Origin of the sequence: Caballeronia sp. GACF4 (genome assembly GCF_023631025.1) — a bacterium.
Lineage (GTDB): Bacteria > Pseudomonadota > Gammaproteobacteria > Burkholderiales > Burkholderiaceae > Caballeronia.
On record NZ_JALQDW010000018.1, the window covers coordinates 459,966 to 687,452 of the forward strand.

The 227,487-nt window shown below is 61.6% G+C and carries 209 protein-coding genes and 3 riboswitches (2 of these 212 running past the window's edge); of the genes, 85 read left to right on the plus strand and 124 right to left on the minus strand.

The features are described 5' to 3' along the window. Positions 1-400, minus strand: partial view of a lecithin retinol acyltransferase family protein gene (locus NCR40_RS17170; RefSeq protein ID WP_250510063.1) — the 5' portion only. It extends 104 nt beyond the left edge of the window; only the first 400 of its 504 coding nucleotides appear in the window; it begins with the start codon at positions 398-400; its stop codon lies beyond the left edge, outside the window. 412 nt (positions 401-812) lie between these two features. Here NCR40_RS17170 and NCR40_RS17175 point away from each other — a divergent pair, with 412 nt between their 5' ends. Both NCR40_RS17175 and NCR40_RS17180 read left to right on the plus strand, forming a co-directional pair. After that, a complete protein-coding gene (locus NCR40_RS17175; protein ID WP_244829628.1) occupies positions 813-1,109 on the plus strand; it encodes a hypothetical protein in 297 nt (98 codons plus the stop codon). Positions 1,110-1,193: 84 nt separating this feature from the next. Beyond that, positions 1,194-1,952, plus strand: a complete 759-nt coding sequence (locus NCR40_RS17180; RefSeq protein ID WP_250510064.1) for a PP2C family protein-serine/threonine phosphatase — start codon at positions 1,194-1,196, stop codon at positions 1,950-1,952. A gap of 4 nt (positions 1,953-1,956) precedes the next feature. On the opposite strand, the gene NCR40_RS17185 is transcribed toward NCR40_RS17180, so the two are convergent. From NCR40_RS17185 to NCR40_RS17240, 12 genes are all read right to left on the minus strand, one after another. Further along, on the minus strand, positions 1,957-2,214 hold the full coding sequence (locus NCR40_RS17185) for a BrnA antitoxin family protein (RefSeq protein ID WP_250467102.1): 258 nt from the start codon (positions 2,212-2,214) through the stop codon (positions 1,957-1,959). Further along, complete coding sequence (locus NCR40_RS17190) at positions 2,192-2,470, minus strand: BrnT family toxin (RefSeq protein ID WP_250510065.1); 279 nt, start codon at positions 2,468-2,470, stop codon at positions 2,192-2,194. The genes NCR40_RS17185 and NCR40_RS17190 overlap by 23 nt, the downstream gene beginning before the upstream one ends. 59 nt (positions 2,471-2,529) lie before the next feature. Beyond that, complete coding sequence (locus NCR40_RS17195; RefSeq protein ID WP_250493429.1) at positions 2,530-3,837, minus strand: sigma-54 interaction domain-containing protein; 1,308 nt, start codon at positions 3,835-3,837, stop codon at positions 2,530-2,532. Next, the gene (locus NCR40_RS17200; RefSeq protein WP_250510066.1) at positions 3,834-6,893 is read right to left on the minus strand and encodes a peptidase domain-containing ABC transporter; all 3,060 of its coding nucleotides are present in this window, start codon (positions 6,891-6,893) and stop codon (positions 3,834-3,836) included. Before NCR40_RS17200 ends, NCR40_RS17195 begins: the two co-directional genes overlap by 4 nt. A gap of 37 nt (positions 6,894-6,930) precedes the next feature. After that, positions 6,931-7,683, minus strand: coding sequence for a peptidylprolyl isomerase (locus tag NCR40_RS17205; protein ID WP_250510067.1), 753 nt, complete (start codon positions 7,681-7,683; stop codon positions 6,931-6,933). Between the two features lie 72 nt (positions 7,684-7,755). Continuing rightward, positions 7,756-9,129: a beta-barrel domain-containing protein gene (locus tag NCR40_RS17210; RefSeq protein ID WP_244829623.1), complete on the minus strand. Its 1,374-nt coding sequence runs from the start codon at positions 9,127-9,129 to the stop codon at positions 7,756-7,758. Next, positions 9,107-11,623 carry an FHA domain-containing protein gene (locus NCR40_RS17215; protein WP_250510292.1) on the minus strand — a complete coding sequence of 839 codons (2,517 nt, stop codon included), beginning with the start codon at positions 11,621-11,623 and terminating at the stop codon, positions 9,107-9,109. Before NCR40_RS17215 ends, NCR40_RS17210 begins: the two co-directional genes overlap by 23 nt. Positions 11,624-11,825: 202 nt before the next feature. Then, complete coding sequence (locus NCR40_RS17220; RefSeq protein WP_250510293.1) at positions 11,826-13,241, minus strand: efflux transporter outer membrane subunit; 1,416 nt, start codon at positions 13,239-13,241, stop codon at positions 11,826-11,828. 292 nt (positions 13,242-13,533) lie between these two features. Then, complete coding sequence (locus NCR40_RS17225; protein ID WP_250493431.1) at positions 13,534-13,815, minus strand: hypothetical protein; 282 nt, start codon at positions 13,813-13,815, stop codon at positions 13,534-13,536. A gap of 27 nt (positions 13,816-13,842) precedes the next feature. Further along, the gene (locus tag NCR40_RS17230) at positions 13,843-14,127 is read right to left on the minus strand and encodes a hypothetical protein (RefSeq protein WP_244829621.1); all 285 of its coding nucleotides are present in this window, start codon (positions 14,125-14,127) and stop codon (positions 13,843-13,845) included. Positions 14,128-14,461: 334 nt separating this feature from the next. Beyond that, positions 14,462-14,908, minus strand: coding sequence for a DUF4399 domain-containing protein (locus NCR40_RS17235; RefSeq protein WP_244829620.1), 447 nt, complete (start codon positions 14,906-14,908; stop codon positions 14,462-14,464). A gap of 36 nt (positions 14,909-14,944) precedes the next feature. Continuing rightward, the gene (locus tag NCR40_RS17240; protein WP_244829619.1) at positions 14,945-15,382 is read right to left on the minus strand and encodes a DUF4399 domain-containing protein; all 438 of its coding nucleotides are present in this window, start codon (positions 15,380-15,382) and stop codon (positions 14,945-14,947) included. Between the two features lie 361 nt (positions 15,383-15,743). On the opposite strand from NCR40_RS17240, the gene NCR40_RS17245 reads away from it, so the two are divergent. Beyond that, on the plus strand, positions 15,744-17,642 hold the full coding sequence (locus NCR40_RS17245; RefSeq protein ID WP_250510068.1) for an SUMF1/EgtB/PvdO family nonheme iron enzyme: 1,899 nt from the start codon (positions 15,744-15,746) through the stop codon (positions 17,640-17,642). Positions 17,643-17,649: 7 nt separating this feature from the next. On the opposite strand, the gene NCR40_RS17250 is transcribed toward NCR40_RS17245, so the two are convergent. Together NCR40_RS17250 and NCR40_RS17255 are read right to left on the minus strand one after the other, a co-directional pair. Then, positions 17,650-19,530 carry a DUF3857 domain-containing transglutaminase family protein gene (locus NCR40_RS17250; RefSeq protein WP_250510069.1) on the minus strand — a complete coding sequence of 627 codons (1,881 nt, stop codon included), beginning with the start codon at positions 19,528-19,530 and terminating at the stop codon, positions 17,650-17,652. 61 nt (positions 19,531-19,591) lie between these two features. Continuing rightward, on the minus strand, positions 19,592-20,827 hold the full coding sequence (locus NCR40_RS17255) for a glycosyltransferase family 9 protein (protein WP_250510070.1): 1,236 nt from the start codon (positions 20,825-20,827) through the stop codon (positions 19,592-19,594). Between the two features lie 387 nt (positions 20,828-21,214). On the opposite strand from NCR40_RS17255, the gene NCR40_RS17260 reads away from it, so the two are divergent. The 4 genes from NCR40_RS17260 (at position 21,215) to NCR40_RS17275 (ending at position 23,463) form a co-directional block, all read left to right on the plus strand. Beyond that, entirely contained in the window at positions 21,215-22,147 is a 933-nt protein-coding gene (locus tag NCR40_RS17260) for an aldo/keto reductase (RefSeq protein WP_250510071.1), read from the plus strand. 20 nt (positions 22,148-22,167) lie between these two features. After that, a complete protein-coding gene (locus NCR40_RS17265) occupies positions 22,168-22,590 on the plus strand; it encodes a DUF1810 domain-containing protein (RefSeq protein ID WP_250510072.1) in 423 nt (140 codons plus the stop codon). 57 nt (positions 22,591-22,647) lie between these two features. Beyond that, positions 22,648-22,863 (plus strand): hypervirulence associated TUDOR domain-containing protein, encoded by a 216-nt coding sequence (locus NCR40_RS17270; RefSeq protein ID WP_250510073.1) that lies wholly within the window; start codon positions 22,648-22,650, stop codon positions 22,861-22,863. A gap of 162 nt (positions 22,864-23,025) precedes the next feature. Continuing rightward, entirely contained in the window at positions 23,026-23,463 is a 438-nt protein-coding gene (locus tag NCR40_RS17275) for a PRC-barrel domain-containing protein (protein ID WP_244829612.1), read from the plus strand. 160 nt (positions 23,464-23,623) lie between these two features. Here NCR40_RS17275 and NCR40_RS17280 read toward each other — a convergent pair whose 3' ends face one another. Then, positions 23,624-25,327 carry a methyl-accepting chemotaxis protein gene (locus tag NCR40_RS17280; protein ID WP_250510074.1) on the minus strand — a complete coding sequence of 568 codons (1,704 nt, stop codon included), beginning with the start codon at positions 25,325-25,327 and terminating at the stop codon, positions 23,624-23,626. A 264-nt stretch (positions 25,328-25,591) separates the two neighbouring features. Here NCR40_RS17280 and NCR40_RS17285 point away from each other — a divergent pair, with 264 nt between their 5' ends. Continuing rightward, the gene (locus tag NCR40_RS17285) at positions 25,592-26,836 is read left to right on the plus strand and encodes an aminotransferase class V-fold PLP-dependent enzyme (RefSeq protein ID WP_250510075.1); all 1,245 of its coding nucleotides are present in this window, start codon (positions 25,592-25,594) and stop codon (positions 26,834-26,836) included. 44 nt (positions 26,837-26,880) lie between these two features. Here NCR40_RS17285 and NCR40_RS17290 read toward each other — a convergent pair whose 3' ends face one another. Further along, positions 26,881-27,768: an NAD-dependent protein deacetylase gene (locus NCR40_RS17290; protein ID WP_284507790.1), complete on the minus strand. Its 888-nt coding sequence runs from the start codon at positions 27,766-27,768 to the stop codon at positions 26,881-26,883. 107 nt (positions 27,769-27,875) lie between these two features. On the opposite strand from NCR40_RS17290, the gene NCR40_RS17295 reads away from it, so the two are divergent. Continuing rightward, on the plus strand, positions 27,876-28,886 hold the full coding sequence (locus tag NCR40_RS17295) for a zinc-binding alcohol dehydrogenase family protein (RefSeq protein WP_250510077.1): 1,011 nt from the start codon (positions 27,876-27,878) through the stop codon (positions 28,884-28,886). A 4-nt stretch (positions 28,887-28,890) separates the two neighbouring features. Here the strand turns inward: NCR40_RS17295 and NCR40_RS17300 are convergent, their stop codons facing one another. The 3 genes from NCR40_RS17300 to NCR40_RS17310 form a co-directional block, all read right to left on the minus strand. Continuing rightward, entirely contained in the window at positions 28,891-29,295 is a 405-nt protein-coding gene (locus NCR40_RS17300) for a GFA family protein (RefSeq protein ID WP_250510078.1), read from the minus strand. 240 nt (positions 29,296-29,535) lie between these two features. After that, positions 29,536-30,096 carry a hypothetical protein gene (locus NCR40_RS17305; protein ID WP_244829606.1) on the minus strand — a complete coding sequence of 187 codons (561 nt, stop codon included), beginning with the start codon at positions 30,094-30,096 and terminating at the stop codon, positions 29,536-29,538. 200 nt (positions 30,097-30,296) lie between these two features. Further along, positions 30,297-30,914 carry an OmpW/AlkL family protein gene (locus NCR40_RS17310; RefSeq protein ID WP_250510294.1) on the minus strand — a complete coding sequence of 206 codons (618 nt, stop codon included), beginning with the start codon at positions 30,912-30,914 and terminating at the stop codon, positions 30,297-30,299. 231 nt (positions 30,915-31,145) lie between these two features. Here NCR40_RS17310 and NCR40_RS17315 point away from each other — a divergent pair, with 231 nt between their 5' ends. Further along, positions 31,146-31,427 carry a hypothetical protein gene (locus NCR40_RS17315; RefSeq protein WP_244829605.1) on the plus strand — a complete coding sequence of 94 codons (282 nt, stop codon included), beginning with the start codon at positions 31,146-31,148 and terminating at the stop codon, positions 31,425-31,427. 116 nt (positions 31,428-31,543) lie between these two features. On the opposite strand, the gene NCR40_RS17320 is transcribed toward NCR40_RS17315, so the two are convergent. After that, the gene (locus NCR40_RS17320) at positions 31,544-32,041 is read right to left on the minus strand and encodes a hypothetical protein (protein WP_250510079.1); all 498 of its coding nucleotides are present in this window, start codon (positions 32,039-32,041) and stop codon (positions 31,544-31,546) included. A 117-nt stretch (positions 32,042-32,158) separates the two neighbouring features. Further along, entirely contained in the window at positions 32,159-33,127 is a 969-nt protein-coding gene (locus tag NCR40_RS17325; RefSeq protein ID WP_250510080.1) for a GlxA family transcriptional regulator, read from the minus strand. A 165-nt stretch (positions 33,128-33,292) separates the two neighbouring features. On the opposite strand from NCR40_RS17325, the gene NCR40_RS31310 reads away from it, so the two are divergent. Both NCR40_RS31310 and NCR40_RS17330 read left to right on the plus strand, forming a co-directional pair. Next, positions 33,293-33,427 carry a hypothetical protein gene (locus NCR40_RS31310; protein WP_255784629.1) on the plus strand — a complete coding sequence of 45 codons (135 nt, stop codon included), beginning with the start codon at positions 33,293-33,295 and terminating at the stop codon, positions 33,425-33,427. Positions 33,428-33,450: 23 nt separating this feature from the next. Beyond that, a complete protein-coding gene (locus tag NCR40_RS17330; RefSeq protein ID WP_250510081.1) occupies positions 33,451-34,140 on the plus strand; it encodes an HD domain-containing protein in 690 nt (229 codons plus the stop codon). A gap of 10 nt (positions 34,141-34,150) precedes the next feature. Here the strand turns inward: NCR40_RS17330 and NCR40_RS17335 are convergent, their stop codons facing one another. From NCR40_RS17335 to norR, 9 genes are all read right to left on the minus strand, one after another. Then, the gene (locus NCR40_RS17335) at positions 34,151-34,861 is read right to left on the minus strand and encodes an extensin-like domain-containing protein (RefSeq protein WP_250510082.1); all 711 of its coding nucleotides are present in this window, start codon (positions 34,859-34,861) and stop codon (positions 34,151-34,153) included. Between the two features lie 38 nt (positions 34,862-34,899). After that, positions 34,900-35,955, minus strand: a complete 1,056-nt coding sequence (locus tag NCR40_RS17340; protein ID WP_250510083.1) for an NAD(P)/FAD-dependent oxidoreductase — start codon at positions 35,953-35,955, stop codon at positions 34,900-34,902. Positions 35,956-36,076: 121 nt separating this feature from the next. Next, positions 36,077-36,886: a c-type cytochrome gene (locus tag NCR40_RS17345; protein ID WP_250510084.1), complete on the minus strand. Its 810-nt coding sequence runs from the start codon at positions 36,884-36,886 to the stop codon at positions 36,077-36,079. Then, positions 36,883-38,508 carry a b(o/a)3-type cytochrome-c oxidase subunit 1 gene (locus NCR40_RS17350; RefSeq protein WP_244829598.1) on the minus strand — a complete coding sequence of 542 codons (1,626 nt, stop codon included), beginning with the start codon at positions 38,506-38,508 and terminating at the stop codon, positions 36,883-36,885. Before NCR40_RS17350 ends, NCR40_RS17345 begins: the two co-directional genes overlap by 4 nt. After that, on the minus strand, positions 38,498-39,064 hold the full coding sequence (locus NCR40_RS17355; protein WP_244829597.1) for a cupredoxin domain-containing protein: 567 nt from the start codon (positions 39,062-39,064) through the stop codon (positions 38,498-38,500). The genes NCR40_RS17350 and NCR40_RS17355 overlap by 11 nt, the downstream gene beginning before the upstream one ends. Positions 39,065-39,090: 26 nt before the next feature. Further along, on the minus strand, positions 39,091-39,249 hold the full coding sequence (locus NCR40_RS17360; protein WP_244829596.1) for a hypothetical protein: 159 nt from the start codon (positions 39,247-39,249) through the stop codon (positions 39,091-39,093). 13 nt (positions 39,250-39,262) lie between these two features. Beyond that, positions 39,263-40,531 (minus strand): c-type cytochrome, encoded by a 1,269-nt coding sequence (locus NCR40_RS17365; protein ID WP_244829595.1) that lies wholly within the window; start codon positions 40,529-40,531, stop codon positions 39,263-39,265. 13 nt (positions 40,532-40,544) lie between these two features. Then, the gene (locus tag NCR40_RS17370) at positions 40,545-41,204 is read right to left on the minus strand and encodes a c-type cytochrome (RefSeq protein WP_244829697.1); all 660 of its coding nucleotides are present in this window, start codon (positions 41,202-41,204) and stop codon (positions 40,545-40,547) included. 427 nt (positions 41,205-41,631) lie between these two features. Next, positions 41,632-43,218 (minus strand): nitric oxide reductase transcriptional regulator NorR, encoded by a 1,587-nt coding sequence (gene norR, locus NCR40_RS17375; RefSeq protein ID WP_250510085.1) that lies wholly within the window; start codon positions 43,216-43,218, stop codon positions 41,632-41,634. Between the two features lie 111 nt (positions 43,219-43,329). Here norR and hmpA point away from each other — a divergent pair, with 111 nt between their 5' ends. The 3 genes from hmpA to NCR40_RS17390 all read left to right on the plus strand — a co-directional run bounded on the left by hmpA (position 43,330) and on the right by NCR40_RS17390 (position 45,542). Continuing rightward, on the plus strand, positions 43,330-44,517 hold the full coding sequence (hmpA, locus tag NCR40_RS17380; protein ID WP_250510086.1) for an NO-inducible flavohemoprotein: 1,188 nt from the start codon (positions 43,330-43,332) through the stop codon (positions 44,515-44,517). Positions 44,518-44,686: 169 nt separating this feature from the next. Continuing rightward, entirely contained in the window at positions 44,687-45,124 is a 438-nt protein-coding gene (locus NCR40_RS17385) for a carboxymuconolactone decarboxylase family protein (RefSeq protein ID WP_244829592.1), read from the plus strand. A 10-nt stretch (positions 45,125-45,134) separates the two neighbouring features. Beyond that, the gene (locus NCR40_RS17390) at positions 45,135-45,542 is read left to right on the plus strand and encodes a cupin domain-containing protein (protein ID WP_250510087.1); all 408 of its coding nucleotides are present in this window, start codon (positions 45,135-45,137) and stop codon (positions 45,540-45,542) included. A gap of 400 nt (positions 45,543-45,942) precedes the next feature. On the opposite strand, the gene oxlT is transcribed toward NCR40_RS17390, so the two are convergent. The 7 genes from oxlT to NCR40_RS17425 form a co-directional block, all read right to left on the minus strand. Further along, positions 45,943-47,256 (minus strand): oxalate/formate MFS antiporter, encoded by a 1,314-nt coding sequence (gene oxlT, locus NCR40_RS17395; protein ID WP_250510088.1) that lies wholly within the window; start codon positions 47,254-47,256, stop codon positions 45,943-45,945. A gap of 323 nt (positions 47,257-47,579) precedes the next feature. Next, on the minus strand, positions 47,580-49,007 hold the full coding sequence (locus tag NCR40_RS17400) for an OprD family outer membrane porin (RefSeq protein WP_244829589.1): 1,428 nt from the start codon (positions 49,005-49,007) through the stop codon (positions 47,580-47,582). Between the two features lie 229 nt (positions 49,008-49,236). Further along, a complete protein-coding gene (oppF, locus tag NCR40_RS17405; RefSeq protein WP_250510089.1) occupies positions 49,237-50,229 on the minus strand; it encodes a murein tripeptide/oligopeptide ABC transporter ATP binding protein OppF in 993 nt (330 codons plus the stop codon). Further along, the gene (locus tag NCR40_RS17410; RefSeq protein WP_244829587.1) at positions 50,222-51,220 is read right to left on the minus strand and encodes an ABC transporter ATP-binding protein; all 999 of its coding nucleotides are present in this window, start codon (positions 51,218-51,220) and stop codon (positions 50,222-50,224) included. Before NCR40_RS17410 ends, oppF begins: the two co-directional genes overlap by 8 nt. Before the next feature lie 3 nt (positions 51,221-51,223). Continuing rightward, positions 51,224-52,114 (minus strand): ABC transporter permease subunit, encoded by an 891-nt coding sequence (locus NCR40_RS17415; protein WP_250467162.1) that lies wholly within the window; start codon positions 52,112-52,114, stop codon positions 51,224-51,226. A 10-nt stretch (positions 52,115-52,124) separates the two neighbouring features. Beyond that, a complete protein-coding gene (gene oppB, locus NCR40_RS17420; RefSeq protein ID WP_244829572.1) occupies positions 52,125-53,045 on the minus strand; it encodes an oligopeptide ABC transporter permease OppB in 921 nt (306 codons plus the stop codon). Positions 53,046-53,052: 7 nt separating this feature from the next. Further along, positions 53,053-54,672: a peptide ABC transporter substrate-binding protein gene (locus tag NCR40_RS17425; RefSeq protein WP_250510090.1), complete on the minus strand. Its 1,620-nt coding sequence runs from the start codon at positions 54,670-54,672 to the stop codon at positions 53,053-53,055. Positions 54,673-55,075: 403 nt separating this feature from the next. Here NCR40_RS17425 and NCR40_RS17430 point away from each other — a divergent pair, with 403 nt between their 5' ends. Further along, the gene (locus tag NCR40_RS17430) at positions 55,076-55,978 is read left to right on the plus strand and encodes a LysR substrate-binding domain-containing protein (RefSeq protein WP_250510091.1); all 903 of its coding nucleotides are present in this window, start codon (positions 55,076-55,078) and stop codon (positions 55,976-55,978) included. Between the two features lie 190 nt (positions 55,979-56,168). Here NCR40_RS17430 and NCR40_RS17435 read toward each other — a convergent pair whose 3' ends face one another. Continuing rightward, entirely contained in the window at positions 56,169-56,639 is a 471-nt protein-coding gene (locus NCR40_RS17435; RefSeq protein WP_250510092.1) for a VOC family protein, read from the minus strand. 166 nt (positions 56,640-56,805) lie between these two features. Between NCR40_RS17435 and NCR40_RS17440 the strand changes: the two genes are divergently transcribed. The 3 genes from NCR40_RS17440 to NCR40_RS17450 all read left to right on the plus strand — a co-directional run bounded on the left by NCR40_RS17440 (position 56,806) and on the right by NCR40_RS17450 (position 61,127). Then, on the plus strand, positions 56,806-57,567 hold the full coding sequence (locus NCR40_RS17440) for an SDR family NAD(P)-dependent oxidoreductase (protein WP_250510093.1): 762 nt from the start codon (positions 56,806-56,808) through the stop codon (positions 57,565-57,567). A 90-nt stretch (positions 57,568-57,657) separates the two neighbouring features. Next, positions 57,658-59,391 (plus strand): gamma-glutamyltransferase, encoded by a 1,734-nt coding sequence (ggt, locus tag NCR40_RS17445; RefSeq protein ID WP_250467169.1) that lies wholly within the window; start codon positions 57,658-57,660, stop codon positions 59,389-59,391. Positions 59,392-59,720: 329 nt separating this feature from the next. Beyond that, a complete protein-coding gene (locus NCR40_RS17450; protein ID WP_244829561.1) occupies positions 59,721-61,127 on the plus strand; it encodes an NCS2 family permease in 1,407 nt (468 codons plus the stop codon). A 156-nt stretch (positions 61,128-61,283) separates the two neighbouring features. Here NCR40_RS17450 and NCR40_RS17455 read toward each other — a convergent pair whose 3' ends face one another. Further along, positions 61,284-61,436: a hypothetical protein gene (locus tag NCR40_RS17455; protein WP_244829554.1), complete on the minus strand. Its 153-nt coding sequence runs from the start codon at positions 61,434-61,436 to the stop codon at positions 61,284-61,286. Positions 61,437-61,719: 283 nt separating this feature from the next. Between NCR40_RS17455 and NCR40_RS17460 the strand changes: the two genes are divergently transcribed. Together NCR40_RS17460 and NCR40_RS17465 are read left to right on the plus strand one after the other, a co-directional pair. After that, on the plus strand, positions 61,720-63,237 hold the full coding sequence (locus NCR40_RS17460) for an ATPase domain-containing protein (RefSeq protein WP_250510094.1): 1,518 nt from the start codon (positions 61,720-61,722) through the stop codon (positions 63,235-63,237). Between the two features lie 4 nt (positions 63,238-63,241). Continuing rightward, positions 63,242-64,921 carry a response regulator gene (locus tag NCR40_RS17465; RefSeq protein ID WP_250467170.1) on the plus strand — a complete coding sequence of 560 codons (1,680 nt, stop codon included), beginning with the start codon at positions 63,242-63,244 and terminating at the stop codon, positions 64,919-64,921. 39 nt (positions 64,922-64,960) lie between these two features. On the opposite strand, the gene NCR40_RS17470 is transcribed toward NCR40_RS17465, so the two are convergent. Together NCR40_RS17470 and NCR40_RS17475 are read right to left on the minus strand one after the other, a co-directional pair. Continuing rightward, positions 64,961-65,230, minus strand: coding sequence for a DUF1488 family protein (locus NCR40_RS17470; RefSeq protein ID WP_250510095.1), 270 nt, complete (start codon positions 65,228-65,230; stop codon positions 64,961-64,963). Further along, positions 65,231-65,605, minus strand: a complete 375-nt coding sequence (locus NCR40_RS17475) for a hypothetical protein (RefSeq protein ID WP_250510096.1) — start codon at positions 65,603-65,605, stop codon at positions 65,231-65,233. It abuts the gene before it with no gap. Positions 65,606-66,058: 453 nt separating this feature from the next. On the opposite strand from NCR40_RS17475, the gene NCR40_RS17480 reads away from it, so the two are divergent. Continuing rightward, entirely contained in the window at positions 66,059-66,394 is a 336-nt protein-coding gene (locus NCR40_RS17480) for a hypothetical protein (RefSeq protein WP_250510097.1), read from the plus strand. A 42-nt stretch (positions 66,395-66,436) separates the two neighbouring features. On the opposite strand, the gene NCR40_RS17485 is transcribed toward NCR40_RS17480, so the two are convergent. The 4 genes from NCR40_RS17485 to NCR40_RS17500 form a co-directional block, all read right to left on the minus strand. After that, a complete protein-coding gene (locus NCR40_RS17485) occupies positions 66,437-66,901 on the minus strand; it encodes an RbsD/FucU family protein (protein WP_244829546.1) in 465 nt (154 codons plus the stop codon). Between the two features lie 78 nt (positions 66,902-66,979). Beyond that, on the minus strand, positions 66,980-68,095 hold the full coding sequence (locus tag NCR40_RS17490) for a succinylglutamate desuccinylase/aspartoacylase family protein (protein WP_250510098.1): 1,116 nt from the start codon (positions 68,093-68,095) through the stop codon (positions 66,980-66,982). A gap of 84 nt (positions 68,096-68,179) precedes the next feature. After that, positions 68,180-68,989 carry an ABC transporter substrate-binding protein gene (locus NCR40_RS17495; RefSeq protein ID WP_244829543.1) on the minus strand — a complete coding sequence of 270 codons (810 nt, stop codon included), beginning with the start codon at positions 68,987-68,989 and terminating at the stop codon, positions 68,180-68,182. Between the two features lie 129 nt (positions 68,990-69,118). Continuing rightward, positions 69,119-70,225: a calcium:cation antiporter gene (locus NCR40_RS17500; protein ID WP_409014897.1), complete on the minus strand. Its 1,107-nt coding sequence runs from the start codon at positions 70,223-70,225 to the stop codon at positions 69,119-69,121. A 282-nt stretch (positions 70,226-70,507) separates the two neighbouring features. On the opposite strand from NCR40_RS17500, the gene NCR40_RS17505 reads away from it, so the two are divergent. After that, a complete protein-coding gene (locus tag NCR40_RS17505) occupies positions 70,508-71,482 on the plus strand; it encodes a GGDEF domain-containing protein (RefSeq protein WP_250510100.1) in 975 nt (324 codons plus the stop codon). Between the two features lie 61 nt (positions 71,483-71,543). On the opposite strand, the gene NCR40_RS17510 is transcribed toward NCR40_RS17505, so the two are convergent. Then, positions 71,544-71,975 (minus strand): OsmC family protein, encoded by a 432-nt coding sequence (locus NCR40_RS17510; RefSeq protein ID WP_244829538.1) that lies wholly within the window; start codon positions 71,973-71,975, stop codon positions 71,544-71,546. A 346-nt stretch (positions 71,976-72,321) separates the two neighbouring features. On the opposite strand from NCR40_RS17510, the gene NCR40_RS17515 reads away from it, so the two are divergent. After that, entirely contained in the window at positions 72,322-73,662 is a 1,341-nt protein-coding gene (locus NCR40_RS17515) for an NAD(P)/FAD-dependent oxidoreductase (RefSeq protein WP_250510101.1), read from the plus strand. Between the two features lie 125 nt (positions 73,663-73,787). Continuing rightward, positions 73,788-74,438, plus strand: a complete 651-nt coding sequence (locus NCR40_RS17520; protein WP_250510102.1) for a DsbA family oxidoreductase — start codon at positions 73,788-73,790, stop codon at positions 74,436-74,438. Positions 74,439-74,547: 109 nt separating this feature from the next. On the opposite strand, the gene NCR40_RS17525 is transcribed toward NCR40_RS17520, so the two are convergent. From NCR40_RS17525 to ypfJ, 3 genes are all read right to left on the minus strand, one after another. Further along, positions 74,548-75,447: a flagellar brake protein gene (locus NCR40_RS17525; RefSeq protein WP_250510103.1), complete on the minus strand. Its 900-nt coding sequence runs from the start codon at positions 75,445-75,447 to the stop codon at positions 74,548-74,550. A gap of 156 nt (positions 75,448-75,603) precedes the next feature. After that, positions 75,604-76,614, minus strand: a complete 1,011-nt coding sequence (waaC, locus tag NCR40_RS17530) for a lipopolysaccharide heptosyltransferase I (protein ID WP_250510104.1) — start codon at positions 76,612-76,614, stop codon at positions 75,604-75,606. Between the two features lie 136 nt (positions 76,615-76,750). Further along, entirely contained in the window at positions 76,751-77,635 is an 885-nt protein-coding gene (ypfJ, locus tag NCR40_RS17535) for a KPN_02809 family neutral zinc metallopeptidase (RefSeq protein ID WP_250467189.1), read from the minus strand. A 403-nt stretch (positions 77,636-78,038) separates the two neighbouring features. On the opposite strand from ypfJ, the gene NCR40_RS17540 reads away from it, so the two are divergent. Genes NCR40_RS17540 through NCR40_RS17550 form a run of 3 tightly spaced genes read left to right on the plus strand, consistent with a single transcriptional unit; the run spans position 78,039 to position 80,590 of the window. Continuing rightward, on the plus strand, positions 78,039-79,445 hold the full coding sequence (locus NCR40_RS17540) for a cytochrome ubiquinol oxidase subunit I (protein WP_250510105.1): 1,407 nt from the start codon (positions 78,039-78,041) through the stop codon (positions 79,443-79,445). A gap of 4 nt (positions 79,446-79,449) precedes the next feature. Next, positions 79,450-80,451: a cytochrome d ubiquinol oxidase subunit II gene (cydB, locus tag NCR40_RS17545; RefSeq protein ID WP_250510106.1), complete on the plus strand. Its 1,002-nt coding sequence runs from the start codon at positions 79,450-79,452 to the stop codon at positions 80,449-80,451. Further along, positions 80,429-80,590: a hypothetical protein gene (locus NCR40_RS17550; RefSeq protein WP_250467195.1), complete on the plus strand. Its 162-nt coding sequence runs from the start codon at positions 80,429-80,431 to the stop codon at positions 80,588-80,590. Before cydB ends, NCR40_RS17550 begins: the two co-directional genes overlap by 23 nt. 58 nt (positions 80,591-80,648) lie before the next feature. Here NCR40_RS17550 and NCR40_RS17555 read toward each other — a convergent pair whose 3' ends face one another. Both NCR40_RS17555 and mnmH read right to left on the minus strand, forming a co-directional pair. Beyond that, entirely contained in the window at positions 80,649-81,704 is a 1,056-nt protein-coding gene (locus tag NCR40_RS17555; RefSeq protein WP_244829520.1) for a permease, read from the minus strand. Positions 81,705-81,731: 27 nt separating this feature from the next. Next, positions 81,732-82,799 carry a tRNA 2-selenouridine(34) synthase MnmH gene (gene mnmH / locus NCR40_RS17560; protein WP_250493472.1) on the minus strand — a complete coding sequence of 356 codons (1,068 nt, stop codon included), beginning with the start codon at positions 82,797-82,799 and terminating at the stop codon, positions 81,732-81,734. Between the two features lie 180 nt (positions 82,800-82,979). Here mnmH and NCR40_RS17565 point away from each other — a divergent pair, with 180 nt between their 5' ends. Both NCR40_RS17565 and eutC read left to right on the plus strand, forming a co-directional pair. Next, entirely contained in the window at positions 82,980-84,368 is a 1,389-nt protein-coding gene (locus NCR40_RS17565) for an ethanolamine ammonia-lyase subunit EutB (protein ID WP_244829517.1), read from the plus strand. Then, positions 84,368-85,327: an ethanolamine ammonia-lyase subunit EutC gene (gene eutC / locus NCR40_RS17570; protein WP_250510107.1), complete on the plus strand. Its 960-nt coding sequence runs from the start codon at positions 84,368-84,370 to the stop codon at positions 85,325-85,327. The genes NCR40_RS17565 and eutC overlap by 1 nt, the downstream gene beginning before the upstream one ends. Before the next feature lie 182 nt (positions 85,328-85,509). On the opposite strand, the gene NCR40_RS17575 is transcribed toward eutC, so the two are convergent. The 3 genes from NCR40_RS17575 to NCR40_RS17585 all read right to left on the minus strand — a co-directional run bounded on the left by NCR40_RS17575 (position 85,510) and on the right by NCR40_RS17585 (position 88,939). Continuing rightward, entirely contained in the window at positions 85,510-87,375 is a 1,866-nt protein-coding gene (locus NCR40_RS17575) for a sigma-54-dependent Fis family transcriptional regulator (protein WP_250510108.1), read from the minus strand. Positions 87,376-87,498: 123 nt separating this feature from the next. Next, positions 87,499-87,672: a DUF1328 domain-containing protein gene (locus NCR40_RS17580; RefSeq protein ID WP_250510109.1), complete on the minus strand. Its 174-nt coding sequence runs from the start codon at positions 87,670-87,672 to the stop codon at positions 87,499-87,501. 133 nt (positions 87,673-87,805) lie between these two features. Beyond that, positions 87,806-88,939, minus strand: a complete 1,134-nt coding sequence (locus NCR40_RS17585; protein ID WP_250510110.1) for an OpgC domain-containing protein — start codon at positions 88,937-88,939, stop codon at positions 87,806-87,808. Between NCR40_RS17585 and NCR40_RS17590 the strand changes: the two genes are divergently transcribed. Further along, positions 88,938-89,105, plus strand: coding sequence for a DNA-directed RNA polymerase subunit omega (locus tag NCR40_RS17590; protein WP_250510111.1), 168 nt, complete (start codon positions 88,938-88,940; stop codon positions 89,103-89,105). The genes NCR40_RS17585 and NCR40_RS17590 overlap by 2 nt on opposite strands. Before the next feature lie 144 nt (positions 89,106-89,249). Further along, positions 89,250-90,014 carry a TerC family protein gene (locus NCR40_RS17595; protein ID WP_250510112.1) on the plus strand — a complete coding sequence of 255 codons (765 nt, stop codon included), beginning with the start codon at positions 89,250-89,252 and terminating at the stop codon, positions 90,012-90,014. 4 nt (positions 90,015-90,018) lie between these two features. Here NCR40_RS17595 and NCR40_RS17600 read toward each other — a convergent pair whose 3' ends face one another. The 6 genes from NCR40_RS17600 to cbiE form a co-directional block, all read right to left on the minus strand. Next, the gene (locus NCR40_RS17600; protein ID WP_244829508.1) at positions 90,019-90,246 is read right to left on the minus strand and encodes a hypothetical protein; all 228 of its coding nucleotides are present in this window, start codon (positions 90,244-90,246) and stop codon (positions 90,019-90,021) included. Between the two features lie 91 nt (positions 90,247-90,337). Further along, positions 90,338-90,736, minus strand: coding sequence for a DUF4186 domain-containing protein (locus tag NCR40_RS17605; RefSeq protein WP_250510113.1), 399 nt, complete (start codon positions 90,734-90,736; stop codon positions 90,338-90,340). Positions 90,737-90,742: 6 nt separating this feature from the next. Further along, complete coding sequence (gene cobM / locus NCR40_RS17610; protein ID WP_250467207.1) at positions 90,743-91,468, minus strand: precorrin-4 C(11)-methyltransferase; 726 nt, start codon at positions 91,466-91,468, stop codon at positions 90,743-90,745. Continuing rightward, positions 91,465-92,196 (minus strand): cobalt-precorrin-6A reductase, encoded by a 732-nt coding sequence (locus NCR40_RS17615; protein WP_250510114.1) that lies wholly within the window; start codon positions 92,194-92,196, stop codon positions 91,465-91,467. Before NCR40_RS17615 ends, cobM begins: the two co-directional genes overlap by 4 nt. Then, complete coding sequence (locus NCR40_RS17620) at positions 92,193-93,281, minus strand: cobalt-precorrin-5B (C(1))-methyltransferase (protein ID WP_250510295.1); 1,089 nt, start codon at positions 93,279-93,281, stop codon at positions 92,193-92,195. The genes NCR40_RS17615 and NCR40_RS17620 overlap by 4 nt, the downstream gene beginning before the upstream one ends. A gap of 24 nt (positions 93,282-93,305) precedes the next feature. Next, complete coding sequence (cbiE, locus tag NCR40_RS17625) at positions 93,306-94,508, minus strand: precorrin-6y C5,15-methyltransferase (decarboxylating) subunit CbiE (protein WP_250493480.1); 1,203 nt, start codon at positions 94,506-94,508, stop codon at positions 93,306-93,308. Positions 94,509-94,588: 80 nt separating this feature from the next. Then, a riboswitch (cobalamin riboswitch) is annotated at positions 94,589-94,788 on the plus strand. Between the two features lie 103 nt (positions 94,789-94,891). On the opposite strand from cbiE, the gene cobG reads away from it, so the two are divergent. Genes cobG through cobJ form a run of 4 tightly spaced genes read left to right on the plus strand, consistent with a single transcriptional unit; the run spans position 94,892 to position 99,105 of the window. Continuing rightward, a complete protein-coding gene (gene cobG, locus NCR40_RS17630) occupies positions 94,892-96,121 on the plus strand; it encodes a precorrin-3B synthase (RefSeq protein WP_250467212.1) in 1,230 nt (409 codons plus the stop codon). Further along, the gene (locus tag NCR40_RS17635; protein WP_250510115.1) at positions 96,114-96,740 is read left to right on the plus strand and encodes a precorrin-8X methylmutase; all 627 of its coding nucleotides are present in this window, start codon (positions 96,114-96,116) and stop codon (positions 96,738-96,740) included. Before cobG ends, NCR40_RS17635 begins: the two co-directional genes overlap by 8 nt. Further along, the gene (locus tag NCR40_RS17640) at positions 96,740-97,465 is read left to right on the plus strand and encodes a precorrin-2 C(20)-methyltransferase (protein ID WP_250510116.1); all 726 of its coding nucleotides are present in this window, start codon (positions 96,740-96,742) and stop codon (positions 97,463-97,465) included. The genes NCR40_RS17635 and NCR40_RS17640 overlap by 1 nt, the downstream gene beginning before the upstream one ends. Further along, positions 97,453-99,105 carry a precorrin-3B C(17)-methyltransferase gene (gene cobJ, locus NCR40_RS17645; protein WP_250510117.1) on the plus strand — a complete coding sequence of 551 codons (1,653 nt, stop codon included), beginning with the start codon at positions 97,453-97,455 and terminating at the stop codon, positions 99,103-99,105. Before NCR40_RS17640 ends, cobJ begins: the two co-directional genes overlap by 13 nt. Before the next feature lie 10 nt (positions 99,106-99,115). On the opposite strand, the gene NCR40_RS17650 is transcribed toward cobJ, so the two are convergent. The 4 genes from NCR40_RS17650 to cobW form a co-directional block, all read right to left on the minus strand. Further along, positions 99,116-99,724, minus strand: a complete 609-nt coding sequence (locus NCR40_RS17650; RefSeq protein ID WP_244829498.1) for a vWA domain-containing protein — start codon at positions 99,722-99,724, stop codon at positions 99,116-99,118. Positions 99,725-99,795: 71 nt separating this feature from the next. Next, positions 99,796-100,806, minus strand: coding sequence for a magnesium chelatase ATPase subunit I (locus NCR40_RS17655; RefSeq protein WP_250467222.1), 1,011 nt, complete (start codon positions 100,804-100,806; stop codon positions 99,796-99,798). Next, positions 100,803-104,576 (minus strand): cobaltochelatase subunit CobN, encoded by a 3,774-nt coding sequence (gene cobN, locus NCR40_RS17660; RefSeq protein WP_250510118.1) that lies wholly within the window; start codon positions 104,574-104,576, stop codon positions 100,803-100,805. Before cobN ends, NCR40_RS17655 begins: the two co-directional genes overlap by 4 nt. Before the next feature lie 3 nt (positions 104,577-104,579). After that, positions 104,580-105,659, minus strand: coding sequence for a cobalamin biosynthesis protein CobW (gene cobW, locus NCR40_RS17665; RefSeq protein ID WP_250510119.1), 1,080 nt, complete (start codon positions 105,657-105,659; stop codon positions 104,580-104,582). A gap of 145 nt (positions 105,660-105,804) precedes the next feature. Continuing rightward, a riboswitch (cobalamin riboswitch) is annotated at positions 105,805-106,055 on the minus strand. A gap of 116 nt (positions 106,056-106,171) precedes the next feature. On the opposite strand from cobW, the gene NCR40_RS17670 reads away from it, so the two are divergent. Genes NCR40_RS17670 through NCR40_RS17685 form a run of 4 tightly spaced genes read left to right on the plus strand, consistent with a single transcriptional unit; the run spans position 106,172 to position 108,690 of the window. Then, the gene (locus tag NCR40_RS17670; RefSeq protein WP_250467228.1) at positions 106,172-106,552 is read left to right on the plus strand and encodes a cobalamin biosynthesis protein; all 381 of its coding nucleotides are present in this window, start codon (positions 106,172-106,174) and stop codon (positions 106,550-106,552) included. After that, positions 106,549-107,151, plus strand: coding sequence for a cob(I)yrinic acid a,c-diamide adenosyltransferase (gene cobO, locus NCR40_RS17675; RefSeq protein ID WP_244829493.1), 603 nt, complete (start codon positions 106,549-106,551; stop codon positions 107,149-107,151). Before NCR40_RS17670 ends, cobO begins: the two co-directional genes overlap by 4 nt. A 4-nt stretch (positions 107,152-107,155) precedes the next feature. After that, positions 107,156-108,457 (plus strand): cobyrinic acid a,c-diamide synthase CobB, encoded by a 1,302-nt coding sequence (locus NCR40_RS17680; protein ID WP_250510120.1) that lies wholly within the window; start codon positions 107,156-107,158, stop codon positions 108,455-108,457. Next, the gene (locus tag NCR40_RS17685; protein ID WP_250510121.1) at positions 108,454-108,690 is read left to right on the plus strand and encodes a DUF1289 domain-containing protein; all 237 of its coding nucleotides are present in this window, start codon (positions 108,454-108,456) and stop codon (positions 108,688-108,690) included. Before NCR40_RS17680 ends, NCR40_RS17685 begins: the two co-directional genes overlap by 4 nt. 61 nt (positions 108,691-108,751) lie before the next feature. On the opposite strand, the gene NCR40_RS17690 is transcribed toward NCR40_RS17685, so the two are convergent. Both NCR40_RS17690 and NCR40_RS17695 read right to left on the minus strand, forming a co-directional pair. Beyond that, entirely contained in the window at positions 108,752-109,534 is a 783-nt protein-coding gene (locus tag NCR40_RS17690) for a CbtA family protein (protein WP_250510122.1), read from the minus strand. A 9-nt stretch (positions 109,535-109,543) separates the two neighbouring features. Further along, complete coding sequence (locus tag NCR40_RS17695; RefSeq protein WP_250493651.1) at positions 109,544-109,774, minus strand: CbtB domain-containing protein; 231 nt, start codon at positions 109,772-109,774, stop codon at positions 109,544-109,546. A gap of 36 nt (positions 109,775-109,810) precedes the next feature. Next, a riboswitch (cobalamin riboswitch) is annotated at positions 109,811-109,934 on the minus strand. 41 nt (positions 109,935-109,975) lie between these two features. Between NCR40_RS17695 and NCR40_RS17700 the strand changes: the two genes are divergently transcribed. The 3 genes from NCR40_RS17700 (at position 109,976) to hmuQ (ending at position 111,311) form a co-directional block, all read left to right on the plus strand. Then, positions 109,976-110,524 carry a histidine phosphatase family protein gene (locus NCR40_RS17700; protein ID WP_250510123.1) on the plus strand — a complete coding sequence of 183 codons (549 nt, stop codon included), beginning with the start codon at positions 109,976-109,978 and terminating at the stop codon, positions 110,522-110,524. 61 nt (positions 110,525-110,585) lie between these two features. Beyond that, on the plus strand, positions 110,586-110,957 hold the full coding sequence (locus tag NCR40_RS17705; protein WP_250510124.1) for a DUF1428 domain-containing protein: 372 nt from the start codon (positions 110,586-110,588) through the stop codon (positions 110,955-110,957). A 39-nt stretch (positions 110,958-110,996) separates the two neighbouring features. After that, positions 110,997-111,311 carry a heme-degrading protein HmuQ gene (gene hmuQ / locus NCR40_RS17710; RefSeq protein WP_250510125.1) on the plus strand — a complete coding sequence of 105 codons (315 nt, stop codon included), beginning with the start codon at positions 110,997-110,999 and terminating at the stop codon, positions 111,309-111,311. A gap of 55 nt (positions 111,312-111,366) precedes the next feature. Here the strand turns inward: hmuQ and NCR40_RS17715 are convergent, their stop codons facing one another. Continuing rightward, positions 111,367-111,744: a hypothetical protein gene (locus tag NCR40_RS17715; RefSeq protein ID WP_250510126.1), complete on the minus strand. Its 378-nt coding sequence runs from the start codon at positions 111,742-111,744 to the stop codon at positions 111,367-111,369. Positions 111,745-111,757: 13 nt separating this feature from the next. Continuing rightward, a complete protein-coding gene (lhpI, locus tag NCR40_RS17720; protein ID WP_502800993.1) occupies positions 111,758-112,735 on the minus strand; it encodes a bifunctional Delta(1)-pyrroline-2-carboxylate/Delta(1)-piperideine-2-carboxylate reductase in 978 nt (325 codons plus the stop codon). A gap of 180 nt (positions 112,736-112,915) precedes the next feature. On the opposite strand from lhpI, the gene ppk2 reads away from it, so the two are divergent. Then, on the plus strand, positions 112,916-113,812 hold the full coding sequence (gene ppk2, locus NCR40_RS17725) for a polyphosphate kinase 2 (protein ID WP_250510127.1): 897 nt from the start codon (positions 112,916-112,918) through the stop codon (positions 113,810-113,812). A gap of 6 nt (positions 113,813-113,818) precedes the next feature. On the opposite strand, the gene NCR40_RS17730 is transcribed toward ppk2, so the two are convergent. From NCR40_RS17730 to NCR40_RS17750, 5 genes are all read right to left on the minus strand, one after another. Continuing rightward, entirely contained in the window at positions 113,819-114,025 is a 207-nt protein-coding gene (locus NCR40_RS17730) for a hypothetical protein (protein ID WP_244829485.1), read from the minus strand. Between the two features lie 129 nt (positions 114,026-114,154). Next, positions 114,155-115,681: an efflux transporter outer membrane subunit gene (locus tag NCR40_RS17735; protein WP_250510128.1), complete on the minus strand. Its 1,527-nt coding sequence runs from the start codon at positions 115,679-115,681 to the stop codon at positions 114,155-114,157. An 8-nt stretch (positions 115,682-115,689) separates the two neighbouring features. Further along, a complete protein-coding gene (locus NCR40_RS17740) occupies positions 115,690-118,890 on the minus strand; it encodes an efflux RND transporter permease subunit (protein WP_250510129.1) in 3,201 nt (1,066 codons plus the stop codon). A gap of 25 nt (positions 118,891-118,915) precedes the next feature. Next, positions 118,916-120,109 carry an efflux RND transporter periplasmic adaptor subunit gene (locus NCR40_RS17745; RefSeq protein WP_244829482.1) on the minus strand — a complete coding sequence of 398 codons (1,194 nt, stop codon included), beginning with the start codon at positions 120,107-120,109 and terminating at the stop codon, positions 118,916-118,918. A 50-nt stretch (positions 120,110-120,159) separates the two neighbouring features. Next, positions 120,160-120,978: an alpha/beta hydrolase gene (locus NCR40_RS17750; protein ID WP_250510130.1), complete on the minus strand. Its 819-nt coding sequence runs from the start codon at positions 120,976-120,978 to the stop codon at positions 120,160-120,162. 221 nt (positions 120,979-121,199) lie between these two features. On the opposite strand from NCR40_RS17750, the gene NCR40_RS17755 reads away from it, so the two are divergent. Then, positions 121,200-122,210 carry a LysR family transcriptional regulator gene (locus NCR40_RS17755; RefSeq protein WP_244829480.1) on the plus strand — a complete coding sequence of 337 codons (1,011 nt, stop codon included), beginning with the start codon at positions 121,200-121,202 and terminating at the stop codon, positions 122,208-122,210. A 309-nt stretch (positions 122,211-122,519) separates the two neighbouring features. Beyond that, positions 122,520-122,864 carry a DUF4148 domain-containing protein gene (locus NCR40_RS17760; protein WP_244829479.1) on the plus strand — a complete coding sequence of 115 codons (345 nt, stop codon included), beginning with the start codon at positions 122,520-122,522 and terminating at the stop codon, positions 122,862-122,864. Between the two features lie 196 nt (positions 122,865-123,060). Here the strand turns inward: NCR40_RS17760 and NCR40_RS17765 are convergent, their stop codons facing one another. Then, positions 123,061-125,607, minus strand: coding sequence for an adenosylcobalamin-dependent ribonucleoside-diphosphate reductase (locus NCR40_RS17765; protein ID WP_250510131.1), 2,547 nt, complete (start codon positions 125,605-125,607; stop codon positions 123,061-123,063). A 170-nt stretch (positions 125,608-125,777) separates the two neighbouring features. Here NCR40_RS17765 and mobB point away from each other — a divergent pair, with 170 nt between their 5' ends. Further along, entirely contained in the window at positions 125,778-126,287 is a 510-nt protein-coding gene (gene mobB / locus NCR40_RS17770) for a molybdopterin-guanine dinucleotide biosynthesis protein B (RefSeq protein WP_250510132.1), read from the plus strand. Here the strand turns inward: mobB and NCR40_RS17775 are convergent. From NCR40_RS17775 to NCR40_RS17800, 6 genes are all read right to left on the minus strand, one after another. Further along, a complete protein-coding gene (locus NCR40_RS17775; RefSeq protein WP_250510133.1) occupies positions 126,284-126,484 on the minus strand; it encodes a DUF2783 domain-containing protein in 201 nt (66 codons plus the stop codon). The two genes, mobB and NCR40_RS17775, sit on opposite strands and share 4 nt — an antisense overlap. A gap of 6 nt (positions 126,485-126,490) precedes the next feature. Continuing rightward, on the minus strand, positions 126,491-128,131 hold the full coding sequence (locus NCR40_RS17780; RefSeq protein WP_250510134.1) for an FAD-dependent oxidoreductase: 1,641 nt from the start codon (positions 128,129-128,131) through the stop codon (positions 126,491-126,493). Positions 128,132-128,308: 177 nt separating this feature from the next. After that, entirely contained in the window at positions 128,309-128,653 is a 345-nt protein-coding gene (locus NCR40_RS17785) for a response regulator (protein WP_244829475.1), read from the minus strand. Positions 128,654-128,751: 98 nt separating this feature from the next. After that, positions 128,752-129,606 carry an oxidoreductase gene (locus NCR40_RS17790; RefSeq protein ID WP_250510135.1) on the minus strand — a complete coding sequence of 285 codons (855 nt, stop codon included), beginning with the start codon at positions 129,604-129,606 and terminating at the stop codon, positions 128,752-128,754. A gap of 59 nt (positions 129,607-129,665) precedes the next feature. Further along, positions 129,666-129,959 carry a hypothetical protein gene (locus tag NCR40_RS17795; RefSeq protein ID WP_250510136.1) on the minus strand — a complete coding sequence of 98 codons (294 nt, stop codon included), beginning with the start codon at positions 129,957-129,959 and terminating at the stop codon, positions 129,666-129,668. Positions 129,960-130,005: 46 nt separating this feature from the next. Beyond that, positions 130,006-130,518: a cupin domain-containing protein gene (locus tag NCR40_RS17800; RefSeq protein ID WP_250467267.1), complete on the minus strand. Its 513-nt coding sequence runs from the start codon at positions 130,516-130,518 to the stop codon at positions 130,006-130,008. A 100-nt stretch (positions 130,519-130,618) separates the two neighbouring features. On the opposite strand from NCR40_RS17800, the gene NCR40_RS17805 reads away from it, so the two are divergent. Beyond that, positions 130,619-131,359, plus strand: a complete 741-nt coding sequence (locus NCR40_RS17805; RefSeq protein WP_250467269.1) for an ABC transporter substrate-binding protein — start codon at positions 130,619-130,621, stop codon at positions 131,357-131,359. After that, entirely contained in the window at positions 131,359-131,790 is a 432-nt protein-coding gene (locus NCR40_RS17810; RefSeq protein WP_250467271.1) for a GNAT family N-acetyltransferase, read from the plus strand. Before NCR40_RS17805 ends, NCR40_RS17810 begins: the two co-directional genes overlap by 1 nt. A gap of 45 nt (positions 131,791-131,835) precedes the next feature. On the opposite strand, the gene NCR40_RS17815 is transcribed toward NCR40_RS17810, so the two are convergent. Continuing rightward, a complete protein-coding gene (locus NCR40_RS17815) occupies positions 131,836-132,525 on the minus strand; it encodes a DJ-1/PfpI family protein (RefSeq protein WP_250467274.1) in 690 nt (229 codons plus the stop codon). 64 nt (positions 132,526-132,589) lie between these two features. On the opposite strand from NCR40_RS17815, the gene NCR40_RS17820 reads away from it, so the two are divergent. Further along, positions 132,590-133,630 (plus strand): GlxA family transcriptional regulator, encoded by a 1,041-nt coding sequence (locus NCR40_RS17820; RefSeq protein ID WP_502800675.1) that lies wholly within the window; start codon positions 132,590-132,592, stop codon positions 133,628-133,630. A gap of 172 nt (positions 133,631-133,802) precedes the next feature. Further along, the gene (locus NCR40_RS17825) at positions 133,803-136,718 is read left to right on the plus strand and encodes a bifunctional diguanylate cyclase/phosphodiesterase (RefSeq protein ID WP_250510137.1); all 2,916 of its coding nucleotides are present in this window, start codon (positions 133,803-133,805) and stop codon (positions 136,716-136,718) included. Positions 136,719-136,733: 15 nt separating this feature from the next. Here the strand turns inward: NCR40_RS17825 and NCR40_RS17830 are convergent, their stop codons facing one another. Next, the gene (locus tag NCR40_RS17830; protein WP_250510138.1) at positions 136,734-136,970 is read right to left on the minus strand and encodes a hypothetical protein; all 237 of its coding nucleotides are present in this window, start codon (positions 136,968-136,970) and stop codon (positions 136,734-136,736) included. Positions 136,971-137,472: 502 nt separating this feature from the next. On the opposite strand from NCR40_RS17830, the gene pqqA reads away from it, so the two are divergent. Next, entirely contained in the window at positions 137,473-137,547 is a 75-nt protein-coding gene (gene pqqA / locus NCR40_RS17835) for a pyrroloquinoline quinone precursor peptide PqqA (protein WP_008353049.1), read from the plus strand. Between the two features lie 63 nt (positions 137,548-137,610). On the opposite strand, the gene NCR40_RS17840 is transcribed toward pqqA, so the two are convergent. The 9 genes from NCR40_RS17840 to ehuR form a co-directional block, all read right to left on the minus strand. Then, positions 137,611-137,907: a hypothetical protein gene (locus NCR40_RS17840; RefSeq protein ID WP_250467282.1), complete on the minus strand. Its 297-nt coding sequence runs from the start codon at positions 137,905-137,907 to the stop codon at positions 137,611-137,613. Positions 137,908-137,971: 64 nt separating this feature from the next. After that, positions 137,972-139,381 (minus strand): aspartate aminotransferase family protein, encoded by a 1,410-nt coding sequence (locus tag NCR40_RS17845; RefSeq protein ID WP_250510139.1) that lies wholly within the window; start codon positions 139,379-139,381, stop codon positions 137,972-137,974. A 45-nt stretch (positions 139,382-139,426) separates the two neighbouring features. Beyond that, positions 139,427-140,905 (minus strand): NAD-dependent succinate-semialdehyde dehydrogenase, encoded by a 1,479-nt coding sequence (locus tag NCR40_RS17850; RefSeq protein WP_250510140.1) that lies wholly within the window; start codon positions 140,903-140,905, stop codon positions 139,427-139,429. Between the two features lie 130 nt (positions 140,906-141,035). After that, positions 141,036-141,512 carry an Lrp/AsnC family transcriptional regulator gene (locus tag NCR40_RS17855; protein ID WP_250510141.1) on the minus strand — a complete coding sequence of 159 codons (477 nt, stop codon included), beginning with the start codon at positions 141,510-141,512 and terminating at the stop codon, positions 141,036-141,038. 1 nt (position 141,513) lies between these two features. Next, positions 141,514-142,536 (minus strand): N(2)-acetyl-L-2,4-diaminobutanoate deacetylase DoeB, encoded by a 1,023-nt coding sequence (doeB, locus tag NCR40_RS17860; protein ID WP_250510142.1) that lies wholly within the window; start codon positions 142,534-142,536, stop codon positions 141,514-141,516. Between the two features lie 4 nt (positions 142,537-142,540). After that, complete coding sequence (gene doeA / locus NCR40_RS17865; protein ID WP_250510143.1) at positions 142,541-143,758, minus strand: ectoine hydrolase DoeA; 1,218 nt, start codon at positions 143,756-143,758, stop codon at positions 142,541-142,543. An 11-nt stretch (positions 143,759-143,769) separates the two neighbouring features. Continuing rightward, positions 143,770-144,783: a cyclodeaminase gene (locus NCR40_RS17870; protein ID WP_250493514.1), complete on the minus strand. Its 1,014-nt coding sequence runs from the start codon at positions 144,781-144,783 to the stop codon at positions 143,770-143,772. Further along, the gene (gene eutB, locus NCR40_RS17875) at positions 144,783-145,751 is read right to left on the minus strand and encodes a hydroxyectoine utilization dehydratase EutB (RefSeq protein WP_250510144.1); all 969 of its coding nucleotides are present in this window, start codon (positions 145,749-145,751) and stop codon (positions 144,783-144,785) included. Before eutB ends, NCR40_RS17870 begins: the two co-directional genes overlap by 1 nt. A gap of 94 nt (positions 145,752-145,845) precedes the next feature. After that, positions 145,846-147,270 carry a MocR-like ectoine utilization transcription factor EhuR gene (gene ehuR / locus NCR40_RS17880; RefSeq protein WP_250467292.1) on the minus strand — a complete coding sequence of 475 codons (1,425 nt, stop codon included), beginning with the start codon at positions 147,268-147,270 and terminating at the stop codon, positions 145,846-145,848. A 215-nt stretch (positions 147,271-147,485) separates the two neighbouring features. On the opposite strand from ehuR, the gene ehuB reads away from it, so the two are divergent. From ehuB to NCR40_RS17925, 9 genes are all read left to right on the plus strand, one after another. Then, complete coding sequence (gene ehuB, locus NCR40_RS17885; protein WP_250467293.1) at positions 147,486-148,340, plus strand: ectoine/hydroxyectoine ABC transporter substrate-binding protein EhuB; 855 nt, start codon at positions 147,486-147,488, stop codon at positions 148,338-148,340. 57 nt (positions 148,341-148,397) lie between these two features. Further along, the gene (ehuC, locus tag NCR40_RS17890; RefSeq protein WP_250510145.1) at positions 148,398-149,081 is read left to right on the plus strand and encodes an ectoine/hydroxyectoine ABC transporter permease subunit EhuC; all 684 of its coding nucleotides are present in this window, start codon (positions 148,398-148,400) and stop codon (positions 149,079-149,081) included. Beyond that, positions 149,078-149,746, plus strand: coding sequence for an ectoine/hydroxyectoine ABC transporter permease subunit EhuD (gene ehuD / locus NCR40_RS17895; protein ID WP_250510146.1), 669 nt, complete (start codon positions 149,078-149,080; stop codon positions 149,744-149,746). Before ehuC ends, ehuD begins: the two co-directional genes overlap by 4 nt. Positions 149,747-149,813: 67 nt before the next feature. Next, positions 149,814-150,638 carry an ectoine/hydroxyectoine ABC transporter ATP-binding protein EhuA gene (gene ehuA, locus NCR40_RS17900; RefSeq protein ID WP_284503357.1) on the plus strand — a complete coding sequence of 275 codons (825 nt, stop codon included), beginning with the start codon at positions 149,814-149,816 and terminating at the stop codon, positions 150,636-150,638. A 69-nt stretch (positions 150,639-150,707) separates the two neighbouring features. Continuing rightward, the gene (locus NCR40_RS17905) at positions 150,708-152,264 is read left to right on the plus strand and encodes an FAD-dependent oxidoreductase (protein ID WP_250510147.1); all 1,557 of its coding nucleotides are present in this window, start codon (positions 150,708-150,710) and stop codon (positions 152,262-152,264) included. Between the two features lie 69 nt (positions 152,265-152,333). Next, positions 152,334-152,726, plus strand: coding sequence for a DUF3175 domain-containing protein (locus NCR40_RS17910; RefSeq protein WP_250510148.1), 393 nt, complete (start codon positions 152,334-152,336; stop codon positions 152,724-152,726). Positions 152,727-152,915: 189 nt separating this feature from the next. Further along, a complete protein-coding gene (locus tag NCR40_RS17915) occupies positions 152,916-153,083 on the plus strand; it encodes a hypothetical protein (protein WP_250467298.1) in 168 nt (55 codons plus the stop codon). Between the two features lie 115 nt (positions 153,084-153,198). Then, positions 153,199-154,449, plus strand: coding sequence for a PQQ-dependent sugar dehydrogenase (locus NCR40_RS17920; RefSeq protein WP_244829691.1), 1,251 nt, complete (start codon positions 153,199-153,201; stop codon positions 154,447-154,449). Continuing rightward, positions 154,450-154,947 carry a hypothetical protein gene (locus tag NCR40_RS17925; protein WP_250467299.1) on the plus strand — a complete coding sequence of 166 codons (498 nt, stop codon included), beginning with the start codon at positions 154,450-154,452 and terminating at the stop codon, positions 154,945-154,947. An 18-nt stretch (positions 154,948-154,965) separates the two neighbouring features. Here NCR40_RS17925 and NCR40_RS17930 read toward each other — a convergent pair whose 3' ends face one another. Both NCR40_RS17930 and nadE read right to left on the minus strand, forming a co-directional pair. Then, a complete protein-coding gene (locus tag NCR40_RS17930) occupies positions 154,966-157,188 on the minus strand; it encodes a hybrid sensor histidine kinase/response regulator family protein (RefSeq protein ID WP_250510149.1) in 2,223 nt (740 codons plus the stop codon). Between the two features lie 72 nt (positions 157,189-157,260). Continuing rightward, positions 157,261-158,130, minus strand: coding sequence for an NAD(+) synthase (gene nadE, locus NCR40_RS17935; RefSeq protein WP_250510150.1), 870 nt, complete (start codon positions 158,128-158,130; stop codon positions 157,261-157,263). Between the two features lie 168 nt (positions 158,131-158,298). Between nadE and NCR40_RS17940 the strand changes: the two genes are divergently transcribed. After that, positions 158,299-158,955 (plus strand): phosphoribosyltransferase, encoded by a 657-nt coding sequence (locus NCR40_RS17940; protein ID WP_250510151.1) that lies wholly within the window; start codon positions 158,299-158,301, stop codon positions 158,953-158,955. Here the strand turns inward: NCR40_RS17940 and mdeB are convergent. Next, positions 158,947-161,664, minus strand: coding sequence for an alpha-ketoglutarate dehydrogenase (mdeB, locus tag NCR40_RS17945; protein WP_250510152.1), 2,718 nt, complete (start codon positions 161,662-161,664; stop codon positions 158,947-158,949). The two genes, NCR40_RS17940 and mdeB, sit on opposite strands and share 9 nt — an antisense overlap. Before the next feature lie 149 nt (positions 161,665-161,813). Here mdeB and NCR40_RS17950 point away from each other — a divergent pair, with 149 nt between their 5' ends. Then, a complete protein-coding gene (locus NCR40_RS17950; protein WP_244829445.1) occupies positions 161,814-162,344 on the plus strand; it encodes an Lrp/AsnC family transcriptional regulator in 531 nt (176 codons plus the stop codon). Between the two features lie 2 nt (positions 162,345-162,346). Here the strand turns inward: NCR40_RS17950 and NCR40_RS17955 are convergent, their stop codons facing one another. Continuing rightward, complete coding sequence (locus NCR40_RS17955; protein ID WP_250510297.1) at positions 162,347-163,111, minus strand: ParA family protein; 765 nt, start codon at positions 163,109-163,111, stop codon at positions 162,347-162,349. 276 nt (positions 163,112-163,387) lie between these two features. Here NCR40_RS17955 and NCR40_RS17960 point away from each other — a divergent pair, with 276 nt between their 5' ends. From NCR40_RS17960 to NCR40_RS17975, 4 genes are all read left to right on the plus strand, one after another. Further along, entirely contained in the window at positions 163,388-164,683 is a 1,296-nt protein-coding gene (locus tag NCR40_RS17960) for an L-fuconate dehydratase (protein ID WP_250510153.1), read from the plus strand. A gap of 786 nt (positions 164,684-165,469) precedes the next feature. Further along, positions 165,470-166,366 (plus strand): ATP adenylyltransferase family protein, encoded by an 897-nt coding sequence (locus tag NCR40_RS17965; protein WP_250510154.1) that lies wholly within the window; start codon positions 165,470-165,472, stop codon positions 166,364-166,366. A gap of 70 nt (positions 166,367-166,436) precedes the next feature. Further along, positions 166,437-167,471, plus strand: a complete 1,035-nt coding sequence (locus tag NCR40_RS17970) for a S1C family serine protease (protein ID WP_250510155.1) — start codon at positions 166,437-166,439, stop codon at positions 167,469-167,471. A 308-nt stretch (positions 167,472-167,779) separates the two neighbouring features. Continuing rightward, positions 167,780-167,947 carry a hypothetical protein gene (locus NCR40_RS17975; protein WP_244829441.1) on the plus strand — a complete coding sequence of 56 codons (168 nt, stop codon included), beginning with the start codon at positions 167,780-167,782 and terminating at the stop codon, positions 167,945-167,947. Between the two features lie 8 nt (positions 167,948-167,955). Here the strand turns inward: NCR40_RS17975 and NCR40_RS17980 are convergent, their stop codons facing one another. Next, the gene (locus NCR40_RS17980) at positions 167,956-168,342 is read right to left on the minus strand and encodes a hypothetical protein (RefSeq protein WP_250510156.1); all 387 of its coding nucleotides are present in this window, start codon (positions 168,340-168,342) and stop codon (positions 167,956-167,958) included. Between the two features lie 244 nt (positions 168,343-168,586). On the opposite strand from NCR40_RS17980, the gene NCR40_RS17985 reads away from it, so the two are divergent. Next, the gene (locus tag NCR40_RS17985; RefSeq protein ID WP_250510157.1) at positions 168,587-169,051 is read left to right on the plus strand and encodes a hypothetical protein; all 465 of its coding nucleotides are present in this window, start codon (positions 168,587-168,589) and stop codon (positions 169,049-169,051) included. Positions 169,052-169,438: 387 nt separating this feature from the next. On the opposite strand, the gene NCR40_RS17990 is transcribed toward NCR40_RS17985, so the two are convergent. Together NCR40_RS17990 and NCR40_RS17995 are read right to left on the minus strand one after the other, a co-directional pair. After that, complete coding sequence (locus tag NCR40_RS17990) at positions 169,439-171,943, minus strand: fimbria/pilus outer membrane usher protein (RefSeq protein ID WP_250510158.1); 2,505 nt, start codon at positions 171,941-171,943, stop codon at positions 169,439-169,441. Between the two features lie 309 nt (positions 171,944-172,252). Continuing rightward, on the minus strand, positions 172,253-172,966 hold the full coding sequence (locus tag NCR40_RS17995) for a fimbrial biogenesis chaperone (protein ID WP_250467309.1): 714 nt from the start codon (positions 172,964-172,966) through the stop codon (positions 172,253-172,255). Here NCR40_RS17995 and NCR40_RS31315 point away from each other — a divergent pair. Continuing rightward, positions 172,965-173,093, plus strand: coding sequence for a hypothetical protein (locus NCR40_RS31315; protein ID WP_284507792.1), 129 nt, complete (start codon positions 172,965-172,967; stop codon positions 173,091-173,093). The two genes, NCR40_RS17995 and NCR40_RS31315, sit on opposite strands and share 2 nt — an antisense overlap. On the opposite strand, the gene NCR40_RS18000 is transcribed toward NCR40_RS31315, so the two are convergent. After that, on the minus strand, positions 173,087-173,653 hold the full coding sequence (locus tag NCR40_RS18000; protein ID WP_250493527.1) for a fimbrial protein: 567 nt from the start codon (positions 173,651-173,653) through the stop codon (positions 173,087-173,089). The two genes, NCR40_RS31315 and NCR40_RS18000, sit on opposite strands and share 7 nt — an antisense overlap. A gap of 580 nt (positions 173,654-174,233) precedes the next feature. On the opposite strand from NCR40_RS18000, the gene NCR40_RS18005 reads away from it, so the two are divergent. Continuing rightward, the gene (locus NCR40_RS18005) at positions 174,234-175,172 is read left to right on the plus strand and encodes a DMT family transporter (protein ID WP_250510159.1); all 939 of its coding nucleotides are present in this window, start codon (positions 174,234-174,236) and stop codon (positions 175,170-175,172) included. Between the two features lie 4 nt (positions 175,173-175,176). Here the strand turns inward: NCR40_RS18005 and NCR40_RS18010 are convergent, their stop codons facing one another. Further along, positions 175,177-175,470 (minus strand): helix-turn-helix domain-containing protein, encoded by a 294-nt coding sequence (locus NCR40_RS18010; protein WP_250493529.1) that lies wholly within the window; start codon positions 175,468-175,470, stop codon positions 175,177-175,179. A 495-nt stretch (positions 175,471-175,965) separates the two neighbouring features. On the opposite strand from NCR40_RS18010, the gene phaP reads away from it, so the two are divergent. Continuing rightward, a complete protein-coding gene (phaP, locus tag NCR40_RS18015) occupies positions 175,966-176,535 on the plus strand; it encodes a TIGR01841 family phasin (RefSeq protein WP_250510160.1) in 570 nt (189 codons plus the stop codon). A gap of 48 nt (positions 176,536-176,583) precedes the next feature. Here phaP and NCR40_RS18020 read toward each other — a convergent pair whose 3' ends face one another. Continuing rightward, positions 176,584-176,949 carry a DOPA 4,5-dioxygenase family protein gene (locus NCR40_RS18020; RefSeq protein ID WP_250510161.1) on the minus strand — a complete coding sequence of 122 codons (366 nt, stop codon included), beginning with the start codon at positions 176,947-176,949 and terminating at the stop codon, positions 176,584-176,586. 131 nt (positions 176,950-177,080) lie between these two features. Here NCR40_RS18020 and NCR40_RS18025 point away from each other — a divergent pair, with 131 nt between their 5' ends. The 3 genes from NCR40_RS18025 to NCR40_RS18035 all read left to right on the plus strand — a co-directional run bounded on the left by NCR40_RS18025 (position 177,081) and on the right by NCR40_RS18035 (position 181,040). Further along, complete coding sequence (locus NCR40_RS18025) at positions 177,081-179,489, plus strand: ATP-dependent DNA helicase (RefSeq protein WP_250510162.1); 2,409 nt, start codon at positions 177,081-177,083, stop codon at positions 179,487-179,489. A 248-nt stretch (positions 179,490-179,737) separates the two neighbouring features. Continuing rightward, positions 179,738-180,235, plus strand: coding sequence for a hemerythrin domain-containing protein (locus NCR40_RS18030; RefSeq protein WP_250510163.1), 498 nt, complete (start codon positions 179,738-179,740; stop codon positions 180,233-180,235). Positions 180,236-180,317: 82 nt separating this feature from the next. Continuing rightward, positions 180,318-181,040, plus strand: a complete 723-nt coding sequence (locus NCR40_RS18035) for a 2OG-Fe(II) oxygenase (protein ID WP_250510164.1) — start codon at positions 180,318-180,320, stop codon at positions 181,038-181,040. Between the two features lie 16 nt (positions 181,041-181,056). Here the strand turns inward: NCR40_RS18035 and ribA are convergent, their stop codons facing one another. Then, positions 181,057-181,725, minus strand: coding sequence for a GTP cyclohydrolase II (ribA, locus tag NCR40_RS18040; RefSeq protein ID WP_244829427.1), 669 nt, complete (start codon positions 181,723-181,725; stop codon positions 181,057-181,059). A 125-nt stretch (positions 181,726-181,850) separates the two neighbouring features. Then, positions 181,851-182,546: an NADPH-dependent F420 reductase gene (locus NCR40_RS18045; RefSeq protein ID WP_250510165.1), complete on the minus strand. Its 696-nt coding sequence runs from the start codon at positions 182,544-182,546 to the stop codon at positions 181,851-181,853. 178 nt (positions 182,547-182,724) lie between these two features. On the opposite strand from NCR40_RS18045, the gene ahpC reads away from it, so the two are divergent. Then, positions 182,725-183,288, plus strand: a complete 564-nt coding sequence (gene ahpC / locus NCR40_RS18050) for an alkyl hydroperoxide reductase subunit C (RefSeq protein WP_244829425.1) — start codon at positions 182,725-182,727, stop codon at positions 183,286-183,288. A gap of 164 nt (positions 183,289-183,452) precedes the next feature. Beyond that, positions 183,453-185,027, plus strand: coding sequence for an alkyl hydroperoxide reductase subunit F (gene ahpF, locus NCR40_RS18055; protein ID WP_250510166.1), 1,575 nt, complete (start codon positions 183,453-183,455; stop codon positions 185,025-185,027). A gap of 215 nt (positions 185,028-185,242) precedes the next feature. On the opposite strand, the gene NCR40_RS18060 is transcribed toward ahpF, so the two are convergent. After that, positions 185,243-186,472 (minus strand): sensor histidine kinase, encoded by a 1,230-nt coding sequence (locus tag NCR40_RS18060; protein WP_250467321.1) that lies wholly within the window; start codon positions 186,470-186,472, stop codon positions 185,243-185,245. Between the two features lie 239 nt (positions 186,473-186,711). Beyond that, positions 186,712-187,647: a LysR family transcriptional regulator gene (locus NCR40_RS18065; protein WP_244829422.1), complete on the minus strand. Its 936-nt coding sequence runs from the start codon at positions 187,645-187,647 to the stop codon at positions 186,712-186,714. A 165-nt stretch (positions 187,648-187,812) separates the two neighbouring features. On the opposite strand from NCR40_RS18065, the gene NCR40_RS18070 reads away from it, so the two are divergent. From NCR40_RS18070 to NCR40_RS18080, 3 genes are all read left to right on the plus strand, one after another. After that, positions 187,813-189,396, plus strand: coding sequence for an aldehyde dehydrogenase (NADP(+)) (locus NCR40_RS18070; protein ID WP_250510167.1), 1,584 nt, complete (start codon positions 187,813-187,815; stop codon positions 189,394-189,396). 797 nt (positions 189,397-190,193) lie between these two features. After that, positions 190,194-192,341, plus strand: coding sequence for a zinc ribbon domain-containing protein (locus NCR40_RS18075; protein WP_250510168.1), 2,148 nt, complete (start codon positions 190,194-190,196; stop codon positions 192,339-192,341). Positions 192,342-192,878: 537 nt separating this feature from the next. Next, the gene (locus NCR40_RS18080) at positions 192,879-194,021 is read left to right on the plus strand and encodes a TAXI family TRAP transporter solute-binding subunit (RefSeq protein ID WP_250510169.1); all 1,143 of its coding nucleotides are present in this window, start codon (positions 192,879-192,881) and stop codon (positions 194,019-194,021) included. 62 nt (positions 194,022-194,083) lie between these two features. On the opposite strand, the gene pdxR is transcribed toward NCR40_RS18080, so the two are convergent. The 3 genes from pdxR to NCR40_RS18095 form a co-directional block, all read right to left on the minus strand. Then, positions 194,084-195,535 (minus strand): MocR-like pyridoxine biosynthesis transcription factor PdxR, encoded by a 1,452-nt coding sequence (pdxR, locus tag NCR40_RS18085; protein WP_250510170.1) that lies wholly within the window; start codon positions 195,533-195,535, stop codon positions 194,084-194,086. Between the two features lie 77 nt (positions 195,536-195,612). Then, the gene (locus NCR40_RS18090) at positions 195,613-195,876 is read right to left on the minus strand and encodes a helix-turn-helix domain-containing protein (protein ID WP_244829417.1); all 264 of its coding nucleotides are present in this window, start codon (positions 195,874-195,876) and stop codon (positions 195,613-195,615) included. Beyond that, complete coding sequence (locus NCR40_RS18095) at positions 195,877-197,334, minus strand: aminotransferase-like domain-containing protein (protein ID WP_250510171.1); 1,458 nt, start codon at positions 197,332-197,334, stop codon at positions 195,877-195,879. A 142-nt stretch (positions 197,335-197,476) separates the two neighbouring features. Between NCR40_RS18095 and NCR40_RS18100 the strand changes: the two genes are divergently transcribed. Beyond that, positions 197,477-199,798, plus strand: coding sequence for an FdhF/YdeP family oxidoreductase (locus NCR40_RS18100; RefSeq protein WP_250510172.1), 2,322 nt, complete (start codon positions 197,477-197,479; stop codon positions 199,796-199,798). Positions 199,799-200,253: 455 nt separating this feature from the next. On the opposite strand, the gene NCR40_RS18105 is transcribed toward NCR40_RS18100, so the two are convergent. Genes NCR40_RS18105 through NCR40_RS18115 form a run of 3 tightly spaced genes read right to left on the minus strand, consistent with a single transcriptional unit; the run spans position 200,254 to position 205,448 of the window. Beyond that, positions 200,254-202,989, minus strand: coding sequence for an MGH1-like glycoside hydrolase domain-containing protein (locus NCR40_RS18105; protein WP_250510173.1), 2,736 nt, complete (start codon positions 202,987-202,989; stop codon positions 200,254-200,256). A 51-nt stretch (positions 202,990-203,040) separates the two neighbouring features. Beyond that, positions 203,041-204,975 carry an amylo-alpha-1,6-glucosidase gene (locus NCR40_RS18110; RefSeq protein WP_250510174.1) on the minus strand — a complete coding sequence of 645 codons (1,935 nt, stop codon included), beginning with the start codon at positions 204,973-204,975 and terminating at the stop codon, positions 203,041-203,043. After that, on the minus strand, positions 204,972-205,448 hold the full coding sequence (locus tag NCR40_RS18115) for a nuclear transport factor 2 family protein (RefSeq protein ID WP_250510175.1): 477 nt from the start codon (positions 205,446-205,448) through the stop codon (positions 204,972-204,974). The genes NCR40_RS18110 and NCR40_RS18115 overlap by 4 nt, the downstream gene beginning before the upstream one ends. A 409-nt stretch (positions 205,449-205,857) precedes the next feature. Here NCR40_RS18115 and NCR40_RS18120 point away from each other — a divergent pair, with 409 nt between their 5' ends. Next, entirely contained in the window at positions 205,858-207,237 is a 1,380-nt protein-coding gene (locus NCR40_RS18120) for a hypothetical protein (RefSeq protein ID WP_250510176.1), read from the plus strand. A gap of 4 nt (positions 207,238-207,241) precedes the next feature. Here the strand turns inward: NCR40_RS18120 and NCR40_RS18125 are convergent, their stop codons facing one another. The 3 genes from NCR40_RS18125 to uvrA form a co-directional block, all read right to left on the minus strand. Then, complete coding sequence (locus NCR40_RS18125; protein ID WP_250467331.1) at positions 207,242-208,522, minus strand: DUF445 domain-containing protein; 1,281 nt, start codon at positions 208,520-208,522, stop codon at positions 207,242-207,244. Positions 208,523-208,528: 6 nt separating this feature from the next. Next, positions 208,529-208,966: an ACT domain-containing protein gene (locus NCR40_RS18130; protein WP_250510177.1), complete on the minus strand. Its 438-nt coding sequence runs from the start codon at positions 208,964-208,966 to the stop codon at positions 208,529-208,531. Positions 208,967-209,027: 61 nt separating this feature from the next. Continuing rightward, positions 209,028-214,850 carry an excinuclease ABC subunit UvrA gene (gene uvrA / locus NCR40_RS18135; RefSeq protein ID WP_250510298.1) on the minus strand — a complete coding sequence of 1,941 codons (5,823 nt, stop codon included), beginning with the start codon at positions 214,848-214,850 and terminating at the stop codon, positions 209,028-209,030. Between the two features lie 479 nt (positions 214,851-215,329). Here uvrA and NCR40_RS18140 point away from each other — a divergent pair, with 479 nt between their 5' ends. The 3 genes from NCR40_RS18140 (at position 215,330) to NCR40_RS18150 (ending at position 218,207) form a co-directional block, all read left to right on the plus strand. After that, on the plus strand, positions 215,330-217,315 hold the full coding sequence (locus NCR40_RS18140) for a glycoside hydrolase family 28 protein (RefSeq protein WP_250510178.1): 1,986 nt from the start codon (positions 215,330-215,332) through the stop codon (positions 217,313-217,315). 113 nt (positions 217,316-217,428) lie between these two features. Continuing rightward, complete coding sequence (locus tag NCR40_RS18145; protein WP_250510179.1) at positions 217,429-217,869, plus strand: hypothetical protein; 441 nt, start codon at positions 217,429-217,431, stop codon at positions 217,867-217,869. Then, positions 217,821-218,207 carry a methyltransferase domain-containing protein gene (locus NCR40_RS18150; protein ID WP_250510299.1) on the plus strand — a complete coding sequence of 129 codons (387 nt, stop codon included), beginning with the start codon at positions 217,821-217,823 and terminating at the stop codon, positions 218,205-218,207. The genes NCR40_RS18145 and NCR40_RS18150 overlap by 49 nt, the downstream gene beginning before the upstream one ends. Before the next feature lie 6 nt (positions 218,208-218,213). On the opposite strand, the gene NCR40_RS18155 is transcribed toward NCR40_RS18150, so the two are convergent. Both NCR40_RS18155 and NCR40_RS18160 read right to left on the minus strand, forming a co-directional pair. Then, positions 218,214-219,338 (minus strand): succinylglutamate desuccinylase/aspartoacylase family protein, encoded by a 1,125-nt coding sequence (locus NCR40_RS18155; RefSeq protein WP_250510180.1) that lies wholly within the window; start codon positions 219,336-219,338, stop codon positions 218,214-218,216. Between the two features lie 28 nt (positions 219,339-219,366). Then, positions 219,367-220,131: a transporter substrate-binding domain-containing protein gene (locus NCR40_RS18160; protein WP_250467336.1), complete on the minus strand. Its 765-nt coding sequence runs from the start codon at positions 220,129-220,131 to the stop codon at positions 219,367-219,369. A 118-nt stretch (positions 220,132-220,249) separates the two neighbouring features. Here NCR40_RS18160 and NCR40_RS18165 point away from each other — a divergent pair, with 118 nt between their 5' ends. Beyond that, complete coding sequence (locus NCR40_RS18165) at positions 220,250-221,167, plus strand: LysR family transcriptional regulator (protein WP_250510181.1); 918 nt, start codon at positions 220,250-220,252, stop codon at positions 221,165-221,167. Here NCR40_RS18165 and NCR40_RS18170 read toward each other — a convergent pair. From NCR40_RS18170 to NCR40_RS18200, 7 genes are all read right to left on the minus strand, one after another. Further along, a complete protein-coding gene (locus NCR40_RS18170) occupies positions 221,152-221,655 on the minus strand; it encodes a DUF6496 domain-containing protein (RefSeq protein WP_250467337.1) in 504 nt (167 codons plus the stop codon). The genes NCR40_RS18165 and NCR40_RS18170 overlap by 16 nt on opposite strands. A 72-nt stretch (positions 221,656-221,727) precedes the next feature. After that, a complete protein-coding gene (locus NCR40_RS18175; protein ID WP_250510182.1) occupies positions 221,728-223,569 on the minus strand; it encodes a TadE/TadG family type IV pilus assembly protein in 1,842 nt (613 codons plus the stop codon). After that, positions 223,569-224,246, minus strand: coding sequence for a TadE/TadG family type IV pilus assembly protein (locus NCR40_RS18180; protein WP_250493554.1), 678 nt, complete (start codon positions 224,244-224,246; stop codon positions 223,569-223,571). The genes NCR40_RS18175 and NCR40_RS18180 overlap by 1 nt, the downstream gene beginning before the upstream one ends. Then, the gene (locus NCR40_RS18185) at positions 224,243-224,734 is read right to left on the minus strand and encodes a TadE/TadG family type IV pilus assembly protein (protein WP_250510183.1); all 492 of its coding nucleotides are present in this window, start codon (positions 224,732-224,734) and stop codon (positions 224,243-224,245) included. The genes NCR40_RS18180 and NCR40_RS18185 overlap by 4 nt, the downstream gene beginning before the upstream one ends. Further along, positions 224,731-225,618, minus strand: a complete 888-nt coding sequence (locus tag NCR40_RS18190; protein ID WP_250493555.1) for a tetratricopeptide repeat protein — start codon at positions 225,616-225,618, stop codon at positions 224,731-224,733. Before NCR40_RS18190 ends, NCR40_RS18185 begins: the two co-directional genes overlap by 4 nt. Next, positions 225,615-226,574 (minus strand): type II secretion system F family protein, encoded by a 960-nt coding sequence (locus NCR40_RS18195; protein ID WP_250510184.1) that lies wholly within the window; start codon positions 226,572-226,574, stop codon positions 225,615-225,617. Before NCR40_RS18195 ends, NCR40_RS18190 begins: the two co-directional genes overlap by 4 nt. Next, a protein-coding gene (locus tag NCR40_RS18200) for a type II secretion system F family protein (RefSeq protein WP_244829398.1) crosses the window boundary here: on the minus strand, positions 226,571-227,487 show its 3' portion. It continues 58 nt past the right edge of the window; 917 of the gene's 975 nt are visible here — the last part of the coding sequence; the start codon falls outside the window, past its right edge — the gene reads right to left on this strand; its stop codon occupies positions 226,571-226,573. Before NCR40_RS18200 ends, NCR40_RS18195 begins: the two co-directional genes overlap by 4 nt.

Here is a 227,487-nt window from a genome sequence, read left to right on the forward strand (position 1 = left end):
AGGCGCGAACCTGGCGGCTTTGGCTTTGGCCGAACAGGCACCACGTCACGAAGTGCTCGCAGTTGTTGGTCAACAAGCGATAACGGTCTTCACCGAGCCGGCTGCGGGCGCGGCGCACTGCTTCCAGGCCGACGAAGCACGCGGTCGGGTTTTGGCGGATGGTCACGTCATGGCCGCCCGCGAATTGCGCGAGACTGACTTCTTCCACCGGACCGCGATGCAGCGACTTAGCGAATCCCGCGTAATGGATAACCCGGCCGTCGCCCGCATAGAGTCCGTGATGTTCGTAACCCGAGCGGCGCGTGACGAGTTCGGCGCCTATGGCCGGTTCGTCATCGAACGACAGGCTGCACGCGGCAGCTTGGGTATCGTTCGGTCCGGACGGTTGGGTGTTCGACATGGCTCGCTCCGATTTTTGGTCTCGTCGCGCCGAAGTGTCTGTTCGGCGGCTTGTTGCGGAGTCTTTTGCAGGTTTCTTGCCAGTCTTTGTAAATGTTTGATTTATATAGAAAATCACCGTTTTACGTTAGATTCCCGATAGCGGTTGGTGATTATTAACCAACAGTCTAGGAGGGCGATGTGTTGGCTCCAGAGCATCAATAGAGCGCCCGTGCGCGTTCGGTTCGTAGTGTTGGTCGTTCGGTTGTCTGCCAACAGCGGTTGTTGGCGACGGTCCAACTGATGGCGCAAGGCCCGGGCATCGACATAGGGCGAAGGCCGCATCGAATAAGCCGATGGCGGAGGCGCATGCAAATCGGCATAGCCCTTGCATAAGTGCCCGCATCGAATTCGAGCAAACAAGGAGAGCCGCAATGAGCGCAATCACCATCACCGATCTGGATCACGACCGCGAACTCGATCGCGCGGCGATGTTGGCCATCAGTGGCGGCGGTGGCGCGCCTTGGCTCTTCGGCTGGATCACGCCATATGTCGCGGACCGTCAGCAAGGCGGTGGCGGCAGCAGCGTGGTGAACATCTACGACATCACGAACAACATCAGCGTCGGTCAGATGGTCAACCAGTATCAGAGCGTCGATGTGAACAACACCGGTGCGGGCGCGACGCTCACCGTCAGTCCCAACGCGCTGTCCAGCAATCGCGCGGGATAAGCTCCGCGGTTGGGTGCACAATGACCGGGGCCGGGCGCCTCGGCCGACCGCATGACGCGCCAGTCAGGACCTTGGGAGGTTGCCGTGACCTTCAGCAACGAGTTTCGATGGACATCCGCTGCGCGCACCGACGCGGGCCTCGTGCGTCAGATCAACGAAGACGCTCTGCTCGATGCGCCCGAACGTGGCCTGTGGGCCGTCGCAGACGGCATGGGCGGTCACGCGGTTGGCGATCTGGCGAGCCGCATGGTGATCGAGAGCTTGGCGAGCATGACGGCACAAAGCGCACTGGCGGATGCACGGGCGCATTTGCTCGATATCAACGCGCGCTTGCGTGCGGAAGCGGCGCGACGGCAGGTATCGCGAATCGGCAGCACGGTGGTGTTGCTGGCTGCGCGAGACGGCGTATGCGCCTATCTGTGGGCGGGCGACAGCCGTATCTATCTACTGCGGCGCGGGCGGCTGCGGCAACTCACGCGCGATCACAGTCACGTGGAAGAACTGAAGGCGCGCGGACAATTGACGGCGGAAGAGGCGCTGCATCATCCGGCGCAGCATCTCATCACGCGTGCGGTTGGCGCGCTCGACTTCCTCGATCTCGACGAAGATTCCATCACGCTGCACGATGGCGATACGTTCCTGCTTTGCAGCGATGGTCTTTCGAACGAAGTGAGCGAGGACGAGATGGTGGCGCAGCTTGCGTTGAGCAGTTGCGACTTCGCGGCGCAGAGGCTGCTGGAGATTGCGCTGGAACGCGGCGGGCGCGACAACATTTCGGTTGTCGTCGCGCGTGCGGAGGATTTGATGGCTTTGGATAGGACGCAGGTTAATCCTGGCCTGTAAGCGCTTACGAATGGCGCTGCTGATGCATCTGCATATACGCGCGCAGAAGCCGATTGATGCGTGTTTGATACCCCTTCCCTTGCTCACGAAACCATTCGAGCACGTCTGCATCCAGCCGCATGGTGACGGCCTGCTTCGGCGGCACATGCAGTTGAGCCTGTTCGAAGAAGGTGTCGTCAAGCTCCGGGATTTCAGTCAGGTCGATATCAGCGTCTCGTGCCTGCTCGAGCCGCTTCCAGTCAGTTGCCGATTTTTTGCTCATAGCGCTTTGCCTCATGTCTGGTTGCCTTGCGCGCCGAGATGATTCGCACCGCGTCTGCGCACCGCTCGACATACACTACGACGCCCACCGTGGCGCTCATCCAGCCCAGCGCAATCCAGCGCTCCTCGCCGTAGTCTTCCCGCGAATCCAACCGGGTCAGAACCGGATGGTTGAATACGTCTACTGCGTCTCGAAAATCAATGCCGTGCTTCCGGATGTTGGTCTGGTTCTTGGCTTCGTCCCACTCGAAATGCACGCATCACCCGTATTGACAATTGTATGTACAGTCTAACACGGACGATCACTACATTGAAGCTACTGTCCTTCCCTGCTCTTTTGCGCCGCAAGCCTGAAGTCCTTCGAATGCAGCCCGTGTTTCTTTAAAAGCATCTGCAGATGCGACCGGTTCATCTCATACCGCCGCGCAAGTTCGGCCACCGTGCCGCCCACTTCATGCAACCCACGTTCGAGAAATGCGCGCTCCGCTTCGTCACTCGCAACGCGCTTGGCTTCGCTCAGCGAACTCGCCGTCGCAATGCCGTTGCCATTCGCGGCAGGACCGCCCATCGCCAATGAGAGCGATGTCTTCGGCCGGATGTCCAGCGGAAGATGCTCGATATCCGCCATCTCGCCTGCAAGACAAGCGATGCGATAGATGATGTTGCGCAACTCGCGGATGTTGCCGGGATAATCGTAATTGCGCATAAAGTCCCTTAAACGTGGGGACATCTTGATGGGCCGGCGCTTGAGCGTGGCCGCCGCTTCATCGCCGAAGTAAGACAGCAAGAGCGGTATCTCGTCGCGGCGTTCACGCAGCGCGGGCAAGGTCAGATGAATCACGCTCAAGCGATAAAACAGGTCTTCGCGAAAGCGACCTTCATCGCAGAAGCGCCGCAGATTGCGATTCGTCGCCGCGACGATGCGCGCATCCACCGAAATGGCTTCATCCGAACCCACGCGTTGAATCTCGTGCGCTTCGAGCACGCGCAACAGCTTCACCTGCCCAACCAACGGCAGCTCGCCAATTTCATCGAGAAATATGGTGCCCGTATGCGCGCTCTCGAACTTGCCCTTGCGGTCGTTGGTCGCGCCCGTGAACGCGCCCTTGCGATGCCCGAATAGTTCGGATTCCAGCAGATTATCCGGAATGGCCCCGCAATTCACGGAGATATAGGGCTTGTCCGCGCGCGAGCCATTGGCATGAATGACCTTGGCCATCAGCTCCTTGCCCGTGCCGCTCTCGCCGTCGATCAGCACGGGAAGATCCGTAGGCGCGGCTTTTTCCGCTATTTCCAGGGCTTCGAGCAGCTTCGGGTTATCGCCGAACGTGCCTTCGAATACGAAGCTGCGTTCGATCAAGGCCTGACGCCGCGAGCCCGGTGACATGTCGCGTCGAGGCTCGGCAGCAGCGGCCTGAATGAAGCGCTCCTTGTGCGAAAGCTGCATGACCTCATCGCGCAAGGAACTCGCCTGACGCAGAAGCTTTTCTATCTCGGGCCGCTCCAGCCGCGATGTCCATCGCAAGGTGGAACGCAAAATCTCGATCTTCTCGATGATTCCCGCATACGATATGGCCGATGCGGGCACGCCGCTGTCGCTTTCCGGTTGGTCTAGTATTTTCATGCTGCGCTCAGTTGCTTCTGCACGAGTTGGTAATACATGCCCTTTCTTGCGACCAGCTCATCATGCCTGCCCTGCTCCACGATACCGCCTTCATACAGCACCAGAATCTTGTCGGCACGCATGATGGTGGAAAGCCTGTGCGCGATGATGACCGCGGTGCGTCCCTTGAGAATCTCCTGCATGTTGCCGAGGATATTGCTCTCGGATTGCGTATCGAGCGCGGACGTGGCTTCGTCGAAAACCAGCAGACGTGGGTCGTGATACAGCGCGCGCGCGATACAGAGCCGCTGAATCTGTCCACCCGACAAACCCACGCCACGTTCGCCCACCACCTGCTCATACCCTAGCGGCAGCTTGACGATGAACGCATGCGCATCCGCCATCTTGGCCACTTCCTCGATACGCCTTCTATCCGGCGACTCCTCGCCGCTCGCGATGTTCTCCGCTATCGTGCCCGAGAACAGCAAGTTGCTCTGCATGACGTAACCAATCTGCGCGCGATAAAATCCCTTGTCGATGACGCTCAGGTCGTAGCCGTCCACCGTCATCTTGCCTTCGCTCGGCGCATAGAAACCAACGAGCAGCTTGGCAAGCGTCGTCTTGCCTGAACCGCTTCTTCCGACTACCGCGATGAGTTCGCCGGGCTTGATATCGAAGCTGATATTTTCCAGCACGTAAGGCGTGTCGCCTTCGCCATAGCGAAAATACACGCCGTTAAAGCTGATTTCGCCCTGCAAGTCGGGCAACATCACGCGCTGCTCCATCTCCGAAGGTTTCTGCTCCGGGTCTATGTCGAGCACATCGCCGAGACGCTCCATCGCCACGCCGGCATCGTTCACGAGACTCCATAAGTTGATGAGGCCCATGAGCGGCGACAGCACGCTACCCATGAAAGCATTGAACGCAATCAACTGGCCAATGCTCAGTTCGCGCGAAAGCACGAGGTTTGCTCCGACCCACAATACGGCGATAGTCGTACCTGCATTCAGCAACTGGCTGCACAAGCCTACGCCGATATTGAAGCGTTGCGACTTGTATTGCACTTCGAGCGACTTTGCGTACTTCTTTTCCCACTTGAGCCGCACCGCACGCTCGATGCCCATCCCCTTCACCGTTTCGACGCCGCCCAAGGCTTCCATGAGAAACGAACGTGCGTCTGTAGCCGAAGAAAACGCTTCGCGCGCATTCTGCTTGATGCGCGGCGTGGCGAGGATGGTAAGCGCCATCATCGGGATGACGAAGGCAATCAGCAACAAGGTCAGCTTCACGTTGTAGAGAAACATGATCGTGAAGTAAATGAAGATCATCAGCAGATTGAGTACCGTCGTCACTGTGGATTCGGTGAGAAAAGCGCGAATGGTGTGGTTTTCCTGGAAGCGCGCGAAAACGTCGCCGGTCTTGCGCTTGGCGAAAAAGCTGAAGGGCAGCGAGAACGTGTGCCTGAAGAACTGCGACATCATCGCGAAGTCCATGTTGCGCACCATGAAGTTCGCAAGATAGGCACGAATGGTCGACATGAGCTGAGTGAACAGGTTCGAGATGATCAACCCGCCTATCAGCACATGCAGCAAGCTGACGTTCTGATGCACGATCACGCCATCGAGAATGTTCTGGATGATGAGCGGCGGAATTACGCCCAGCACTTGAATCACGAAGGTCGCTAGAAACAGATGCAGCAGGACCTTCTTGTACGGCTTTAGATACCCCACGAAGCGAATCCACGGCGAACGCGATACCGCTTGCCGCGCCATGTCCTGCACCGGAGAAAAGAGCAGACATGTGCCGCTCCAGCCGCGCTCGAACTCGCCCACGGTCATCTTCTTGAAGCCGATGGCCGGGTCCGCGACCCACACGTTGTCTTTCGAAATACCGTAGACGATGATGTAGTGATATCCCTCCCAATGCGCGATGAACGGCATCTCGAAGCCGCGTAGCGACTCGAACGTGCACTGCACGCCGCGCGTGGTGAAGCCGAGCGCATCGCCGGCGCGCGCAAGACTGTCGAGCGTTGCGCCTTGCGTCGTGACGTTCGCCAGTTCGCGCAGTTTGCCGAGCGTCATGTTGATGCCGTAGTGCTTGCAGATCATCGCAAGACACGCGGCGCCGCAATCCATTTCCTCGGCCTGCTCGACCCACGCAAAGCGCTTGATGACGCGCTCGCCCATCTCGGGCTTGGTGTGGAGATCGAGCATCGACGGCAGTCTGCGACGCTCGGCGAGTTTCTTCTGACGCTGCAGTTCGCGCTCGCTGAAACGAATGCGTTCTTCCAGCACTTCGCGCAGCTTCACATTGCGCTCGATGATGAAATACACCGTCTTTTCAGGGATTACGAGCAGGCGCGTGTCCGTGAGCGCAATGGCCGACGCCATCTGCTCCTGACGCATCACGCACGCCTTCTCGCCGAAGATTTCACCAGGCCCGAGCGTGGCGAGCACATGCTTTTCGTTGCCGTCTTCGCGCACGATCCGCACTTCGCCCTGCCGCACGACATAGAGGCGCCGGTCGTCGCGCGAGTCTTGCTTGAAGATCTCCTTGCCTTCGCCGACGCGCTTGACGCCCACGCTGCGCACGCATTCCTCGAGTTCGGCCTTGTTCAATTTGCCGCGCAGATCGAACAGTTTCGCGACGAAGCCGCCCGCCGAACTGATCGCGACAAAGCTCGTGACGAACGCGAGCGCAGCCGGGTTTCTTGCGATAATCGGCTCGATCGCATTGCGCGGGATGAACAGCAGTTCGGTCTTGCCTGAAGAACGCACCGACGATTCATGGCGATATTCGCGCAACATGGCGATATCCGCGAACGTCTCGCTCGCCTTCTTCACTCCCATGCTGATTTCCTTGCCGTGCTCCTCGGTAAAGATGCGCACCGAACCGGCCTTCACGACATAGAGCCCGTCGGCGGAATCCCCCGCATTGCACACGGTTTCACCGAAGCCAAAGCGGCGCGACTGAGCATGTTCCGCGAGTTGCGCGATCTCCTCGCGCGTGAACGGCGAAAGAATCTCCACGGTCGCGAGAAAGTCGGCGGGCGCATCCAGGCTCGAAGGGGCGTCCATATCGTTCGCTCTGTCGTAGTTTCGGCTTGGTTCTGGCTTAACGTGCTTCGATCACATGTTCCTGCGCGCGCGCCACCAGCCATTCCTCGCGCAATAGCCGGCGAATCTCGGCTGCAACGTCCTGATCGAGCTTCGCGGGATACTTCGACGTAACCGAGAAAATCTCATAGGAAGAGCCATCGGCGGATATGAACGGGCCGAGCAGATCACCGGCTTCTGCATTGAAGACCTTCGCTTCGATCTCCGGCTTGAGTTGCCCGCGCATCACGCGGCCTATCACGCCGCCTTCTTCGCGCGTATCGGCGAGCGAATGTTCGCGGGCCATGTCCGCAAAGCTGTCTGGGTCGTCGTTGAGATACGAGATCATCTCGCGCGCGCTGCCTTCGGTATCGAGCAGAATGTGGCTCACTTCGATACTGTCGAACTTCGGCGAATTGAGCTGAAAATATTTTTCGACCTCGCGCTCCGTACCGATGTTTTCAAGCATCTTTTCCTGATACAGCGTGTCGGTGATGAACACTTCGAATTCGTCGAGACTCACGGAAAGCGCATCGAGATAGTTGTTCATGTCGGCCGCGCGATGCAGCCCGCGAATACGACGGAACTGGTCGGCGCGCGTTTGGATCTCATCGTCGCTTAGCTTGACGCCCGCCTTCTTCGCCGCGCGCACGGTCAGCTTGTCGCGCACCAGTTGCTCCAGCAGGCCGTCGAACTGGCCGTTGAGCTTCAACAGCCTAATCAGTTCGCCGACATCGACCACTTCGTCGTCGATTCGCACTATCGCCGTCATGTCGTTCTCCGTTGATTTGAGGATGCATCTCGCAGCATGTCCGACCGGTTCCGCGTGCGTAACCCTCCTTCCCTATCCCGCCACATTGCGGAAGGGGTCGAGCCCGAGGTCGATGAGCCGGCGCTCGCGCACGACGATCTCGGCAGTGGCGGTCATGCCGTAACGCAGCGGATATTTCGTGTCGGCGACCTGATAGAAGTCGCGATCGAGTGTCACGCGTCCTTCGTAGACAGGCTGCTTCGTGCCGGGGCTCGGCTTGGTCGCGGGCGAGATGAACGCGAGCGTGCCGTCGATCACGCCATAGCGTTGGTAAGGAAACGCGTTGAATTTGAGCTTGACGTGCTGTCCCTCGCGAAGAAAAGCACGATCGTGTTCCGCAATTTCGATCTTCAATACGGGCCTGGCGTTGGCGGGGGCAATGCCGCCCAGCGGCGTGTTTGCCTGAATCTTGTCACCGGTCTGCGTGGATGTGACATCGGTGACGACGCCCGATACCGGCGCGAGTATCAGCAGGAAATTATCCTTGTCGATATTTTCGAACTTGATGCGCGCGGCAGCATCCGCCACAAGCCGCGCGGTCTGTAGTTGCAGACGCAACTTGTCTTCCGTGCTCGCCACTTCGCGCATGGCGGATTCATATTGCAAGCGCAGATTGGTCGATTCCTGTCCGCTTGTTTCGAGTTGCGCCTTCGCCTGCGTGAATTCGTGGCTCAGACGAAAATCCAGTTCTGCGAGTTTCGACTGTTCCACGCGATAGCCGCCATCGGCTTCGAGATACGCGTTGCGTTTGACTTCCACTTGCGATTCCGACACCCCGCCGCCGCCCGGCAAGGCAAAGAGCCGTGTGAAGCGGTCGAGTTCGGTCTTCGCGGCATCGCGTGCGCGGCGGGCGTTTTCGAGCACGCTGCGTTGTTCCTGCAATTGCGCCTTCTGTCCTTCCGCGAGCTTGCTCGTGCCTTCGTTCACGCGCTGTTGATGCTGATGCTCTTCCACTTCCATCTGATTCTTCAGCGCGACGATCTTGCGCTGCATGAGCAGCTTCTTCTCGGGGAACTGCTTCCATTCGCGTTCCGCATCGTCGAGCTTGAGTTGCGCTTCGAGCGCATTGGTCGCCGCTTCGATTGCACCACGTGCATTGAGGCGCGCGACGACGTCATCTTTGCGTACGGGCTGGCCTTCCGCGATGAAAAGCTCGGCAAGCTCGCCGTCGATCGGCGCGTAGAAGCGCCGCACTTCGGACTCCGGCGCGAGCGTGCCTTGCGCGGCCACAGTGACATCCGCATGTCCCACGAACGACCAGACCAGCGCGGACGCGACCAGCGCGACCATCGTGTAGATGAGGGCTTGCGTCAGGCGCAGCGGCTCGGCCGTGAGTATGGCGATACCTTCCGCGCCATGATCGACCAGCGCTTCCGATAAAGGTTTAAGGTGCGCGTCTTTCTTCACCGCTCGTGCCTCCCGTGGTTGCCGTCGTGATGGTGTTGGCACCGATCAAGCCGAGCTTGGTCTTGAGCAACTGCGGTTCGAGCACCATGCGCAGATCCTGCAGCGAGCGGCGCTGCAGGATCGCCTCGTTGTCTATCTCGCTTGCAAGCGCCGCCCACTTACCGTTGTCGGCCTTCACTTGCCGGAAGATGCGCATGCCGCGTGTGGCCGCATCCTCGGCATCGGTGAGAAGTCGCGCCTGACTGCGGAACGTGTCCGACACACCCGATTCGAGCCGTTGCGATCCGCCGATGCCACCGTTCGTCCGATACTGATTCCATAGCGTCTGTGCTTGCGACATGAGGCTTTGCGCGCGCGCAGCAGCCTTGTCCCGGAGCGAAGCGACATCAGGCACGACCTTGTTTGCGAACCACGTGTCGCTATCGAGATCGAGCGTTTCGTAGAACGACAGCAGCGCTTCGTCATAAGCTTTCGTGCCGCGCGCCTTCTGCAAATCTGCGTATTGCGCGGCCACGGCTTTCTTGTGCGCGAGTTCCTTTTGCGCAGTCGCGGACCATGAGCCTTGCGGCAATTTCTGCAACCCGTCCAACGCATCCGGCGTCTTGCCGTCGCGCCAGGCATCGGCGATTGCAGCGTATTGTCTGAGCACCTCAGGTGGCGGCAGTTGATCCGCACTGATCTGTTGATACCGCTCCTGAAAAGGCGGCGTCGAAAAATTCGCCGTATTTATGGATGCGGCAAGCGGTGCGAGACTCGTGCCGCTCGCCGCGCTGCGCAGATCCGCATAGCGCTTGAGATCGGCGCGCACGCGATCGAGGCCGCCCAGTCGCGGATATTTGTCCGCATAATCCTTGAGCGCGCCGTCGATGGAATCGAGATCGTCTTGCGCAAGACCCTTAACGATGGTCGCATTCAATCGCTCGATAGCCGCGAGGTAGACAGAGTCGTCGCTCTGCAACTTGCGCAGATGACTAAGTGCAAGCGCATACGGCTCGCGAAACTCGGGCACATAGCCCGCAAGCCGGTCGAGATCGCGTTGATGCCCCGACGCATCCGCTTCCCAGTGCTTCAGAATTGCGCCGATCCGTCCTTCATCGTCATACATGCGAATGGGCGCATCAGGACCTCCGCGGCTCATCACGAAGCTCTCCAGTTTGCCTATCCAGTCGAGCTCGTCGATCATGGAGCGCACATCGGGATTGTTCTGACCGAGGGCTTTCATCTGCGCGATGATGGCGTCGGCGTTCGCGAAGTCGCCATGTTGCAACGCGGCCAGCCAGCGCGGAACATTTCCCTTGAGCACGGCTTCCGTGTTCATCGCGGCGAATTGCGTGTCTTGCGGATGCGTCAGCAGATAGTCGCTAGTGACACTCGCAGCTTGTGCATAGTCGCCCTGCGCCAGCAGCGATTTCGCCTGACGTTCGTTCGATCCGCTGTAAAAGAGCGCCGCACCACAGGCGAGCATCGCGATCAGCACACTCGCTGCAATCATGCGCGTGCGGCGCGTTGTACGACGGTCATCGCCTGCGAAGGCCGTATGCAATTCGGAAACGAAAAGCGCCGTCTTGCCACGCCGCTTCTTTTCAGGAGCGGCTTCTTTTGCGGGGACAGGCTGCGAATCCAGATTGATTTCGTCTTCGATCGCCGCAGCTTGATCGACGCAAAAGATATCGAGGAACGAGTGCGCCGATCCGACGAAGGTCGTCTTGTCGCTGTCGAAGTTATTGTCGGCATGCGAGGCAGCCATTTCCGTGAGCGTCGATTCGCTCTCTTCGCCATGCAGATGCACGACATAGACGAAATGCGTGCCTCCGAAGGCGAGCGTGTCGCCATTCTTCAGTTCGACTGCTGACTCGCCTAGGCGCGCGCCATTCACGAAGGTGCCGTTGGTGCTGCCAAGGTCTTCGACGAACGGCGCCGCGCCCTTGACGAACACGTGCGCATGCCGCCGCGATACGTAATTCACCTGATGTGGATACTGCTCTCGATGACGCGCAAACGTAGCGTCGCTCTTGCTCACGAGAAACGGGAATTGCAGCAATTCGACTGGCTGCAAGTTCAGGTCGTTGCGCTGCGGAACGAGCGTGATGCTCAAGGGCTTGACGGCCACGTTGCGGCGCTTGCGCGGTGCAAATTGCACGCGGTATGCGAGACGGTTGCCGAACCCGATCTCATCGCCCGCACGAACGCGCACGGGCATTTCGCGCACGGGTGTGCCATTCACGGCGGTGCCGTTCTTGCTGCCGAGATCGGCGATATAGACGAGGCCATGCTCGATGAAGATGCGCGCATGACGACGCGAGAGTTGGGCGACGGCTTCGGGCGGGCTGGTATCGAACGGTGCTTCCGCGCGGCCAATGGCGAAAAGATTTTCGTCGATACGAATCTCCGCCAGATTCTCGCCGATTCCATTACGAGCGAGCGGCTTCAGGACGACATCGAACGCTTCGCCCACGTTCGGCTGCTGTTCCGCTATCGGATCGCCTGGAGCCATGTCCATGTCACGAAGTGAGTCCACGAGCCTCGAGCGGCGCATGGAGCGGATGGGTCGTCCCGCCAGCCGAGCTATGCGACGGCGGGTGTTGAAAGTTTAAGTCACGCATAATCGTAGTCAATCGTGCAGCACTGGCTTAAAACGCCATACGCGAGCCGCTTGAGGCGATATGGAACGAGCGTTAGCAAAGCTTGAGGATTGCTCACTGAGGTGTATCCGTGGATGCGTTCTGAACATTCACCGTTGGCCATCCGCCGCCGAGCGCCTTATAGAGCGTCACCGTATCCGACAGGATCTGCTGATGATTGGCGAGCAGCGCGAGCTGTGCGGCAAGCAAGGTGCGCTCGGTTTCAAACACTTCCAGCTGAGAAATCACGCCTTCCTTGAGCTGCGCGTCGATCTGCGCCGCGACGATGGTCAGATGCTCTACTTCCTGTTGCAACTCGACGCGCTGCTTCGTATGCGAATCGAGATTCACGAGCGCATTCTCTACTTCCTCGAACGCGCTCATGACGGTGCTGCGATATTGCTGTTCCGCGACCGTGGTTTGCGCTTCGGTGGTCTTCACGTGAGCACGAACGCTCGGATCGAGAATCGGGATATTGATGCTTGGCAGAAAGCTGAAGGTGAAAGTTTTGAGCAGGTCCGTCAGCGCGAAACTGGCGCTACCGCCGCGCCCGGTGAGACTGATGGTCGGCAATTGCGCGAGCTTCGCCTGACCGACGAGGTCATACGATTCGAGCACGCGATACTCCGCCGCGACGAGATCGGGACGCCGTGCAAGCAACTGCGATGGCAGCCCCGACGGCACCGGCGGCGCCTGCACACGCGTTTGCAAATGCCCTTCCGGCAGCTTGAATTCGCCTGCAGGAACGCCTGTCAATGTAGCGAGCGCATTATTGGCAAGATCGCGCGAACGGCGCAATTCCAGCAGATCGCGCGTCAGGCGGTTCAATTCCGCGCGCTGCGTCAGAACCTGCGTATGGGGCACGAGGCCGTTCTTTTCCATGCCCTCGAAGATCGTCAGGATTTGCCGGTTGGTCGCGATGGTCTTCTTCTGCTGCTCGATCTGATCGTCGAACTGAAGAATCTGGAAGTAAGTGGTCGAAACGTTTGCGACGAGTTCGAGATAACCCGCGCGCCAGTCGGCTTCGGTCGCGCGAAATTCGGCCTTCTGGGCTTGCACGCCTTTTTCCACCGCGCCCCAGATGTCGATGTCCCAGTTCACTTGCGTGCCCAGGTTGTATTGCTTCGAAAACATCTGGCCGGTGGTCTTTTCGAAGCTCGCGCCCGCACCCGCATCCATGGAAGGCAACGCGCCCGCACGGGCCTCGCCGATCTGCGCGCCCGCCACGTTGATGCGCGCGGCCAGCACCTTGATATCGAAGTTGTTGTCGATGGCCTGGCCGACGAGCGTATCCAGTGCGGGATCGTGGAACTGCTTCCACCAGTCGGGCTGAATGGTGGCAGCCGCTGCGACCTTGGGCGCGTCGATTTTCGTGAAGGCGGTCTTCTCAGGCGTGTCCGGGCGTTGATAAGTCGGCACCTTCACGTCGATGCAACCGGCGAGCAGAGCAAGCCCGCTTGCAAGGCCGACGCGTAAGAGCCCAAAGCGCATAGAGCCTAAGCGCAAAGAGCCTAAGCGCAACGATGGCAACAAGGCTTGCACGATCTCGCTCCCGGTGAACGCGCACCGACGGTCAGGTTGAGTGTGGAGGCGTCGCGGCCCGGCTCGTCGATTCATCGAGTAAATCACAAGGCGGAACGGGATGCCATACGGATCGAATCGGAGGCCGCCCGCCGTCTTGCGAACGGCGGGCGGGTATTGCAAGCGAGACTCCCCGTGCCTCGCCTTTACCGCGTAACCACATTGATGCTCTACCGCGTCACTGCCGCTTTTATTCCCGGCTTCACGAAACAAACGGCGTGAACACGTTGATGTTGCTGACGTTGTGTGCGTCCTGCTTCGGCTTGACGTTCGAGGTCATGTCGCTTGCGAACGCAGCGTTGAGGCCGTTCTGGTTGAACGTGTTTTGCGTCTGGTTTGCGAGTTGTTCCGTCGTACCGCTCAGATCGAACGCGCTGCTGCTATAGAACGGCATGAGGAAATTCATGCCGCCGCGCACGGCCGACATTTCGTCACGGTCCATTTCGGCTTGATGGGAAAGATCGCGGATGGTCAGAGTGGACATGATCGAAGGCTCCTGGATAAGGTTGATTTAGCTCAGTACGGGACGGGCGCCAAGATTGACGGTGCTGATGTTCTGCGCTTCCTGCTTCGGCATGACGTTCGACATCATGTTGCCGCCGAAGGCCACGCCCACGCCGTTTTGATTCACCGTGTTCTGCGTCTGGCCGATCAGTTGCTGCGTGCTGAACGAAGATTCGAACTTCGTGATATCGATGCCGGGAAACAGGAACGACATGCCGCCGCGCACGGCCGACATCGTCTGGCGATCGAGTTCTTCGGTAACAGGCAGGTCTTGAATGGTCAGCGTGGTCATGGCGGTTCTCCTTGGGACTTCGCGCTTTGCGCATCGGGTGGTGGTTGGCGACAACTTGTTTGCGTGAGCTGTTAAATGCATAGGGTGTGCCAGTCGTCGTTCGATGCGGAAAAATATCTAGCAAAGCCTTGTCGCACATAAGCACGGTCGACGTAATGCGCTCTCAAACTCGACCCGCTGATGATGGTCTTCTACCAACACTTCGAACTCCAACTGTCCGTTATCGAACGACATCGCTTTTCTCGGGCCCGAGACGAACGCTCTCATCCGCGAAACATCTGCGGATACGGCGTATCAACAGGGAAAGGCGGCGCTTAAGGCATGCGCGCGCCGCCTACTTGACGTAGATCGTGATCTTCTTCGAATACACAGGCGGGTCGGTCGGGATGTGCCGGTCATCGCCCATCAAGAGCTGAAGTGTGTGCTTGCCCGGCGGAAGTTCGATAGTCGTTTCCGTCTCGCCCGCGCCGTAGTGCAAGTGATTGCGGTCGGACGGAATCTCCTGATCCATCGGCGGCAAGTCCGTATCGATCAACAGGTGATGATGCCCCGTGTTAGGGAATTTGACGCCGCGCGGCGCCACGCCCATGTACCGTAGACCGAACCACACCTTGATAGGCTTGCCCGCCGCGAAGGTCTGGCCATCGTTTGGATAGCCGATATAGGCGTAAGCGTTGGCGGGCGCCGGCGTCGGCCCCGCTACGGCGAATTGCACTGCAAACACAGCGGCAAGCAATGCAAAACGTGATAGCGCGATTGCGCTGACGGTTCGGTTCTTCATGTCATTCCCCTCGGCTGCGCGGTTGCCGTGCATGCTTCATTTCATCGTGATGGTGATCTTCTTGGAATAAACAGGAGGATCGTGCGGTACGTGGTTGTAGTCGCCCATCAGCAGCTGTAGCGTGTGCTTGCCCGGCGGAAGCTCCAGGCGCGCATCGGTCTCGCCCGCGCCATAGTGAAAGTGATTGCGGTCGGAGGGAATCTCCTGATCGAGCGGCGGCAGGTCAGTATCGATCAGCAAGTGGTGATGTCCGACGTTGGGCATGTCCACGCCCTTCGGACAGACGCCCATGTTGCGCAGTCCCATGCGTACCCAAAGTTTGCCGCCCGAGATCACGGCGCCGTCGGGCGGCCAGATGATGTATGCCTCGGCGTTCGGCGGAGCGGGAGTGCGCTGACGCGCGGCGGAAAAAGACGTATCGGCGGCGACGGCGGCGAGTGAAGCCAGTGCGCCAAGCACGGTTCTTCTCAACATGTTGTGCATGCCTCTTGATGAACAGTCACATGAAGGACTGACGAATGTGCGAGCGCTGAAGATACTGTCGTACGCTCGTGCGTGGAGCGATCATGCCGTCGTCAGGTTTTTAGATTAGAACGTAACGTTTAAAAAAGATACTTACGAGAGACCGGAAGCGCACTCCTCATCACGCATACCTGCTTAATGGGGATTTAAGTGCCGACTGACCGCGTGCTATCTTTGTTTGTGCTGCAGATGCACGAGCGCGACGGCAAATGCATGGTCCTCGCATGCGCCGACTTTGCATGAGCATCCAGGCGACAACGACAGACGCGCGAACGGCGCGCCCCTAATCAAGCCGGACCGAAAGGGTGTGAATATGTGGCGGACTCTCTTCATCGCAGGCATGTTCGTGACGATGGGCGGCGCGTTCGCAGCGCCTTCCGATCCACCGCTTGAGAGACCTTCGGTCGCGGCCGCCGACACTCATGCGAATCGCATGGCGCTCGTTATCGGCAATACGCACTACGGCGACGCCCCGCTGCCGGCCGCGGAGCACGACGCATACGATATGAGCGTTGCACTCACGTCGCTCGGATTCAACGTGACGCGCCGTATCGATCTCAACGAAACCGCCATGCGCGACGCGCTCGACACGTTCGTCATGCAACTGGGTCCACACGATACCGCGCTCGTCTACTTTGCGGGCCACGGTCTGCAGGCAGGCGGCGATGCCCTGCTCGCCCCGCTCGATGCCCGCGCCGATGCGCCCGTCACGCTGGTCGAGAAAGGTATTCCGGTGAAGGATGTCGTGGCGCGCATGGTGCAACGCCGTCCGGACGCCGCGAACATCGTCGTGCTCGACATGTGTCTGAACGATCCCTTCGGTGCCGCGCCCACCGAGAGCATGTCTTTGCCCGCGAACACACTGGTTGCGTACGCAACTACTTTTGCGACCGAAGCCGCCGAGACGGAACGCAACGGCCTTTACACCGCCGCGCTGTTACGAGCGATGTCCGGCGAAGCACGCACCACATCCCGGGTATTCGAAATAGTTGCCGCAAATGTCGCGCGGCTGACGCACGATAGCCAACGGCCGTGGATCGCATCGACACTCGATGCCGCATTCACACTCGCACCGATGTCGTTAGCTTCCACGGACGCCATCGATGCGACGCAATCCGCCACGGGTACCCGTACGCGCGGCATTCTTCCCAAGGACAGCAGCGAGCAATACGAACTGACCTTCTGGGAATCGATCAAGGACAGCACGTACCCAAGCGATTACGAAGCCTATTTGAAGGCGTATCCGAACGGACGATTCGCCACGCTTGCCAAGGCACGCATCGATCGCTTGCGGGCGGCCGCCGCAAGCTCGAAGCCCGCGGCATCGCCGCAGTTGCCAGCTTCGCCTACTCCGGCGCCAACGCCGAAGCCCGCGCCGCCTATCGTCGCTGAAAAGCCGCGTCAAACCGCGCCCACGCCTGCACCGGCAACCACGACCGCCCCTGTCGCAGTTGCATCCAAACCCGCAGCGAAGACTTCCGCAGGGGCCGAAGTAAAAGACTGCCCGTCTTGTCCCGCGCTGGTCCCGCTCTCGGCTGGCAGCTTCAACATGGGCAGCAACAACGACGATCCCGCAGAAAAGCCGCCGCATCGCGTGGCCATTGCGCAGCCGTATCTCATCGGCAAATACGAAGTGACGATCGAACAATGGAATGCATGCGTCGATGCCGGCGCCTGCACACGTATCTCACCCGATGGCGACGCCGGCAACGCGCCGCCCGCCAATGCGCCGATGCGCAACGTCAGTTGGGACGACGCTCAGGTCTACGTCAAATGGTTGAGCAAGGTGGGCGGCAAGGCATATCGCCTGCCGACCGAGGCCGAATGGGAATATGCGGCGCGCGGCGGCACGCAGAGCACTTACTGGTGGGGCGATCAAATGAAGAAAGGCAACGCCGACTGCAAGGATTGCGGCGAGCCTTATCGTCCCGAAGCGCCGATGCCCGTAGGCTCATTTGCCGCGAATCCGTATGGTCTCCACGACATGAACGGCAGCGTCTGGGAATGGGTCGCCGACTGCTGGCACGGCAACTACAAAGGCGCACCGGCCGACGGCCACGCGTGGGACGATCCATCATGTTCAGTGCGCGTGATTCGCGGCGGTTCGTGGCGCGAAGGCGCGAGCTATATGCAATCGGCCACGCGATTCAAATACAGCTCGAGCGTGAGGCAATCGCAGAACGGTTTTCGTGTGGCGCGTGACGCGCAGTGAAGGCACACTATCGCAACGCCGCCTTCACGATGATCTGCCCTTGCGTATCGCGCTCAATCTTCTTAAGCACCGGCTGCGCCGCCTGAAAGTCCTCGGGCGTGCAGACCTGCTTGCCGAAATTCGCGGTGAAAGTGCGCGAGATCTGAATCGTGTTGGTCGCTGCATCGAACAGATAGCGCGATGAAAAGCGGAAGAAGCCGCTATCGAGGTCGAGGTTGTCGGGCACTTCGACCACGTGCATCGTACGAGGAAGCACGATCTGCGATACCTCGTCGAACACGCCGCCTACGCACAGATAAGGTTGCGTACGCACGCGCTCCGCTAGCCAGTTGCGCGCCTGCGTCGCGATGCCCCCCGAGAGACTCGTCAACGCGGGCAACGCGGTCGTGCCAGTGGGCCAGACCACGTCGTCGAGCGTGCCGTTCACGGTCGTGGCGAAGGGGCCGCTCGTGGCATCGACATCGCTGGTCGTGAGCGCGCCCGCGCCACGCAGATTCGTATAACGCAGACGGTCCGTTGCGATCTGCTCGCGCCGCTCCGTATTCGCCGAACGCAGATTCATACGCTCGATCTCGGCACTCCATCCTGCATCCTCGACCCAGTACGCGAAGTTGGCGACGCCTCCGGGCGCCACGTCGATCTGCAATCGCGCCGCGCGCGACAAGGGCTGCGTGGATGGTGTGTGCGAAAGCTTGCCGGCATTCACGAGCACGGTCGGGCGATCCATGTCCGCGAGTGGCAGATAGCCGAACTCGACGCTCGCCGCCGTGCTATCCGCATATAGATTCAGATCGGGCATCCAATTGATGACGTGATTGATCGCGCCCGCGCCGTAGCCTGGCACCGAAGGCAGCGAATACACCGCGCCCAGGCCGATCAGCGCGGGCTCGTTGCGAATGCCCACGGCATCGAGCAACGCGCCGAACAGCGCGACGTGGTCCTTGCAATCGCCATAACGATTCGCAAGTACCTCGGTCACGCGATGCGGCACGGCGGGACTTTGACCGATGAACATCGCGACATAGCGGATATTGCGGCGTACCCAGTCGTAGAGCGTCTTTGCTTTGGCGCGCGCGTCGGCGTCGTTGCGTGTGAGCGATTGCGCGAACGCGATCACGGCGGGATCTTTCGTGCTCGGGTCCACGGAAGGTTCGCGATAGCTCGCGGCGAAGCTCGCGTAATCGGGAAACGTCGACACCATCAGACGGTCGCCGTATTGCGCGTAAGCGACCGAGCCGGTTTCGATGCGCGCAATGTGTTCGCGACGGTAATCGAACGCATAGCGCGTGCGGCCATTCGCGGTGACGGGCGGCTCGGCTTCATAGCCGCGCGCATCGGCGAAGAGCGGCTTGGTCGCGGGCAGATCGAAGATGAGCCGCTGTGCAAGCACCGGCCGCGAACCTGGATCGACGTAATAGTTGAACTGCCCCGCGATGACAGGACTCGCCTGGCTCTTGCGAAACCGCAGATGCACCGTCGAGCCGATGCCCACCGCCGGAAAAATCACCGCGCGCAGCTTGGCGTCCTGAAACGTGGGCGCGCCTGCCGAACGCGGCTCCTGGATGTCACGGATCTGCTCGGGCGAAACATCGTGACGCGCGCCGTTGGCATCGACGGAATAGGCTTCGACGATTTCCACGTTCGACACGCTGCGGTCGTACCAGACGTAACGCTGCGCAATTTCGTCGATGCCGGCCGACGTGTTCGCGCGCAACGCGGTGGTATCGTCCTCGGTCACCGAACCGTCTTCGGCCACGACGAACTCGTGGCTGTCGCTGATAACGGTCGATGGATCGTCGTCGCCGGATGCGGCATGCGCAATGCCAGTCAGCGCGAGCGCCAGGACGAGAGCCAGGACGAGAACCAAACGGATCGATAGACGAGTCATGTCGCGGGCGCATGTGGGAGCTGCGTCAATCGTACATGAAGCGCGCCGGGGTCGAGCGGCGTCAGCGTGCAGCGAGTTGCGCCAGATCGGCCTGCAATTCGTCGAGCGGATGCGACCAGTCGCCGAGTTGCGTCTGACGATAAAGCCGCATAGACGGATACCAGGGCGTGAAGCGCTGACAGTCATACCAGCGGCAATCGCACGCGTTTGCAAGCAGCACCCATACGGGACGATTCAACGCGCCTGCAAGATGCGTGGGACCCGAGTCGATGGTAATGAACAAATCGAGTTCGTCGAGCACGTATGCCGTATCGCCGAAAGCCGCGAGATACGGCGCCATGTCGATGACATCGTGTGCCTGCATCAACGCACGTTCGTCATCGGTCAGCGCGCCGACCTGAAGCGAGTAGAAGCGGCAATCGGGATTGGCGAACAACGCGGCCAGTTGTTGGAGTTGCATCGACCGGTACGGCTCATGGCGCACGTTGCTGGCGCTGCGCCAGCCGATACCGACCTTCATCCGCTTCGGTTCGCGTTGCATCGATGCAAGCGCTTCGTGTGGCAAGCCGCGATTGGGATTGCATGCGATCATGCCGCTGGGATTCTCCATCGGAAAATATGGCGAATGCTGATAGCGCGCGAAGAGATTGAACACGTACGTGATGCGGTCGCAATGCTGCATCTCGTGCGCACGTTGCTCGGCCGTCGGGATGACAAGACGCACACCTTCGCGCGGGCGGACGACATCGCGCCACTCGTCGAAGACTTCGATGACCAATTCGCGTGCGCCTTCCCGCAGCAAGGCATCGACGTAGCGCGAATAGAGCACGAAATCGCCGAAGCCGCCTTCGATGGAGATCAAGATCGACTTGCCGTCAACGGGTTCGTCTATGCCGAGCAGCTTGGGTCGCGCCAAGTCGATCCACGGCATGTCACCGCTAAAGAGCACGTGGAGAAGCGACTCGCCGCGTCCGACATCGCGGTTGATGCGATGCAGTGCATGCGCTTCGTGATACTTGCCGCTTGAGTAAAGCACCATCGCGAGTTCTTCGGTGAGCTGGTAGCGCACGAAGGGGGACATGTCGTGCGTAAGCGCTATCCTGAGACAACGTTCCGCAAGCTCGCGCATGCCGAGATAGTTCAAGTCGATGCCGAGTTGTCCGATCCATACGCCGGGATCGGGCAAGGCGGCGAGTCGAGTGATCATGGCCTGCGCTTCGGCGGCGCGCCCGGCCACGCGCAAGGCGCGCACGCTGTCTATGTTGAGCGGTAAGTTCTGGGCGTTTGGGAGACTCATTTTTATTTTGCAAGGTGCGAAGAGCGGAGCCGCGAATGCCGGCGCTCGGGCGCACATGCTAATTGCACGGTTCGCCCTAGCTGCAAAAAAATGTCAGATCGAGCTTTCGTTGCCGGGTACGACTTCCGAGCATAGACGCAAGCGTATCGATCAGGCGAGCACGTACGTGAAACAAACGCGCCGGTTATGGTAACGTTTTCGAGTCTGTCTCGACGAGCCCAGGAAGAAGTAGCGCCGGCATCGTTCGTTTCGGTATCGGGTTATCCTGCTGCGAGACGCGGGTTGCACCAGACATTGCATCTGTTCTTGCATGTCTTCGCCAGGAGCCTGATCGATGATGCCTTTGCCTAACTCGAACCATGCACGGCGTCATGGTTCTTCTCTGCCATGAACGGCCGTTCACCGGATCGCCGACGGTTCCTGCGTGTCGCGGCCACGGCGGCGCTCGCCGGAGCGACAAACCCGCTCATCGCGCAGATCGCGCCCTCGCAGTCGACGCCCATGCACAAGCGCCCGATTCCATCGAGCAACGAAGCGCTGCCTGTAATCGGCTGCGGCACGTGGCGCACATTCGACGTCGGCGACGACGCCGCCCGCCGTCGCGAACTCGCCGAAGTGCTGCGCGTGCTGTTCGCGGCGGGCGGCTCGGTGATCGATTCATCGCCCATGTATGGCTCGTCCGAAGCCGTCGCGGGCGACCTGCTCGCCGAATTGCACGCACGCGACAAGGCGTTCATCGCCACCAAGGTGTGGACCGATGGACGCGAGGCGGGCATCGCGCAAATGGAACAGTCGATGCGCCTTTTCAAAACGCCGCGCATCGACCTCATGCAGATCCACAATCTGCTCGACTGGCGCACGCAACTCGCCACGCTGCACGATTGGAAAGCGGCCGGGCGCGTGCGCTATATCGGCGTTACGCATTACACGTCGAGCGCGTTCGGGCAGGTCGAAGCGGTGCTGCGATCCGAGCGTGTGGACTTCGTGCAAATCAACTACGCGGCCAACGACCGCGACGCCGAGGAACGGCTGCTGCCGCTTGCCGCCGAGCGCGGCGTCGCTGTGCTCGTCAATCAGCCGTTCGGCGGCGGCTCGCTGCTCGCCTCGCTTCGCGCAAAACCGCTGCCCGCGTTCGCGGCCGATTTGGGCTGCACGAGTTGGGCACAGCTTCTGCTCAAATTCGTGTTGGGAAACCCTGCCGTCACTTGCGTGATTCCGGGCACCGGACGGCGCGAGTACATGATCGACAACGTGCGCGCGGGCATTGGCGATTATCCGGATGCGGCGCTGCGAAAGCGCATCGCGGATGCCGTCGCGTGACTAGAGAGCCAGGACATGCCATGAGCGATACCTTCGATCTTCAACGCTTCGTCGATGCACAAGAAGCCGTCATCGACGACGTGCGCGCCGAGTTATCCGCCGGCCGCAAGCGCACGCACTGGATGTGGTTCGTGTTCCCGCAAATCGCAGGTCTCGGCCATAGCCACATGGCGCGGCATTACGCTATCCAGTCCCGCGCGGAAGCCGAAGCCTATATCGCGCATCCTGTGCTCGGCGCGCGGCTCGTCGAATTGACGCGCATCGTCAACGGCGTGAAGAATTCGAGCGTCGAGCAAATTTTTGGGTATCCGGACGACGTGAAGTTTCATTCGTCGATGACGCTCTTCGCGCGCACCGCGCCCGATCCCGCGATCTTTAACGACGCGCTGCAACGCTTTTTCGATGGCCACGAGGATGAAGGGACGCTCGCCCGCTTGAAGTAGCCGTGCGTGGGCATGGCCGTTGCGCTTTCTTTGGCACTTCAACGATGGAGAGACGCGATGACTCAATCCCTCAAGCTGCACGATCACGTTAGCTGGAATACGCCGCAGGGCGAGACCACGGGCCATGTCGTGAAAGTGATCCCCGAACGCACGACAGTCGATGGCCATACGGTCAATGCATCGAAGTCCGATCCGCACTACGAGGTGGAAAGCGACAAGAGCGGCAAGCATGCCGTGCACAAAGCGGAAGCGCTGAAACGCATTTCACACTGAATTTTCTTCGATTTCCGCGTCACGGCGTGCGCCCCAAGCGGGTGCACGCCGTGCGTATGCGCACGTTCCCTGCAAAATTCGCAATAAACGTTCACACTTCTACCGCGCTAGATTCGCGCAATTCCCAAGAACTGATTTGCCAAATCTTTTGAGGATTGGAAGATGAACTCGAAACTCGTGGCACTGCTCTTCGCCGCATCGGCCATTGGCCTGACTTCCACCGCGTCCTACGCGCAAGTTGCGGGCGCACAGACGCTCGGCGTATCGGTCGAGGTATCGACCGCCATCATCGACGGCTGGAGCGTCAGGAAGTCGATTCTCAACAAGCCCGTCTTCAATGAACAGGGCGCAAAGGTCGGCGTGATCCACGACATCATCGTGGCGCCAGACCGTTCGGTTTCGTTCGCGATCATCGCGGCAAACCAGTTCCTCGGCGTCTCGCATCACGACGTCGCCATTCCGGTCGAACAACTCGATTTCCAGGGCGGAAAGCTCGTGCTGCCCGGCGCGACGAAGGACGCGATCAAGGCCCTGCCCGAATTCCAGTACACCAAGGTCAAGGCAACGCCGAAGCCGCGTGCGGAGTTTGAACATCACTGATGCTTGGCAGGCAGCGGCGTGAGGTTTGCGCCGCTGCAGGCCGCTTGCGAGTTCGTCGTATCGAAGTAAGCACGCTTCAAAGCCGTGACGGCGTTCGTTCGACGCCGCTACGCACGGCATCGGTCCGACGCAGCTTCAACGCGCTACTGCGCGCGATCGGTCAGAACGAACTCCACTCGTCGCCATGCGTCGCCGCAGCGGTCGCCACGGGCGCAGCACGCCGCGTACGCGCGGGTGCGGCAACGCGCGCGGCAGTACGCGCCACGGGCGCGGCAGGCGCATACGACCGGGGCGCAATACCACCGCCTTCGACCACGAAGAACGCCATGACTTCGTTCAGGCGACGGCCCTGCTCTTCCAGCGCCTGCGACGCGGCCGCGGCTTCCTCGACGAGCGCCGCGTTCTGTTGCGTGACCTCGTCCATCTGCGTGATCGCCTGATTCACCTGCTCGATGCCGCGTCCCTGCTCCGCCGATGCTGCCGCGATCTCCGACATGATGTCGGTCACCTGAGCCACGGCCTGCGTTACTTCGGTCATGGTCGTACCGGCTTCGCTCGCGAGTGCCGAACCGTCCTTCACCTTTTCGACGGAATCGGCGATCAGTTCCTTGATCTCCTTCGCCGCCGACGACGAGCGCTGCGCGAGGCTGCGCACTTCGCTTGCCACGACCGCAAAGCCGCGTCCCTGTTCACCCGCGCGCGCCGCTTCAACGGCCGCGTTGAGCGCCAGAATGTTGGTCTGGAAAGCGATGCCTTCGATGATGCCCGTGATCTCCGCAATCTTCGACGAGCTGTTGCTGATGCCGTGCATGGTGTCGACCACGCGACCGACCACATCGCTGCCCTTTCGCGCGACATTCGAGGCATTCGACGCGAGCGAACTCGCCTGATGCGCGTTGTCGGCATTCTGGCGCACCGTGGACGTCAATTGCTCCATGCTCGCCGCCGTTTCCTGCAACGACGCCGCCTGCTCTTCGGTGCGCTGGCTCAGGTCCGTGTTGCCTGTGGCCAGCTCCTTGGCGGCGCCGCCCACCGCGCCGCTGCTGTCGCGCACACGGCTCACGGTTTCGGTCAGGCGTTCGTTCATCTCGGCAAGCGCACGCAGCAAGTCGCCAGTCTCGTCCTTCGAATCGGCGATGATCGTGCTGCGCAAGTCGCCACGCGCCACGGTTTGCGCGATCTCGACTGCGTCCTCGATAGGCCGGGTGATCGAACGCGTGATCGCAAAGCCCGCGGCCACCGCGAACAGCGTGGCGAACGAGCACAACGCGATCAGCACGTTGCGCTGCATTTCGTACTGAGCTTCGAAATCACGCACGATCTCTTCGCGACGCGTCGCCGTGTAGCTCGCGTAGTCGTCGGTGGCCTTGACCAGTTGGGCGAGCAGCGGACGGCATTCGTCGTCCATCTTGGAGATCGCCTGGTCGTGCTTGCCGGCGAGCGCGAGGCCGACGATATCCGTCGCCACCGGGCCGTACAAGCCTTCCACGCGCGCCATTTCGGCGACGAGGCCACGGGCCTTCTCGCTCGTGTCGCTCGCCGAGGCGATCATGTCCTTGAGTTGTTTCAGGCGCGCCTGCACGTCTTCGTGAGCGCGCGTGACCTGGGCTTTTTCCAATTCGAGATCGGCGGGCTTGCTGACGAGCACGAGATTGCGTGCGGCAATGGCGCGGCGATCGACCGCGGTGCGCAACTGACTGGCCACATCGGCGCGCGCGTTGATGCCGTTGACGTAGTTCGCGAAGCCGTCGGTCGCCTGGGAAAGCGAGCGCAGCGACATGCCTGCGACGAGCACCACGAGGACGGCAAGAATGCCGAAGCCGGCGACCAGTTTGTTCTTGATCGTGATGTTTCTAAGGTTCATTTGAAGGTTCTCTCAGTCAGTTCGTGGAACTGTTTCGGCGTCGTATGTTCGACTCGTGCGCCTTACGCGGCGTACAAGCGAACGTTTGCCCTCATCCGGGGCTTGGCGCTCTAGGAACTATTACGGCGGGCCGTTGCGAAGTCTGAAGGGGCGGAAATACGATTAGTCGGCATTTTGTCCATACCTTCGTCGCAACGGCGGTAACTTTGTCCAATCGATACTTCATCGGCGATACTTGATGCTCCTCACGCGATCAAAAGACCGATGACCGAACATCTCGACTTCCGCACGCCTGAATTCAACGCCGCCCTGGCCGCGTTACCCGTCGCGCCTGCCACGAACATCGCTCATGCCGAAGACTGGTGGGACGCGGTGCGCGGGCTGTATAGACAGTCCGACGACCTGATCAATCTGGAAAACGGCTACTGGGGCGCCATGGCCGAGCCGGTCAAGTCGATGTTCCATTACTGGATCGATCGCCTGAACCACGAAACCACGCTGCTCGTGCGTCCGCATTGGATGACGATCCACGACGGCCTGCGTCAGCGTCTTGCTGGCGCCATGGGCTGTTCCGCCGACGAAATAGAGCTCACGCGCAACGCGACCGAGGCGCTGCTTGCGCTCATCAGCGGCTATAACGGCCTCGAACCGGGCGATACCGTGCTCTACAGCAACCTCGACTACCCGTGCGGACGCGATGCGATGGAATGGCTGCGCGAACGGCGTGGCGTCGAGCCGGTGCGCATGACGATGCCGGAGCCTGCCACGCGTGAGGCCGTGCTCGACGCGTACACGTCGGCGTTGAAAGCGCATCCGCGCACGAAGCTCGTGCTGCTGTCGCATGTCTGTTTTGCGACGGGGCTGGTGCCGCCGGTTCGCGAGATCGCGGCGCTCGCGAAAGCTGCGGGCGCAGACGTGATCGTCGATGCCGCGCATTCCTGGGGCATGCTCGACTTCGACGTGCCGACGCTCGACGCGCCGTTTGTCGCGTTGAATCTGCACAAGTGGATCGGGGCGCCGCTCGGTTGCGGGGCGATCTACATCAAGAAAGAGCACCTCGATTCAATTAGTCCCTATCTCGGCGATACGACCTGGCCCGCCGACGATATCCGTTCGCGCGTGCACACGGGTTCGCCGAACTTCGCGGCTTGGCTCACGTTGCCGGCGGCGCTGGAGTTGCATCAGCGCATTGGCGCGCGCTCGAAGGAAGCGCGTCTGCGGGCCTTGCGCGACGCCTGGGCCGAACCGGCGCGCGCGCTGCCGGGCGTGCGGATCATGACGCCAGCGGATGCATCGATGACGGCGGGTATCACTGCGTTTCGCATCGAAGGACTGGCGAGCGATGTCATCGTGAAGACGTTGAAGGACAGGTTTGGCGTGTTCACGGTCGCGCGGCCGATTCCGGATGCAAGCGATGTCGTGCGTGTGACGCCGGGGGTTTTTACGCGGATGGAGCAGGCGGAGAGGTTGCTGGAGGGGATTGATTCGATGGCGGGTGAAGCGGGCTGAGTGGATACGTGGGGACGCTCGTTCAACGCATCGAGCGTCCCCGCTCACCCCCCATCCAGCCCCTCGATCAACGCCTCGAGCGTCTCCGAACAAGGCGCCTCGACCTTCAACGCAAGCAATGCATCCGCGCGCGTCTTGCCAATATTGACCGCCGCAATCGGCTTGCCGCTCTTTGCCGCCCATTCGCAGAATCGATAGCCCGAATACACCATCAACGATGACCCGAGCACGAGCATCGCGTCGGCGGCTTCGAGCGAGCTTGCCGCGTCCTGCACCAGCGCGCGCGGCACGCTCTCGCCGAAGAACACCACGTCCGGCTTGAGCACGCCGCCACAACGCGTGCAGCCCGGCACATTGAACGAAGCGAAGTCGATGTTCTCGATTTGCGCATCGCCATCCGGCACCGATGGCGCCGTGTAATTCGTAAAGTCCGGGTTCGCTTCTTCCAGCATCCGCTGCACCGCCACGCGCGTAAGCGCCGCGCCGCAAGCCATGCAGCGCACGCGGCCGAGATTGCCGTGCAGCTCGATGACATCGGAATTTCCAGCACGCGTATGCAAGCCATCGACATTCTGCGTCACCAGCCGATGCACCCGCGAACGCGCCGCCAGCGCCCGCACGGCGTGATGCGCCGCGTTCGGTTGCGCATCCGCCACCACCGGCCAGCCAATCAGGCTGCGCGCCCAGTAACGGCGGCGCGCGTAGTCGTTGCCTAGAAACTCTTTCAGCAGAATCGGCTGACGGCCCGTGCGCTGGCCCTCGCGATCGCGATAACAGGGAATACCCGACTCGGTGCTGATACCCGCGCCCGACAGCACGAATAGCCGCGGATGCCGCTCGACAAAATCCTGAAGTGCAAGCACGTGCCGTCCTGAAACCTTATTGAGATGATCAGAATATAAGGCGAAACGCGCCGCCGCGCTGACGCACAATCCGGCCTTACCACTTTATCGAATATCAAATTGGCTTGACCAGATCGCCGCGTATCGCTAAATTAATGCGCTGCCGCCCCCACACGAACCACATAAAGAGACACGCCATGCTGACCGTCATCTGCGAAACCCCCGGAACCCTCAAGGCCGAACAGCGCGAGAAGCCCGCGCGCGGCGACAACGAAGTGCTGCTGCGCGTGAAGCGCGTCGGCGTGTGCGGGACCGACCTGCATATCTTCACCGGCAATCAGCCGTTCTTGTCGTATCCGCGCGTGATGGGGCATGAACTCTCCGGCGTGATCGAAGAGGCGGATGCATCGAGCGGACTCAAGGCGGGCGACACCGTTTACGTCATGCCCTATCTGTCGTGCGGCAAGTGCATTGCATGCCGCCAGGGCAAAACCAATTGCTGCGTGAACATTCAGGTGCTCGGCGTGCATCGCGACGGCGCGTTCACGGAGCACCTGAACCTCCCCGCGCAATTCGTCCACAAGGCCGAAGGCGTCACGCTCGATCAGGCCGCGATGGTGGAATTCCTCGCGATCGGCGCGCATGCGGTGCGCCGCGCGGATGTGCAACCGGGACAACGCGTGCTGGTCGTCGGCACGGGGCCGATCGGCATGGCGGCGATCACCTTTGCGCGTCTGCGCGGCGCAAACGTGACCGCGCTCGACACGCGTGAAGATCGCCTGAACTTCTGCCGCCGCGAGTTGAAGGCGGACGCGACCGTGCAAATCGGCGAGCGCGACAAGGAAGAGTTGTCGAGCCTCACCAACGGCGAATTCTTCGATGTCGTCTTCGATGCCACGGGCAACTCGCGCGCAATGGAACGTGGCTTCGAATTCATCGCGCATGGCGGCAAGTACGTGCTGGTGTCCATCGTGCCGGACCGCATCTCGTTCGCCGATCCCGAGTTTCACAAGCGCGAAGCAACCTTGCTCGCGAGCCGCAACGCAACGCCCGAGGACTTCGAGACCGTGCTCGATGCCATGCGTCGCGGCGAAGTGCCGACCGATGCGCTCAACACCCACCGACTCACGCTCGCCGACGTGCCCGAGCGCTTCTCGTCGCTACTCGACCCGAAGGCGGGCGTGGTGAAGGCAATCGTCGAGTGCTGATCAATTAGTTCTGTCGGCCGCGTGCGAAGCGCGGCCTGCCCCGCGCGTCGTGCCACGGCTCGGCGTTTTTGCACCAGATTTCATAAGTGGGCGGAAAGAGGCCGGTTTCGTCGAAGATGCCGGTTGGCACTTCGATTTCCGGCACGCCGTTGAAGGCGAGATAGATAGGCGAGCCGCATGTCAGGCAATGATGCCGATGCCCGGTCTCCGAGCTTTGCCACGCGACGGTATCGCCCGTGATCTGCACGGCGTCGCGCTCGAAGATGGCATAGACGCCGAACGGCGCACCGTGAATGCGGCGGCATGTCATGCAGTGGCAGAGATTGACTTGCAGCGGCCGCGCGAAAACCGCAAGGCGCACCGCGCCGCACGCGCATTGGCCTTCGTGAAGGGACGTCATGGCGTTCATCTGAAGTCTCCGTTTCGCGCTGCAAGGAGCTTCTAATCGCTTGGCCCTCGGGCGCGTTCGTTATGAGCGTAGGTCGCAAGATGCAGACTGCCTGGGCCGTGTTGTCTGGCCGCGTCCGCAAGAGTTGAATACTCTTTCACCGTCTGCTTCAGCCGTATAGCCACGAGCGCGACAAGCGCCCTGCATTAGCCGATGCAACGAGCGCACTCGAGCGAATGCGCTCATCGGCGGCCCTCGGCTTCAGCGAACGTAATAACCGCGATTTTGCATGCACTCGCCGTACGCGCGCCAGTAGCGCACCATTGGCGGCTCGGGCGGCGGCATCGGCGGCATTTTCATCTCGGCGTAATTTGCATCCGATGCGCCCGAGGCCGCCACGGCGCCCGATGCGCCCGAAGCACCTGCAGCGACCGCGGCTCCGGATGCGCCCATCGGCGCCGATGCGCCCGCGGCAACCGTCGCCGAAGCGCCTGCGGGCCGGCCCGCCATCGTCGCGGATGCGCCCGATGCCGGCGCCGCCGACGCGGCCAGCGCGCCCGATGCAACCGGCGGCAACGGCGGCTCGACCGGGCGCGGAGCCCCGAGCGTGCGCGTCTCGATGGCGTTGTTCTTGGGTGCGGTCTGCGGCTCGCGCGCCATCACGACCTTGGTCGTCTGATTGGCATAGGCGTAGCAGGCCGCGTTGTCGACGCTCTGCTGCCCCGTGCTCTGACTGCGGCCGGGCAAGGCGAGCGGTTGTTGCGCGAAGGCCGCGCCACAACTGACGAGCAAAGCGAATCCCGCGTAAGTGGAAGGTCTCATTGGCTTGCGTTTCCCCGATGCGGTGTTATTAGTCGTTGCAGCGCGCACGGGGTCACGCCGGCCTCAGGCGGCAGGTGACCGCGCGCGTCTGCGCCGGGCCTGCTGCAAGAATACCGTGCCGGCAAAGTGTTCCACGCCAGAAGCACCGGCTTCATCCGCCAATTTTCGATAAAACGGGTCGGTCGCCGCCTGTTTCTCCCTCAGAACTTCATGCCCACGCCAACGCCGAACACCCACGGGTCGATCTTGAGCGAGCCGAGATCGACGCCGCCCGCCGACGCGCTCGTGCGCATCCAGATCTTCTTGACGTCCGCGTTGACGAACAGATTCTTCGCGACCTGCACATCGACGCCCGCCTGAAGCGCGGGGCCGAAGCTGCTGTGCTTGATGGAGACATCGGCGTCGCCCGCTTTCAGTTTGTCGTTGTAGAAGAGCGTGTAGTTGATACCCGCGCCGACATAGGGCCGCACGCGTCCCGCATGATTGAAGTGGTATTGCAACAGCAAGGTCGGCGGCAAAACACCCACGCCGCCGAGCCCGCCTATGCTCGATGTCACCTGATGCCGCGAGGTCGCGAGAATCAGCTCGACGCCGATGTCGTCGCGAATCATGTAGGTGAAGTCGAGTTCGGGAACGATGGAGTTATTCACGTCGGTGTTGAGCGTGCCGAGCGCGCCGCCCGCGCTCACTTGCGGCTCGATGCTGATGGCGCGCAACCGCACGAGCACATCGCCTGCATGTATGCCGCTCATCGAAACGTTCGACGACGAATCTTCCGCCGCGTGTGCCATGCCCGCGCACAATGCCGCGCATGCCATGACGATGGCGCTAATGCCTGCTTTCACTGTTTTCATTGCTGGTTTTCCCTGTTCTGGATCGATGTCCTGCACAGGAATTGTCCCGAGCGCAGCACCGCCCGGCGTTGATGCGCGTCAAGGCAAGACGCCGTCGTCTGCTCTCCTGCGGGGGACTTTGCGCGAGAACAAGCTATGTTCGCGGGTCCGTTGTTTGCTGGCTACAATCAGGCGCACAACAACGGGAGGCGATACATGAAACCGATAATCGGCGCACTCAGCCGCACGGCGGGGATACTGCTCGGCGGCACGATCGCAGTCGTGGCAAGCGCCCAGCAACCAAACAAGCTGCACTACGACAGTACTCCGGCTTATCAGGAACACAGCTCGACGCCACCTGCCGCGGCGGCGGCATCGGCGAGCGATGCGCTCAAGACGACGCCGGGCAAGACCTCGGCGGGAAAGGGACCGGCGCCGGATCGGCCGAATGGCCTGGGAATGGATGCGGGCGCGGGCAGTATGAGCAAGAAGCCCTGAGCTTCGTGCGGGGTTGGGAGGATCGCAGAACGCGGACGTGTCCATAGGCCCGCGCGCCTCGATGCGTTACGAACAGGCTGCGAATGTCCTCGCCCCATCGACCATTGCTTGGCACGCTATGACGCATCCTTCGCCTTATCCGGCCACGGCCAAGTCGCATACCGCGACGTCTTCGCTGAATCGCCGGACTCGGCTGCGTCCAATGACGCTGTGCTCTGCTCGGCCTCCGGCAAGTCCTCGCCAAACCAAGCCACCTCGCGGTGTCGTTCCTGGACGTACGCATCCCAGCCTTTCGCGTTGTCTTCGAATAGATCGTGACGCACGGTATTCGCGAGCATCGGCCGATTGAGCGTCTCGTCGAGCAGCGCCTTCGGCCACACGAAAAACGCGCCCGACGCGCGCCGGATAAACTCGCGCGGCGTCATGTCGCCCGCGACGAAGCCAAGCAGCGTGAAGTCCGCGAGCGCATCGTTACCACGCACCGCATCGGCGATGCTCGGATAGTCATCGGCGCATTGACTCAGGCAGAACACGGTTTCCAGCACATCGCCGAGATGCAGCAGTAATGCGCGCCGCTCGAAGGGGTCCTGCACGTGGGACGCTTGTGTCGTCATTCGATCTTCCGTCTGTCGATTTAGTTTGCGATGCAGCGTGCCCGCAGCAAGTAAAGCAGCAACAGCGGCACGCCTCGTTATCCCAATTTTAACGAACGCACGGCGACGCCTGTTCCATCACTTTGAAAAGCGTGTCCTGAAGCTCAGCCGATAATCGTTCGGCGATACCCCGAGCCGCCGCATGAACACGAGGCGCATGCGGTCCGCGGTGCCGAAGCCGCATTCGTAGGCCACGGTCTTGAGCGGTGTATCCGTGCTTTCGAGCGCGTTGCGCGCAGCATCGACCCGCGCGCGCTCGACGAACTCGTGCGGCGTCATCTGCGCGAGCTGCACGAAGGCCCGCGCGAAATTGCGCTCGCTCATGCCCGCGACCTTCGCGAGTTGCGACACTGCGAGCCTTTCGCCGATGTGCTCCATCACATAACCCTGCACTTTCGCCACCGGCGATGTCTCGTCGGCAGGCGCGCTCAGATAAGGGCTGAACTGCGACTGTCCGCCGCGCCGCTGCGCGAACACGACGAGGCGCTTCGCCACCGCAAGCGCCACGCGCGCCCCGTGATCTTCCGCGACGAGCGCGAGCGCCACATCGATGCCCGCCGTCACTCCGGCCGACGTCACGAGCCGCCCATCGCGCATATAGATGCGATCCAGCTCCACGCGCGCCTGTGGAAAGCGCTCGGCCAGACGCGGCGCATTCTGCCAGTGCGTGGTCACTCCGCGCCCGTCGAGCAGACCGGCATGACCCAGCGCAAACGCGCCCGTGCAGATCGAGCCGTACCGCTCGCATTTTGCGGCGACATCGGCGAGCCAGGCGGTGAGATCGGGATCGGGCTCATCGAAAGGCAGACCCGGACCGCCCGCGACGAGCGCCGTGTCGTAGCGCCCGCGCGCTTCATGCCATGAGACGTCCGCCAACAGCCGCGTGCCGTTCGATGCGCGCACCGCAAGCGCTTCGGGGCCGACGAGCGTGATTGCGTAGGCATCGGCGGCGGGTACGAACATATTGGCTTCCGCGAAGACATCGACGGGGCCGGCTACGTCCAGCGCCTGCACGCCGGGAAAGATCGCGAGGGCAACGGTGGGCATCGGCGAAGGCGGTTTTTAGCTCGTTAAAAACACATGGCAGAAGACAGCGTGCGACTGGCAGAGTTCGACGCGTCGTTTTCATTGTCGCGACCGCGCGTTTTGCCGACACTGATACTCATCGAAACGCAATGCAACGCAATGTCTCACGCCACGGAGGCGAGTGCAATGGACACATCAGCAAACACCCGCGTCGATATCGAACGCAGCGCGCATGCCGACTTGCAGGAGTATCTGCTCGATGAAGCGCTGGCCGAAACTTTTCCGGCAAGCGATCCCATCTCGCCGAGCCATATCAGTTAAACAACCTTCAAGGAGTAGTTGAAATGAACGAAATCATCGCTGGCATCCGCATTCCCGACAGCAAGATGGCGCGCGAAGCCACGCAACTCGTGCGCGATACGGAACCCGACTTGCTCTATCACCACTCGCGCCGCGTGTTCCTGTTCGGTGCGCTCGCGGGCGAACGCAAGCAACTGAAGTATGACGCGGAACTCTTGTATATCGGCGCGATGTTCCATGACATGGGACTCGTCGATGCTTACAGCAGCGCGCACGACCGCTTCGAAGTGGATGGCGCGAATGCGGCGCGCGACTTCCTGCTCGGTTACGGCATCGGCGAAAGCGAGATCGAACAAGTATGGGATGCCATCGCGCTGCACACGACGCCGGGCATTCCGCAGTACAAGAAGCCGGTCGTCGCGCTCGTGACGGCAGGCGTTGAGATGGACGTGCTCGGGCTTGCTTACGACGAATTCACGGCGGATCAGCGCCGGCTCGTGGTGGCGGCACATCCGCGGGAAGCGAATTTCAAGGAAGGCATCATCGATGCGTTCGCGCAAGGCACCATCAAAAAGCCCGAAACGACGTTTGGCAACGTGAAAGCAGACGTGCTCGCGCTGAAGGACCCGAACTACAAGCGGCTGAACTTCTGCAGCATCATCCTCGGCTCGGCATGGAGCGATGGTCCTCACGATCATTCGACCTGCCGTAATCCGGCGCATCAGCACGCGTGACGTGAACGCATCAGCGGCAGATGCGATACGGGCCCATGTCGACGTGAAAGTGTGTCTTGTGGAGCGCGTTGTAATCGGGGCCGAGGGTCGTGTCGAACGACTGGCATGCGCCTTCGTGGACGCGTCGCAGGAAGCTCGCTTCGGGCGATGCAGAATCGTTCCAGCGCGCGAGCGTGATGCGCTTGCCGTCGGCGAGCACGAAACCCGTGAGGTCGATGGCATTGGCGCTTGCATGCTGACTCAGCGCGCCGTCTTGCCGATGATTCACGTTGCGGCACGCGTAGCTGCCAACATGCTCGATGCGCGTCACGCGTTCGCCGAAGAGTTCGACGGCGGCGCTCTGCAGGTATCGATGCTCGAAGAACGCCATCGAGAGCGCGAGCGGACACGTGGCGAGATACGGCGAGCTGTAGCGAACTTCGGCGGATTGCGTCACGCGCACCACGTCCTTGAGTCCGCAGCCGCCGGGGGCCGATGAATCCGCCATCGGCCGATAGTCGAGCCCAGATTGTTCGAGCGCGGCCCGGCACATGTCGGCGTCGTGCAGCGTGCGCCAACGTCGGAACGTGGTGAAGAAGTCGGGTGGCGCGCGAACATCGAGCGGCGTGAAAGGATCGTATTGCGCGGGTACGCTAATGCGGCGCGCATAGACCGCATAGCCCAGGCCGAGCGCCGCGACGCACGCCACCAGCAGCAGCCACGCGATGAATCGACCGATCAAGACGCGCGCCCTGGTCGAAGCGGATCGACGCGCAACTGTCAGCTCCCTTCCGCCGCGTGCGTGCCGCCTGACTGCACGCGCTGTGCGAGCTTCGCGTCGTAACTCGAATGAATGTGCACGCGCTTCTTGTCGGGGTAAGCGTACGAGTAAGCCTTGCGCAATGCGAGCGATGCCTCGTGAAAGCCCGACAAGATGAGCTTCTGCTTGTTCGGATAGTTGGCGATATCTCCGACCGCGAAAATGCCCGGCCGCGACGACTCGTAATACGAGGTATCGACTTCGATGCGTCCGCCGCGCACATCCAGGTTCCATTGGGCGATAGGCCCGAGATCCGCCACGAGGCCATACAGCGCGACGAGCTTGTCGGCGGCGAGATCGGTGGTGCCGTCAACGTGCTTGATACGCACGCCGCGCAAGGTGTTGCCGGGCGCGTCGAGCGAATCGATCATGCCGACGACGAACGCCATCTCGCCCGCCTCCACGGCGCGCTTCATTGCCGCCACGGATGCCGCCGCCGCCGAAAACCCGTTACGCCGATGCACCAGCGTGAGCTTCTTCGCGACGCCGCGCAAAGCCAGCGCCCAGTCGAGCGCGGAATCGCCGCCGCCCGCGACGATGACCTCGCGGTCCGCGAAATCTGCCAGACGCGCGACGCTGTAGTGCACGCCTTTGTCTTCGAGCGCTTCAGCTTGCGGCACTTGCAGGCGCTGCGGCACGAACGCGCCATTGCCCGCGGCGATCAGAATGGCGGCGGCATCGAAACGCATGCCCTGCTCGGTCTCGACAGTCCAGCGATGATCCTCGCGTTGCGCCACCGACATCACGCGCTGATCGAGGTGGATCGGCACGTCGAACGGACGAATCTGTTCGAGCAGACGATCCACGAGTTCGCGCGCGGTGCACGAGGGAACGGCGGGAATGTCGTAGATCGGCTTGTCGGGATAAAGCTCGATGCATTGCCCGCCGATGCGCCCGAGCGTGTCGACAATCCGGCACGAAAGGCCGAGCACGCCGGCTTCGAAGGCGGCGAAAAGCCCGACGGGGCCTGCGCCGACGATGAGGACGTCGGTGGTGTGGATGGCGTGATCGTTCATTGCGGGGTCCGGTGCCTGCTGCGCAAAACGCAGCATTGAACGGACCACGATACAGAAACCGAACCAGCGCGGCAACGAAACCCCTGCTTTCCGAACGGCGATAGCGTGCAGTTGCAGCCGCTCAATGCCCGTCCAGCTCCCGCGCATAATAAGCCGCCGCGGCTTCGATCTCGTCCGGCGTCATGTTGCGCGCCACGTTGCGCATGATTTCGTTGATATCGTTGGTGCGCGTGCCATTGGCAAAAGCGGTCAACTGCGCCTTCGTATAAGCGGCCGGCAAGCCGTCGAGCCACGGGCTGCCCGCCTTGCTGTCGATACCGCCGTGACACGTCGCGCAGGGCGCGATGTTGCGCATCGGCGCACCGTGGGAAACGATCGAAGGCGCGAGCGACGCGCTCACCTTGCGCTGTGCGGGCGGCCTCGGCAAGCTCGCGTAGTAAGCGGCAAGATCGCGCATGTCTTGATCGGAGAGATTCACGGCCATCGGCGACATCACCGCGTTATTGCGCGCGCCCTTCTGAAAATCGATCAACTGTTTGTAGATCACCGACGCATACTGGCCCGCGAGATTCGGCGAATTGGCCTCGCTCATGCCGCGCTCGCCGTGACACATCGTGCAGCGCAGAGCCAGCGTCGCGCCGCGTCCAACCGCGCTCGCGTTGACGTTCACGAGCAACTGCGGCGTGACTTCGACACCCGTGAGCGTGACGGTCGGCTCGACGGTCTTTCCGCCCTCGCCCGCATACCAGCTGCGCGGCACGCCCGCCGCGCTGCAGATGGCGTTCCAGACGCCCGTGAACGGCTCGTCGCGATGCACCGAAGGCAGCCACACGAAGCCGATCAGCGCCGACACCACCGCGATGCCGATCATCCCCAGCACGCTCGTCGCGAACCAGCGGTTCCTGAAGGTGAAGAGGCGTTCGTCGCTCATCGCTGCGCTCCGATGGGAACCGCGGGCACGGCGGTATCCGGCCGCGAGAGAAGCTGCGCGATGGGATAACCGTAGTTGACGAGCGTGAGGCCGATCATCAGCACGAGCCACAGCGCGAAGCTGTTCAACGCCACCGGTATGCTGCGCGGCTCATGCAACGCGCGGCTGAAGCGGAATTCCTCGACCGTCACGCGCGGCGCGCGATGCGCCTGTATGAGCACGATGAAGAACAGCACCGCCGAGACCACGAGAATGAACCCGCCGATCACCGAGACGATCACGGACACGGCCTGCGCCGCGATAGCAGGGTCCGTATAGTCGTAGAAGGCCATGCGTCGGGGCATGCCGAGCACGCCGACGTAATGCCAAGGGAACGTCAGCACGATCATGCCGACGAACCACAGCCACAACTGCCAGCGCATCAGCTTCAGGTTTTGCAGCGCGCGGCCGGTGAGATGCGGCCACAGATCGTAGGCGATCGCGAAGTACATGATGACGATGGCACCCGCGAAGATCAGATGAAAATGCCCCGTCACCCATTGCGTGTTGTGCACGGTCGAGTCGAGCTGATAACTCATGTTGATGAGCCCGCCCGCGCCGCCGAAGCCGAGCATCACGAAGGAGAAGGCGACGGCGAGCATCATGGGATTGGACCAGGGCAGCGCCTTGATCCACCCGAGCGCGCCCTTGCCGCCGCGCAACCGCGCCGCGATCTCCACCGACGCGCAGATGGTGAACACGGTCAAGAGCGTCGGCACCGCGACCAGCGCCGTGAACACCGAATGCATGAACTTGAAGCCCGAGCCGACTTGCGGATCGGCGAACAGATGGTGAATGCCGATGGGCATCGACACCACGAGAAACAGAATGAAGGAGATGCGCGCCATCGCATCGCTGTAAAGACGCCCACCAATGGCGCGCGGAATGATCGTGTAATACGCGATATACGCGGGCATCAGCCAGAAATAGACGATAGCGTGCAGCGTCCACGAGAAGAACACGCGCGCAAGTCCCGCGTCGATGGTGTGCTTGAGGCCGAGCGCCACCGGCAGAATCATGAACAGCACTTCGATGGCCGCGCCCACCGCCGTCCAGCCCCACAAATAAGCGCCCGCGACGGTCGCGAACATGGCGAGCGGCACCGGCTTGCCGCGATTGTCGCGCTTCCACGCCGCGAGGTTCACCGACATCAGCGCGACCCAGATCCACGAGCCCACGACCACCAGCACCACGCCGATGTAATAGAACGCGTTGCCGATCATCGGCGGATAGAAGGTGTAGAGCACCGACGCAAGACCCATGGCGACAGGCGCCATCGCGGTGACGGAGCCTATGGCGACGAGCCAGAAGCCGAGCCACGCCCAACGCTTTCCGACGAGCGGGCGCTTCAGCGCCAGTTCGCTTACCGCATAGCCGAAGCCCATGGCGATCAGGGTCGGAAACACGTAGCCCATGGCCGAGCCGTGCGCCGTCACCGAGCGGTAGTAAAGCTCCGGATTCTGCAGCCACGGATGCAGCGGACTGCGCACCAGCATCTGCCACGCGCCGAGCAAAAGCGCGACACCGAAGGCGATGAACGCCAGCCAGAAATGCGCGAGGACGAGGCGCTTGCTATTTAACACAGGACACTCTCCGCGAATTGGCCGGCAATTGCGCGGCCATCTGCATGAACTCGGCGCGATCCACCACTTTCACATGCGCCCACATGTTCTGATGCCCGGTGCCGCAGTATTCGTGGCATGGCATCAGGTGCTCACCGGGTTGGTTGAAAGTCGTCTTGAAGGTCGAGACGTAACCGGGTTCGAGCATCGAATTGATGTTGGTGTTCTCGATCAGAAAGCCGTGTACCACGTCCGAACTCGTCGCGCGGAACGTAACCGGCACGCCTGCGGGCACCACGAGACATTGCGGCGTGAACGAATACTGCTGCGCGACGATCCGCACCGTCACCGAGCCATCCGCCTCGGGCGCGCTGCCGAGATTGCTTTCGATGAATTCGCCCGATACATGCAGCGATTCTGGGCGCACGGTCTCGACGCGCGAAGGCGGCATCATTGCCCAGTGGATGCCGGTGTAGACCACCATCGCGACGAGCACGACGACGATCGCCATGACAAGCATTGCCCAGCGTTTTTCGACGCGCTCGGCGACTTCATGCGAACCGGGGGAAATGGCCATTTATCTGCCGCCTCGACGAATCACGATCACTGAATCACCCCGCGCGGCAAGAACACGGCGAAGTAAAAGACGAACCACAGTCCGATGACGATCGCGGTGGAAATACCCGCGAGCGCGAGCGCGCCGCCGGGGCCGCTCTTGACTATTTCATCGAGCCGCGCGTCTTCGTTCGGGTCTTCGTTCATGTGTCGTCGATCCTCAATAAAGCGGCGCGGAGCGCAGCTCGTTGACTTCCTTCACCGTCACCGGCGCGCCGCGATTGCCCCACGCGGTGCGGATATACGTGACGACCGCCGCGACCTCCACGTCGGACAGCGACTGCGCGAACGGCGGCATGCCGTATGGACGCGGATTCTTGAACGTGCCGGGTGGATAGCCGCCGTTCAGCACCATGCGGATAGGGTTCACGGCCGAGTTCATGACGATGGACTGATTGTTCGCGAGCGGCGGAAAATCGGGCGGCTTGCCCTGGCCCTGGGCCGCGTGACATTCGGCGCATTGGGCGTCATAAATCTTCTTGCCGAGCGGCGAGAGATTCGTGCGCTGTTCGACCACGGCCTGGGTCGGCGGCTCGGACTTATCGCCGGAGCGCGCGGGCAACGCCTTCAGATAGACGGCCATCGCGCGCACGTCGTCTTCGGAGAGATATTGCAGGCTGTCGTAGACCACTTCGGCCATCGGTCCATACACCGCGCCGCGATGCGAGACGCCCGCGTGCAGCAAGCCCACGATTTCGTCGATACTCCAGTCGCCCAAGCCCGCTTCCTTGTTCGACGTAAGCGAGGGCGCGTACCAGTTCTGAATCGGGATCAGGCCGCCTTCGAATGCCTTCGACGCGACATTGCCGCCGAGCGCGTTGATCGCGGTATGGCACATCGAGCAATGCCCGAGTCCTTCGACGAGATACGCGCCGCGATTCCATTCCACCGATTGCTTCGGGTCCGGCCGATATTCGGCCTCCCTGAAAAAGAGCGAGCGCCAGCCGATCAGCAGTTCGCGCCGGTTGAACGGAAAGCGCAGTTCATGCGGCCGGTTCGGCTGATGCACGGGCGGCGTGGACATGAGAAACGCATAAATGGCGTCGGAGTCGGCGCGCGTGACCTTGGTGTAGGACGTGAACGGCATGGCCGGATAGAGCAGCGAGCCGTCCTTCGAGCGGCCGGTGTGCATCATTCGGTAGAACTCGTCGGCGGTCCAGTTGCCGAGTCCGGTCTCCTTGTCCGACGAAATGTTCGGCGTGAAGAGCGTGCCGAACGGCGTATCCATGGGACGGCCGCCGCCGAAGGTCTTGCCAGCGGGCAACGTATGGCACGCGATGCAATCGCCCGCGCGCGCGAGGTATTCGCCGCGCTGGACCGTGGCGGCATCGGCACTCTTCGTCTGTGCAGACGCGTTGCCCGCCGATACGGCGCAGGCCGCAAAGAACACCGCCAAGGCAAGCGTCCCAAGTTGTCGGAATCGAAGCACGTCGGTTCCTCGGTTAGTTATGGACGCTGCCGCAAGCGAGCGGCATCTTGAGGCTTCCGGCCGCGACCGGCGACACATCGGGCGGCGCGGGCAACGACGCGAGGAACGCGGCGATGGCGGTGATATCGCGCTCGCTCAACTGCTGCGCGACGTGGCGCATGCAGTCGGGCGCGATGGTCGTGCGCGTGCCGTAGCGCCATGCCCCGAGTTGCGCGCTGATGTAGTCGGCGTGCAAGCCGAGCAAGCCGGGAATGGCGGGCTCCATGCCGGTCATCGCGCCGCCGTGGCAACTCACGCATGCGGGCACGTTGCGCGCGGAATCGCCCTTCGTGACGAGCGCCTTGCCGTAATCGAGCGTCTTCGTATCGGCCGTGACGGCGCTCGGCGGCGGGAATGGCGGACGCTCGCCCGCGAAGTAATCGGCGATCTGCCTGAGATACGCATCCGGTAGATACGCGAGCAGATAGTTCATCGGCGGATACTTGCGGCGCCCGTCCCGAAACGCGAGTAACTGGTTGTACAGATAGCCTGCGGGCTTGCCCGAAAGACGCGGGAAGTAGTCGTTGCCGGTGCCTTCGCCCTGCGCGCCGTGACAGGCGGCGCAGCCCATGACGCGGGCCTGCATGGTGTCCGGGGCGCGCTCGAGCGCCGGCTCCGCCGCGAATGCGCCCATGCTCGCGAATGCCAATAGCGTGGACAACAGGAGTGCGGTGCGCTTAGTCACGTATCCCACGTTTCCCACGTATCCCCCGTTTCGAGTTGCCGTGTTCGATCAGCCGGACGTGCACGTCAATGCGGTCGCCGGCGCTTGTTGTTCAGTGCAATGCAATGCTCGTACTGCTGATGATTGTCGGGTGGTTGTATCGGTGGATCGTCGTTTTTGCACTTCTGATCTTAGAAGAGCCCAACCGTTTTTCCCAGCCTGCAGATTGTCTCAATCCGCGCGTTTGCTGCGTGCGGATCGAGTGATCGTTGTTTGCGCCAGATCAATGAACCGCATTATTTTGAGATGCGTAACCACGCCACGCCGTCTTGTCTAGCCTCACCAATAAACGCTTTGCGCGTCCGCGTGAAGATTTTCGAGAAAAATATTTGCGCGCTTACTTGAGCCCGAGGCGGCGCGCGAGACGATTGAGATTTGCCCGGTCGACGCCAAGCTCACGCGCCGTCGATGCCCAGTTCTGCCCGTTACGCGCGAGCGCATCGAGGACGATCGTGCGTTCGTAGGCGGTGACGGCTTCGCGGAAATCGACGCCGGCGGCAGGTGTCGGCGGCGCGCCCGGTGACGCGGTGCGCGTAGTGTCGGCGAGACCGAAGTCGGCGGCGGTAAGCGTCAGGATGCGCGGACGTTCGCGCACGCCCGCGAGCGCCTTCAATGCGCTGCGCGCGATCAGATGCTCAAGTTCGCGGACATTTCCCGGCCAGTCGTAAGCGAGCAGCGCGGCTTGCGCATCGGCGGAAAGGCGCAGGCTCAGAAGGCCGAGGCGCGCGCGGTTCTCCTCCAGAAAGAAGCCCGCGAGCAACAGGACGTCGCGTCCGCGCTCACGCAACGGCGGCACGACAAGCGGATAAACCGACAACCGATGATAAAAATCCGCGCGAAACCGTCCCGCCCGGACTTCCTCGACGAGATCGCGATTGGTCGCGGCGATGAGCCGCACATCGACCTTATGCTCGCTGTCCGACCCAATGCGCTGCAACTGCCCGTTCTGCAGCACGCGCAAGAGCTTGGCCTGCACGGCGAGCGGCAGTTCGCCGACTTCATCGAGAAAAAGCGTGCCGCCGTCGGCCAGTTCGAATTTGCCGCGCCGGTCCGACGACGCGCCCGAGAACGCACCGCGCACGTGCCCGAAGAGTTCGCTTTCGACGAGCGTATCCGGCAGCGCCGCGCAATTGAGGCTCACGAGCGGCTTGTCGGACCGCGACGAGAGCGCATGAATCTCGCTCGCGACGAGTTCCTTGCCGACGCCCGTTTCACCGGTAATGAGCACGGTCAGCTCGCTCGTAGCGACGATCGCGATGTCTTCCAGCAAGCGCTTGTGCGGCTCGCTATTGCCGATCATCTCGCGGCGACGCGTCCCGTTCGCCTGCCGATACGACTCCGCGCGCTGCCGTTCGGCTTCGCCCGTGCGCGCGAGCGTATCGATGCGTTCGGCCACACTCACGGTCGCCGCCGCGAGACTGAGAAACGCCTGAAGCGACGCCATGTCGATGTCGTCGAAGCGCGCGGGATCGAGTGCGTCGAGTGTGAGCAAACCCCAAGGCCGTTCGTCGATGAAAAGCGTGCAGCCGAGGCAATCGTGTACTTCGAGATGACCGTCCACGCCCTTGACGAGGCCGTCGTAAGGATCGGGCAGATCGGAGTTGGCGGCGAAGCGCGTCGGTTCGCTGCGCGCGAGGATGCGGGCAAAACGCGGATGATCGCCGACGCGGAAGCGCCTGCCGAGCGTATCGCCAGATAACCCGTCGATCGCGAGCGGCACGAGCATGTCGCCATCGAGTCGCAAGAGCGCGGCGGCGTCGCCCGGAAAAAGCGCGCGCAGCGTACGCAAAAGGCGACGATAGCGCTCGGTGTCCGGCATCTCGTGCGAGAGGTCTTCGATCAGCGGAACGAGCGCGTCGAGCAATACACGCGAAGTCATTGCGACTACTTCAGCAGTCTTTCTGACTAGAGTCGAATCGACCATGTGCGAAGGTAAGCAATTGATTTAACGATAATTCTACTCTGGCACGGAACCTGTATTGCAAATTGCGAGACGAAGCGCTCCCTGCTTCGCCCTGGAACGAGGACTCCGACCATGCTGTCACCCGAACACCGCGCCATCGTCAAAGCCACCGTGCCGCTTCTGGAAAGCGGCGGCGAGGCGCTCACCACGCACTTCTACAAAATGCTCATCGACGAGAATCCCGAAGTGCGTCCGATGTTCAACCAGGCGCATCAGGCGAGCGGCGCGCAGCAGCGTGCCCTTGCCAACGGCGTCTTGATGTACGCGCGGCATATCGACCAACTGGAACAGCTCGGCGGACTCGTCGGGCAGATCATCAATAAGCACGTCGCGCTCGATATCCGCCCGGAACATTATCCGGTCGTGGGACGCTGCCTGCTCAGGTCGATCCGCGAAGTGCTCGGCGAGGAAATCGCCACCGATGCCGTGATCGAGGCATGGTCCGCCGCGTATCGGCAACTCGCGGATCTTTTGATCGGCTTGGAAGAAGGCATGTACAGCGAACGCGAGAAGGCGCCGGGCGGCTGGCGCGGCACGCGGCGATTCGTGGTCACGCGCAAGGTCGCGGAGAGCGAGGAGATCGTGTCGTTCTATCTCGTGCCCGAAGATAGCGGCGCCCTGCTCGACTTTCATCCGGGCCAATACATCGGGCTGCGCGTTTATATCGATGGCGAAGAAATGCGCCGCAACTACTCGCTGTCCGCCGCGCCGAATGGTCGCGAGTACCGCATCAGCGTAAAGCGCGAAGCGAACGGCCGCGTGTCCGGTTTTCTGCATGCGAACGTACGTGAAAACGATGTCATCGAGCTTTATCCGCCCGCTGGCGACTTCAGGCTCGAACATAACGAGAAGCCGCTCGTGCTGATCAGCGGTGGCGTCGGGATCACACCGACGCTTGCCATGCTGCATGCCGCGCTCGCCGCCAATCCGAATCGACCGGTGCACTTCATTCATTCGGCGCGCCACGGCGGCGTGCACGCGTTTCGCGAGGTGGTGGATGAGCTGGCGACGCGGCATCCGCAACTGAAGCGTTTCTACTGCTATGAGCAGCAGCGCGATGGCGACCAGGAAGCGCACGGCACTGGTTTCGTCGATGAAACCCTGCTCGCGCGATGGCTGCCCGTGACTCGCGACGTCGATGCCTATTTTCTCGGGCCGAAGCCCTTCATGAAGGCGGTGAAAAAGCATCTGAAGACGCTCGGCGTGCCGGATGCGCAGAGCCGCTACGAGTTTTTCGGACCGGCTTCCGCGCTGGAATGAGCGCTGTCATCGAGCCCGCGACTCATCGTCTCGGGCTTTTTTTCACCGGTTATTGGTCACCTGAAATTACCAAAAATCGGCCATTTCATAAAACCAATCCGTCGACTAATCTACATCTGTCGCGTCACTCAGGACGCTCTTTCAAACCCCAAGCGAAGAGGAAATCATCATGGAATCACGTCTCGACTTCTACAAAGCCAGCCCCGCCGCGATCAAGGCGCTCGTTGGTGTCGAAGAGCGCATCGCCAAATGCGGACTCGAGAAATCGCTGACCGAGCTGGTCCGCCTGCGCGCATCGCAGATCAACGGCTGCGCGTTTTGCGTCGACATGCACACCACCGACGCGCGCAAGGGCGGCGAAACGGATCGCCGGCTGGCGACGGTCGTCGTCTGGCGCGAAACGCCGTTCTTCACCGACCGCGAACGTGCCGCGCTGGAATGGACCGAGGCGCTCACGCTCGTGTCCGAGGAGCACGTACCCGATGCCGTCTGGACCGCCGTGAAGCCGCATTTCAGCGACGAGGAAATCGTCGACCTGACGCTGCTCATCGCCGCGATCAATAGCTGGAACCGCTTTTCGATCGCGTTCCGCAAGATTCCCGCGTGAGGTAAAAACCATGAACCTTCGCAAGATCATGATGTTGACGGCGGCGCTGGCGTTGAGCGCGTCCAGGGTGTTCGCGCACGATGCAGCCGCGGAAGTCATCACGCCCGTGATGAAGCAGGCGATTCCCGAGATCGCGGGCAAGAACGTGCTGATGGCGACTGTCTCGTATAAGCCGGGGCAGGCATCCGAGGCGCATATGCACCCCGGCTCGATCTTCGCGTATGTGCTGGAAGGTCATGTCACGTCACAACTCGAAGGGTCCTCCGCGAAGACCTACGGGCCGGGCGAATCGTGGTACGAGCCGCCCGGCGCGCATCACCTCGTATCGAAGAATGCGAGCGCGACCAAGCCGGCGAAGCTGCTGGTCTTTGCGGTGGCAGGCGACGGCGATCCGGTCAAGCTGCCGATTCCGCATTGAGCGATGTCCTGGCGGTTAAGCGTGATTCATTCGGCATTCACGCTTTGTGACAAACGTGCCTAGCCATTGAGCGACAATCGCGGCGCCACGTTTATTCCGTTTCGACATCATGAAGCAGGTTCGTACTTTTCTTGCCGCCGCCGCGGTTTTCGCAGTCTTATCCGCGCTTGGCGGATGCGGCATTCTGGGATGCGCCGGCTTCGCCACCAATGGCATTGGCTTCGGCATGTGCAACATGGGCATGCGGTTCTAGCGTCGGCGCGGGTGCGCCGACTTGGCGCTTCATTCGCTTCTTCGAGAGGCGCCCGAAGCCGTCGCCGCCATGCTGATGCACCATGCGATAAAGCACCAACGAGACGAGACGGGCGACGCCTAACGCCACCCGCCCGCGCCTTGCGCTCTACTCCTTCAGCGGCGAATACCCCATCTCCAACCCCGCCGCGCGCGCATGCTTCTGCGAATGGGCATTGCGCATCGGCTTGAGTACGAACAGCGCCAGCAGCGCGGATATTGCCGCCATGCCCGCCGCCAGCATGAAGACCGCGTGCCAGCTTCCCGTCATCGATGTGATCACGCTCGAGAACGGCACCAGCAACGCAGCCGTTCCCTTCGCCGTGTACAGCAAGCCGGCATTGGTGGCCGCGAACTTCGGGCCGAAGGTATCGCCACATGTCGCGGGAAAGAGGCTGTAGATTTCCCCCCACGCGAAGAACACGATGCCCGTCAGCACCACGAACGCCACCGGACTCTGCCCGTATCGCGATAACGCGACGATGCCCACCGCTTCAATCGCAAAGGCGATGAACATGGTGTTCTCGCGTCCGATACGGTCCGATACCCAACCGAAAAACGGTCGAGTCAAGCCATTGAGCACGCGGTCGATGGTCAGCGCAAAAGTCAGCGCCGGCAACGTCAGGCCAAGCAGCGACACGGGCGAATCGTGCAACCCGAAATCCTTCGCGATTGGCCCGAGTTGCGCGGTCGCCATCAATCCGCCGGCGGCCATCATCACGAACATGATGTACATGACCCAGAAGATCGGCGAACTCAACACCTGCTTCGGGCTCGCGTTGTAGACGGCGCGCTTCAACTTGCTCTTGACCGCGGCGAGCATCTGCGCGGGCGGCGCGTAGAGCGCCATGCCGAGCAGGAACACCACGAGTCCCTGACCGAGTCCGAACCATAGGAACGTGGCTTCGTATCCGCTCGACTTGATCATGTGCGCAATCGGCACGACAGTCGCGGCCGATCCCATGCCGAAGCCCGCCGCCGTGATGCCCGCCGCGAGGCCGCGTCGCTCGGGGAACCACTTGAGCGCGTTACCGACGCACGTCCCATACACCGCGCCCGCGCCGATGCCGCCCACCGCCGCCGCGAAGTACAAGAGCGGCAGTGACGACGCCACCGAGTTGATAACCCAGGCAATCGCGCACAGCAAGCCGCCGCACACGACGACAGGACGCGGACCGTATTTGTCGACGAGATACCCCTCCACGGGCACGAGCCACGTCTCGGTAACCACGAAGATAGTGAACGCGACCTGAATTGATGCACGGCCCCAGTGATACTTCTCGTCGATCGGATTGACGAAGAGCGTCCACCCGTACTGCATGTTGGCGATCATCGCCATGCAAATCACGCCGAACACCAACTGCACCCACGGCGACGCCAGGCGCGACGTCTCCGTCTCGCGATCCATCCGGTCGGTTCCCATGCATGTCTCCTTGCCTTGTGTAATCGGACGCCGAGCGGCGCCTCCTGCGATGACGCTTCGACCGCCATCGCATATACACAGTATTTGATATATCAAGTAAGTCAAGCGAAAGAAACGGCGGGGTTTTCACTTAGAACGATGCATACCGTAAGCGCATGAAAGCTAACCGCCGCGCGTTGAACGGACGAAAAAAAGCCCGGCAGTCACGAGGCTGCCGGGCGATGTGCGTGGGCGAGACATGGCAATCCGCAACACGCACTCTCTTTATATATGAAAGCTATACGTAATGTAAAGAGGAGATTTTGTAGGATTCTCGCTTCGCGTCAGAACACGTTCACTGGGACGTTGACCATGAGTCGATACACGTCGCTCGTTCCGTCCGAATAGTATTGGCTGCCGTGATGGTGCATGTAGTAGAACTTGACCGACGTGTTCTTGAACTTGCCGTCCGGCACCGTATAGCTCGGGATCACGCCAATTTCATAGTGCGTGCCATGCACCGGCTGCCCGTCCTTCCAGTAGAGCCCGTGCTGGCTGCTATCCGGGTTGGCATATTGGTTGGCCATGGCGGTCGCATCCGCGTCCCAGCCATACGCGCCCCACAGCGTGAACTTCAGGCCGGGCACGCCGTACTCCTTCATGTTGAGCGAATACGACAGACTCACGGACTTTTCGTGCGGCGCGTTGTAGTCGACATCCAGCGAATTCGAGAGATAGTCGCCCGCGGATTGGCCCACGTAGTCGAAGAACTGATCGCTTGCAATCTGCTGAAACGCGAATTGAAGCGTATGCGCGCCGTGCGTGCCGGCAAGCGCCAGGCTGTACGCGTTGTTGTTGATCGAGCCTTGGCGCTTGTCGCCGATCGCGCCCGTGTAGTAGTAGTTCAGCGCGCCGGTCCAGCGCACGGTTTTCGGGTCGCCGATACTTTGCGTCGCCGAGAGGTAGTACTGCTGCCACACGTTGTTCGCGACGCTGCCGTAGAGCGTGACGGCGGTATCGTCGCCATGGGTCCAGTCGCCGCCGAAATACGTGAACTGCGACATGTGCGTGCCGCCGTACTCGGTGGTCAGGCCCGTAACGCTCGCCATGCCGCGCGCGATCACGCCATCCACGGTACCGGCCTTCAAGGTCAGGTTCTTGATCTCGTCGCTGGCAAGCGAGAAGCCGCGATATGTCGGCGGCAGCGCGCGATTGTCGTGCGGCACGAGGAACGGGTTATCGAAGAGTTGCTGGCCGTACTTGAACACGGTGTTCGAAACACGCGCCTTCACGTCCCACACGCCGGGATACGCCCACGCAAGTTGCGTGCGCCCCGCTTCGCCCGGCGCGCCGATCCGTACGCGGTTGCCCGCGCCGCTGCCGCCGTTGAGTTTGAGCGCGCCGAACATCGTCAGATCGAAACCGAGACCGACGAGACCGCGCGTGTAACCCGATTCGAATACCGCTTGCTCGCCGAGCACCCACGCGTCCTTCTTCTCCGCGCCCTTCGCTTCGAAATGCTCGGTGTAAGAGCGCGTGAGCAAGTTCAGATGCGAGTCTTCGATCAGCCCTTTCGATTTCGCCTGATTGCTCACGGGCGCATCTGCCTCGGTATTGGGCGGCGATGAAGGCGGCGCCTCGGTATGCCGCGACGGCGGGTCGGTATCGTCGGTCTGTGCCGGGGCTTGTTGCCCGTAGGACGCGACCGAAGCGGCCATGAAGCCGCTGAAAAGCAAAATGGAAAGCGCGAGGGAACGTTTTTGTTTTTTCATGAAAAGTATCTCCAACTACTGACTCAACCTGTTGATTGCTCCATCGAAATCCATGAAGGATTCCGAAACGAACGGATGCGAAAAGCCACGTCCGGCGATACAAACGGTCGGGACGAACGTGGCAAACGGCTAGGGCGAACAGAAGACGCGCCATGCTGCGCGCGAGCGAAATTGATAGTGCTTTAGGGCGAGTTTCCGGGTTCCTCTATTCGACGTGTTTAGATGTAAATCAAGCAAAGAAGCAGGCGGCGGAGGATCCCTCCGCCAACGCGCGCAACGTGGGCGTCTCCAGCGAACAACGCGACTCGGCCATGGGACAGCGCGTATGAAACACGCAGCCCGATGGCGGGTCGATCGGGCTCGGAATATCGCCGGAAAGAATCTGCACGACCTTGGCGCGCTCGACCGACGGGTCCGGCACCGGCACGGCCGAAAGCAGCGCGCGCGTGTACGGATGGCGCGGCGTTTCATAGAGCGCGTGTTTGTCGGCAAGCTCCATCACGCGGCCGAGGTACATCACCATCACGCGGTCGGAGATATGGCGCACCACGGCGAGATCGTGCGCGATGAAGATCAGCGAGAGCTTCATCTCCTTCTGAAGCGACTTCAGCAAATTGACGATTTGCGCCTGGATGGAGACATCGAGCGCGGACACCGGCTCGTCGCAGATCACGAGTTTCGGCTCGACGATCAACGCGCGCGCAATGCCGATGCGCTGACACTGCCCGCCCGAAAACTCGTGCGGATAGCGGTTGATCATCTGTTCGCGCAGACCCACCTTCGCCATCAACGCGCGCACCTTAACGTCGATCTCGTGCCGGCTCATGCCCGGCCGATGTTCGAGCAAAGGCTCCGCGATGATCTGCCCGACCGTCATACGCGGATCGAGCGATGCCAGCGGATCCTGAAAGATCATCTGCACGTCGCCGCGTACGCGATGCCATTCGCGCGTCGATGCTTCGCGCAACGGCGCGCCCATCCACACGATATCGCCGGCGGTCGCGGGAATGAGGTTGAGAATGGCGCGCGAGAGCGTGGACTTGCCGCAGCCCGATTCGCCGACCACGCCGAGCGTTTCGCCCGCCTTCAGATCGAAGCTCACGCCGTCGACGGCCTTGAGCGTGCGCGACGGCGCCCACGGCAAGCGCTTCTTCGACTTCACCTGAAAATGCACGCGGACATCGCGCACGGAAAGTATCGTCGGGGCCGATGCATCAGACATGGCTCGCCTCCTGATAGCGGGTGATCATGTCTTCGGCGGAACGGTGGCAGGCGCGCAGCCAGTGCACGCCATCGACCGGCCGCAACGCGGGCACGTGCTGCACGCAGTCTTCGGCGGCATGCGCGCATCGTTCGTGAAACGGGCAGCCCGCGGGCGGATGCGCCATGTTCGGCGGGTTGCCCGGAATGCCGGTCAGTTCGCCGCCGCTCTTGTCGAGACGCGGCAGCGCGCGCAAGAGCCCGATGGTGTACGGATGCGACGGCTTTGCGAACAGCGTGCTCGCATCGCACTGCTCCATCACGCGGCCGCCGTACATAACCATGACTTTTTCGCAGAGACCGGCCACCACGCCGAGGTCGTGCGTGATCAACACGATCGACGTGCCGAAGTCGCGCTGCAGATCGCGCAGCAATTGCAGCACTTGCGCCTGCACGGTGACGTCGAGCGCGGTGGTCGGTTCATCGGCGAAAAGCACTTCGGGCTCGCAGAGCAGCGCCATGGCGATCATCACGCGCTGACGCATGCCGCCCGACAACTCATGCGGATATTGTCCGATACGATGCGCGGCTTCCGGGATGCGTACCGCTTCGAGCATGCCGATGGCACGCTTTTTCGCCGCGCGGCGCGTCATGTTCTTGTGCAGTTCGAGCACTTCGGTCATCTGCCGTTCGATGCTCAGGTACGGATTGAGCGAACTCATCGGGTCCTGAAAGATCATCGAGAGACGGTTGCCGCGAATGCGGTTCAGCGCCTTGCCCGACAGCCCGAGCAAATTTTCCCCGCGATACAGCGCCTGCCCGCTCGCGCGTCCGTTCGATGCAAGCAGCCCAAGCATGGCGAGCACGCTCTGGCTCTTGCCCGAACCCGATTCGCCGACGATACCGAGCGTTTCCCCCGCTTCCAGCGTGAAGTTCACGCCGTTGACCGCGCGCACGGTGGCGTCGTTGGTCTTGAACTCGACCTGTAGATCGCTGACTTGAAGTAGCGGCATGACTCACCTGTCCTTCGGATCGAGTGCGTCGCGCAAACCGTCGCCGACGAAGTTGATGCAATAGAGCGTGATCGAAAGCAGCGCCGCCGGACACAGCAAAATCCACGGCGAGGTTTCCATCACCCCTACGCCGTCCTGAATCAGCACGCCCCAGCTCGTCATCGGTTCCTGCACGCCGAGCCCGAGAAACGACAGCACGGATTCGGTAAGAATGACGCCGGGCACCGTGACGGTGGTATAGATCGCGACGATGCCGAGCAGATTCGGCACCACATGCCGCACGATGATGCGCGAGGTCGGCACGCCGATGGCGCGCGCCGCTTCCACGTATTCCTTCGAGCGAATGGCGAGCGTCTGGCCGCGTACCACGCGCGCCATGTCCATCCACGAGAACACGGTGATGGTGAGCACGACGAGATAGAACTCGCGGCCGAGCAGCGTGACCATGAGAATGGCGATCAGCAGGTACGGAATGGCGTACATCATGTCGACGAAACGCATCATCGCGTTATCGATCTTCCCGCCGATGAATCCCGCCAGCGCGCCCCACACGATGCCGAGCGTGACCGATGTCAACGTGGCGAGCGCGCCGATCACGAGCGACACGCGTCCGCCGATGAGACAGCGCACGAGCAGATCGCGCCCGGTTTCATCGGTGCCGAAGAGGTGCCAGTTTTCGAACGTGGGCGCGGCGCTCATGGCGTTCCAGTCGGCGGAATCGAACTGATTCGGCAAGAGCCACGGTCCGACTACGCAGATAAGCGTGATGACCGCGAGCAACGCGAGACTGACCACCGCCGCCTTGTTGCGCACGAAGCGTGCGCGGGCGTCCTGCCAGGGGCTTCGGCCCGCGACGGCCTGTTCCAAGAGCGGCGCTAAAGATACGGATTTCATTGGGCGCCCTTTAGTAACGGATCTTCGGATCGAGCCACGCATAGGCGAGGTCGACCAAAAGGTTGAGCAGCACGGCCACCACCGTGACGAGCACGACGAGTCCCAGCACCAGTGTGTAATCGCGGTTGGCCGCGCCGTTCACGATCAGCTTGCCGATGCCCGGCAACGAGAACACGGACTCCGTCACGACCGCCGCCGTGATCGAGGAAATCGCGAGCGGACCGAGCACCGAGACGACTGGAATGAGCGTGGGCTTCATCGCATGGCGAAGCACGATGGTGCGCATGGGCAAGCCCTTCGCGCGCGCGGTGCGGATGTACTGCGTGTTCATCACTTCGATGAGACTCGCACGCGTCACACGGCCCACGGTGGCGACGTTGATCATCACGAGCAGCGCGATGGGCAGCACCATGTAGCGCATCTGAAAGTCGTTCCAGCCGCCCGCGGGAAGCCATTTCAGCGCAATGGCGAACACGAGGATCAGTACCGGCCCGATCACGAACGAGGGAAACGCGTTGCCCGCGTTGCTCACGAACATGAGCGCGTAATCGATCATGCTGTTGCGCCGAAGCGCCGCCGCCACGCCGAAGGCGACGCCGATAATGATGGCGAGCAGCATCGACACGCCGCCGATGGAGAGCGACACCGGCAAGGCGCGCAGCACGAGTTCGTTCACGCTCCAGTCGGCATAGCGGAACGAGGCGCCCAGGTCGCCGTGCAACAAGCTGTCGAGATACAGCAGGTACTGCTTCCACAACGGCTCGCCGAGGTGATACTTCGCCTGCAGATTCGCGAGCACTTCGGCGGAAACCTTGCGCTCGCCGTCGAACGGACCACCGGGCGTGGCGTGCAGCAGCAAATAGCACACCGTGATCACGATGAGAAGCGTAGGCAGCGTGAGCAGCACGCGCCGCAATGTATAAGACCACATAGGTATCTCAGTGCTTGACGATGTAGAGGTCCTTGCTGCCGTAGTGATCCATCGGATTCTTGAGCGAATAGCCGCCTACGTAGCTCTTCACCAGTCGCGGCAGGCCGTATTGCAGGAGCGGCAGGAACGGATAATCCTCCATCACGAGTTTCGCCGCCTGCGTCTGCAACTGCGTGCGCTTCGCCTGATCGGTCGTCTCGCTGGCTTGCTGCGCGAGCGCGTCGGCCTTCGGATTGCAATTGAAGTTGTCGTTCTGCTCGGACTTGCACTGCACGAGCGTGAGGAACGTGGTGGCGTCGTTGTAGTCGGCGACCCAGCCATTGCGCGCGATCTGATAGTCGCCCTCGTGACGCTTCTTGACCAGAACCTTGAATTCCATCGATTCGATCTGCGTGTCGAGGCCGAGCTTGGTCTTCCATTCCGACGCCGCGAAAATCGCCATTTTCTTGTTGTAGTCGCTCGTGTTCATGGCGAAACGCAGCTTCGTGCCGAGTTTCACGCCGGCTTGTTCGAGCAGTTTCTTCGCTTCCTCGACGCGCTTGGACATCGGCCAGGCAGACCAGTCATATGCCGATACATCCGCGCCCTGCACGCCCTTGGGCATCAACCCGTACATGGGCGTCTGGCCGTCGGCGGTCACGCGCTGCGCGAGCAGATCGCGGTCGATCACCATTGACAAGGCCTTGCGCACGCGCACGTCCTTCAGGAGCGGATCGCGATTGTTGAAGCTGTAATAGCGCGTGCCGAGGATCAGCGAATTGCGAATGTCGTTCGGAAACTGCTGGCGATACTTGGCAAACGTGCCAGTCGGAATCTGATAAGTCATGTCGTTATCGCCCGACTGGAAGAGCTTCACGTCCGTGTTTTCGTCCTCGACGGGCAGATAGGTCACTTGCGTCAGCTGCACATGTTCCTTGTCCCAGTAACTCGCGTTCTTCGTCAGCACGAGCTTGCTGTTGACCTGCCAGTCCTTCAACTGAAACGCGCCGTTGCTCACGAGCTTGCCCGGCTTGGTCCAGTCTTTCCCATATTTCTCGACGCCCGCGCGATACACCGGCGCAAAGTTCTGATTCGACATCAGTTCCGGGAGGAACGGCACGAGGCCAGCGGTCTTGACTTCGATCGTATAGGCGTCGATGGCGCGCACGCCGAGCGCGTTAGCCGGCTTCTTGCCCGCGACGATCTCGGCGCCATTCAGGAGAAACGGCCCGAACACGCTCGCATAAGAAGATGCCGTCTTCGGGTCGATGAAACGCTGCCAGCCGTACGCGAAATCGTTTGCGCTGACAGCCTCGCCATTGGACCAACGGGCGTTCTTGCGCAGATGGAAGAGCCAGGTGGTTGCGTCCTTCTGCTCCCACTTTTCGGCCACGCCCGGCACCACGGTGCCGTCCGCGTTGGCGGCGGTGAGGCTCTCGAACAGGTCGCGCGTGACGTTCGCCGCCACGACCGTTTCGACCAGCGCGGGGTCGAGCGTTTCGACTTCGGAGCCGTTATTGCGCACCAGTTCCTGCTTGGCGGCAAGCGTAACGCCCGACGGCACGATGGCAGCGTGCGCCGACATCGTGAAGGCCAGCGCCGCGAGCATCGCGAGAGCGTATTTGGGCGTAAGTGAGGTCGTGCGCATTGCGTTTTCCTTCTTGTCTCGTTGTCTTGGTTATCGTTGCTGTTGCGCCGGTCGTTTAGTTCGGCTGCACTAAACAATTGGCTCAACGAATCATCATGGCTAGATTCGTAGAGCCCGAAGCACTGCCCCCGCGCGCCGCGGCCAGCCTTTGGCTTACGCCGGGCCTTTCATCGCGCTTCTAGGTTGGCGGCGAGTATTTCGTATCAATAAGACGGATGCCACTCACATGTCGTTATAGTGACTAAATTTTTCGAATACTCGTGCGAATTGTTGGCAAAACACACACGGTCGGCATGCGTCAAAGCGCAGCGAAAAGGCAGTAAAGCATTGTTTCCTATAAGATCTGCGTCCTCGCAGTACCGAAACTGCACTACCAGAGCCGCTTGACAAAGCCGTCCCCAAAATGATTCGTTTTCGCCAGATCGAGGCATTCCGTAGCCTCATCATGACGGGCACCAGCGTCGGCGCCGCCCGCAAACTCCATGTGACGCAACCGGCCATCAGCCGCCTGATTGCCGATCTCGAAGCCGATCTCGGCTTCAGCCTCTTCAGCCGTATCGGCGGCCGTCTGAATCCGACCAACGCGGGCCTGCGCTTCTATAAGTCCGTCGAGGAAAACTTCCTCGGGCTGGAGCGCCTGAAACAGGTCGCGCAGATGATCCGCGACGAAGCCTCGGACGGCCTGACCGTCGCCTGCATGCCGGTGTTGGCCACCACGTTGTTGCCGCCCGTGCTTGCCGACTTCATGGAGCGTCATCCGGGCGTGCCGATCAAGGTGGATTCGGTGAAGGTGCCCGAGGTGCTCGTCAGCCTGCAAAATCACACCGCCGATGTTGCCTTGAGTCAGGCATTTCCCGCGGTGGCAGGCATTGAAGTCGAGACCTTGCTGAAAGCGCGTGCGCTTTGCGCCATGCCCGCGTCGCACAGGCTCGCTGCGAAGAAGATCATCCGTCCGGACGACTTGCGCGGCGAGAAGCTGATCGGCTGGCTGCCCAATGCGCGGCAGCCTTACGAGGCGGAGCAATCGCTTATTTCGGCGACCGAAGAAAGGCCCCGCTATACCGTGCTCACCGACACTGCCCACACGCGCTACGCGATGGTCGCGGGCGGTCTGGGCGTGTCGATCGTCGAGCCGTTCGCGGCCAAGGTCTGGCGCTCGCACGGCGTGGTCGTGCGGCCGTTCGAAACCGATATCGAATATGAATACGCGCTGTCGTATCCGGGCAGCGGCATTCGTTCGGATCTCGTCGCGTCGTTCAGGGAATCGGTGCGGCGCGTGGTCGAGACTTATTCGTTCGATGCGTAGCGGCTTCGTTCGAGCGTGGCGCGCGGTTCACCCGCGTTTCGATGCGTAGTGAATTCTTCGCGGCGCTCGCGCCGACAAGCGCGCTTCGTAGCTGGCGAATTCATCGTGGCGCGTCGTTCCGACGGACGCGTGCTCCACGCGAGCCGACTCGTCGCGCGTATCGTAAGCGCGTCAGATGGGCGTTGAAGAATCACGCCCCGCCAAACAACGCCTCCGCCCTCCGCTGCATCTCTTCCGGCGACACATCTTCGCGGTGCGTTGCCACCCACCACACATGCCCGTACGGATCGCGGATCTTGCCGCCGCGATCGCCATAGAACTGGTCTTCGACCGCGCGCAGAATGGTCGCGCCCTGGTCCACCGCGCGCTGGGCAACGGCATCGACGTCATCGACATAGAGATGCAGCATCACCGGGCTGCCGCCTATGGAGAGCGGGCCTTTCACATCCATCTCCGGAAATTCGTCGCACAGATAGACGACCTTGCCGCCGATAGACAACTCCGCATGCCCGATGCGCCCGCCCGGCTGTTCGAGCCGGTAGATCTCGGTAGCGCCGAACACCTTCGTATAGAACTCGATGGCCGTCACGCCGCCCGCCACCGCGATGTACGGGATCACGCCCTGACGGCCGGCGGGGATGGGATCGACTTGTGCGTTCATGTGCGTCTCCTGGTTTCACTTCGACGTGAGCAGATGAACATGTTGCCACTGTTTGCGGCCGGTTTGGGCGCGGCTTGCGCGCCGCCCGACGCCGCCCGCGAATGCTCCGTATACTCTTGGCTGGCGCAACCTGTCCCGTTCATAAAACAACCACACTGGAGCACTCATGCACGATCTGAAAGGCAAATCGATCCTCATCACCGGCGCGAGCACGGGTATCGGCGCGGCGGCGGCGCGTGCGTTCGGCCAATACGGCGCGAATGTCGCGGTGCACTACAACAGCTCGAAGGACCAAGCCGAGCAAGTGGCGAGCGACGTGCGCGCGCTGGGAGTCTCGGCCGTCACCGTGGGTGCGGACGTGCGCGATTCGAAGGCCATCGATGCCGCCGTCGCCGCGACGGTCGAAGCCTTCGGCAAGATCGACGTGCTCATCAACAACGCGGGAAGCCTCGTCAAGCGCGAGCCGATCGGCGACGTTACCGACGAACTCTTCGACGAAGTCATGCATATCAATGCGCGCTCGGTGGTTGCATTCACGCGCGCGGCGCTGCCCTCGCTGCGTTCGAGCGGCGGCGGTTCGATCATCAACGTGACCTCGGTCGCGGCGCGCAACGGCGGCGGTCCGGGCGCGCTGCTTTATGCGGCGTCGAAAGGCTTTGTCAGCACGATCACCAAGGGCATGGCCAAGGAATTGATGGGCGATCGCATCCGCGTGAACGCCGTCGCGCCCGGCGTGATCCAGACGCCGTTTCAGGAGCGCTTCACCTCGCCGGAACAGCTCGAATCCTTCCGCAAGTCAATTCCGATGGGCTTCATAGGCGAGCCGGACGACTGCAGCGGCGCGTTCCTCTATCTCGCCTCCGAGGCGATGTCGCGCTATGTGACTGGCCAGATCATCGACGTGAACGGCGGTCAGTTGATGCCTTGAGCGCATGATGCGGCGCGTGCCATTTCTTGGCGCGCCGCGAACATGGTATAAGCGCTTACAACCCCGAAAAGCCTAAGGAGAACGCAGGAGATGCAGTCGAAAAGAGAACCGCGCTTTCGCACGCTCGCATTGAGCGCCATCGTTGCCTCGGCGCTTCTGGCGGCCGGTTTCGTCGAAACCACGCCCGCCGTTGCCAAGACCGCGGACACTCAGCCGCAAGTCCTCACCGCCTCGGCCGTGGCGGTTGCCGACAAGTTCGCCGCCGACACCGCCGAGCAAATCCTGAAGCAAGGCGGTAACGCGGTCGATGCAGCCGTCGCCATCGCCTTCACGCTCGCGGTGACTTATCCGGAAGCGGGCAACATCGGCGGCGGCGGATTCATGACGCTGTACGTGGATCATCGTCCGTACTTCCTCGACTATCGCGAACGCGCGCCGCTCACCGCCACGCGCAACATGTATCTCGACGACAAGGGCGAGGTCATCAAGGGCATGAGCCTTTACGGACATCGCGCGGTCGGCGTGCCGGGCACGGTGGAAGGCATGTGGCAGGCGCAAAAGCGCTTCGGCAAGCTGAAGTGGAAGCAGGTGCTCGCGCCCGCCATCAAGTATGCGGAAAACGGCTTTCTCGTCGACGATCAACTGATTTCCCGGCGTGACGCCGCATCGAAGGATTTCGCCGGCAAGACGAATTTCGATCTCTACTTCGGCGGCATGAAGGCGGGTCAGGTATTCAAGCAGCCCGATCTCGCGGATACCTTGCAGCGCATCTCCGACAAGGGCGCCAAGGGCTTCTACGAAGGCAGAACGGCCGAGCTGATCGCCACTTCCATGGCGGGCCACGGCCTCATCACGTCGCGCGATCTGAAAGACTACAAGGCGGTCTGGCGGCAACCGATCGTCGCGAGCTGGAACGGCTATCGCGTGATCACCGCGCCGCCGCCGAGTTCGGGCGGCGTCGGCCTCGTGCAGTTGCTCAAGATGAAGGCGGACCTGAAGGACAAGTTCGAAGGCGTGCCGCTGGATTCGGCGCAGTACATTCACCTCGTCGCGGAAATCGAAAAACGCGTCTTCGCCGATCGTGCGCAATATCTCGGCGATCCCGACTTCTACAAGGTGCCGGTCGCACAACTCACCGACGACGACTACATCCTGAAACGCGCACAGGAAGTGAATCCCGACAAGCCCTCGGAGACGAAGAGCGTGCTGCCGGGCCTCGGTACATCGATGCCCGAGAAAGCGGAGACGACGCACTTTTCTGTCGTCGACAAATGGGGCAACGCGGTGTCGAACACCTACACCATCAACGGCTACTTCGGCTCGGGCGTGATCGCCGAAGGCACGGGCGTCGTGCTCAACGACGAGATGGACGACTTCGCTTCCAAGCCGGGCGTGCCGAACATGTTCGGCGTGGTCGGCAGCGACGCCAACGCCATCGAGCCGAAGAAGCGGCCGCTGTCTTCCATGACGCCGACCATCCTCACGCGCGACGACAAGGTCGCGATGGTGATCGGCACGCCGGGCGGCTCGCGCATTTTCACGTCGATCTTCCAGGTGCTCTCGAACGTCTACGACTTCAACTTGCCGCTACCTGAAGCCGTGGGCGCGACGCGTTTTCATCATCAGTTGCTGCCGCCGGACACGATCTACCAGGAGCCGTTCCATCAGCTCGATCCGGAAGTCGTGAAGCAGCTCGAAGACAAGGGCTATAAGTTCACGATGCAAGGCTTCAATGGCGACATTCAGGCTATCCGCATCAACGGCGACACGCCCGAGCCCATGTCCGACCCGCGCGGACGCGGTGTATCGCGAATCATGCAGTAATGGGTTTGTCAGGGCGTACGTGACGAAGCGTTCACCCCCGACGCCGGCCTAGGCATTTGCCCTAGTCCGGCGTTTATCGTTCTGGCGGGAAGCCCCAGCCAGCTTAGGACTCTCAGAAATATAAGAATGTTGGCATGAGCGGCATGTTTTCCACGGGATTGGACCTCGCGTTGCGTTCCCATAGTCTTTGTCCTGACCGAGTGCAGCCATCAGCGGCGAGCACGAGGCTACATCCAGAACTAAATACGAGACGACCCTGACGACGGACCGCAGTGCGCTTGATTGCGCGCACGGTCGACCGTTTCAGCGTGCTGATAAAGGAGCAGCTCATGTTGGAATCCCCCGCCCAGCAGCTTGGCGACATCGACATTTCCCCTATCGAACGAGAGGACACGGCACCGACCGCGAGCGGCGGCTTTCTTGACCGCTACTTCGGCATATCGCTCGCTGGCAGCACGGAAAAGACCGAAGTGGTCGCGGGCATCACGACCTTTCTCGCGATGGTCTACTCCGTGTTCGTCGTGCCGGGCATGCTCGGCAAGGCCGGTTTCGATACCAGCGCGGTGTTCGTCGCCGTGTGCCTCACGACCGCGTTCGGCTCGCTGCTGATGGGCGTATGGGCGCGTCTGCCTATCGCGATTGGTTGCGCCATCTCGCTGACCGCATTCACCGCGTTCGGTCTCGTGCTCGGCAAAGGCCTCTCGCCTGCCATCGCACTGGGCGCCGTGTTCCTGATGGGCGTCGTTTTCACCGCGATCTCCGTGACTGGCGTGCGCTCGTGGATCTTGCGCAATCTGCCGACGGGCGTCGCGCATGGCACGGGCATCGGCATCGGCTTGTTTCTGCTGCTGATCGCGTCCAACGACGTCGGCCTGATCGTTAAAAATCCCGCGCCGGGCATGCCGGTTTCGCTGGGCGCGATCCGCGCGTTTCCCGTGCTGATGTCGGTGCTCGGCCTGGCGGCGATTTTCGGGCTGGAACGCCGGCGCGTGCCGGGCGGCATTCTGCTCGTGGTGGTCGGCCTGTCGGCTATCGGCCTGATCTTCGATCCGTCCGTGCGCTTTCACGGCGTGTTTGCGCTGCCTTCGCTCGCGACGCCGGGACACGCGTCGCTCATCGGCGCGATGGACATCAAGGGCGCGCTCTCGATGGCCGTGCTGCCGAGCGTGCTCGCACTCGTGATGACCGCCGTGTTCGACGCCACCGGAACGATCCGCGCCGTCGCGGGCCAGGCGGGTCAGATCGACGCCAACGGGCGCATCGTCAACGGCGGACGCGCGCTGACGGCCGATTCGCTCAGCTCGATCTTCTCCGCATGCTTTGGTGGTGCACCGGCGGCGGCGTATATCGAATCGTCGGTGGGCGTGGCGGCGGGCGCGAAGACGGGGCTTGCGGCAACGGTCGTCGGCCTGCTCTTTCTCGCGGTGATGTTCCTTTCGCCGCTCGCCGGTCTCGTGCCCTCCTACGCGACGGCGCCCGCCTTGATGTACGTCGGCCTGCTCATGCTCGGCAACGTGAGCAAGCTGCACATGGACGATACCGTCGACTCCATGTCCGGGCTCGTATGCGCCGTGTTCATCGTGCTGTCGGCGAATATCGTCACCGGCATCATGCTTGGCTTCTGCACGCTGGTGATCGGGCGGATCGTGGCGGGCGAGTATCGCAAGCTGAACGTGGGGACGGTCGCGATCGCGATCGTGCTCGCGGTGTTCTATCTCGGCGGCTGGGCGATCTAGACGTCGCCATCCGATGCGACAACGGCGCGCTCTCCGTGAGGAGGCGCGCCGTTGTCGCTCTGGCGAGCTGCGGTACGCGCTCGCAAAAGACAAACGCCCCGGGAGCCATTCGCTTCCGGGGCGTTGCTTTGAAACTCTGACCGGGTACTGTCCGACTTACTTGGTGCGGCGATACGATTCGACGAGCATCTCGCAGTTTTGCAGATGCAATTGCAGCGCGCGATTCCACTCACGGCGCACCGTTGCCTTCGCCGAGCGCAGGAACGAACCGAACGAAACGAACAAAGATTGTTGAGCGGTGGTTTTCATGGCGTCTCTCAGGTAAAGAATCAGGGTAACTAGCTAGGGGATAACCCTAACTATACCCTTTTCATGCTGCATTGCAACCAAATCTTAAAAAGCGTCGCTCTGGTTTGGATTTTTGCAACAGGAATTTGCTGGATAGTAGGTAAATTTAACGAACGTCGCAGCGCCGGCGTGTACTGGCTCGCTTCTTGCAACCGCCACGCGAGGCGCGGGCGTTCTCCAATGGTTTCCGATTGCTCGCGCGAAAGGCCAGATAAAAAGGCCAGACAACAGAAAGCGCGAGCACATGCCAGAAAAAACCACGCAAGCCGTGCCCGCCCGCATTCCGACGGGCATCGAGGGAGTTGACGACATTCTCGGCGGCGGATTGACGCCGCATCGCATGTATTTGATCGAAGGTGCGCCGGGTGCGGGCAAAACGACTCTCGCCTTGCAGTTCTTACTCAAGGGCGCGGAAGTCGGCGAGCCAGGTCTTTATGTGACGCTTTCGGAGACGAAGGAAGAACTCGTCGCCGTGGCCGAAAGCCATGGCTGGGACACGAAGCGCTTTACCATCATCGAACTTCTATCGGACGAAGGGCTCGACCCGCGTTACGAGCAGACCGTTCTGCATCCCGCTGAAGTGGAACTGGGCGAAACCGTGCGCGATGTCATCGCGCAAGTGGATGAAGTGAAGCCCGCGCGACTCGTCTTCGACAGCTTGTCCGAGTTGCGCATGCTCTCGCAAAACCCGCTGCGTTATCGCAGACAGATTCTCGCGTTGAAGCGTTACTTCGCGACGCGCGCCTGCACCGTCATGCTGCTCGACGACAACACGTCCGAGCCGGGCGATCTGCAATTGCACAGCATCGCGCACGGCGTGCTGTGCCTCGACAATCTCGTGCACGACTACGGCGGCGAGCGCCGGCGCCTGCGGATTGCGAAGATGCGCGGCATCAAGTTTCGCGAAGGTTTTCACGACATGACGCTGAACACCGGCGGCATTGAAGTCTATCCGCGTCTGATCGCGTCTGAACATCACGCCGATTTTTCGGCAAAGCCGCTCAGCACCGGCACGGCCGGGCTGGATGCGCTTCTCGGCGGCGGCCTCGTGCCAGGCACTAATACGCTCATCGTCGGGCCGTCGGGCGTGGGCAAGACGACCACCGTGACCTCGTGTCTGCTCGCCGCGCTCGAACGCGGCGAGCCGTGTGTCTACTATCTTTTCGATGAAACGCGCACCACGCTTTTGCGGCGCTCGACGAGCCTCGGCATCGATCTGCGGCCGCATCTCGACAGCGGCTTGCTGAACTTGCGCCAGGTCGATCCCGCCGAAATATCGCCCGGAGAGTTTACGAGCAGCGTGCGACAGAGCGTCGAACAGGGCAACGCGCGCTACGTTGCCATCGACAGCCTGAACGCGTATCTGCAAGCGATGCCCGGCGAGCGCTACCTGCTCCTGCAAATGCACGAACTGCTCACCTATCTGAACCAGCGCGGTGTCATCACGATGCTGGTGCTGGGGCAGCATGGAATCATCGGCGAAATACAGAGCGACGTGGATATCAGTTATCTCAGTGACGTGGTCCTGCTGTTTCGCTACTTCGAGCGTCAAGGCGAAGTGCTGACGGCGCTGACCGCCGTGAAAAGCCGCGCGAGCGGCCATGAGCGCTCGATTCGTCAATTTCAGCTGGGCGCGGGCGGGCTGAACGTCGGCGAGGCATTGCGCGACTTCGAAGGCATTCTGAGCGGCCTGCCTTCGTACAAGGGCGGCACGGCCATGCTGGTTCCCGACACCAGTCACGCGGGCTCCTCGGGGAACTAGCGCCATGGAGTTTCGCGTTCTGATAGTGGCGCCATTCGGCCGCGATGCCGACGTAATCGCCGATGTCCTCGCATTCGATGACCGCGATTGCTTCGCGTGCGCCGATTCGGTTTGCCTCACCGCCGAACTCGACCGCGGCGCGGGCACTGCCATCGTCACCGAGGAATCGCTCAAGAGCGACAACGGCGAAGTGCTCGCCGCCTGGATCGACCGGCAACCGGCGTGGTCCGACTTTCCCATCATTCTGCTTTCAGGACGCGCAACCGAACGGCGCTCGGCGGCGAGTATCGACATGCTGGAGCGTCTTGGCAACGTGCTCGTCCTCGAACGTCCGCTGAACTCGGAGACCTTGCGCCGCGCGGTGATGTCGTCGCTGCGGGCGCGTGCGCGCCAGTACGATGCGCGCCGGCATCTCGCGGAGTCGGAGCAGCATCTGATCGCGCGCTCGAAGGCGCAGGAAGCGCTCGAACGGCTCAACGACTCGCTGGAAAGCCGTATCGCCGAACGCACCCAGGAACTGGCATCGGCAAATAATCGCCTGATGCGCGAAATCCACGAGCGCGCCAAGGTGCAGGCCGTGCTCGTGCAGTCGCAAAAGATGGAGGCGCTCGGGCAATTGACGGGCGGCATCGCGCATGATTTCAACAATCTGCTGAATGTCATCATGGCGAACGCGGAATTGATCGCGCGAATCAGCAGCGACGAGCGCGTGCGCAAAATGGCCGCGACGACCAAGCGCGCCACCGAACGCGGCGCCAAGCTCACCGCGCAGTTGCTGACGTTTTCGCGCACCAGCAATCTCGATCTGAAAGCGGTCAACGTCGCGTCGCTTTTGCAAGGCATGCGCGACATCATCTCGATCTCGCTCGGCTCGTCGATCGCGTTCACCACGACCTCCGATTCCGAAGATCTCTGGACCCAGGCGGATGCCAATCAGCTGGAACTGGCCGTCCTCAATCTCACGATCAATGCGCGCGACGCCATGCCCGGCGGCGGGCGCCTCACGATCCACGCGGGCGAGCGCCCCGCGCCCGACGAAACCTTCACGGCAGGACGCTACGTGGTCATCCGTGTGAGCGATTCGGGCTCGGGCATCGAGCCAGGCGTGCTGTCGCGCGTGTTCGACCCGTTCTTCACGACCAAACCAGTCGGCAAAGGGACGGGGCTCGGCTTGAGCCAGGTCTACGGCATCGCGCGGCAGGCGGGCGGCGTGGCGCGTATCGAAAGCGAACCGGGCAAAGGGACGAGCGTCGAAATCTGGTTGCCGCTGGGCGCGAAGGATTTGCAGGAAGCCGACGTTGCGCTCAAACCCGAGGACAGCGCATCGGGCGCGAAGCGCATCCTCGTGGTCGAGGACGACGAAGACGTGCGCGAGATGCTCGTCGAATGCCTGCAGACGCTCGGCTATTCGGTGACGCACGCCTGCGACGGCCCCAACGGCCTCAAACGCCTGCCACTGGACCATCCCGATCTGATGATGGTCGACTTCGCGATGCCCGGCATGAACGGCATGGAGGTGATCGCGAAAGCGCGTGAACTGCGTGCCGATCTGCCGGTGATCCTGGCAACGGGCTATGCGGACGTCGATGTATCGAAGATCAAGGAAAAGCGCTTCGCTGCGCTGCGCAAGCCGTTTCAGCTCGATGAACTCGCGCGCACGGTGCGTATTGCGCTGGACAACTGAAGCCGCCGCGACAACGTGACGGTTACACGGCGTTGAACGCTACTCGTGGATCGTATAACGATTCTGCGGGCCGCCCGTGTAGAGACCCTTCGCCAGTTCGAGAATGCGTTCGCGATTACGGTCGAACGTGGCGAGTAGCGCCATCTCACCCGTGCCCATGCCGGGATTCAGCGCGGCAAGCATCTTGTCCTCGACCAGAAAGCTGATCTCGCGCTTGCTGTCGTAACCCCAGAAGCACACGCCGTGTCTTGCGGCGTCGTAGCTGCGGCTGGGGTTCGGGAAGTTGAGGACTTCCGCGGGCTTTCCCATCTAGACACCCGGGCCCACGTAACGCCACTTGCTCGCGTTGACGTCGATAAGCGCGTCATTATCGCGGCGCTTTTGAGCGCGCTCGCTGTCCGCGTTGCTCAGCGCCGATGCACGCGACTTCTGCGCGATCGTATATTCGCTTTGTTTGACGGCCACGGCGGGATTGACTTTGGGTCTCGTTGTCATGCTGGTTCCAGTCCGGAAAGAGAAAACATCGGGACTCGGTGGTGGGCGTCTGACTTCCACTTCGATGGCGAAGTCAGAATAGAGCGTCGTCGCGCCATGCACCGAGGACAGCTTGAACGAATGTCGCGCTAAGGCTATTTCTTCTTCACGGATGCGCTGGCTTCCGCGCTCTTCTTGGGCGTGGCCCACGATACAGCCGCTGCCGGCGACTCTACTTTCTTCGGCTGTTTGGGCTTTTTAGCCTCTTTATTTCCGCGTACCTGACCTTTTGCCATGATCCTGCTCCCCGACTTGCACAGACGCGAAGGCGACTGCTGCGCCACATAGTGTGGGCGCTTTCGGAGGAACTGTCGCGATTTATTTTTTTACCGGCAGTTTTGAGAGAGTGGAAGCACGGCTCGAAGCCTTTTCGAAGCTTTTATAGCATGCCTTAATATCAAGCCGAAACAGCCTCATTCTGCTTGCTCCTTCCCGATACCGTTTGCTTTTCGCTCGCTTTGAGCGCATGGTGAGGCAGCATCACTACACGTTGAAACTGCCCTGATCCGCATTTGTCCAGTACTGGCGGCAGCGCTTATCGAGCAAGTTTTCTGACTGTCATTTCACGAGACACGTCGCACCAAGCCACGTGCATTTGACAACGTGTTCGCGTTTCATGGCGAGCAAACCTTCGACGAGTTGCCGGTCTCGAAAGAGCCGGTATCGGAAGAACTTCGCTGGCGGCGCGAAACCAGCCAAAGCCAGTTTTCCGACAACGAAGGTGAATCTATGTGGACCTGCATACGATGCAGCGGCAGGATCTCGCGCGCCAAGGCCGAAGCTAGCGTCGACAGCTTCGGCTGCTATTTCATCTGCAAGGTATGCTCGCGCCGTAATACGCTCGTGGATGTCTCGCTTCCCGCCGGGCCGACCCTGCTTGCGCAGGCGCCCGACAGAAAGCCGCGCTGGGTTGCCCGGCCGGCTATTCTGTTTTCATGATCGCGGTCAGGCGCCGCAAGCTAGTGTCAAGAAATCAGCGTGTCATTGCGCTGGCGTGTCGGGCGCGAGTTGCACGCCCTTTTTGAAGATGAAGCAGCCGTAGCCGCGCGCTTCGCTCGTCTGAATCACGCAATAAGCCTGTTTGGCGCGCTCGTAAAAAGCGAAGCGCTCGACGGGCGCGAGCGGAACGGCGCGGCCTTCGGCGTCGTCGACTTCGCGTTGTACTTCACGCTGTACGGCAGGCAGCGCATCCGGGTCGCCGACCACTTCCATGCGCTCGGCGGGATGATCGACGAACGTATCCAGCGGCAGCACAGACAACACGGCCCGCACCGCACGCGGCGCGTTGATGCCGTCGAGACGCAGCAATTGTCCGCGCACGGTCTGACGCGCGACGGAATCGCCGGGAAAGTTGGCGTCGCAGATGACGACTTCATCGCCGTGGCCCATCGCGCAGAGTGCGTGAAGGATGTCGGCGTTGAGCAAGGGATCGAGATTCTTCAGCATGTTCCTGTCGTTCTCCGTGGACATTGAAACCGGGTTTGCCGACGTATGGTAACCGCGTGGGACGACTCGTCGGCAACTTCAAGGCACGAGCAGGTCGCCTTCGCGCCGGACTTCCGCGCCCGCGATGCGCGCCACCAGCATTCCCGCCGTCGCGAACCGCGTCCAGTGCCGCGCGTACAACACGCCGTCGCTCTGCGCGATGAGCGGCACGAGCTCGTCATGGAGCGGATCGAGCACTTCAGCGACGACATCGCCCGCGCACACTCTCTCTCCAACTTCGCGCGCATGCAGAATCACGCCGGAGATCGGCGCGTGAAGGTAGTCGCATCCGGCAAGCGGCGTCGGCGGATTGGCGAGCGCGGGCAGCGCGGGGGCATCGCCCGAAATAAAACCCGCGTGCGTCAGATAATCGACGATTGCCTGTGCATCGCGCGAGGCGGTTTCGCGCGATACGTCGCGCACGCCGCGCAGTTCGAGAGTGACGGTTGCCGCGCCCCGAGGAATGGGGAAGCGTCCGGCGAACGCGTCACGCAGATAACGCCACGCCGATACGCACGCTTCGTCGAACGGCTCGCCGCCCGAAACGTCCGCGAGCAATTGCGCCTCGCTGCCTAGATAGCGCGCAAGCGGTTCGATCCGAACCCAGGCCTCGGGCGTCGTGTAGAGATGCGCGACGGCTTCCCAGTCGCAATGCATGTCGATGATGAGATCGGCATCGCAAGCCAGCGTCATCAGCGCGATGCGCTGCGATTCGAGTTCGGTCGCGGGCTCGAGCGCCGCGAACGTATCGCGCAAGGCGGCGCGGATGGCGCGGGCGTTGTGCGTTTCATCGCCAGTCAGGTGTTGCTTGAGTCCATCGACGAGCCCCGGCCCAAGCGCGGGAAAGCGCCGGTTGAAATCCTGTCCGGACTGCATGTCGAAGCGGCCCATTTGCGTGCCGAACCAGTGCTGATTGAGCCCGGCCGGATTCGCCACGGGCACGAGCACGATCCGCGCGTTCAGGCGCCCCGCCGCTTCCAACTCCGCGAAATGCCGCTTGAGATACCACGCGACCACCATGCCCGGCAGTTCGTCGGCGTGCAGCGATGCCTGGATATAGACCTTCGGCCCATGTTCCGCGCCGAAGGCGTAGCTCGTGATCGCGCGCCCCGTTCCAGGCGAAGCGGCGACGAGCGGATGGTGCGTGACCTGCATGGAATGAATTGCCTCGTAAAAAAAGAAAGGCACCGCAAGCGATGCCTTTTCGGTCGATACTCGGAACGCTAAACGCCAGGGCGCTTACTGAATCGAGATATCGGTGGCGAAATACTTCGCCATGATGCGCTTGAACGTGCCGTCCTTCTTGATCGCGTCGAACGCCTGGTCCAGGCCGTTCTTCAGATCGGCGTCGCCCTTGCGCAAGCCGATTGCCGTGCCCGGACCGATGATCGCCCGGTCTTCGACAATCGGCCCAACGAGCGCGAACGCCTTGCCTTGCGGCTTCTTAAGAAAGCCGATGGCGGCTTGCGCGGCATCGGTGAACATGGCGTCGATACGGCCCGCGACCAGATCGTTCTCGACCTGATCCTCATCGCCGTAAGGCACGACGGTCACACCCTGCGGTTCCCACTTCACGCGCGCATAGTGTTCCTGCACCGTGCCCTGTTCGACGCCGACGCGTTTGCCCTTGAGCGCCTGCGGCGTCGGCAGAATGCCCGAGCCCGCGCGCGCGACGAGTTGCGCGTGGGTATCGTAGAGCGGCTGGGTGAAATCGATCTGCTTCAGGCGTTCTTCGGTAATGCCCATGTCGGACAACACGGCGTCGAACTTGCGCGCCTTGAGGCCGGGAATCATGCCGTCGAAACTGTTTTCGACCCACACGCATTTGACCTTCATCTGCGCGCAAAGCGCATTGCCGAGGTCGATGTCGAAACCGGCCAGCTTGCCATCCGCCTGCTTGGATTCGAACGGCGGGTAGCTGGGATCGACGGCGAAGCGGATCTGCGTGAGTTCCTTGGCGTGAACGGAAACCGAGGTGACGGCGAGTGCTGCGAGCATCGCGGAGAAAGCGAACGATGCGGACTTGCTGACTGACTTCTTGAACGACATTCCAATCCTTCGAGACTTGCGGTAAAAATTGACGCCGGAGCGATTACTGCCAAGCGCGTGACGGGTCGACGAAACCCGCGGCGCGCGCCGGAAAACCGTGAATGGTAGCAAAACCGCATGCGTCGATGCTCATGGCACGACGGTCAGGAACAGGAACGCCGCGAAGATCACCAGATGCACGACGCCTTGCAGCACGGTCGAGCGCCCGGTGCCGAGCGTGATCACGGAGACGAGCAACGTCACCGCGAGCATGGTGATCTCCTTCGGCGCGAGCCCGAGGGAGATAGGCTGGCCGATGAGGATCGACACGATCGCAACCGTGGGAATGGTCAAACCGATGCTCGCGAGCGCCGAGCCTAGCGCAAGGTTCAAACTCGTTTGCAGCCGGTTCAGACGCGCCGCGCGCAATGCCGCGAGACCTTCGGGCAACAAAACGAGCGCGGCGATCACCACGCCGACGACCGCCTCGGGTGCACCGGCTGCCGCGACGCCCGCCTCGACCGCAGGCGACAAGAGCTTCGCCAGCCCGACCACGGACAAAAGCGAAAGCACGAGCAGGCCGAGCGCGGTCCATGCGGCGGCGTTGGTCGGCGGCGGCGCATGGGGCACGTCGTCTTCCGTGGCGGTTAGCTTGACGACATCCGGCACGGCTTGCAAAAAGTAGTCGCGATGCCGGATGGTCTGCACGAACACGAACACCACATACAGCACGAGCGAGATCACCCCGACGAACACGAGTTGCGAAGTGGACAAACCCGGTCCCGGCACGGTGCTCGTGAAGTTCGGCAGGACGAGCGTGAGCACGGACATGGCGCAGAGAATGGCAAGCGCGGCGCTTGCGCCCTGCAACTGAAAATCCTGCACGTGATGCCGCATGCCGCCGATCAGCAGACACAGCCCCATGATCGCGTTGCTGCAGATCATGATCGCGGCGAATACGGTGTCGCGCGGCAAGCCGGCTTTTTCGGGGCCGCCGGACAGCATGACGGAGACGATCAGCGCGACTTCGATCACCGTCACCGCAATGGCCAGCACCAGCGTGCCGAACGGCTCGCCGACGCGATGCGCGACTACTTCGGCATGATGCACGGCCGCGAACACCGCGAACGCCAGCGCGATGGCAGCCAGCGCCATGAGCGCGGTGTTGTGAATGAGCGCGGTGGCCACGAGCACGACGAGCGCGAGAATCGGGGTGATGACGGTCCAGTCGAACTTGAGTTTCAATGGGCGCTCCATGCGAATCAGGTAAAGGGGTCGTCGGTTCATGGCGAAGTGCCACCATGTCCGACCCGCCTGCGCGACGAAGGTGCGCTGCAAGGGCGATGAAAGCGCCGTGACAAAGGGCCGCGGTCCATCGGCATGATAGCGAAAACGCCGCGCGGCGCGAGACTGTCGAAGCGAGCGCTGCGCTCGGCTTCGTGCTGAAGAATTGGCGTATTTGTCGGAGAATAAGCGCTGTTGCCGATTGTCCCGTCGTCAGCGGCCCTGCCGCCAAACCGTCTCAGGAAACGGAGATCCATGCTCGTCGCGCCCAAACCCCCGACCGAAGCCGCCCGGCTCGCCACGCTGCGCTCGCTGAATATCCTCGATACCCCGCCGGAAGAGCGCTTCGACCGTCTCACGCGCCTGGCGCGGCGTCTGTTCGGCGTGCCGATCGCGCTCGTGAGCCTGATCGATGAGAATCGGCAGTGGTTCAAGTCGTGCATCGGTCTCGATGTGCCGGAGACTTCGCGCGATGTGTCGTTCTGCGCGCACGCCATTCTGCATGACGACGTGTTGATGATTCCCGATGCGCGCATCGATACGCGCTTCCATGACAATCCGCTCGTGACTGGCGCGCCCGGCATTCGGTTTTACGCGGGGCATCCGCTGACGGTGCCCAATGGCAGCAAGTTGGGCACGCTTTGTCTCATCGATACCCGTCCCCGCGAATTCGACGGCGAAGAGCGCAGCCTCTTGCGCGATCTCGCGCATATCGCGGAACAGGAGATCGCGGCGATCGAACTTGCAACCGTCGATGACCTGACGCTCATTGCCAACCGTCGCGGTTTCGAAGCGCTAGCGCGGCATGCGCTCAATATCTGCAAACGGCTCGATCGGCGCGCGTCGCTGCTGTTTTTCGATCTCGACGATTTCAAGCGTATCAACGACACCTTCGGTCACGCGGAAGGCGACCGCGCGCTCGTCACTTTCGCCGATGCCTTGCGCGCTTCGCTGCGTGCAAGCGATGTCATCGGCAGGCTTGGCGGCGACGAATTCGTCGCGCTCCTGACCGACGCGAGCGACGAGGAAGCCGCCCACGCGCTCGAACGTCTGCGCGCAAAGCTGGCTGCGCACAATGCTTCGGCCACACGCGGTTACGAGATTCGCTTCAGCGTTGGACAGACGCAGTTCGATCCCGCGCAGCATGCGAGTTTCTTCGACCTTCTGATTGAAAGCGACAGCAAAATGTACGCGCATAAGGCCGAGAGGAAGAACGCGGCGCGGCATTAAAAAACGCGGACGGTCGAGATAACCGGTCCGCGTCTTTTCACTCAAACCACGCCTCGAACGCTCAGGAAACCAGTTCGGCGTTCAGCGTAATCTTCGCGTTGCCCGCAAACAGCTTCGACACCGGGCAGCCTTCCTTCGCGGCTTGCGCGGCCTTGTCGAATGCAGCCTTGTCCGCGCCGGGAATCTTCGCCTTCAGATCGAGTTGACACGCGGTGATGGTGAAGCCTTCGCCGTCTTTGTCGAGCGTGACGGTCGATTTCGTTTCCAGGCTTTCGGCCTTCAGACCCGCGAGTTCGAGTTGCAGCGAAAGCGCCATCGTGAAGCAGCCAGCGTGCGCCGCGCCGATCAACTCTTCCGGGTTCGTGCCCGGACCTTCCTCGAAACGCGACTTGAAGCCATACGGCGCTTCGTTGAGCACGCCGGTTTGCGTCGAGATGAAACCCTTGCCGTCCTTAATGCCGCCGCTCCACTTCGCCGATGCTGTCTTTTGCATGAAAGTTCTCCAGAGATGGGGTGAAATTGCGTTGACTGGCGCCAATGGCGCGTGACGCATGCGGCGCTGAGTTCGCACGCGCCGTGCCTGACGCTCGATGACGGGTGCTGTCGGACGCGGCGCATCCGCTTGTGTTTGCTCCTGGACGCCGCGCCTGCCCTATCGTAGCGGATCGCCGGCGCATGCGCAGACGGCGTGCAACATGCGCTGCATACTCGGATGCAACATCGCGGCAATTTCATTCATATGGTCAAAAAGAGGCGCATCCCTTAGCATGACTGCCTCCCGGCTCAACCTGACCGACACATGAACGTAACGGCACGACTTGACGAGCGCGCGTCCTGACATGGGACCGCTGACAGAACGTATCGACGAAGACAGAACGCTGCCCGAACGTGTCGACGTGGTCGTCGTGGGCGGCGGCGTGATCGGCATCAGCACCGCGCGCTCGCTGGCGGCCAAGGGCTTGTCGGTGGCGGTGTGCGAGAAAGGGCACATCGCGGGCGAGCAGTCGAGCCGCAACTGGGGCTGGTGCCGCGCGACACATCGCGACCTGCGCGAGCTCGAACTCAGTCTCGAGAGTCTGAAGCTGTGGCGTCGCATCGATGAAGAACTCGGCATTGACACCGGCTTTCGCGAGTGCGGCATCCTCTATGCCGCCGACGACGCCAAAGCGCTCGCCGATCACGAAGCGTGGCTCGCGCGCGCGGTCGCAAAAGTCGGCCGCGACGCGCTCGACTCGCGCATCATCTCCGCCGATGAAACCGCCGCGCTGATAACCGGCGCGTCACGCCGCTTCGCGGGCGGCATCTACACGCCCGGCGATGGCCGCGCCGAACCGCAACGCGCCGTCCCGGCGATGGCCGCCGCGCTGCGCAAGCGAGGCGTCAAGATCCTCACGCCCTGCGCCGTGCGCGGCGTGGAAACGAGCGGCGGCAAGGTCAGCGGCGTGGTGACGGAATACGGACGGATCGCGTGCACGAGCGTGGTGGTCGCGGGCGGCGCGTGGACGCGGCTCTTCGCGGGCAACCTCGATGTCGATGTGCCACAGCTCATGGTGCGTTCGTCGGTCATGCGCACGGCGCCGCTCGAAGGCGGTCCCGACGTGAGCGCGTGCAATCACGCGATGGGTTATCGCAAGCGGCTCGACGGCGGCTATACCATCGCCAACGCATTCCGCAACTACAGCGACATCACGCCCGACAGTTTCCGGCTGTTCTTCAAGTTTTTGCCCGCGCTCAAAAGCCAGCTCGGCGCGCTCAAGCTCGGCTTCAACGCGCGCTTCTTCGAGGAACTACGCCGTCCGCGCCACTGGCCGCTGAATCGGCCGACGGTATTCGAATCCGTGCGCACGCTCGACCCCGCGCCTGTCGAGGCTTTCAACCAGCGCGCGCTCGACGAATTTCGCGCGGTTTTTCCGGCGCTTGGCGCGGTGAAGGTCGAGCAGTCGTGGGCCGGCTATATCGATGTAACGCCCGATGCGGTGCCGGTCATCTCGGGCATCGACGGAACGCCAGGGGTGTTCATCGCCACGGGATTTTCGGGGCACGGCTTCGGCATCGGTCCGGGTGCGGGTCGGTTGATGGCGGATATCGTCGCGAACGACACCCCGCTCGTCGACCCGCGCGCCTTCCGTCTGTCGCGCTTCTTCGACGGCAGCAAGATCGAGCTCGACGGCGGGTTCTGAGCCGGCGAATCTTGAACGCGCCGCGCCATGCCTACATCGACTCGCAGCACGCGCTAACATACCGGTTTTGCGGTTTTGTCCTTTCCGGGCGCGCGCATGCATCGCCCTGTATTCGAGGTTTTTTCATGGCAACCACGCCTGTTTTGTATGTCGATGTCTGGTCGGACTTCACATGTCCTTTCTGCTACCTGGAAACACCGGTGCTCGATCAGTTCGCCAAGGCGTATGGCAACGCAGTAGAGCTTCGCTGGCACGCGTTCGAACTGCGTCCCGAACCCACGCCGCTGCCTGATCCGAATAGCGAACAAGCCCAGGACGCCTGGGAAAACTCGGTGGTTCCGCTTGCCGAGGAGCGCAACGTGTTGATGCGTCCGCCGCCCGTCGCGCCACGCAGCCGCAAGGCGTTCGAGACCGCGCTTTTTGCGCAGGAATCGGGGCGCTTCGATATCGTGCATCGCGCGATCTTCAGGGCTTACTTCGAGGAAGGTATCGATATCGGCGATCCGGACGCGCTCATCGATATTGCCGCGACATGCGGCATCGATCCGGAGTTGCTCGAAGAAGCGCTCGACGAAGGCACCTACACGGACCTCGTGATCGAAGACGAAGAGTTTGCCAAGCAACTGGGCGTGAGCGGCGTGCCGTTTGCCGTGCTATCACGCGAAGCCGCGCCGGGCAAGGAACCGCCGCCGCCCATCGCGTTGCGTGGCGCCGCGCCGATTCAGCACTTCGAGAATGCGGTCGAGCGATTGTTTCCGGATGGCTTTCCGAGTTGATCTTCGAGGTAAGCGGGCGATGCGGGGCTGGCATGCGCTCGGCCACGACGCCGACGACGCGCAGGCTCGCGAATGTAAGCTCGGCAAAGCGCACCGGCCGACGCCCCGTCTAACCGTGCTCCGCCATGAACGACTTCAGCGCAATACGCTGCGCTGGTTCGAGCGATTCGAATTCAAGCCCATAAGCGGCGCTTTGCGTCGATGCATCGAAGTCGCCGACGTGACGCACGATGGCGATGGTATCGACCTGAACATCGACGCCGTCGGTCGCGAATCGAAACGAGAGTGCGAGACGATCGCCCACGCGCGCGTTCGGCGTCGCGACAGTCAAAGACATGCCGTAGGGACTGATATCGCTCACGCGACCCGGCTGTTTGAGCGCGCCCTCGTCGCCTTCGATGGCATAGCATGCCGCCATGCGCGTCGGCATGCGGACGAACTTGCGCGTGCGCAGGCGGCGGATCGTACCTGGCGCCGATAACACCACATAACTGAACGGCTCGCGGCAAAGCGCATCCACCGTACACGCGAAGCGGAAGACGCCCTTTCCCGTCAGCGCGACGAGATCGACCAGTTCGCCACGCGTGAGGTCCAGCGGATCGAAGCCCGTCATGAGCGGCTGAGTGACGAAAAGCGAACGCTCGCCATTGCGACGTGCATTCGAAAAACCGATTACGCGACTCGCATACATCGCCGAACCCGAACCGCCTGTGACACGCACGCCAATCCGGCCGCCGATCGACAAACCCAAGTCGTCGAGAGCGAGCGTTTCCTCACTCGGCTCTTCCGGTTTTCGTCGAGGCGCCGCGTCGCCGGCAGTCCGGTGCGGATCGAACTGCCTGAAAATGAAATCGCGCGTCGCTTCGTCGGGAATGAGGGTGCCTGCCGCGAAAAGCGGCGTCCCATCGGCGGAAACGATCGCCCATTCGAGCGGCGCGCCCGGCACGACGTCGGCAGATTGAAGACGCACGATGGCCTGTCGTGCGTCAACGGCGGAGTCTTCGATCATTTATCGGACGATTCTTAAGTGTTTTCGCAATCGTCTCCGGTCGCCGAATTGCCGTCAAGTGCTACGAAGCAAAATTTACGTTCGCGCACTAATAAATGACTTCCGCGCGCCCTCTTTTGCGAACATTCTGCAAAAAGTTTATGCGCATAAAACTTTTTAACGCGCTATTACGCCAGCATGCGCGTGGCGATTCGCTTCAGTGGGAGCCAAAACGCTTTGGATTGCCCCGAGCACTTGCGGTACGTCAGGCGGCGCTCCGCCATCACCGACAGAGACCGAACGGCCAGGTTCGTGGATACCGAAATGCTCGCGCGATGTCGCCGCGAACAGCATGACGGTGCGCCGCTGCAAAGCATGTGCGAGGTGGACGAGCCCGGTATCGGTTCCGACGACCAGCTCAGACGCCTGAATCCAGTGCGCGCATTCCTCGACGCTCAGCTTCGGCAGCACAAGCGCCTGCGGCACAAGTGCGGCAATGGCCTGTGCTTCGCCGCGCTCGCGGTCCGTGCCCCACGGCAACGCAATCTGATAGCCGCGCTCGACGAGCCAGCGCCCGACTTCGGCCCAGCGATCCTTCGGCCACTTCTTCACATCGGCGGAGGTCGCGTGGAACAACATGGCGATGGGCGCGCCGCCGCGTGGAATGCCGAGGTCATGCGTAGACTCGGGGAGTCGAAGATCGTAGTCGGGCGTTTCCTGAATCTCGTAGCCCAGCGCATCGGCGACGCTCACGCGCATGCCGCGCCAGGCGTCGGTGTGCGGACGCGGACCGAAGCGCGCGTTGTACGCGAACGCCGCGCCACGCTCGCCAAGGTCCTGATTCAGATAGCCGTAGCGCCGCCGCCCACGCGCTATGAACGCGATGATCGCGCTCTTGTACACGCCATGAATATCGACGATGACGTCGTATTTCTCGGCGCGCAACTCGCTGATGGACCCCGTGATTTCTTTGAGATCGTTCCAGTTGCGCGCCTTCTTGAACTTGCGCAAAGGCGCGCTCAGCACGCGGTCGACACCCCGACTCCAACGGATGATGTCAGCGAACGCGGCGTCGGCGGCCCAGTCGACCTTCGCGGATGGAAACGCCCGCCGCAAGTCGGAGACAACCGGCAGCGTTTCGACGATATCGCCGAGAGACGTGACTTTGACGATCAGAATTCGCTTCATCGACAGACCTGGATGCACCGGTGTGTGCGGCTCGATGCCGCGCCGGAAAAACAGCGATTCTAAAGAATTTGTCGCGCCACGGCTGTCAGCGTTTGTAAGTCCGCCGTCGCGTCACGTCTTCGGCGCCTAGACGGCGTTACAGGGTCTTGGCCGAAAACGTATCGCATTGACGGATATCGCCGGACGACAAGCCCTTGCGCAACCATCGCTGCCGTTGCTCGCTCGATCCGTGCGTGAACGCTTCCGGCACCACGCGTCCTTGCGATTGCTGCTGCAACCGGTCGTCGCCAATTGCGCCCGCCGCATTCAAGCCCTGCTCGAAATCGCCCGGTTGAATGAGCTTTGCATTGTCCTGCTGCGCAACCGCCGCCCACACGCCCGCAAAACAATCCGCCTGCAACTCGACGCGCACCGAAAGCGCATTCGCCTGCGCGGGCGACATGCGCGCGCGTGCGCTATCGACCTTGTCCATGATGCCGAGCACGTTTTGCACGTGATGCCCGACTTCGTGCGCGATCACGTAGGCCTGTGCGAAGTCGCCGCCCGCGCCGAAGCGATCCTTCAACTCGCGATAGAACGACAAGTCGATATAAACGCGCCGGTCGTTCGGACAATAGAACGGCCCCATCGCCGCTTGTCCCGTGCCGCAGCCTGTTTGCGTGCCGCCCGAGAACAGCACGAGCTTGGGCGCCGGATAGTCCTGATTGAACTGCGTCCTGAAGATGTGTTGCCAGGTTCGCTCGGTATTGCCGAGCACGCGACGCACGAATACGGCGCCGGCGTCTTGCGCGGGCGCCGTATTCGACGGCGCGGCTTGCTGCTGCACGGGCGCGTTGCCATGAAGCATTTGCGCGCCGTTGATGATGGTCATCGGATTGATGCCGAAGAAGTACGATGCCGCGAGCGCGACGACGATCGTCCCTATGCCGATGGATCCGCCGCCGACTCTGAATCCGCCGCCTCCGCCGCTGCCTCGCCGGTCTTCGACATTGCTGCTTTCTGCTTCGTCATCGAGGCGCATTTGGGTCTCCTTGCATAGCCGCGCGTGGCGCGTGCTCAAAAGCCATTATGGTACTCGCGCGTCTCGCAAATGAAGTCTCGCGAGGACGTGAAAGTTCGTCGAACAAGCCTGCGTCAATGTGAATCGGACGGTTCTTGATGCAGTGCGGTCGATTGTCGCGTAAAGCAGCCCGCATTCCTGCTCTCGACGAGTCATCCTCCATACCAAAAACAGCGCGCTTTCAAGCCACTAGCTTCGCTAAACCCTTGAAACCGCGGCATTTGCGCGCAACGCGCATTTCCTGACGCAGCGCAACAGATACGCTTAAATGGCGCTACAGTCCGCTCCAGCATTACCGACGTTTCAACCCGCGCATGCCGCACGTTGCAATCCGGCACGCGTGAATTTCAAAGCAAAAGTCATCATGCATGCGACTCCCGAAGCAATCGACCTGGCGCGTATCCAGTTCGCGTTCACTGTCTCGTTTCATATCATCTTTCCCGCACTTTCCATCGGACTTGCAAGCTTCATCGCCGTGCTAGAAGGCGCGTGGCTCAAGACCGGCAAACCCGTCTACAAGGAACTGTGCCTTTTCTGGTCGAAGGTATTTGCCGTCGCGTTCGGCATGGGCGTGGTGTCGGGCGTCGTGATGGCTTACGAATTCGGCACCAACTGGGGCGGCTTTTCGAGCTTCGCCGGTCCGATCACGGGTCCCTTGCTCACCTACGAGGTGATGACCGCGTTCTTCCTCGAAGCTGGCTTCCTCGGCATCATGCTGTTCGGCTGGAACAAGGTCGGCCCGAAAGCGCACTTCGGCGCCACCTTGATGGTGGCCATCGGCACGCTCATCTCGACTTTCTGGATTCTTGCGTCCAATAGCTGGATGCAGACCCCGCAAGGGTTTCGCATCGAAGGCGATCACGTCGTGCCGGTGGACTGGTTCGCGATCATCTTCAACCCGTCGTTTCCGTACCGGCTCGCGCATATGGCGATTGCGGCGTTCATCGTCGCGGCGCTGGTCGTGGCCGCGACGGGCGCGTGGCATCTGCTGAAGGGCCGACGCGATCCGGCCATCAGGAAGACTTTTTCGATGGCGCTCTGGCTGCTGCTGGTCCTGACGCCGATCCAGGCTTTCGTCGGCGACGCGCACGGTCTCAACACGCGCAAGTATCAGCCGGCGAAGATCGCGGCTATCGAAGGTATTTGGGAAACGGAGAAAGGCGGCACCGCGCTCAATCTCTTCGGCATTCCGGACATGGAAGCGGAAACGACGAAGTACGCCGTGCAGATTCCGCATCTCGGCAGCGTGATCCTCACGCATAGCTGGGACGGCGAGATTCGCGGCCTCAAGACGTTCCCGAAAGACGAGCGGCCGAATTCGACCATCGTGTTCTGGAGTTTTCGCGTGATGGCGGGACTCGGCGTCTTGATGATCCTCATGTCCATCGCCGGTTGGCTGCTGCATCGCAAGCGCAAGTTATTCGATGCGCGCTGGTTCCATCGCTTCGTGCTGATCATGGGTCCGAGCGGTTTCATCACCTTGCTCGCGGGCTGGGTCACGACCGAAGCGGGCCGTCAACCGTGGGTGGTCTACGGCGTGATGCGCACGGCCGACGCCGTCTCGCCCGTCACCGCGCAGCAAGTCGGCGTCTCGCTGCTCGCGTTCGTGATCGTCTACACGATCGTCTTCGGCACCGGCATCTACTACTTGCTGAAGTTGTTGCGTCATGGGCCGGCGTTGCCGGGCGCGCCGTCTCATACGCCCGATTCGTCCGATGGCACCGCGCGCCGTCCGATGAGTCTTCCGCATCAGTCCATCGAAGGAGCTTGAACATATGGACCTCACCGTCGCGTGGGCCGCGATCATCGCACTGGGCCTCTTTCTCTACGTCGTGCTCGATGGCTTCGATCTGGGCATCGGCATTCTGTTTCCCTTCTTTCCCGACCGGCACGACCGCGACGTGATGATGAACACCGTCGCGCCCGTGTGGGACGGCAACGAAACGTGGCTCGTGCTGGGCGGCGCGGGTCTCTTTGCCGCGTTCCCGATGGTCTATTCGACCGTGCTTTCCGCGCTCTATCTGCCGCTCGTGCTGATGCTCGTGTGCCTGATCTTTCGCGGCGTGTCGTTCGAGATTCGCGCCAAGGCGTCGCGCACGAAGTCCATGTGGGATCTTGCGTTCATCGGCGGATCGGCGGGCGCGACGTTCTTTCAAGGCGTGGCGCTCGGCGCGTTTCTCGATGGCATCCCCGTCGCCGATGGCCGCTTCGCCGGCGACGCCTTCGGCTGGTTCACGCCGTTTTCGCTGTTCACGGGCGGCGCGCTCGTCGTGACTTACGCCCTGCTCGGCGCATGCTGGCTGATCGCGAAGACCGAAGGCGATTTGCAGCGACGGCTGTATCGCGTCGTATGGCCGTTGACGCTGCTGCAGCTTGCGACGATTGTCGTGGTGAGCGTGTGGACGCCGCTGCAGGACGCGGGCATTGCATCGCGCTGGTTCGACTCGCCGTGGTTTTATCGGATGCTGCCGGTGCCGGCGCTAGTCGTGGCCTGTGCTTGGGCGATGCATCGCTCGATCCGTTCGCGGCATGAAACGCGGCCGTTCGCGGTGGCGCTCGGCTTCATGTTGCTGGGTTACGCGGGATTGGTTGCGAGCATTTCGCCGCAGGAGATTTTTCCGGGCGTGTCGCTTTGGGATGCCGCTTCGCCGCGTTCTTCGCAGCTCTTCACGATTGTCGGCGCGGCGATTATTTTGCCGGTGATCCTGGGTTACACCATGCTGAGTTATTGGGTATTCAGAGGAAAGGTGCGTCATGGCGAACATCACTATCACTGAACGCGGCGGCTCTATTGCGATGATGCGCGCGAAGAAGGTCTTCTGGTTCGTCGCGCTTTGGGTGACAGGTGTGGGCGGCGCGATGCTGCTGGCTTTGCCGTTCAAGTTGTTGATCAAGGCGGGAGCGGCGTTGCATTGATGCCGCTGGGCAAGGCGCTCACGACGGCGATCGTCGTTGAGCGCCCGAGCCCGTCTGCTCAAAACCACCAGGCCGCCACCGCCCCACTCACTACCCCGAACACGACCACCGCCGCCGTGACGAACGCGAGCACCTTCGGCGGAAACGAGCGCGCGAGCATGGCGAGCGAGGGCACGCTGACGGGCGGCAAGGTCATCAGCAACGCGCCTGCTGGGCCGGCAGCCATGCCGAGTGAAAGCATCGCCTGAATGATCGGCACTTCGCCCGCCGTCGGAATGACGAACAACGTGCCCGCAATCGCGAATGCGACGATCCACAGCATGCTGTCGTCGATATTCGGTCCGATATGCGGAAACAGCCACGCGCGCGCCGCGCCTAGCAACAACACCAGCACGATGTACTCCGGCACGAGCCGCAACGTCATACGTCCGAGAATGCGCAACCAGCGCGAAAACGCCGTGCCCGGCTCATCTTCCTTGACGAGGTTTGCAAGCGCCTCGCGCGATTGCGCCGCCTGCGCGGGCGTCACCATGCGATTGACCGCGTAACCCAACCCGAACACCATCAGCACACCGAGCACGAGGCGCAGCCCGGTCCACTGCCAGCCGAGCACGAAGCCCATGAACACCAGCGCCGCCGGATTGAGCACCGTGTTGCCGAGCCAGAACGCGACCGCCGCGCCCGGCGCCGCTTCCCGCGCACGCAAGCCCGCCACGACCGGCGCCGCGCAGCACGTGCACATCATGCCGGGCAAGGACATCAAGCCGCCATTCAACACGCTGCCGAAGTTTCGTTCGCCGAGCGCACGCGCGACCCAGCGCGGCGGAATCAACGCCTGCACCGCCGAACCGAGCAACAGGCCGAGCACCATCGCCTGCCAGATGGCCTTGCCGTAAGCCATGGCATAGTCGAGCGCCGCTTGCCACGACGGTGCCGGCGCACTCGCGGACGCGCCCATCAAAATGGACTTGCCGATGGAATGCTGACTCGCCGCCACGAACGCGCGGTTGTAGTATGGAAACCATTTGACATAGAAGAGACCGACGACCGCGATCAGCAGAAAAACGATCCAGCCGGGCGCGATGCGAGGGGGTCGGGGCGCGTGAGTATTCATGTTTGACTCGAATGATGAAGATTAATCTCAGTTCGCCGCGGGCGATGTCTGCGCCAATTGCGCGAGAAGCGCCTCGGCCTGCGCGACGCTGTCGGCATCGTTGGGCCGGAAGGTCATGTGGGACGCCTTTGCCAGATGCGTATAAAGCGCGCGGCTGCTGCGGCCATACGCGGGATCGTAATGACGGTCGATGAGTTCCGCGAACAGCTCGGCACGCGCGTTCTCATCGATCAGCCGATGCCAGCGCTCCACGCGCTCGCGGCTATGCAGCCCGATGAGTCGCGCCAGTTGCGACTTGAAGAACGCGGGATTGTCGAAAAGATGCGCGTAGTCCTGCAACAGAAACGCGATGCGATCTTCGCGGCGCGCCTCCACTTCCACGCACGCCGCGCCATGCAGACCGTCCAGCAATGCATCCGGCACCGAAAGCGCGCCGATGCGCCGCCCTTCCGCTTCGATATACACGGGCTTGGCCGCATCGAAACCACGCAACGCACTCACGAGCGCCGACTCGAACGCCTTCTGCGAAGGCTGCGTCTGTCCCGGCAACGCGCCGAGCAACGAACCGCGATGTGCCGCGAGCCCTTCCAGATCCAGCGTTTGCGCGCCGGCCTGATCGAGCGCGTGCAACAGACGCGTCTTGCCGCTGCCGGTGTGGCCCGTCAGCGCGACGTAACGAAAACGGCACGGCAGCGTGACGAGGGAATCGAGCACTTCGCGCCGATAAGTCTTGTAGCCGCCTTCCAGTTGACGCGCCTGCCAGCCGATCATGTTGAACCAGGTCGTCATCGAGCCGGAGCGCTTGCCGCCGCGCCAGCAATAAATGAGCGGGCGCCAGTTGCGCGGCCGGTCGGAAAAGAGCGTATCCAGATGTCGCGCGATATTGCGCGCGACCATGGCGGCGCCGACGCGCGTGGCTTCGAAAGGCGAGACCTGCTTGTACATGGTCCCGACGATCACGCGCTCCTCGTTGGTCAGCACCGGCGCGTTGAGGGCGCCGGGGATGTGATCGTCGGCGTATTCGAGCGGCGTGCGGACATCGACGATTTCGTCGAAAGCGCCGATACGGTCGAGGTTCACGAGGAGATTTTTCACGGGCGATGACGCTGCACGGGCGCAACGCAAGAGACGGGACAAGCGCGAAATTATCGCACGGGCGCGGATTTCGGCGCGGCGGGCTTTTTTGACGAGGCGCGGGCGCTGCGCGAAGCGGTTAAAGTGAGTGGCAGCACGTACGGACGACGTGGCGGCTTTCCCTTGAACGAAGGAAACGCGATGACATATCAGGAGACGATCGGCGCACGGCGCTACCGTTTCGACGATCTGAAAACGCTGCTCGCGCGCGCGAGTCCGCGTCGTTCGGGCGACGAACTCGCGGGCCTCGCGGCGGCGACGGAAGAAGAGCGCATCGCCGCAAAACTCGCGCTTGCACAGGTGCCGCTGCGCGCGTTTCTCGACGAACCGCTCATTCCCTACGAGCACGATGAAGTCACGCGCCTGATCGTCGATACCCATGACGCGCATGCCTTCGCGCCCATCGCGCATCTCACCGTCGGCGAGTTCCGCGAATGGCTGCTTGCCGACACCACGGACACCGCCGCGCTCGAAGGCGTGACCGCGGGTCTCACGCCGGAAATGGTCGCAGCCGTTTCCAAGCTCATGCGCAATCAGGATCTGATCCTCGCCGCGCGCAAGCGTCCGGTGATCACGCGGTTTCGCACGACCATCGGCTTGCCGGGGCATCTTTCGGTGCGGCTGCAGCCGAACCATCCAACCGACGATCCGAAAGGCATTGCCGCGTCCATGCTCGACGGCCTTTTCTACGGCTGCGGCGACGCGGTGATCGGCATCAATCCGGCGTCGGATTCGCCTGCCGCCATCACGGCGCTGCTCACGATGATGGACGATTTCCGCCAGCGCTACGACGTGCCGATGCAATCGTGCGTGCTGACTCACGTCACCAACACGCTCGCGGCGATCGAGCAAGGCGCGCCGGTGGATCTCGTGTTCCAGTCGGTCGCGGGCACCGAGCGCGCCAACGCGAGTTTCGGTGTATCGCTCAAGCTGTTGGAGGAAGCGCACGATGCCGCGCTGTCGCTCGGTCGCGGTACGGTCGGCGACAACGTGATGTACTTCGAGACGGGCCAGGGCAGCGCGTTGTCGGCCAATGCGCATCATGGCGTCGATCAGCAGACCTGCGAGGCGCGCGCCTATGCGGTCGCGCGCCGTTTCAAGCCGCTTCTGACGAACACGGTGGTCGGTTTCATCGGTCCGGAATATTTATACGATGGCCGGCAGATCATCCGCGCCGGCCTCGAAGATCACTTTTGCGGCAAGCTGCTCGGCGTGCCGATGGGTTGCGACATCTGCTACACGAACCACGCCGAAGCCGATCAGGACGACATGGACACGCTTCTGACGCTGCTGGGCGTGGCCAACGTGAACTTCATCATGGGCGTGCCGGGCGCGGACGATGTCATGCTGAACTATCAGAGCACGTCGTTCCATGACGCGCTTTATATTCGCCGCGTGCTGAACTTGAAGCGCGCGCCGGAATTCGAAGCGTGGCTGCAAAAAATGCGCGTGACGGATGGACGTGGCGGCTTGCTGTCGGCATCCGGCAGCGCGCAGGGACAGCCGTTGCTCGACTGGATCGATGCGTGATGGATGAGATCGATAAGCGGAGCGTGGATGCATCGGCGCGCGAGGACCGCGTCGATGAGCGCGCGGACGCGTCGGTGCAAAGACGCGACATGGCGGGCTTGCACACTGGCGCGCCGAAGCACGACGGCGACAGCGTTCGCGCGAGTGCATCTGCCAGTGGTTCGAGCTCCACCAACGGCATCGAAACCAATCCCTGGGATGCGCTCAAGCGCTTCACCAACGCGCGCATTGCTCTGGGACGCACCGGCGACAGTTTGCCAACCGCGCCGCTGCTCGCCTTTGGCCTGGCGCATGCGCAGGCGCGCGACGCCGTGCATCAGCCGCTCGATACCGCCGCGCTCGCCGCGGAACTCCATGCAGCCGGCTTCGACACGCTCGAAGCGGCGAGCGCCGCGCCGGATCGCGATCATTATTTGCGGCGTCCCGACCTGGGCCGCGCTCTCGACGATGCCAGCCGCGCCCGCCTTGCCGAACATGCCGCACGAACAGAAGCGGCGCCCGACATTGTTTTCGTCGCCGCCGATGGCCTCTCGGCTTTCGCCGCGCAGCGACACGCCGCCGCCTTTCTCGCCCGCCTGAGTCCGAAGCTCGATGGCTGGAAAGTCGCGCCTGTCGTCATCGCGACACAGGCGCGTGTCGCGCTCGGCGACCCGATCGGCGAGTTGCTGGGAGCGCGCATCGTCGTGGTGATGATCGGCGAGCGGCCGGGCCTCAGTTCGCCCGACAGCCTCGGGCTCTACGTGACTTTTGCGCCGAGGCCAGGCCGTCACGACGCCGAGCGCAACTGCATCTCGAACGTGCGGCCCGAGGGATTGAACTACGATGCGGCCGCGTTCAAGCTGCACTGGCTGCTGAACGAAGCGCGCCGCCTGAAGCTGACCGGCGTGGGCCTCAAGGATCATAGCGGCGCGCTGCCGTCTGCCGCGGGCGATGCAAGTTCGCTGGATCATCACGCGTAACGGCACGATCGCCACCGTCGTTTCGCGCGCACTTGCATTGCCTCGCGAGCGTTCGTAATTCGCGTGGCGGCGCGATGATTGTTCCGCTGATCGCACAGTACGTGCGCACCTCGGCGACTTTGCAAATGGGCCGAGTCAGCGGCAAGGCACTCTTCACCATGTCGTATCAGTGAAAAGAAGCGCTATCGCCGCAACTTCCGATAAACCGTCGTCCGCGACACACCCAGCGCCCGCGCCGTCGCCGACACATTGCCGCCATGCGACTCCAGCGCCGCCGCAACCACGCTCGCGGCGATATCCGCGAGCCGCGCATCGCCAGCGGGAGCAGCGCTCGGTTCGTCGCGAACGGGAGCCTCGAAATCATCGATGAAATCGCGCGGCAGATGCGTCACGCCGATGCGCGTTTCGTCATCATCGAGCATCGCCGATGCCGTGCGCAGCACATTGCTCAACTGCCGGAAATTACCCGGCCAGCGATGCCGCGCAAACAGCGCGAGCACATCTTCGTCGACGCTCAACACGCGATCCGCAGGACACTCGTGGCGCAAGATGCGCTCGACGGCCGCTCGCAAATCGGTGCGCTCGCGCAGCGGCGGCAAGGTTACAGCCAGGCCGTTCACGCGATAAAACAGGTCCTCGCGAAACTCGCCCTTCGCAACCTGCTCGCGCAACTTGCGGTTGCTCGCGCAGACCAGCGTGAAGTCGACCGGCACGGCGCGCGCCGCGCCGAGCGGCTCGACCACGCGCTCTTGCAGCACGCGCAAGAGCCGGCTTTGAAGCGCGAGCGGCATGTCGCCGATTTCATCGAGAAAGAGCGTGCCGCCGTTCGCCTGCACGATCTTGCCCGACGCACCGCGCTTGGCCGCGCCGGTGAACGCGCCCTGCGCATAGCCAAATAGCTCGGATTCGATCAGCGTCTCCGGCAACGACGCACAGTTCACCGCGACGAACGGTCCATCGCGCCGTGGCGAATCGCGATGAATGGCGCGCGCCAGCATCTCCTTGCCCGCGCCGGTCTCGCCGCCGATCAGGATAGGAATCTCCTTGCCGACCACTTTCCTGACTTGCTGGATGAGTTCGTACACGCGCGCATCGCCCGTGCAGAGATCGGCGAGACGCGACGGCGTCTTGCTTTCAACGGGCGCAGTTGTTCTGACTGGCACCGCGACCGGCGCGACCGTGCGCTCGCGATATTCGACGCCCGCGAACACGCCGACGCCGCTATGCAGCTGAAGGCGGCGCGGCGGCTTGCCGGCCCGCTCGATCAGTTCGTCGGGAGTCGCACCGAATAGCGATGCCAGCGTCTGCACGCGCAGATGCCCAAGCTCCAGCCCGAGTTGAAACTGCGCGCTGCGATTGGCGCTTAGAAGCCGGCCATCGAGATCGAATACGGCGATGCCTTCCATCAACGTGCCGATGAATTCCGGGCGGCTATGAAAATGAATTCGCAGACCGTCGCCGAACGCGCTTGCGATCAGGCGGTTCTCGATCATCTGGCCGGACATTTTGACGAGCGCCATCGTGTGCTGGTGATAGCCGCGGCGGTCGCCGGTGACATCGAGTACGCCGCTCAGGCCGCCGCGCGGATCGAGAATCGGCACCGACGAACACGTCAGAAAATGGTTGGCGCGCAGATAGTGCTGATCGCCGTGGACGGTGACGGCCTGCCGTTCGGCGATGGTCGTGCCGATGGCATTCGTACCCTGATGCGCCTCGCTCCACACCGCGCCCGCTTGCAGCGCGACCTTTTGCGCGCGGGCGAGGAAGTCGTCGTCCCCCAGGGAATGCAGAATCAGCCCGCTCGAATCCGTGAGCGCGATCATGCTGTGCGTGTTGGCGATCTGCGCGTAGAGCGTTTCTATCACCGGCAACGCGTGAGCGAAGAGCGCGCGGCTCTCGTCGCGCTTCAAGGCGAGTTGCGCGCCGGACAAGACTTCGTATTCGGGACGCATGGTCGCGGAAAGACCAAAAGTGGCCGAGCGCTCATGCGATTGATGGATTACGTCATGATGCGCGGGCCGAAGCGCCGCGCCGATGGCATGCTGCATCGCCTCCTCCTTTCGAATTCAGCGCGGCGGGGTCGTCGGGCGCCCATGCCGTCGCGTGAATGTCTCTTGACGCAGAGTAACACCGACCCGGCGACCGGGTCGATGCGAGGAAGCGCGCAGTCGTTACAAGACGAGCGAGCCCGCCGAAATGGCGACGATCAGGAAGATGACGAACAGAATCAGGAAGATGAAGAAGCAAATCTTCGCGATGCCGGCCGCACCGGACGACACGCGTCCGAAACCGAAGAAGCCGGCGATGACCGAAATGACCGCGAAAATAATGGCAAGTTTTAACATGACGTCGATGGTTTATCGTTAAGGTTTCGCCTTGTCTGCAAGGGTTGTGCCCAATCTCTTTCAAGCTGTCGCTGAATTCGACCGTTAGTTGCTCGTACGCGCGTTAAAAAGGCGGCCTATTAGCCGCCCTTTCTTACTGCGCCCCGCCCTTCTCGGCCGCAGGAACCACGGCCGGAATCGTCCTTGGCCGCCCTCCCAGCCATCGCAAGACCGCTTGATGCACTTGAGGCACGGCAAGCAGCGTGGTTACGGCAATCGCATCCGCGGCCAGACCGGCGGGCACGTTGATGAGGCCATCGGTCAACGTGAAGAGAATGGAATCGACGACGAGCGATATCACCGTGCCGACGACGAAGCACACCATGCCGTCGCGCCCGACTGCCCCGACCCACGGCAGGCGCGATGCGATTTCCTTGATCAGACCGTAGCGCGCAAAATTGGTGGCGATCCACGCAATGGCGAGAAAGTTGACGACGCGCGCGCCGGCGAGGTCACGCTTGAACGCGCTATCCAAGACGGGCGGCAGTACGAGCAGCTTGTAATACGCCATGCCGATGATCAGCGCGAGCGCGCCCAGACTGACGACCCATCCCATGCGATGCGAACTCACGCGCTGATACACCGGCGTGCAGCGCGCCAGCACGCCGAGCACGAACATCAGTTGCCAGGCGGCGGGATTGAAGTCCCAAAGCGTATCGTTGGCGGATGGCAAGTATTCACCGATTTGCGGCGCAAACGCCCACAGGCCGAGGCTTAGACCGAGCAGCAACCACGGCTTGCTGCGCGCGAGCGGCAGCGTAAGCGGCACGGACAGCGCGAAGAGCGCGTACATCGGCAGGACCGCGGCAAGATACGGCTGGCGCTCGAAGGTGAGAATCTGCGTCAGCGACGACACCGGCGCGGCTGTGAGACTGTCGAGGTCATGCAGCGCCAGATTCGGCGCGCTGCCGAAAAACGGCCGCAGCAGGAAGGTCGCGACGAGCATCAGCGCGGCAGTGACGAGAAACGCGCGGTAGATTTCGACCGAGCGCTTGAGAAAACGCACGCAGGCGGCGCTTTCCGAGCGCCGGCTGGCCATCGCGGTATAGGCCGTCGCCGTGGCGAAGCCGCCGAGGAACACGAAGACTTCGGCGGCGTCGTTGAGCGCAAAGGCGTGCAGCGTGAAGCGCGACAACATGCTGCCGCCGATGTGATCGACGACGATGACGAGCAGCACGAGTCCGCGAAAGAAGTCCAGCTCGACGAGGCGTTGAGATTTTCCTGACATGCTGCTCAAGGAGTTTTCCTGCGGCGCGCAGGAGGGTGGGCAGGCGCCGCAATCGGCGGCAAACGAGACCGAGAGTTTACCCTTAATCGTCTGCGGTGAGCATCTTCGCGTAAGGAAAAAACCGTTTCAAATCCGGCGCTTGTTGTGTTTTGAGCGCAAACGCTGACACTTCGCAACGCATCTCTGTGTCTCCCACGCTTGGTGTCTCGAAAAGTTTTCAAGTTCCTTTCATTCATCCAAGTCTGCGTTAATATCACGCGCTCAATCCACTCGATGCGGCTTTCGCACAACTCAAAGGCTTCCGACGCGCATGGACTACCTCGCCACACTGCTGACCGATCCCGCCGCCTGGGCCGCTCTCGCGACGCTCGTCGTCATGGAAGTGGTGCTTGGCATCGACAACCTGATCTTCATCTCGATCCTGACCAACAAGCTGCCCGAGGCGCATCGGGAGCGCACGCAACGCATCGGCATCGGGCTCGCGCTCGTGATGCGGCTCGGTTTGCTCGGCACGGTCGCGCTGATCGTGCGCCTCACCGCGCCGATCTTCGAGGCGTTCGGGCACGGCTTCTCGTGGCGCGACCTGATCCTGATCGCGGGCGGCGTTTTTCTCGTGTGGAAGGCGACCACGGAAATCCGCCATCACGTCACGCACGACGCCGACGATCACGCTGGCGCGAATGCGGGCGCGCGCCTCACGCCGTTGTCGGCGATCGGCCAGATTCTGCTGCTCGATCTGGTGTTTTCCATCGACAGCATCGTGACGGCGGTCGGCATGACGGAACACATTCCGATCATGTTCGTTGCCGTGATCGCGGCGGTCGCGGTCATGCTGTTCGCGGCGGGGCCGCTTTCGCGGTTCATCGAACGCAATCCGACTATCGTGATGCTGGCGCTCGGCTTCTTGCTCGTGATCGGGATGACGCTGATCGCGGAAGGATTCGGCTCGCACGTGCCGAAAGGCTATATCTATGCGGCGATGGCGTTCTCCGCGCTCGTCGAAGCGCTCAACATGCTGGCGCGGCGGGCAAAGCGGAAGTCCGATCCGGCTCGGAACCGACGCGGCGAGAACTGATGCATCAGCTCGTGTAGCCGTCGCGGATCAGGCGGCATAGAACCGGCGCCATCGCGGGCTCCTCGGGTTCGCCTCGGTCGACCCATGCGGCGAATGCCTTCACGTCGTCGGTGAATGGCGGTTCACCGCGCGCCTTGCGGATGACGTTGTGAGCGCTCAGCAAAGCTTTCGCGGGCGCCACGATCGATGCGATGAGCGGCCCCTTCGCCGGGCCGAAGTCGAAATTGTCCATGCCGTGCTTATCGGCATTGGCGATGGAGACTTGAGGCTCAGCAGGTCTGGTGGCGTCGCGCTTGCACGGCGGGGGCGTTATGAGCCGCACCTCAAAACGGCAACTCGCCCTGCCGCTTTTCAACAACCGCGATCTCCGGCAACGGCTGCGCGCGCAGCCAGCTATCGATCGCGTCGACGACATGCCGACGTTCGGTTTCATCGAGTACCTTGCCCGCCGCGATGTCGTGCCATTTCGCCAGACAACCGCGGCAGCACGTCGCCGTCGCGTGCTGCGCGATGAACACCGGATGCCCGCGAAACGGCGTCTGCTTGCCATCGTTGAGCGGCGCTTGCGGCGCAAGGCGCTTCGCGATCAGCTCGTGCGCCTGCGCGACGACCGCTTCCACCCCGCGTTCGCGCAGATAGCGCCCTTCCCGCACACCCAACGCAAAACGCCTGCGAAACGCGGATTTCGCGAGCGAGGCGAAGACGGCGTCGAGATCGCGCATCGACCTTCATTCCTTGCCGTAGAGCGTGGAATCGGCGAAACCCTGGGCGTCGAGCACACGGCCCACGAGAATCAGCGCCGTGCGTTGCAAACGCACTGCCCGCACCTTCACCGCGATATCCGCAAGCGTGCCTTCCACGCGCGTTTCATCCGGCCAACTCGCGCGAAACACCACGGCGACAGGACAATCCGCGCCGTAATGCGGCAGCAGATCGTCGACGATACGCTCGATATGCCGCACGCCAAGATGAATGGCGAGCGTCGCACGATGACGCGCCAGATCCGCGAGCGATTCGCCTTCGGGCATCGACGTTTTCGCGGCATAGCGCGTGAGAATCACGGTCTGCGAGATGCCCGGCAAGGTGAGTTCGCGTTTGAGCGCCGCCGCCGATGCCGCCGTCGCCGTCACGCCCGGCACGATCTCATAAGGAATCGCGAGCGTATCGAGACGGCGCATCTGCTCGCCTGTCGCGCCGTAAAGCGAAGGGTCGCCGGAATGCACGCGCGCCACGTCTTCTCCCCGCGCGTGCGCGTTTTCGAGCAACGCGACGATCGCATCGAGATCGAGTTCCGCCGTGTTCACGACACGCGTCGCCCGATGCCCGCTCAACACTTCGTCGGGCACGAGCGAGCCCGCATAAAGAATCACCGGACACGAGCGGATGAGCCGCTGGCCCTTCACGGTGATGAGTTCCGGGTCGCCCGGTCCGGCGCCGATGAAATAGACGGTCATGGAAGAGGAAGTTCGGTTGTGAGTGCATCGAGCGCGCTTGCCGGATCGTCGAATGCGCGATCGGCTTCGGGAAGCGCGGGCCGCGCAAGCATCACGACGGGCAAGCCGCGTTCGCGCGCCACCGCGAGCTTCGCTTCGGTCGCGCGGCCGCCGCTGTTTTTGCTGACGACGACATCGATACGCGCCGCATCGAACAACGCGCGCTCGCCTTCGATACTGAACGGCCCGCGCGCATCGACGATCCGCGCACGCGCGTTGCCTTCGTGCGGGTCGAGACAACGGATCGTCCAGAATTGCGACGCGGGTATCTCGTCAAGATGCGCAAGCGGCTCGCGTCCAAGCGTGAATAACGGCTTTTCATAGGCCGCGATCGCATCGACGACGCCTGGCCAATCGCGCGCCTCGCGCCAGATGTCGCCTGCTCGCGGTTGCCATGCCGGACGACGCACGGCCCACAAGCGCACGCCAACAAGCGTACACGCTTCGCGTGCATGACGGCTCATCTGCGCGGCGTAGGGATGCGTGGCATCGAGCACGAGCGCGATGTCTTCTTCACGCAGATACGTTGCCAGACCCGCCACGCCGCCAAAACCGCCGACGCGAACCTCACATGCGAGATCCGTCGGCACACGCGCGAGCCCCGCGAGACTGTAGACATGCGACGTGCCGAGCCTGCGCGCGACGACGAGCGCGTCGCCGGTGCCGCCGAGCAATAGCACGCGCTTCATTGCGCGCTCCCGACGATCTGCCCTTGCCTGTCGATGGCGAAAGTCTCCACGACGATGCCTTGCGGCACGACGTCGAGCGCCACTTCGCGGGCTCGCGCGCAGACGATATCGCCGAGCGCGATGCCTTCGCCGCGCGCCAGCTTAAGCGCTTCCTGACTCGTGTTGGCCATGCGAATCGCGTGCTGCAACGCGATGCTCGCGCCAGCATCGGCGGCCCAAGTGGCGAGAAGCGGCAAGTCGATACTCGACGTGCGGCTGTGCAGATCCATATGTCCCGCCGCAAGCTTGCTGAGTTTGCCGAAGCCGCCGCAAACACTGAGTTTTTCGACCGGCGCGCGGCGCAAGTGCTTCAAAACCGCGCCCGCGAAATCGCCCATTTCGATGAGCGCCATATCCGGCAAGCCGTAACGCGCGCGCATGGCGTCCTCGCTCTGATTGCCGGTGCACGCCGCGATATGTTTTACGCCGTTGGCGCGCGCGACATCGATCCCCTGATGGATCGACGCGATATAAGCCGCACACGAAAACGGCCGGACGATGCCGGTGGTCCCGAGTATCGACAGTCCGCCGATAATGCCGAGCCGCGGATTCATCGTCTTGAGCGCAAGCGCCTCGCCATTCTCCACGCCGATGCTCACGTCGAAACCGCCCGCATAACCCGCTTGCGTGGCGAGTGCGTCGAGATGCTCGCTCATCATTTTGCGAGGAACGGGGTTGATGGCCGGCTCGCCGATCGGCAACGCAAGGCCCGCGCGCGTCACGGTGCCAACGCCCGGCCCCGCATGAAAGCGTACGCCATGCCGCGCCGCAAGCCGCACGCGAGCTATGACGAGCGCGCCATGCGTGACATCGGGATCGTCGCCGGCATCCTTGATGACGCCCGCTTCCGCTGCATCGCCGGCAAGACGGCAGAACGCGAGCGGCATGGTCACGGACTGGCCCTTCGGCAGCACGATCTCCGCGCGCTCGCTCGGCTCGCCGAGCAACAAAAGGCGCGCGGCCGCGAGACTCGTCACCGTCGCGCAGCTTCCCGTCGTGTAGCCGCTTCTGAGCGGCGCGGACTGTTCGGGCGTCTCGTCACGCATCGGGATGGTCATCCGCCGGCGAGCTCATGGCTTCTTCGCGTGCAGAAGCGTGATCGGCAGCGCTTGCCGCCACGTATCGAAACTGCCGAGCGGCTCGGCCCGTGCGATGCCGATCCGCGTCAGCTCGCCGCCATGCTCCGCGCGCCATGCAACGAGCGCCGCTTCGCTCTGCAAGGTCACGGCGTTGACGATCAGCCGACCGCCCTGCCGCACGCGCGCCCAGCACGCATCGAGGAGACCCGGCACGGTCACGCCGCCGCCGATGAACACGGCATCCGGCGCGCTCAAACCGTCGAGCGCGCCGGGCGCCTCGCCCTTGACGAGTTGCAGCGCAGGCACGCCGAGCGCATCGCGGTTATGTTCGATGAGACGCTGCCGCCCTTCGTTCGCTTCGATTGCAATCGCGCGGCAAGCGGGATGCGCGCGCATCCACTCGATACCGATGGACCCGCAACCCGCGCCGACATCCCACAGCAATTCGCCCGGTTGCGGCGCGAGACGTGCGAGCGTCACGGCGCGTACATCGCGCTTGGTGAGCTGGCCGTCGTGCCGATACGCGTCGTCGGCAAGACCCGGCGTGAGCGATGGCCCCGCGTGGCCCGCATGCGTGCGGCATTCGATCGCCATGAGATTGAGCGCCGCCACGCGCGGCTCGCGCCAGTCGTCCGCACGTTCGTCGAACCGGCGTTCATTCGTGCCGCCCAGATGCTCGAACACCGTCACGCGGCTCGCGCCGAAACCATGCAGCGTGAGAAGCTGCGTGACGGCGGCGGGCGTCGCGCCATCGGCGCTCAGGACGAGCAGACGTCCGCCGCGAAACACATGCGCGAGCAGGGACGCCACCGGCCGCCCGACGAGCGACACGCATTGCGCGTCCTGCAACGGCCAGCCCAAGCGCGCCGCCGCCAGCGACAGCGACGAAGGCGCGGGCATGACGCGCATTTCTTCCGTGGATAATTCGCGCGCAAGCGTGGCGCCGACGCCGAAGAACATAGGGTCGCCGCTCGCAAGCACGCATGTTTGGACGCCGCGCTCGGCGAGCACGGCATCGACGGAAAACGGGCTTGGCCATGGCACGCGGCGCGCCGCGATACGCGCCGGCAGAAACGCGAGGTGACGTTCGCCGCCGTGGATCGACCGTGCTTCGAAGAGCGCGCGCCGCGCCTCGCGGCCAAGCCCATGCCAGCCGTCCTCGCCGATACCCACGACGGTCAGCCAGTTCGACATGTGCGGCCTCCTACGGGCGAATCCCGCGTTTGAAGCACCCGCGCAAGGCGGGAAGCGGTCTGATGGTCGATAAAAGCGGGCATAATAGCGCGTTCGTCGGTGCCTGAAGGGTTCGATCGGTATCGAGCCTCATGGCCTAACAGGGAACACAGCAAAACTGTGGCTGCCCCCGCAATTGTACGCAGCGAGTCCGCGCTCCACTGCCACTGGTTTTTACCGGGAAGGCTAGCGCGAATGTCGACCTGCCAGCCAAGAGACCTGCCGACGTAAGCATTCACTGCTATTCAACGCTATTCAACGCAATTGCGCGAAGCCTGCCGGGCGGGGTGTACCGGTTCGCAACTCAAGCGCTTGAGCATACGGTCGAGCTTTTGGAATCGTTCTTGCCGCCTCGGTCTTCGGCCTGTCCCGGCCTCATGCGTATCGTGCCCGCACGCGATGGCGCCCTTGCGCGCGTGCGTCTTGCCGGTGGCGAGTTGCGTCGCGAAGCCGCGCATGCCGTGGCGCACGCCGCCGAGCGCTGCGGTTCCGGCACGATCGAAGTGACCAATCGCGCCAATCTGCAACTGCGCGGCATTCGCGACGACGCCCACGCGGAACTCATCGACATCGTGCTCGCGGCGGGCCTCGGTCCGACCACGGCCGGCGCCGACGATATCCGAAACGTCATGCTGAGCCCGCTTGCGAGCACGGGAACGCGTGCGCTTGCAGCGGATATCGTCGAACGCATGCAGGCCGATGCCGCGTTGCACGCGTTGTCGCCGAAGTTCGCGTTGCAGATCGACGATGGCGAAACGCTTGCGATGCTCGATCATCCGCACGATCTTTGGCTTTCGGCGCTGGACAATGGCGCGCGCTTCGCATTCGGTTTTGCAGGATCGATGCCGCATCGTGAGGAACATGCGCCTGCCTCGGGCGCGATTGCGCGTGACGACGCGAAGCGCTTCATCCTGGCCGTGCTGCAGGCGTTTCTGGCGCTGGCATCGGTGGAAGAACACCGCATGCGCGATGTGCTCGCACGCGTTGGAATTACGGGCTTTCTCCATGCCCTCGACTTCGAAACACAGCACGACGCCGCACTTCAGTCATGGCGTCGCGCGCCTTCCGATGCAACGTTACGACTCGGCGCGCATGCGGACTATGTCGGCGCGCAAGCGCCGCTCGGCCGCCTCGATGCTAATACACTTCACGCAATCGCCGATCTCGCCGAAGAACGCGTCGTGATGACGCCCTGGCAAAGCGTGTTGCTGCCGGACGTGCACGCGAATCGCATGACGCATGTCGTCGATGCCCTTCGCGCGCTTGGCCTCTCCACCGATCCACGCGATCCGTTCGCGCGTCTGATCGCATGCGCGGGTTCTTCGGGCTGCGCGAAAAGCCGTGCCGATACGAAAGCGGACGCGCATCGTTTAGCCGCCTTGCTGCCCGAGCATGCGCACGCGCATCTGAGCGGCTGCGAGCGCTCTTGTGCGGCGGCGCATCCCGTCGAAAACACGCTCGTTGCCGTTGCGCCCGGCCGCTACGACGTGCTTCGAGGCACACACGTGATCGCCCATAACCTCCTCATCGAAGAGGCGGCCGCATGGCTCGCCCGGAGTCATGCCGATGTCTGACTATATCCGCGACGGTGCGGAGATTTACCGGCGATCGTTCGCGACGATTCGCGCCGAAGCCGACCTCGCCGCCATTCCCGTCAACCTCGAAATGCTCGCTGTGCGGCTGATTCATGCGTGCGGCATGATCGATATCGTCGATGACCTGCGCTTCTCGTCCGATGCCGGTATCGCGGGCCGTGAGGCGCTCGTGAGCGGCGCGCCCATTCTCTGCGATGCGCGCATGGTTGCCGAAGGCATCACGCGCGCGCGCCTTCCCGCGAATAATCGCGTGATCTGCACGCTCGGCGATGCCTCCGTGCCGGAACGCGCCCGTGCGATGCACAACACGCGCTCCGCTGCCGCACTCGAACTATGGCGGCCCGATCTTGCGGGTGCGATCGTCGCAATCGGCAATGCGCCCACCGCGCTCTTTCATCTACTCGACATGATCGACGACGGCGCACCGAAGCCCGCGCTCATTCTCGGCTTTCCGGTGGGCTTTATAGGCGCGGCGGAATCGAAAGCCATGCTTGCCGCCGACAGCCGTGGCATTCCTTTCGTCGCGTTGCTCGGACGACGCGGCGGCAGCGCGATGGCGGCGGCCGCCGTGAATGCGCTCGCATCGGAGGCCGAGTGATGAGCGGAAGACTCCATGGTCTGGGCGTCGGTCCGGGCGATCCCGATCTCATCACGGTGAAGGCGTTGAAGCTGCTCAAGGCGGCGCCCGTGGTCGCGTATTTCGTCGCGAAGGGGAAGAAGGGCAACGCGTTCGGCATCATCGAATCTCATCTCGAAGACACGCAGACGCGCTTGCCGCTCGTCTATCCCGTGACGACCGAAGCGCTCGAACCGCCACTTTGCTACGAGACGATCATCAGCGCGTTCTACGATGAATGCGCGCTCGCCATTGCGGATCATCTCGAAGCCGGCCGCGACGTGGCGGTGATCTGCGAAGGCGATCCGTTCTTCTACGGCTCGTACATGTATCTGCACGATCGCCTTGCCGCGCGCTTCGAGGCAGAAGTCGTGCCCGGCGTCTGTTCGATGCTGGGCGGCGTCGCAGTGCTTGGCGTGCCACTGGTTTATCGTAATCAGAGCCTTGCGGTGCTTTCGGGCGTTCTTTCGGAAACCGAACTAAAACGAAAGCTGGCGACGAGCGATGCCGCCGTCATCATGAAGCTCGGCCGCAACTTCGACAAAGTGCGTCGTGTGCTGGCGGAACTCGGGCTCGACAAACGCGCGTTGTATGTGGAACGCGCGACGATGGCGAATCAACGCATCGTGCCGCTGAACGAAGTCGATCCAATGGCATCGCCCTACTTCTCGCTGTTGATCGTGCCGGGGACGAAATGGAGCGCATAGACTTAGCGAAGCCGCTTGCCATCGTCGTGCTCGGCAACGGTGCGCTGACTATCGCGCGCAAGATTCAGGCGTGTCGTCCGGGATCGCTCGTTCATGGACTCGCTAGTCGCGTGAAGGTGGACGTCTCCTTCGACGACTTCGGCGCGCACGTGCGGGCACTCTACGCGGCAGGCTCGCCAATCGTCGCACTGTGTTCAGCAGGCATCGTAATTCGCGCGCTGGCAGCGTCGCTTGCGGATAAGGGCGCGGAGCCGCCGGTGCTCGCTGTCGCGCAGGACGGCAGCGCGGTCGTGCCGCTGCTCGGCGGCATGAGCGGCGTGAACGTGCTTGCGCGTGAAATCGGCCAGATGCTCGGTATCGTACCGGCCATCACGACGAGCGGCGAATTACGCTTCGGTCAATGTCTGCTCGCGCCGCCCGAAGGCTACGTACTGGCGGATATCGAACGCGGCAAGCGCTTCGTGTCCGACTTGCTTGGCGGAGCAACGACGCGCGTGGAAGGCCACGCACCGTGGCTCGATCAGGCAGCCCTTCCTCGCGCCGACGATGCGTTGCGCGCCATCCGCATCACGCCCGAAAGCGCCCACGATGAACACAGTCTCGTGATTCATCCACGTTGTGTGATTGCATGGATCGAAGATGACGCGACGAACGGCGATGTAGCGGAATGCGTACGCAAGGCACTTCAAGCACGAAGCCTCGCGCCGCTCGCACTCGCTGTGCTGGTCACGCCCACGCACGCAATGACATCGCAACGTCTTGCCGATGCCGCGCAAGCGCTCGACGTGCCATTGCGTTTCAGCGACGCCCCGCCTTTCGATGTTTCGCACAACGGCGACGTTGCATTGCACGTCGCGAACGCGCCCGTCGATGCGCAGGCGATAGGCCGTGCACGCGGCACGTTGACCGTGATCGGTCTCGGTCCCGGCAGCTCCGAGATGATGACGCCCGCCGCGAAAGCCGCGCTCCGTGCCGCAGAAGACGTGCTCGGTTACGAAACCTACGTGCGCATGGCAGGCCCGTTTCGCACCGATCAACGCGCGCATATGACGGACAATCGCGAAGAGTTGCAGCGCGCGCGACATGCGTTCGAACTGGCAAGCGAGGGACGCAGGGTCGTGGTCGTATCGTCGGGCGATCCGGGCGTGTTCGCCATGGCGGCAGCCGTGCTCGAAGCACTCGACAAGGAAGCGAACGCGTCATGGCATGCCGTGAAACTCGAGATCTTGCCGGGCGTATCGGCGTCGCTTGCCACGGCGGCGCGTGCGGGCGCACCGCTCGGCCATGACTTCTGCGTTTTGTCGCTATCGGATAATCTGAAGCCGTGGGGCGTCATCGAGAAACGCATAGCGCATGCGGGTCAGGCCGATTTCGTCATGGCGTTCTACAACCCGCTATCTAAGGCACGGCCCTGGCAATTCGATCGCGCGATCGAAATCGTGAAGCAGCATCGCGATGCCAAAACGCCGGTCGTGCTCGGGCGCGATGTGGGACGCGCGGGCGAGACGCTTCGCATCATGACGCTTGGCGAGTTGGACAGCACGATGGTGGACATGCGAACGATGGTGATCGTCGGATCATCGACCACGCGCGTGATCGGCGATGGCGCATGGGTTTATACGCCGCGATGGTATGAATGACACGGGCAGGCTACCGCAAGTCCGCGCTCAGTTCGCTCGCATGAAAGTACTCCGCCGCCCAGCGTAGCGCCAACGTGCTCGCTTGCCCGACTCCGAATTGCCCTTCATCGAAGTCCACCAGCACGACGCGGTCCGCGCACTGCGGCGGCGCGGGCGTCTCGTTCGTGCGGCCATCGGTCAGCACCCATAGCCAGCGACGCTGCGCGGGTCTTCGACGCGCGGCTCGTGCAAGCACGGTCTGCGCACTCGAAAGACCCAACGCCAGCGGCGTGCCACCACCGCCACCGATAGGACTCACCCAGCGCTCGTTCCACCAATGCGCGGCGCCCGGCTGACGACGCACTTCCGCACGCCCGCCACCGAAACATACGAGCGCGATTTCCGCACGCTCGCGATAGGCCCGATCGAACAACGCAATCAACAAGCCCTTGGCACGCGCGAGCCGTTCACCCGTGAGCATCGATCCCGAGCAATCGAGAAGAAAGCAATGCAACGACGCCGCTTCGCCCTGCACACGTCGATAGCGAAGATGCCGTGCATCGAGACGCTCGGCACGTTTCGCGCGTAGCGTCGATATCCAGTCGAGCGTGGTGCTTTCATCGCCTTCGCGACCGGTCATGCGACCGCGTGCCCGCGCTTCACGCCATCGAAGACGATGCTCTTGAGCATCCGCTTCGTGTCTCCGATGGCTCAGGCTTTTTTTGCGGCAAGCGGTCTGACTTGCTTGACCTTCGCCGTGCCTGCTGGCTCGGGCGGCATGTAGCCCCAATCGCTTTCATTCGTGCTGCCGTTATCGCGCGGGGCGGGCTGCTGCGGCGCTTCGCCTTGCGATGCATCGGCCTCGCGTCGTCGATGCTTCAGCACGGCGTCGGCCACGCGATCGACGTGAAGCGTCTGCACGTTGCTCGCGCCTTCGAATGCCGCGAGCGCTCTCGCCGCACGCAGCATCACGAGATCGGCGCGCAAGCCATCCACGTGGGCGGCGATGCAAAGCGCGCTCACGCGCGCATGCACCGCGTCGTCCGGATCGAGCGCGAATAGCACGGCACGTGCTGCATGAATGCGTTCTGCTAGCGCCGACTGTGCGTCGGCATGGCGTGCGCAGAATGCTTCAGCATCCATATCGAACGCGAGCCGCGCCCTGACGATCCGTTGCCGCACGCTCGCATCGAAGCAATTGTTCAATTCGACCGCGAGCCCGAAGCGGTCGAGCAATTGCGGACGCAATTCGCCTTCTTCGGGATTCATCGTGCCGATCAATACGAAACGCGCTTCATGCCGATGCGAAATACCATCGCGCTCGATGACGTTCACGCCGCTTGCCGCGACATCCAGCAACTGATCGACGAGCGGGTTGGGCAGCAGATTCACTTCATCGACATAGAGCACGCCGAGATGCGCTTTTGCAAGCAAGCCCGGCGAAAAGGTCACGCCGCCGTCGCGCAAGGCGCTTTGAATATCGAGCGTACCGATCAACTGCTCTTCGCTTGCGCCGAGCGGCAGCGTGACGAGCCGGCCTTCGGGCAATAGCTCGGCAAGGGCGCGTGCGGCAGTGGACTTCGCCGTTCCGCGTGGGCCGCTGACGAGCACGCCGCCAAGCGCCGGATCGATAGCCGCGAGCACGAGCGCCTGCTGCAAGGCCTCCTGCCCGACGAGCGCGGTAAAGGGAAACACCGGAAAATCAGCGTCGTTCGGGTTCAAGTCTGTCGGCCTTCGAGTTGCAGTTCGACATCGAGCAAATGGCGCGTCACGTCAGCGCGATAGCCGCCCGGCTCTTGCCATAAACCGCGCTCCATGGCTTCGAGCAGACGCTCGCATATCGATTGGAGCGCGTGAGGATTGTGCTGCGTGATGAACTCGCGCGTGTCTGCGTCGTTCACGTAAGCGTCGGTAACGAGCGCGTATTGATGATCCGATACGACACGCGCCGTGGCGTCGTATCCATAGAGATAATCCACCGTTGCAGCGAGTTCGGATGCGCCTTTGTAGCCGTGACGCTTGACGCCGTCGATCCATTTTGGATTGACCACGCGCGAGCGCACCACGCGTGCAATCTCTTCGTTCAAGGTCCGCACGCGCGGCGCGGCGGGATTGCTATGATCCGCGTTATACGCCTGCGGTTGCAGGCCCGAAAGATAACGCACGGCCGCGACCATGCCGCCCTGAAACTGATGGTAGTCGTTCGAGTCCAGCAGATCGTGCTCGCGGTTATCTTGATTCTGAAGCACGACATCGAGCGCGGAAAGCCGCGTGCCGAAGCTCGCTCGCGCATCCACGCCGTCTTGCGCCTGCGAATACGCATAGCCTCCCGTGCTTTGATACGCGGCCGAGAGATCGGCGTCGCTCTGCCATTGCTTCGCATCGATCAGTTCCTGCAAGCCCGCGCCATATGCGCCCGGCTTCGTGCTGAACACGCGCCAGCCTGCACGTTGCCGCGCTTCTTTCGCATTCATACCGCGACCGATCAGTTCATCGCGCTCACGCATGACGCGCGCGCGAATCGGATTGATATCCTCGGGCTCGTCTTCGAGTTCGGCGACGGCTTGCACCGCCGCATCGAAAAGATGCATGAGATTGGCGAAGGCGTCGCGAAAGAACCCCGATACGCGCAAGGTAACGTCGATACGCGGCCGGTTGAAGATGGAGATTGGCAGTATCTCGAAGTCCGTCACGCGATTGCTTCCCGCCGCCCACTTCGGCCGTACGCCGATCAGTGCGAACGCCTGGGCCATATCGTCGCCGCCAGTGCGCATGGTCGCCGTGCCCCACACGGAAAGGCCGATGGCGCGCGGGAAATCGCCGTGATCCTGCACGTGTCTTTCCACCAGCAGATTGGCCGACTTGAGGCCGATGGACCATGCGGCCTGCGTCGGCAATGCGCGTGTGTCGACCGAATAAAAATTGCGTCCGGTAGGCAACACGTCCGGTCTGCCGCGCGATGGAGAACCGCTCGGACCAGGCGGCACGAAGCGGCCCTCAAGCCCGCGCTTCAGTTGCTCGAGCTCTTGCGGACCACACGCGTCAAGACGCGCGAGCACATCGCCTTGCAAGCGTTCGAGCACCAGCGTCGTTTGCGGCCCCGGCGATTCGGCATCGCCTTGAAATAGTTGCAATGCTAACGATTCGAGGCGTTCGCGTGTATCGCCATGATGCCGCCAAGGCGCGTCGACCGCGTTTTGAAGCGCGTCGGGGCGAGGTCCATTCCATGGCGCCGCCCAGTCGGCATCGAGCGGATCGAACGCTTCACCGAGCGCGAGATCGCGCGCCATGGCCGTGATGAGACTTGCATTTGCACCGCGTCCGTCGCCGGTCGGAAAACGGCCCAATGCGAGCAGCGTATCGCGCCTTTGCACGCCTTCGGGTGATACGCCGAACACATGCAAGCCATCGCGTATCTGCGCTTCCTTCAGTTCGCACAGATAGGCATCGGCACGCGTAAGCAATGTGTCTTCACCCTGCAAGTCGCCCGGTGCGTCGAGCCCGAGTTCCTCATGCAATCTGTTCTCGACGATGTTCGCGAGGATGGACTTGCGCAGCAGCTTCGCGCGGCGCGTATCGACCATGAGCGCTTCGTAGTATTCGTCCACTTGTCGTTCGAGATCCTGCAGCGGCCCATAGTTTTCGGCACGCGTGAGCGGCGGCATCAGATGGTCGATGATGACCGCCTGCGCGCGACGCTTGGCCTGACTTCCCTCGCCCGGATCGTTCACGATGAAGGGATAGAGATGCGGCATGGGACCGAGAATGAGATCGGGCCAGCACGATGCCGACAACGCAACGCTCTTGCCCGGCAGCCATTCGAGGTTGCCATGCTTGCCGACATGCACGAGCGCATCGGCCTGGAAACGCAAGCGCAACCAAAAATAAAACGCGAGATACGCATGCGGCGGCACGAGCTCGGCATCGTGATAGCTCGCATAATCGTTGCGCTCGCGCGAGCGCGAAGGCTGAATGCCGATGAACACTTCACCGCAACGCAAGCCTGCAATCATGAAGCGGCCGCGCCGTATCGTCGGATCGTCTTCAGGCGCGCCCCATGTATTTTCCAGTGCTTGCCGTGCATCCAGCGGCAACGCGCGATAGGCATCGAGATAATCTTCGAGCGCAAGACTTTGCAGGGCCGGGCGAAGATCGCGCACGACAGGGTCGTTCGTCACGCCTCGCGTAAGCGCTTCGATGAGCGCATCGCCATGTTCGGGAATCTGGTCTAAGCGATAGCCTTCACGCTCGAGCAACTGCAAGATGTTGATGGCCGATGCCGGCGTGTCCAGTCCCACGCCGTTGCCAATGCGCCCTTCGCTCGCCGGATAATTCGCCAAGACGAGCGCGATGCGCTTGCGCTCGTTCGGCGTATGTCTGAGCTTGCACCAGCGCGCGCTGAGTTCGGCGACGAAGCGCATGCGCTCGGTATCGGCTTGATAACGCACCACGTCGACCTGCGTATGCGGGCATCGATAAGCAAGCCCCTTGAAGCTCACCGCTCGCGTGATGATACGGCCATCCACCTCGGGGAGCGCCACGTGCATGGCGACATCGCGCGAATTCAGGCCTTGATTGTCCTTCTGCCAGTCATCGCGATTGCCCCCGCTCAAGATCACTTGCATCACGGGCGCATCGCCGGCCACTTCGAATGCTTCGCTTTCTCCGATCACGCCCGCAGCGAACGCCGTGGTATTGAGCACGAGCGATGCAACATGCTGCGCGCACAAACGCTCCACTACTTCGCGGCTCAGACTTTCCTTGAGCGATGCAATCGCAATGGGCAGCGGATTCATGCCCTCGCGTTCGAGCGCTTCGATGAATGCATCGAACACAGCGGTGTTGCCTGATTGAAGATGCGCGCGATAGAAAAGAATGGCAACCACCGGCGCGCCTTCGGTCCAGCGTTCGCGCCAATCGTCGCTAGAAGCGCTTTCGCGCTCGGGGTGATAGATCGCGACCGCGGGCAACGCGCTCGGCGCGTGCGCTTCGCGTCCCCAACCGAACGCGCGATGCGCGATGGCGCGTAGAAACTCTTCGGCATTGCGCGCGCCGCCTTCACGTAAATAGCGCGACAGGTCGCGGCAGAACGCGGCATCGGCCGTACTCTTGCCGATGAGATTCGGGTCTTCCGAAAGATCGCCCGAAAACATGGCGAGCATTTGCTTTTCGCGCTTTGCCAAAGCGACGAGACGCTCGATACCGTAGGGCCAATACGATTCGCCGCCGAGATGATCGACGATGACGACCTTTGCATGACGCAGAATGTCGTCGACATAAAAGTCGACCGAAGCGTTCTGGCGCAGGAACGATTGATTTGCGAGCCGCACTTCCGGAAAGCCGGGGCCGAGACGTGGAAAGACGCTTGCGAGCAGCGCGAGCGTGGTATCGGCCGAACTGAGCACGACGATGGGCGCGCGCGTCTGCTCGATCCGCATCACGCCTGCGGCGTCGTCGACGAAGCCTCCCGGAGTCGTGCGCAGCAGATGCATCGCTCAGGCCTGCACGGGTAAGTTCTGCAACGCGGAAACGAAGGCACGTTGCAGCGTTTCGCGGTCGAGGTCCTCGCCGATAAGCACGAAGCGACTCGATGCCTCGCCTTCGTTCCAGCGCCTGTCGAAGTAACTGTCGAAGCGTCGCCCCACGCCTTGCACGACGAGCCGCATGGCGGCACCCGGCAACGCCGCGAAGCCCTTCACACGGTAAATCGTGTGCCTTTCCACCAGCACGTGCAGTGCCGCAAGCAGCTGTTCGCGCGACTCGACATCCGCTGCGACCACCACGGAATCGAACTCGTCGTGATGATGATCCGCATGACCGTCTTCGTCGGGCGAGCCATGATGGTCGTGCCGCAGATGAATGGTCTCTTCCGATGCGGATTGCAAGCCGAGCAGCGCATGCACGTCGAGTTTGCCCATCTGCGCGGGAACGATCTTCACTTCGGGCGGAATCTCGGGGCGCACGAGCGCATCGACCTTGCTCAACGCGGCGGCATCCATGAGATCGGTCTTGTTGACGATGACGAGATCCGCCGACGACAGTTGGTCTTCGAACAACTCATGCAACGGCGATTCGTGATCGAGATTCGGATCGGCCTTGCGCTGCGCATCGACGGCGATGGGATTTGCCGCGAACTGACCGCTTGCCGCAGCCGGACCGTCGACCACGGTAACGACCGCGTCCACGGTGAAGGCGTTCTTGATGGACGGCCAGTTGAAGGCCTGCACGAGCGGCTTGGGCAAGGCAAGCCCGGACGTTTCAATCAACACGTGATCGATACTGTCGCGCCGTTCAAGCAGTTGCTCCATCACCGGATAAAACTCTTCCTGCACGGTGCAACACAAGCAACCGTTCGCGAGTTCATAGAGATTGCGTTCGGCGGAGCCTGCTTCGTCGTCGCAACCGATACCGCAGCCCTTGAAAATTTCTCCATCGATACCGAGCTCGCCGAACTCGTTGACGATGACCGCGATGCGCTTGCCCTGCGCGTTCGAAAGAATGTGCCGCATCAGCGTGGTTTTGCCGCTGCCGAGGAAGCCGGTCACGACCGTGACGGGGATCTTGCGCGTTTGCATCGTTGCTCCGTGCTTGATTGATGCGTGCGCCCTATGCGTGATGGTGTGCGCGATGCGGTCTATTCGACCTTTGCAGCGGCATGGACATGGAAAAGCGCACGACTCGGTGGATCTGGGGATACGCCGCAACCCCGCGGCTAAGGAAATCCCTTCGGTAATTCTGGCCGGTATCCGGGCTGACGAAAATAGCCGCTTCGCCTTCCCGCGCCGGACGCTTTGAACGCCTAGCACAGTGGCTTTGAAACCGGCTTGCCGCGCATGTCATGCGTGGCTTTCGCTTACCGTTGCGGGGGCAGCACAGGTTGGCTTGCGTTCGCCTGAACGCGCGCTTCCTGTTTCCCGTTCAACTGCGCGCTAAAGACTTGGCGCGCGAGCACCTGAACTATTGAAAGTCTAGGGCTAGCGGGGTTAGGCGTCAAGAAAGCATGGTGCCTGCCTAAGCGTCCGGTATGGTATCTTTCCTCCGCCTTAAGGCTTTTCAAGTCGACCTCCATGAATTGGCTTCGTTTAGCATGAGCGCCGCGCTCGTCATCGGCATCGGCTGCCGCCGCGGCGTAAGCGCCGAAGCAATAGAACGCGCTGTGCGTGGTGCGCTTGGCACGCTCGCATTTGCCGATATCGCCAGCGTGGCAAGCATCGACGCTAAGAAAGACGAAACAGGATTGCTTGCATTTTGCGAGCGTCATCAATTGCGCGTGGATTTCTTTAGCGCCGATCAAATCGAGCGCGCGCCTGGGAAATTCTTATCGCAGGCCAGGCGGCATTTGAATGTCGACGGCGTATGCGAGCCTTGCGCGCTCATTGCCAGCGGCGGCCGGCTCGTCGTGCACAAGACTATCGCGGGCGGCGTGACGGTCGCTATTGCAGAGACACCATCGAAGAAACAAGCATGAAAACCGATACCGAATCGCATTTGCGCATGACCCAGCGGCGCAAGGAAGGCCATGAGAAAAAGCAGGCCGCCGCCGACCATGAAAAGGGCCTGTTGATCGTCAATACCGGCAACGGCAAAGGCAAGACCACCGCTGCATTCGGCATGGCCATGCGCGTGCTCGGGCACGGCATGAAACTCGGCGTGGTGCAATTTATCAAAGGCGCGCTGCATACGTCGGAACGCGATTTCCTTGGCGCAATCGCGCATTGCGATTTCGTGACGATGGGCGATGGCTATACGTGGAACACGCAAAATCGCGAGGCGGACATCGCCACGGCGCGCAAGGGATGGGACGAAGCACGACGCATGATCCAAAGCGGCGAGTATCAGATGGTCGTACTCGACGAGCTCAATGCCGTGCTCAAGTACGAATATTTGCCGCTCGAGGAAGTACTCGGCGTGCTAAAGGCACGGCCGGCCATGCTGCATGTCGTCGTGACAGGACGACACGCGGCCGATGAGCTCATTGAAATAGCCGATCTCGTCACCGAAATGCGCCTCGTAAAGCACCCTTATCGCGAGCAGGGCGTCAAGGCGCAACGCGGCGTCGAGTTCTGACGCAATGGCAGACTGTCCCGCACTCTTCATCGGCGCGAGCGCGTCGCATCAAGGCAAGACCACGGTGACGGCCGCGCTTGCACGTCATCACACGCGGCAAGGCAGGCGCGTGCGCGTCTTCAAGACCGGGCCGGATTTTCTCGATCCGATGATTCTCGAGCGGGCATGCGGGTCGCCCGTTTATTCGCTGCATCTTTGGATGGTCGGACTGGAAGCGTGCCGCGCGATGCTTTCCGCGGCCGCCAAGGAAGCCGACCTTATTTTGATCGAAGGCGTAATGGGCCTCTTCGATGGCACGCCGAGCAGCGCCGATCTCGCCGCTGCGTTCAATGTGCCAGTGCTTGCGGTAATCGGCGCGCATGGCATGGCGCAAACCTTCGGCGCGCTTGCGTTCGGACTTGCGCGTTATCGGCCCGATGTGCCGTTTCATGGCGTGCTTGCAAATCGCGTGGCGTCTGCGCGCCATGCACAGATGCTGGCCGAAGCCATCCCCGAAGGGCTGCGCTATTGCGGTCATTTTTCGAACGCGGACGATATCGCGCTACCCGAACGTCACCTCGGCCTTACTCAAGCGCGGGAAGTGGCGGACCTGGATGCGCGTCTCGACCGCGCCGCCGATGCCATTGCCGCGACCACGCTTGCCGATTTGCCGCCGCTCGTTCGCTTCGACGACGACATCACGCCAAGTGAACCGCCGCGTCTTCTCGACGGATTGCACATTGCGATCGCGCGGGACGCCGCGTTTTCATTTATTTATCCCGCGAATGTCGATTTGCTAAAGGCATCGGGCGCAAGCGTCAGCTATTTTTCCCCGCTAGCGGATGAGCCCGTACCCGCCCATGTCGATGCGCTCTACTTGCCCGGCGGCTACCCCGAGCTTCATGCCGCGACGCTTGCTTCCAATGCGTGCACGCGCGCTTCGATAAGAGAACATATCGCGCGCAATCGCGCGGTAGTCGCGGAATGCGGCGGTATGCTCTACCTGCTCGACGCACTGACGGATGTCGAAGGCAATCGTCATTCAATGCTAAGCGCCCTTCCCGGCGACGCCACCATGCAACGCCGTCTTTCGCGGCTGGCGATGCAACGAGTCGACACCGCCCACGGTCCACTCACCGGCCACACCTTTCACTATTCGACGCTCAAGACATCGATGCAGCCTTTCACGACAGCCACGCACGCAACGACAGGTGCGCAGGGCGAAGCGCTTTATCGTCATGGCGCGATAACGGCCACTTACATGCACGCTTACTGGCCATCGAATCCTGCAGCAATGGCTACGCTCTTTCGCGGCGAAGCGCTATGACGACATCGACCGAAATCGGGCCACGCGATCTCGCCGAGATGATCGAACGCGCCAGCACGCAGGAACCAATCGGCTCGCCGTGCACCGGCGTGTGCAAGCTCGATGCATCGAGCGGCCTGTGCGCGGGATGCTTTAGAAGCCGCGAGGAAATTAAATTCTTTAGAACGATGGACGATCACGCGAAGCTCGCGTTGTTCGACCAGTTGCTTGAGCGGCGCGCGGCCTCGCAATGAACGAAGGCCCGCGCTCGTGCTCAAGCGACGCGGGCCTTTTGATACCCATCGAGCATTCGATTCAGGCAGCGGCCATGCGACGCGCTGCCGGACGCTCGAGTTCACGTGACGCAAGCGCGCCGAAGAGCAGTCCAAGCGTTGCCCAGATCAATGCCTGGATACCGACGGCAGTCAGCCTGAAATTCCACAACAACGACGCGGAAAAGTCGGCGGGTACTTCGTCGACAGAAGGCAGTGCCACTTGCGCGATAACCATCAGGATGACATAACCAGCCGCCGCAATAAGCGCCGCGTTCCAGTTGCCGCGACGCGCCTGCAAGCGTCGCTGCGCATAGACCGCGAACACCGCGCCGACGATTGATATCGCCACCATGCCGAAGAAAAGCGCCGTACGCGGACCGATGGTTTCGGCATTGCCCACGGCGGGCGGGTTTGGGGGATATTTGATGAACGGCACGAGCGCAACGCTAACGAAACCAATGAGCGCAAGCAAAACCGACGTTCCGCGCGCATGCAACGAGCCGAGCCGCCCATAAGCCAAGGCAAAGATCAGCGAGAAAATACCGCCTAAAGCCGTGCCGAACACCACCACGCCCGTTAGTAAGCCCAAACCCGCTTGCGTGTCCCGGCTAACGAGTTCTTCATCATCACCGTGACTATGCGATTGCGCTGCCGCCGCTTCATCGTGATGATCGTGTGCGGGCGCTTGTGCATGCTCGTGCTGTTCCTCGAACGCGATAGCCCGAGCAACTGAAGGTTCGCCGAAGCCGCGCGCAGAGCCAAAGCCGATCAGGCCCGCGACGAGTCCCGCGACCATGCCGCGTATAAGCAAGTTGCGAATCATGCTTCGTCCTCAGTGGCACGGAAAGCCGAGCAAGTGTCGGCCATCGTGAACGAATTCGTGGACGTACATGCCCGAGATAATGGACGTTGCACCTTGCTCGGCGCCGACGAAATAAATCGCGATCAGCAGAACGAGGCCGATAAAAACGGCCCAAGGAAGGACCTCACGCACCGGAATGGGGACCGGCGCATCGTTAGCGGGCGTTGCAATGCCAGCGGAAAAAGCCGGCGCGTTGGACATATTCATTGAAATTTCTCCAGGGAAAAGCGCGTCCCGATAGACGAAGAGCATGCAGCGGGGTCTGACTCGCGGCATCGCGCTCTTAGCGCGAACCGCATACAGTGGCGCGACCGTGCCGGGCTTCCACCGGCTTCCTCGCACTGCAGGCTTGCCATTCTATGATGATTGCCGGCAAAGTAAAACGACCATGAGCTAAAGCCTATGCAATCGACATTGATTTTGCTGTGCCACGCCGCCACGCATGCCATGAAAAGCGGGCGTTTTCCGCAAGGCGACGAGCCTGTCGAACAGGCTGAATGCACGCTCGATGTCCCGGGCGAGCCAAGCCGTGTAACATCCAGCCCGGCCCGCGCTGCTTGCGAAACAGCGGCTTGGATCACGACAGATTTTTCGATCGATGCCGCATTCGACGACATCGACTATGGAGAATGGCGCGGTCGTTCCATTCGCGAGATTAGTGAGCGCGAGCCTCAAGACGTTGCGGCATGGCTTTCCGATCCCCATGCAAGGCCGCATGGCGGCGAGAGCGTGGCAATGCTGTCAAAGCGCGTTAAGAAAGCGCTTGAGGGGCTTGCTTCGAATACGGAGCACGAATGCTGCATAGTCGTAACGCACGCCATCGTCATGAAGGCGGCGCTCTGTATCGTGCGCGACGAACCGTTGTCGTCGATACTCAAGATGGATCTCGCGCCGCTATCGTCCGTCTTGCTCAAGTTCGCGGAAGGCAAATGGACAAACGTGCCCTCCTGAACTTAGATGGCCGCCCGGTGCTCAAAGCAAGCAGCGACTGGTTCGCTCAAAGGAGACAGCAATGGCGCACTATGTGGATGGTTTCGTCGTACCAGTGCCGATCGACAAGGTCGACGCGTATCGCAGCATGGCCGATGCAGCGGGCAAAATATGGCTGGAATATGGCGCGCTGCAGTTTGTCGAATGTATTGCCGACGATGTTAAGCCAGGCGAGCTCACCTCGTTCCCTCGAAGCGTACATCTCAAGGAAGGCGAAACGGTGGTCTTCTCGTGGATCGTCTATGAATCGCGCGAACAACGTGACGCCGTCAACGCCAAAGTAATGGAAGACTCGCGCCTTAAGAGCATGATGGAAAACGGCGAACCGCCGTTCGATCCCAAACGCATGTTCTTCGGCGGCTTCAGGACGCTGGTCGAACTGTCAAAGACCTGATTATTTTTCGAATGCCTAAAACCAAGGAGCCATATCGACATGTACATTGCCATGAACCGCTTCAAGATCGTTCCAGGCGCGGAAGCCGATTTCGAACATCTCTGGACAAGCCGCGACACGCACCTCAAGGAAGTGCCGGGCTTCGTGGAGTTCCATCTCCTAAAGGGACCGACGCGGGATGACCATGTGCTCTACTCGAGTCACACGATCTGGACAAACCATGCTGCGTTCGAACAGTGGACCCAATCGGACGCATTTCGCGCCGCGCATCGTAATGCGGGCGGAGAAACCAGGCAGCTTTACTTGGGTCACCCGGAATTCGAAGGCTTCGAAGTGGTTCAGACGGTTAAATAAGAGCCGCCTGTCTTACAAGACCGTGAACGAATTGCGTCGCTCGCTAAGGCCCTTCTCAAGCCTTAGCGCCACGCGCCATTCGCTGCAATGTCGATGAATCGATGGCTCCGGCACAAATGCGCACGGCCTCCTTAAGCGTACGTGGACGTCCCTCGCCAAACTGCGATTCAAGCATGGCGACGGCGCGTAAGCGTTCGTCATTGCCCAGCTTCTCGCCAGTCGCAAGCTCCAGCACCGAGATAAAGTAAGCAGCCGGCGGCGCCGCGTTAGGCTGTGCGGACGCACCGCCTGATCCATCATTTCCGTCGTCGCGCGCGGGAAAACCGGGCGTCCATCTGGTGTCGTATCGGCTATTCATGGGTCTGTTCATTTGAGTGCAAAGGCGCTTGCGCCAGCTTTCGATTGAACAGACATTCAGCAAGGAACGTTCCAAGCCAGCTAGCGCCTTAAATAGCGCGGTTATTTTTGTCTAACAATAAAGCTCTAGCAACTCGACATGCAGCAAGATCCCATGCCGCGCATCCGACGGATTTAAATACGACCGGGCGTTCGTTTTTCACCCTTGCCGTGATTGCTTGTGCAAGTGAATTGACGTTCTCCCATTTCACACCGGCAAGGATGAAATCCCCCGCTTCATGGCGCGCGCCTGCCGGGTCATCGACATACAAAGCGCTTGAATCGATAATGCCCGACGCTATTTCTGCCGCATCAGGCGTAAAGGCGCCAACACCGATAACCAACCGATCTGCTCGCGCCGGCAGCGTATAGACAGGCTGCTTGCTGGTAGTCGCGGTGATGACGACATCGACAGCTTCGGGAATGTTTGAGCTTTCAAGCGCCGCGAGCTTTGGCAAAGCCGCTGCGTAGGCCTTGCAAAAGGCATTCGCACGCTCGGCTCGCGACCCCTGGACGATGATCGATGCATCGGGATAAACGCTTGCGATCGCCTCCGCATGGTAGGCCGCCTGCTTGCCCGTACCGATCACCAGCACTTGTTTCGGCGGCTGCGCGCTTAGAGCGCGGATAGCGAGCATCGATACCGCCGCCGTTCTGCGCCCCGTTACAGTTGGGCCGTCGAGCATGAATTGCGGCACGCCGGTGACGGCATCGAATGCGGTGACCTGTCCGTGAATCGTGGGCAAACCAAGCGCACCGTTACCCGCGCACACGTTGACGAGCTTGTGCATGGCCAAGTCCGCCGCGCTTGCAGGCATCGACAACATGATCCCACCTTGTGCAAGCGGCACCACCATGCGCTCCGGACTCACGATACGGCCCGCCGCGTAATCGAGCATGGTGGCGGCGAGCGTGTCGACCAGGCGGTCATAAGGAACGAGTTGCGCGGTGCGTTCGGCGTCGAAAATTGGAATCGCGCTTGAGGTTTGATTCATCGTGTCTTTGGCCTCGGAAGGGAAAGTTGCCATCGCAATGCCACTGAAATATCGCAACATTCTAACGGCGCAAGCGACCTCGACAATTTGCCCTCGGTGCACTAAACGCGCAAAGCGTTGCGTACGCCGTCATATGATTGCCTTCGAATACAGTCATAATCAAGCAATCTGCGCCGCAAAAATTGCAGCGGCAAGCCGCCCACGGAGCCCCCAATGAACGAGATGGACAAGCAGCGCCGCTTCCATGCCGACCTGATCGACAGCTACGACGAAGAGTTCGAAATGGAGATCGACGACCGCTTCCTGGATGGCGAGGCAGCGTTCTCCGACGAGGAACGGCTGCTTCGTAAGACCTATTTCCGCGAGCTATTTCGCTTGCAGGGCGAACTGGTGAAGTTGCAGGATTGGGTTGTGCATACGGGCCATAGACTCGTGGTGATTTTTGAAGGCCGCGATGCGGCCGGTAAAGGTGGTGCGATCAAGCGCATCACGCAGCGGCTGAACCCACGCGTGTGCCGCGTCGCTGCTCTGCCTGCGCCGAATAATCGTGAACGCACGCAATGGTATTTCCAGCGCTACGTATCGCATCTTCCGGCAGGCGGCGAAATCGTTCTATTCGATCGAAGCTGGTATAACCGCGCGGGCGTGGAACGCGTGATGAACTTCTGTACCGACGCCGAATACGAAGAGTTCTTCCGTTCCGTGCCCGAGTTCGAAAAGATGCTCGTGCGTAGCGGCGTTCAGATCATCAAGTACTGGTTTTCTATTACCGATGACGAACAGGAAGTGCGCTTCGAGGCGCGTATTGAAGATCCGCTAAAGCAGTGGAAGCTGAGTCCGATGGACCTCGAAAGCCGACGCCGCTGGGAAGCCTATACAGCCGCTAAGGAAGTCATGCTGCAGCGTTCACACATTCCCGAAGCGCCGTGGTGGGTGGTTCAGGCCGTCGACAAGAAGCGTGCGCGGCTGAACTGCATGCATCATCTGTTGAGTCAGGTGCCGTATCACGAGATCGAGCACTCTGCGATTACGCTGCCCGAGCGCGTATTCAATCCGGATTATTTGCGGCAGCCCGTGCCGGAGACCATGTACGTTCCGGAGATTTACTAAAGCGCTTTAGCAGCAGTGACTGCACCCGATGTGTTCCTGACGGTGCAGCGTGCGGCGAATGGCAAACTGATACGCTTGCTGCGAACCCTTGAACACCATCACGAACATGACTTGCGCGAGGTTGAAGTCAAGGGTGACCATCAGGCGCATGAGTAGCAGCAGTGGCAGCACCACGGCTGGTTGATACAGTTGTCGGGCAATTAATGCTTTCATCTTTAGCTCCCATTTCCATATAAGAATTTTAGGGATTTGCAGGCCCGGGATAAATGGCCCGCGGATGAAGACATATGTTCCCCGATACGAACAATAAGGCCCTGCATGCTGCAGGGCCTTGAAGGCACATTACTTCTGCGCGAGACTCGGCTCAGGTACCGGCGCGGGCATCGCATCGCCCCAGCCGCCGCCTAACGCACGTATCAAGTTGACTGTGGATACCGCCTGCGTTCCCGCAAGCTGCACCGAAGTACGCTGCGATTGCAGCACAGTGCGCTCCGCATCGATCACATCGAGATAATTGACCGCACCTTCCGTGTACTGCGTTCGCGAGAGTTGTGCCGCGCGCACCGAAGCCTTGACCGCATCCGATTGCGTAGCCGTCTGATCTTCGAGAATGCGCAAGTCGGACAAATTGTCTTCTACCTCACGAAATGCAACGAGCACTTGTTGCCGATAATTCGCGGCGTCCTCTTCATAGATTGCACGTGCATCCGCGAGATTGCCCTTGCGACGGCCGCCATCGAAGATTGGAATATTCAGCGCCGTTCCCGCGAAAGGACCCAGCAGGAATGTTCTGCTCGACCATTTGAAGAGATCGCCAAGCGTTGCCGACTCGAAGCCGCCTGCGCCCGTCAACGTGAGCGAAGGGAAGAACGCAGCCTTCGCTACGCCTATGCGAGCATTTGCTGCGGCCATCGAACGTTCAGCAGCAGCAATGTCAGGACGACGTTCGAGCAAGGTTGAAGGCAAGCCCGGTGGCACGCGAACCGTCACTGGCTTGAGTGGATTCGCCGCCACGCTGAATTCAGCCGGCGTCTTGCCCAGCAGCACCGCAAGACTATGCTCGGACGATGCGCGCAGACGTTGCACGGTCATCGCATCCGAGCGCGCGGTCGCGAGCTCGGACTTGGCGCGCGCCACATCGAGCTCACTGATGTCGCCTTCATCGAAACGGCGCTGCACGAGTTTCAACGCTTGCTCACGCAACGTCACCGTGCGCGTGAAGACATCGTTCTCCGCATCGAGCTCGCGCAGATTGAAGTAGTTCTGCGCGACGTCCGCTTGCAAGGCCAACTGCACCGAGCGGAACAGCGCTTCGCCTTGTTGCGTGTCGGCGTTGGCGGCTTTGACGGAATCCGAAACGCGGCCGAACAGATCGACTTCATACGATGCGCTCGCCTGGGCACGCCACAACGTTTGTGCAGGCACGTTGGCATCGGCCGGCAGGAACTGCGATGCCGGCGAGAACTTCTCACGCGTCGGACCGAAGCCTGCATCGAGCGTCGGGAACAGACCCGCACGCGCAGTCTGGTTGATTGCGCGCGCTTCCTTCACGCGTGCCGCTGCTGCCTTGAGGTTCTGGTTCGCTTCCTGCGCCTGACGTTCGAGATCGTTGAGCGCGGGATCATCGAACAAGGTCCACCACTCGCCGCGCATCATTTCTTCGGAGGGTTGAGCCGTTTTCCAGGTGCCCGTTTCCGAAGGAGCAAGCGCGCTCGTATCACTAGTTCCTTGCGGCGTTTCCTTGTAAGCGGAAGGCGCATGCACATCCGGCTTTTCGTAAGTGGGCGCGAGCGAGCAGCCCGCGAACACGAGCAGCGCCGCCATCAAACCCGGGAGGCCCAGCCATCGTTTCATATGCAACTTGTTCATGTTTGACCTCATTGCGCCTCGTAAGAGCCGCCGATACCCCGCATCTGCGGATGCGAGCCGTGCTTGTCCGTCACATGCTCCGTGCGCGAGAGCTTGCGCAGGATCACGTAGAAGACCGGCGTCAGCATCAGACCGAAGAGCGTGACACCCAGCATGCCGAAGAACACCGCAACGCCCATTGCATGACGCATCTCCGATCCCGCACCCGAAGACAGTACGAGCGGCACCACGCCCATGATGAAGGCGATGGATGTCATGAGAATCGGGCGCAAGCGCAAGCGGCTTGCTTCGATCGCGGCCTGCACGATCGAGCGTCCCTGCATCTCCAGTTCGCGGGCGAACTCCACGATCAGAATCGCGTTCTTCGCCGACAAGCCCACCAGCACCATCAAACCAATCTGCGTGAAGATGTTGTTGTCGCCATCCGTAAGCCAAACACCGAGCAGCGCCGACAGAATGCTCATCGGTACGATCAGGATCACCGCGAGCGGCAGGGTCAGGCTTTCATACAACGCTGCAAGCACGAGGAACACGAGCAGCACGCTGATCGGGAACACCCACAAAGCCGCATTGCCCGCGAGAATCTGCTGATACGTGAGATCCGTCCATTCGAACTTGATCCCGCGCGGCAACACTTCCGCGGCGATTCGCTCCGCCGCTGCCTGCGCCTGACCCGATGAATAGCCAGGAGCCGGACCGCCGTTGATGTCAGCTGCCGTGTAGCCGTTGTAGCGCACCACCATTTCCGGACCATAGGTCGGCGTCACCCTGACGAGAGACGAGAGCGGCACCATGTCGCCATTCGCGTTGCGAGTCTTCAGCAAGCCGATATCTTCAGGGTTCGCGCGGAACGGGGCATCGGCCTGCACGCGCACTTGATACACGCGTCCGAAGCGGTTGAAGTCGTTCACGTAGAGCGAGCCGAGATACACCTGCATCGTGTCGAAAACATCTGTCACGGATACGCCAAGCTGCTTGGCCTTGACGCGATCCAGATCGACGTTCAGCTGCGGCACGTTGATCTGATAGCTCGAGAACGTCGGTCCGAGTTCAGGCGTCTGCGAGGCACGCTTGATGAACGCCTGCGTCGCATCCGCGAGCGCTGCATAACCGAGCGCACCACGGTCCTCCAGTTGCATCTTGAAACCACCTAGCGTACCCAGCCCGAGAACCGGCGGCGGTGGGAACACGGCGATGAACGACCCCTTGATACCCGCATACTTCTGATTCAGCGCACCCGCGATCGCATTGGCGGAAAGTGCCTCGTCATGCACGCGGTTCTTGAAGGGCTTCAACGTCACGAACACGATCCCCGCGCTCGATGAGTTCGTAAAGCCGTTCACCGACAAGCCCGGAAATTCCACCGCGCTTTCCACGCCCGGTTGCTTGAGCGCGATGTCGCTCATCTGCCGAATCACGCCTTCGGTACGGTCGAGCGATGCGCCATTGGGCAATTGCGCGAAGCTGATCAGATACTCCTTGTCCTGCGCGGGCACGAAACCGCCCGGCACAATCTTGCCCATCAGAACCGCACCTGCAAGAAGCACGGCATACAGCACCATCATTACGGCCTTGCGGTTGATGACGCTCTTCACGCCCTTGCCGTAGGCATCCGAACCGCGATGAAAGACCTTGTTGAACTGACGGAAGAAACCGCCGAACACACGGTCCATGCCACGCGTGAGCCAGTCCTTCGGTTCATCGTGACCCTTGAGCAACATCGCAGCCAGCGCGGGCGACAAGGTCAACGAGTTGAATGCGGAGATCACCGTTGAGATAGCGATGGTCATCGCGAACTGCTTGTAGAACTGACCCGTGAGGCCAGACATGAACGCGAGCGGCACGAACACGGCCACGAGCGTCAAGGCAATTGCGATGATTGGCCCGCTCACTTCGCGCATGGCCTGATACGTCGCCTCTCGGGCAGATAACCCCGCTTCGATATTACGTTCGACGTTCTCCACGACGACGATTGCATCGTCCACCACGATGCCAATCGCGAGGACCATCCCGAACAATGACAACGCGTTGATCGAGAAGCCGAACGCAAGCAACAGCGAGAACGTGCCGACAATCGACACCGGCACCGCCAGCAACGGAATGATCGAAGCACGCCAGGTTTGCAGGAACACGATCACCACGAGCACGACCAAAGCGATGGCTTCAGCGAGCGTATGAATTACCGCTTCGATACTGGAGCGCACGAACTGCGTCGGGTCATAGACGATCTGATACTCGAGACCCGCAGGCATATCCGCCTGCAGTTCCTTCATCGTCTTGCGCACTTCATCGGAGATTTGCAGCGAGTTTGCACCCGGCTGCTGATTGATTGCGATTGCAACCGCCGACTTGTTGTCGAGCAAGGAACGCAAGCCATATTCCGATGCTGCGAGTTCGACGCGCGCCACATCGCTCAGATGCGTGACTGCACCATCGGGCGACGTCTTCAGCACGATGTCGCGGAACTCGGACTCGTTCTGCAAGCGGCCGCGTGCATTCACGTTCAGTTGCAAGGGCGTATTTGGCAGCGTGGGCGAACCACCGATCACGCCTGCCGCCACTTGCACGTTCTGTTCACGAATGGCGTTGACCACGTCGGTCGCCGTCATGCCGCGTTGCGCGACCTTTTGCGGATCGAGCCATACGCGCATCGAATAATCGCCCGAACCCCACAGTTGCACTTCACCCACACCCGAGATGCGTTCGAGCCGATCCTTCACGTTGATCAGCGCATAGTTGCGCAGATACGTCATGTCGTAACGGTTGTTCGGCGAGTTCAGGTGAACCACCATCGTCAGCGTCGGCGAGGACTTGATGGTGGTCACGCCAAGCCGCTGCACGTCTTGCGGCAAGCGCGGCAAAGCCTGATTCACGCGGTTCTGAACGAGCTGCGTGTTTTTGTCCGGATCGGTGCCGAGCTTGAACGTGACCGTGGTCGTGAGGTTGCCGTCGCTATTCGCCTGCGACTGCATGTAGAGCATGTCCTCGACGCCGTTGATCTGCTCTTCGATCGGCGAGGCCACGGTCTCCGCGATCACCTTCGGATTCGCGCCCGGATACTGCGCGTGCACCACGACCGAAGGCGGTACGACTTCCGGGTACTCGGAGATCGGCAGCTTGAACATGGCGATGACGCCAGCCAGCAACACGATTACCGACAGCACGCCCGCAAAGATCGGACGGTCGATGAAAAATTTGGATATGTTCATGACGAGTTCTGTCTGTTCGAGATGCTTACGAAGCCGATGCCGTTTTCACAGGCGTCGCATTGGCGTTGCTGTCCATTGCGACGTTATTGGCCTTGATCACATCGTTGGGACGCACGCGCTGCAAGCCATTGACGACGATGCGTTCGCCCGGCTGCAATCCCTTCGTAATCACGCGCAGGCCTTCATGCGTGGCGCCTAACGTGACTTCGCGGTACTGCACGCGGTTGTCTTTGTCCACCACCATGACGTACTTCTTGTCCTGATCGGTGCCGACAGCCGCGTCATCCACGAGCACGGCCGGATGCGGCGTGCCACCGCCGACCTTGATGCGTGCATAAAGTCCCGGCAAGAGCGAGCCATCCGGATTGTTGAAGCGCGCACGCACGCGGATCGTGCCCGAGGTCGTATCGAGGCGGTTATCGACGGAATCGACCACGCCTTCGCGCGAGTAACCGTCTTCGTTTGCAAGACCCAGCGAAACAGGCACGCTGCTGCCCGTATCGCGGCCGAGATAGCGCAAGTACGTCTGTTCGTCGACATCGAACGAGGCATAGATCGGCGAGACCGAGACCAGCGTGGTCAGAAGCGGCGCATTCGCACCCGTCGAGACGATGTTGCCCACCGTGAGCTCTGCACGCGACACGCGCCCCGATACGGGCGCCACGATATGCGTGTAGGCGAGGTTGATCTTCGCCGTTTCGAGCGCAGCCTGCGCGGCCTTCAGATTGGCGACAGCCTCGCGCGCGGCGTTCTGTTTCTCGTCGTAATCGCGCTTGGCGATGGCGTTATCGGTAAGCAAGCGCTCTGCACGCGCAGCGTCGGTGGACGTATAGCCGTTACGCGCTTGCGCCGATGCAACTTGCGCCGCGGCGCGTGCGACTTCCGCTTCGTACGGACGCGGGTCGATGGTAAAGAGCGCGTCACCCTTCTTCACGAGCGCGCCGTCCTTGAAGTGCACCGCGACGATCGTGCCGGGCACGAGCGGGCGAATGTCGACATGGTCCACCGCTTCGAGACGGCCCGAATAGCTCTGCCAGTCCGTGATGGTCTTCGAGACCACCGCGGCCACGTCCACTTCGGTGGCGGTCGGGCTATGCGCGGCGGCTTGCGCCTGGTTGATGGCGTCGCCGTGACCGCGCCAGGCGGTATAGCCGCCCGCGCCAGCAATGACGATCACCGCGCCTAGCGCAGCGTAAATACGTTTGCGAGTGAAGAACATGGTGAAGCTCCGGTTGCGTTGAGATTGTTTTTTTATGGTGCGTGGCGCGCTTATTTGGGGCGCGCGAGGCGTTTCTTGAAGAACGCGACGACATCGGCGAGCGCGTCGGGATGCGCGGCCAGCGCTTGATGCGAGGCCTTGCAATGACGCGTCATTTCGGTCGGCACGCCTGCGTTGATCAATTCCGCCGCGTATTTTTCCGCCTCGATATGCAGGAGGTCATGCTCCGCGCTCGCGATCAGCGCCGGCGGCAAGCCATTGAGTCGCCGCGATTCGAGCGGCGCCGCATAGGGATGCAAACGTTGCGAAGGCACGGGCAGATACGCGCGATAGCAACGCGCGCAATCGCTCATTTCCAGATCGGGGCACAGCACTTTGCGTTCATCGGCGAGGCGCGTCATGCTCGGATCGAGCAATGGCGCAAGCAGCACTTGAGCGGACAGGCGCAAATCGCCGCGATCGCGCGCTATGGCTGCAACGCACGTCGCGAGGTTGCCGCCTGCGTCATGCCCCGCCACGCCGATGCGCAAAGGGTCTGCGCGTTGCGCACGAGCATGCGCAACCGCCCACTGTGCCGCGCGATATCCGTCTTCAGGCGCGGCGGGAAATGGAAATTCAGGCGCAAGCGAATAGCCGACCGAGATGACCCAAGCGGGCGTATCTCGCGCAATGACGCTTGCAGCCACATCGGCTTCGTCCAGACTTCCACGCACGAAACCGCCGCCGTGGAAATAAAGAACGATAGGCAACACGTTGCCATCCGACGCGGGGCGGTAACTGCGCAGCGTGATCGGCTGTACGTGTCCGGCGATACGCACATCTTCGATGCACAATCTCGGACGCGCCTCCAGATCCAACAATGTTGCCATGGTTATTTTTCGTGCGCGGCCTGAAAAATAAGGCCGTCACGCATAAGTTGCGATGCTGCGAATTCTGGATGCCACGCCTTTTTTAATAAATGCCTATAATCCGGCAACACAATTCGGACGCACCGAACAATCATCGTTAATACGCACATGACTGTTCTTAGCCAGGCGCTTAATTCCGTGCGCCGCTATGCTGGTGCCCTAAGCATCGAAGGTGAGGAAACATGGATCGGCTACAAGCAATGCAGGTCTTCACACGGGTTGTCGACACCAACAGTTTTTCGCGCGCAGCGGATACGCTCAATTTGCCGCGCGCGTCGGTCACGACGATCATTCAAAACCTGGAAGCGTTTCTCAACGTGCGACTGCTTCAGCGCACGACACGCAGGCTCAATCTGACGCCCGATGGCGCGGCCTACTACGAGCGCTGCGTGCGCATCCTTGCCGACATCGAGGAAGCCGAGGGCACATTCTCGAACAACGGCAAGGGTCCGCACGGCAAATTGCGGGTAGACATGCCGGGGGCCATTGGAAGGCTCATTGTGATGCCGCAGCTTTGCGACTTTCACACGCGCTATCCGGAAATCGAACTCATGCTCGGCTTCGGCGACAAGCCAGTCGACCTCATCCAGGAAGGCGTCGACTGCGTGATTCGCGTTGGAACGCTACAGGATTCGAGTCTGGTCGCGCGACGCATTGGCGTGTTTCAGGGCGTGACGGTCGCAAGTCCCCAATATCTCGAACGTCATGGCAAGCCGCAAACGCTTGAAGACCTTCAGGACCATGTGGCCGTGAATTATTTTTCGAGCCGCACGGGGCGTGTGATGGATATGGACTTCGTCGTCAACGACGAATCCATCGAAGTGAAGATGCGCGGCATGATCGCGGTGAACGACGCCGAAGCCTATCTCAGTTGCGGTCTCAAGGGTGTGGGTCTGATTCAAGCGCCGCGCTTCATGGCGTTGCCGTACTTGCGTTCAGGCGAGCTTGTCGAAGTGCTGCCGCAATGGAGCCCTTTGCCGATGCCTATTTCCGCCGTCTATCCGCACAATCGCCATCTTTCGCCAAAGGTGCGCGTGTTCGTGGACTGGGTCGCGGAGCTGTTCGAGCGTTGCCCGTTGCTGCAAGGTCAGAAGGACGCGGAAGAGCGTTGCCTGCCCACTAGCACTGCCGCGCCCACGGTCGTGCGTCACGGTACACCGGAAGTTTCGGGTACTGAGGATGTCGTTGTATAGCTAACTACTGGCTAGCTATTTCGCTGGCAAAGCAAAGGCGTGTCTCAGGCGACACGCCTTTTTTTCGTCCCTATCGATGCGATAGGGAAAAATGTCAGCACATGCAAGCGTCGCCAAATGTCCGGTGGCTAAGGCTCTTAGCGATTATTCGCCGAAATCGACAAATCTATTCGCGCATCCGGCATTTATCTGCCCCTAGCGTGGCGACTACATTTCGACCTGTCGCGAAGCGCATGCAATCATCTTCTTAGCCGATTGCATCCGCGTCGCATCCGAAGCACAGGAAACGGATCGAAAGGAGTTGCACGCATGAAAAGCTATCTCATCACGGGTTTCTCACTCGCGGCTATCTCAGCCGTGGTTTCGAGCACGGCATTTGCCGACGGCGGTGAAGGCATTGGTCGCGCGGGAACGTATCAGACGCAAACGACTACGAGTGAAACGCCCAAGACGCGTGCGCAAGTGCGGGCTGAACTTGCCGCTGCCTATTCGAACGGTTCGTTGCCCGCGTTGAATCGCAATACGTATCCTGATCGCAGCATGTGGGGCGATGCGGTCGCTGCCCAAAGCGAAGCGCATGCTCGCGATGCCGCTCAAGCGGAAGCGCGCAATCGCCATATCGTGGAATATGCGAACGGTTCGGTCACGCGCTAAAGAATTGCAGAGGTCATCATGTTCGAAAATACTTCGCTTGAACAATATTCGGTTCTTGAAGAACTAGCCTCGGTGACGCCGGTGTGGCGCCCGTTTGTCGAATCTCGCTCGCAAGAGACCGAGCAGGACACGAGCGAGCACGGCGAGTAGCAAATCAATCAAACGCGTGTGCCTGCCGGGCACACGCGTTTGAGCTTCAGCCGCAAGCGCCTATTTCACCGCAAGCAGTGCAGAAGTCGCAACCGTCCTTCCGGATCACCGCATTCGCGCCACATGTCGGGCATTTGCGCCCATGCATCTGCGTGAGTGTATGCGGGTCGTTCGACAAGGCATCGTCGGACGACAAATCCGTCACGTCCGCGTGTGCCACGGTCTCGTCTTCAGTCACTAGAGCGCGTGTATGGGTCACGTCGATATGCTTGCGGGCAAGTACGCGTGACGGCACCTGACTGCCTTCGGCATCGAGAAAACCGCGTCGATGAAGAATTTGCTGAATCGCAAAGGCAAGCGCGGCGACTTCCGAGTCATGCCAGCGTGGACTGCGGTGTCCATCTAAACGCTCGACATCGCCGAGACGCACCTGACCGCGATCCCACGATACCTTGCGCATGTCCTGCAGCGTACGCGCGGCAAAGCCTCCACGCGCCGCAAGCGACAATGAACGCATGGTCGCCGTGATCCATTGTTGCGATTCGTCGCTCTGCCCCGTCGGGATAAAGAATTCGATGGGTCGCTCGATGGTCACGTCATCGCCTGCAATACGCCCTGTCACTTCGATAAACGACACCGCAAGATAGAGCGACTTCTTTCCAGCCTGCGTCAGATACTCGACCTTCTCGATAATCGCGGGCAGCTCTCCACGCGGACGATGATCGATCGCAATACGCAAAGGATCGAGATCCAGTTCGGGATCGGGCGAGTCGCTCGGTGTCTTCTCTTCCTGTGGCGTGACTGACAACACCGCGCCCAAGGTGTCGTTAGGCCGATAGGTCGCGAGTCCCTTCAAGCCACGTCGCCATGCCTCGAAGTAAAGGTCCTGGAATGCGTCGAACGGATAATCCGCGGGTACGTTGACGGTCTTCGATATCGATGTGTCGACGAAAGGCTGTACGGCCGTCATCATTTCCAGATGATCTTGCGCGGACATATCGAGCGCACTCACGAAGTAATCGGGCAGCGCCTTGACGTGTCCGCCCATCTCGCGATAAAGCCTGTACGCGTGGTCTTCGACAGCGAAGGTCTGGCTGGAGCCATCGGCCATGCGCTTGGTGCGCTGATAGGTCCACGAGAACGCGGGCTCGATACCATTCGATGCATTGTCCGCAAACGCGAGACTCACGGTGCCCGTGGGCGCGATGGAAAGCAGATGGCTATTGCGGATGCCATGCGCGCGAATCTCGCTCTTGAGATCATCAGGCAAGCGCGATGCGAAAGTGCCCTCTTCCAGATAACGTGCTGCATCGAAGAGCGGAAATGCGCCGCGTTCGCGTGCAAGTTCGACCGACGCGCGATACGCTTCATCGCGCATGGTGCGTGCGACGCGCATGGCAAATTCGCGCCCTTCGTTCGAGTTATAACGAAGACCAAGCATTACGAGCGTGTCGCCTAACCCCGTAAAGCCGACGCCGATACGTCGCTTGGCAGCCGCTTCACGTGCTTGTTCTTCGAGCGGCCACAACGTGACATCGAGAACGTCATCGAGAAAGCGCACTTGCGTGCGCGTGGTACGCATGAGACCGTCCCAATCGAAACCAGGGACGCCGCCGCGCGCTTGCGCAAAAGGGTCGCGCACGAAGCGAGTCAGATTGAGCGGGCCCAGGTTGCAGCAACCGTATGCGGGCAAGGGTTGTTCACCGCAAGGGTTCGTCGCGCGAATCGTTTCGACGGCGCGCAGATTGTTATCGTCATTCATGCGCGACATGAAAACGACGCCTGGCTCGGCGACATCGTAGGTCGATCGCATGATCGTGTTCCATACGTCACGCGCACGCACTTCCCGATACACCCACAAGCCGTCGTCACGCTTCCGGATGTCCGCCGATGCCCGCTGTGCAGGCGAAGGCTCGGCCTTATGCACGAGTTGCCAGACGGCGTCGTCGGCAACGGCCTGCATGAATTCGTCCGTTACCGCGACGGACACGTTGAAGTTGTTCCAGCGTCCCTTCGTGTGTTTAGCCGCGATGAATTCGAGCAAATCGGGGTGCGTGCAGTCGAGTATGCCCATCTGTGCGCCACGGCGTGATCCTGCGCTCTCCACCGTGCGGCATGATGCATCGAACACATCCATATAACTGCATGGTCCGGATGCAGCTGAACCCGTGGAATGCACGCGCGCACCGCGAGGACGAATGGCGGAAAAGTTATAGCCCACGCCTCCGCCGCGCCGCATCGTCTCGGCCGCTTGCAGCAGCGCAACGTAAATGCCGGGCAAACCGTTATCGTCGACGCCTTGAATGGCATCGCCCACGGGCTGAACGAAGCAGTTGATGAGCGTGGCATCGATACCCGCGCCCGCCGCGCTCATGATGCGCCCGGCGCCCAATGCACCGCGCCGGAAGTTATCGACGAACTCCGCTTCGATCTTCGCGCGTAACGCTTTGGGCTCGGCCATTGCGACACCACGCGCCACGCGCAGATAAATATCTTCGACGCGCGTCTCGTCGCCCTTGGCATATTTTTCAAGCATTACGTCGATGGAAAATTGCTGCGGAGCGACGCCTGTGCTGGGATTGTCTTCTGCCATGTTTGATCCTGTTGAATGCTTTGTCCGCTAATGCTTGACGGGGCCATGACGCGAACCGTGGGGCGCCGCCAAACGCAATGCACGACGATAGCGCGAATTCTCCCTGGCTGCTAATGAACCGTTAAACTCCCTCGATCGATCCAGCACTTTTCCTTGAGACGATCTATCGCATGAATGCGCCGCTCTTCGGTATCTCGGGCCGCTCGGGTCAGGGCAAGACCACGCTGATCGAGGCGTTATTGCCCTGGTTTCGGGCACGCGGTCTTGTAGTCAACGTCATCAAGCACAGTCATCATTCAATCGAACTCGAACCTCCGGGCAAAGACAGCGCGCGCTTCAGGCGTGCAGGCGCGGGCGAAGTGGTGATTGCATCGCCTTACCGCTATGCAATCGTGCGCGAGTTGCGCGAGGGGAACGAGCCTTCGCTTACGGAACTCGCTGCGCGGCTGACACATGCGGACCTCACGATTGTCGAAGGATTTGCACGCGAAGCCATTCCGCGACTGGAAGTGGTTCGGCCATCGGTTGGCCGGGAGCCGCTTTATAAGACCGACGTCGCAATTCTTGCCATTGCAACCGACGATGCCTCGGCAGTCGACAGCGCGCTGCCTCTGCTGCCGCTAGACGATCTAGACCGCATTGGCGCCTTTATCTGCGAGACACTGCGCATTGCCGTTTAATCTGCTTTGACGCCGTTGCGCGCGATGTCCAATGCTTCTCCGATTACATCGTCATCGCCAATATGATTCACGAGAAGCAGCACGAGCTTGGCGTTGAGCATGCGGCTTTCTTCGTCGCTTAGTCCGTCGTGTGTGCCGATGAGCCGTTCATAGAACGCATCCGGATCGGCAAGATTGGCCTCGAGCTTGAGCTTCATGCTGGCTTATCCATTGCAAGTAGCGCGTTGTACGGCGTTAAATATCGCATCGGCGTTGAACGCACGCCAGCGCGCGCATACGTGCTGGTCGGGGCGCAACAAGTAGAACGTGCCGGGGCGAGCATCGAATCGATGCGCCACGATGCCATCGACGTCTTCGATATCTTCGAACGACGCGGCCATGCCCTTCGGCGCAACCAGTAATAGACGAAACGACGTTAGCCTCTGTAAAAGAGCCCTGCGCACTTCCTCCCCGTCATCGCTGCCGCAGAAGTAGATTCCTATAAAGCCTTTGCCATGCGTTTGTTGCAAGAGCCATGCAGCGCGGCCATTCACGCGTATGGGCGCATCCACGCATGCCGTCCCTGGCGTCATCGAACATGCGAAGCTGTCATCGGGCTGATCGGGCGTATTGAGCGGCGAGTCTTGCAGCACGGTCGGCACCGAGAGTCGCCCGCTATTGACGAGGCGTCGCGCAAAAGCACAGTCCTTCGATAGCTTCAACACCGCGTCCCGAAAGAGACGCGAGGCCGTACTCTTCGGCGTGATGAAATCGGTCGATCGCGTGGAATGACGAATGTTTTCATCCGCGGCGTATTCCCGTTCGGATGCATACGTGTCGAGTAAAGCGGGCGGAGCGTCGCCATGAACGACGAGACTGAGCTTCCATGCGAGATTGTCTGCATCTTGCACACCGCTATTCGCGCCGCGCGCGCCGAAAGGTGAGACGCCGTGCGCCGCATCGCCTGCGAACAGAATTCGACCGTGCCTGAAATGCTCCATGCGCTGACATGCAAACGTATAGATGCTCACCCATTCGAGTTCGAATTCCGCGTCTTCGCCAAGCAATGCCTTGACGCGCGGAGTGACACGTTCGGGTGCTTTTTCCGTGACAGGGTCAGCTTCCCAGCCGAGCTGAAAGTCGATGCGCCATACGTTGTCCGGCTGGCGATGCAGCAGCACAGACTGGTTGCGATGAAACGGTGGATCGAACCAGAACCAGCGTTCCGCCGGAAACGGCGCTTTCATCTTGACGTCCGCAATGAGAAAGCGGTCCTTGAATACCCGGCCGTGACTATCGAGATCGAGAGCCTGACGAATGAAGCTGCGTGAGCCGTCGGCCGCTACGACATAGCGTGTACGTAAGGCGTATCGTCCATCGGGCGTATCCACTTGCAGTTCGACATGATCCCGATGCTGCGTTACACCGACTACACGGCTCTTCCAGCGCATATGCAAGTTATCGAGTTGTGCCGCGCGTTCGACGAGATAGCGCTCGACGTAATATTGCTGGAGATTGATGAACGCGGGATGCGCATGGCCTGCTTCGGGCAGCAAGTCGAATGCATAAATCAGATCGTCATGCAGGAACACCTTCCCGACATTCCAGCGCACACCTTTTTCGATCATCTCGTCGACGCAGCCGAGACGTTCGAAGATTTCAAGCGTGCGCTTCGCAAAACAGATGGCGCGCGAACCGGCCGATACGGTGTCGTCGCTATCGACGAGCACGGTACGAACGCCGTGTTGCGCAAGATCGATTGCAGTGGCAAGACCGACCGGTCCCGCGCCGGTCACGACCACCGGATAGACCGGGGACTCGGCGGTGTCGTGTTCCGGTGCTCGCTTGTAAGCAAAGCGGACCATGTCGTTTTTGGGTTGTCTCCTGCTATTGCCTCTTTGGGCAGACCTCAAATCTCCGTTAAGGGCATTGTACAAACGGACTTTTCTGTGCGGCTATGTTTTCTTGTATTTCCTTAAGCACAAAAAAAGAACGTCCGTTCTAATGAACGGACGTTTTTATTGCGTCTTTAATTGCTTTCTTTAGCAAGCCGCTAAGACCGCCATAAAGCCTTCTTCAGTGAAGGGCTTGAGGTAGTAGCCGTCGAATTGTTCCTGTTCGCTGTCACGGTGCCGATCGTCACCCGTTACCGCGACGACGCAAGCAAGCTGGCTCGGCCCGGCAGCGCGCAACCGTCTGCAAAGATCGCGACCATCGAAATCCGGCAGACCTATGTCGATAAATATCGTGTCGTAGCGATTTTCCGACGCGAGTTCAAGCGCCCGGTGTCCATCGTATGCGACATCTGCGATATGCCCGGAGGCGCGGGCAAGCGCGCTGAAAGCGTCGCAAAGACCAACGTCATCTTCAACGAAAAGCACGCGCATGATGGATTTTTCCCGAAGCGTAAATAGCACAAGCGTCGAAGATCGAGCGCAATAACCAATAGCGCAATAAGCGGGCCTGAGGTTCGAAGCTGATGCTTTTAATCGAGCGGGTTGTCGCTCCAGGCGCTGCGTTCTTGCCAGGTATCGATATCCGCGTTAAGCGCTGCAAGCTTGGCCCGCACGGCTTGAAGCCCAATGTTGCCAAGCACGAGATGCGCGGGCGGATTTTTAGCTTCCACGGCTTCGATGATGACCTGCACCGCGCGCACCGGATCGCCCGCTTGTCTGCCGCTAAGCTCGGCAATCCCCGCGCGACGGCGACCGGCGACGGCATCGTAATCGTCAATCGAACGCTGGGTCTGCTTAAGCGAGCGGCCCGCCCAATCCGTGCGGAAAGGTCCCGGTTCGACGGCCGTGACCTTGATGCCAAGGCCTTCGGTCTCGCGCGCGAGCGCTTCGCCGAGGCCTTCGAGCGCAAACTTGGTCGCAGCGTAATACCCGCTGCCCGGATTACCAACCAGGCCGCCCACGGATGTGATGTTGACCACGTGCCCCGCGCGACGCTCCCGCATGCCTGGCAGTACCGCGCGAATCATTGCAGCCGCGCCGAAGAAATTGGTTTCGAACATCGCGCGCACCTCGTCGTCCTCGCCTTCCTCGACTGCGGCCAAATAGCCAAAGCCGGCATTATTGACCAATACGTCGATCTGACCGAACGCTTCGTGCGCCGCTTTTACCGAAGCGGTGATGTCGTCCGGGTGCGTGACGTCGAGCCGAACCGCAATGGCTCTATCGCCTGCAGGCTCGACGATGTCGGCGACGCGGGCGGGATCGCGAGCGGCGACGACAGCACGCCAGCCGCGCGCAAGCACAGCGGATGCGAGTTCACGGCCAAAGCCGGTGGAACAGCCGGTGATGAACCAGACAGGCGTGTCTTGCTTCGATGCTGACATTGCGGGTCTCCGTGGTTAGCGTTGCGCTAATCATTTTGACCGCAAAGGCCGACGCTTGCTTAACGCAGACGCGGCATGCGTAACGCGCGATGTTCGCGCGGCTCGAACAAAACAGTCGTCTCCAATTTTGCGGCCATGCGCTTCCAGCCGCAAAGGTCTTGCTCCAATGCCGCGAAGGTAACGGGGCAGTAAGTTCGTTCGGGGGTGGCGTTGCCGCCAAGAACTGCGTAGTCGCGCATCGGTTGTAGGGTTGCTTCTCGCTCGGCGATTTGCCTTGCAATCTTCGCCCGCAGGCGGATAAGGGAATCGTCCATGGCGCTTTCGGTTTGCTCGTTTGCTAAGTTGCTTTTCATTTCTTAGCCGTTTCACAGCAAACCGCGCGCCTGACTTTCATTTGGCTCACAGACGCTTAGGCTCCAGCCGCTCGATCAACTGGCGATGCCGTGGATAACGCGCCCCGAGCGCGCCGGGCGCGGCCAATTCGAACTCGCTGAACTCGAACCCTGGCGCCACCGTGCAGCCGACGAGCGCGGCACCGCCTGGTTCATGGCATTCGGCGGCAAACCAGTCACCCGCGTTGACGACCGCCTGAAACGCCGCCTGCGGATCTTCAAGCGCATTGCCGAGTCGATGCGTCGCCAGTTCTCCGTTCGAATGGAGCACATGGACATCGATCGAATCACCCGCATAGAAATGCCAGACTTCATCCGACCGAATACGGTGCCAGGCGGAGTAAGCGCCATCGCAAAGGAGGAAATAGATGGCTGTCGATGCCGAACGGAGATCGTCCTCGCCGTTGCGCGTGACTCCTGAATTCGCGCGATAGGTCTCACGAAAGTAGCCGCCCTCGGGATGCGGTTCGAGCTTGAGGCGATCGATCAACTCGCGACTGTCTATGCGGGGTATCTGCATGCGTTCTCCTTTGCCAGATGGTTGGCGCATCGCGTATTCTGCATCGGATCGGTTTGCATGCAGAACGCAAGATGCCAACGTCTCTCATCGAAGGAAGACCATGACGCTAACCGCGACCACGAAAAACGCTCTTGCTCCAACCGGCACGCTTCGCGCGGCGCTCAACCTTGGAAACCCCGTGCTCGTGCATCGCGATTCGGCGAGCAGCGAGCCCAGCGGCGTCTCCGTGGATATTGCCCGCGAACTGGCCGCGCGGCTCGGCGTCGAGATTGCATTCAATTCCTTTCCCAACGCCGCGCAATCGGTGGAGACGGTGACGGCGGAACAGGCCGATGTCGGCTTCTTCGCGATCGATCCGCTGCGTGGCGCGGGCATCGCGTTCACTGCACCGTATGTGTTGATCGAAGGGTGCTATCTGGTGCGCAACGACTCGCCGCTTTCTCGCATCGAGGATGTGGATCGCGAGGGCAATCGCATCATGGTGGGCAAAGGGAGCGCATACGACCTCTTCCTGACGCGCGAGTTGGAGCACGCTCAACTCGTGCGCACTGGACTGTCGGAGGCGGTGGTCGACACTTTTCTGCGCGACGGGATCGAGGTCGCCGCGGGCGTGAAGCAGCAACTCGAGGCCGACGCCGCTCGCACGCCCGGGGTACGGCTGATCGACGGGCGCTTCATGGTGATCAGGCAGGCAATGGGCTTGCCGAAGACTCGCGGCGATGCGGCCACGCAGTATCTTCGCGACTTCATCGAGGACATCAAACGGTCGGGCTTTATTCGGGATGCGTTCGCGCGACACGGCATCACCGGCGTCTCGCTTGCGCCGCCGGAGCAGCTTTGATGCAGGGCGAGCGTATCCAAGTGACGGTATCCGTGACCGACTGGATCGACGCATCGTTCGAGGCCGATGTCGCAGGCGGTCTCGCCGCGTTCAATACCGGTCAACTCGGACCAAGCGATCATCGCGACTTGGCCGTTTCGCTTTATCAAGGCGACGACTTTGTAGGCGGCCTCGCGGGCTATACCGCGTGGGAATGGCTTTTCGTCAAATGGCTCTGGGTTCGCGAAGATGCGCGCGGTCGCGGACTTGGCGCTCGCGCGCTCGACGCCGCCGAAGTCGAGGCACGCAAGCGCGGCTGCCGCGCCGCGTGGCTCGATACGCTCAATCCCGCAGCCCGCGATCTTTATGTTCGCCACGGTTTCGAAGTCTTCGGCGAACTGGCGGATTTCCATGCAGGACGTGCGCGGTACTTCATGCAAAAGCGGTTCTGAATACAGGCATTTGGCATTCAAAATGCGGCATGCCGGCATTTTGCATCAAGCATTCAATCCGAGCCGATGCACCGCGCGCTTCGTGATTTCCCTGCGCTTTGCGAGCGAAGCCCCCGAGCGCTCCCGCACGTCCGCCACTACAGCGGCAGGCGCGTGATTCGGATCCCCGGCATCGAACGGCGGCGCGGGCGCGTACTCCATTTGCAGTTGAATGGCCTGCGCCTCGTGCTCGCCGACGAGTTCAGCCGCGAGCGTCAGCGCGAAGTCGATGCCCGCCGTGATTCCACCGCCCGTGAACAAGGCGCCGTCGCGCACCACGCGGGCGTGCACGGGCGTCGCATCGAATTCGCCCAGCAGTTCGTGAAAAGCCCAATGCGTCGTCGCACGCTTGCCGCGCAGCAAACCGGCCGCGCCGAGAACGAGTGAACCGGTGCATACCGAAGTGATGAAGCGAGCGCCCTTCGCCTGCTGGCGGATGAACGCAAGCGTTTCCTCGTCTTCCATCAGAGCGCCGACGCCTTCGCCTCCGGGAACACAGAGCACGTCGAGCGTGGGGCATTCCGCGAACGATGTGTCGGGTGCGAGTTGCATCCCTGTACTGGAAGGAACAGGCGCAAGCGTTTTGCATACAAGATGCACTTTAGCGTCCGACAGATGCGCAAAGACTTCGTACGGACCGGTGAGGTCGAGTTGTTGAACGCGCGGGAAAAGCAGCAGGCCGATGTGAAGGGTCATCGCTTTCTCTCTCGTGGCAGGTTGAAGAATGAAGGTGGACGAATGCATCCTACGCCGCTACGCTATGGCGAGATGGTCGATCGCCCCACTTTTTACGCCAAGCGCCCTAGCTATCATGTCATCGCCGAAGCCATGCATCATCGACATACTCGCCTTTCCCGACGTTCAGTTGCTCGATGTCGCCGGTCCCTTGCAGGTGTTCGCGTCCGCGAACGAACTGGCGCGCGAGGCCGGCATGCCACGCCCTTATCGCGCGAGAGTCGTCGCGCCGGGCGGCACGGTGACAGCCTCGGCGGGACTTGGGCTGATCGGCGAAGCGCTGCCCGATGCGCGCGAGCCGTGCGACACGCTCGTCATCGCGGGCGGCTGGGGCGTGCATGAAGCGCTGCGCGACCGCACGCTGGTCGACTGGGTGCGCGCGCGGTCCGCTCATGCGCGCCGCACGGCATCGGTGTGTACCGGCGCCTTTCTGCTTGCGGCGACCGGCCTGCTGGACGAACGCCGCGCCGTCACGCACTGGACGCGCTGCGCCGAGCTGGCGAGCCGCTTTCCGGCGGTGCGGGTCGAGTCCGATCCCATCTTCATCCGCGACGGCGATCTCTGGACCTCCGCAGGCGTGACAGCGGGAATCGACCTGGCGCTTGCGCTCGTCGAAGATGATCTCGGACGCGCGCTCGCGCTCGATGTCGCGCGTCATCTCGTCGTGTTTCTAAAGCGCCCCGGCGGGCAGGCGCAGTTCAGCGCCGCGCTTTTGCTGCAGAAGGACTCGGGCGAACGCTTCGGCGAATTGCATGCATGGATCGCGGAGAATCTTGCATGCAATCTATCCATTGGAACGCTGGCGGCGCGCGTCGGCATGAGCGAGCGCAGCTTCGTGCGTCATTACCGGGCGCAGACCGGCGCAACGCCTGCTCGCGCCATCGAGCAAATGCGGCTGGAAGCCGCGCGCCGTATGCTGGGCGACACGGACCTGCCGGTCAAGCGCATTGCGGCACGCTGCGGCTTCGGCTCGGAAGAAACCATGCGACGCGGCTTCGTGCGCGCACTCGGGGTTGCGCCTCAGACTTACCGCGAACGCTTCGCCCGCGCGGCGGTATCGGCATAAAGTGCATGCAAAAGCCAATCCTGCTGCTTTTTTTGTCATCCATGCTCAAGGCTGTATGCTCGCTGCCGATACCAGAGTAAGAGCGATTGCATGAGGCGCTTCGGGCAACCGTGCGCGAGCCGCTTTGCTTAACCAACCGTCCGACGAGGCGGCCTGAGGGCCTGGAGCGCCGATGAGTGTGTTTTCCGCGTATAACGCGCCACTGCAGGCGGCTCAGGCCGCACAGGAAGACGTGACCGACGATGGCGCGGACGATGCCGCGCCGGCGAACATCGCACCGTCCATCGACGCCTTGCTGCGGGACACTGCCGCGTCCGCTTGCCCCAACACATGGGCTTGGTATCGCGCGGGCGAGCAATTGCATCTTGAACGCCAGGGCAATGAATTTTGCATACCAGCGTGGCCAAGCGACATCGCTGAGGACCGCCTCGCGAAAGCCTGCGCCGCGCACGGCTGGCATGCCTGGCCGACCGGCCGCGGCGAAAGCGTGCTCGGCTGGCTGCTCGCGCCTGTGGCATACAGCGACAATGCACATCTCGCTGAATTCGCACGCGCACTTGGTGAACGCGTGCAAGCCGATGTCCTCGCGCGGGCGCAACTCACGCAACGCGTGTTGTATGAGATCGCGTATCTCGCCAGTTCGGTGCCCGAGCGCGCGGACTTTCTGCGTTGCGTGCACGAGCGTCTCGGCACGCTCATCGACGCCGAGAACTTCTACCTCGCGCTCTACGACCGCAAGACCGGCAAGATCACCTATCCGTATTACGTCGATGTGATCGACACGGACGTGGTCGCCGCCGAGAACTACGACATTCTCGATCCCAAGCGTCTTTCGATGACAGGGCAAGTGCTCACGAGCGAACAGCCGCTTTTCGTGACCGCAGCCGACATCTGCGCCGCCGAACGCGCGGAGCGTTTCTATTGCATCGGCGATCGCCCCGAGTTCTGGATGGGCGCGCCGCTCAAGAATGCGTCCGACGAAGTCTTCGGCATGCTGGCCATGCAGGTCTATGACGTCTCGCGCATGTACACCGCCGAGGACCGCGCGCTGTTTTTAGTCGTGGCGCGTCACGTCGCAATGGCGCTCGACCGTATCCTGCATCGCGCGGATCTGGAAGAACAGGTCGCCCGCCGCACCTCCGAATTGTCGAAGCTCAACGCTGCTTTGCGACATGGCATTGCCGAGCGCGAGCGTTCCGAGCATCTGCAAGCAGCGCTCTATCAAATCGCGGAATTGTCGAGCCGGCCCGGCGACATGATGGAGTTCTTTCGCAGTCTGCATGGCATCGTCGGCGAGCTGCTCTACGCGCGCAATTTCTATGTGGCGCTCTTCGAAACCGAAACATGCGAAGTCTCGTTTCCCTATTACGTCGATGAAATCGTGCAGGAGCGGCCCGAGCCGCGTCGCGGCCAGCGTGGGCTCACCGAGTATGTGATTCGCGAACGCCGCGCGCGTCTCATCGATCATCAGGAAGCGCTGCGTCTCATCGCGGAAGGGGCGTTCGAAACCGATCACGACGACGTGCGCCTGCGCTCGTGGCTCGGCATTCCGCTATTCGATGGCGATGTCGTACGCGGCGTGCTCGCGGTGCAAAGTTACTCGCCGCTCGTGCGCTATTCGCAGCGCGATCAGGAGTTGCTGACCTTCGTATCGCGCCATATCGATACCGCCCTCTCGCGCCGTCGCGATGCCGAAGCATTGCATGCAGCCAACCTCGAGCTCGAAGCCCGTGTGCAGGCCCGTACGCGTGAACTCGACGATGTCAACGCGCGTCTGCTGTACGAGAATTCGCACGATGCATTGACCGGCCTGCCCAACCGCAGTCATCTGATGCATCGGCTGCGTGATGCATGGCACGACTACCAGACACGCGGCGATGAGCTTTCGGTGATGTTCATCGACCTCGATCGCTTCAAGGTGGTGAACGACAGCCTGGGTCATCATTTCGGCGACATGCTGCTGGTGCAGGCCGCCGCGCGTCTGCGCGATTGTCTGCGCTCCACCGATCTGCTCGCGCGCTTGGGCGGCGACGAATTCGCAGTGCTGTCGCCCAAGGCGCCGGTACGCGACGCGGTGGCGATTGCCAAGCGCATCCTCGCAGCTTTCGATCTGCCGTTTCATATCGAAGAACATGTGGTGTTTTCTTCGTGCAGCATTGGCATCGTGAGCGCGGACACGCAGTTTCATACCGAGCCCGCCGATCTTTTGCGCGATGCCGATACCGCGATGTATCGCGTCAAGAACGCGGGTCGCGACAGCTTCGTCGTGTTCAATCAGGAGCTTCGCCGACAGGTCTCCGATCAGGTCGAACGCGAGGGCGCATTGCGTAACGCGATCAAGCGCGACGACGAGTTGCTGCCGTATTTTCAGCCTATCGTCGATGTAGGGAGTGGCCAAGTGGTCGCGCTCGAAGCGTTGATTCGCTGGCGCCAACCCGATGGACGTATCGTGGCACCCGGCGAATTTCTGCCTGCAGTGGAAGGGCTGCGTCTCATCGGTCGGCTCGACTTATACATGCTGGAACGCGTCGCCGCGATACTTTCCAATGCCAGCTTTGCGCACTGGCCGCCCGTGCATGTCAATTGTTCGAGCTATAGCATGACGCGCCCCGAGTTCGCCGACGATGTCCTTGCGCTGCTCAGGCGTTATCGCGTGTCGCCATCGCGTGTATGTCTCGAACTGACGGAAGGCGCGCTCGTAGCCGAGCCGGATCTTGCGCGCCGCACCATGCAAAGACTCGCGGATAACGGCATGTCCGTCGTACTGGATGACTTCGGCGCGGGCTTTTCGTCCCTGAGCTATGTGCATCAGTATCAGTTCAGCGGCCTCAAGATCGACAAGTCGTTTATTCTCGAACTGACCGAAAGCCCTCGCAGTCGCGCGATCGTGCGAGCTATCGTGCGAATGGCCGAGTCGCTCGATCTCACGCTTGTGGCCGAAGGCGTCGAGGACGCGGCCACGCTTGCAGTACTACGCGACATGGGTGCAGCGCAGGCGCAAGGCTACTTCTTCGACAAGCCTTTGCCGCTTGAGTCGTTGACGCGCAGCGCGCTTGCGCCACGCACCACTTCAAGCGCCATTCTCTGATTCTTGAGCATTGGATCAGGGCATGCCGCCAAGCAAGGGCGAGATGATGCTGCCCGGTTCACCTTCCGGCACGCCGGTGTCGGTCGTCACAGCGCGCATCGATACAGGCGCATGATTAGTGGTGCACGTCTGCAACGAGTCGTTGCCAAGGCACTGCATGAACGCGTCAGCGCGATCCTTCGTGTCGAACATGTACAACGTGTCTTCGACTTTCACTTCGAGATCGGAAATACGGTCCGCTTCGATTGACATGCTCGCTCCTTCGAGTGGATAGACATATCAATCGGCTAGCATCAAGTGCGCCTGGCGCACGCTGACCTTAGGTACAACGGTTGCTGGTCCGTCGGCCTGGTTCATCGAATGACAAGGCGACTTAAGGAAACCGTAATGACATCCGCGCGAGCAAATAACGACCTGCATGAAGAGCCGCGTACACCCGGCGGCAATCGTCTGAACGAAATCGAGCCGTCCGAAGCAGACAGGGTGATCCCTCGTCCCGGCGAAGCGCTGGAACAGAATCCCGCCACGGACCCTGACAAAGTAGGTACATCCCCTGACAATTCAGGAAACCGGCAAAGACCGCTATAAATAAATTAAATGATCTTGCGGGCAATTTCCAATGATGCAGACGCCTAAGACGCGTTAGGATTAAAGCGCGTCGAATTTTGGGCGCGGATTCGCACGGCGCTAAATCAAGCTTAGAACCGCGCATCGGTCTTGCAACCGCTTGGCCGCTTTAGCAAAAGGAGGCTTTATGAAATGGGAAACCCCTAGCTTTACCGATATGCGCTTTGGCTTTGAAATTACGATGTACATCGCCACGCGTTAATCGCCAAGCAGAAAACGGCCGCACAAAGCGGCCGCTTTCTTTTCAAGGCTTGAGCGGCTCGTGCTACGTTGCACCGTCACCTTCGCTTTTTTGTGGGCCAAGTCCACCCTTTCCTGCCGGTTCAGGTCGGCTGCCTGAACCCAAAGGCACTTCCGCCGTTTGATGCGGATCTTCGTCAAGCCGCCTGTTTTCAGGCTCGATCTCTCCCGCATTAGGCTGACGCACTCCTTGCTTTGGATCGCCTCCTGTCGCTGAACCGGGACCCGGCAGATTGCCGATAGAACCGCCACCGCTTGCTCCGCTGCCAGCATCGCCAAGCGGCTTATCCGTGCTCTTCTGTTCGCTGTCGTTAATCGTCATTGCTTGCTCCCGTTAAAGGCTGTCGGTGCCAACAACACGAGCAACGCGCATTCCACTTCGAACCTCAGCTCGCGACAGTCGATCCGATCACGTCATTAGCCACCGCGTCGACCGCCTGCTTGACGATGCCGACTATCTCATCCACTTCGGCACGCGTCGTGACGAGCGGTGGCGCAAAGCCGAGAATATCGCCGTGCGGCATGGCTCGCGCAATCACACCGCGCTCCAGAGCCGCTGCCGATACCTTCGGCCCGACCTTGAGCGCCGCATCGAAAGGTTTGCGCGCGTCTTTATCGGCCATGAATTCGAGCGCGGCAAGCATACCCGCGCCACGTACTTCGCCCACTAACGGATGCGAATCGAATGCCGCGTGAAGCTGCGCATGCAGATAAGCACCCGTTTCCGCCGCATTCTGCGTGAGGTTTTCACGTTCGAGAATGTCGAGGTTGGCCAGCGCAGCAGCCGCGCAAATGGGATGACCCGAATAGGTCCAGCCGTGTCCCATCGGACCATGCTCTCGCGAGCCCTTGTCGATCACATCCCATACACGTTCGCCCACGATCACGCCCGACAGCGGCGCATAAGCGCTCGTGAGGCCCTTAGCCACGGTGATGAGATCCGGCTTGATGCCGTAATGCTGCGCGCCCATCTTCGAGCCGAGACGTCCGAAGCCGCACACGACTTCATCGGAGATCAAGAGGATGTCGTGCTTGCTGAGCACTTGCTGGATAGCATCCCAGTAACCTTCCGGCGGCGCGATGATGCCGCCCGTGCCCATGACCGGTTCGGCGATGAACGCAGCGATGGTATCCGCGCCTTCCTTCGCGATCAGCTTCTCGAGTTCTTCCACGCAGTATGCGGTGAACTGCGCTTCACTCATACCAGCCGGTGCCTTTCGATACCAATGCGGACAAACCGTATGCTTCACACGATCGATCGGCAAGTCGAAGTGCTGATGAAAGCTCGGCAAGCCAGTGAGGCTGCCCGTGACGATGCCCGAGCCATGATAGCCCCGTTCGCGCGAGATGATCTTCTTCTTGTTCGGGCGACCCAGTACGTTGTTGTAGTACCAGACGATCTTGACCTGCGTTTCGTTGGCATCGGACCCGGACATGCCGTAGTACACCTTCTTCATGCCTTCCGGTGACCACGCGATGATGCGCGACGACAACTCGATGATCGCATCGGTCGAGTGGCCGACATAAGTGTGATAGTAAGCGAGCTTCTTTGCCTGCTCATAAATGGCTTCGGCCACTTCGGTTCGACCGTAGCCGATGTTCACGCAATACAGTCCTGCGAATGCATCGATATAAGTCCGGCCCTGATGATCTTCGATACGAATGCCCTTGGCGCCCGTCACGATCTTGCCCGGCAACGCGCCGCTTGCATGATCGTGCGCGTGCGTGGACGGATGCATGAAGTGCGCGCGATCTTCCGCGAACAAGTGTTCAATCGATTGCTGTTGCTGGCTCATGTGCTTCTCCTTGAAGCGCTATGCGTGTTCTTAACGTGGGTTGAATCAGGCTGCGCTCGAAAGCGGCAGACCCAGATTCCCTAAGCAAAAATATTTCGTTTCGACGAAGGGTTCGAAGCCCTCCGCGCCACCTTCGCGGCCGAGACCCGATGCCTTCATGCCGCCAAAGGGAATGGGCGCGCCCGTGAACTTGACGCCGTTCACCGAGACCATTGCGAAGTCGAGCCGTCGCACCAATTGAAAGATCGTGTCGATGCGCGTGGCGCAGATATAGGCGGCAAGGCCGTATTCCGTATCGTTGGCGCGTGTCACGGCTTCGTCGAGCGTATCGAACGGAGAGATCGCGGAGATGGGCGCGAAGTTCTCTTCATCGTAGATACGCATGCCAGCTCTAGCATCCGCGACAACGGTCGGCTCATAGAACCATCCACCGAGCTCATGCGCGTTGCCGCCGACAGTGATGCGCGCGCCTTGCGCCTTTGCGTCTTCGATACGCGCAACGGTCGCATCGAAAGCGGCCTGATGCATGAGCGGACCGACATCGACATTCGCTTCGAACGCGCTGCCTACCTTCAGTGCCTTGACCGCTTCGGTATAACGTTGCACGAACGCTTCGTACAAGGGTCGCGCCACGAAGATGCGATTCGCGGCGCAACAATCCTGACCCGATGTCTGAAACTTTGCCCCAATCGCAACGCGCACCGAATGTTCGAGATCTGCGTCCTCGGTCACGATGAACGGCGCATTGCCGCCAAGCTCGAGTGCAAGCTTCTTGATGCCTGCCTGCGCCACGGCCTTTGCCACGAGACCTCCAACGCCCGTCGAACCGGTGAAGCTCACCGCACGCACGCGAGTGTCGCTCACGAGCGCTTCCATGGTCATCTGCGGCTCGCCGATCACGACGTTGAACACGCCTGCGGGAAAGCCCGCCTCTTCCGCGAGTTGTGCAAGCGCCATCGCTGAAAAAGGCGTTTCATGCGCAGGCTTGATGACAACCGTGCAGCCCGACGCGATAGCGGCCGCGGCTTTGCGCGTGATCATCGCCACGGGAAAATTCCATGGCGTGATGAGCGCCGCAACGCCGACTGGCTCCATGACCGTGCCGAGATGCGCGCCATCGATATGCGTTGGAATGGTGCGTCCTGCAAGGCGTTTTGCTTCGTCGGCGAACCATTCGATAAAGCTCGCGGCATATGCGATCTCGCCCTTCGCTTCGGCGAGCGGCTTGCCTTGCTCCAGCGACAAAATGCCGGCGAGGTCAGACTGATGACGCAAGATCAGTTCATGCCAGCGCATGAGAAACGCGCTGCGCTTTTGCTGGGGTGTCCAGCGCCAAGCTTGAAACGCGCGGTCGGCGGCTCCGACGGCGCTGACGACCTGTTCGCGTTCGAGCATCGGCACATGCCCGATGACGTGCTGATCGGCGGGATTGACCACCGGGATCGACGCGGCATTGTTGCTATGTACCCAACGGCCGTCCACATAGCACAGCGACTTGAAGAGAACCGGATGTCCTAACAGCATGACGTTCGCTCCTATCGGTTGATTCGCTCTTGAGTCTAATTCGATGGAGTCACTTTAAGCTCATGCAGTCGCGGAATTTTTCGTTATCGATTGCCACGCCTGGTGTTTTTTCTGTTTCGATGTTCGCGACTCAAACTTGCGCCCACTCGGGCGGACCACCGCAATCGTCCTTGATGACCTTGGTCACGATATACGTGAAGTACTTTTCGATGCTGAGTTCCTCGACCAGCAACGAGTCGATGAAGCGCTGGTAGTGGTCTATGTCCCGCGCGACTACATGCAGCACGTAATCGACACCACCACCTGTCGCCACGCACTGCACGATCTCGGACGCTTGTTGCACGCGGTCTTCGAAGCGTCTCATGTCTGACGCGGTATGCCGCGAGAGCGTAACTTCCACGACGATACGGCTTCCCTTGAACGCCGACGTCCAGTCGATATTCGCCCGATATCCCTTGACTATCCCGCTTTCTTCGAGCCGCTTCACACGCTCCCATGCAGGTGAGATCGACAGGTTCACCTTCTCCGCCAGACGCGACTTCGTAATGCGTCCGTCGCCCGCGAGGATGCGTAAGATAGCCAGATCGTATCGGTCGAGTTTGGTCAAGTCAGATCGTCACCGGTATGTTGCGTTCGATGATGTCGGCCACGACAGCCACCGTGTCCCCTGTTTGTACGAGGCCAGGAAAGTGCCTTGCCGCAAGCAGTCCCGCACGCTTTGCGCGATATTCGACCGGCGTCGCGCCAGAGCGCGTGATGTCATGAACACGCGCGAGCACGTCGCCCTCGGCCACCATGTCGCCAAGATCGCGGCACATCTCCAGCAAGCCCGCATGTTCGCTCGTCGTATAGCACGCGTCATCGGGCATATCGAGCAGCGTGGTCGTGCGCGCTTCGCCAATCACGCTTTCTTTGTCGATGATGCCCGCATGGGCGAGGAAGCCATACACGCCGCGTTCCGCGATGGCGACGCTAGCAGCAGTGGATGAACCGCCGCCACCGAGTTCGGTGGAGACGAACACCTTGCCCGCCTCTTCGGCTGCGCTGTCGTATAAACCGACGCTATCGAGTTCGAGCATGCGCATTGAATAAGGTGCGCCGAACGCGCGCATGGCGGCTTCGCAGCGAGCCTGTTGCCGTGCATCCGCCAACACGTGAGTCGCCGCGAACGGAAGAAAATCGAGCGTACGCCCGCCTGCATGAATGTCGAGAACGTAGTCCGCCAAGGGCAGCAAATGACGCTGAAAGTAATCGGCTATCTTCTGCGTCACCGTGCCATCGGGATGGCCCGGAAAGCTGCGATTGAGATTACCCGCGTCGATGGGCGACGTGCGCGTACCCGCGCGAAACGCCGGGTAATTCATGAACGGCACTACGATCACGCGGCCATTGATATCGCCGGCCTTCAACGTCGATGCGAGCTTCGACAACGCGATCGGCCCTTCATACTCGTCACCGTGATTGCCGCCCGTGAGCAACACGGTCGGTCCGTCGCCGCGCTTGATGACCGTGACCGGAATCATTACCGCACCCCACGCCGAATCGTTGCGCGAATACGGCAGCTTCAGGAAGCCGTGTTGTTCGCCGTCGGCTTCGAAGTCGACGGTCGGACTGATCGGTGACGCGCGCATCGTACTACTCCTTCACGAACAATTTGCGAGGCGTATTGCAGAAAGTCTCGACGCCGGTATCGGTAATCAGGATGCTTTCCGTGATCTCGAGACCCCAGTCATCGAGCCATAGTCCCGGCATGAAATGAAACGTCATGCCGGGTTCGAGGACCGTCTTGTCCCCCGGCCGCAAGCTCATGGTGCGCTCGCCCCAGTCGGGCGGATAACTCGCACCGATGGGATAACCGCAGCGGCTATCCTTCTCGATACCCGACTTGCGCAGCACCGCGAAGAACGCATTGGCGATGTCCTCGGTCTTGTTGCCCGGCTTCGCAGCGGCGAGTCCTGCTTCAATGCCTTCGACTACCGCCTTCTCGGCATCGATGAAATGCTGCGGCGGTTTGCCGAGATAAACCGTGCGCGATTGCGGACAGTGATAGCGCTTGAAACATCCGGCGATTTCGAAAAACGTCCCGGCATTCGCAGTGAACGCGGAGTCGTCCCATGTGAGATGTGGCGCCGCTGCATCCGAGCCAGTAGGCAAGAGCGGCACGATAGCCGGATAGTCGCCGCCATAGCCTTCGACGCCCGTGATGCCGGCGTCATAGATTTGCGCGACGAGGTCGCACTTCCTCATGCCAGGCTCGACCTTGTCGAGAATGCGCGCGTGCATCTTCTCGACGATGTGCGCCGCCACACGCATATATTCGATCTCGCGCGGCGATTTCACCGCACGCTGCCAGTTGACGAGCGCGGTCGCGTCCTTGAACTTCGCGTTGGGCAAGTGCTGAACGAGCGACGCATACGCCTTCGCACTGAAGTAGTAATTGTCCATCTCCACACCGATATGCTTCTTGTCCCATCCGCGCGCGACGATGACTTCAATCGAGAGAAAGTCCATCGGATGACGAACCTGAGACTGCACGTAGTGATCCGGATATCCGACGATATTCTCGTGCGCCATGAACACCGTGCGCTTCGCGCCGTTCGCATCTTGCCCGCGACCGAACCATACCGGCTCGCCATCCATGGCAAGCAGCACGCATTGATGCACATAGAATGACCAGCCGTCGTAACCGGTGAGCCATGCCATGTTGGTCGGGTCCGTCACGATCATCAGGTCGATACCTGCTTTCTCCATTGCGCGTCGCGTCTTCGCCATGCGCGCGTCGTACTCGCCGCGATCGAACGGCAAGCGCACGACCGGCGCTTCGCCTCGCTTCTCTTGCTTGATTTCGGACATCGTCCCCTCTGTCAAAGCGTCACGTCGTTGTGAAAGATGCTTCCTGCACGCGTCGCGCGTGCTCTTGCAAGCGCAAGTGCTGCAATGGCCGTGTCCTGCGCGCCGGTGCCGGTGAGATCGCATACGGTGATGTCGTCATCGCTCATGCGGCCTTGCACTTGCTGCGCGATGATCTGTCCCAATTCGGCGAACGATGCATCGGCGGCGATAACCCCTGCGCTTATCGCGTGATGTAGTTCGCCAAGCACGCGCGTTTGCTGCAAGCGGTCGCACACGTAGCGCGCCGCCTTGAACACGTCTGGCGCAATCTCGTTCTTGTGCTCGGCATCCGAACCCATCGCGGTGATATGCAAGCCCGCATGAAGATCGCGGGCGTGAATCAACGGCTCGCGGCTAGGTGTCGTGGTGATGGCGATATCCGCATGCCTGAGCGCGTGGCTCACGCTATCGGCGACAGCCCATTCAAGGCCCGCCGCTTCACAATCGCGTGCGTAGTGCAACGCGCGCTCGCCTTCGCGGGCCCACACGGTCACGTGATCGATGTCGCGTACCAGTCGCAACGCTTTGAGTTGAAGGCGCGCCTGTTCGCCCGCACCGATGATCGCCACGCGTTTGGCGTCATGTCTTGCGAGCCAGCGTGCGGCGACAGCACCCGCTGCCGCCGTGCGTACCGCCGTGAGATAGCCGTTGTCGAGCAGCACGGCTTGCGTCAGTCCCGTGCGCGCCGAAAGCACGAGCATGAGACCGTTCAAGCTCGGCAAACCCAGAGAGGGATTGTTGAAGAAGCCAGGACTGACCTTGATCGCAAAACTCAGAAGACCCGGCAAATAAGCGGTTTTTACGTCGACTTCGCCAGCGTGTTCGGGAATGTCGAGGCGAAGAATCGGCGGCATCGCCACCGCTTCTGTCGCAAGCGAACGGAAGGCAGCTTCGATCTGTGCGATCGCATCGAGGTCGAGCGGCACGAGTTCGCGCAGCTCCGCTTCGCCTAGCAAGATGGTGGAACGATCGATTGAAGACGTCATCAAAGCGCTCCAATCAGGCGGCGGTGCGTATCGATATCGATGTTGCAACCGCTCACGACGATAACCACTGGCCCACCTTCACGCGGCCTGATGGCACCATCCAGCACAGCCGCGATGCCGACGGCCGCTGCGCCCTCCACCACGAGCCGCTCTTCGTTATATGCATGTGCAATGCCGCGAGCAATCGAACGCTCATCGAGGAGCACCATGCGATCGATCAATTCACGTGTCATCGCGAACGTATGCTGGTTGTCGAGACCAATGCCGCCGCCGAGCGAATCCGCCAGCGTCTCGAGTTCATCGACGAGAACGGGTTTGCCCGCCTCGAGGCTCGCATGCATGGCGGCGCCGCGTTGCATGGATACGCCGATCATTTCGATGCCTGGCCTCATGCCTTTTGCCGCGAATGCCACGCCGCTGAAAAGACCGCCGCCCGACAGGGGCACGACGATAGCGGATGCGTCGGGAAGCGCTTCGATAATCTCCAGACCAATGGTGCTCTGCCCCGCAATGACGCGCGCATCGTCGAAAGGCGGTACGAACGCATAGCCTTCTTCGCGCACCAGGCGCTGCGCTTCGACTTGTGCATCGTCCTGGCTCTTGCCTGCAATCACGACGCGCGCGCCGAGCGCCGCGACCGCATCCACCTTGTTCGCTGGCACAAGCGATGACATGCACACTGCGGCCTCGATTCCCAGCGCGCGCGCCGCATGCGCGATCGCACGGCCATGATTACCCGTCGATGCCGTCACGACACGCTTGCACCCTGCTTCCGCGAGTTGCGCCAATGCGTTGGTCGCGCCGCGCAACTTGAAGCTGCCGGTAGGCTGAAGCGTTTCGAGTTTGAGGTAGACAGGTGCGTCTACAACGCGCGAGAGTGTCGCCGACTGCACGAGCGGCGTGACGAGCACACGCCCTTCGATGCGTTGGCGTGCGCGATAAACATCGTCGAGCGTGAGTGCGGACATGGCGCGATTGCATTGAGCAAGTGTCGATGCAACCGAGTCTAATGTCCTAAAAAATCGTTTTGAATTGTCCTAGTTCATTTCCGCGCATGCGAGATTAGTTGAAGTCGTGCACGTGCGGAAATTGCTCGAAGACTTCGCGAATGGTCTCTATGGCCGTGCGAAAGCTCGCCTCGCCCACTTCGGCGCCCACGCACAGACGCACCGCATTGGGCCGCTCAGCGCCGCGCACGAGAAACGGATCGGGCGATGTCACCGCGATATTGCGGTTGCGCAGTTCGCGCGTGATACGTTCCGCTTCCCATTCATCCGGCACGCGCAGCCACGCAGAGAGCGCGTTCGGATGGCTGCCGAGCACATATTCTCCCAGCACTTCACGCACGACACTCTGACGCATCGAAAGCCGCTCGCGTTGTATCTGCACGAGACGTTGCGCCGTGCCGTCCATGATCCAGCGCGCGGTGACTTCGGCTATCGGCGAGGTCGCCATCCAACTCGATACGCGCAACACGCTTTCCGCGCGCAAGGCAAGACGCCGTGGCACGGTCATGAAGCCCGTGCGCAAGCCGCTTAACACTGACTTCGTCATGCTCGTGCAATAGAACGCCAGTTCGGGGATCAGGCTTGCTATCGGCGTCTGCGCCTTGGCGGGCAACGCGCCGTAGACATCGTCTTCGATGACATACACGCCGTATCGCTCTGCAATGCGCGCAATCGCGCGCCGGCGCGAGTCGGTCAAGATGGCGACCGTGGGATTATTGAGCGTCGGTGTGCAGACCAGTGCGCTTACGCGCTCGCTGTCGCACATTTCCTCGAAATGTTCGGGACGTATGCCATGTTCGTCGATTTCCAGTCCCTTGAGCGTGAAGCCGAGCACGTTCGCGGAGCCTATGACGCCGTGATCGGTCAGGCTCTCGCAGAGCACGGTATCGCCCGGTCCGACAATGGAAGCAAGCGCCAGAAAGATGCCGTGCGCAGCACCATTCGTGACTAGGAGCGTCTCAGCGGTCGCAGGCATGTTGAGCGATTCGAGCCAAGCAACACCCGCTTGCCGATGATGCTCGAAACCCGCAATCGGACGAAACGCGCGTATCCAGGGCTGATCCTCGATGGTTGCAAGCGTCGCGCAGACCTTGCGCCACATTGCATCGTGTTCGGGCGTATGGACGATACGCGCAATCGAAAAGTCGACCACGGAGCGCTCGGCCGTATCGAGCATGTAGTTGGACATGGTCTCTGTGACGCGCGCCGCGACGAAGCTGCCGCGCCCGACTTCACAGCGAATCAGCCCCTGGCGCTCGAGTTCTTTATAGGCATTGGTGACCGTCTGCACGCTGATTTCCAGATCCGCCGCGACCTCGCGTTGCGGCGGCAAGCGTGCGCCTGAAGCCAGTGTGCCGTTCTCGATATCCAGCGCCATCGCCTTGACGAGCCGCTTGTATTTCGACTGTACGCCTTGCACGGTGCGTACGGCCTCGCGCCATCGCTGATTCAATTTCCACTCCTCGTGCGCTTGACTCATGCGCAATAGTGGCGCAAAAGCTCCTTGAAAAATAATTGTCCTAGAGCAATCGGAACAAATATATGGCTTTGTATTCTGCATTGGTGGCTGCGCGGTAAAGCCTGTGAAGACCGCTTCCTATAAGGGTTTTCTCCATGACCGATCTAGCCGCAGCCTTCAAGGAACGCGCGCAATAGACCATACGAACGCTACCAACGCTATAAACGGAAAACGCTATGAAGACCAAACGACTGTCTGGAATGCTGGTGGCCGCATGCGTCGCCGCGGCGAGCTTGAGTGCCTTCAGCGCGGGCGCTGCCGCGGAAACCACCTTGCAACGGATTCAACGCACCGGCGAGGTGCGCATCGGCTATGCGAACGAAACGCCCTTCGCCTATACGACGGCCGACGGCACCGTGACGGGCGAATCGCCGGAAATCGCCAAGAAAGTATTCGCCAAACTGGGCGTCAAGAAAGTCGATGCGGTGCTGACCGAATGGGGCGCGCTCATTCCGGGCCTCAAGGCAGGCCGTTTCGATGTGATTGCAGCGGGCATGTACATTACGCCCGAGCGCTGCAAGCAGGTTGCTTTCGCCGATCCGCAATATCAGATTCCCGACACGTTGCTGACGCTCAAGGGCAACCCCAAAAACCTTCACAGTTACGCCGATGTCGCCAAGCAAGGCGACACGAAACTCGCAGTAATGGCCGGCACGGCGGAACTCGGTTATGCACGCGAGGCGGGCATCAAGGACGATCAGATTCTTCAGGTGCCCGATACCACCGCGCAATTGCAGGCCGTGCGCGCACGCCGCGCCGATGCAGCCGTTGGCACCTCACTCACCATGAAGGGTCTTGCGACGAAGGGCGGTCCGCTAGTCGAAGCAACGAGCCAGTTTAACGACGACCCGAAGCATACGGGCTATGGCGCACTCGCCTTTCGCCCCGAAGATACCGATCTGCGCGATGCGGTCAACAAGGAACTCCATGCCTGGCTCGGCACGGACGATCATCTGAAAACGGTGGGACCGTTCGGCTTCGACAAGACGAATCTGACCACGAAGAAAGCGCCTGAACTTTGCGGCGGTTGAGCAGAGATACATTCGGTACAGGCGCGCGTCGCGTCGTTCATTTAGCGAGGAACCGTCATGAGTGACCTCAATGAGCTACTGCCGCTGATGTGGAAAGGCACGCTCGTCACGATCCAGATCGCCGTGCTCAGCATCATGCTTGCGATCGTCATGGCGGGCATCGCAACGACGCTGCGCGAAGCGCCTTATCGTGCTCTGCGCTGGCTTGGCAATGTCTATGTCGAAGTCTTTCGCGGCACGTCCTTGCTGGTGCAATTGTTCTGGCTGTTCTTCGTGCTGCCCTTGCCGCCCTTCAGTATTCAGTTGACGCCCTTTACCGTGGCCATCGTTGGTTTGGGTTTGCATTACGGCGCTTATGGCTCCGAGATTCTGCGCGGCGCATTGCACTCGGTGGCAGGCGGACAATACGAAGCAGCACTGGCACTCAACATGCCGGCATGGGTCAGGCTGCGCCGCGTCGTGTTGCCTCAAGCCATGATCAACGCACTGCCGCCAGCCACGAACCTCATGATCGAATTACTCAAAGGGACTTCGCTCGTGTCGCTGATCACGCTTTCGGACCTGACGTTCCGCGCGCGACAACTCGATGAAGCGACCTTCAAGACAGCGGAAATCTTCGGGCTGACGCTGCTGATCTACTTCGTACTGGCGCAGATCATCGTCACGGTAATGCGTCACTTCGAGCGCCGTGTAAGCAGTCACGTCGCCGTTCGTCGCGTCGTGCCGAGGGCCGCATCATGACGACATTCGGTCAACTCTTCGATGTGAAATACGCGCTGCATATCCTGCCGGAACTGCTGCACGCCGCGTTATACACCATCGGCATCACGCTAGTGGGGTTTGCCATCGCGCTGGTGCTGGGCCTCGTGCTCGCAATACTGCGACGCAGCGAGATCGCTTTCGTCTCGAAGGCGACGGCTTTCTTCATCGAGTTTATTCGCAGCACGCCGCTTTTGATTCAGGTGTATGTGCTCTTTTACGTTGCGCCGCTTTATGGACTCACCATGTCGGCGTTGATGGCGGGCACCATCGGCATTGCCGTGCACTATGCGTGTTACGTGTCGGAGGTTTATCGCGCAGGACTCAACGGCGTCGCGCGTGGACAATGGGAAGCGGCCTGTGCGCTGTCGTTGTCGCCCTGGCGCACGTATGGCGGCGTGATTCTGCCACAGGCCATTCGTCCCGTGATTCCCGCGCTCGGCAATTACCTCGTCGCCATGTTCAAGGACACGCCCGTGTTGTCAGCCATTACCGTGGTCGAATTGATGCAGCAGGCGAAGAACATCGGCTCGGAAACCTTCCGCTATCTCGAACCGATCACCATGACGGGCGTCTTCTTTCTGATCATCAGCGTGACTTTCGCTTCGGGCGTGCGTCACCTCGAACGGCGGGTCAGGTTGCCATGATTTCGCGCGGAGACACGATGGCTAACCCGGCGGATGGCGCACGGTAATGGAAATCAAGGAGCAACCGATGAAACGAGACCTCGACCCGTCGTTAGGCGAAGCCGCCGACGCGCAAGCCAATACGCCGATGGTGCGCTTTCGCAACGTGACGAAGCGCTACGGCGCGCTTACCGTGCTCGATGGACTCGATCTGGATATCGCGCGTAACGAGAAGGTCGCGATCATCGGGCCGAGCGGCTCGGGGAAATCCACGCTGCTGCGCGTGTTGATGACGCTCGATCCCTTGACCGACGGCGTAATCGAAGTCGATGGCGAGTCTCTCACGCATGAGATGCGCGGCGGCAAGCTCGTACCCGCGTCGCAACGACATGTGCGGCAAGTGCGCAGCAAGATCGGCATGGTGTTTCAGAGCTTCAACCTGTTCCCGCACATGACCGCGCTCACGAACGTCATTGAAGCGCCTACGAGCGTGCTAGGTCTTTCGAAGAAGGAAGCAATCGAACGTGGACGCGAGTTGCTATCCATGGTCGGTTTGTCGGAAAAATGCGGTCACTATCCTTCGCAATTGTCGGGTGGACAGCAGCAGCGCGTAGCCATCGCGCGGGCGCTTGCCATGCGCCCTAAAATCATGCTCTTCGACGAAGTGACCTCCGCGCTCGATCCCGAACTCTGCGGTGAGGTCCTCAATGTCATTCGGCGCTTAGGCTCCGAACATAACCTCACCATGTTGATGGTCACACATCAGATGGGCTTTGCAAAAGACTTCGCGGATCGCGTCTGCTTCTTCTCAGAAGGAAAGATCATCGAGCAGGCCGCGCCGCAGCAGTTCTTCACCGCGCCGCAACATGAACGCACCAAGCAGTTTTTGCGCGCGGTCACGGAGGCGCTCTAATCCAAGCATTCAGCTGGCAAGCGGTCCGGGAATTGCTTCCTGCTCCGGGGATAGACACCGGAGAGTGCAATGTCCCCTTCCCAGCATAAGGTCGCTCGCGTGGACGACTTGCCCACCGGGCACGGCACGCGTGTGTGCATCAAGCACGATGCGAGCGAAACACCGATTCTTCTCGTGCGCGACGGTCAGGCCGTGCACGCCTTTTCACCCGACTGTCCGCATGCAGGCGCGCCGCTCGAAGAAGGCGCGATCTGCAACGGCCGCATCGTTTGCCCGTGGCACAAGGGCACGTTTGAAATTAGTGATGGCAGTCTCGTCGAGCCGCCGGCGCTCAAAGGTCTGACGCGTTATCCGGTCACCGTGTCGAATGGCGATGTATTTGTCTCGCTCGGTGCCGAAGCGCCGAAGACGCAAGACGAGCATGGCGCGGATAAGACCATGCTCATCGTCGGCGCGGGCGCCGCAGGCGCCGCGGCATGCGCGGCGCTGCGCGAAGCCGGTTTCAGCGGGCGTATCGTGCTCGCTGGCGACGATGCACGCGAGCCTTACGATCGCACTTCGCTAAGCAAGTTCGTGCTGTCAGGCGACATGCCGCCCGACGATGTTCCACCCCTTCTCGACGACGATTTCTTCGACGCTCATAAGATCGAACGCGAATTGACACGCGCCGTGCGACTCGACGCGAGCAACAAGCAAGCCGAATTCGCCAGCGGTCGGACAGTCGATTACGACGCCGCGCTCGTTTGCACGGGCGGCACGCCCAAGCCGCTCAAGGCGCCGGGTTCAAACCTTAAGCATATCCATCTGCTGCGCAATCGCGAACATGCAAAAGAGATTCTTGCATCGCTCGATGCAGTGCAATCACCTGTGCGCGTCGTGATCGTCGGGGCGAGTTTCATCGGTCTGGAAGTGGCTTCGTGTCTTCGTAAGCGCAAGATCGAAGTCACTGTCGTCGCGCCCGGCAAGGTGCCATTCGAAAAGCAGTTCGGTACGCGCATCGGCGAGATGTTCAAGCGCATGCATGAACAAAACGGCGTGACGTTCCATATGGATACGCATGTCAGCGCGTTCGAAGGCGACGACGCCGTGCGCGAAGTGCTGCTCGAATCCGGCGAACGGCTACAGGCCAATGTCGTGATTGCGGGAACGGGCGTGACGCCGGCTACGGACTTCATCACTGGCGTCACGATGGGCGACGACGAAGGCATGGAAGTCGATGCGTCGATGCTTGCCGCGCCGAGTCTCTACGCAGCGGGCGACATCGCGCGCTTTCCGTTGCCGCGTGCCGGTGCAATGGGTCGCATCGAACATTGGCGCGTCGCCCAGCAACATGCGCGCGTGGCGGCGTACAACATGGCGGGCATCGCACGCGATTACATCGGCGTGCCTTTTTTCTGGACCTTTCATTACGACAAGAACTTCGAGTATCTCGGCCACGTCAGAGAACCCGAGCACGTCGAAATAGATGGCGATCTCGATCAGCAGCAGTTCATCGCTTACCTGCTGAAAGACGGCGAGGTTCGCGCGGTGGTCGGATGCGGGCATGGAGCCGCCATAGGCCGGCTTGCCGAAGCCATGCGCGAGCCGATCACGCTCGAAGCCGCACGGCGCGTTGCGAGTAGCTAAACGGTCGATGGCGCGCCGCCCCATTGCTCGACACAACGCAGAAATTATTTGGCTTAAGAGGAATAGGCTATGGCAACTCGAAAGACCAAGACGAGGACGAGCAAGGCGAAGCCTCGCGGCAAGTCGAACAGCACGCGTCAGCGACACGGCCTCGCTACCACCGGTAAAAAGTCGACAGCGAAACCCTCGCCCAAACGCTGGTCGCATCATGTGATGGAGACCAGCGACGCAATGGATATCGAGGGAAGTATCTTCAAGACCGGTAACGCGGACGAGATCGCGGATTCGTTGAAGCGCTCGTCGACCAGAAGCAAGCGTCGCAAGGGCTCGCCGTTTCAATCGGCCATGGCGATGCTAAATTTTTATATCAACCGCGCCGGGCGCAATTTGCCGAAGTCACGCCGCAGCACGCTGGAGCGCGCCAAGAAGCGGTTGCGCGAAGCATTCGGACGCAAGCCTTGAAACACGGGCTAGCGCAATGCGAGCCACTGCAACACGATCGATCAAGGCTGACTTTGTCCGCCGTTATATCAACGGCTGGTGCTGCGTATTCGTCTGAGCATCAGGGCACACCTGAGCGGGAGGCCGTCTTGTCGAGGGAACGACTCTTGCTCGCTCATGGATTACCTACGGAAGAAGACAGGAGACACCATGACTGAAGACCCACCGCTTAGCCCCGGCGACGAAGCCGAACCCGGCGTGCCCGGAACCGGCGAAGACTTGTGTCCGGCCTGCAACGGCTCGGGCAAGCTCGACGGCGAGAAGTGCGACACATGCGGCGGCACGGGCAAGGTGACGCAAGGTATTGGCGGCGGCTGAGACGACTCTCAGCGTTGCAGTCCCTGCCAATCTCCTGGAGACCAGCTTGAACCTGCACCCTCTCACGCGTACCGCTGCGCTGCTCGTGGCGCTTGCGGCCACGAATACTGCTGCAATGGCCGACGACTACGCGCCTGGCTTCGGCCCGGACCCGTCCCTGCCCGCGCCGCATAAGTCGATGTTGCCAACCGTGAACATCGCGCCTGCCAAGCCCTGGCAGCAAGGACAAATGCCCATTGCGGCCGCAGGGTTCAACGTTACTCCTTATGCAACCGGTCTAGATCATCCGCGCTGGCTCGCCACGCTTCCCAACGGCGATGTGCTCGTCGCGGAAAGCAATGCGCCCGCGCAGCACGATACAAACGCGGGCATCAAAGGCCTCGTGATGAAGAAGGTGATGAAGCGCGCGGGCGCGGCGGTGCCGAGTCCCGACCGCATCGTCCTCTTGCGTGACTCGGACGGAGACGGCATAGCGGAAACGCGCACGGTGTTCATCGACAAGCTGCATTCTCCGTTCGGCATGGTGCTAGTCGGTGACGATCTCTACGTCGCCGACACGGACGCCGTCATGCGCTACAAGTACGAACCGGGCGCCACGCAGATCACGACACCGGGAGAGAAGTTCATCGACTTGCCTGCTGGCCCGATCAACCATCACTGGACCAAAAACATCATCGCGAGTCAGGACGGCAAGCGGCTTTACGTGACGGTCGGCTCGAACAGCAACGCCGCGGAAAACGGTATCGATGCCGAAAGCGGCCGCGCGGCGATCATGGAAGTCGATATCGAATCGAAGCAGACCCGCCTCTTCGCCACGGGCTTGCGCAACCCGAACGGCATGTCGTGGCAACCGCAAAGCGGCGCGCTATGGACCGTGGTCAACGAGCGCGACGAACTCGGCGACGACCTCGTGCCCGACTATATGACCTCGGTCAAAGACGGCGCCTTCTACGGCTGGCCGTACAGCTATTACGGCCAGCATGTGGATGACCGCGTGAAGCCGCAGCGCGATGAGCTCGTGCTGTCGGCAATCCCGCCGGACTATGCACTCGGTGCGCATACGGCATCGCTCGGACTCACGTTTTACGATGCCAAAGCGTTCCCGCAGCATTACTGGAGCGGCGCCTTCATCGGTCAGCATGGCTCGTGGAATCGCAAGCCGAGGAGCGGCTATAAGGTCGTGTTCGTTCCGTTCGATGACGGCAAGCCGTCCGGTCCGCCCGAAGACATACTGACAGGCTTTCTCTCCACCGATGGCCACGCGCTCGGTCGTCCCGTCGGCGTCGCGGTGGACCACAGCGGCGCGTTGCTCGTCGCGGATGATGTCGGCAATAGCGTATGGCGCGTTGCGCCGGCTGCGAAGTAAATGGCCGCGCGCAAGCCCAAGGCGAAGGCCGTCACATCGAGCTTGTTCGCGCTCGCCGAACGGCAGATCGTCGGCCTTTACGACGCCGGCGTGCTTTCGCCTGCCGTGTTGCATCACGTGATCGCGGCTTACGCGAACAGCGCGATCGACTGGAGCGAAGCCGCTTCCCTGCGTACCGTCGACGATCGCTCGGTGCACGAGGCCGTGGTGCTCACCATGATGCCGGGCCGCCCGCTGCGATCGGCGCAAAAAGACTTCATGTCGGTGGTGGAACATCTCGCGGCGGGCGCCGGCGCGAGCGCCAAGGCCGCGGCGTCATCCGACGAAGCGCCCGAAGACGACGAAGCGCTGCTCGATCAGCTCGATGGCAAAAGCAAAAGCTCGAGCGGGACGGCATCGCGTTCATCGAAGGCAAGCGATGAACCAAGCCAACGCAAGTCCGCCGGCTTCAATCCGCTCGTCGGCGCGCGCGGGTTCTCCACTCACGACAAGGGCTAAGATACCAGCCCGGCATCTTCAGTGCGGCACGCCCGGTGCGACCACATCGACGAGATCGTCCATGTCGAAAGGTTTCGCGAGAATCGGCACATTGAGATGCCTCGCACGGTCCAGTTCGTCCGCATAGCCTGTCATGAGAATAAGCTTCTGCGCGGGCAGTCGCTGCGTGATCTGCTCGGCCAGATCGACGCCGTTCATGCGACCGGGCATTTGCACATCGGAGAGAATCAGGTCGAAGCTGTAGCCTTCGCCGAGCAGCGCAAAAGCGGCATCCGCGCTCTCTTCGTGATGAACGACACAGCCCAGCACTTCGAGCACGGCCATCACGCCGGCAGCGACATCGACGTTGTCTTCGACAACCAGCACGGTCAAGCCACGCAGCGGATGCTCTTCGTCGTTGAACGATGGCGCCGGGCGCGGCGCTTCGGCCTTCGGCACGGGCGCCACGCTCACAGGCGGAACGTGAACCGGAACGGGCACCGCCACCGATGCCGACGCGTGATGACGCGGCAGATAAAGCCGCACGGTCGTGCCCGAGCCTGGCACGCTCGTGATACGCGCGGTGCCCCCCGCCTGCTCGCAAGCCGCGAGCACCTGCGTCAAGCCGAGGCCCGTGCCCGCGCCGCGCTCTTTCGTCGTGAACAGCGGCTCGAAGGCGCGACGCAGTACCTCTTCGTTCATTCCTTCGCCGTTATCGGTCACGGAAATGAGCACGTATTCCCCTTCGGGCAAGTCGCTTTCGCCGTTGCGCACGCGCGCGTTCTGGCAACGGATGACGAGACGCCCGCTATGCAACATGGCCTCGCTTGCATTGACGGCGATGTTGACCAGCGCCAGCTCCAGTTCGACCGGATCGGCCCTTACCCGCCACAAGTCCGGCGACAATTCCACCTTCACCGAAACGGACGGCGGCACCGCGCTCTTGACGAGATCGAGCGTGGTCTTGAGCCAGTTGGATGGATCGAGCAGTTCCTGCTTTTGCGGATGCTTGCGCGCCACGCTCATCAGGCGGCGCGCAAGCGATTCCGCGCCCGCCGTCGCACGCTCCACCGCAATGACTTCGCTTTCCACGCCGTTGAAGTGCTTGCGCCGCGCGAGTTCCATGTTCGAGCCGACGACCATCAGCAAGTTATTGAAGTCGTGCGCGACGTTGGCGACGAGATTGCCGAGCGCGCCCATGCGCTGCAATTGCCTGCTCGACGCCTCTATCGACAGCCGCGAAGCGACTTCTGACTGCCATTGCTCCCACGCCACCTGTTCGGCGTTCAGACGGCGAATGGAGAACGCAATCAAGAGCCACACGGCGATGCAAGGCAGCGCCGCGATGGCGGCCACGAGCCCGAGGTGCTGACGCCAGCGCATTTGCAAGGCGGAAGCCGCGTAACCCGTCGCCACGTAGAGCGGAAAGTCGCCGACGCGCCGATAGGCAATGAGCCGCTCGACGTTATCGACCGTCGAACTCATGCGCGCTTGTCCATAGACTTCGTTATTGCGAAAGGCGTTGGTGAAGGGCGTGTTGTTGGCGGGCTGCGCGTCGACGTCGCTCAAGGGATAACGCGCGAGAATGCCGCCATCGCGCCGGTACAAGCCGATGACGAGCGCGCTGTCGCTCGCCGCGAGTTCGCGATAGAAGTCGACGAAATAAGCGCGTTTCAGGGCGATCGACACGACGCCGAGAAAGCGTCCGTCTCGACTGATGCGGCCCATGGTCGTGGTGAAGACATCGGACTTCGCGACCTTGCCGCGCAGCGGCAGCGAGAAATACGCGACGGGCGCGACTTCGCGGGCGGACAGAAAGTCGTCACGATCTGCAATCGATACGGCGGGCGCGGGATAGAAGCGGCTGCTGGCCAGCAGAACGCCATTCGCACCGAACACGGAGATGGCGGCCACTTGGGCGAGCGTCCCGCTCATGCTGTCGAGCGTGCGATGCAGCGCTTCCTGACGGCCCTGAATATTGGCGTCGTCGCTGTCGCCCAGTAAGTCGACGATGCGCGTTTCCAGTTGCTGGTTGAGATCGACCACCTTAATGGCATGTTCGTTCGCAACGCGCGAGAGGCGCTCGGTAAGTTCTTCGGCGTCCGAAAAGCGGCGCTCGTAGTCGTAGTAGCCATAAATACTGAGGCAGACTAACGGAATGACGACCGAGCCGGCCAGCACGAGCATCAGCACCCGGCGCGTCAGGGCGAAGTTACGCGTGGGTAGCGGCAGATCGAATGTCGCGGTCTCTGTTGAGTTCAAGCGTTTCGCCCTGCGATGAAATCGACGGGTATATCGTAACCGGTGCGCGCCCGCCGTCCAAGCGAACGCGGTTCAGGCGTGGCGAAGCGCGCCCTTGCGCCAGTCGTCCTGAGGTGTTATTGGCAGTACGCGTTTGTGATGCGTCGCGTCGTGAAAGCGATAGATGGTCTTGTAGACTTCGTCGGATACCCGCTTGCCTTCGAGGAAGTCGTCGATGTCTTCGTAAGAGATGCCGTAGCTGTCTTCGTCGGGCTTTTGCGGCGTGAGCGTTTCGAGATCGGCGGTGGGCACCTTCATGGCGATTTCATCGCTTGCGCCAAGCGATCTGGCAAGCGCGCGCACGCGGCGTTTGTCGAGGCCGTAAAGCGGCAGGACATCCGCGCCGCCATCGCCGTATTTGGTAAAGAAGCCCATCACGGACTCCGCCGCGTGATCCGTGCCGATCACCACGCCCACGCGCGCGCTCGCCACCGCGTATTGCGCGATCATCCGCTGGCGCGCCTTGATGTTGCCGAGCACGAAGTCCTCGTGCTTCTCGTCCATGTAGCGCGCGCCCGAGAGGTTGAGCGAAGCGAGCATGGCGTCGGCTGCGGGCTTTACGTTGACCACGAGCGTCTCGTCGGGCCGGATGAACGCAAGCGCGCGCTGGGCGTCGGCTTCGTCGCGCTGCTCACCGTAAGGAAGGCGCATGGCGATGAAACGCGCATTGGCGCCGCGCGCGCGCAAGCGTTCGACCGCGAGTTGCGCAAGACGCCCCGCCGTCGACGAATCCACGCCGCCGCTGATGCCGAGCACATAGGTCTTGAGCTTCTGCGCTTCCAGATAGTCGGCGAGAAACGCGATGCGGAATTCGGTTTCGGCGGCTTCATCGAACGACGGCGAAACCTTGAGTTCCTCGATGATCGATTGCTGTCGCGCGGCGTAATCGGAATCGTTGGTCATATTCGCGGCCCGGAAAGTTTTCTGTCCTGCTGTCCCTTTGGAACACGCGCTCATGCGCCCGGCTCCGCCTTGAGTTTTATCACATCGGCACGCGTTTGACGGGCTTACGCAAGCGCTTTTAACGACTATGCTTGAACGACAAGTAAGCAGCCCGCAGCACCCATTGCCATGGATTCCGTCTTCAAAAGCCGTCGCGACGCAGGCCGTGTACTGGCCGCGTATCTTCGCGACTATGCCGACCGCGACGATGTCACCGTGCTCGCGCTGCCTCGCGGCGGCGTGCCGGTCGCCTTCGAAGTCGCGGATGCCTTGCGCGCCGCACTCGACGTGCTGGTCGTGCGCAAGCTCGGCGTGCCCGTGCAGCCCGAACTCGCGATGGGCGCCATCGCGTCCGGCAATGCCTTCTATCTGGACGAACGCATAGTCGCCGCCGCCGGCGTCACCGAAGACGCGCTCGACGGCGTGATCGCCCAGGAGCGCGCCGAACTCGAGCGGCGCGAGACGCTTTATCGCGGCGAACGGCCGCCGCTCGATATGAATGGACGCGTGGCGATCATCATCGATGACGGCCTTGCCACCGGCGCGACCATGAAGGCGGCGGCGCTGTCGTTACGTCATGCGGGCGCCGCACGGCCCGCGCGCATCGTGGCGGCGTTGCCCGTCGCGCCACTGAGATCGGAAGCGCGTTTCGAGGAGGCCGTCGACGACTTCGTGTGTGTGCTGCGTCCGCCGCACTTTTTAGGCGTCGGCCAGTTCTACGCCGATTTCGATCAAACCAGCGACGACGAAGTGCGCGCCCTGCTCGCCGCCGCGCGCTCAACGTAACCAGGGCGCATCGCTCACTTCCGCACTGAGTTCGTACTTCGCACGCGCCTGTGCGAGTACGGAGCGGTCGACGGTTCCGTCATCGGCAAGCGCCTTGAGCGCCGCGATCACGATAGCCACGCGGTCCACTTCGAAGAACGCGCGCAACGCCTGGCGCGTATCGCTGCGGCCGAAGCCGTCCGTGCCGAGCGTCACGTAACGGCGCGGCACGTAAGCACGGATGAGTTCTGGCACGGCGCGCACGTAATCGGTGGCCGCGATCACGGGTCCATTGGATGCCGCGAGCGCGCGCGTGACGTAGGGCTCGAGCGCGTTGTCCTCGACATCGGAAAGGCGTGCAATGCGTTCGGCCGACGCGCCATCGCGGTGCAACTCGGTATAGCTCGTCACGCTCCACACGGCGGCTTCTATGTTCCAGTCGTCCTTGAGCATGGTGCGCGCGGCGATGGCTTCGTTGAGGATCGCGCCGGAGCCCAGCAACTGGACCTGCGCCGCGCTTTCTTTACCGCCGATGCAATACATGCCGCGCAGGATGCCGGCTCGCGTCGCGTCGTCGAGCGCGTCGTTGGGCGCGGACGGTTGCGCGTAGTTTTCGTTCGTCACGGTGACGTAGTAGAAGACGTCGTTTTGCCGGACCATCATTTCCTGCATGCCTTCATCGACGATCGCGGCGACTTCGTAGGCGAACGCGGGATCGTAGGCGCGGCAGTTCGGAATGGTCGATGCGCTGAGATGGCTCGTACCGTCCTGATGCTGCAAGCCTTCGCCGCCGAGCGTCGTGCGCCCCGCCGTCGCGCCGATGAGAAAGCCGCGCGAACGCTGATCCGCCGCGGCGAAGATGATGTCGCCAATGCGCTGAAAACCGAACATCGAGTAGTAGATGTAGAACGGCAGCATCGGCAGATCGTGCACGCTGTAGGACGTCGCCGCCGCGATCCATGACGAGATCGCGCCCGCCTCCGAAATACCTTCCTCGAGAATCTGCCCGCGCGTGTCTTCGCGGTAATAAAGCATCGAGCCCATGTCTTCCGGCTCGTACAACTGCCCGAGCGGCGAATAGATGCCAACCTGCCTAAAAAGGTTCGCCATGCCGAACGTGCGCGCTTCGTCGGCGACCACCGGAACCACGCGCGGGCCGATCGCGGCGTCTTTCATGAGGCTTCCGAGCATGCGCACGAAGGCCATTGTCGTGGACATTTCCTTGCCCTTGGCATCGACCGCGAACTGCGCCCAGGTGTTCAACGCGGGCGGCGTGAGCGCCTGCGACGCGCGTGCGCGCCGGCGCGGCAAGTAACCGCCGAGCGCTTTACGGCGTTCGTGGAGATAGCGCATTTCCGGCGCATCGTCGGCGGGCTTGTAGAACTTGACGTGCTCGACGTCGGCATCGGACAAAGGCAGCCGAAAGCGGTCGCGGAACGCCTTCAACTCCTCGAGATCGAGCTTCTTCTGCTGATGCGTCGTCATGCGGCCCTGACCGACCGTTCCCATGCCAAAGCCCTTCATCGTCTTGGCGAGAATCACGGTCGGCTGACCTTTGTGCGCGAGCGCTTTGGCGTAGGCCGCGTGGAGTTTGCGGACATCGTGACCGCCGCGCCGCAAGCGGTCGATGTCCTCGTCCGACATATGCGCGACGAGTGACGCGAGTTCCGGGTTCTGCCCGAAGAAGCGTTCGCGGTTGTAACAGCCGTCGTTGGCGGAGAAAGTCTGGAACTGGCCGTCGACGGTATGGGCGAAGGCGCGCAGCAAGGCGCCGGTGCGGTCGCGTTCGAAGAGCGAGTCCCAGTCCGATCCCCACAGCACCTTGATGACGTTCCAGCCCGCGCCAGTGAATTGCGCTTCGAGTTCATCGACGATACGGCCGTTACTGCGGACCGGTCCATCGAGCCGCTGCAGATTGCAATTGATGACGAAGACGAGGTTGTCGAGCTGCTCGCGCGCCGCGAGCGACAGCGCGCCGATCGACTCGGGCTCGTCCATTTCGCCATCGCCGAAAAAGCCCCACACCTTGCGGCCTTCCGTTTGCAGCAGATTGCGGTTCTGCAGGTAGCGCATGAAACGCGCTTGGTAGATCGAGTTGATCGGACCGATGCCCATGGAGCCCGTGGGAAATTGCCAGAAGTCGGGCATCAGCCACGGATGCGGATACGAGCACAAGCCCGGCCCCGCGATCTCTTGCCGGTAATGGCGCAAATGGTCTTCGCTAAGAAAGCCTTCGAGATAGGCGCGCGCATAAACGCCCGGCGACGAATGCGGCTGAAAATAAACGAGATCGCCGCCGTTTTGCGTATCCGCCGCGCGGAAGAAATGATTGAAGCCGACTTCGAACAGATCCGCCGCCGACGCATAACTCGCGATATGCCCGCCAAGTTCGCCATAAGCGCGGTTGGCGCGAACCACCATGGCGAGCGCGTTCCAGCGCAGCACGGCGGCAAGGCGTTCCTCGACATCCAGGTTCCCGGGATACTGCGGCTGCTGCGCGAGCGCAATGGTATTGCGATACGGCGTGGCCCGCGCCCGCGCCGACTCCACGCCGACCGACCGCGCATGTTCGGCGAGCCGGTCGAAGAGATACTGCGCCCGCTCCTTTCCCACGTGCTTGACGACGGCATCGAGCGCGTCCAGCCATTCGGCGGTTTCGTCGGGGTCCGTGTCTTCACGGCCCTTCGCAAGAGAAAGAAGCTGGTTGGTTCCGCTCGATAAATCGGTCATGGCGCGACTCCGGGTCGTTGCGTGCGCAAAGAGAGGTTTTACACAGCATATCCAGTGCTTCGCAAAATGTGCGTCTCATTTGGCTGGCTTCGCGCTTTCCTGTAGTGTAGATATTCTTAAAAAATGCTCAATAACGGAATATTTCGACCATGAGTTCGCAGACACGGCAGCGGCTGGATCGTATCGATATCGGCATATTGAATCAGTTGCAGCAAAACGCGCGCATCACGAACGCGGAACTGGCGCGCGCGGTGAACCTTTCGGCCACGCCGTGCTTCAACCGCGTCCGCGCGCTGGAAAAAGCCGGGCTGTTTCGCCAGCACGTCACGTTGTTGAGCCCGGAAGCGCTCGGCCTCAGCATCAACGTGTTCATTCAGGTGAGTCTTGAAAAGCAGATAAAGGACGCGCTCGCGCGCTTCGAGCAAGCGATCAGCGAGCGGCCGGAGGTGATGGAGTGCTATCTGATGACGGGCGACGCCGACTATCTCTTGCGCGTCGTCTTGCCCGACGTGGCCGCGCTGGAACGCTTCATTCTCGAACGCCTGACGAAGATGCCGGGCGTGGCCAACATCCGTTCGAGCTTCGCGCTCAAGCAGGTGCGCTACAAGACGGCGTTACCGTTGCCGGCATCGGGACTGACGCTGCCTCAATCCGGCGACGACGAAGCCGAATGGACATGATCCTAACCGCTTAACTCCGTATGCAACGCCAGATACTCCTGCGCGAGCTTGTGACGCGGTTCGAAATAGATCATGGGCCGCGCGTGCTGGTGGCTCTCGCGAATCTTCACCGAGAGCGACAAGTGCGAATCCAGCACCGGCAGATTTTCGCCGCGCAATTCGTCCACGAGTTGTTGCGGCAGGCTGGCGCGCGGCTGAAACTGATTGATCACGATGCCTTCCACCATCAGTTCCGGATTGTGGTCGTGCTTGATCTCCTGCACGTTTTCGAGCACGGAATACAGCGCGCGGCGCGAGAAGTCGTCGCAATCAAAGGGAATGAGGCAGCGGTCCACGGCGATCAGCGCCGAGCGCGTGAAGAAGTTCAGCGCGGGCGGCGTGTCGATATAAACGGCGTCGTAGTTTTCGAGCCCTTTGAGCGCATCGCGCAACTTGTAGATCTTGTAGCGCGACTCGAGCTTGCTCTGCAGCGCGTCCAGGTTCGGATGCGACGGCACGATGTCGAGATTTTCGAACGGCGTCGAGTGGACGAACGAGTCGAAGGTCGGCTCGCGAAAGCTGTAACTGAGCGCGGATTCGAAAAACGTCGCCAGATTCGGGCTGGCATCCTTGGCGTCGGCGCCAAGCAAGTATTGACTCGCGTTGCCTTGCGGATCGAGGTCGATCACGAGCGTGCGCAGACCGCGCGACGCGCTGATGGCTGCCAGATTGCAGACGATGGTGGACTTGCCTACGCCACCTTTCTGATTGAAGACGACACGGCGCAGCATCAGGGATTTTTCCTCGGGATTGTGAACGGTCGTTTGCTTTCGACGGGCGGCGGAGTTTGCGGATGAAGCCTAGGCGTTGATCTTAGCGCATCGGGATTTTTGAACTCGCGCACGCGCCGCCCGAGACCGATTCGTCCTTTGCGGTAACGCGGCCTTCTCACGTCGCGCGCGATTTGCCTCTAACATGCTAGCGGACCGGGTGGCTTCGGCATACGCCTAGCTTCCCGCGCGAACGCTCCGTTGGCCGTCACAACAACTTTTGAGGAGACACGCATGACCACGATCAAGAATCTCACGGTACGAGACATTCGCTTTCCCACCTCGCGCTCGCTCGACGGCTCCGACGCGATGAACGCCGCGCCCGACTATTCGGCCGCCTATGTGATCCTCGAAACCGATACGCCGGACTTAGCCGGACATGGCCTCACCTTCACCATCGGACGCGGCACGGAAATCGTCGTCGCGGCGGTGCATGCGCTGGCGCCGCTCGTCGTCGGCAAGCGGCTCGAAGACATCGCCGCGGACATGGGCGGCTTCTGGCGAACCTTCACGGGCGATAGCCAACTTCGCTGGATCGGTCCGGACAAGGGCGCTATTCATCTCGCGACCGCGGCGGTGGTCAATGCCGTCTGGGACTTGTGGGCCAAGTCGGAAAAGAAGCCGGTGTGGAAGCTGCTCGCGGACATGAGCCCGGAAGAACTCGTGCGATGCCTCGACTTCCGCTATGTCACCGACGCGATCACGCCTTCCGAAGCGCTCGCCTTGCTCAAGCGCAATCAGGAAACGCGGGGCGAACGCGAACAGGAAATGCTCGCGCAGGGATTTCCGGCGTACACCACGTCCGCAGGATGGCTCGGTTACGACGACGACAAGATTCGCCGTTTGGCACGCGAAGGCGTTGCCGAAGGTTGGACTCACTTCAAGCAGAAAGTGGGTGGCAGTATTGACGAAGACATTCGACGCGCGCGCATTCTCCGTGAGGAGATTGGTCCGCACCGCAAACTGATGATGGATGCCAATCAGGTCTGGGAAGTGGATGAAGCCATTGCGAACATGCGCCGGCTCGCGGAGTTCGACCCATGGTGGATCGAAGAACCGACCAGCCCCGACGACGTGCTCGGTCACGCCGCCATTCGTCGCCGTGTCGCGCCGATTGGCGTTGCAACCGGCGAACATTGTCAGAACCGCGTGATCTTCAAGCAGTTGTTGCAGGCGCAGGCTATCGACTTCTGTCAGATCGACAGTTGCCGGCTAGGCGGCCTGAACGAAGTGCTCGTGGTGCTGCTGATGGCCGCGAAGGCCGGGGTGCCGGTTTGTCCGCATGCAGGTGGTGTCGGCCTCTGCGAATACGTGCAGCATATTTCGATCTTCGATTACATCTGCGTGTCGGCTTCGCTTTCTAACCGGGTGCTCGAATATGTCGATCATTTGCATGAGCATTTTCTTGATCCTGTCGTAATCAAAAACGGCCGATATATGCCGCCTCAAAAGCCGGGGTACAGCATTGAAATGCACGCGGCTACGCTTGAACGATGTGAATTCGGCAAGGGTGAGGCGTGGCGCGAGTAGTACCGCGCAGGTGGTAACCGTAGACTTAAAGCATTACAGCAAGGGCGCACTCATGCGCAGCCCTTGCTGCGTCACAACCAGAGGCTTTAAGCGTTAAAGCTTATGCCGTGATCGTGATGTTGACCGTCGAGGTCGAGCTGGACGACGTCGAGCCCTTAGAGTCGCCGCCGGCGATGTTGGAGTACACGAGTGCTGCGCGATCGATCTTTTGCATGATATTTCCTTGATACAGATATGAACAAAACAACTACGAGATGATTAAGCCGACTTGATCCAATGTGCAGTTTGTCCCGCTGTTGCTACAAGCTGCGACATTGGTTTCGCGAGGCTCAGTACTTATTGGCCGCTGCTAATGTTGATGGTCACCGAGGTGCTCGACGACGAATCAGCCCCACCCTTGGCGGCGCCGCCAGCGATGTTGGCCTGAACGAGCATGGCGCGATCGATCTTTTGCATTTTTATACCTCTTAAAACACAAGATTAAAAGTAATCATCCATTGGAAAATCGCGGGACACTAAAGTGATCCGATATCTTCTGAAATAGATGAATTCTTACTTGCCCCAACATTTAATCTTGAGTTGCAAACTCAGTTCAAATGTTGGTGAACAAGTTAAGGAAATTTTATAGAGTCAACCGGCAAAAAGACACACCGAATAATCCTAACAATTCGATTTTCTCGATTTATTTGCTTTGAAGATTATATGACTGCGTCTTCGCATGAAGCGTTTTAATTAAATTGCTGATAGGCAATCACGATAGGCCAATGAAGCGACTTTCGAGTGCCAATGAAAAACCTCTTTCCATTACATGCGCCTTCTTGGCAAACCGTCGTGGCGCGCACTACTCAAGCACTGTCATGCGGCGCGTTGCGTTCCTTCGATACCGTGCAGCGCGTCATTGAAGACGGCGGCGTGCGTTTTCTCGTCCGGCAAGTCGCGAATCTCGCCCGGAAGGAAGAACACTCGAAGCTCGCCGCCAAATCCATCGCCGATGCCGCGAGCCCGTGGCGCGATCCCTTTTCGCCGTGCGAGGAAGCGCTCTTCGTCGGCAATATAGGCGAGCGGCACTTTCTCTTGCTCAATAAATTCAACGTGCTCGCGCATCATCTGCTCGTCGTGACGAGCGCGTTCGAACCTCAGGAAGCGCTGCTTTGCGCCGACGACTTCGCCGCGCTCTTTGCATGCCTTGCGCAGTTCGATGGCCTGGGTTTCTATAACGGCGGCTCGGTCGCGGGATCGAGTCAGCCGCATAAGCATCTGCAGATGGTGCCGCTGCCGCTCGATGGTCACGCGTTGCCAATCGAAGCGCTCATCGAAGCGGCGCGCGGCGAAGGCGTCTTTCGTGCGCCCGGTCTTGGTTTTGCGCATGCCGCCGCGTGGCTCGACCTCGGTGTTCAAACCGGGCCGGCACGCATCCACGAAATCTATCTCGAACTACTCGATGCCATCGACGTGAAAGCGCTCGATGTCGCCAGCAGCACGCATCAATCGGCGCCTTACAACCTGCTCGTCACGCGGCGCTGGGTGCTCGTCGTGCCGCGCGGCGTGTCGCACGTCGAAGGCGTCGCGGTGAACGCGCTCGGCTTCGCGGGCTCGCTATTCGTGCGCGACGACGCACAGCGCCTGATCGTCGAATCGCTCGGCCCGATGGCCTTGGTTGCACGAGCCACGCGCTCGCCCTGAGCAACGCCATCTTGAAAAGCGCGGGCTTGCCCCGCATGTCCGCTTCCAGACGTTCATCTGGAGTCCAGCAATGGGAAGCCGACCTCAATTCATCGACGATCTTGCGCGCGGTGCGCAGGACGCCACACCTTCGCCGAACGCCCTGACGCTCGACGATACCGCTCTGCTCGATGCCTATTCGCGCACCGTGATCGGCGCGCTCGAACGCGTGCAGCAGGCGGTGGTTTTCATTTCGGTCGAGCGCGATATCGACCATAACGGCGCGCGGCGCGTGGCCGGCGGCACCGGTTCGGGCTTCATCTTCACGCCGGATGGCTATTTGCTGACCAATAGCCATGTCGTGCATGGCGCGACGCGAATCACGGTCACGCTCGCCGATGGCGGCCGCTTTCACGCCGATCTCGTCGGCGACGATCCGGGCAGCGATCTCGCAGTGCTGCGTATCGGTTCGCCGGAGCCGCTGCCGCACGTCGAACTCGGCGATTCGGGCAGCTTGCGCGTCGGGCAGATCGCCATCGCGGTCGGCAATCCGCTTGGGCTTGCGCAGACCGTCACCACGGGCGTGGTATCCGCGCTCGGGCGTTCGTTGCGCTCCACTTCAGGCCGCATGATCTACGACGTCATTCAGACGGACGCAGCGCTCAATCCCGGCAATTCGGGCGGACCACTCATCAATTCGGCGGGACAGGTGATCGGCGTCAACACGGCGATCATTTCCGGCGCGCAGGCCATTTCCTTTGCCACCGCAATCGATACGGCCAAGTGGGCGATCATGCAGATTTTCGCGCATGGCCGCGTGCGGCGCGCTTATATTGGCGTGGCGGGCACGACGACGCCCATCTCGCGGCGCGTGCAACGCTTCTTCGCGCTGACGGTGACGAGCGGCGTGCATGTGATGGAGATCGTCAAGGGCAGCCCGGCTGCGCTCGGCGGTTTGCAGGTGGGCGACCGGATCGTCGCGGTGGACGATGTCGGCGTCGATAGCGTCGATGGACTTCAACGCACGCTCGATGCGTCGCGTATCGACAAAGCAGTCAAGGTATCGGTACTGCGCAATACGCAGAAACTCGAGCTCAATGTGACGCCCGTCGAGCAACACGGCTAAACGAAGGTCCGCGGGCGGCGAACCGGCGCCGCTCGCCATGTTGCAGCTTACGGCAAGGCAAGTCTCTCTTCCCTTCAGCGCGCTCTCTCTGTGCGCAAACCCACCCAGCGTAACTGCTCGGGCCCACCGTTTGCGCTAGACACAACGACCATCGATGACTATGTGCGCCAACAGGCGGTGGTCCAGGCGGCGCTGCGGCTAAATACGCGTAGCGACCAAAGAGCAGGCGCACCCACGGTTAAACCGTCGGACGACCTGCCCCTGTCGGGGGAAGGTCCAGGTTCAAGAAACCAGGAAAGAGGATTGCCATGACCACGAACAATAAGACGTATTGCGCGCCGCGCCGCCAAGCATTTCGATGCACCGGCCAGCAACTCGATGCCATCGTGCGCTTCGCCGAAGAACGCAAGCTCGACAACCTGCCGTTGCAGTTCGTCGTCGCCGAATATTCGCGCTGTCTCGCGAAAGCCGCCTAAGGCGCGCCTTACTCGCCGTTGGTTATCACGCGTTCCTTCAGCACCCAGATGGCGGTCGGCACCGCGTAATAGGCGCTCACATTGCCGGTGACGAGCTTGCCGGTTAGACGGATGCGTGCATTCTCAGTCGGTATGGCGTCGATGACCTGCACCGTCGATACGTTCGACTGTTGCGGCGCGGCTTGTCCCGAAGCCTGGCCCAGCACGCATATGGGGCGCGCGAGCGTAAGCACCCATGCCGGCTTGGCGTCGGCTTCGGCTTGTCGTGGCGCCTGGCGTGCGGCCGTGCCTTCGAGCGTCACGACGTCGCCATCGCTATAACAAGACGCCGCGCAAACCGGACCAGCAGCAATCGCGCACAGCAGAAGCATGCATACGCGGGCATTCGCCATCATCAAACCTCGTCAAGGGCGCGTCGCGTGACGCATGAGTACCGCTCTCCAAGCCCACACACTTTATGCGATGACGCTTAGGGTCGCAACCCGGACGGTCCCGAGTATGACCGCTCGTGAGGCTTTCGATTTGTCATGCGGGAACGCCCATTGCTGCCTTCATATGAAGAATAAGTCTCGTGCACGCCGGCAAATCGAATTCGAATCAAATGCGGCATTGCATGTCCAACAATCAGTTGCTTGAGGCTTGCTCAACCGCATGCCTTTGGAGGAAGCGACGATGAATCAAGTCATAGTTGGTGTGTTCGCTTGTTATCGTGATGGGCACGAAGCACTGCGCGCCTTGCAACTTGCGGGACTGAGCCGCGACGATACGCACTTATATCGTTCAGGCCACGACGACGTCGAAATCGGTGCCTTCCCGCTTCCTGCCCACAGTGAAGACGACGCGGAATACGTCGCGCACGGTGAACATCAGGGTGTAGTCGGCGCGCACAACCGCTTCGTGCCGAACGAGCCTGCGGCGAGAAAGATCGATGATGTGCCGCGATTGCCCGAAATGCGCGAGCGCACGCTACTTGTGATCCGCATCTCGGATGACATCAAACCTGCTTCGGTCAGCGAAGTTCTGCACGAACATGGGGCCGTCGCGGTGAAAGACCCGGCGGGCCATTGGCGCTTTTCGCCCTATCGAAACGCGGCGCGCGTCTAAACCAAATCAATGTATTCGCCGATGGAGTTTCGAGGAATCCGGAGCGACCGCATTGCGCTCTTTGTCTTCGGCCTCCTTGGCCTCTTTATCGGCTTCTTCCCGACCTTGAGCTTCGTGCGCGGCCGCCGCGCGTAACGCCCTGCAGTGCGCGGCATGCCGGAGCGTCGCCAGCAAGCGCACCATTTGCCTTGGTCCGGTTCTCATGCCCACCTCCCAGAGAGTTGAGAATCTACTTTAACTCTAGGCGGTAAATGCTCGCGTGCAAAGGTGCGAATTGAAATTAAGACGGGTTCGGGTTGGCAGCTTCAAACAGCTCGGGCTTTCAGGCGCGCCGGACTCTCGGAGGCCCGGTCGCAGTTGCAAGCTCCTCCAACTTGCACGTTCACGTCAGAACGCGTTTGTCGCCATCACCGTGCGCGGCAAGCAATGCGCTTCGATCGATGCATACCCCGCGTCCGCCTTGCCGCTCTTCGCAGGCAACGAATAATCGACGCTGCATTGTTCGCCCACGTGATCGCCCCACTTCACTACGAGCGTGCCTTTCTCGTCAATACCGCGCGCGAAAATGCGGCTGTCCTGCGCGACGACGCCCGCCACGCGGCCTTCGCCATCCACGACTTCCGCGCCGAATGGCAACGCTTCGCCATTCAGACGCGGCGCGCGAATCAGCGCTGCGCGTCCCGTCACCGTCTTGTATTTCAACATGACGATGGAACCGAGATGCGGCGCCGACTTCTCGGACGTCGATGCAAACTCGACATCGGTCGACGTGCCCTTCGGATCGATATCGACGCTGTTCATGTCGTATGGCGTGAGATACGGCACGACCGCGTAGCCATGCGAATCGACCTTCACGCCACTCGCGCTCGACACGCTCGCGCCTTCCGCGCCCTTTGCCTCGACGATTCCGAACGTGTCGCCGACCGTCTGCGAGAACGTCACGCCGCCGGGGTGCGCGACGATCGAACCGCTCACGCCCGCCGACACCTGCGAAGAATTGGCTCCCGCACTCGCCGATGCCGTGACCTGTCCATGCGCGCCGTGATACGCGCCGCTCGCGCCAGCGTTCATGTTCGCCGATGAACTCGCGCTCTGACCGCCTGAGCCGTAGACGTTGTATGAATACTGATTCTCGGCGCCCGCGTTGCCGCTCAGACTCGTCTGCACGCTAGCCGAGCCGTTGCTCGCGCTCAAATTCGTCGTCAGTTGTGGCGAGTGTTGCGAATGACCGAGCGGGATCGTCGTGCTGACCATGATCTGGTTCGAAGGCGTGCCGTCCGCGTCGGTCGAGCGGCCCGCCGTAATGCTGTAAGTGCCGTACTTGAAACTGTTCGAGTAACCCGCCTGATAGAACACATCGCGCCCCGGCCGATTCCAGTAGCTTTGCGCCGATGTCGTCAGAAACACCGAACCGTGATCCTTCAACGGCTGATTGATGCTCACCTGCAGGCGGCCGCGGTTCCGATCGGTGGGCGTGCCGCCGAACATGGCTTCGTCGCGAACGCGGGCGGCATCGCTCAGATTGAGATAGCCCGCGTCCGAGTAGCGATACGCGCCAAAGGTGACGTTGGTGCCGGTCGGATCGATAAACTTGTTGTAGCCCACGTGCAGACTGCGCCCTTTCTGCATGGAAGCGCCCGGGACTTGCGTGCGCGCGGAGGTGATGTCGGTCGCGAAAGCGCCGAACTTCGTGTTGAGCGCGGCGCCGAAGTTAACCGCGACATAGCCTTCCGATGCAATCGCGCCGCCGTACAGCGTGACCTGATTGGTCAGCCCGCGTTGCAACGTGAATTGCGCAAAGCCCGGTTTCGTGTGCAACGACTCATCGCGCAACTGACCGGCCGTGACGGCGAAGCGCGTCGTGCCCGCGCGCAGCGACTGTGCCACCGATGCGTACGGCACTTCGAAATGTTTCGCGCGGCCATCGGCTTCGGTAACGGTGACGTCCAGATTGCCGCCGTAGCCGGTGGCGTACAGGTCGCGAATCTCGAACGGTCCCGGCGACACGCTCGTCTCATAGATCACCTGGCCGTTCTGACGCACCGTCACGCGCGCATTCGATTCCGCCGTGCCGCGCACCACAGGCGCATAGCCGCGCAGCGATTCAGGCAACATGCGGTCGTCGGTGGCGATCTGCGCGCCGCGAAACGCAATGCTGTCGAACACCTCGCCGGTGGTCTGTGCGTCGCCGAGCGTCGCTTGCGCCTTGAACTTCGGCACGTCGTGCTGGACATAGGTCGCGATGTCGTCGAACTGGGTCGCCTGGCCTGTGCCGGACGTGATCGACGATTGATGCCGAAAGTGCCATCCGCCGATGTTCACGCCCGCGTTGAGGCCGAGATATTCCTGTGTGGCGTGCATGCCGCCGCTGTCGCTGCGGTACGCATTGGCGTTGTAGCTGAGAAAGCCGGCGTTCACGCCGTTGTCCCACAACTCGGGCGACACATAGCCGCGAGCCGCGTTGCGCAGATACTTTTGCGGGATCGACAACGTCAGCGTCTGCTCGGCGAAGTCGAAGCTGACGGAGGCATCGGGTACGAGCGAGGTCAGATCGACGCATGCATCCGCATCGGCCGATGCAGTGTCGGCGGCATGATCGGCTGCGAGCTTCGTGAAGTCCAGACCATAGACTTCGAGCATCTTGCGCGTGAGGCACGGCGTCGCGTTTTCGCCAACATGCGAGGCATTGAAGCGCACGTCCTCGCGCGCGACACGGTTGCCGTTGACCACGATGTCGACTGCATACGCGCCCGGAGATACCACGTTACCGCGCGAGAAACGCGCGACGTCGACGCCGCTTGTCGAATCCATTTGCAGGAACGTCGTATCGAATTCGGCTGCCTTCTTCGGTTCGTTCGCGAGCGCGCTTACCGGATGCATCCAGGCAGCCATGCCAAAGGCGCATAACACGATCGCCGCAACCGGTCGCAGCACGAACGAAGATGCTGTAAAGCCGTTGGAAATCCGCTGCTGACATGATTGCGACGATTGCATGGAGATAGCCTGGTGCATGAGGCGCGAGACATTTGCCGATCCACCGATGCTACGAATTAACGAGATGAAAGTAGCTAGGACGAGTTCTATTTTTGAGACGCGAAACACCATGTAAACAAAAGAAAAGCGCGCATCGAACAAGATGCGCGCTGTTAATTTCGAGACGTTGCGATAGGTCGCTGGAGGTCTGCCCGAATGGGCTTCCGATCAAGGCGCGAGTTCGGCATCGCCTTCGATGGCGCCGCCGTAATCGCTGATGGCGATGTAATGGATCTTGCCGCCATGCACGTCGCTCATCTTCGGCACGGGGATGACTGCATCGCCACGCGGCGGAACCATGCCGCCGGTTTCATTCTTGAAGGTGCGCCCGTTCGATGTCACGCCGATCTCGCTGAACGAAACGTGATACGCGCTCGGATTCGTAATGGAAAGCGCGTCGCCACCGCCTTGCCGCGCGGGCACTACTTTCCACTTGAGCATGCGCGGTGAATCCTCGGGCTTGCCGGACAGCTTCGCCGGGCGCACGAACATCTTGATGCGCGTGCGATACGCCAGTTGCAGCGTGTTGACATCGGCTTTCACCTCCGCCTTGGGCGGCACGTCGAGCACGTTGAGCCAGAACACCGACTCGCGATCCTGCGGCAACGCTTCGCCGCCATACATGACGCGCAATGTCTGCGACTTGCCCGCATCCATCCGAAAGATGGGTGGCGTGATCACGAAGGGCGTCTTGCTGTCGGCGGGCTTGGTGTCGGCGTTGCCGCTATCCATCCAGACCTGCACGAGCGCCGGGTGCGAGCTGTCGTTGTTCAGCTTCACGGTGACTTCACGCTGATCCAGCGGATACACCACGCGCGTCGCGCCGATTGTCACACTGGCGTGCGCGGAGCCCGCGACCATCGCGGCAAGGAGACCTGCCATGGCGAGCGATCGTTTCATCGATTTCATTGCGGCCATCACTCGACGGTTGATGTCATTCACTGCAACCGGACGCTTGCCGAATCAAAACGTGGCGCGCGCCCGGACCCTGCATCGATGGTTTTACTGATACTGAATGGAGTACTGGACCATCGTGTTGACCGCGCCCGGCTGAGCCTGACCCGTCGCGTAGTACTGCGCGAAGTAGTTGAGATTGCCCGCGCCGGCCGAGATCGATGCGCCGTTGACCGCGACATCGTTATTGGCGTTGGTGAGGATGTTGATCGGCTGCATTTGCGAGTTCAAGAGACGCACTTGCACGTTGGTCGCCGGCTGCGTCAGCGCCTGATTGATCAGATTGCCGCTGCTTTGGTCAACGGTGGAACCGTTCTCGAAGTGCGCCACTGCCTTGGTAGCCGAGCCCGTGCAGCCGGTCAATTGCAACTGGATGTCGCCGAGCTTGGAAACGCCCGCCGTGGCGCCAGCCGACGCAAGCGCGCTTGCGGAAACGGTCGGCAACGTAGCCGTCACGTTTGCCGACGAACCGGCAGCCGTGCCATTGATCGAGCAGGTCGTATCCGACACCGCGCCGTTGATGGTGATCGTGCCGTCGGCGGCGTTGGCGTTCATCGACGCAAGGGCGACCATCATCGAGAAGAGTGCGGCGCTGAGGGAAATAGCTTTCTGCATGAAGGAACTCCGGGAAACGAATAATGAATGTTCGACGCTTGACGCGGCCATCGACAAGTTGCTGCTTGCGTCGTTCAAGGTGCGTGGCGTTGAGAGAATAATAAGCAGGCAGAGCTAGGATTGATCTAATCTAATTCTCAAAAGCGCCATCCATTTTTTTCGGAGCTAACTCAATAAAGCTTCACCCTCAGAATATGAGACGCGGCGACCGGACAATTCGAGATTGCCGAAATTCAGCGGTTCGCTTTCTTGAACTTTGCTGAATGGGTTTATAGACGGACCAGATTCGATTTCGAGACATATCGGCGAGACTTTTGAGAAACGACGGCCACGCGCACCGAGCGCCTTCGCGTCCCGAAAAAGTGCGCGCGTGCTTTGTTCGAACCGTCTAGTTCATTTGTCGACGCGCCGTGACCTGAGCACAACACGACGGAAAAGAAGATTACTGTCGGCTTGCCACGAGCGGTCGACGTCCGCAAAATGGAAGCAACGGCTTAAAACGCCGTCATCCATAAGAGACCGCCCGACGAAGCGCAGCCTTTTTCGAGGCGCGCCGCGATCAGGCGAACAACGGACACCCATGGCAACCATTGAGGGCAAAGCGCGTTTCCGCATTGATACCGATAACACGGTAGCAGGCATCGCGATCATGGTCTTGACGACCGCTACCTTCGCCGCGAGCGATTCCACCGTCAAGGTCATCGGCACGGCGGTTCCCATACTGGCGCTTCTTTGGGTGCGCTATCTATTCCAGATGGTCGTGCTCGGCGTGTGGCAAGCGCGGCTCGGCACGCTCAAGCTCTTTCGCACCGACAGCCTGAAGCTGCAGGTCGTTCGCGCTTTACTGCTGCTCACCAACTCGGCGTGTACTTTCGCTGGCTTGCGGCATCTCCCGCTTCCCGTGACGACATCCCTTGCGATGCTCGCGCCGCTTATCTCCACCCTGCTCGCCGCACTCGTGCTCAAGGACCATGTCCCGCGCAGCAAATGGGCGATGGTCGTGCTCGGGTTCATCGGCATGTTGCTGGTGGTGCGGCCGGGTGGCAGCCAATTCACGTGGACCGTTGTCTTTCCGATCGGTGCGGCCACGACGTTTGCGTGCTTTCAGGTGGTATCGAGCCATCTGTCGCGCGTCGATGACGCCGTCACCACCAACTTTCTGACGGCGCTCGTCGCAACCATCGTGCTGTGCACGTTGATGTGGATGGATCAGTCGCAAATGCTGCCGGAACTGGCGCTCGTGGAATGGAAAAGCTGGCTGCTCGTCGCGCTCATGGCAACAATGGCGACCATCGGCCAGCTTTTGATGTTGCAGGCGCTCAGGCGCGCGGCACTGTCGGTGCTGACGCCCTTCTCCTATTCCCAACTTGCTTTCGCGGCCTTTTTCAGCTGGGTGTTATTCGGTCAGGTGCCTGACCGATGGATGGCTATCGGCATGTGCGTGATCGCCGCGAGCGGTATTGGAACCGTGCTCATGCATGGGCGCAAACCGGCAGTGTTGCCGGATTCGACGCCCTAAACGCTTAGCCCGCGACTTGCGCTTGCTGTATTTGCTGCGCCTGGCCTGTGCAAAGCCAGTGCACGTCGATGTCCAGTTGCCTGGCAATACGGTTGAACGCATGCAGCGGCGGCACCGTGATGCCGCGCCGCCAGAAATGCACGTCGTGCTCGGTTACGTCGAGCCAGTCCGCGGCCTTGGCGGAACTGACGTTGGCTTTCTGCATCGCCCGATCGAGCCGCGCGGCAATGGCGCGGCGCAGCGCGTTATCTTCGTGACTACGTTCAAGGTGTCCGATGGTTTGGGAATGTCGCCCCATTTTCTGTCCGTTCTCTCGATTTATAACTAATGCCGTTCAGCGCCGGCTCTTTAGCGCAAGTTCGCATGCTAGATAATCACGGTGACGCGACGGTGACAGGAAAAAAGTCCATTCGATGTTCACGCGCGGACGCCGTTTGTTGCAGTGCGAGATTTTTTCAAGATAGCCTCAGAGCGTCAAGTAGGGGAAACAACGTTATGCGCGGGTTGTTACTCGTGGTTTACCTTGAGCAGGCATACGGGAGATATCTTAAGCACGCCCGTTCGTTCTTGTTTTCCCGCGATTAAGTGGTCCGTTCGTATTATCCGCCTAGTTCAAAATCGGCGAGATAATCAGACGCGATTGAAACTTGGCTTTCTTCGGATACGAATTCAAATCGCCATCGGTTAATAAAAAAAGTCAATTGACACGCCTCGCGCTATCCCTACAATAGAGCGTTCGCTGCACCGCACAAATCGATCGTCTTTCAAAACGCAATGTCCAATGGAGTCCAGCATGAGCAGTCTTGCGCCTGAAAACCTCATCGCGTCACAGAAAGCAGGATTCGACGCCAGCTTCGGTCTCGCTACACGAGCCGTGGAAGGTTTCGAGAAACTAATCGACCTGAACACGCGCACGTTCAAGACGGCGCTGGATGAACATCAGAACTTCGTTGCTCGTGTGTTTTCCGTACGCGATCCGAAAGAGTTCTTTGCTTTGCAAAGCCAGCAATCGCAGGCCAGCGCTCAACGCGTCGCGGCTTACTGGCAGAGCTTCCACGAAATCGCGGCAGGCGTGCGCGGCGTTTATGTGGAAGCGGCGCAGGACCAGTTGGAGAAGTCGCAGCGCAACGCGCAGGCGCTTGTCAGCACGCTTGCGAGCAGCGCGCCAGCCGGCAGCGAAGCGGTGGTGAATGCGTGGAAGTCGGCTATTGACGCCGCGACGGAATCTGCAAATTCGGCTTACGAAGCGGCGAGAAAGTCCGCGCGTCAGGTGGTGGAAGCGGCAGAAACCGATGCGAGCGTGGCGACGCAGGGCGCAGTGCGGGTTGTGTCGTCGAAGGGAACGAGCGTCAAAAAGACTTGAGCGTTTTCAAGCAACGAGAAAGGGCGGACCACTCCGCCCTTTTTTCATTTATTTCCAGCCTTCCAGCCGCAATTCATGCGATCGGCCAATCCACACCGCGGAATCGCGATGATCGCGCAATTCGTCCTCGGTATTCGGATGCATGAAAACATCGAGCGCGCCGTGATTCAAGGTGAGCCATTCGAAAATCGGCACGAGATCTTCGCGACCAAAGCCGAGTTGAAACGACCACATCGGGTGCGGTCCAACCGGACGTTCATGAAAGCGTCCCAAGATAAGCTTTCCGGTTTCAAGTTCCGCCGCAAAGTGCGTCGAGATGACCTCCCGGATTGCCCAGGCCGCGTCGCGGCTCGCGGCATCGAAATAAATATGCGCGTGCCAGCCTTTGATTGCGGATGTGTTGATTGCATGCATTGTTTCGGTCGCGCGCGGCAATATTGAGATGTCGTTCATTCTAGCGAAACGCCAATCGGCACGACATTTCATGCCTTAAAGGCATCAACGCATTTGTTGCGGCGAATGACGGCAATGCTAGACTACTGTACATGCATACAGCCCCCGACTCGGCCGCCATTCGGGCGTGCGGCGATCCTGCTTACACCGTCGCTGTGCGCGCGCTTTGCGAATTCACGGCGAAACAGGGCGATCTCGATTTGCGCTTCACGCCAGCGCCAAGCGCGCAGGAAGGCATCGCGGGACATGTGACGGTTGCAAGCCGGCGGCCCGCTGGTTATCTCAAGGAAATTTCGCTCGCCGAAGACTTCGGTCCGTTGCGCGTGCGCGGCCGCGCGGATGGTTTCGATCCGGTGCGCAATCGGCTGGAAGAGGTCAAAACGTATCGCGGCAAGCTGGAATCGATGCCGCAGAATCATCGACATCTGCATTGGGCGCAGGCGCGCGTGTATGCGCATCTCATGTGCAAGAAGCTCGGTCTCGATGAGATCGAAGTCGCGCTCGTTTATTTCGATATCGTCGAACAGACTGAAAGCGTGCTCGTGGAGACGCAAACCGCGCTGGCGCTAAAGGCGCATTTCGAGGATCAATGCACGCGGTTCATCGCGTGGGCCGAACAGGAGATGCGGCACCGTGCGGCGCGCGAGGCGTCGCTTACCGCGCTGGTGTTTCCGCACACGGAGTTTCGGCCTGGGCAGCGGGCCCTTGCCGAGGCGGTCTATCGCGCGGCCGCATCGAGCCGATGTTTGCTCGCGCAGGCGCCGACGGGTATTGGCAAGACGGTCGGCACGTTGTTTCCGCTGCTCAAGGCTTGGCCGAAGCAGCAGTTGGACAAGATCTACTTTCTCACGGCGAAAAGCGCGGGGCGGCAGCTTGCGCTCGATGCGCTCGGAACGATTGTCGGGGCGGCGGAAAAAACAGCGGCGCCAGCGGACGCGGCAACGGCAAAAGCCAAAGCAATCGCCGCGCCCTTTCCCTTACGTGTAATCGAACTCGTCGCCCGCGACAAAGCCTGCGAATATCCCGACCGCGCGTGTCACGGCGATTCGTGCCCGCTCGCGCGCGGCTTCTACGACCGCCTTCCCGCCGCGCGCGCCGATGCCCTCGCGCGTGCACGCCTGGACCGCGCGTCGACAGCCGAAGTCGCGCGACACCACGAAGTCTGTCCGTACTATCTGAGCCAGGAGCTCTCGCGCTGGGCCGATGTCATCGTCGGCGACTACAACTATTACTTCGACACCAGCGCAATGCTTTTCGCCCTAGCTGAAACGAACCGCTGGCGCGTGTCGGTACTCGTCGATGAAGCGCACAACCTGATCGATCGGGCGCGCGGCATGTATTCCGCATCGCTCGATCGCGCCTCGTTCGATGCAATGCGCCGCGCCGCGCCGCCGCTTCTAAAAAAAACGCTTGCGCGCGTCGCCCGAACCTTCGGCGACACGAGCCGCGAACAGGAAACCGCGGGCATCGACTACGCGCCGCTCGCCGAACCGCCCGCCCAGTTGCTGACCGCGCTCGGCCAGGCGGTTTCGCTGATGACGGAAATGCTCGGCGAGCAAGCCGACCTCTTCTCGCCCGACACCATGCGCTTTTATTTCGATGCCGTGCACTTCACGCGCATCGCGGAGCGCTTCGGTTCGCATTCGATCTTCGATATCTCGCTTGCTGGCCACGCGTCGGCGAAGAAGCGCAATGTCGTGCTGTGCCTGCGCAACGTGATTCCCGCGCCGCATCTCGCCGGGCGTTTCGCGAGCGCCCACAGCGTCGCGTTGTTTTCCGCGACGCTCACGCCCACGCACTTCTACGCCGATACGCTCGGCTTGCCGGAAACGAGCGCGTTCATCGACGTGGAATCGCCGTTCTCAGCGGATCAACTCGATGTACGCGCCATCGCCGATGTCTCGACGCGCTATCGCGACCGCCTGCAATCCGTTGCGCGCATCGCCGACATGATCGCGGCGCAGTACGGTCGCGCGGAAGGCAACTATCTGAGCTTTTTCAGCAGCTTCGAATATCTGGCGCAAGTCGCGACGGAATTCGCGGTACGTTATCCCGGAATTCCGAGTTGGCAGCAGTCACGCGCGATGAGCGAAGCCGCGCAGCACGACTTTCTCGCGCGCTTCGTTCCGGATGGACGCGGCGTCGGTTTCGCGGTGCTGGGAGGCGCATTTGGCGAGGCGATCGATCTGCCGGGCACGCGGCTCATTGGCGCCTTCGTCGCGACGCTCGGTCTGCCGCAACTCAATCCTGTCAATGAGCAGATGAAAGTGCGGATGCAGGACGCTTTCGGCGCCGGCTATGACTACGCTTATCTTTTTCCGGGCTTGCAGAAGGTCGTGCAGGCGGCCGGACGCGTAATTCGCGGGCCGCAAGACCGTGGCGTGCTCTACCTGATCGACGACCGCTTTGCGCGCTCGGAAGTGCGGCGTCTGTTGCCGGCGTGGTGGCGGATCAATGTCATGCGCGAGCGGGACCTGTCGGCGCTTTCGTCGTCGGCATGATGCGGCGTTGAAGCGGACGTTCATTCAAGTCGCTCCGCGCTCCGGTTTTGTTCGCGCAACACGCGAGCCGGCATGACGCGCTCCTATCCGCTTAAAGCCATGCCAACCTTATCTTTGCCTGCTTCGAGCGCGGGCACCCGGTTTGCTCTAGACAACCTGCCCAGAGGCAACTAAAAGCGACCCGAAGGCACCCCCAAGGCGCAACAGACGCCCCAAAGGTTTCGCCCCGTCCCCACAGGAGAAACGATATGACCGCCGCGCAAGCACAGCATCCGCAAGACGCACTTGCCATTCTCGAAGCCGACCATCGCGCTGTCGAGCAGCTATTCGACGCCTTCGAACGCGCCGAAAAAGACGACCTCGAACGCAAGACCACACTAGTTCAGCGCGCGTGCGAGTTGTTGTCGATCCATTCGATCGTCGAGGAAGAGTTGCTTTATCCCGCCGCCCGCACCGCACTCGGCACGGACGAGAAAATCGATATCGACGAAGCCTACGTCGAACACTTTCTGGTCAAGACGCTGATCGAAAAGTTTTCGCAGATCAAGGCCGGCGACGAAGGTTTCGACGCGACCTTCAAGGTACTGTCGGAGAACGTCAAGCATCACGTGGAAGAAGAAGAAACCGAGCTGTTTCCGGAAATCCGCAAGACGAAGAGTGTCGATCTCATCGCGCTCGGCAAGAAGATCGAAGCGCGTAAGGAAGCCTTGCAGAACCGCATCACCGAAGTCGCGACCGCGCATTGAATTGCGCAGCAATTCCCGGAGTGCGTGAGCGCGGTTCAGGACGCACACTGTGCGGCAATCACGCCAATCCGGAGAACTGCAGATGAAGGTGCTTGAGAGAGACATCAACGCGCGCGTCGATGCACTCGACTGGACGGATATCGAGCATCAACTCGATTCCCAAGGCTCGGCCATTGCGCCGGGCCTTTTTTCGCGTGAGGAGTGCGTGACGCTCGCCGCGCTGTACAACGACGACGCAATCTTTCGCAGCCGTATCGTGATGGAACGTTACTCGTTCGGGCGCGGCGAGTACAAATACTTCGCGTATCCGTTGCCCGAGACGCTGCAAACGGTGCGCAGCACGGTGTATCCGCATCTCGCGCCCATTGCGAATAAATGGCACGAGGTAATGGGGATCGAAACGCGCTTTCCACCGGTGCATGGAGAGTTCATCGAGCGTTGTCATTACGCCGGACAGACGCGGCCGACGCCGCTTCTCCTACGCTACGTTCCCGGCGACTACAACTGTCTGCATCAGGATCTGTACGGCGAACACGTTTTTCCGATCCAGATGGCAGTTCTACTTTCTGCGCCCGAACAAGACTTCACCGGCGGCGAATTCGTGATTACGGAACAGCGTCCGCGCATGCAATCGCGCGCCGAAGTCGTACCGCTCGCGCAAGGCGACGCGGCGTTCTTCGCTGTACACCAGCGGCCGGTGCAGGGATCGCGCGGGCCGTATCGCGTGAACATGCGGCATGGCGTGAGCCGCCTACGCTCCGGGCGGCGCCACATGCTAGGCGTGATCTTCCACGACGCAAGCTAGATCGCGGAAGACGCGCTTATTCGTTCTCGTCGAAGTAATGTCCGAAGCGCGCCTGTTTCGTCTTGATGTAGCGTTCGTTTTCTTCGCGCATGGGGATGGCGAGCGCGACGCGTTCCTTCACGGGGATGTCGTGCCTGAGCAGCGTGTCGAACTTCGACGGATTGTTGCTCATCAGGCGCACTGATTTGACGTCCATCGAGCGCAGGATGGCGGCGGCGGAATCGTACTCGCGGGCGTCGTCGGGCAGGCCGAGATGCAGGTTGGCATCGACCGTATCGAGACCCTGCTCCTGCAACGCGTAAGCGCGAATCTTGTTGGCGAGCCCGATGCCGCGTCCCTCGTGTCCGCGCAAGTACAGCAGAATTCCGCGATTCTCGGCGGCGATATAGCGCAGCGCGAGATCGAGCTGCTCGCCGCAATCGCACCGGTACGAGCCGAAGACGTCGCCCGTCACGCATTCGGAATGCAGGCGCGTAAGCACGGATTCGCCGTTGCTCACGTCGCCCATGACGAAAGCGATGTGCTCGACATCCGTTTCCTTCACGCGATACACATACGACGCGAACGTGCCGTAGCGTGTCGGAATGGTGGCCGTGGCGGCCAGTTCGACGTCGTCGCATTCGGGGCATTCGCCAAAGCCGGGGCGAGGTTTCAACTGGTCAAACGCGGGAGATGCGGTTTTCATAGGGCAATCTGCAAGTCTTGATGCGGGCGTTCGCGCTGTCGGAGTCGAGCGCGGGAGCCCGGCACGTCATGTTAAAGCGCATCGTGAAAGTTTGCAGATTGTCGCATGGCGCGCGTATTCGGCCGTTAGCGTGGATTGTCGAAGTCTCCCGGGCTTTCATCTGTCGCGCGCCACTCGGGTTTGCGCAGCGGGCTGGCCTCGTGCAGCGCGTGGCGAACGCCCGCCGCGTCGAGGTCCGCCGTGTAGACGGGCGTGGCGGGTTGCTGACGCCAGGAATCGTCGATGTCACCGGCATCGACGGGATCGAAGCCGATTTCATCGACCAGTTGCATGACGACTTTCTTCGCCTTGTGATCGTCGCCCGCCACGGGCAGCGCAATGCGACCCGCCGTTCCCGCCGGCTTGCCGTGGTTGCGCAGATGCGCCGCGTAGATATTGTTGAACGCCTTGATGACCGGCCGGCCGATCTTCTCTTCCACCCAGCGGCTTTCCGGCAGACCGTTTTCGATTCCGTCGATTCGACCGTCGCGCTGCCGCGGATAGTAATTGCCGGTATCGATCACGATGAGACTCGCCGGTGCTCCCGCGAACAAATCCTTCGGAAGAAGCGGCACCTTCGACTCTGGAATGGTCACGACGACGAGATCCGCGCCCTGCACGGCCTCGCGCGCCTCGACGGCTTGCGCGCCAGTTGCGCGTTCGACTTCGCCGAGCGTGTCCGGCCCGCGCGAATTGGCGATGCGCACCTCGTGGCCGCGTTCGCCGAAGCGCAACGCCAGAACTTGCCCGATATTTCCCGCTCCAACGATGCCGATTTTCATGGTGTCTCCTGGGTTCGTGATCGATCTTGGCGGCATCGCAAACCCCGCACCCGATGCGACGAATCGACGTCATAGTCCAGATCAATTACAATGATAAAATCAATCCACTTCCAAGGTTTGATAGTTTTAGTTCATACTTCGTTCACTTCTTCAACACACACTTAAAGGGAAACGATCAATGCCGATCATCAACACCCAAGTCAAGCCGTTCAAAGCAACCGCCTATCACAAGGGTGATTTCGTCACCGTTACCGAAGAAAGCCTGAAGGGCAAGTGGTCCGTGTTCGTGTTCTACCCGGCCGACTTCACCTTCGTGTGCCCGACGGAACTCGGCGATCTGGCTGACCGCTACGAAGAATTCAAGAAGCTGGGCGTTGAAATCTACAGCGTTTCGACCGACACGCACTTCACGCACAAGGCATGGCACGACACGTCGGACACGATCCAAAAGATCAAGTATCCGATGATCGCCGATCCGACGCTCGCCATCTCGCGCAACTTCGACGTGCTGATCGAAGAAGAAGGCCTGGCGCTGCGTGGCACGTTCGTGGTCAACCCGGAAGGCGAGATCAAGCTGTGCGAAGTGCACGACAACGGCATCGGCCGTGACGCCGGCGAACTGCTGCGCAAGGTGCAAGCCGCGCAATACGTCGCATCGCATCCGGGCGAAGTTTGCCCCGCCAAGTGGACGCCGGGCGCTGAAACGCTGAGCCCGTCGCTCGACCTCATCGGCAAGATCTGAGTCTCGTGTTCTCCAGAGACTGACGAGGCGCGCGGCAGGCCCGCTGCGCGCCTTGCACCCCCAGTTTGTACCCACGCATTCCGTTTCGGCGCCGCTTTATGGCGGCGCTTGGACGGAGTGCGTCCAAAGATTCCAAAAACTCTCGTCAGGGAACGACACACGCCATGCTGGACGCCAATCTCAAGACTCAGTTGAAAGCCTATCTGGAAAAAGTCACGCGGCCCATCGAGCTCGTCGCCTTTCTCGACGACAGCGACAAATCGCGTGAGCTGAAAGGCCTGCTCGACGAAATCGCTACGCTGTCCCCGCGGATCAGCGTCGTCGAGAAAGAGGACGTTGCGGCACGCCGTCCGTCGTTCACCATCGGCGAGCCGGGCAAGGCGGCGGGCATTCACTTCGCCGGCATTCCGATGGGTCACGAATTCACGTCGCTCGTGCTGGCGCTGCTGCAAACCGGCGGCCATCCGATCAAACTCGACGACGAAACCATCGAGCAGATTCGCGCGCTCGACGGCGATTACCGGTTCGAAACGTATTTCTCGCTGTCGTGCCAGAACTGCCCGGAAGTCGTGCAGGCGCTGAACGTGATGGCGATCATCAATCCGCGTATCAAGCACGTGGCGATCGACGGCGCGCTGTTCCAGAAGGAAGTCGAAGACCGCCAGATCATGGCCGTGCCGACGATGTTCCTGAACGGCGACAGCTTCGGCCAGGGCCGCAGCAGCGTGAAGGAGATTCTCGCCAAGCTGGATACGGGCTCAGCCGCGCGTGCCGCAAAGCAACTGGAAACGAAGCCGGTATTCGACGTGCTGATCGTCGGCGGCGGTCCTGCAGGCGCGGCAGCGGCGATCTACGCGGCGCGCAAGGGCATTGCGACCGGCGTGGTCGCCGAGCGCTTCGGCGGCCAGGTGCTGGACACGATGGCTATCGAAAACTTCATCTCCGTGCAGGAAACGGAAGGACCGAAGTTCGCGACGGCGCTCGAACAGCACGTCAAGAGCTACGAAGTCGACGTGATGGACGTGCAGCGCGCTGACAAGCTGATCCCGGGCCGCATCAACGAAGTGCATCTGGCAAGCGGCGCGGTGCTGAAGGCAAAGACCATCATTCTGGCGACGGGCGCGCGCTGGCGCGAAATCAACGTGCCGGGCGAGCGTGAATATCGCGGACGCGGCGTGGCCTACTGCCCGCACTGCGACGGCCCGCTCTTCAAGGGCAAGCGCGTGGCGGTCATCGGCGGCGGCAATTCCGGCGTCGAAGCGGCCATCGACCTCGCGGGTGTCGTTGCGGCGGTGACGCTGATCGAATTCGGCAACGAGTTGCGCGCCGATGCCGTGTTGCAAAAGAAGCTGCGCAGCCTGTCGAACGTGACCATCGTCACGAGCGCGCAGACCACGGAAATCACCGGCGACGGCAAGAAGGTCGACGGCCTGAACTACACGGACCGGGCGACGGGCGTCTCGCACCGCGTGGAACTCGAAGGCGTGTTCGTGCAGATCGGTCTCGTGCCGAACACCGAATGGCTGAAGGGCACGATCGAGCTGTCGAAGCATGGCGAAATCATCGTCGATGCGAAGGGCGCGACGTCGATCCCCGGCGTATTCGCTGCCGGCGACGTGACGACGGTGCCGTTCAAGCAGATCGTGATCGCGGTCGGCGAAGGCGCGAAGGCATCGCTTGGCGCGTTCGATCATCTGATTCGCGCGTCGGTCGAGGAAGAAGAGACGGTGGCCGCGTAAAGCTTGCCTTGCGGCGAAGGGGAAAGGCGAACGAGCGCTGCTCGTTCGCCTTTTTTTGTATTGCGCTTGCGGTGGAATTGGCGCTTGAAGCGCGCGTCAATTCGGCTCGCTTTTCCAGCGCGCTGCCGAAATAGACGGCTGTGGCAATGAGTGGGCGAAGTTGGCGATGACGCTGATGAGCAAAACCCGCTCACGCCGAAAACACCGCCCCACCCTCAGCTTGCCGACTTCGCTTTCGGCTCGAGCACCAGCGGAAAGATCACTTCGAACACGCTTCCATGTCCTTTCACCGACTGGAAACGCAACTCGCCCTCGAGCGCACGCGACAGTTCCTTCACGATGGCAAGCCCAAGCCCCGTTCCGGGGATATCGTCCTCGGCCGCGCGCTCGAATTCCTCGAACACGCGCTCCTGATCCGCCGTACCGATGCCCGAACCTGTGTCCGTCACGCGCAAGCGCCAGCGGTCGTCCGCCACGGCGTCGATCGTCAACACGATTTCGCCCGCCGACGTGTATTTAATCGCGTTCGAGAGCAAGTTGATCGCGACCTGCTTCACCTTCAGCCGGTTCGATGTCACCGTGCCGAGCGTCGGTTCCAGATGCCCGACGAGCTTCAGGCCCTTTGCTTCGGTGCCAACGCGGTTCAACTGCATTAGTTCGTCGAAGAGACCGACGAGATCGAACGCTTCGACTGTCAACAGCGAATCGTCGCCGAGGACCTTCGAATATTCGACCATTTCATCGACTAGACTCGCCATGTCGGACACTTGCCGGTTGGCGAGCCCGAGCGCCGTCTCGCGTTTCGCGGGCGAGCGGCCGAGCAGTTGCAGCGCCGTCGAGAATACGTTGAGGAAATTGCGCAGATCGTGCGCGACGCGGCGCGTCACCTGCATGCGCGTTTCGTAAAGTTCGCTGATTAGCTTCTGACGCAGCGTGAGCTCGTAATTCGCGCGCTCCAGCATGCCGGTGTATTCGTCGATCTTGCGATCGCGCTCGCCCACCGCTTCACGAATCGAGGCCAGCGTGACGAAGCTCACCACTTCATCGGTCATGAGCCGCGCGTGTTCTTCGTCCGTGCGCGAGAGATCCGTGTGCGCGGCGGCGTAATCGCCAATCGCCTGAAGCAGAATCTGGCGGAACAGGTCGAGCTCACGCACCAGTTCGTCGATGCGATACCCCTGCTGCCAACGCCATTGCCCGTGCTGCCGCGCGTTTTGTTCGATGACGCCTTCCTGATCGCGCAAATTACGCGATTCCAGCACGACGCAGATTTCCTCGAAGACTTCCGGCAAGTGGTCCGCCAGTTGCCGGTACGTGAGCTGGTCCGAGTGTTCGACTTCCTGATCCCCGAACACGAGCTTCATCCATTTTTCAGTCAGCGCGGTCCGCTGCTCGCGCAACGAAGCCACGAGACCGTCCAAGCCGTTGGCTGCCGTTTCGGCCATCTGCGATTCCTCGATTGCAACGCCCAGTTGCCGCTCGTGCGGCGCGTGGTGCTCGTATGGAAGTGCTGGTAAGGAAGTGCTGGGGTGAAACCGCCGTGGAGCGCGAAGCTCGAAGGCCGCGATGCCACGCCAGTATAGGCCCAGCTTCAGGCAAAAAGTTCGAGTACCCGACTATCGTAAACGGGCAAAATTGCTAACGCATTCGCTAATTGACAAGGTGGACGGGCGCGACGCACGCCTCAATGCGGGCGACCTTTTTCACGCAGCATCTGCACGAACTGGCGCGCAGCCGGCGACAGCGCGCCTCCCTTTCTCGTCACGATGCCATACGTCTGCGACTTCGATTTCATGCGGATCGGCAAGATGCGCAACATGCCGTAGCGCTCGAAAAGTTTCGCGACGCTCGCCGGCAATATCGCCACCATATCCGCGCTCTGCTGCAACAGCGTGACCGTCACGAGCGGCGACGCGGTGGAGATGGGGTTCGCCGGCATCGGCAAGCCGGCGAGGTCGAGTTCGCGTTCGAGCAGCGCGCTCATCGGCAGATAACTCGGGTACGTCACCCAGCGATGACCCGCCAGTTCCGCGAGCCCGACTTCGCGTCCCGCCGCGCGCGGATGGTCCTGTCCCACGACAATGGCAAGCGGTTCGTCGGCGAGCGGCTGATAGTGGTACTTTGTCGGCTGGTCCGACACGCTTGCGCGGCCGATCACGAGATCGACATGGCCGTCGTCCAGCATGCCGAGCATGCGCGCGCTGGTGTCCTCGACAATTTCGATGGCAAGGTCCGGATGCTTCGCGTGCATCTCGCCGACGATCGGCGCGACCACGCCCGGCACCGCGCCCATGATCGTGCCGACCGTCAGCCGCCCGCCCGTGCCCGCGCGTATCTGCGCGACTTCCTGGCAGAGCGCGCTCAGATCGGCAGCCAACAGACGCGCATAGCGCACCACGGCGCGGCCGAACGGGTTGGGAATCACCCCGCTCTTGGCGCGCTCGAACAAGGGCGCTTCCAGCATCGATTCGAGTTCGGCGAGCGCCTTGGAAGCGGCGGACTGAGTCATCGCCATGGCGCTCGATGCTTTATGCAGCGATTTATGGTCGTCGAGCGCGATCAGCAACTGCAATTGCTTCATGCGCAGCCGCGACATCAGGACATCCAGGGTGTTTTTCATGCGACAAACGATGCGGAAGAAAAAGGCGGGGTGATTCCAGAAAGCGATCACTCGATGGAAAGGATTCACTATACAGCGGCGCCTCTCGCGCCGTATAGTCGGCGCAGCGCGACGCTCGCATCCGCCGCGGTCGCTACGACTCACTCAAGTCAAGGACGAGACACCATGCAACTCACAGGCAATCTGCTCATCGGCCAGCAATCCATTTTCGGCAGCAACGGCTCGATCAAGGCCGTCAACGCGTCGACGGGCGCGGCCATCGAACCGGCATTCGGGGGCGCCACGCTCGCCGATCTCGACCGCGCAGCCGCCCTCGCCTGGGCCGCGTTCGACGTATATCGTGAAACCGCGCCCGAAGCGCGCGCGAAATTCCTCGAAACCATCGCGCAAAATATCCTCGACGTCGGCGACGATCTGGTCGAACGCTGCATCATCGAAAGCGGATTGCCACGCGGACGGATCGAAGGCGAACGCGGCCGCACGGTCGGTCAACTGCGTATGTTCGCGGAAGTGGTGCGTAACGGCGACTATCTCGGCGTGCGCATCGACCCGGCGCAACCCGAACGCAAGCCGCTGCCGCGCGTGGATCTGCGTCTGCGTCACATCGGCGTCGGCCCGGTCGCCGTGTTCGGCGCGAGCAACTTCCCGCTGGCGTTCTCGGTCGCGGGCGGCGATACGGCTTCCGCGCTCGCCGCGGGCTGCCCGGTGATCGTCAAGGCGCACTCGGCGCATCCGGGCACGGCGGAACTCGTCGGCCGCGCGGTGCAAAAGGCCGTGAAGGACTGCGGCATGCCCGAAGGCACGTTCTCGCTGCTGTTCGACAGCGGTCGTGACATCGGCCAGGGCCTCGTCAAGGACAACCGCATCAAGGCAGCAGGCTTCACGGGCTCGCGCGGAGGCGGCACGGCGCTGATGAAGCTCGCCGCCGAGCGTAAGGAACCCATTCCCGTCTATGCGGAAATGAGCAGCATCAACCCGGTCGTGTTGTTCCCGGCCGCGCTCAAGAACCGTGGCGAAGCCATCGCGAAGGCATTCGTGCAATCGCTCGTGCTCGGCGCGGGCCAGTTCTGCACAAACCCCGGCCTGATCCTCGCCGTCGATAGTCCTGACCTGGACAAGTTCATCGCGGCGGCATCGGCGGCGCTGACGGAGACGGCTGCGCAGACCATGCTCACGCCGGGCATCCACAAGGCGTACGAAGGCGCGATCGACAAGGCTTCGAGCCAGGCGGACGTGAAGACGCTCGCGCGCGGCGTCGAAGCGAAGAGCGACAATCAAGGCCAGTCGGCGCTGTTCTCGACCACGGCTGCGAACTTCCTCAAGAACCACGCGCTGCAGGAAGAGATTTTCGGCGCGTCGTCGCTGGTGGTGCGCTGCCCGGATCAGAAGACGATGCTGGAACTGATCGAATCGCTCGAAGGCCAGTTGACGTCGGCGCTGCATATCGACGAAGCCGATTACGCCGAAGCGCGCGATTTCCTCCCGGCGCTCGAACGCCGCACGGGCCGCATTCTGGTGAACGGTTTTGGCACGGGCGTCGAAGTGGGCCACGCGATGGTTCACGGCGGCCCGTATCCGTCCACGGCGGATGGCCGTTCGACCTCGGTCGGCAGCCTCGCGATCAACCGCTTCCTGCGTCCGGTGAGCTATCAGGACCTGCCGGATGCGCTTCTGCCCGACGCGCTGAAGACCGAGAATCCGCTGGGTCTGAATCGCCGTATCGACGGCAAGTTGCAACTGGCTGAATAAGCCGGTCGCATAAGCTGCAAATCGAGGCCGCGGCGCTGAACTTCCGGGTTCGCGTCGCGGCCTTCCGCTTATCGCGAATTGCTTCGGATGGCTAAATTGTCCGCACTTTCGCTCACGCACTTTCGCTCACGCACTTTCGCTCACGCACTTTCGCTCACGCACTTTCGCTCACGCACTTTCGCTCACGCACGGCGCAAACGTTCGCGCCGGCGCGCGAGGCAGTTCGTATCCGCCATGCAACGCGCAAACGGGTTTCATTTCGCGCCCTAACCGCTTTTGCATCAGTGGGTTATCGCGCGGTCGTTCGCCCTTGTCGGTTATTGGCTAAGGATTGGCGTCACGAAACCGCCGCCGCGCGCCCAGAATGTCAAAAACATTGTGAGAGAGCGATGCGTGGCGCTTGGCCGCGAAGCCCTGAAACGGCGACGCGGGCGCACCAGTCCCGGCCGCGTTTTCGTATCGACACGAGGGCCAGCGCCATCAAAAGGCGCGGTTACGAGGCGCGCTGGGAGCACGGAGTTTCGCGTGCCGCCGGCGCGATGATGTAGTCGCTTAAATTCAGGCGGCCCGAGGTAGGTGCGAAACGCGATTGACGTCCGAACTCGCTTCAACGATATTCGGACTTTCGTTTTTCGGACGCACGCAGTCGATGTTCATTCGACATACATTCGCGCCCGACAAACGATACGAAGGATTGTTGCCGCAGGACTTCGCGCGCGCGATTGCGGGCGGTCCGAAGCCAGTATAGGCACTCAAGCGGCCACGTTATCGCACATGTCCTTCGAGGGCTTAAAAGCATGACCACGCGTCTGACGTTTCCTGCATCCATGTTCTCCGTCGTCTGCCAGCGTTGCGGCAGCACGATGCGCAAAAACGCCGACAGTTGTCCAAACTGCGGCGCGGATCGTAACGCCGCGTCCGCTCAACCGCGCCAGGCCGCCGCACCGCAAGAACGGCCGCGCGTCAACATGTTCGAGCAGACGCTTTCCAAACCGCTTCCGTCGATGTCGAGCTCGGCAACGGCTTCCGCCGCCGCATCGGCTGGCGCCGGCGCCTCCGCTTCCGGCGCGCTGCCGGAGGAGCCCGCAACCGAACGCGGCTGGCCCGCGGGTTGGGACCCGAAACGCGCGAGCGAACGTATCGCGCAAAAGGCGGCGGAGCATCGGGCGAAGCGCCTGGAGGAATCCGCGCGCAGCGCTTATGCGAACACCGGCCGCGACCCCGACGCGCTGCCCGGCTCCGAGTCCTGGTCGAAGCGCAAGACGGTCATCGCGGGCGTTTGTTCGGTCGTGCTCGCGCTCGGCGCGGCCGCTTATCTGCAATACGGCGATTCGAACGATGACGACGCCTCGCCGTCCGCCGATCACAGTGTCTCCGGCGCGATCGATTCCAGATTCAGCTCGCTCGTGCCGGGTACCGCGCCGAACCTGAACCCCAATGTGGCGACAGGCGCGGGCAATGCCTCGGCCGATGCCCGCGCGTCCGTTTCCGGCGATACGCTGCGCAGCGTGCGCCTTGCGCTGGATCAGCACGACCTGACGCTGGCGCGCGCGCGCCTCAATACCGTTCCCGCGTCATTGCAGACGCGCCCCGACTACGATTCGATGAAAGACGAACTCGCGAAGCGCGAGTTGCAACGCGACGCCGCGCTGCAATTGGCGCGGGCCTGCGAGCGGACTTCGGCATGGTCGTGTGTGCAGCAGAACGCGGGCGAAGCGCTCGCTATCGATGGCGGCAACGGCGAGTCGCAAGCGATGCTAGAACGCGTCATCTCGCACGCGGGCTGGATGGTCGCGACGCCTGCGGGCGCGAAGAAGCCGCTGCCATCGGCGGTGACGGCTGCTGCCCCGGCGCCCGCCGCACCTGCCAGCGTGGTTGCCGCCAACGTCGGCAAGCCTGCGACCACTGCGAACGTGGAAGTTGCGACGCCGCCAGTCAAGACCGTGACCATCGCGCCGAAGACCGTGGTTGAGCGGCACGCCGCGCAGCGCGGAACGGCAGCGGCGGCACGGCGGGATGCCATCGACGAAGCGCGGGATGCATCGACTGATTCGCGCGCGGAGAAGATCGCGCGGGCTCAGGCGGCTACGAATGCCATTACCGCGGCGACGGTTGGGCCTGCTGCTACGGCCAATGTTGCCCCGGCCAATGCGCCTGCGACTTCGGCCGTTGAATTGCCTGCCGCGAAGATGTTCGCACCGTCCGCTGCGACGGCGACGGCGACGGTGGCACCGGCGACTTCCGGCAATGCCTTGCCTGCCGCAAGGACAACGGCAGCGACGACAGCGCCTGCCGTGCCTTCTTCCACGACGCCCGCGCCTTCCGCTGTTGCAGGCACGGCCGCTCCTTCGGTTGCTGTGCTGACGCCCGCGCCCGTGACGACCACGGCGACGCGCACGGCGCCCGCCAACGCTGCGCCGCCTCCGGGGACGAGTCGCACCGCGCCCGCCGCCGTGGCAGCCAACACGCGGCCCGCGCCTCAAACCGGCGCGACGCGCAACACCGCGTCGACCGGCCTGTACGATGCCTCTTCCGCCAATCACGCCAACGCGAGCGATGAGATGTACGTCGCGCCGCAGAATCGCGGAGCGACCGCGACGGGCGGCGGCGCATCGAATAACGGCATGTACGATGCGACGTCCAATCGCGGCGGCACGTCCAACGGGATGTATGTTGCGCCGTCGGCGTCGGGTGCCGCACCGCATGCATCGACGTCATCGACGGCGACTGGCGCGACGCCTGTCGCCGTGCGCAATACCACGCCGCAAGCTCAACTCGCCGCCGCGCCCGCGATCAGCCCGCCCGCAGCAAGCCCGCGCGCTGCCGCGTCGTTTGGCGCATCGAACGTATCGGCGCATATGGACGCGGACAAGACCGAAGAACTGGAACGCGCCATCAAGCAATACGGTTGGACGAGCGGCGCGGCTTCGAAGTCGGCGCCGTGAAGATGGGGAGATAGAAACATGGAAGAGCGCATTGAATGAAGAGTCGGCGCTTTGTGGGTGAAAGGCAACCACGCAAGCAAGGCGTCTTGCGAGATTGAAGCGGCTCCGAAGAAAGCGCTTCAGAAATAGAAAAGTCTCGGGTAACGACGCGAATCTGAAGAAGCCCGACTCGGGAAACGAAGCATCTTTGAAGGAGCGAGGTCTCGAATATCAAATCGCTTCTAAAGCGGCGATGTCTCGGGAGACGAGACTCGACGGAAGAGACGACGCACATCGGCGGGTGTGCGAGCAAGAAATAAGCATCCAAAGAACGAAGCAAATCAGGAAAAAAGCATTAACGGAGACAAAGCTTTTTTGGCACAGCAACGTGCCCGGAAAGAACCCGGCATCTCGCGAACGGAAAGAGTCGCCAGAACAAACTGCATCGGCTAAAACTAGCCCGCGCGCAGAAACGCATAACCGATTTCGCACGATGCGACGCTCTCGCATCGCGCGTGTTCCACAGCACCCGTCCAACTCAAGAATCGAGGGTCAATCATGTTCTCCACGAAAATCATGCGGAACGCCGCGCGAGGTGCGCTCGCCCTCCTTGCCGTTATCGGTCTCGCAAGCGTCACGGGGACAAGCTTCGCCGCCGACGCCGTGCCCTACAAAATCACTACCGGGCCGGATCGCGGCACGTATATTCAGATCGGTCAGGACCTGTCCAAATACGTGGCCGACCCAGCCGGCATGGAGTTGGAAGTGCTTTCTTCCAAAGGATCGGCGGAAAACGTGCAGCGCATGCGCTATGAACCCGGCGTGAAATTCGCACTCGTTCAGTCGGACGTGTATCAGGCTTACGTCGATATGGCCGCGTCCGGTAACACCGATGCCGGCAATATCATCAAGCCGCTGCGCCTCATCATGCCGCTTTACGACGAAGAGATTTACTTCGTCGTGCGTTCGGATTCGCCGCTCAAGTACATCCAGGAAATCAAGGACAAGAACATTAGCGTCGGGCTGCTCGGAAGCGGCACGGCGCAGTCGTCGGCGACGCTGTATCGGCTGATGTTCGGTGAACCTATCGCCGATCAGAACGCGCAGCACTACAGCAACGAGGACGCGCTCGCAAAGCTGATCGTGCGCAAGATCGACGTCGCGGTGATCGTCGCGGGACAGCCTGCCAAGCTCTTTCAGGACATGAACCCGGAACTGCTGCAGCAGATCAAGCTGTTGCGTCTGGACCCGGCCGCGCCTGAAACCGCGCGCGCCAAGCAAACGTATTTCCCGGCGACGATCCGCACATCGAGCTATCCGAACTGGATTCAGGAGGACACGCCAACGCTCACCGTCAAGGCGTTCCTCGTGACGTATGACTATGGTCTGCGCGGCACCGTCGGCGCGATGTCGAAATTCGCCGATTCGCTCTGCACGAACTTCGATACGCTGCAGGCGAGCGGGCATCCGAAGTGGAAACAGGTGCATCTCGAACTGCCGCCGCTGACGAAGGGCTGGAAGTACTATCCGCCGGTTGAAAAGCATTTGCGGTCGTGCATCGCCAAGCGCGCGGCGCTCGCGCAGCAATCGCAAGGCGGCGCGCAGACGGTATCGGCGCGTTCGACGGATGGCGCCGCGGCAAAAATGAAGAAAGCAAGTTGCACCGCGCAGGAGAAGGTGTTGTTGCTGTGCGATCAGTGACGTGAACGCACGCGCTGTTGTCTGCATGACGACAGCGCGTTGCGCGATACGCAAACAAGCGCCTACGCCCCCATCGCCGCCATAACCTCCGCCAGCCGCTTCAACCCACGCTCGATAGCCGGGACGCTCGTCCCGCCATATCCAAGCAACACGCCTTGCAAGAGCGGCTTGCCCGCATAAAACGGCGCGATGCCGTACAACCCCACTTGCGCCTCGCGCGCCGCCGCGACCACGCGCGCTTCCTGCCACGGCTCTAAAAGCCGCGCGACCAGATGGATGCCGGCCGTCGATGGCATCGGCTCGAACCAGTGCGCGAGAGCGCCCGTCAGATGCGCGATCAACGCGGCACGGCGTTGCGCATACGCCTTGTGCATGCGGCGCAAATGTTTCGCATATTCGCCATCCAGCATGAAGGCGCCGAGCGCTGTCTGCGTGAGCATGCAGCCGTGCAGATCGCAAACTTGCCGCGCGTTCCAGAGCGGCTCGGAAAGCGTCGCGGGCGGCACCACGTAGCCAATCCTTAAATCCGGAAAAAGCGTCTTCGAGAACGTGCCGACATACGCGACCAACCCTGCATGATCCAGGCTCTTCAGCGACTCGACCGGCCGCCCTTCGAAGCGAAACTCGCCGTCGTAGTCATCCTCGACGATCACCGCGCCGCGTTTGGCCGCCCATTCGAGCAGTTCGATCCGGCGCGCGAGACTCATCGGCATGCCGAGCGGAAACTGATGCGACGGCGTCACGTAGACGAGCCGTGTATTGCGCGGCAACTTGTCCACGACGATCCCGTGCTCATCGACGGGAACGTGCGCAATGCGCGCGTGCAGCGCCGAGAAAATGGCGCGCGCAGGCGGATAACCCGGCTCTTCCATCGCGACGACATCGCCCGGCTGGACCACCACGCGCGCGAGCAGATCGAGCGCCTGCTGGGCGCCTTGCGTCACGAGGACGTCCTGCCAGTTGCACACCACCGCGCGGCTGAACGCCAGATAGCGCGCAATGCCGAGCCGTAGCTCCTGCTCGCCGGCCGGATCGCGATACGACGCCACGCCGCCGCCCGTGCGCGCCTGCGTGCGCAGCGCCTGGTTGACGCAGCGGCGCCAGGCATCGAAGGGGAAAAGCGTCTTGTCGGTCACGCCGCCCTTGAAATCGCAGTCGAGCGTGATGTCGGCGGGCGGCATGGGCATCGACATGCGTTCGGGCATCTTGCGCCAGATGCCGGTGGCGCGGGCGCGCGCCGAGGTCGGCTCGGCGCGGGCGGCGGGCAGACGCGTGAGGCCATCGGCGACGAAGGTGCCATCGCCGGCGCGAGTGCGAAGAAAACCTTCGGCGATCAGGCGATCGAATACATCGAGCGTCGTCTTGCGAGACACGCCGAGCTGCGCGGCGAGATCGCGCGTGGACGGCAGGCGCGCATGAGCGGCAAGCCGCCCTTCGATGATGCCCGCGCGCAACTGGCCGTAGATCTGGCCCGTGAGGTCGTGACGGCCGTGCAGGGTGATGTGGATGTCCAAGGTGAAGCACCGATTGAGCGTGGCTACCTAGGATGAACGGATTTCGATGCATTCACAAGACCAGCGCCGCGTTCGCCTCACCCTTCCGCCCCAAACACCGCCGCACATAACGTCACCCCTTCGGCGCTCAACCACGCACTTCCCGCGCCCTCTTCCGTGATCGTCATCTCGATCAGCCCCGCATCCGCGAGCCCGGTAAGCTGCCGCCGCAACGCGCTCATCGGCAAATCGGACTGCTTCGCCAACTTCGCAAGCGACCACGGTTTCTCCGGGCTCTCCCGACGCGCGCGCCAGAGTTGCGCCAGAACGGCGACGAGTATGGGATCGATGTCATCGCTCATCTATGTCTCGTTCTCTATGTCGTCTCGCGCCGCGCGCCGATCGATTTCGCCGACGAGTTCGCCCAAACGCTGCAACGCCGCCTCGCTCTGCGCGGTCCACGGATAGCTGTAGTTCAAGCGAATGAAGTGGCTGAAGGCATTGCGCGTCGAGAACATATAGCCCGGCCCGACCGTGATACCGCATTCGAGCGCCGCGCGATAAAGCTGCATCGAATCGACGCGCTCCGGCAATTCGACCCAAAGCACATAACCGCCCTGTGGCGCGGACGTGCGCGTGCCCGCCGGAAAGAAGCGCTCGACCATCGCACGCATGATGCGCGCCTGTTGCTGATAGAGCTTGCGCACGCCGCGCAGATGCCGGTCGTAACCGTCCTGACGAAGATAATCGGCGACGGCGACTTGCGGCACCGAAGGCGTGGTCAGCGTGTTGAGGAACTTGAGCTTGTCGACTTGCGCGCGAAAACGTCCCGGCATCGCCCAGCCGATTCGATACGACGCCGTGAGACTCTTCGAAAACGACGCGCAGTGAAGCACGAGCCCCTTGGTATCGAAACTTTTGAGTGTCGTAGGCCGCGCATCGCCGAAATAGAGCTCGTGATACACGTCGTTTTCGATCACCGGTATCTCGTGCTCGCTCAGCAATTCGACGAGTTGCCGCTTGCGCGCATCCGGCATCAGAAAGCCGAGCGGGTTCTGAAAATTCGGCATCACCATGCAAGCAGCAATCTTTCTTTTGCCGATGATCTGCGCCAGCGCCTCGATGTCGATGCCATCGACGGCATGCGTCGGCACCTCGATCGCGCGCATGCCGAGCCGCTCGATGGCGTGCAGCATCGCGTAATACGTTGGCGACTCGACGGCCACGGTATCGCCCGGCTTCGCGACCGCCTGCAAACTCAGATTGATCGCTTCGGTCGCGCCGACCGTAATCACGATTTCGGCCGGGTCCACGCTCACGCCGTTCTCCGCGTAGCGCCGCGCGATCTGGCGGATGAGCTCGGGGTTGCCGGGCGGCAGATCGTCGATGAGATTCCAGCTCGTGTGCCGCCGCGCGATGGCGTTTGCGTACTGGTTGATGCGCCGCCAGGGGAACGGCTCGGGATCGGGATACGGCGAGCCGAACGGCACGGCGTCGTGCGCGCGGATGCTGCGCAGCGTGGCGAGCACGAGCCGGCTCACGTCCACTTCGGAAGCCACCGCCACGGGACGCGCGCGGCGCTTCGTCTCGTCACGCGGCGTTTCGGCCTTGGGTCTGGCGCGCACGAAATAGCCGGATTGCGGACGCGTTTCCAGCACGCCGCGGCCTTCGAGCAACGCATAGGCATGCAGCACGGTCTTGATGCTCACGCCGTGCTGCTGGCTCGCCTGCCGCACCGACGCAATGCGCTCGCCCGGCGCGAACACGCCACGGCGCACGGCGGCTTCGATCTCATCGGCGAGCTTTTCGTAGAGGGTCACGGCGGCGGTCGTGTCGAAACAAGGAGGGCGTTCAGTCTACCAACTGTATCCCTCTTATTTCACGTTTTCTGTGCGCCGCGCGCCATTTGGGAAACAGTAGGATCGACGTATCGAATCGTCCTGTGCGTCGACACGCCACACCATGAAGAAGCCCGAAGCTCGCATCGAACCGTACACACACCCCGCCGCAGGCTGGGGCGCGCTCAAACAGGTGGCTATCAATCTCGTCAAGGAGAAGGTCGCGGGCGGCAATTACCGGACGCTCTTCAAGCAGAATCAGCCGGATGGCTTCGACTGCCCCGGTTGCGCGTGGCCGGACCGGGCGCATGCATCGACATTTGAATTCTGCGAAAACGGCGTCAAGGCCGTTGCCGCCGAAGCCACGGCGAAGCGCGTCACGCCCGCGTTCTTCGAAGAGCACACGGTGACTTCGCTGATGGCGCAGTCGGACTACGAACTCGAACAGCATGGCCGCCTGACCGACCCGCTTGTCTACGACGCCAAGCGCGACCGTTATGTGCCGATAGAATGGGACGCGGCGTTCGAGTTGATCGCATCGCACATCAACAAGCTGGACCATCCGGACAAGGCCGCGTTCTATACGTCCGGCCGCGCAAGCAACGAAGCCGCTTTCCTTTACCAGCTCTTCGTGCGGATGGTCGGCACGAACAATTTCCCCGACTGCTCGAACATGTGCCACGAGGCAACGAGCCGTGGCCTGCCGCATACCGTGGGCGTCGGCAAGGGCACGGTGACGCTCGACGACTTCGAACACGCCGACACGCTGCTGCTCTTCGGTCAGAATCCGGCGACCAATCATCCGCGCATGCTCGGCGAGTTGCGCGACTGCGCGAAACGCGGCGCGACCATCGTGTCGATCAATCCGCTGAAAGAACGCGGCCTCGAACGGTTCGCGAGCCCGCAGCACACACTCGACATGCTTTCGCCCAAGGGCGTGAAGATCAGCTCCGTATTCATCCGCCCGAAAGTGGGTGGCGACTTCGCGCTCATCAAGGGCGTGGCGAAACGCGTGATCGAACTCGACGATGCCGCGCTCGCCAATGGCCAGGCCCGCGTGCTCGATGTCGATTTCATCGCGCAACACACGGTTGGCTTCGACAGCTTCGCCGCCGACTTGCGCGCCGAGAACTGGGAGATGATCGTCGCGGAATCGGGCGTGGCCATCGACGAAATCTTGAAGCTCGCCGATATCTACGCGCAAGGCCGCGCCGTCATCTCGACGTGGGGCATGGGCCTCACGCAGCACAAGAATTCAGTGCCGATCGTGCAGTTGCTGTCCAACCTGATGATGATGCGCGGCAATATCGGCCGGCGCGGCGCGGGGCTTTGCCCGGTGCGCGGCCATTCGAACGTGCAGGGAGATCGCACGGTGGGTATCGAGGAAAAGCCGACGCAGGCGTTTCTCGACAAGCTCGGCGCGGCATACGACTTCGAGCCGCCGCGCGAGCACGGTTACGACGTGGTCGAATCCATTCACGCGATGCTCGAAGGCCGCGTGAAGGTGTTCATCGGGCTGGGTGGCAATTTTTCGATCGCCACGCCCGACACGCCGCGCACCTGGGAAGCAATGCGTTCGTGCGACCTCACCGTGCATATCACGACCAAGCTGAATCGCAGCCATCTCGTGCATGGCCGCGACGCGCTCATTCTGCCGACGCTCGGCCGTACCGAGATCGACATGCAGAACGGCGTGGCGCAAGGCGTGAGCGTGGAAGACTCGATGAGCATGGTCCACATCTCGTATGGCATGAACAAGCCCGCTTCGCCGAATCTGCTTTCCGAGGTGGCGATCGTCGCGCGCATGGCGCATGCGACGCTCGGTTCGGGCAAGGTGGACTGGCTTGCGCACGCGAACGACTACGCGCTGATTCGCGACGGCATAGAAAAAGTGGTCGAGGGCTTCGAGCGCTATAACGAGCGGTTGAAGCAACCCGGCGGCTTTCATTTGGGCGTGGCTTCACGCGAGCGCGTCTGGAAGACGCCGAGCGGCAAGGCGCAGTTCATCGTGCACCCCATTGCCGTCGATACGCCGATTCACCGCGCCCGCGCCCTGCACGGCGAGCGCCTGATGACGCTCATGACCACGCGCTCGCACGATCAGTACAACACGACGATCTACGGACTCGACGACCGCTATCGTGGCGTGTACGGACAGCGGCGTGTGCTCTTTGCGAACCGCGAGGATATCGACATGCTCGGCTTCGAACCGGGCGACCTCGTGGATATCACGAGTGTCTGGGATGACGATGTCGTGCGCCAGGTGGACGGCTTCACCCTCGTTGCGTACGACATTCCTCGTGGATGCCTGGGCGCATACTATCCTGAGACCAACCCGCTAGTGCCGTTGTCGTCCACTGCTGATGGTGCCGGGACGCCGACTTCGAAGTCCATTCCCGTGTTGCTGAGTTCCGCGAACGAAATCCGCCAGAGCGCTGCTGCTTGAGATCGAAGTTGATGCCGCACCGGGCCACCGCGTTGTGACGCGCGCGGGCGCGTGCGTTCAGGCGGCGCTCCAGCGCATCGGGACCCGTGCACCAGCGGTGAATGACGGCGCCGAGCGCGCCCAGAATACCGACGCCCGCCATCCAGCCGAGCGCGATGCTTTGCAGCGTGGCCGACACATAAGCGCCGCCCAGCATGGCCGCCGCGAACACCACCACGACCATTTTGTACGGCGGACTGTCCTGATTCTCGGTCCGTTGGCGGGTTGCGGCGCCCCATTCGGTCTGATAGCCGCTGACAGAATATCCTTGCGTAGTTTGTTTCATTTTTATCTCCAAACCGTCCTCAAGTTTGCGTTTTCGCAAACTTACGCAGATGGAGACGCAAGCGATATACGACTTTTCCTAACTATCAGCCGGATGGCAGAGGTTGACTTTTAGCGACGATGACGGACCGTTACTTGGCGCCGGCAAACTCCTGCACCTCGGCATCGGTTTCGCCGGCGAGCGGCACGACGCCTGACGGTCCCATCGCCAAGGGCTGCAACAGCAACGCGACGAGCCCGCTCCAGCCGGTCTGATGCGATGCGCCCACGCCGCGTCCGTTGTCGCCGTGAAAGTATTCGTGGAACAACACGAGATCGCGCGAACGCGGGTCCGCCTGGAGTTGCGGATACGCCGCCATCACCGGACGTTCGCCGTTCTTGTCGAGCAAGAAGAGCGTGGTCAGACGGCGCGCGAGTTCGTCGGCGATCTGTTTCAGCGAAAACTTTTGTCCCGAGCCGGTCGGGTATTCCACGCGGAAATCATCGCCGTAATAGCGATGAAATTCGTGCAGCGACGCAATCAGCAGATAGTTCACCGGCATCCAGATCGGCCCGCGCCAGTTCGAATTGCCGCCGAACACGCGCGAGTTCGACTCGGCCGGCAGATACTGCACCGAGAAGCTGTCACCGTTGTGATAGAACACGAACGGATTGTCGCGATGCACCCGCGACAGCGCGCGCACGCCGTGGTCGGAGAGAAACTCGCTTTCGTCGAGCATGCGTCTGAGCAGCGCCTTCATGCGATGCCCGCGCAACAGCGACAGCAGCACGCTATTGCCCTGCCCCGCGATATTCCAGCGCGACACGAGCCGCGCAAGATCCGGCCGATGTTCGAGAAACCAGTGCAGCCGGTCGCGCAGTCCCGGCAGCGCCTTGTGCACGTTCGGTTCGAGCACGTGCACGGCGAACATGGGAATGAGCCCGACGATGGACCGTACGCGCATCGGTACATTCGAGCCGTCCGGCAGACGCAGCTTGTCGTAGAAGAACTCGTCCTCGCCGTCCCACAAACCCGTGTCGCAGTCGTCCTCGCAGCTCACGGCTTCCGCGATATACAAGAAGTGCTCGAAGAACTTCACCGCGATATCCACGAACACCTTGTTCGCGTAGGCCAGTTCGAGCGCGATACGCATGAGGTCGAGCGCGTACGCGGCCATCCATGCGGTGCCATCGGCCTGATCGATATGACCGCCTGTCGGCAGCGGCGACGAGCGATCGAAGATGCCGACGTTATCCAGCCCGAGAAAGCCGCCCTGGAAGATGTTGCGGTCGTCGGCGTCCTTGCGGTTGACCCACCACGAGAAGTTGAGCAGCAGCTTGTGGAATACGAGTTCCAGGAAGTCGCGGTCGCCCTTGCCGGTGATCGCGCGGTCGATCTCGTAGACGCGCCACGTCGCCCACGCGTGCACGGGCGGATTGGCGTCGCCGAAAGCCCATTCATAGGCGGGCAACTGGCCATTCGGATGCTGATAACGGTCCTTCACGAGCAACAGCATCTGGCGTTTGGCGAACTCCGGATCGATCAATGCGAAGGCGGCCGCATGGAACGCGAGATCCCACGACGCGTACCACGGATATTCCCACTTGTCGGGCATCGACACGATGTCCGCGTTGCACAGATGCCGCCACTCCGCATTGCGCCCGCGACGGCGCGATTGCGGCGGCGTAGGCTGCAGTGGATCGCCGTCGAGCCAGCGCGTAACGTCGAATTGGTAATACTGCTTCGACCACAGCATGCCGGCGAGCGCCTGACGTTGCACGAGCCGCTGATCGGCGTCGGTGATGTCGTGCTGCAACGCGCCGTAGAATTCGTCGGCTTCCGCGATACGGCGCGCGAAGAGCGCGTCGGCATCGAGCGGCACGGTGTCGGGCGCGGATTCGGGACGCCAGCGCATGAACACTGTCGCCGTCCCGAATGGCGCGATCTCGAGATGCGCGCGAGCCGTCGCGCGCGTGCCGGTGTCGCGGCGAATCGCGTGTTCGTCCTCGTGGACGATGTAGTCGTTCACGCCATCCTTGAACGGACCCGGACCCTCCATGTTGAAAAGACGCTTGACGTTGGTGTCGTTCTCGCAGAAGAGCCATTCGACATCGGGCGTATCCGGCGACCATGCCGTGAGTACCATCTGTTCGTGTGCGCCGTGTTCCGCCGCGACATAGGTCACGCCGTTCACCGTCTGAAGTTTCAGCGAGGGTTTATCGGACACCTTCTTCCACGACCACGTATTGCGCGCCCACATCTGCGGCATTACGTCGATGGTAGCGGCGCAGTCCGCGCGATTCTCCACTTTCACGCGCATGACGATGTCGTCCGCCGTGTGCTTCGCGTATTCCACCTGCACGTCGAAGTAGCGGCCATCGTCGAACACGCCGGTATCGAGCACTTCGTATTCGGGCTTGTCCGCGCCGCGCCGCGCGTTTTCCTCGATGAGATCGGAATAAGGAAACGCCGCATGCGGATACTTGTACAGCATGCGCATGTACGAGTGCGTCGGCGTGCCGTCGATGTAAAAGTACAGCTCCTTCACATCCTCGCCATGATTGCCCTGCTCGTTGGTGAGCCCGAAAAGCCGTTCCTTGATGATCGGATCGGCGCCGTTCCACAAGGCGAGCGAGACGCACCAGTTGAGCTTGTCGTCGCCGAATCCGGCGATGCCGTCCTCGCCCCAGCGATACGCCCGGCTGCGCGCGTGATCGTGCGGAAAGTAATCCCACGCGGTGCCGTTATCGCTGTAATCCTCGCGCACCGTGCCCCATTGCCGTTCGCTCAGATACGGTCCCCAGCGTTGCCAGCGCGGGCAATCGCTCGAATGCAGACGCGAGCCTTCGACGGTGTCGATCTGATTGACGGCGCGCGATTTCGGCATGGATATTTCTCCTGATGAGCGGCGTTCGATGCCGCGGGCAAGACTCGTAATTTAGCGTGTTTCGGTCAGAAGCTTTTCTATGCGCAGCAATTCGCCGAGCGACCACGCCTGGAAAGGTGTGCCGCCAGGCGTATGGGGTGCATTGCCGTCGGCGACTTCGGACAGATGATCGAGACCGTACCTGTCCAGATGCGCTTCGAGCGGCGCAATGAAGCGCTCGCGCGCGCCCGCTGCGCCATGCACACGAATCCACGCCTCGATGAACGGCCCGATGAGCCAGGGCCACACGGTTCCCTGATGATAGGCGCCGTCGCGTTCCAACACGCCACCCGCATAACGCGGACGATACGCCGGGTCGGCCGGCGCGAGCGTGCGCAAGCCGAGTGGTGTCAGCAGTTGGGTTTCCACTTGCGCGAGCACGGCTTGAGCGATGTCGCCATCGACGAGCGCGAAAGGCAGACCGCCCAGCGCAAAGATCTGATTCGGACGGATCGAACGATCGAGCTTGCCGGCTTCGTGATCGGCATCGACGACATCGTACAGCGCGCGTGTGTCGGGATCGACGAAGCGCGCGAGGAAAGCCGCGCGCGCAGCGTCGCGCGGCGCGGTCCAGCGCGCATTCCACGCGCTTGCTATCGACAGCGCGTTGAACCACAGCGCCTCGACTTCCACCGGTTTGCCGATGCGCGGCGTCACCACCCAGTCGCCCGCCTTCGCGTCCATCCACGTGAGCTGAACGCCCGGGACGCCCGCGCGCAACAGACCGTCCGCGTCCGCCGCGATGCCAAAGCGCGTGCCGCGCGTATAGCCTTCGAGAATGGAATCGACCGCGTGTTGCAGGCGGCTCGCGGTCGCGGCGCTGGCGTGGCCCGTCGCCAGGTAATCGTGCACCGCCACGGCGAACCACAGCGAGGCATCGACCGAGTTGTATTCGGGCATGCCGCCGCCGTCCGGGAAGCGGTTGGGCAGCATGCCGTCCGAGAGCGTATCGGCCCATTCGAGCAGAATCGATTCGGCATCGGCGTAACGGCCCGCCGCGAGCAGAAGACCGCGCATCGAGATGAAGGTGTCGCGGCCCCAGTCGGTGAACCACGGATAGCCCGCGATGACCGTCTTGCCGACGTTGCGATCCACGATATAGGCGTCGGCGGAACGCACGAACCGCGAGCCGAACGCGGCGCGCCTTTGGCTCTCTCGCGTGGCGAGTCGGGTGGCAAGCGCTACCGCATTGCCCTCGTGCGCCTGTTCGTGGCCGGTGTCGGCATGAAAGATCAGCACCGCATCGCCGCGTACGAGATCGAAGCTGAAGACGCCGGGTGCGGCGAGGTCTTCGGTGAAATCGAGACCGCGGTCGCGCTCACGCGCATAGCTAAAGTTGCGATACCAGTCCGGCGCGTGCCGATAAGCCCCGTTCGACGTCGCGCCGATAGCCGGCAGATCGGCGTACGGACGCCAATGCACACGCTCCACGTCGACGGTTGCATCGAAGGAAAACGCGCCGTTCTCGTGATGCAGCGCGTGATAGTCGCGGCCCGAAAGAAGCGGCCGCACTTCGAGCGTGGCTTTCGGCACGGGCGTTTCGAGCCGCCAGCGCAGCACCGTCTCGCCGCTGTCCTTCACGACGAACACTTCCGCGCTCGCCACCGTTTCGTCGCCAATGCGAAAGCGCCACGTGGGCCACGGCGAGGTATCGAACGAGAGGAGGCTGGCGGAGATGTCCGGGTACAGCACGTCGGGCGCGTAGCGTTGCATCGTGAGCGCGTGGCGCTTCCCGTTTACATCGAGCCATGCCTCGACGCCATTCACCAGCACGACGCGCCCGGCGGGCGGCGCGGTGGCGGCGAGCAGCAACGCCTGATAGCGCCGCGTGCGCAACGTGCCGACGGTGCCCGACGCGAAGCCGCCGAAGGCATCCGGTTCGAGCCATTCGTCTTCCAGGCGCGCGGCGTCGAAAGGCGCGTCCCGATTCGCTTCGATACGCGTCATGTCGCCGCCTTGTTCCGATAATCGCTGAGCGCGCGCCGCGCCTTCTTCTGGATCGTCGCGCGCATTCGCGGTGTCCAGCCGAGCAGCAAACCGCTCGCGCCGAGCGCCTGACGGCTCCAGCGCCAGAGATCGAAGGTGTCGATGTGTTCGACGATAAAGCCATCGCGGATAGCAAAGCGCGACTCGATACGATTGACGACCGGCCGGCCCGTGGCCGAATAGGTATAACGCGCGATGGCGACGGCGCTCGCGGTCTGCCCGGTCGAGCGGATTTCATCCACCGTCAGCGAGAAATCCGCCGCGCGGCCGAGCAACATGCGCCACATGTCGCCGACCTCACGGCCGTGCAGCAGGCCGAACGCGGGGTCCTGAAAGCGGATGTCGGGCGCGTAACACGCGGCCATCCCCTCGGCGTCGCGCTCCTGAAAGGCGCGGTAGAACCGCTCGATGAGTTCGGTGTTTGAATTGGGCATGAGCTTCCGGAAGGGCCGCTGGCGCGTGCAAGTTCGCATTCTCTCCCGGCTCGCGCAATGCTGCAGCGCTAATTGTTCGCGACTGCGTGCTTTGTTCGGCGTCTTTTAAACGCGATAGATGCGAAAAAGCAGGATTACAGTCGAGTGATATCCAACTTGTCTTCAAATCCATCTGCAAATGATTACCCACCCATGCACACCCCCCGAAAAAAGGCGAAACCATAATTGACGCCGAAAAATTGTTTATCTAAATTCGTGTCACTTCCTACTTTTTTTAGAAACCTTCGTTCTAGCCGATACAGCATCGCAATGAAATTGCGGTGAAGCGTCTACACGCTTATTTGGTTTAGTTTCCCATTTGTGCTTCCAAAAGCCGATCATTTCACAACCGCCCGCTCTCGAGGCAGTCATGCGATTCCGAACACCAAGAAATGCGCTGGTCAATGGGCAGGCCGAGTCCTTTCTCATGGATACCCGAAGCGGCTCGATTATCCGGTCGATCGATAGTGCGGATTCGGATTGCGTTACCTACGTGCTTAAAACCCGCGAGAACACACATTATTGCGCGTTATTGAATAAACTCGATCACCCCTACCGAAACGCATTACTGCAGCTTGCAATGGCGCTTGGCTTGCCGGTATCGATCAATGCTGATTGCCAACGATTTATTGACGTCGTTTCCGTAGGCTTGAAACACACGCGGTTATCCGAGACCTCGCTCTTCAAATGGAACCTGCTGAACGACGTCAGGACCGGACTCATCGTGCAGATAGACGATGCCGACAGCCTCGGAACCTTCGGCTATATTCTGCGCTGCCCCGACGGTTCGCATTATTGCGCGCAAATGACTCCCGATGATAACCGCAATCGCCATATGCTGATGCTCATGGCATTCAGATCGGGCTTGCCGGTGACTATTCGCGCCAGCGCGGATTATTACGTCACGGGCGTTTCGATCGGCTCACGGCGCTTCGGTCCGAATATCGAGTGCACGGCCGAGCCGCTCGGCAATACTCCGCGTACAGGTTTCATCGAAGAGATAATCGATACCGAAACCTGCGACACGCTCGGGATCGTTCTAAAAAGCGTGGATGGCGCGCGTTATCACGCTCGTCTGGAACGGCGACCGGACGCTGAAAAACTCGGGTTAATGATAATGGCAGTGGGTGCCGGCCTGCCACTTACCGTATATGGCAGTGAATATCATTATATCACCGGCCTTTCAATCGGCACTTATCTCGCCGAAGAAACGCCGCCGCTGATCTGTTTCAGTCTCAGGCTGACCGAAACGCGTACCGGCTTTCTCACTCGCATAATCGATTACGACACGCTCGATCGAGTCAATTACCTTTTGCGCGCGTGGGACGGCCGCCAATATTGCGTGCAAATGAACGCGAAGATCTGCCCTCACCGCCACCACATGTTGGTCCGCGCGCTGGCGTGGGGGTTGCCGGTCAGTATCACCGCAGACGTCAATTCCGTCGTAACAGGCGTCGCGGTCGGCCTGCCGCGCGCGGGCAGTCCCAGTTTTCATTGTGGTGACGAACGTCATGCCGGCACGAAAACGGGCAATGTCACGCGCTTGATCGATGCCAACTGCGCCGGCGACCAGCCGAGCTACGTGCTCCAGACACCCGACGGCATGGAGTGGCGCGTGCGGACCGCCGCGAACGCCGACGCGAACCGCAACGCGTTGCTGGAAATAGCGCTCACTTCCGGCTTGTCCGTGACCATCGATGACGCCGGCGGCAGGCGCTCCGCCGGGCGTCTGAGCGTGGAGCGGCGATAACGCGTCAGGCCGTAAGAACCGTTACCGCATGAATCAGCAGCCCGACCGCGCCGCCCACGAGCGTGCCGTTCACGCGAATGAACTGCAGATCGCGGCCGATATTCAGCTCGACATCGCGCACGAGCGTGGCGTCGTCCCATTGCTTGACGGTCGCGGCGATGTGTTTCGCGATCCCCTCGCGCAACTCCGGCGCAAGCGCTTTCAGCGCGTCGCGCATGTGTTCGTTGATCGAATCGCGCAAGGCCGGATCGCCGCCCAGCGCCTGCGCAAAGCTGCCGGCCACCGCCACGACGCGCCCGTGCAGCGTCGAGTCCGGGCGCTTGAGATCGGCGTCGAGCCAGCCGATGAACTCGTCCCAAAGGCCGCTCACGTAGCCGCGCAACTCCGGCCGCGCGAGCCACTCGCGTTTGTGGTCGTCGATACGCGACTTGAACGCCGGATCGCTCCTCAGACGCTCGATGAAGCGCGCGACGGCTTCGTCGAAAGCCTTGCGACGCTCGTGTTCCGGGTCCTCGCTGACATCGTGCAGCCATTGATTCGCGCCGCGCACGAGACCTGCCGCGAACTTCGCGCCGAGTTCCTCCGCGTTCAGTCCGACGAAACCCAGCATGCCGATGAGCTTCGGATACTCCTCGCCCGCCACGCCGACGATGCGCGCCGCCAGCATCTCCTGCACTTCGGGCTTGTCGAGCCACGCGGCCATCTGCTTCAGGCCTTCGTCGAGCAGCAACTGATGACGGCGATCCTCCGTCAGCGTCGACAGTACTTCGCCCGCCGCGCCCGCGAGATCGAATTGCTCGGCGCGGCGGCGGATGGCTTCGTGAAGCATCGACTTGACACGCTCGTCGTCGATCAGGGACAGCAACTGACCGACCGCCGTCACTGCCTTGTTGCCGAGCAACGCGGCGTTCTTGGGCTCGGCGAGCCAGAGCGACAGGCGGCTTGCCGGGTCGAAGGCGTTGACGCGCGCGACGAGCGCATCGGTGCCGAGAAAGCGGTCGCGCACGAATGCGGCGAGGTTGTCCGCCACCCGCGCCTTGTTCGCGGGAAGGATGGCGGTATGCGGAATCGGTACGCCGAGCGGATGCCGGAACAACGCGACGACCGCGAACCAGTCCGCGAGCGCGCCGACCATCGCGGCTTCCGCGAACGACGAGACCCACGCCCACGCGCCGGCATCGTGCTGACTTTTGGCGAGCGCGAAAAGCGCGCCCGCCGCGACGAGCAGCGCGGCTGCGAACCACTTCATGCGCTTGAGCGCGACGGCTTTATCCTGCGTATCCATGCTGTGCTATCGAGTTGGCGGGTTTGACGAGGGCGCAAGCTTATCAGCACTTCGCTGCAAGGCTAAGAGGGTGTCGATTGCGCGCCCGGCATGGTCCACCGGCACGAAGATGTGATCGTGATAAGCCGCCGCAAGCACATTGCAACTGATGCCCGCGTCGCCGAGCGCCCGTGCGAACGCAGCCGTCAGCCCGACCGCGGCGAGGTCCGAATGCACCGTGAGCGTGATCCACGCGGCGCGAAACAACGGCGCGATGTTCGCCGCTTGCGCCGCCGCTTCCTCCATCACGACGGTCATGCCTTCGCGTTCACGGAACGTGGCGAAGATGCCCGCGCCGCTCACCACCGCATCGTGCGGCAGGGACGCGAACACATAGACGCCGGGCTGAAGCTCGGGACGCATCGAAGCGAGCAGCGTGTTCAGATCCGAAATGGCTTGAGACATGATTGCTCCACCCAATGCGACGGCGCGGGCTTGACTGCAAGCCCGCGCCAGATCGCGATTTTCAGGCCGCGTCTTCCGTCGCGCGCGTTCGACCAAGCACGGGCCGCAGCGCCGTTCCGGTGTGACTGCGCGGATGGCTCGCCAGCGTTTCCGGGTCCGCCGCCGCGACGATCGTGCCGCCGTTGACGCCGCCTTCGGGTCCGAGATCGAGCACCCAGTCCGCTTCGGCGATCACATCGAGATCGTGCTCGATGACGATCACGCTATGCCCGCCATCCACCAGCCGATGCAGCACGCGAATCAGCTTGGCGACATCGGCCATATGCAGACCGACCGTCGGTTCGTCGAGCACGTAGAGCGTGTGCGGCGGCTTCTGGCCACGCCGCGTGATGTCGTCGCGCACCTTCGACAACTCGGTGACGAGTTTGATGCGCTGCGCCTCGCCGCCCGAGAGCGTCGGCGACGGCTGGCCGAGCGTGAGATAACCGAGGCCCACGTCCTTCATCAACTGCAACGGATGCGCGATGCTGTTCATCGACGCGAACAACTCCACGGCTTCGTCGATCTCCATGGTCAGCACTTCGCCGATATTCTTGCCGCGCCAAGTCACCGCAAGCGTCTCCGGATTGAAGCGCTGGCCGTGGCAAACATCGCACGGCACCTTCACGTCCGGCAAGAAGCTCATGGCGATAGTGCGCACGCCCTGGCCTTCGCACGCCGGGCAGCGTCCGTCGCCTGTGTTGAACGAGAAACGCGATGGCGTGTAGCCGCGCGCGCGGGCTTCGAGCGTATCGGCGAAAAGCTTGCGGATGGTGTCCCACATGCCGATATACGTAGCCGGACACGAACGCGGCGTCTTGCCGATGGGCGTCTGATCCACTTCCAGCACGCGATCGATCGACTCGAAGCCGGTCACGCCCGCGCAGCCTTGCCACGCGTGCACGACATCGAACTTGGGGCGCGGCGCTTCGCGTGCGAGCACGGAAGCGCGCGACTTCGCGGGTGCATCGGTCTGCACGGCGCGGCGCGCGCGCCGCACGGCGGGCGACGAAAGCACCGAGCGGCCGACGGCATCGAGCAGGTTAGTCATCAACACGTCGCGTGCGAGCGTGGACTTGCCCGAACCGGAAACGCCCGTGATGGCGACCAGACGATTGAGCGGCACGCTCGCCGTCACGTTGCGCAGATTGTGCAGCGTCGCCTTTTCAACCGTGAGCCATTGCTCGGGCACGGCGGGCCGCTTGCCCGCGGCCGCGCGCACTTCGCGACGCGGCTGCAACGGATGCACGATCGGGTTCGCGAGCATCTGACCCGTGAGCGAGTCCTTGTGCGCGGCGAGGTCCGACACCGTGCCCTGCGCGACCACCGTGCCGCCGCGCTTGCCCGCGCCCGGCCCGATATCGATGATGTGGTCCGCGCGGCGAATGGTGTCCTCGTCGTGCTCGACGACGACGAGCGTATTGCCCTTGTCGTTGAGCTTCTTGAGCGCGGACAGCAGGATCAGATTGTCACGCGGATGCAGTCCGATGGTCGGTTCATCGAGCACGTAACACACGCCTTGCAGGTTGCTGCCAAGCTGCGCCGCGAGCCGAATGCGCTGCGCTTCGCCGCCCGACAGCGTGGGCGCGGCGCGATCCAGACTCAGATAACCAAGGCCCACTTCCTCGAGAAATTGCAGACGCCCTTCGATCTCGCTGATGACATCGCGCGCGATGTCCGCATCGCGGCCTTGCAGCTTGAGCGCCGCGATCCATTCCCGCGTGTCCGTCACGGTCCAGCGACCGACCTCCGTGATCGGATAGTTGCCGAACGTGACGGCGCGCGCCACGTCGTTCAGACGCGTGCCTTCGCACTCGGGACACGGTTGATCGACGATATCGTCCGGTTCCTGATCCACCGAACCGATGCTCTGTTCGCGGCCGCGATCGTCCTGCGCGAAGACTGTATCGTCGAATGCGGCGCGCTGTTCGCGCGTGAGTTTCACGCCCGTGCCCACGCATGTGTTGCACCAACCGTGCTTGCTGTTGTAGGAGAACATGCGCGGATCGAGTTCGGGGTAACTCGTGCCGCAAGTGGGACATGCGCGCTTGGTCGAGAATACGATGGTCTCTTCCTTGCCGCGCTTCTTGCCATTGGACAACGCGCCGTGCAGATCGTCGAGCGGCGCGCACAAATGCATCACGCCCTTGCCGAGTTCGAGCGCATCGTCCAGCAGGCGGCGCAGTTCCGCTTCGTTATCCGCCGATACCACGAGGTCCGCCACGGGCAGTTCGATCGTATGTTCGCGGAAACGATCGAGCTTCGGCCACGGATCGACGGAGAGGAATTCGCCATCCACACGCAGATGCGAGTTGCCGCGCGCCTTTGCCCATTTCGCGAGATCGGTGTAGACGCCCTTGCGATTCACGACGAGCGGCGCGAGCAGGCCGACGTGCTGACCTTTGTAGTCGCGCAAAATCTGCGCGGCTATCGACTCCGAACTTTGCGCCTGCACCGGCGTGCCGTCGTTGACGCAGTGCTGTATGCCGAGCTTCACATAGAGCAGCCGAAGGAAGTGCCAGACTTCCGACGTGGTCGCGACCGTGCTCTTGCGGCCGCCGCGCGAAAGACGCTGTTCGATTGCCACGGTCGGCGGAATGCCATAGACCGCATCGACTTCCGGCCGGCCTGCGGGCTGCACGATGGAACGCGCATACGCATTGAGCGATTCGAGGTAACGGCGCTGACCTTCGTGGAAAAGAATGTCGAAGGCGAGCGTCGATTTGCCCGAGCCCGACACGCCCGTGACCACGTTGAACTTGTTATGCGGGATATCGACATCGAGCGACTTCAGGTTGTGTTCGCGCGCATTCACGATACGCACCACGTCCTCGCCCTGCAGAGCACGGCGCGCGCTCGCCACTTCCGCGGCTAGTTGCAGCGGCACGCCCGCGCGCTTGTCGGCGGCGCCGGGCGCCATCGCTTCTTCATAATCGACGAGCGCGCGACCCGTATGCGAATGCTCGCACGCGGCCACTTCATCCGGCGTGCCGACGCATACCACCTGACCGCCGCCGTCGCCACCTTCCGGACCGAGATCGATGATCCAGTCGGCCGCGCGAATCACGTCGAGATTGTGTTCGATGACGATCAAGGAATGCCCGCGTTCGAGCAAACGGCCGAGCGCACGCATGAGCTTGGCGATGTCGTCGAAATGCAGGCCCGTGGTGGGCTCGTCGAACATGAAGAGGCGGCCGTGCTTCGCTTCGCTCTTGCTCGCGGGCGACGCGGTTTCCGCCAGAAAACCCGCGAGTTTCAGGCGCTGCGCTTCGCCGCCCGAAAGCGTGGGCACCGGCTGGCCAAGCTTCACGTATTCGAGCCCGACATCGACGATAGGCTGCAACACGCGCAATACTTCCGCATCATTCGCAAACAGCTCGACGGCTTCGCTCACCGTGAGTTCGAGCACGTCCGCCACGCTCAGATGCCGGCCGCCGCGCTCGATCTTCACATCGAGGATTTCCGCGCGATAACGCCTGCCGTCGCAATCGGGACACCGCAGATAGACGTCGCTCAGAAACTGCATCTCGACGTGTTCGAAGCCCGAGCCGCCGCAAGTCGGGCAGCGGCCATCGCCGGAATTGAAACTGAACATGCTTGCGCTATAGCCGCGCTGTGCGGCAAGCGGCGCTTTCGCAAAGAGCTTGCGCAACTCGTCGAACGCGCCGACGTAACTCGCCGGATTCGAGCGCGCCGTGCGGCCGATAGGCGATTGATCGACGAAGACCACATCGCTCAGTTGCTCCGCGCCCTTCAACGCGCGAAACGCGCCCGGCGTCTCGGTCGCCTTGCCGAAGTGACGCATGAGCGCGGGCGCGAGCACGTCCTGAATCAAGGTCGATTTGCCCGAACCCGATACGCCTGTCACGCAGACGAGACGTTGCAACGGAATCTCGACCGTGACGTCTTGCAGGTTGTGATCGCTCGCGCCTTCGAGCACGAGACGCGGCGTCTTCGCGTCGGTCGCGCGACGATTCCAGTTCGACGCGTGCGCCACTTGCTTGCGGCCGCCGAGATAGGCGCCGGTGAGCGTGTCGCTCGACTCGATATCGCCCGGCGTGCCGTCATAGACGATCTGCCCGCCGCGTTCACCCGGCCCCGGACCCATGTCGATGAGACGATCCGCCGCAAGCATCACCGACGGATCGTGCTCCACGACGACGAGCGTATTGCCCGCATCGCGCAGACGATGCATGGCCTCGACGATGCGGTTCAAATCGCGCGGATGCAGCCCGATGCTCGGTTCATCCAGCACGAAAAGCGTATTGACGAGCGAGGTGCCGAGTGCGGTCGTCAGATTGATACGCTGCACTTCGCCGCCCGACAGCGTGCGGCTCTGCCGATCCAGCGTGAGATAGCCGAGCCCGACATCGCAGAGATACTTCAGACGCGTGCGCACCTCGGCGTGCAAGAGCTTGAGTGCTTCATCGAGCAAGGTCGAGGGCAGCGTGAGCGAATCGAAGAAGCGGCGGATGCGCTCTATCGGCATCAGCATGAGATCGTGCACGGTGAGACCGGGCAGCGCTTCGAGTTGCTCGCGTGTCCAGTCGACGCCCTTCGGCATGAAGCGACTGGCCGGCGCGAGCACGGCATCGGCCTGCTCCTTCGTGCCGAGACGCCACAGCATGGATTCGGTCTTCAGACGCGCGCCGTCGCATGTCGGGCACGTCGTATAGCTGCGGTACTTCGAGAGCAGCACGCGGATATGCATCTTGTACGCCTTCGACTCCAGATAGTCGAAGAAGCGCTGCACGCCGTACCACTGGTTCTGCCACTTGCCGCTCCAGTCGGGCGATCCGTGGATGACCCAGTCGCGTTCCTTCTGCGTGAGTTCGTTCCATGGCACGCCGAGACGAATGCCCGCCTTCGCGCCGTAGCGCACGAGATCGTCCTGATTTTCTTTCCACGCGGGCGTTTGCAGCGTCTTGACCGCGCCCTCGCGCAGCGTCTTCTTTTCATCGGGAATGACGAGGCCGAAATCCACGCCGATCACGCGGCCGAAACCACGGCACGCTTCGCACGCGCCGTAGGCCGAATTGAACGAGAACAGCGCGGGCTGCGGGTCCGCGTAACGCAGATCGCTTTCGGGGCTATGCAGACCGGTCGAGAAGCGCCAGATTTCCGGCTCGCCTTCGTCCTTCAGCATGTAGACATTCACGCGACCGGTGCCGCGCAAGAGCGCGCTTTCGATCGCTTCGAGCGCGCGCGAGCGTTCGGTGTTGTGCAGGCGAAAACGGTCCGCGACGACGTCGAGCAACTGGCGCTTGCCGCTTTCGGCTTCGATGTGACGTTTCGCCTGAACGCGCGTATAGCCGCTCGCGGAAAGCCATTGAGCAACTTCGTCATCGCTTGCGCTGTCCGGCAATTCGACCGGGAACGTGATCGCGAGACGCGGGTCGTCCGTGCGCGTGCGCTCGAGCAGTTCGGCGTAAATGGTTTCCGGCGTGTCATGACGCACGCGCAGCGCGGACTTCTTGTCGAACAGTTCTGCGGCGCGGGCGTAGAACAGTTTCAGGTGATCGTTCAGTTCGGTCATCGTGCCGACGGTCGAGCGCGAGCTGCGCACCGGGTTCGTCTGGTCGATGGCGATGGCGGGCGGCACTCCATCCACGCGATCCACCTGCGGCCGGTCCATGCGATCGAGAAACTGCCGGGCGTAGGCGCTGAAGGTTTCGACATAGCGCCGCTGGCCTTCGGCATAAAGCGTGTCGAACACGAGACTCGATTTACCCGAACCGGAAGGGCCGGTGACAACCGTCATCTGGCCGGTGTGCAGGTCGAGATCGAGATTCTTGAGATTGTGTTGCCGAGCGCCGCGGATGCGGATTGCGTTGTTCGATGCCAATTTTTCAACCGGTTCAATGAGTTGGACGGCTGTCACGAGCCGCTTGCAGCGGCGCGTCGATTGCCCGAAACGCGCCTCTTGCAGCGAACAGTACTGTACACGCATACAGTATTCGCTGCCAAACGTCGCGGAAGTGTCAGCCGGGGTGTTGGGTAGTGTCGCAAAGTTCTCGCCCGGCGATCGGCGAAGAGAGCGCGCGGCTGTTTGGTTGCATTCGGCCTGCAAACGAACATCTTAGTGACATTGGCGAGCGTCGTCGGCGCCGGGGTGTGTTGCGCACTATGCGGGAAAGTCCCAACCCGACGCTGCCTGACTTTACTTGACCAATGCCTGACAACTTAGATATCGTAAGTCAGGAAAACGATTTCCCGAAGCTTCGTCTCGATCCATTTGCTGCACCGCAAGCATCCGGTTAGCCGTTGTACGAAGACTTCACCGAATCTACAAAACCGGCCCCGACCGGATCCAGGAGACAACAAATGAAATCCCCAAAACCGTCAGCAGGTTCACTATCACGACGTTCTTTCGTCAAACTCGCGGGCGTCTCGGTAAGCGCCCCACTTTTCGGCGGAATCGGCGCAATGAGCCTTCTTAGCGCCTGCGGCGGCCATGACGATTCAGCTCCCGCCACCGTGCAAGACGCGATCTGGGGGCCGTCCGGCTCCGCCACGCAAATCGTCAATGCGCTCAAGGCTGTATCGACGTCGATGGTGCCGAGCCGTCAGTTCCTCGTCACCGATTACGGCGCGAAGCCATGCGCTGTCGTGGCGGCGGCGAATCCTTATACGGATGCCACGAAGTCGCCCCTGAGCAGCGGCGCCGATCAGACGCAAGCGCCCGGCTCGTTCGATTCGCGTCCCGCTTTTTTCGCGGCCATCGCGGCGTGCAGCGCGGCGGGCGGCGGACGCGTCGTCGTGCCAGCGGGCAACTGGTATTGCGCGGGGCCGATCGTGCTGCAATCGAACGTCGACTTTCATCTGAGCGCGAACTGCGAAATTTTCTTCAGCCCGAACCCGGCTGATTACGCGAAAGACGGCCCGATCGACTGCGGTCCGAACGGCAAGTTGTTTTACAGCCGCTGGCAGGCAAACGATTGCCTCAACTACGGCCCGCCCGTCTATGCGCGCAATCAGACCAACGTCGCGCTCACGGGCGAAGGCGACACGTCCGTGCTCAATGGCCAGGCAATGACGCCCTTTGCCGGCAGCGGCAACACCGCGACGAGCTGGTGGACGTGGAAGGGCAATAACGGCGTGTATGGCTGCGTCAGTTCGTCGACGCCGTCACAAGCGTCGAGCAACTCGAAGAACGTCGATCTCAAAACCGCCGCGCCCGGCATCTCCGATGCGCTCTACGCCGAACTCACCAACCCCGCCACGCCGTGGCAGCAGGACCAGAACTATCTGCCCGCGCTGTCCGAGGCGGGTGTCGCCATCGAGAAGCGCATCTTCGGTCTCGGGCATTATCTGCGGCCTTGCATGGTGGAGTTCATCGGTTGCACGAACGTGTTGATGGAGAGCTACCGCACCATCAATACGCCGTTCTGGCAGCATCATCCGACCGACTGCAAGAACGTGGTGATGCGCAGCGTGACGGTGGACAGCATCGGTCCGAACAACGATGGCTTCGACCCCGACGCCTGCGACATGGTCCTGTGCGAAAGCGTCGTGTTCAACACGGGCGACGACTGCATCGCCATCAAGTCGGGCAAGGATCTCGACACGCAATACGGCCCGGCGCAAAACCACGTCATTCAAAACTGCACGATGAACAGCGGCCACGGCGGCATCACGCTAGGCAGCGAAATGGGCGGCGGCGTGCAGAAAATCTATGCGCGCAATCTGCAGATGCTCAACAAGTTCTGGGCGACCAACTCGCTGAACATTGCGATTCGCGTGAAGACGAACATGAATCGCGGCGGCTTCGTGAAGGACTTCTACGTCGATAACGTGACCTTGCCCAACGGCGTCAGCCTCACGCCGTCCGGTTACGGCAGCAGCCTGCTCGCGGGCAGTCCGATCAACGCGACCGTGCCGCTCGGCGTGGCGACGGCCAGCGCGGCGAATCCATCGGCGGCGCAGGGCGGCATCATCACCTTCGATTGCGATTATCAGCCGTCGAAAGACGCCATCCGCACGCGTCCCGCCCTCGTGCAGAACGTGAACATTTCCAACGTGAAGGCGAGCAACGTCACGGCGAACGGCGCGACGGGATCGTGTTTTCAGGCGATCGTCGCGCAAGGACCGGTCGCGTTCGATTACAACGGCCCCGCGCCGGTGCCGGCCATTCCGGCCATCACCGGGGTGACCATCACCGATTGCGATTTCGGCACGCCCGTTGCGGCCGGACCGGCGACGGCGGCAACGCCCGGGCCGATCTATGCGTACAACGTGCATGACATCGTGTTGAAGAACACGGTGATCGCGGGGCAGACGTTGAATCAGACGGTGAGTGACGCGCGGTAAGAAGCTTCGGGCTGCGGGCTTCGAGTCCGCAGCCGCTTGCCGTTATGTGCCCATTCGCGGCATGTTGAAATGCGCGCCCGCTTTCATCTGGTACGACGATGCTGTTCGACGGCATGAATAAGGCTGCGCCTTACTCGACATGCAAATGCTGCGCGAAACCGAGCGCCCTGTGTGGACTCGCCGACTTCTCGCGCGGTGGCGCGGATCATCTGGATGGATATAAAGTCGATCCGTATTTCGGCACATCGATCTACTACTATCGTTGCGAGCAATGCGGATTTATCCACGCGCCCGCCTTCGACGACTGGACGCCGAACGACTTCAGCGAACACATCTATAACGCGGCTTACGAACGGCAAGATCTTGACTACACCTTCGCGCGGCCAAATGCCGACGCACAGATGATCGCCGAGTTTTTTCCCAGCCTCGCGCAGGAAAAGCCTCTCGATTACGGCGCCGGACAGGGATTCTCGAACAGCAACTTCGGCTTCGCGGGTTCGAACGAATACGCTCGTACGATCCCTTTGGCGAAGCGTCCGACCATACGTCACTGATCGACCGATACGGCGTCGTGCTTGCATTCGAAGTCTTCGAGCATCACGTCGAGCCGCGTCGACTCGTCGATACACTGGCAAGCCTTATCGACGGCAACGGCGCAATGCTCATCAGTACGCTGTTCGTTACTCAAAGCAATTTGCGCGATGATATCGGGCAGTGGTGGGATTGCATGCCTCGCAACGGCCATGTGTCGTTTTATACGGCGTCTGCACTGTCGCTACTGGCATCAGTGAACGGTCTCGAAGCCGCGACATTCAGCGAAGGCCTGCATCTTCTTTATCGCGGCGAATTTCCGGATTGGGCGAGGCACGTCAACCACACGCTCCTGGCCTAACCCACCTCACGCCCCGATCAACACCCCCGTCCTGAACGCCGTCTGCCCCGTCACCCGCCCCATCGGTGCACCGGCCTGCGCGAAACGGATCGCACGCCGCATATAAAACACGCCATCGTTTTTCGTCGCGACCGTGGTCACGGCATCCGTCAGTGGATCAACGATATCGAACACCGCGTCGCCAGCGTTCAACCTCGCCCCGACCGACGCGCGATACACGACGATGCCGCTCACCGGCGCAATCAATTGCTCGCTGCCCGCAAGCGGCGTCGCGCCGAGTACGAGCGGCGGCAACGCGCGCGCCTCGCCTTCGATCACGCCGCGCGAGATCAGAAAGTCAACGATGGCATCCGCATCGTGTTGCGCCGTCTCGTAGCTCACGTCGCGCTGCCCGCGATGCTCCACCGTCGCCGCGATGTTCGGCCCACCGAGCGGCACGTCGCCGCCGAGCAATGCACGGACTTCGTTCCACAAGAGCGCGTGGATTTCGTCGAACGACTGCCCGCCCGAATCCGTTGCGAGCAGCACGCCGTTCGCGCCGAGATAATGTGCAAGCGGTTCCAGCGCGGGCCAGCTTGCCGGGCTCGTGTAGAGATGCATCGTGGCTTCGAGCGAACAATGCAGATCGAGCACGATGTCGGCATCGGATGCGAGCGTCAGCAGCGTCAGCCGCAGCGACTCGAACTCGTTCTTCGCGCGCATTTCGCCGAGCATGTCCCGCACGGCGCGACGCAAGAGGCGCGCGTTGTATGCGGCGTCGCTGCTCGACCACGCCATGCCGATACGTTCGATCAACGCCTGCGCGGGCGGCATCGGAAAACCGCGGTTGAAGTTGTGGCCGCTATTCGCGTCGAAGCGGCCAAGGAATTGCCCGAGCACATGCTGCGACAAGCCGACAGGATTCGCCACCGGCACGAGGACGATCTCGCCACGCAAGCGCCCTTCCGCTTCGAATTGCAGCAGGCGCTTTTTCAGCTGCCACGCCGTGAGCATCGCGGGGGTTTCGTCGGCATGCAGCGAGGCTTGGACATAGACCTTCTCGCCGCTTCGTTCCGCACCGAAATGAAAGCTGACGAGTTCGCGCGCCGTGCCGAGCGTCGTGGAAACGAGCGGCGTGTGTCGTGTTTGCATCGATGAAAAAGTCCGTGAAAGATGAGGCTCAGTCGCCGTAGACGTCGAAGTCGAAGTACTTGTGCGCGATCTTCTGATACGTGCCGTCCGCGCGCATGTCGGTCACGGCCTTGTCGACCTTCGTCTTCAGCGCGGCATCGTCCTGGCGCATGCCCATCCCCACGCCATGATCGCCCATGGAAAGCGGCGCGCCGACGAACGCGAAGCCCGCGCCGCGCGCGGTCTTCAGGAAGCCGTGCTCCGCTTCGACGGAGCCGAGCAACGCGGCATCGAGCCGGCCCGCGACGAGATCGTTGAACACACCCTCCTGACTCTGATACGCAACGATTTCCACGCCGCCCGGCTGCCAGTTCTTCATGGCGTAGGTCTCGAACTGACTGCCGCTTTGCACGCCGACGCGCTTGCCGGCGAGACCCTGCGCGCTCGGCGCGAGCGACGCTCCGCTCCTTGCGATCAGACGTGAGCGGAACTGGAACAGCTTCGTCGAAAATGCAATCTGCTTCATGCGCTTGTCGGTGATCGCCATCGACGACATGATCCCGTCGATCTTGCGCGCTTGCAGCGCCGGAATCATCCCGGAGAATTCCAGCTCGACCCACTGGCAGCGCATCGCGATGCGGCGGCAGATTTCATCGCCGAGATCGACGTCGAAGCCCGCGACATGGCCGTCGGGCGTCTTCACATCCATCGGCGGATAACCAGGGTCGATGCCCAGGCGCAAGGTATCGGCGTCCTTCGCGCTTGCAACGAACGGAGACATCGCAAGCGTGGCGGCAAGAGCGCTGCTGAGCATGAACGTTTTGAACATGGGTCGGCGGGATATTTTCGGGATTGGAGCGCTCATGCTAAGCGGACAAAGCGCCCTTAAAAAGAGGCATTTTAATTATCATGATCACTTTTCGAGATCGCCGATGGAATTGACGCTGACCCAATTGCGAATCTTCGTGGCCGTTGCAGAGGCGGGCAGCCTGCGCGCGGCCGCACGGCGTCTGACGATTGCGCAGAGCGGCATCACTCAGCAGTTACGCAAGCTGGAAGCGCTAGCGGGCGGGCCGCTTTTCGAACGCGATGTACGTGGCGTGCGGCTGACGAGCGCCGGCGAACGCCTGCGTGTGCGCGCCGATCTAATACTCGGCGAATGTGCGAAGACCGAAGAAGAGATGCGTCAGATGCGCGGCGAATTAACCGGCAGCGTTGCGCTTGGTCTGGCAGCCGATGCGACCATGCGGCTGTTTCCCGCGCTGCTCGCGAGCTTTGGAGAGCGCTGTCCGCGTATCGATGTGCATTTGACGAGCGCGACGTCGCGCGTGCTGACGTCATGGGTGCGCGAGGGACGGCTCGATTTTGCCCTCGCACTCATTGCGCCCGACGCGGACATTCATGATATGGAGACGACACGGCTGTTCCTTTCCAATGTCGCGGTGATCGCGCGGAAGGGGCATCCGCTTGCACGCGCGCGCAAGCTTTCGAGTCTCTGCAATGCCGAGTGGGTAAGCACGCGTCACGCGGGCAACAAGCTGTCCGCGCTATTCGATACGGCCCGGCTCACGCCGCCCAACGTCGCGGTAACCACCGAAGCGGTCTTCGACACGCTTCATTGCATTGCCGCAAGCGACTACCTCGCGCTCGAACCGGCGAGCCTCGCGGCGCATCCGTTTTTTCGGGAACACATCACCGTGATCCCGATTGCCGAACGCGCCGCGCCGACGCCCGTCTGCCTGCTTCGAAGAGCGGGCGTGCCGCTCACGCCCGCGGCGCAAGAACTCGCGATGATGGCCGTATCGTTCGCGCGAATGCTCCCGCGCGCGGCGGATCAACGTGCCGAGTGACGCGCAGATGAACCCTTCGATGCAGCGCTGGCGTTCTTGCGCCGCGTTGCCCAGCCCTTCTTCGCGGCAGCCGAGCGATCCGCCGCCGAGCGCCGGCTTGCGCTTGCATGCGCCTGCCGCGACAGCGACTTGTGCGATGCCGCCTTCGTGCTTTCGCGCTTCAGCACGCGCGTGGACGTCGCGGAACGCTTTGCCTTCGACTCCGTGCTCGGACTCTTTCTCGTGCGATGCGCTGCCTTCGTGTCTTGTGCGGCTTTCTTGCGCGTGGCCTCGGACGTGGTGGCCTTCTTCGGCGTCTTGACCTTTACGCCGGAGCGGCGGGCTTCGGATAGACCGATGGCGATGGCCTGCTTCGCGGACTTCGCGCCGTGCTTGCCCTCGCGGATGTGATCGATCTGTTCTTTCACGAAATTGCCCGCCTGGGTGCTGGCGGACTTGCCTGCGCGCTTCGCCTTGGTGGCGCTTTCGACGGTTTTCTTTTCGGGCATGTCGGTACTCCTTGGGAAGTTGACTTGCACCGGGAGAGGCGAGCAACGCACGTGCCCGCCTGCCGCTTTCCCTTACTGAGTAAGACGCAATACACCCAGGTTGCCCGCGATCTGCTGGAAGATCTGATTGAGCGTTGCGTTGTCGGGTGCGTGATAGTAGTTGCCGCTCGTCGCGCAGGATTGCATCGTGTTTTGCGCAGCCACGCTCGCCGAGTCCGTCCCGTAGGTGCCGAAAGTGATCGCGTAGATGATGATGCCGCTGTTCTTCATTGCCTGACAGATACCGAGCTGGAACGTATTGACGTCGTCCGGGCTGGACACCAAACCGTTCAGCGCGTTACCCGTGGAGTCGTACACCGTCGGCGACTTGAGCGTCTGATTGCCGAGCGCGAGCTGATTGAAGAACGGCTGCGGCATGGTCCCCGACGGATCGCCGGGATCGTTCTCGCCGTCGGTCAGAACGATAGCGACACGCTGCAACCCTTGCGTCGTTTCCGGACGCGGCAGCGTGCCGTCGTTCGAAATCCAGCCGTTGTTGCTGCCCGCCACCGACTTGGACCAATCCGATGAAAGCATGCGCCAGCCCCACAGCAGACCTGTCGGAATCAGAGTCGAGCCATTGGCCACCATGTTGTTGATGGCCGTCGTCAGCGCGTTCTGGTCTTGCGTCAGGAACACGGCAGGCTGGATGGAGCATGGCCGGCTGTCGTAGTCGCTGCCATTCTGGTCATAAGTGACCGTACCCGAATACGGATACTGCGCCATGAAGTTGGTCGGCACCGTGGTCGGCGTCTTCGACTGGCAAAGCCCCGGCGATGCGTAGTAATACGCGTAGCTGAGCGGCACGCCCTTCACGACCGTCGTGCCGTTCTTCTGCAGATTACAGTTGTTGTCGTAAGTCTGGACCGTGAAGCCGGTAGACGGTACGTTGAAATACCAGGGCGTGAAGCCCGGCGAATCCTTCGGCGCGTAAGCCTTCGGATAGACGTTGCCGGCCGTGTCGCGTGGCTCGACCGCGCATCCACCCCACTTCGACATCGACATGTTGGTAGGGTTGTAGGCGAACTGCTTGCTCGTGGTCTGCGTCATCCAGGTTCCGCTCGAACTGAGTGCCGAGCCGACGTTCACCATCGTCGTGAACGGCACGAGCCCGATATACGAGTCGTTGCCCTGCACGCCAAGGATATTCGCCACGAGCGAGTTGGCGGCATCCTGCAGGCCGCTCAGCTTGCTCGTCTTGCCGCCCTTGGCGGCGGCGGAAGCCATCGAGCCCGTGTTGTCGAGAATCAACGCGAGTTCGAGCGTGCTCTTGGGCACGCGCAACGCCGTATTGCTCGCCGAGATAGTTTGCGTGCTGGGCAAGGTGCTGCCCGAACTTCCGGAGCCCGAACCCGATCCACTCGACGATGTCGACTTGGTGTTGAGGAAGGTCGGCGCGTAGAGCGGCACCGAACCCGATGCCGACAGCTTGATGACCTGCCCGGTGGCTGGCGTCCCGCTCACCGACGCCGCGAAATTCTGGTCGGGCATGGTGAGCGACATGTAGCCCGTCGGCATGTTCGCGTTGTAATAGGCGCGCGCGTCGGCCTGCCATGAAGCGAGGTCCGCGCTCGTTGTCATTGCATAGTGCGAGAGGTCGGCACCGGCCGAAAGCGTCGCCACGTCGAGCGCCATCTGCATGCGGCCCTGCGTCTGCGCATAGTCGATGGTGTCGATCGCCGTGCACAGCGTGCCGATCATCATGCTCGCGGTCACGGCGAACAGCACGGTCAGCGCGCCCTCGTCGCCACGCACGAGTTGAGCGAGCGTGCGGGGTGCGGCGGGACCACCGAAGTTGGCGAAGAACGGCGCGCGCAGCGCGGGCGTCGCGCAGAAGGAAGCGCCGCGGCGTGTCGGAAAGAGTCGGCGTTTCATCAGGAGCTCGCCAGGTCGAGCGGCTGGCCGGTTCGCGAGCGCACGTAGATGCGTTGATAAAGCGTCTGCGTGCCGACCGAGTTCTTCCAGAATGCGGAGGTCATGGCAAACGGGTTGAACTGGTAGTAGATCTCGACGATGATCGCCGAGTCGCCCGCGCGAAACGGCCAGGTCGACGGCAACGGCGCGGTGCTCGACACCTTGGTCGTCAGGCCCGACAAGTTCCACGGCGCCGATGCGCGCCAGTGAACGACGGCCTTGCCGGGATCCGTCCCCGGCTTGCCCGGCGGCAAGACGCAGGTCGTGGCATTGGTGTCGCACACCGAGGTGATGATGACCGCGCCCTGCCCGTTGATCGTATTGGGTGCGGCGAGCAGCGTGGCCGCCGACCACAGCGAACCGAGGTTATTGGCGTTGCTGGTGGAATTGTCGTTGATGACGCGCGGCATCTGACCGAGCGAATCGGCGAGTGTGAAGGTCGCATGTTCCAGCACGCTCACCGCGCGCAGATACATGTACGCTTCGACGAAGCCGGTCAGGATCAGCGCCATCAACGGGAAGATGATCACGAACTCGATCGTGACGCTGCCGCGCTTCGAGCGCCACAGGCGGGAGAGAAAGCCGCGGCGGCGCGACGCGCTGGCGGCCCCGGAAGCGGATGAGCGAGCGTGGGTCATTTTTCGTTCTGCACGATGTAATTGCGCTGGAACGTCAACTGGTTGACGCCGAAGATACGGGGAATGCCGGTGATGGGCGGCATGGTCAAGGTGATGTTGTAGGACACGACATCGCCGAAATTGCCCATGCTGCTCTGGTAGTTGCTCGTGCCCACGTTGCTGTAAGTCCCGTAGGTCAGCGTATTGATCGTTATCGTCGCGCCGATGTTGGTCCAGCCGCCGAGCATGTTGTTGATGAGGTTCTGCGCCTGCTGATCGCGCGTTCCGCTCGCCGGCGCGCTGGTCGTGAGCCCGGCGCGCGACGCTTGCTGCGCGGCGATCTGCACGGTGGCGTCCACCATCATGTCGAGACCGAATTCGATCGTCGCCAGAATGAGGATGAACGAGAGCGGCGCGAGTATCGCGAACTCGATCAGCGAGCTGCCGCCGTCATCGCGCAAGAAGCGCGACACGTTGCGGTGTGCCCGGGCATGAAGCACGGCGCTCATCTAAGGCTCACGGCGGCCACCGCCGGCGCAGCAACGGGAGCCACGCTTGCGTTGGAGCCACTTGTGTCCGACGCGCCCGAAGTGCCGATACGCTGGCGCTGCAGTTCGTAGAAGCGCAGGTTGTCCTGCACCGACGCCTTCGGCAAATCGCGGCTCAGGATTTCGGCGGCGGCGTCATCGTTGCCGAGCAGACCGTAAGCAAGCGCGAGATCCTGGCGGGCTTGCGGCGGCGCGGCGGGAAAGCGCGTCACGTCGAGCAGCACGTTCGCGCCATCGCGCGGCTTGCCCGCCATGATGAGCGACGTGCCCAGGTTCACGGAAAGCGAGGTATCGCCGGGATTGCGCTTGAGCGCATCGCGCAGCACGGCTTGCGCCGTCGCGTGGTCGCCCTTCATGTCGTACGCGGCGCCGAGACCGGCGGCCGCAAGCGGATCGTCCGGGCTTTCGGCGAGCACATGCCGATACGTCGCGATGGCGTCGTCGAAACGGCGCTGATGAATCGCCACGCGCGCCATGCCGATGAGCGGCGCGGGGGCGTTTCCGTCGATGGCTGCCGCCTTGCTGTAATAGACGCCGGCGCGCGTAAAGTCGCCCACCGAGTAGAGCGTGTTGCCAAGGCCGGTCATGGCTTCGACCGAACGCGGATTCGCCCGCAGGATCTTTTCGTAGATCGTGGTCGCCATGTCCATGTTGCCGGATTCGAGCGCGGATTCGGCGATACGCAATTCGCTCATCGCACCGGGAGCGCCGTCCTGCGAAACGGAGCGCATGCCGGACACCTGATGCGAGGTCGTGGCAGTGGTCGTGCAGCCGCTCGCGACGAGCGCGATGAGCACCGCGCCGGCAAGCACGGGAAGGCGGCGAAGATAGAAGTCGGTCTTCATTTGGTTTTGGCGATAACGTCCAGTAGTTGGAGCACGGCCGGCCCCGCGGCAATCACGACAATGGCCGGGAGAATGAACAGCATCATCGGCACGACCATCTTGGGGGCGAGCTTTGCGGCCTTTTCTTCCAGCGAGACGATGTGCTGCAGACGCTCGGTACGCGACAACGTGCGCAGCGCCTGCGTGATCGGCGTGCCGTAGCGCATCGACTGAGTGAGGGTGGAAATGAGCGCGCGGATCGAAGGCAGATCGATGCGCTCCGCGAGCCCGTTCAACGCGCGCGTGCTGTCGCCAGAAAGCTTCAGTTCGTCGGCGGTAAGGGAAAATTCGTCGGAAAGCGGCGGGCAGATGCTTGCGAGTTCGTCGGCCACGCGACGGATCGACACGCCGAGACTATTGCCCGCGTTGGTGCAGATCACGAGCAAGTCGAGCGCGTCGGGCAGCGAGGCGGCCATCGCCCTGCGGCGGCGGGCGCCCACGGAATTCAGCAGATATTCCGGAACGATCATGCCGACGATGAACACCATCAGCATCGCCGCGCCGCGCACCGCGGGATACGCGCCGATCATCGGAATATGCGAGCCCATCATGACCGTGAGCGTCGCACAGATGAGCCCCACGCAGAATTTCGACGCCAGCAGAACCGAGACGGCGAGATTGCTGCGATAACCGCTTCTGATCAGCTCCTTGCGCAACTTCAGGCGATACTTGGCGTCGAAGAGCGGCAGCTTGTCGCCAATGCGCGCGAGACGGCGCATCACGCGCGCGCGAAAGTTGAGTTCGTCGTCGTTGCCGGTAGCGAGGTCGATGCGCTCGGCATGCGCCGCGAGCCGGGTGCGCTCCGCAATGCGGCCGCGCTGGCCGCCATGGCGCGTCAGCCACCAACCCGCGAGCCCGGCAAAGAGCGCAATCAGCATCAGCAGGTTGATGAGCGTCTGGATCTGTTCCGGGTTCATCGCGAGGTATCCAGCTTCGAAATCTTGTTGATGACCATGAGTCCCATGACGATCGAGATCACAGCGAAGGTCAGGAGCTTGCTGCCGCTGTCGGTGTTGGTGAGCACCTTCATGTAGTCGCGGTTGAGGAAGTACAGGCTGCCGATAATGCAAGCCGGCACCGCCGCCAGAATCTTGGTGGTGATGCGCGCCTCGCCTGTGAGCGCTTTGGTCTTGACGCGAATCTCGCGGCGCGTGCGCACGATGTTCGCCAGGTTTTCGAGCGTCTCGCCGAGCTGACCGCCGGTTTCCCGCTGCAGGAGCAAACACACGCAGAAAAAAGAGAAGTCCGCGATCTCGATCCGCTTGACCGCCACCGTCAGCACTTCCTCGAGGTCTAGACCCACTTGCAGGGAATCGCTCATGATCCTGAACTCGCTCCTGAGCGGCTCGGCGCATTCGTCGGCTGCCGTGGTGATGACGTGCGTGACCGGCACGCCCGCACGCACCGCGCGCACGATCAGATCGATCAGTTCCGGGAAGCCGTTGAGAAAACGGCGGCGAAAGCGCTCCACGAGAAAGTTGTACGCCTTGACCAGCGTGAAGACCGGCAGGAAGACGATCAGAAGCGGCTGGACGAAACTCGGCAGCGGCATGATGTCCACCATGCCGATGGCGAGCAGCTCGCCGAGAATCGCCGCGACGATCACGATTCGCATGCCGTTCTTCCCCGCCACCGTTTTCAGGCGCGACACCTTGGGCCCGAGAAAGCGCGAGTACACGCTCTCCTGCTTCTTGACCTTGAACAGATTGATCTCGTTCTTGCTTGCGTTCTTCTCGGGCGAACCGTGCATCTCGAACGATTCGCGCATGCGCGTGCGAATGCGCGCATGCGGCTGGTTATTCCGCATGTCCTGCACGATGAAAAACATCA

What these genes read in the sequence shown, in the direction of transcription:
- NCR40_RS17175 (WP_244829628.1), top strand. Translation starts at nt 813, where the DNA reads ATGAGCGCAATCACCATCACCGATCTGGATCACGACCGCGAACTCGAT.
- NCR40_RS17185 (WP_250467102.1), bottom strand. Translation starts at nt 2,214, where the DNA reads ATGAGCAAAAAATCGGCAACTGACTGGAAGCGGCTCGAGCAGGCACGA.
- NCR40_RS17195 (WP_250493429.1), bottom strand. Translation starts at nt 3,837, where the DNA reads ATGAAAATACTAGACCAACCGGAAAGCGACAGCGGCGTGCCCGCATCG.
- NCR40_RS17200 (WP_250510066.1), bottom strand. Translation starts at nt 6,893, where the DNA reads ATGGACGCCCCTTCGAGCCTGGATGCGCCCGCCGACTTTCTCGCGACC.
- NCR40_RS17205 (WP_250510067.1), bottom strand. Translation starts at nt 7,683, where the DNA reads ATGACGGCGATAGTGCGAATCGACGACGAAGTGGTCGATGTCGGCGAA.
- NCR40_RS17215 (WP_250510292.1), bottom strand. Translation starts at nt 11,623, where the DNA reads ATGGCTCCAGGCGATCCGATAGCGGAACAGCAGCCGAACGTGGGCGAA.
- NCR40_RS17220 (WP_250510293.1), bottom strand. Translation starts at nt 13,241, where the DNA reads ATGCGCTTTGGGCTCTTACGCGTCGGCCTTGCAAGCGGGCTTGCTCTG.
- NCR40_RS17225 (WP_250493431.1), bottom strand. Translation starts at nt 13,815, where the DNA reads ATGTCCACTCTGACCATCCGCGATCTTTCCCATCAAGCCGAAATGGAC.
- NCR40_RS17230 (WP_244829621.1), bottom strand. Translation starts at nt 14,127, where the DNA reads ATGACCACGCTGACCATTCAAGACCTGCCTGTTACCGAAGAACTCGAT.
- NCR40_RS17235 (WP_244829620.1), bottom strand. Translation starts at nt 14,908, where the DNA reads ATGAAGAACCGAACCGTCAGCGCAATCGCGCTATCACGTTTTGCATTG.
- NCR40_RS17240 (WP_244829619.1), bottom strand. Translation starts at nt 15,382, where the DNA reads ATGTTGAGAAGAACCGTGCTTGGCGCACTGGCTTCACTCGCCGCCGTC.
- NCR40_RS17245 (WP_250510068.1), top strand. Translation starts at nt 15,744, where the DNA reads ATGTGGCGGACTCTCTTCATCGCAGGCATGTTCGTGACGATGGGCGGC.
- NCR40_RS17250 (WP_250510069.1), bottom strand. Translation starts at nt 19,530, where the DNA reads ATGACTCGTCTATCGATCCGTTTGGTTCTCGTCCTGGCTCTCGTCCTG.
- NCR40_RS17255 (WP_250510070.1), bottom strand. Translation starts at nt 20,827, where the DNA reads ATGAGTCTCCCAAACGCCCAGAACTTACCGCTCAACATAGACAGCGTG.
- NCR40_RS17260 (WP_250510071.1), top strand. Translation starts at nt 21,215, where the DNA reads ATGAACGGCCGTTCACCGGATCGCCGACGGTTCCTGCGTGTCGCGGCC.
- NCR40_RS17265 (WP_250510072.1), top strand. Translation starts at nt 22,168, where the DNA reads ATGAGCGATACCTTCGATCTTCAACGCTTCGTCGATGCACAAGAAGCC.
- NCR40_RS17270 (WP_250510073.1), top strand. Translation starts at nt 22,648, where the DNA reads ATGACTCAATCCCTCAAGCTGCACGATCACGTTAGCTGGAATACGCCG.
- NCR40_RS17275 (WP_244829612.1), top strand. Translation starts at nt 23,026, where the DNA reads ATGAACTCGAAACTCGTGGCACTGCTCTTCGCCGCATCGGCCATTGGC.
- NCR40_RS17280 (WP_250510074.1), bottom strand. Translation starts at nt 25,327, where the DNA reads ATGAACCTTAGAAACATCACGATCAAGAACAAACTGGTCGCCGGCTTC.
- NCR40_RS17285 (WP_250510075.1), top strand. Translation starts at nt 25,592, where the DNA reads ATGACCGAACATCTCGACTTCCGCACGCCTGAATTCAACGCCGCCCTG.
- NCR40_RS17295 (WP_250510077.1), top strand. Translation starts at nt 27,876, where the DNA reads ATGCTGACCGTCATCTGCGAAACCCCCGGAACCCTCAAGGCCGAACAG.
- NCR40_RS17300 (WP_250510078.1), bottom strand. Translation starts at nt 29,295, where the DNA reads ATGAACGCCATGACGTCCCTTCACGAAGGCCAATGCGCGTGCGGCGCG.
- NCR40_RS17305 (WP_244829606.1), bottom strand. Translation starts at nt 30,096, where the DNA reads ATGAGACCTTCCACTTACGCGGGATTCGCTTTGCTCGTCAGTTGTGGC.
- NCR40_RS17310 (WP_250510294.1), bottom strand. Translation starts at nt 30,914, where the DNA reads ATGGCATGCGCGGCATTGTGCGCGGGCATGGCACACGCGGCGGAAGAT.
- NCR40_RS17315 (WP_244829605.1), top strand. Translation starts at nt 31,146, where the DNA reads ATGAAACCGATAATCGGCGCACTCAGCCGCACGGCGGGGATACTGCTC.
- NCR40_RS17320 (WP_250510079.1), bottom strand. Translation starts at nt 32,041, where the DNA reads ATGACGACACAAGCGTCCCACGTGCAGGACCCCTTCGAGCGGCGCGCA.
- NCR40_RS17325 (WP_250510080.1), bottom strand. Translation starts at nt 33,127, where the DNA reads ATGCCCACCGTTGCCCTCGCGATCTTTCCCGGCGTGCAGGCGCTGGAC.
- NCR40_RS31310 (WP_255784629.1), top strand. Translation starts at nt 33,293, where the DNA reads ATGGACACATCAGCAAACACCCGCGTCGATATCGAACGCAGCGCGCAT.
- NCR40_RS17330 (WP_250510081.1), top strand. Translation starts at nt 33,451, where the DNA reads ATGAACGAAATCATCGCTGGCATCCGCATTCCCGACAGCAAGATGGCG.
- NCR40_RS17340 (WP_250510083.1), bottom strand. Translation starts at nt 35,955, where the DNA reads ATGAACGATCACGCCATCCACACCACCGACGTCCTCATCGTCGGCGCA.
- NCR40_RS17345 (WP_250510084.1), bottom strand. Translation starts at nt 36,886, where the DNA reads ATGAGCGACGAACGCCTCTTCACCTTCAGGAACCGCTGGTTCGCGACG.
- NCR40_RS17355 (WP_244829597.1), bottom strand. Translation starts at nt 39,064, where the DNA reads ATGGCCATTTCCCCCGGTTCGCATGAAGTCGCCGAGCGCGTCGAAAAA.
- NCR40_RS17360 (WP_244829596.1), bottom strand. Translation starts at nt 39,249, where the DNA reads ATGAACGAAGACCCGAACGAAGACGCGCGGCTCGATGAAATAGTCAAG.
- NCR40_RS17370 (WP_244829697.1), bottom strand. Translation starts at nt 41,204, where the DNA reads ATGGGCGCATTCGCGGCGGAGCCGGCGCTCGAGCGCGCCCCGGACACC.
- norR (WP_250510085.1), bottom strand. Translation starts at nt 43,218, where the DNA reads ATGGTCGATTCGACTCTAGTCAGAAAGACTGCTGAAGTAGTCGCAATG.
- hmpA (WP_250510086.1), top strand. Translation starts at nt 43,330, where the DNA reads ATGCTGTCACCCGAACACCGCGCCATCGTCAAAGCCACCGTGCCGCTT.
- NCR40_RS17385 (WP_244829592.1), top strand. Translation starts at nt 44,687, where the DNA reads ATGGAATCACGTCTCGACTTCTACAAAGCCAGCCCCGCCGCGATCAAG.
- NCR40_RS17390 (WP_250510087.1), top strand. Translation starts at nt 45,135, where the DNA reads ATGAACCTTCGCAAGATCATGATGTTGACGGCGGCGCTGGCGTTGAGC.
- oxlT (WP_250510088.1), bottom strand. Translation starts at nt 47,256, where the DNA reads ATGGGAACCGACCGGATGGATCGCGAGACGGAGACGTCGCGCCTGGCG.
- NCR40_RS17400 (WP_244829589.1), bottom strand. Translation starts at nt 49,007, where the DNA reads ATGAAAAAACAAAAACGTTCCCTCGCGCTTTCCATTTTGCTTTTCAGC.
- oppF (WP_250510089.1), bottom strand. Translation starts at nt 50,229, where the DNA reads ATGTCTGATGCATCGGCCCCGACGATACTTTCCGTGCGCGATGTCCGC.
- NCR40_RS17410 (WP_244829587.1), bottom strand. Translation starts at nt 51,220, where the DNA reads ATGCCGCTACTTCAAGTCAGCGATCTACAGGTCGAGTTCAAGACCAAC.
- NCR40_RS17415 (WP_250467162.1), bottom strand. Translation starts at nt 52,114, where the DNA reads ATGAAATCCGTATCTTTAGCGCCGCTCTTGGAACAGGCCGTCGCGGGC.
- oppB (WP_244829572.1), bottom strand. Translation starts at nt 53,045, where the DNA reads ATGTGGTCTTATACATTGCGGCGCGTGCTGCTCACGCTGCCTACGCTT.
- NCR40_RS17425 (WP_250510090.1), bottom strand. Translation starts at nt 54,672, where the DNA reads ATGCGCACGACCTCACTTACGCCCAAATACGCTCTCGCGATGCTCGCG.
- NCR40_RS17430 (WP_250510091.1), top strand. Translation starts at nt 55,076, where the DNA reads ATGATTCGTTTTCGCCAGATCGAGGCATTCCGTAGCCTCATCATGACG.
- NCR40_RS17435 (WP_250510092.1), bottom strand. Translation starts at nt 56,639, where the DNA reads ATGAACGCACAAGTCGATCCCATCCCCGCCGGCCGTCAGGGCGTGATC.
- NCR40_RS17440 (WP_250510093.1), top strand. Translation starts at nt 56,806, where the DNA reads ATGCACGATCTGAAAGGCAAATCGATCCTCATCACCGGCGCGAGCACG.
- ggt (WP_250467169.1), top strand. Translation starts at nt 57,658, where the DNA reads ATGCAGTCGAAAAGAGAACCGCGCTTTCGCACGCTCGCATTGAGCGCC.
- NCR40_RS17450 (WP_244829561.1), top strand. Translation starts at nt 59,721, where the DNA reads ATGTTGGAATCCCCCGCCCAGCAGCTTGGCGACATCGACATTTCCCCT.
- NCR40_RS17455 (WP_244829554.1), bottom strand. Translation starts at nt 61,436, where the DNA reads ATGAAAACCACCGCTCAACAATCTTTGTTCGTTTCGTTCGGTTCGTTC.
- NCR40_RS17460 (WP_250510094.1), top strand. Translation starts at nt 61,720, where the DNA reads ATGCCAGAAAAAACCACGCAAGCCGTGCCCGCCCGCATTCCGACGGGC.
- NCR40_RS17465 (WP_250467170.1), top strand. Translation starts at nt 63,242, where the DNA reads ATGGAGTTTCGCGTTCTGATAGTGGCGCCATTCGGCCGCGATGCCGAC.
- NCR40_RS17470 (WP_250510095.1), bottom strand. Translation starts at nt 65,230, where the DNA reads ATGGGAAAGCCCGCGGAAGTCCTCAACTTCCCGAACCCCAGCCGCAGC.
- NCR40_RS17485 (WP_244829546.1), bottom strand. Translation starts at nt 66,901, where the DNA reads ATGCTGAAGAATCTCGATCCCTTGCTCAACGCCGACATCCTTCACGCA.
- NCR40_RS17490 (WP_250510098.1), bottom strand. Translation starts at nt 68,095, where the DNA reads ATGCAGGTCACGCACCATCCGCTCGTCGCCGCTTCGCCTGGAACGGGG.
- NCR40_RS17495 (WP_244829543.1), bottom strand. Translation starts at nt 68,989, where the DNA reads ATGTCGTTCAAGAAGTCAGTCAGCAAGTCCGCATCGTTCGCTTTCTCC.
- NCR40_RS17500 (WP_409014897.1), bottom strand. Translation starts at nt 70,225, where the DNA reads ATGGAGCGCCCATTGAAACTCAAGTTCGACTGGACCGTCATCACCCCG.
- NCR40_RS17505 (WP_250510100.1), top strand. Translation starts at nt 70,508, where the DNA reads ATGCTCGTCGCGCCCAAACCCCCGACCGAAGCCGCCCGGCTCGCCACG.
- NCR40_RS17510 (WP_244829538.1), bottom strand. Translation starts at nt 71,975, where the DNA reads ATGCAAAAGACAGCATCGGCGAAGTGGAGCGGCGGCATTAAGGACGGC.
- NCR40_RS17515 (WP_250510101.1), top strand. Translation starts at nt 72,322, where the DNA reads ATGGGACCGCTGACAGAACGTATCGACGAAGACAGAACGCTGCCCGAA.
- NCR40_RS17520 (WP_250510102.1), top strand. Translation starts at nt 73,788, where the DNA reads ATGGCAACCACGCCTGTTTTGTATGTCGATGTCTGGTCGGACTTCACA.
- NCR40_RS17525 (WP_250510103.1), bottom strand. Translation starts at nt 75,447, where the DNA reads ATGATCGAAGACTCCGCCGTTGACGCACGACAGGCCATCGTGCGTCTT.
- waaC (WP_250510104.1), bottom strand. Translation starts at nt 76,614, where the DNA reads ATGAAGCGAATTCTGATCGTCAAAGTCACGTCTCTCGGCGATATCGTC.
- ypfJ (WP_250467189.1), bottom strand. Translation starts at nt 77,635, where the DNA reads ATGCGCCTCGATGACGAAGCAGAAAGCAGCAATGTCGAAGACCGGCGA.
- NCR40_RS17540 (WP_250510105.1), top strand. Translation starts at nt 78,039, where the DNA reads ATGCATGCGACTCCCGAAGCAATCGACCTGGCGCGTATCCAGTTCGCG.
- cydB (WP_250510106.1), top strand. Translation starts at nt 79,450, where the DNA reads ATGGACCTCACCGTCGCGTGGGCCGCGATCATCGCACTGGGCCTCTTT.
- NCR40_RS17550 (WP_250467195.1), top strand. Translation starts at nt 80,429, where the DNA reads ATGGCGAACATCACTATCACTGAACGCGGCGGCTCTATTGCGATGATG.
- NCR40_RS17555 (WP_244829520.1), bottom strand. Translation starts at nt 81,704, where the DNA reads ATGAATACTCACGCGCCCCGACCCCCTCGCATCGCGCCCGGCTGGATC.
- NCR40_RS17565 (WP_244829517.1), top strand. Translation starts at nt 82,980, where the DNA reads ATGACATATCAGGAGACGATCGGCGCACGGCGCTACCGTTTCGACGAT.
- eutC (WP_250510107.1), top strand. Translation starts at nt 84,368, where the DNA reads ATGGATGAGATCGATAAGCGGAGCGTGGATGCATCGGCGCGCGAGGAC.
- NCR40_RS17575 (WP_250510108.1), bottom strand. Translation starts at nt 87,375, where the DNA reads ATGCAGCATGCCATCGGCGCGGCGCTTCGGCCCGCGCATCATGACGTA.
- NCR40_RS17580 (WP_250510109.1), bottom strand. Translation starts at nt 87,672, where the DNA reads ATGTTAAAACTTGCCATTATTTTCGCGGTCATTTCGGTCATCGCCGGC.
- NCR40_RS17590 (WP_250510111.1), top strand. Translation starts at nt 88,938, where the DNA reads ATGCTGCTCAAGGAGTTTTCCTGCGGCGCGCAGGAGGGTGGGCAGGCG.
- NCR40_RS17585 (WP_250510110.1), bottom strand. Translation starts at nt 88,939, where the DNA reads ATGTCAGGAAAATCTCAACGCCTCGTCGAGCTGGACTTCTTTCGCGGA.
- NCR40_RS17595 (WP_250510112.1), top strand. Translation starts at nt 89,250, where the DNA reads ATGGACTACCTCGCCACACTGCTGACCGATCCCGCCGCCTGGGCCGCT.
- NCR40_RS17600 (WP_244829508.1), bottom strand. Translation starts at nt 90,246, where the DNA reads ATGGACAATTTCGACTTCGGCCCGGCGAAGGGGCCGCTCATCGCATCG.
- NCR40_RS17605 (WP_250510113.1), bottom strand. Translation starts at nt 90,736, where the DNA reads ATGCGCGATCTCGACGCCGTCTTCGCCTCGCTCGCGAAATCCGCGTTT.
- cobM (WP_250467207.1), bottom strand. Translation starts at nt 91,468, where the DNA reads ATGACCGTCTATTTCATCGGCGCCGGACCGGGCGACCCGGAACTCATC.
- NCR40_RS17615 (WP_250510114.1), bottom strand. Translation starts at nt 92,196, where the DNA reads ATGAAGCGCGTGCTATTGCTCGGCGGCACCGGCGACGCGCTCGTCGTC.
- NCR40_RS17620 (WP_250510295.1), bottom strand. Translation starts at nt 93,281, where the DNA reads ATGCGTGACGAGACGCCCGAACAGTCCGCGCCGCTCAGAAGCGGCTAC.
- cbiE (WP_250493480.1), bottom strand. Translation starts at nt 94,508, where the DNA reads ATGTCGAACTGGCTGACCGTCGTGGGTATCGGCGAGGACGGCTGGCAT.
- NCR40_RS17635 (WP_250510115.1), top strand. Translation starts at nt 96,114, where the DNA reads ATGTCTGACTATATCCGCGACGGTGCGGAGATTTACCGGCGATCGTTC.
- NCR40_RS17640 (WP_250510116.1), top strand. Translation starts at nt 96,740, where the DNA reads ATGAGCGGAAGACTCCATGGTCTGGGCGTCGGTCCGGGCGATCCCGAT.
- cobJ (WP_250510117.1), top strand. Translation starts at nt 97,453, where the DNA reads ATGGAGCGCATAGACTTAGCGAAGCCGCTTGCCATCGTCGTGCTCGGC.
- NCR40_RS17650 (WP_244829498.1), bottom strand. Translation starts at nt 99,724, where the DNA reads ATGACCGGTCGCGAAGGCGATGAAAGCACCACGCTCGACTGGATATCG.
- cobN (WP_250510118.1), bottom strand. Translation starts at nt 104,576, where the DNA reads ATGCATCTGCTGCGCACGACTCCGGGAGGCTTCGTCGACGACGCCGCA.
- cobW (WP_250510119.1), bottom strand. Translation starts at nt 105,659, where the DNA reads ATGCAAACGCGCAAGATCCCCGTCACGGTCGTGACCGGCTTCCTCGGC.
- NCR40_RS17670 (WP_250467228.1), top strand. Translation starts at nt 106,172, where the DNA reads ATGAGCGCCGCGCTCGTCATCGGCATCGGCTGCCGCCGCGGCGTAAGC.
- cobO (WP_244829493.1), top strand. Translation starts at nt 106,549, where the DNA reads ATGAAAACCGATACCGAATCGCATTTGCGCATGACCCAGCGGCGCAAG.
- NCR40_RS17680 (WP_250510120.1), top strand. Translation starts at nt 107,156, where the DNA reads ATGGCAGACTGTCCCGCACTCTTCATCGGCGCGAGCGCGTCGCATCAA.
- NCR40_RS17685 (WP_250510121.1), top strand. Translation starts at nt 108,454, where the DNA reads ATGACGACATCGACCGAAATCGGGCCACGCGATCTCGCCGAGATGATC.
- NCR40_RS17690 (WP_250510122.1), bottom strand. Translation starts at nt 109,534, where the DNA reads ATGATTCGCAACTTGCTTATACGCGGCATGGTCGCGGGACTCGTCGCG.
- NCR40_RS17695 (WP_250493651.1), bottom strand. Translation starts at nt 109,774, where the DNA reads ATGTCCAACGCGCCGGCTTTTTCCGCTGGCATTGCAACGCCCGCTAAC.
- NCR40_RS17700 (WP_250510123.1), top strand. Translation starts at nt 109,976, where the DNA reads ATGCAATCGACATTGATTTTGCTGTGCCACGCCGCCACGCATGCCATG.
- NCR40_RS17705 (WP_250510124.1), top strand. Translation starts at nt 110,586, where the DNA reads ATGGCGCACTATGTGGATGGTTTCGTCGTACCAGTGCCGATCGACAAG.
- hmuQ (WP_250510125.1), top strand. Translation starts at nt 110,997, where the DNA reads ATGTACATTGCCATGAACCGCTTCAAGATCGTTCCAGGCGCGGAAGCC.
- lhpI (WP_502800993.1), bottom strand. Translation starts at nt 112,735, where the DNA reads ATGGCAACTTTCCCTTCCGAGGCCAAAGACACGATGAATCAAACCTCA.
- ppk2 (WP_250510127.1), top strand. Translation starts at nt 112,916, where the DNA reads ATGAACGAGATGGACAAGCAGCGCCGCTTCCATGCCGACCTGATCGAC.
- NCR40_RS17730 (WP_244829485.1), bottom strand. Translation starts at nt 114,025, where the DNA reads ATGAAAGCATTAATTGCCCGACAACTGTATCAACCAGCCGTGGTGCTG.
- NCR40_RS17735 (WP_250510128.1), bottom strand. Translation starts at nt 115,681, where the DNA reads ATGAACAAGTTGCATATGAAACGATGGCTGGGCCTCCCGGGTTTGATG.
- NCR40_RS17740 (WP_250510129.1), bottom strand. Translation starts at nt 118,890, where the DNA reads ATGAACATATCCAAATTTTTCATCGACCGTCCGATCTTTGCGGGCGTG.
- NCR40_RS17745 (WP_244829482.1), bottom strand. Translation starts at nt 120,109, where the DNA reads ATGTTCTTCACTCGCAAACGTATTTACGCTGCGCTAGGCGCGGTGATC.
- NCR40_RS17750 (WP_250510130.1), bottom strand. Translation starts at nt 120,978, where the DNA reads ATGGCAACATTGTTGGATCTGGAGGCGCGTCCGAGATTGTGCATCGAA.
- NCR40_RS17755 (WP_244829480.1), top strand. Translation starts at nt 121,200, where the DNA reads ATGGATCGGCTACAAGCAATGCAGGTCTTCACACGGGTTGTCGACACC.
- NCR40_RS17760 (WP_244829479.1), top strand. Translation starts at nt 122,520, where the DNA reads ATGAAAAGCTATCTCATCACGGGTTTCTCACTCGCGGCTATCTCAGCC.
- NCR40_RS17765 (WP_250510131.1), bottom strand. Translation starts at nt 125,607, where the DNA reads ATGGCAGAAGACAATCCCAGCACAGGCGTCGCTCCGCAGCAATTTTCC.
- mobB (WP_250510132.1), top strand. Translation starts at nt 125,778, where the DNA reads ATGAATGCGCCGCTCTTCGGTATCTCGGGCCGCTCGGGTCAGGGCAAG.
- NCR40_RS17775 (WP_250510133.1), bottom strand. Translation starts at nt 126,484, where the DNA reads ATGAAGCTCAAGCTCGAGGCCAATCTTGCCGATCCGGATGCGTTCTAT.
- NCR40_RS17780 (WP_250510134.1), bottom strand. Translation starts at nt 128,131, where the DNA reads ATGGTCCGCTTTGCTTACAAGCGAGCACCGGAACACGACACCGCCGAG.
- NCR40_RS17785 (WP_244829475.1), bottom strand. Translation starts at nt 128,653, where the DNA reads ATGCGCGTGCTTTTCGTTGAAGATGACGTTGGTCTTTGCGACGCTTTC.
- NCR40_RS17790 (WP_250510135.1), bottom strand. Translation starts at nt 129,606, where the DNA reads ATGTCAGCATCGAAGCAAGACACGCCTGTCTGGTTCATCACCGGCTGT.
- NCR40_RS17795 (WP_250510136.1), bottom strand. Translation starts at nt 129,959, where the DNA reads ATGAAAAGCAACTTAGCAAACGAGCAAACCGAAAGCGCCATGGACGAT.
- NCR40_RS17800 (WP_250467267.1), bottom strand. Translation starts at nt 130,518, where the DNA reads ATGCAGATACCCCGCATAGACAGTCGCGAGTTGATCGATCGCCTCAAG.
- NCR40_RS17805 (WP_250467269.1), top strand. Translation starts at nt 130,619, where the DNA reads ATGACGCTAACCGCGACCACGAAAAACGCTCTTGCTCCAACCGGCACG.
- NCR40_RS17810 (WP_250467271.1), top strand. Translation starts at nt 131,359, where the DNA reads ATGCAGGGCGAGCGTATCCAAGTGACGGTATCCGTGACCGACTGGATC.
- NCR40_RS17815 (WP_250467274.1), bottom strand. Translation starts at nt 132,525, where the DNA reads ATGACCCTTCACATCGGCCTGCTGCTTTTCCCGCGCGTTCAACAACTC.
- NCR40_RS17820 (WP_502800675.1), top strand. Translation starts at nt 132,590, where the DNA reads ATGGCGAGATGGTCGATCGCCCCACTTTTTACGCCAAGCGCCCTAGCT.
- NCR40_RS17825 (WP_250510137.1), top strand. Translation starts at nt 133,803, where the DNA reads ATGAGTGTGTTTTCCGCGTATAACGCGCCACTGCAGGCGGCTCAGGCC.
- NCR40_RS17830 (WP_250510138.1), bottom strand. Translation starts at nt 136,970, where the DNA reads ATGTCAATCGAAGCGGACCGTATTTCCGATCTCGAAGTGAAAGTCGAA.
- NCR40_RS17840 (WP_250467282.1), bottom strand. Translation starts at nt 137,907, where the DNA reads ATGACGATTAACGACAGCGAACAGAAGAGCACGGATAAGCCGCTTGGC.
- NCR40_RS17845 (WP_250510139.1), bottom strand. Translation starts at nt 139,381, where the DNA reads ATGAGCCAGCAACAGCAATCGATTGAACACTTGTTCGCGGAAGATCGC.
- NCR40_RS17850 (WP_250510140.1), bottom strand. Translation starts at nt 140,905, where the DNA reads ATGCTGTTAGGACATCCGGTTCTCTTCAAGTCGCTGTGCTATGTGGAC.
- doeB (WP_250510142.1), bottom strand. Translation starts at nt 142,536, where the DNA reads ATGCGCGCGTCACCGATCAGTCCGACCGTCGACTTCGAAGCCGACGGC.
- doeA (WP_250510143.1), bottom strand. Translation starts at nt 143,758, where the DNA reads ATGTCCGAAATCAAGCAAGAGAAGCGAGGCGAAGCGCCGGTCGTGCGC.
- NCR40_RS17870 (WP_250493514.1), bottom strand. Translation starts at nt 144,783, where the DNA reads ATGACGTCTTCAATCGATCGTTCCACCATCTTGCTAGGCGAAGCGGAG.
- eutB (WP_250510144.1), bottom strand. Translation starts at nt 145,751, where the DNA reads ATGTCCGCACTCACGCTCGACGATGTTTATCGCGCACGCCAACGCATC.
- ehuR (WP_250467292.1), bottom strand. Translation starts at nt 147,270, where the DNA reads ATGAGTCAAGCGCACGAGGAGTGGAAATTGAATCAGCGATGGCGCGAG.
- ehuB (WP_250467293.1), top strand. Translation starts at nt 147,486, where the DNA reads ATGAAGACCAAACGACTGTCTGGAATGCTGGTGGCCGCATGCGTCGCC.
- ehuC (WP_250510145.1), top strand. Translation starts at nt 148,398, where the DNA reads ATGAGTGACCTCAATGAGCTACTGCCGCTGATGTGGAAAGGCACGCTC.
- ehuD (WP_250510146.1), top strand. Translation starts at nt 149,078, where the DNA reads ATGACGACATTCGGTCAACTCTTCGATGTGAAATACGCGCTGCATATC.
- ehuA (WP_284503357.1), top strand. Translation starts at nt 149,814, where the DNA reads ATGAAACGAGACCTCGACCCGTCGTTAGGCGAAGCCGCCGACGCGCAA.
- NCR40_RS17905 (WP_250510147.1), top strand. Translation starts at nt 150,708, where the DNA reads ATGTCCCCTTCCCAGCATAAGGTCGCTCGCGTGGACGACTTGCCCACC.
- NCR40_RS17910 (WP_250510148.1), top strand. Translation starts at nt 152,334, where the DNA reads ATGGCAACTCGAAAGACCAAGACGAGGACGAGCAAGGCGAAGCCTCGC.
- NCR40_RS17915 (WP_250467298.1), top strand. Translation starts at nt 152,916, where the DNA reads ATGACTGAAGACCCACCGCTTAGCCCCGGCGACGAAGCCGAACCCGGC.
- NCR40_RS17920 (WP_244829691.1), top strand. Translation starts at nt 153,199, where the DNA reads ATGGCCGACGACTACGCGCCTGGCTTCGGCCCGGACCCGTCCCTGCCC.
- NCR40_RS17925 (WP_250467299.1), top strand. Translation starts at nt 154,450, where the DNA reads ATGGCCGCGCGCAAGCCCAAGGCGAAGGCCGTCACATCGAGCTTGTTC.
- nadE (WP_250510150.1), bottom strand. Translation starts at nt 158,130, where the DNA reads ATGACCAACGATTCCGATTACGCCGCGCGACAGCAATCGATCATCGAG.
- NCR40_RS17940 (WP_250510151.1), top strand. Translation starts at nt 158,299, where the DNA reads ATGGATTCCGTCTTCAAAAGCCGTCGCGACGCAGGCCGTGTACTGGCC.
- mdeB (WP_250510152.1), bottom strand. Translation starts at nt 161,664, where the DNA reads ATGACCGATTTATCGAGCGGAACCAACCAGCTTCTTTCTCTTGCGAAG.
- NCR40_RS17950 (WP_244829445.1), top strand. Translation starts at nt 161,814, where the DNA reads ATGAGTTCGCAGACACGGCAGCGGCTGGATCGTATCGATATCGGCATA.
- NCR40_RS17960 (WP_250510153.1), top strand. Translation starts at nt 163,388, where the DNA reads ATGACCACGATCAAGAATCTCACGGTACGAGACATTCGCTTTCCCACC.
- NCR40_RS17965 (WP_250510154.1), top strand. Translation starts at nt 165,470, where the DNA reads ATGAAAAACCTCTTTCCATTACATGCGCCTTCTTGGCAAACCGTCGTG.
- NCR40_RS17970 (WP_250510155.1), top strand. Translation starts at nt 166,437, where the DNA reads ATGGGAAGCCGACCTCAATTCATCGACGATCTTGCGCGCGGTGCGCAG.
- NCR40_RS17975 (WP_244829441.1), top strand. Translation starts at nt 167,780, where the DNA reads ATGACCACGAACAATAAGACGTATTGCGCGCCGCGCCGCCAAGCATTT.
- NCR40_RS17980 (WP_250510156.1), bottom strand. Translation starts at nt 168,342, where the DNA reads ATGATGGCGAATGCCCGCGTATGCATGCTTCTGCTGTGCGCGATTGCT.
- NCR40_RS17990 (WP_250510158.1), bottom strand. Translation starts at nt 171,943, where the DNA reads ATGGCTGCCTGGATGCATCCGGTAAGCGCGCTCGCGAACGAACCGAAG.
- NCR40_RS31315 (WP_284507792.1), top strand. Translation starts at nt 172,965, where the DNA reads ATGGCGAGCGATCGTTTCATCGATTTCATTGCGGCCATCACTCGACGG.
- NCR40_RS17995 (WP_250467309.1), bottom strand. Translation starts at nt 172,966, where the DNA reads ATGGCAGGTCTCCTTGCCGCGATGGTCGCGGGCTCCGCGCACGCCAGT.
- NCR40_RS18000 (WP_250493527.1), bottom strand. Translation starts at nt 173,653, where the DNA reads ATGCAGAAAGCTATTTCCCTCAGCGCCGCACTCTTCTCGATGATGGTC.
- NCR40_RS18005 (WP_250510159.1), top strand. Translation starts at nt 174,234, where the DNA reads ATGGCAACCATTGAGGGCAAAGCGCGTTTCCGCATTGATACCGATAAC.
- NCR40_RS18010 (WP_250493529.1), bottom strand. Translation starts at nt 175,470, where the DNA reads ATGGGGCGACATTCCCAAACCATCGGACACCTTGAACGTAGTCACGAA.
- phaP (WP_250510160.1), top strand. Translation starts at nt 175,966, where the DNA reads ATGAGCAGTCTTGCGCCTGAAAACCTCATCGCGTCACAGAAAGCAGGA.
- NCR40_RS18020 (WP_250510161.1), bottom strand. Translation starts at nt 176,949, where the DNA reads ATGCATGCAATCAACACATCCGCAATCAAAGGCTGGCACGCGCATATT.
- NCR40_RS18025 (WP_250510162.1), top strand. Translation starts at nt 177,081, where the DNA reads ATGCATACAGCCCCCGACTCGGCCGCCATTCGGGCGTGCGGCGATCCT.
- NCR40_RS18030 (WP_250510163.1), top strand. Translation starts at nt 179,738, where the DNA reads ATGACCGCCGCGCAAGCACAGCATCCGCAAGACGCACTTGCCATTCTC.
- NCR40_RS18035 (WP_250510164.1), top strand. Translation starts at nt 180,318, where the DNA reads ATGAAGGTGCTTGAGAGAGACATCAACGCGCGCGTCGATGCACTCGAC.
- ribA (WP_244829427.1), bottom strand. Translation starts at nt 181,725, where the DNA reads ATGAAAACCGCATCTCCCGCGTTTGACCAGTTGAAACCTCGCCCCGGC.
- NCR40_RS18045 (WP_250510165.1), bottom strand. Translation starts at nt 182,546, where the DNA reads ATGAAAATCGGCATCGTTGGAGCGGGAAATATCGGGCAAGTTCTGGCG.
- ahpC (WP_244829425.1), top strand. Translation starts at nt 182,725, where the DNA reads ATGCCGATCATCAACACCCAAGTCAAGCCGTTCAAAGCAACCGCCTAT.
- ahpF (WP_250510166.1), top strand. Translation starts at nt 183,453, where the DNA reads ATGCTGGACGCCAATCTCAAGACTCAGTTGAAAGCCTATCTGGAAAAA.
- NCR40_RS18060 (WP_250467321.1), bottom strand. Translation starts at nt 186,472, where the DNA reads ATGGCCGAAACGGCAGCCAACGGCTTGGACGGTCTCGTGGCTTCGTTG.
- NCR40_RS18065 (WP_244829422.1), bottom strand. Translation starts at nt 187,647, where the DNA reads ATGAAAAACACCCTGGATGTCCTGATGTCGCGGCTGCGCATGAAGCAA.
- NCR40_RS18070 (WP_250510167.1), top strand. Translation starts at nt 187,813, where the DNA reads ATGCAACTCACAGGCAATCTGCTCATCGGCCAGCAATCCATTTTCGGC.
- NCR40_RS18075 (WP_250510168.1), top strand. Translation starts at nt 190,194, where the DNA reads ATGACCACGCGTCTGACGTTTCCTGCATCCATGTTCTCCGTCGTCTGC.
- NCR40_RS18080 (WP_250510169.1), top strand. Translation starts at nt 192,879, where the DNA reads ATGTTCTCCACGAAAATCATGCGGAACGCCGCGCGAGGTGCGCTCGCC.
- NCR40_RS18090 (WP_244829417.1), bottom strand. Translation starts at nt 195,876, where the DNA reads ATGAGCGATGACATCGATCCCATACTCGTCGCCGTTCTGGCGCAACTC.
- NCR40_RS18100 (WP_250510172.1), top strand. Translation starts at nt 197,477, where the DNA reads ATGAAGAAGCCCGAAGCTCGCATCGAACCGTACACACACCCCGCCGCA.
- NCR40_RS18105 (WP_250510173.1), bottom strand. Translation starts at nt 202,989, where the DNA reads ATGCCGAAATCGCGCGCCGTCAATCAGATCGACACCGTCGAAGGCTCG.
- NCR40_RS18110 (WP_250510174.1), bottom strand. Translation starts at nt 204,975, where the DNA reads ATGACGCGTATCGAAGCGAATCGGGACGCGCCTTTCGACGCCGCGCGC.
- NCR40_RS18115 (WP_250510175.1), bottom strand. Translation starts at nt 205,448, where the DNA reads ATGCCCAATTCAAACACCGAACTCATCGAGCGGTTCTACCGCGCCTTT.
- NCR40_RS18120 (WP_250510176.1), top strand. Translation starts at nt 205,858, where the DNA reads ATGCGATTCCGAACACCAAGAAATGCGCTGGTCAATGGGCAGGCCGAG.
- NCR40_RS18125 (WP_250467331.1), bottom strand. Translation starts at nt 208,522, where the DNA reads ATGGATACGCAGGATAAAGCCGTCGCGCTCAAGCGCATGAAGTGGTTC.
- NCR40_RS18130 (WP_250510177.1), bottom strand. Translation starts at nt 208,966, where the DNA reads ATGTCTCAAGCCATTTCGGATCTGAACACGCTGCTCGCTTCGATGCGT.
- NCR40_RS18140 (WP_250510178.1), top strand. Translation starts at nt 215,330, where the DNA reads ATGAAATCCCCAAAACCGTCAGCAGGTTCACTATCACGACGTTCTTTC.
- NCR40_RS18145 (WP_250510179.1), top strand. Translation starts at nt 217,429, where the DNA reads ATGAATAAGGCTGCGCCTTACTCGACATGCAAATGCTGCGCGAAACCG.
- NCR40_RS18155 (WP_250510180.1), bottom strand. Translation starts at nt 219,338, where the DNA reads ATGCAAACACGACACACGCCGCTCGTTTCCACGACGCTCGGCACGGCG.
- NCR40_RS18160 (WP_250467336.1), bottom strand. Translation starts at nt 220,131, where the DNA reads ATGCTCAGCAGCGCTCTTGCCGCCACGCTTGCGATGTCTCCGTTCGTT.
- NCR40_RS18165 (WP_250510181.1), top strand. Translation starts at nt 220,250, where the DNA reads ATGGAATTGACGCTGACCCAATTGCGAATCTTCGTGGCCGTTGCAGAG.
- NCR40_RS18170 (WP_250467337.1), bottom strand. Translation starts at nt 221,655, where the DNA reads ATGCCCGAAAAGAAAACCGTCGAAAGCGCCACCAAGGCGAAGCGCGCA.
- NCR40_RS18175 (WP_250510182.1), bottom strand. Translation starts at nt 223,569, where the DNA reads ATGAAACGCCGACTCTTTCCGACACGCCGCGGCGCTTCCTTCTGCGCG.
- NCR40_RS18180 (WP_250493554.1), bottom strand. Translation starts at nt 224,246, where the DNA reads ATGACCCACGCTCGCTCATCCGCTTCCGGGGCCGCCAGCGCGTCGCGC.
- NCR40_RS18185 (WP_250510183.1), bottom strand. Translation starts at nt 224,734, where the DNA reads ATGAGCGCCGTGCTTCATGCCCGGGCACACCGCAACGTGTCGCGCTTC.
- NCR40_RS18190 (WP_250493555.1), bottom strand. Translation starts at nt 225,618, where the DNA reads ATGAAGACCGACTTCTATCTTCGCCGCCTTCCCGTGCTTGCCGGCGCG.
- NCR40_RS18195 (WP_250510184.1), bottom strand. Translation starts at nt 226,574, where the DNA reads ATGAACCCGGAACAGATCCAGACGCTCATCAACCTGCTGATGCTGATT.